139 protein-coding genes, 1 tRNA gene and 1 pseudogene are annotated in these 170567 nt (G+C 52.7%); 87 read left to right on the forward strand and 54 right to left on the reverse strand.

Annotation, left to right across the window (positions count from 1 at the left end):
• The 7 genes from RG807_RS12760 to RG807_RS12790 form a co-directional block, all read left to right on the forward strand.
• A partial coding sequence (locus tag RG807_RS12760; protein WP_309045223.1) for a type VI secretion system Vgr family protein occupies nucleotides 1-864 on the forward strand: 864 nt, incomplete at its 5' end.
• The gene (locus RG807_RS12765) at nucleotides 861-1421 is read left to right on the forward strand and encodes a DUF4123 domain-containing protein (protein WP_309045224.1); all 561 of its coding nucleotides are present in this window, start codon (nucleotides 861-863) and stop codon (nucleotides 1419-1421) included. The genes RG807_RS12760 and RG807_RS12765, both read left to right, overlap by 4 nt.
• 39 nt (nucleotides 1422-1460) lie before the next feature.
• Complete coding sequence (locus RG807_RS12770; RefSeq protein ID WP_309045225.1) at nucleotides 1461-5591, forward strand: hypothetical protein; 4131 nt, start codon at nucleotides 1461-1463, stop codon at nucleotides 5589-5591.
• Nucleotides 5584-6720, forward strand: a complete 1137-nt coding sequence (locus RG807_RS12775; protein WP_309045226.1) for a hypothetical protein — start codon at nucleotides 5584-5586, stop codon at nucleotides 6718-6720. The genes RG807_RS12770 and RG807_RS12775 overlap by 8 nt, the downstream gene beginning before the upstream one ends.
• A 120-nt stretch (nucleotides 6721-6840) precedes the next feature.
• The gene (locus RG807_RS12780) at nucleotides 6841-7908 is read left to right on the forward strand and encodes a hypothetical protein (protein ID WP_309045227.1); all 1068 of its coding nucleotides are present in this window, start codon (nucleotides 6841-6843) and stop codon (nucleotides 7906-7908) included.
• Nucleotides 7909-8019: 111 nt separating this feature from the next.
• The gene (locus RG807_RS12785) at nucleotides 8020-9654 is read left to right on the forward strand and encodes a hypothetical protein (RefSeq protein WP_309045228.1); all 1635 of its coding nucleotides are present in this window, start codon (nucleotides 8020-8022) and stop codon (nucleotides 9652-9654) included.
• Nucleotides 9655-9731: 77 nt separating this feature from the next.
• Nucleotides 9732-9926 (forward strand): hypothetical protein, encoded by a 195-nt coding sequence (locus RG807_RS12790; RefSeq protein WP_309045229.1) that lies wholly within the window; start codon nucleotides 9732-9734, stop codon nucleotides 9924-9926.
• Nucleotides 9927-10006: 80 nt separating this feature from the next.
• Here RG807_RS12790 and RG807_RS12795 read toward each other — a convergent pair whose 3' ends face one another.
• Genes RG807_RS12795 through RG807_RS12805 form a run of 3 tightly spaced genes read right to left on the reverse strand, consistent with a single transcriptional unit; the run spans nucleotide 10007 to nucleotide 11498 of the window.
• Entirely contained in the window at nucleotides 10007-10336 is a 330-nt protein-coding gene (locus tag RG807_RS12795; RefSeq protein WP_309045230.1) for a hypothetical protein, read from the reverse strand.
• Nucleotides 10337-10383: 47 nt separating this feature from the next.
• On the reverse strand, nucleotides 10384-11079 hold the full coding sequence (locus RG807_RS12800) for a PspA/IM30 family protein (RefSeq protein ID WP_309045231.1): 696 nt from the start codon (nucleotides 11077-11079) through the stop codon (nucleotides 10384-10386).
• A 14-nt stretch (nucleotides 11080-11093) separates the two neighbouring features.
• Nucleotides 11094-11498, reverse strand: a complete 405-nt coding sequence (locus RG807_RS12805) for a YjfI family protein (RefSeq protein WP_200370071.1) — start codon at nucleotides 11496-11498, stop codon at nucleotides 11094-11096.
• A gap of 205 nt (nucleotides 11499-11703) precedes the next feature.
• Between RG807_RS12805 and RG807_RS12810 the strand changes: the two genes are divergently transcribed.
• The 3 genes from RG807_RS12810 (at nucleotide 11704) to RG807_RS12820 (ending at nucleotide 19790) form a co-directional block, all read left to right on the forward strand.
• Complete coding sequence (locus tag RG807_RS12810; RefSeq protein ID WP_309045232.1) at nucleotides 11704-12330, forward strand: hypothetical protein; 627 nt, start codon at nucleotides 11704-11706, stop codon at nucleotides 12328-12330.
• A gap of 43 nt (nucleotides 12331-12373) precedes the next feature.
• Nucleotides 12374-14443: a flotillin family protein gene (locus tag RG807_RS12815; RefSeq protein WP_309045233.1), complete on the forward strand. Its 2070-nt coding sequence runs from the start codon at nucleotides 12374-12376 to the stop codon at nucleotides 14441-14443.
• Between the two features lie 85 nt (nucleotides 14444-14528).
• The gene (locus tag RG807_RS12820) at nucleotides 14529-19790 is read left to right on the forward strand and encodes a DNA repair ATPase (protein WP_309045234.1); all 5262 of its coding nucleotides are present in this window, start codon (nucleotides 14529-14531) and stop codon (nucleotides 19788-19790) included.
• Nucleotides 19791-19819: 29 nt separating this feature from the next.
• On the opposite strand, the gene RG807_RS12825 is transcribed toward RG807_RS12820, so the two are convergent.
• The gene (locus RG807_RS12825; protein ID WP_309045235.1) at nucleotides 19820-20404 is read right to left on the reverse strand and encodes a biotin transporter BioY; all 585 of its coding nucleotides are present in this window, start codon (nucleotides 20402-20404) and stop codon (nucleotides 19820-19822) included.
• A gap of 45 nt (nucleotides 20405-20449) precedes the next feature.
• Complete coding sequence (locus tag RG807_RS12830) at nucleotides 20450-21544, reverse strand: rhomboid family intramembrane serine protease (protein ID WP_309045236.1); 1095 nt, start codon at nucleotides 21542-21544, stop codon at nucleotides 20450-20452.
• Between the two features lie 230 nt (nucleotides 21545-21774).
• Here RG807_RS12830 and RG807_RS12835 point away from each other — a divergent pair, with 230 nt between their 5' ends.
• The 9 genes from RG807_RS12835 to RG807_RS12875 all read left to right on the forward strand — a co-directional run bounded on the left by RG807_RS12835 (nucleotide 21775) and on the right by RG807_RS12875 (nucleotide 29165).
• The gene (locus tag RG807_RS12835; RefSeq protein ID WP_309045237.1) at nucleotides 21775-22215 is read left to right on the forward strand and encodes a DUF4124 domain-containing protein; all 441 of its coding nucleotides are present in this window, start codon (nucleotides 21775-21777) and stop codon (nucleotides 22213-22215) included.
• 170 nt (nucleotides 22216-22385) lie between these two features.
• Nucleotides 22386-23498 carry an AI-2E family transporter gene (locus RG807_RS12840; protein ID WP_309045238.1) on the forward strand — a complete coding sequence of 371 codons (1113 nt, stop codon included), beginning with the start codon at nucleotides 22386-22388 and terminating at the stop codon, nucleotides 23496-23498.
• Nucleotides 23499-23608: 110 nt separating this feature from the next.
• Nucleotides 23609-24754 carry a zinc-binding dehydrogenase gene (locus tag RG807_RS12845; protein ID WP_309045239.1) on the forward strand — a complete coding sequence of 382 codons (1146 nt, stop codon included), beginning with the start codon at nucleotides 23609-23611 and terminating at the stop codon, nucleotides 24752-24754.
• Nucleotides 24751-25788 carry a proline racemase family protein gene (locus RG807_RS12850; protein ID WP_309045240.1) on the forward strand — a complete coding sequence of 346 codons (1038 nt, stop codon included), beginning with the start codon at nucleotides 24751-24753 and terminating at the stop codon, nucleotides 25786-25788. Before RG807_RS12845 ends, RG807_RS12850 begins: the two co-directional genes overlap by 4 nt.
• A 326-nt stretch (nucleotides 25789-26114) precedes the next feature.
• Complete coding sequence (locus RG807_RS12855) at nucleotides 26115-26285, forward strand: DUF1328 domain-containing protein (RefSeq protein ID WP_298450118.1); 171 nt, start codon at nucleotides 26115-26117, stop codon at nucleotides 26283-26285.
• Nucleotides 26286-26363: 78 nt separating this feature from the next.
• The gene (locus RG807_RS12860; RefSeq protein WP_298450120.1) at nucleotides 26364-26555 is read left to right on the forward strand and encodes a CsbD family protein; all 192 of its coding nucleotides are present in this window, start codon (nucleotides 26364-26366) and stop codon (nucleotides 26553-26555) included.
• A gap of 177 nt (nucleotides 26556-26732) precedes the next feature.
• Complete coding sequence (locus RG807_RS12865; RefSeq protein ID WP_309045241.1) at nucleotides 26733-27314, forward strand: PRC-barrel domain-containing protein; 582 nt, start codon at nucleotides 26733-26735, stop codon at nucleotides 27312-27314.
• Nucleotides 27315-27802: 488 nt separating this feature from the next.
• Entirely contained in the window at nucleotides 27803-28324 is a 522-nt protein-coding gene (locus RG807_RS12870; protein ID WP_309045242.1) for a hypothetical protein, read from the forward strand.
• A 316-nt stretch (nucleotides 28325-28640) separates the two neighbouring features.
• The gene (locus tag RG807_RS12875; protein WP_309045243.1) at nucleotides 28641-29165 is read left to right on the forward strand and encodes a hypothetical protein; all 525 of its coding nucleotides are present in this window, start codon (nucleotides 28641-28643) and stop codon (nucleotides 29163-29165) included.
• 105 nt (nucleotides 29166-29270) lie between these two features.
• Here the strand turns inward: RG807_RS12875 and RG807_RS12880 are convergent, their stop codons facing one another.
• The 5 genes from RG807_RS12880 to RG807_RS12900 form a co-directional block, all read right to left on the reverse strand.
• A complete protein-coding gene (locus tag RG807_RS12880; RefSeq protein ID WP_309045244.1) occupies nucleotides 29271-30098 on the reverse strand; it encodes an ABC transporter permease subunit in 828 nt (275 codons plus the stop codon).
• Nucleotides 30091-30990, reverse strand: coding sequence for an ABC transporter permease subunit (locus tag RG807_RS12885; protein WP_309045342.1), 900 nt, complete (start codon nucleotides 30988-30990; stop codon nucleotides 30091-30093). Before RG807_RS12885 ends, RG807_RS12880 begins: the two co-directional genes overlap by 8 nt.
• A gap of 34 nt (nucleotides 30991-31024) precedes the next feature.
• A complete protein-coding gene (gene potA, locus RG807_RS12890; RefSeq protein ID WP_309045245.1) occupies nucleotides 31025-32143 on the reverse strand; it encodes a polyamine ABC transporter ATP-binding protein in 1119 nt (372 codons plus the stop codon).
• A 4-nt stretch (nucleotides 32144-32147) separates the two neighbouring features.
• On the reverse strand, nucleotides 32148-33254 hold the full coding sequence (locus tag RG807_RS12895; protein ID WP_309045246.1) for a polyamine ABC transporter substrate-binding protein: 1107 nt from the start codon (nucleotides 33252-33254) through the stop codon (nucleotides 32148-32150).
• Between the two features lie 316 nt (nucleotides 33255-33570).
• On the reverse strand, nucleotides 33571-33801 hold the full coding sequence (locus tag RG807_RS12900) for a hexameric tyrosine-coordinated heme protein (protein ID WP_309045247.1): 231 nt from the start codon (nucleotides 33799-33801) through the stop codon (nucleotides 33571-33573).
• Between the two features lie 130 nt (nucleotides 33802-33931).
• On the opposite strand from RG807_RS12900, the gene RG807_RS12905 reads away from it, so the two are divergent.
• Complete coding sequence (locus RG807_RS12905; protein ID WP_309045248.1) at nucleotides 33932-34285, forward strand: DUF1428 domain-containing protein; 354 nt, start codon at nucleotides 33932-33934, stop codon at nucleotides 34283-34285.
• Between the two features lie 47 nt (nucleotides 34286-34332).
• On the opposite strand, the gene RG807_RS12910 is transcribed toward RG807_RS12905, so the two are convergent.
• From RG807_RS12910 to RG807_RS12965, 12 genes are all read right to left on the reverse strand, one after another.
• Nucleotides 34333-35958: a phytoene desaturase family protein gene (locus RG807_RS12910; RefSeq protein WP_309045249.1), complete on the reverse strand. Its 1626-nt coding sequence runs from the start codon at nucleotides 35956-35958 to the stop codon at nucleotides 34333-34335.
• A gap of 4 nt (nucleotides 35959-35962) precedes the next feature.
• Nucleotides 35963-36574, reverse strand: coding sequence for a TetR/AcrR family transcriptional regulator (locus RG807_RS12915; RefSeq protein WP_309045250.1), 612 nt, complete (start codon nucleotides 36572-36574; stop codon nucleotides 35963-35965).
• 151 nt (nucleotides 36575-36725) lie between these two features.
• The gene (locus tag RG807_RS12920) at nucleotides 36726-38411 is read right to left on the reverse strand and encodes an AMP-binding protein (RefSeq protein ID WP_309045251.1); all 1686 of its coding nucleotides are present in this window, start codon (nucleotides 38409-38411) and stop codon (nucleotides 36726-36728) included.
• A 52-nt stretch (nucleotides 38412-38463) separates the two neighbouring features.
• On the reverse strand, nucleotides 38464-39042 hold the full coding sequence (locus tag RG807_RS12925; RefSeq protein WP_298450137.1) for a peroxidase-related enzyme: 579 nt from the start codon (nucleotides 39040-39042) through the stop codon (nucleotides 38464-38466).
• 9 nt (nucleotides 39043-39051) lie between these two features.
• Nucleotides 39052-39951, reverse strand: coding sequence for a hydroxymethylglutaryl-CoA lyase (locus RG807_RS12930; RefSeq protein WP_298450138.1), 900 nt, complete (start codon nucleotides 39949-39951; stop codon nucleotides 39052-39054).
• Nucleotides 39951-41954 (reverse strand): acetyl/propionyl/methylcrotonyl-CoA carboxylase subunit alpha, encoded by a 2004-nt coding sequence (locus RG807_RS12935; protein WP_298450140.1) that lies wholly within the window; start codon nucleotides 41952-41954, stop codon nucleotides 39951-39953. Before RG807_RS12935 ends, RG807_RS12930 begins: the two co-directional genes overlap by 1 nt.
• Nucleotide 41955: 1 nt before the next feature.
• Nucleotides 41956-42780 carry an enoyl-CoA hydratase/isomerase family protein gene (locus tag RG807_RS12940; protein ID WP_298450142.1) on the reverse strand — a complete coding sequence of 275 codons (825 nt, stop codon included), beginning with the start codon at nucleotides 42778-42780 and terminating at the stop codon, nucleotides 41956-41958.
• Nucleotides 42781-42794: 14 nt separating this feature from the next.
• Entirely contained in the window at nucleotides 42795-44402 is a 1608-nt protein-coding gene (locus tag RG807_RS12945) for a carboxyl transferase domain-containing protein (protein ID WP_309045252.1), read from the reverse strand.
• Nucleotides 44403-44687: 285 nt separating this feature from the next.
• Nucleotides 44688-45854 (reverse strand): isovaleryl-CoA dehydrogenase, encoded by a 1167-nt coding sequence (locus RG807_RS12950; protein ID WP_298450146.1) that lies wholly within the window; start codon nucleotides 45852-45854, stop codon nucleotides 44688-44690.
• Nucleotides 45855-45922: 68 nt separating this feature from the next.
• A complete protein-coding gene (locus tag RG807_RS12955) occupies nucleotides 45923-46369 on the reverse strand; it encodes a MerR family transcriptional regulator (protein WP_298450148.1) in 447 nt (148 codons plus the stop codon).
• A 170-nt stretch (nucleotides 46370-46539) separates the two neighbouring features.
• Complete coding sequence (locus RG807_RS12960; RefSeq protein WP_309045253.1) at nucleotides 46540-48123, reverse strand: fatty acyl-CoA synthetase; 1584 nt, start codon at nucleotides 48121-48123, stop codon at nucleotides 46540-46542.
• Between the two features lie 133 nt (nucleotides 48124-48256).
• The gene (locus RG807_RS12965) at nucleotides 48257-49270 is read right to left on the reverse strand and encodes an AraC family transcriptional regulator (protein ID WP_309045254.1); all 1014 of its coding nucleotides are present in this window, start codon (nucleotides 49268-49270) and stop codon (nucleotides 48257-48259) included.
• Nucleotides 49271-49405: 135 nt separating this feature from the next.
• Here RG807_RS12965 and RG807_RS12970 point away from each other — a divergent pair, with 135 nt between their 5' ends.
• From RG807_RS12970 to RG807_RS12990, 5 genes are all read left to right on the forward strand, one after another.
• On the forward strand, nucleotides 49406-50548 hold the full coding sequence (locus tag RG807_RS12970) for an acyl-CoA dehydrogenase family protein (protein ID WP_309045255.1): 1143 nt from the start codon (nucleotides 49406-49408) through the stop codon (nucleotides 50546-50548).
• Between the two features lie 49 nt (nucleotides 50549-50597).
• On the forward strand, nucleotides 50598-51785 hold the full coding sequence (gene bktB / locus RG807_RS12975; protein ID WP_309045256.1) for a beta-ketothiolase BktB: 1188 nt from the start codon (nucleotides 50598-50600) through the stop codon (nucleotides 51783-51785).
• A 121-nt stretch (nucleotides 51786-51906) separates the two neighbouring features.
• Nucleotides 51907-52668, forward strand: coding sequence for an SDR family NAD(P)-dependent oxidoreductase (locus RG807_RS12980; protein ID WP_309045257.1), 762 nt, complete (start codon nucleotides 51907-51909; stop codon nucleotides 52666-52668).
• Nucleotides 52669-52693: 25 nt separating this feature from the next.
• Complete coding sequence (locus RG807_RS12985) at nucleotides 52694-53845, forward strand: acyl-CoA dehydrogenase family protein (protein ID WP_309045258.1); 1152 nt, start codon at nucleotides 52694-52696, stop codon at nucleotides 53843-53845.
• A gap of 18 nt (nucleotides 53846-53863) precedes the next feature.
• Entirely contained in the window at nucleotides 53864-55045 is a 1182-nt protein-coding gene (locus RG807_RS12990) for a thiolase family protein (protein WP_309045259.1), read from the forward strand.
• 47 nt (nucleotides 55046-55092) lie between these two features.
• Here the strand turns inward: RG807_RS12990 and RG807_RS12995 are convergent, their stop codons facing one another.
• Together RG807_RS12995 and ilvG are read right to left on the reverse strand one after the other, a co-directional pair.
• The gene (locus RG807_RS12995) at nucleotides 55093-55374 is read right to left on the reverse strand and encodes an ACT domain-containing protein (RefSeq protein ID WP_309045260.1); all 282 of its coding nucleotides are present in this window, start codon (nucleotides 55372-55374) and stop codon (nucleotides 55093-55095) included.
• Nucleotides 55371-57071: an acetolactate synthase 2 catalytic subunit gene (gene ilvG / locus RG807_RS13000; RefSeq protein WP_309045261.1), complete on the reverse strand. Its 1701-nt coding sequence runs from the start codon at nucleotides 57069-57071 to the stop codon at nucleotides 55371-55373. The genes RG807_RS12995 and ilvG overlap by 4 nt, the downstream gene beginning before the upstream one ends.
• Before the next feature lie 334 nt (nucleotides 57072-57405).
• On the opposite strand from ilvG, the gene RG807_RS13005 reads away from it, so the two are divergent.
• The 3 genes from RG807_RS13005 (at nucleotide 57406) to RG807_RS13015 (ending at nucleotide 63643) form a co-directional block, all read left to right on the forward strand.
• Nucleotides 57406-58488, forward strand: a complete 1083-nt coding sequence (locus tag RG807_RS13005) for an efflux RND transporter periplasmic adaptor subunit (protein ID WP_309045262.1) — start codon at nucleotides 57406-57408, stop codon at nucleotides 58486-58488.
• Nucleotides 58489-58493: 5 nt separating this feature from the next.
• Complete coding sequence (locus tag RG807_RS13010) at nucleotides 58494-61580, forward strand: efflux RND transporter permease subunit (protein ID WP_309045263.1); 3087 nt, start codon at nucleotides 58494-58496, stop codon at nucleotides 61578-61580.
• 170 nt (nucleotides 61581-61750) lie between these two features.
• Complete coding sequence (locus RG807_RS13015) at nucleotides 61751-63643, forward strand: sensor domain-containing diguanylate cyclase (protein ID WP_309045264.1); 1893 nt, start codon at nucleotides 61751-61753, stop codon at nucleotides 63641-63643.
• Here the strand turns inward: RG807_RS13015 and RG807_RS13020 are convergent.
• The 3 genes from RG807_RS13020 to RG807_RS13030 all read right to left on the reverse strand — a co-directional run bounded on the left by RG807_RS13020 (nucleotide 63634) and on the right by RG807_RS13030 (nucleotide 67436).
• Nucleotides 63634-65103, reverse strand: a complete 1470-nt coding sequence (locus RG807_RS13020) for an amidase (protein WP_309045265.1) — start codon at nucleotides 65101-65103, stop codon at nucleotides 63634-63636. The genes RG807_RS13015 and RG807_RS13020 overlap by 10 nt on opposite strands.
• A gap of 154 nt (nucleotides 65104-65257) precedes the next feature.
• Nucleotides 65258-66031, reverse strand: a complete 774-nt coding sequence (gene djlA / locus RG807_RS13025) for a co-chaperone DjlA (RefSeq protein ID WP_309045266.1) — start codon at nucleotides 66029-66031, stop codon at nucleotides 65258-65260.
• A gap of 124 nt (nucleotides 66032-66155) precedes the next feature.
• Nucleotides 66156-67436: an MgtC/SapB family protein gene (locus RG807_RS13030; protein ID WP_309045267.1), complete on the reverse strand. Its 1281-nt coding sequence runs from the start codon at nucleotides 67434-67436 to the stop codon at nucleotides 66156-66158.
• 193 nt (nucleotides 67437-67629) lie between these two features.
• Between RG807_RS13030 and RG807_RS13035 the strand changes: the two genes are divergently transcribed.
• Nucleotides 67630-69117 carry a SulP family inorganic anion transporter gene (locus RG807_RS13035; RefSeq protein WP_309045268.1) on the forward strand — a complete coding sequence of 496 codons (1488 nt, stop codon included), beginning with the start codon at nucleotides 67630-67632 and terminating at the stop codon, nucleotides 69115-69117.
• Between the two features lies 1 nt (nucleotide 69118).
• Nucleotides 69119-70000, forward strand: coding sequence for a universal stress protein (locus tag RG807_RS13040; RefSeq protein ID WP_309045269.1), 882 nt, complete (start codon nucleotides 69119-69121; stop codon nucleotides 69998-70000).
• A gap of 192 nt (nucleotides 70001-70192) precedes the next feature.
• Here the strand turns inward: RG807_RS13040 and RG807_RS13045 are convergent, their stop codons facing one another.
• From RG807_RS13045 to RG807_RS13060, 4 genes are all read right to left on the reverse strand, one after another.
• Nucleotides 70193-71953, reverse strand: coding sequence for an Ig-like domain-containing protein (locus RG807_RS13045; RefSeq protein ID WP_309045270.1), 1761 nt, complete (start codon nucleotides 71951-71953; stop codon nucleotides 70193-70195).
• A 234-nt stretch (nucleotides 71954-72187) separates the two neighbouring features.
• On the reverse strand, nucleotides 72188-73381 hold the full coding sequence (locus RG807_RS13050) for a BaiN/RdsA family NAD(P)/FAD-dependent oxidoreductase (protein ID WP_309045271.1): 1194 nt from the start codon (nucleotides 73379-73381) through the stop codon (nucleotides 72188-72190).
• Nucleotides 73382-73442: 61 nt separating this feature from the next.
• Nucleotides 73443-74249, reverse strand: coding sequence for a PhzF family phenazine biosynthesis protein (locus RG807_RS13055; protein WP_309045272.1), 807 nt, complete (start codon nucleotides 74247-74249; stop codon nucleotides 73443-73445).
• On the reverse strand, nucleotides 74246-74527 hold the full coding sequence (locus RG807_RS13060; RefSeq protein ID WP_309045273.1) for a hypothetical protein: 282 nt from the start codon (nucleotides 74525-74527) through the stop codon (nucleotides 74246-74248). The genes RG807_RS13055 and RG807_RS13060 overlap by 4 nt, the downstream gene beginning before the upstream one ends.
• A gap of 230 nt (nucleotides 74528-74757) precedes the next feature.
• On the opposite strand from RG807_RS13060, the gene RG807_RS13065 reads away from it, so the two are divergent.
• Nucleotides 74758-76170, forward strand: coding sequence for an aminotransferase-like domain-containing protein (locus RG807_RS13065; RefSeq protein ID WP_309045274.1), 1413 nt, complete (start codon nucleotides 74758-74760; stop codon nucleotides 76168-76170).
• Here the strand turns inward: RG807_RS13065 and RG807_RS13070 are convergent.
• Entirely contained in the window at nucleotides 76156-76800 is a 645-nt protein-coding gene (locus RG807_RS13070) for a response regulator transcription factor (RefSeq protein WP_309045275.1), read from the reverse strand. The genes RG807_RS13065 and RG807_RS13070 overlap by 15 nt on opposite strands.
• Nucleotides 76793-78271 carry a sensor histidine kinase gene (locus RG807_RS13075; protein WP_309045276.1) on the reverse strand — a complete coding sequence of 493 codons (1479 nt, stop codon included), beginning with the start codon at nucleotides 78269-78271 and terminating at the stop codon, nucleotides 76793-76795. Before RG807_RS13075 ends, RG807_RS13070 begins: the two co-directional genes overlap by 8 nt.
• 187 nt (nucleotides 78272-78458) lie before the next feature.
• Here RG807_RS13075 and RG807_RS13080 point away from each other — a divergent pair, with 187 nt between their 5' ends.
• From RG807_RS13080 to RG807_RS13100, 5 genes are all read left to right on the forward strand, one after another.
• Nucleotides 78459-80087, forward strand: coding sequence for an acyl-CoA synthetase (locus RG807_RS13080; RefSeq protein ID WP_309045277.1), 1629 nt, complete (start codon nucleotides 78459-78461; stop codon nucleotides 80085-80087).
• 98 nt (nucleotides 80088-80185) lie between these two features.
• Entirely contained in the window at nucleotides 80186-81562 is a 1377-nt protein-coding gene (locus RG807_RS13085; protein ID WP_309045278.1) for a solute carrier family 23 protein, read from the forward strand.
• Between the two features lie 259 nt (nucleotides 81563-81821).
• Entirely contained in the window at nucleotides 81822-82652 is an 831-nt protein-coding gene (locus RG807_RS13090; RefSeq protein WP_309045279.1) for a metal-dependent hydrolase, read from the forward strand.
• Nucleotides 82649-83599, forward strand: a complete 951-nt coding sequence (locus RG807_RS13095) for a DegV family protein (protein ID WP_309045280.1) — start codon at nucleotides 82649-82651, stop codon at nucleotides 83597-83599. The genes RG807_RS13090 and RG807_RS13095 overlap by 4 nt, the downstream gene beginning before the upstream one ends.
• Nucleotides 83600-83766: 167 nt before the next feature.
• A complete protein-coding gene (locus RG807_RS13100; RefSeq protein WP_309045281.1) occupies nucleotides 83767-84798 on the forward strand; it encodes a DUF445 domain-containing protein in 1032 nt (343 codons plus the stop codon).
• 106 nt (nucleotides 84799-84904) lie between these two features.
• On the opposite strand, the gene fdxA is transcribed toward RG807_RS13100, so the two are convergent.
• Nucleotides 84905-85228, reverse strand: a complete 324-nt coding sequence (fdxA, locus tag RG807_RS13105; RefSeq protein WP_298450196.1) for a ferredoxin FdxA — start codon at nucleotides 85226-85228, stop codon at nucleotides 84905-84907.
• Nucleotides 85229-85376: 148 nt separating this feature from the next.
• Nucleotides 85377-87995, reverse strand: a complete 2619-nt coding sequence (gene mutS, locus RG807_RS13110; RefSeq protein ID WP_309045282.1) for a DNA mismatch repair protein MutS — start codon at nucleotides 87993-87995, stop codon at nucleotides 85377-85379.
• 82 nt (nucleotides 87996-88077) lie between these two features.
• Between mutS and RG807_RS13115 the strand changes: the two genes are divergently transcribed.
• The 3 genes from RG807_RS13115 to RG807_RS13125 all read left to right on the forward strand — a co-directional run bounded on the left by RG807_RS13115 (nucleotide 88078) and on the right by RG807_RS13125 (nucleotide 90277).
• Nucleotides 88078-88578: a nicotinamide-nucleotide amidohydrolase family protein gene (locus RG807_RS13115; protein ID WP_309045283.1), complete on the forward strand. Its 501-nt coding sequence runs from the start codon at nucleotides 88078-88080 to the stop codon at nucleotides 88576-88578.
• Between the two features lie 164 nt (nucleotides 88579-88742).
• Complete coding sequence (recA, locus tag RG807_RS13120) at nucleotides 88743-89786, forward strand: recombinase RecA (protein WP_298450202.1); 1044 nt, start codon at nucleotides 88743-88745, stop codon at nucleotides 89784-89786.
• A 20-nt stretch (nucleotides 89787-89806) separates the two neighbouring features.
• Nucleotides 89807-90277, forward strand: a complete 471-nt coding sequence (locus RG807_RS13125) for a flavodoxin family protein (RefSeq protein WP_309045284.1) — start codon at nucleotides 89807-89809, stop codon at nucleotides 90275-90277.
• An 8-nt stretch (nucleotides 90278-90285) separates the two neighbouring features.
• Here the strand turns inward: RG807_RS13125 and RG807_RS13130 are convergent, their stop codons facing one another.
• Nucleotides 90286-90660 carry a PilZ domain-containing protein gene (locus RG807_RS13130; protein ID WP_309045285.1) on the reverse strand — a complete coding sequence of 125 codons (375 nt, stop codon included), beginning with the start codon at nucleotides 90658-90660 and terminating at the stop codon, nucleotides 90286-90288.
• Between the two features lie 249 nt (nucleotides 90661-90909).
• Between RG807_RS13130 and RG807_RS13135 the strand changes: the two genes are divergently transcribed.
• The 3 genes from RG807_RS13135 to RG807_RS13145 are packed head-to-tail and all read left to right on the forward strand — an operon-like array spanning nucleotide 90910 to nucleotide 95611.
• Nucleotides 90910-93318, forward strand: coding sequence for a Lon protease family protein (locus RG807_RS13135; protein ID WP_309045343.1), 2409 nt, complete (start codon nucleotides 90910-90912; stop codon nucleotides 93316-93318).
• Between the two features lie 39 nt (nucleotides 93319-93357).
• Nucleotides 93358-93984: a response regulator FixJ gene (fixJ, locus tag RG807_RS13140; protein ID WP_309045286.1), complete on the forward strand. Its 627-nt coding sequence runs from the start codon at nucleotides 93358-93360 to the stop codon at nucleotides 93982-93984.
• Nucleotides 93985-94030: 46 nt separating this feature from the next.
• Entirely contained in the window at nucleotides 94031-95611 is a 1581-nt protein-coding gene (locus RG807_RS13145) for a response regulator (protein WP_309045287.1), read from the forward strand.
• Here the strand turns inward: RG807_RS13145 and RG807_RS13150 are convergent.
• On the reverse strand, nucleotides 95608-96483 hold the full coding sequence (locus RG807_RS13150; RefSeq protein ID WP_309045288.1) for a MaoC family dehydratase: 876 nt from the start codon (nucleotides 96481-96483) through the stop codon (nucleotides 95608-95610). The two genes, RG807_RS13145 and RG807_RS13150, sit on opposite strands and share 4 nt — an antisense overlap.
• Nucleotides 96484-96793: 310 nt before the next feature.
• Between RG807_RS13150 and RG807_RS13155 the strand changes: the two genes are divergently transcribed.
• The gene (locus tag RG807_RS13155; RefSeq protein ID WP_309045289.1) at nucleotides 96794-97825 is read left to right on the forward strand and encodes an AraC family transcriptional regulator; all 1032 of its coding nucleotides are present in this window, start codon (nucleotides 96794-96796) and stop codon (nucleotides 97823-97825) included.
• A 141-nt stretch (nucleotides 97826-97966) separates the two neighbouring features.
• Nucleotides 97967-98043 (forward strand) — tRNA-Asp (locus RG807_RS13160).
• Between the two features lie 93 nt (nucleotides 98044-98136).
• On the opposite strand, the gene RG807_RS13165 is transcribed toward RG807_RS13160, so the two are convergent.
• Nucleotides 98137-99012: a LysR family transcriptional regulator gene (locus RG807_RS13165; RefSeq protein WP_309045290.1), complete on the reverse strand. Its 876-nt coding sequence runs from the start codon at nucleotides 99010-99012 to the stop codon at nucleotides 98137-98139.
• A 196-nt stretch (nucleotides 99013-99208) separates the two neighbouring features.
• Between RG807_RS13165 and RG807_RS13170 the strand changes: the two genes are divergently transcribed.
• Complete coding sequence (locus RG807_RS13170; RefSeq protein WP_309045291.1) at nucleotides 99209-100336, forward strand: S-(hydroxymethyl)glutathione dehydrogenase/class III alcohol dehydrogenase; 1128 nt, start codon at nucleotides 99209-99211, stop codon at nucleotides 100334-100336.
• A gap of 53 nt (nucleotides 100337-100389) precedes the next feature.
• Nucleotides 100390-101229, forward strand: coding sequence for an S-formylglutathione hydrolase (fghA, locus tag RG807_RS13175; RefSeq protein ID WP_309045292.1), 840 nt, complete (start codon nucleotides 100390-100392; stop codon nucleotides 101227-101229).
• Between the two features lie 2 nt (nucleotides 101230-101231).
• Here fghA and RG807_RS13180 read toward each other — a convergent pair whose 3' ends face one another.
• On the reverse strand, nucleotides 101232-102284 hold the full coding sequence (locus RG807_RS13180) for an AraC family transcriptional regulator (RefSeq protein WP_309045293.1): 1053 nt from the start codon (nucleotides 102282-102284) through the stop codon (nucleotides 101232-101234).
• Nucleotides 102285-102431: 147 nt separating this feature from the next.
• On the opposite strand from RG807_RS13180, the gene RG807_RS13185 reads away from it, so the two are divergent.
• The 21 genes from RG807_RS13185 (at nucleotide 102432) to RG807_RS13285 (ending at nucleotide 129537) form a co-directional block, all read left to right on the forward strand.
• The gene (locus RG807_RS13185) at nucleotides 102432-104501 is read left to right on the forward strand and encodes an NADPH-dependent 2,4-dienoyl-CoA reductase (RefSeq protein ID WP_309045294.1); all 2070 of its coding nucleotides are present in this window, start codon (nucleotides 102432-102434) and stop codon (nucleotides 104499-104501) included.
• A gap of 94 nt (nucleotides 104502-104595) precedes the next feature.
• The gene (locus tag RG807_RS13190) at nucleotides 104596-105840 is read left to right on the forward strand and encodes a DNA repair protein (RefSeq protein WP_309045295.1); all 1245 of its coding nucleotides are present in this window, start codon (nucleotides 104596-104598) and stop codon (nucleotides 105838-105840) included.
• A 104-nt stretch (nucleotides 105841-105944) separates the two neighbouring features.
• On the forward strand, nucleotides 105945-106829 hold the full coding sequence (locus tag RG807_RS13195; protein WP_200370018.1) for an NAD(+) kinase: 885 nt from the start codon (nucleotides 105945-105947) through the stop codon (nucleotides 106827-106829).
• A gap of 2 nt (nucleotides 106830-106831) precedes the next feature.
• Nucleotides 106832-107851, forward strand: a complete 1020-nt coding sequence (locus RG807_RS13200; protein ID WP_309045296.1) for a metallophosphoesterase — start codon at nucleotides 106832-106834, stop codon at nucleotides 107849-107851.
• Between the two features lie 50 nt (nucleotides 107852-107901).
• A complete protein-coding gene (locus RG807_RS13205; protein ID WP_309045297.1) occupies nucleotides 107902-108765 on the forward strand; it encodes a rhomboid family intramembrane serine protease in 864 nt (287 codons plus the stop codon).
• Nucleotides 108766-108929: 164 nt separating this feature from the next.
• Complete coding sequence (locus tag RG807_RS13210) at nucleotides 108930-109223, forward strand: YeaC family protein (RefSeq protein WP_309045298.1); 294 nt, start codon at nucleotides 108930-108932, stop codon at nucleotides 109221-109223.
• A gap of 35 nt (nucleotides 109224-109258) precedes the next feature.
• Nucleotides 109259-110059: a DUF2797 domain-containing protein gene (locus tag RG807_RS13215; RefSeq protein ID WP_435404678.1), complete on the forward strand. Its 801-nt coding sequence runs from the start codon at nucleotides 109259-109261 to the stop codon at nucleotides 110057-110059.
• Between the two features lie 83 nt (nucleotides 110060-110142).
• Nucleotides 110143-112794, forward strand: coding sequence for an aminopeptidase N (pepN, locus tag RG807_RS13220; RefSeq protein ID WP_309045300.1), 2652 nt, complete (start codon nucleotides 110143-110145; stop codon nucleotides 112792-112794).
• Between the two features lie 176 nt (nucleotides 112795-112970).
• Nucleotides 112971-114359: a DUF1329 domain-containing protein gene (locus tag RG807_RS13225; RefSeq protein ID WP_309045301.1), complete on the forward strand. Its 1389-nt coding sequence runs from the start codon at nucleotides 112971-112973 to the stop codon at nucleotides 114357-114359.
• Nucleotides 114360-114519: 160 nt separating this feature from the next.
• A complete protein-coding gene (locus RG807_RS13230) occupies nucleotides 114520-115668 on the forward strand; it encodes a WD40/YVTN/BNR-like repeat-containing protein (RefSeq protein ID WP_309045302.1) in 1149 nt (382 codons plus the stop codon).
• 46 nt (nucleotides 115669-115714) lie between these two features.
• Nucleotides 115715-118099: an efflux RND transporter permease subunit gene (locus RG807_RS13235; RefSeq protein ID WP_309045303.1), complete on the forward strand. Its 2385-nt coding sequence runs from the start codon at nucleotides 115715-115717 to the stop codon at nucleotides 118097-118099.
• Between the two features lie 183 nt (nucleotides 118100-118282).
• Entirely contained in the window at nucleotides 118283-119266 is a 984-nt protein-coding gene (locus RG807_RS13240) for a TAXI family TRAP transporter solute-binding subunit (RefSeq protein WP_309045304.1), read from the forward strand.
• Nucleotides 119267-119353: 87 nt separating this feature from the next.
• The gene (locus RG807_RS13245) at nucleotides 119354-121963 is read left to right on the forward strand and encodes a TRAP transporter permease (protein ID WP_309045305.1); all 2610 of its coding nucleotides are present in this window, start codon (nucleotides 119354-119356) and stop codon (nucleotides 121961-121963) included.
• A 177-nt stretch (nucleotides 121964-122140) separates the two neighbouring features.
• Nucleotides 122141-124066: a threonine--tRNA ligase gene (gene thrS, locus RG807_RS13250; protein WP_309045306.1), complete on the forward strand. Its 1926-nt coding sequence runs from the start codon at nucleotides 122141-122143 to the stop codon at nucleotides 124064-124066.
• A gap of 2 nt (nucleotides 124067-124068) precedes the next feature.
• Nucleotides 124069-124608 (forward strand): translation initiation factor IF-3, encoded by a 540-nt coding sequence (gene infC, locus RG807_RS13255; protein WP_200204081.1) that lies wholly within the window; start codon nucleotides 124069-124071, stop codon nucleotides 124606-124608.
• A gap of 96 nt (nucleotides 124609-124704) precedes the next feature.
• A complete protein-coding gene (gene rpmI / locus RG807_RS13260; RefSeq protein WP_100639828.1) occupies nucleotides 124705-124896 on the forward strand; it encodes a 50S ribosomal protein L35 in 192 nt (63 codons plus the stop codon).
• 44 nt (nucleotides 124897-124940) lie between these two features.
• Complete coding sequence (gene rplT, locus RG807_RS13265) at nucleotides 124941-125294, forward strand: 50S ribosomal protein L20 (RefSeq protein ID WP_200203762.1); 354 nt, start codon at nucleotides 124941-124943, stop codon at nucleotides 125292-125294.
• Nucleotides 125295-125453: 159 nt separating this feature from the next.
• Nucleotides 125454-126452 (forward strand): phenylalanine--tRNA ligase subunit alpha, encoded by a 999-nt coding sequence (gene pheS, locus RG807_RS13270; RefSeq protein ID WP_309045307.1) that lies wholly within the window; start codon nucleotides 125454-125456, stop codon nucleotides 126450-126452.
• A 60-nt stretch (nucleotides 126453-126512) separates the two neighbouring features.
• Nucleotides 126513-128885 carry a phenylalanine--tRNA ligase subunit beta gene (gene pheT / locus RG807_RS13275; RefSeq protein WP_309045308.1) on the forward strand — a complete coding sequence of 791 codons (2373 nt, stop codon included), beginning with the start codon at nucleotides 126513-126515 and terminating at the stop codon, nucleotides 128883-128885.
• A 3-nt stretch (nucleotides 128886-128888) separates the two neighbouring features.
• Nucleotides 128889-129191, forward strand: a complete 303-nt coding sequence (gene ihfA, locus RG807_RS13280) for an integration host factor subunit alpha (RefSeq protein ID WP_071264800.1) — start codon at nucleotides 128889-128891, stop codon at nucleotides 129189-129191.
• Complete coding sequence (locus tag RG807_RS13285) at nucleotides 129172-129537, forward strand: MerR family transcriptional regulator (RefSeq protein ID WP_200203768.1); 366 nt, start codon at nucleotides 129172-129174, stop codon at nucleotides 129535-129537. Before ihfA ends, RG807_RS13285 begins: the two co-directional genes overlap by 20 nt.
• 83 nt (nucleotides 129538-129620) lie before the next feature.
• On the opposite strand, the gene RG807_RS13290 is transcribed toward RG807_RS13285, so the two are convergent.
• Entirely contained in the window at nucleotides 129621-129809 is a 189-nt protein-coding gene (locus tag RG807_RS13290) for a YgaP family membrane protein (protein ID WP_309045309.1), read from the reverse strand.
• A gap of 117 nt (nucleotides 129810-129926) precedes the next feature.
• On the opposite strand from RG807_RS13290, the gene RG807_RS13295 reads away from it, so the two are divergent.
• Nucleotides 129927-130532 carry a Crp/Fnr family transcriptional regulator gene (locus RG807_RS13295; RefSeq protein WP_309045310.1) on the forward strand — a complete coding sequence of 202 codons (606 nt, stop codon included), beginning with the start codon at nucleotides 129927-129929 and terminating at the stop codon, nucleotides 130530-130532.
• Nucleotides 130533-130577: 45 nt separating this feature from the next.
• Here the strand turns inward: RG807_RS13295 and RG807_RS13300 are convergent, their stop codons facing one another.
• The 8 genes from RG807_RS13300 to RG807_RS13335 all read right to left on the reverse strand — a co-directional run bounded on the left by RG807_RS13300 (nucleotide 130578) and on the right by RG807_RS13335 (nucleotide 140176).
• Nucleotides 130578-131714, reverse strand: a complete 1137-nt coding sequence (locus RG807_RS13300) for a sulfate/molybdate ABC transporter ATP-binding protein (protein WP_309045311.1) — start codon at nucleotides 131712-131714, stop codon at nucleotides 130578-130580.
• Nucleotides 131711-132583, reverse strand: a complete 873-nt coding sequence (gene cysW / locus RG807_RS13305) for a sulfate ABC transporter permease subunit CysW (protein WP_309045312.1) — start codon at nucleotides 132581-132583, stop codon at nucleotides 131711-131713. The genes RG807_RS13300 and cysW overlap by 4 nt, the downstream gene beginning before the upstream one ends.
• Nucleotides 132584-132587: 4 nt before the next feature.
• Complete coding sequence (cysT, locus tag RG807_RS13310) at nucleotides 132588-133418, reverse strand: sulfate/thiosulfate ABC transporter permease CysT (protein ID WP_410804583.1); 831 nt, start codon at nucleotides 133416-133418, stop codon at nucleotides 132588-132590.
• Nucleotides 133419-133472: 54 nt separating this feature from the next.
• The gene (gene cysP / locus RG807_RS13315; protein WP_309045314.1) at nucleotides 133473-134486 is read right to left on the reverse strand and encodes a thiosulfate ABC transporter substrate-binding protein CysP; all 1014 of its coding nucleotides are present in this window, start codon (nucleotides 134484-134486) and stop codon (nucleotides 133473-133475) included.
• A 124-nt stretch (nucleotides 134487-134610) separates the two neighbouring features.
• Complete coding sequence (locus RG807_RS13320) at nucleotides 134611-136770, reverse strand: sensor histidine kinase (protein ID WP_309045315.1); 2160 nt, start codon at nucleotides 136768-136770, stop codon at nucleotides 134611-134613.
• A gap of 20 nt (nucleotides 136771-136790) precedes the next feature.
• The gene (locus RG807_RS13325) at nucleotides 136791-137429 is read right to left on the reverse strand and encodes a response regulator (protein ID WP_309045316.1); all 639 of its coding nucleotides are present in this window, start codon (nucleotides 137427-137429) and stop codon (nucleotides 136791-136793) included.
• Between the two features lie 996 nt (nucleotides 137430-138425).
• Nucleotides 138426-139574 (reverse strand): tyrosine-type recombinase/integrase, encoded by a 1149-nt coding sequence (locus tag RG807_RS13330; protein ID WP_309045317.1) that lies wholly within the window; start codon nucleotides 139572-139574, stop codon nucleotides 138426-138428.
• 398 nt (nucleotides 139575-139972) lie between these two features.
• The gene (locus RG807_RS13335; RefSeq protein WP_309045318.1) at nucleotides 139973-140176 is read right to left on the reverse strand and encodes a hypothetical protein; all 204 of its coding nucleotides are present in this window, start codon (nucleotides 140174-140176) and stop codon (nucleotides 139973-139975) included.
• A gap of 391 nt (nucleotides 140177-140567) precedes the next feature.
• Here RG807_RS13335 and istA point away from each other — a divergent pair.
• Nucleotides 140568-142031: pseudogene (istA, locus tag RG807_RS13340) on the forward strand (IS21 family transposase); the annotation flags it as partial.
• Between the two features lie 63 nt (nucleotides 142032-142094).
• Here istA and RG807_RS13345 read toward each other — a convergent pair.
• The 3 genes from RG807_RS13345 to RG807_RS13355 form a co-directional block, all read right to left on the reverse strand.
• Nucleotides 142095-143009, reverse strand: a complete 915-nt coding sequence (locus RG807_RS13345; protein ID WP_309045319.1) for a nucleotidyl transferase AbiEii/AbiGii toxin family protein — start codon at nucleotides 143007-143009, stop codon at nucleotides 142095-142097.
• A complete protein-coding gene (locus RG807_RS13350) occupies nucleotides 143002-143799 on the reverse strand; it encodes a type IV toxin-antitoxin system AbiEi family antitoxin domain-containing protein (RefSeq protein ID WP_309045320.1) in 798 nt (265 codons plus the stop codon). The genes RG807_RS13345 and RG807_RS13350 overlap by 8 nt, the downstream gene beginning before the upstream one ends.
• Before the next feature lie 210 nt (nucleotides 143800-144009).
• Complete coding sequence (locus tag RG807_RS13355) at nucleotides 144010-144738, reverse strand: helix-turn-helix domain-containing protein (RefSeq protein WP_309045321.1); 729 nt, start codon at nucleotides 144736-144738, stop codon at nucleotides 144010-144012.
• A gap of 159 nt (nucleotides 144739-144897) precedes the next feature.
• On the opposite strand from RG807_RS13355, the gene RG807_RS13360 reads away from it, so the two are divergent.
• Entirely contained in the window at nucleotides 144898-145116 is a 219-nt protein-coding gene (locus RG807_RS13360; RefSeq protein WP_309045322.1) for a hypothetical protein, read from the forward strand.
• Between the two features lie 15 nt (nucleotides 145117-145131).
• Here RG807_RS13360 and RG807_RS13365 read toward each other — a convergent pair whose 3' ends face one another.
• A complete protein-coding gene (locus RG807_RS13365; RefSeq protein WP_309045323.1) occupies nucleotides 145132-145653 on the reverse strand; it encodes a hypothetical protein in 522 nt (173 codons plus the stop codon).
• 497 nt (nucleotides 145654-146150) lie between these two features.
• Between RG807_RS13365 and RG807_RS13370 the strand changes: the two genes are divergently transcribed.
• Nucleotides 146151-146420 (forward strand): hypothetical protein, encoded by a 270-nt coding sequence (locus RG807_RS13370; protein WP_309045324.1) that lies wholly within the window; start codon nucleotides 146151-146153, stop codon nucleotides 146418-146420.
• A 317-nt stretch (nucleotides 146421-146737) separates the two neighbouring features.
• Here RG807_RS13370 and RG807_RS13375 read toward each other — a convergent pair whose 3' ends face one another.
• Nucleotides 146738-147106, reverse strand: a complete 369-nt coding sequence (locus RG807_RS13375) for a hypothetical protein (protein WP_309045325.1) — start codon at nucleotides 147104-147106, stop codon at nucleotides 146738-146740.
• A 731-nt stretch (nucleotides 147107-147837) separates the two neighbouring features.
• Here RG807_RS13375 and RG807_RS13380 point away from each other — a divergent pair.
• The 12 genes from RG807_RS13380 to RG807_RS13435 all read left to right on the forward strand — a co-directional run bounded on the left by RG807_RS13380 (nucleotide 147838) and on the right by RG807_RS13435 (nucleotide 166617).
• On the forward strand, nucleotides 147838-148455 hold the full coding sequence (locus tag RG807_RS13380; RefSeq protein ID WP_309045326.1) for a DUF1819 family protein: 618 nt from the start codon (nucleotides 147838-147840) through the stop codon (nucleotides 148453-148455).
• On the forward strand, nucleotides 148452-149063 hold the full coding sequence (locus RG807_RS13385; RefSeq protein WP_435404677.1) for a DUF1788 domain-containing protein: 612 nt from the start codon (nucleotides 148452-148454) through the stop codon (nucleotides 149061-149063). Before RG807_RS13380 ends, RG807_RS13385 begins: the two co-directional genes overlap by 4 nt.
• A gap of 40 nt (nucleotides 149064-149103) precedes the next feature.
• On the forward strand, nucleotides 149104-152673 hold the full coding sequence (gene brxC, locus RG807_RS13390) for a BREX system P-loop protein BrxC (RefSeq protein ID WP_309045327.1): 3570 nt from the start codon (nucleotides 149104-149106) through the stop codon (nucleotides 152671-152673).
• A gap of 39 nt (nucleotides 152674-152712) precedes the next feature.
• The gene (locus RG807_RS13395) at nucleotides 152713-154383 is read left to right on the forward strand and encodes an ATP-binding protein (protein ID WP_309045328.1); all 1671 of its coding nucleotides are present in this window, start codon (nucleotides 152713-152715) and stop codon (nucleotides 154381-154383) included.
• A gap of 114 nt (nucleotides 154384-154497) precedes the next feature.
• On the forward strand, nucleotides 154498-155613 hold the full coding sequence (locus RG807_RS13400; RefSeq protein ID WP_309045329.1) for an AAA family ATPase: 1116 nt from the start codon (nucleotides 154498-154500) through the stop codon (nucleotides 155611-155613).
• Nucleotides 155610-156164 carry a hypothetical protein gene (locus tag RG807_RS13405; protein WP_309045330.1) on the forward strand — a complete coding sequence of 185 codons (555 nt, stop codon included), beginning with the start codon at nucleotides 155610-155612 and terminating at the stop codon, nucleotides 156162-156164. Before RG807_RS13400 ends, RG807_RS13405 begins: the two co-directional genes overlap by 4 nt.
• Nucleotides 156151-159621: a BREX-1 system adenine-specific DNA-methyltransferase PglX gene (gene pglX / locus RG807_RS13410; protein ID WP_309045331.1), complete on the forward strand. Its 3471-nt coding sequence runs from the start codon at nucleotides 156151-156153 to the stop codon at nucleotides 159619-159621. Before RG807_RS13405 ends, pglX begins: the two co-directional genes overlap by 14 nt.
• Complete coding sequence (gene pglZ, locus RG807_RS13415; protein ID WP_309045332.1) at nucleotides 159621-162119, forward strand: BREX-1 system phosphatase PglZ type A; 2499 nt, start codon at nucleotides 159621-159623, stop codon at nucleotides 162117-162119. The genes pglX and pglZ overlap by 1 nt, the downstream gene beginning before the upstream one ends.
• Nucleotides 162120-162131: 12 nt before the next feature.
• Nucleotides 162132-163292 carry an ankyrin repeat domain-containing protein gene (locus RG807_RS13420; RefSeq protein WP_309045333.1) on the forward strand — a complete coding sequence of 387 codons (1161 nt, stop codon included), beginning with the start codon at nucleotides 162132-162134 and terminating at the stop codon, nucleotides 163290-163292.
• Nucleotides 163292-163798 (forward strand): hypothetical protein, encoded by a 507-nt coding sequence (locus RG807_RS13425; RefSeq protein WP_309045334.1) that lies wholly within the window; start codon nucleotides 163292-163294, stop codon nucleotides 163796-163798. The genes RG807_RS13420 and RG807_RS13425 overlap by 1 nt, the downstream gene beginning before the upstream one ends.
• Before the next feature lie 25 nt (nucleotides 163799-163823).
• On the forward strand, nucleotides 163824-165890 hold the full coding sequence (gene brxL, locus RG807_RS13430; RefSeq protein ID WP_309045335.1) for a BREX system Lon protease-like protein BrxL: 2067 nt from the start codon (nucleotides 163824-163826) through the stop codon (nucleotides 165888-165890).
• A gap of 13 nt (nucleotides 165891-165903) precedes the next feature.
• Nucleotides 165904-166617 carry a hypothetical protein gene (locus tag RG807_RS13435; protein ID WP_309045336.1) on the forward strand — a complete coding sequence of 238 codons (714 nt, stop codon included), beginning with the start codon at nucleotides 165904-165906 and terminating at the stop codon, nucleotides 166615-166617.
• A 549-nt stretch (nucleotides 166618-167166) separates the two neighbouring features.
• Here RG807_RS13435 and RG807_RS13440 read toward each other — a convergent pair.
• A complete protein-coding gene (locus RG807_RS13440; protein ID WP_309045337.1) occupies nucleotides 167167-167367 on the reverse strand; it encodes a hypothetical protein in 201 nt (66 codons plus the stop codon).
• A 218-nt stretch (nucleotides 167368-167585) separates the two neighbouring features.
• On the opposite strand from RG807_RS13440, the gene RG807_RS13445 reads away from it, so the two are divergent.
• The 4 genes from RG807_RS13445 to RG807_RS13460 all read left to right on the forward strand — a co-directional run.
• Complete coding sequence (locus RG807_RS13445; RefSeq protein WP_309045338.1) at nucleotides 167586-167843, forward strand: hypothetical protein; 258 nt, start codon at nucleotides 167586-167588, stop codon at nucleotides 167841-167843.
• A 454-nt stretch (nucleotides 167844-168297) separates the two neighbouring features.
• Entirely contained in the window at nucleotides 168298-169344 is a 1047-nt protein-coding gene (locus tag RG807_RS13450) for a hypothetical protein (protein WP_309045339.1), read from the forward strand.
• A 103-nt stretch (nucleotides 169345-169447) separates the two neighbouring features.
• Nucleotides 169448-170101, forward strand: coding sequence for a DUF8453 domain-containing protein (locus RG807_RS13455; RefSeq protein ID WP_309045340.1), 654 nt, complete (start codon nucleotides 169448-169450; stop codon nucleotides 170099-170101).
• A gap of 193 nt (nucleotides 170102-170294) precedes the next feature.
• The coding region (locus RG807_RS13460) for a hypothetical protein (protein WP_309045341.1) at nucleotides 170295-170567 on the forward strand (273 nt) is incomplete at its 3' end.

Consider the following 170567-nt stretch of genomic DNA (forward strand, 5'->3'; position numbering starts at 1 on the left):
GGCCAGTATGGCTTCATGGCCCTGCCCAGAATCGGCAACGAAGTGATCGTCTCCTTCCTCGATGGCGACCCGGATCAGCCCATCATCACTGGCCGCACCTACCACGCCACCAACACACCGCCCTACGCGCTGCCGGAACACAAAACCCGCACCACCCTGAAAACCCAGACCCACAAAGGCGAGGGCAGCAACGAACTGCGGTTTGAAGACGAGGCGGATAAAGAGCAAATCTACATCCACGCCCAGAAAAACCTGGATCTGCTCACGGAAAACAACCGCACCGAAGTCATCAAAAATGACAGTCACCTGACCGTTGAGAACGACCGCTTTAGCCACGTAAAAGGCAGCAAACACCAAACCATCGACGGTGAAAAACGCGAACAAACCGGCAAAGACCACAGCTTCAGCGTAACCGGCTCCTTGCACCTGAAAGCGGGCACCGCCTGGCTCAGTGACTCTGGCACAGAACTGCACATCAAAGCCGGGCAGAAAGCGGTGATTGAAGCGGGTGCCGAAATCACCCTCAAAGCGGGTGGTAGCTTTTTGAAGATAGACCCCAGTGGTGTTGCTATCGGTGGGGCTTCTATAAAAATGAACGCTGGCGGTGCTTCGGGTAAGGGGAGCGGGCAGAAGGTTCAGGTGGCGGAGATGCCGGGGGTGGTCACGGCTGCAGGTGCAGTTGTTGCCCCGGTAGCTTTGGCAGAAACCAATCAACGAGTGGACGCTGAGCCCAAGGCCATAGTGGCTCACCGGCTGAAGCAGGGGCGAATGCAAAGAACCGGTGTTGTTGAGCAGTGCCAACAGCAGCCTGATGGTAGCTGTCCACTGGGAAATTGTCCTTGTGGTAAGAATCAGGCCGTATGAGTTCGAGAGAGGGCAGCCTGGCATTGGATAAACTAACGAATAACACGATCAGATACCTGGTTTTGGAGTCTGGCCAAAGAACTCCAATCATTCGGATGCTTTACGACCACGCAGAGAATCCGGAGTGGGTTTACCTGTTTGCAGATACAGAGTGGCAACTCTATTTGGCAGAAAGCCCGGTTATCCTGAAAGCTGCTCAGCAAAGCCCCGAATACCAGTGGGCTTTGGCAGGTTTGAAGAATGGCCAATTAAACGGCCTTATTCTGGAGTCAGAGGGTAGCTTTGAGTCGATAACCAAGTGGTTAAGAACACGACTAAAGGTGCGTTTTGATGGCCAGCGCCAAGGACTTTTACGAATTTACGATCCACAGATCTGGCACCAGTTAGCCCCCATCTCAAAACCTGGGGCGGATTTGGTTGAGCGGGTAATCTATTGGTTTGGCGAACCTGGGAGTGAGCGATGGCACACCACGGAATGGCCTGATCCGCTTACCATGTTCCCAGTGCCGACCCTGAGTGAGGCTCAGTGGCAGGCATTGAACTCCGCCAATCTTTGAATGTGAATTTACCGGTATAAAAAGCAAGGAATGACAGGGATGTCTGACAACAGTTCAAAACAGGTGCCCGCAAGTTGTGGCCCTGCGTGTGAAGGTGAATCGCTGATTGTTGAGGTGATTGGTAAGGAGCACCCGGAGGGGCATGCATTCCGAATCTTTGACGAGCCAAATGCAGTGCAGCTAGAAGACTTGGAAAACCGAGTAGCAGTGGAAGAACTGGAAGAGTCAGTTCTCCATATCTGGCCCTGGCATAAAGAGCCCAGCTGTAATCTGTGGCTTGAGGTCGATGCGGAGGAAGGCGGTCCCATTCGCGTACCTTTTTTGCGAAGTGCCATGAAGGTAAAGCGTCAAATCGAACGGCAACGCCATGTGATACTTCCTATCATTCCGACCACTTTGATATCGGGTGTGTCCCTGAAAGGCTCCAACCCAGCGCACCATGTAATGTCCCGGCCTGGGTTTATCTATCTGTTCCATGAGGGGGAGCTTTGGCGTGAACTTGAAGTTCGAATGGACGAGCATGGCGTTGCTTGGTACCACGATGTGGCGCTCCAGAACTATCGTCACGCAAATGGTAACTTCGAGCCTGGTTACCGGTCGGTAACCGGTGTGGCTCTGAGTGAGATATGGGTGCCTGCGCGAGTTGATGACAAGTGGGTCAACATTCACGCAGCTTATAGTGAGTCTCAGTGGCCGGGTGCGCGGGTCAATTATCTACAGGGAAAACCTCTTGCGAGGGTGGATCGTTGTAGCACTATTAGCATGGAGCTAGCAGAGCCAGCACATAAAGAAGGTAATAGTCAGACGGTTAATACAGGCTTTACCAATGCTTTTCTGGCAAACAGCCTCGCGCCACAAAGGAGCAGAAGCCCCTCAGTTGAGTGGCTGTTTGATCGTCCGGAAAAGTACCTCCTTGATCTCAAGGGTGAGTATGCAGAGTCGTCTGACCACTTGGCTGTTCAAGTGCACCAGCGGCAGGAAGACCCGGATCCAGATGATCCAGTACATGAGGACGAACGCCCGGAGATGACGGCGTTAGCAAAATGCCTTAGTAAAACTCTGAAAGAATTAGAAACTGCCTCTAAGGAAACGAAGGATAGTGGAGGGAGCGGTACCTTTGATTGGCCGGACAATACGCCAGCCGTTGAAGACTGTGTTAAGGATGCTCGTGATCGTTTAATTGGGGCTATCCAGCTGGATGATCCGATTGGAAGGCTTCGCTACCTGCAGCAGCGTCGTTTAGTGGCGACTTGGTTTACCAATGCTGCGGTGAGACGGGCAAAGGCACGTCCCTATTTTGAGTCCGCTTTGCTAATAAATGCTGCGGTTGTTCCGAGCAGTATTGGTGGTCAACGAAATCCACTGCATCAGCATATATCGGAGATAAGTGGTGAGGGCCGAAAGGAGTTGGAACGCTCCATTGCGGTTTCCGAGAGAAAGCTGGCAGTGGAGTATGGGAATAACCTGCAGGAGGATCTTTTGGGTCTGTTGCAGCGTAGTTGGGTGCAGCACAGTCTGGTGGACCTTTTCACCCACAGTGGGTATGACTACGCAGGTGCTTTCCATTTTGTTGGTTCGCTGATTAAGGAAGTGATAAGTGAGCCAGAAGAATGTGATGTATTGGCCGCTAGAGTGGAAGACACAAAGGTGGGAAAGGGTAAAAGTTGGCTCCTTGACTTTTGTAGCGCAGGGCACAGTCAATTGTTGTACTCATTACTTTTCCCTAAATTCCGCATCGAGGAACTGGCACGTCCCTATGAGCCTCCAGCCGAGCCGGATGAAAACTCTGGCGATGGTAGCTTCCGGGCCAGTGAACTAGCCTCTCTCGAAAACGAAGACCTTCCGGAGTTGGATCTTGTCGTGACGCGGGACGGTCTGGAACTTGCCGCAGCTGCCGAGGCCGGCGTCTTCTCAACGGCATTTGCTTCAAGCTTGAGGACAGGTGCCCAGTCGTTATTGAGTATTCATGGCAATTTATGGGGCGCGATTCAGAGTGCTAGCCAGTCCTTGGTCAGCGGCAATCAAAAGCTCAAAGATATCGATGCCCAACTCAAAGCGATGGAAGCGGACATGGATCGCTTGAGTCGTGAAAGAGCTAATGCCGAGAGGGCAAAAGTGGATGCTCAAGCCAAGGTTTTTGATGAATCTCGCTCACAGCGGCAGCAGGCTGAGTCGGCAGGCCGGAAGGCGGAAGAGAGCCTTAAGCACATAGCGGCAAAGGAATCGGAAATTAATCTGCGTGCAGAGAAACTGGTTCAACAGAAGCAGCAGCTATTTGCAAAGGCAACTACTGCTCAAATGAAGCTGTACGCAGGTTCGGTTCAGCAGCTTCGGGCTTCAATGCCGTTCTTGACAGGCAATGTCCGGCTGGAGCGTCTTTCAAAGGCTAAGCAAAAAGGTTACTACGTGATTGGCATATCTGGCATCGAGGAGCTTCCCGAAGAGGGCCGAGCCATCCGGATGTTTGGCGATATCACTGAGCTAAAAGAAGCGAACCTCCAGCCCCGGGCTTCCACCAGCCGAGCGCGGGCCACGGAACAGGGGTTGCCCTCCGGTAAAGCGTCGGAGGCGCTGGTACTGACCGTGCCAGAAAACGAGAAAATGGCAAAAATACTTAGACACTTGGGCGCGGCAGAAAAGCAGTACACAAATGCTCTGAAGGAATTGGGCATCTGGGAACGCTATGCTGCACAATCCTCGAATCTGTCGGCAGCAGCAACAGCCTTGGCAGTCCAAAGGATAGCGGATGCCGAGTTGAAACTGGAAAAGGCTTTAGCGAACTTCGAGAGGGTGGATGGCAGCTTGCAAGCTGCCAATGACGCCTTCGATGACCTGGAAACAAATAGAGCGTCCCTGGGTGCCGAAGTACGCGGATTTGAGGACGCAGCTAAGAAGACGGAAAACAGGCATCTTTACCGGGTGCTCAACTCGCCACTCTTGCCTGCGGCAGTTATGTTGATGGAGCTGCATAACGTGTCGAGTGTAGCAGCGTCCGTTAAGAGAGAGTGGCGAGCTAAAGGACAACTCACTGCTGTAAGCGGCGGGTTAAGCGCAGCGTTTGATATCGGTATTGCAACGGTCACAGTTATAGAGCGGTTTCTTCAGAATGTCGCACTTGTGGAAAGGATCTCCAGGCAGTTTTTGTCGCGGGAATGGGTCGGACCATTTGCGATGAGGCTAGGTGAGCGCCTTGGAGGTCCCCTTACTTGGGTCAAAGTATTTGGTGCAGTGGGCGGAATCCTGATGGCTGTAGACTATTCTCTGGATGCCAATTACTTGTATCGCATGGGAAATACTGGTGGATCGATTGGCGCGGGAATAGTGGCCGCGGGGGGGGTGGCATTAACGTTTTCCAGTTTGGCTGGGTCGGCGGGTTTATTGTTTCTGGGGCCTGCGGGCTGGCTTGCCCTTGGTGTGGTACTAGCGATCTCGGGCACGGCTATGATGGCATGGTTCAACGAAGAGTCTATAGAAATCTGGATGCGCCATGGTCCCTTTGGTTCAATGGCCGAGAAACCCTTCCTTAAGGAACCGCGGGAGGCCTACTACCGTCTTGTTAGTTTGCTAATGGGTATCAGTGTTTTGGTCGAGCCCAACCCACTGCGCGGCCAGGTACTGCGGGGTGAGTTGAACGAGAAGGACGAAGATAGACTGGCAGTGCTTCGCGAAGCAAACACCCGTCTACGAGTAGAAAGCGCCATCCCTGGCTTATTTAAGGATGCCGAGATGGTAGATGTGAAGCCATATCTGCGATTGGTAGAGACAAAATCCGAGCGGGGGTATTTGCTGGGATTGAGTGATATGTCCAACTCTAAAGTTACACTAGTCGAAGAAGAAAAGCTGAAAAGCTACGTATTGCGAGAGGAAGAATTTTATGGTGGAACCTACGTGTACCTGAAAACACCGCTTACACGCAGTACCAAATCACAGCGCTGGCTAGGTGCGGTCGAATTGAGTGAGACCTGGTCTTACCACTGGAATGTCCGGGTTCAGTTGCAGGTTAAGATGAAAGAAGATGAGGAGCCCCTGGTGTTTCCAGCCCCTGATCCGGAGGATCCTTTGGTATTTAACAAAGCCAATCAGGAGCATTCCCAGCCGGATTTCGGTGAAAAAGGGCGCCCTTTCTGGTATGACGAACAAGTCCGCTTTTATGGAAAGCTCAATGACTGAGGCATGTAGCTATTATGGCACCGAAGCATATAGATCTGATTCGTTTCCAGACCAACCTGTCCAGAAACAGGATTTCAACCACTCGAAACTGAGACGCTCAGCCGGTTATCGACTGCCTTGGGGTGGCACTAAGCATGTAATCCCGCCCATAGTAATGGAGCGCACGCCACCGAAAGCACTTCGCTACATCGAAAAAAATGGAGATCTGCTCGAGGGTAAAGGGTTTCAAGGTGAGTTCAGTCATGAATGCATTCGTTTTGCACGGCTTGCCTTACGGTCAAGGGTTGTCAATTTTCTCGAGGTAGGTGGAAAAATGACAGCCGTTTTGTTGACACCTTTTGTTTTGATTACCTATTTCATGTTTGTGTATTTACTTGGTCCAACCGAAACATGGCTTTCGGTATTTCAGGGGTTTTTACCAGCGATTTTTGGGGCCATCGTTTTGCCAGCTTTTGTGTGGCTGATTGCAAGGCTATCTTTCAAACTCTTCCCTCGATGGTTTGTGAAGAACGGCAGGGGGCCTGAGTGGGAACTTAATCGACGAACCGGGATGGTCACTTTGTGGCTGTATCCGCGCAAGTGGGCGTTCAGGAAACAAGGATCGCCTCAGATCATACAAGCTCCCTTTTATGAGTTTGACGGTTGGGTCATGGGCGGGGCTGATCGTTTTGGGACACGGTTCGACTTTGTATTGTGTCATCGTTACCAAAAGTTGAGTGTGCATATTGGTAACGACTTACTAAGCTGGCATCGCTTTCCCGACATGTGTTACGCATTTTGGGATTTTATCCAGAACTACATGGATGTGACGCGACCTTTACCTGACATGCCGGCCTTGGAGGCCTATCGCCATCTTGATCCAGTTACTGCTGAGCATGATCGAAGAAATAGAAGGGTCGCGCGTTACTGGAGGGACATGGACGACCGGTCTTTTGATCAGAAGGTGCGTCAAATGTTTGATGAGGTTAAACGAATCAACCCTGAGCAACGCCCAAACCTGATGGCAAAGAAGGTGCGCTATGCACACATGACGCCAGAGGACATGCTCGCCTACGGTCGTGGCTCAAGGAAGCCTCGCCAAGGCCGCTCTGGAACCAGAATAACCAGGCAGTCAGTTGAAAATACTTGAAGATATTAAAGGGAGCTTCTTTCCTGACAGGCTGTGGCGGGTACTTGGGCATGCGCTGGGTTCATGGCTTTTATATTTTTCCTCATGTTCCTCTACGGAATGTGAGTCAGCAACAAGTTCATGAAAATGTTGAGTAGTCAGTTTGGCGGCGTCAACGCCATTGAATACTATGGGCCCTTTGCCTACCGTCCCGAATCCATTCCACCGCAGAAAAATCAAACGGAAGAACTAAACCGCACTGGCTTGGATCGATCTGCCAGTCTCCGGTTGCCCTGGAGTAATACCCGGGAGGTTATGCCACCTCCTTTTATGTCCAGAAATCCCCCCAAGAAACTGCGTAGGCTGGAGAAGAAGGAAGACCTGGCAGACAAGCACGGCCTTTACGTTGAGAACAGTCACGAATGTTTTCGGCATGCGCCTTTGGCGTTTCAGGCACGCTTTTTCGACATGATGAGTGTATTGGGAAAGCTTTGGGCATACCTCGTTTCACCAATGTATGTGATAGTTTTGATATTGACGTCTCCGCTGGTTGGAAGCAGAAACGAGAGCTGGCCCGAATACATTCAAGGCTTGATGGTGCTGCCAAACTTAGTACTTCTCGGGGGGGGATGGCTCGCGCTTTTAGTATCCACATTGGCCTTCCGCCTCTTCCCCAAATGGCTCCATCAAAACGGCCGGGGCCCCGAGTGGGAGTTCAACCGGCGTACCGGAATGATCAAGGTCTGGCAATATTCCCGGAAGCTCCCCTTCCTGCCCAGAAAACCCCCAGTTGTCATCGAAAAACCTTTCTATGAGTTCGACGCATGGTGCTGTGCGCGGGTAGACCGGTTTGGCACTCTGTTTGATCTGGTGTTGTCTCATCGCTATAGCAAGCTGGACGTAACGGTCGGCGATATTCTGGGTGCCCACGGCAGCGCCACTATGTGTTACGCCTACTGGGACTTTATCCAGAACTACATGGACGTGACCCGCCCTCTGCCAGAGATGCCCATGCTGGAGAAGTACCGCCCGCTGGATCCGGTCACTTCGGAACATGACCAGCAGACTGGCCGTCTTCCTCGTTACTGGCGGGATATGGACGACCAGACCTTCAAGAAAAAAGTGGATCGGATGTTTACAGATGTCACCATCATTAATACGGCTCAGCGGCCGAACTTGATGGAAGAGAAATTGAGTTACGCCTCGTGAGCCTAACAAACATCCGAATTACGATTTGGGTGATTAGTATTTATGTTTTTTTTGAAACCAAGCTCACGGCGAAAAGAATGGCCATAAACTAGAGAGCAAAAACTAAGAATCATGGAAGATTCATTTGTACCAATAGAGAGCGCCTTCACCGACCTTATCGCTAGTGAAAACCACATAGGCCTGATAAGGGACTGGCGAGACGTTATCTTTCACACGCTATTTGCAAAAAAACGACACGATCTGGAATTACCTGTCTTGCTACCCATCGAAGACGGACGATGCTTCATCGGTAGCCCAGACCCGGTAGCGGCCCGGGCAGCTATCAAAGACTTCAGTTTCGATGAAGAGCTGGACATTTTTGTCAAACCGGTTCCCTTGGGAGAGCTTGCTAGGAATGCGTTCCTTTTAGGTGCGTGGCTCTGCTGGGCCGGATCCAACGTAATCATGAACACGTCACTGATGCATTTAATCGGAATGAAGGCTCTCAAGCAGGAGCCTTCAGGTCAGGAGCGTTTGTATCAGGCGAAAATCCATGAGCTTCAAAACCCGGGCGGGCTTGTCGAGATAATCAAGGCGCAAAGCTGGGTCATCAGCACCGTGTCTGGGGATTCGGCTACCGAAGTGGCGCGAGAAGATCTTATCTTCGATGATCGGGGGCTTGTGGTGTTTGGGCCTGGCCTTGGCGCACCAGGTGGTGCCAAAAATCGTAGCGAGTTGCCCGCTGAAGAGCAGGCGCTGTTTGATTGGTGGGCTGAACCTTTATACGACTATGCCGCGTTGAAGGAGGGGAGTGAAAGAGAGAACGGAGCGGATGAAAATGCCAAAAGCGTAGACACTTACGTCCCGGCCCCTGCCATCGTTGACGAAGAACATCTTCGTTCTTTCTATGATCTTGAACGTGCTGTTCATAATCAAATCATGCCGGATGCCACCAAGCTGCAATTGGAAGTTATTGAAGACCAGGTGATTCCTGAAGTAGAAGAGCAGGATAGCGATGAACTTTTGAGAGTGGATGGGCGGCGGTTCCGTATCTTGTTTGCCGACCATCCCGAGTGGAGCTTGCCCTTGGGCGGGGATGGGCTCGCCATGACGGATTACACCGGGGAGGTTTGGCTGCCCCAGGAGCCTGGTGTCCATGATGTGCCGGAACACTTGAGGTCGCGACTTATAAGGGCGATTGCCTGGGTGTTGTTTTGGCAAGGGCGAGACCCGGGAAAGCCTGCGCATCTGGTGTTAGGCCAGTTCGAAGGCGTTAAGCCGTTTTGTCCTGATAACATGAATCGCCTCTTCGTTCCGGATGCGACCGACGGACGTTTTCCTGTCCTGGCTTGCATGCCGTGTGGTGCGCAGCAGGTTCCCGTGCTTGTTCACGGTGAAGTACCTGAGGGTTACGTCTGTGAAGTTCTAGAAGAGTGCCGGGTTCCCGCTTCGGATCTTCCCCGCGGATTAGTCGGGCGGGATTCTCTGTTGGTTAACGGCTCGGTGCCCTTCGTTTCCATGTGTGCGTTTCTGGTGGTACCTGTTGCCGCAATCGAGTTTCCCAAAGATTGGTATGCCGGCATCCGGACGTCCAACACTCAGCTAATCTCGGACTTTGAATACTATCTTGCGAAACAGGGCCTGAGTGATCAGGCCAAGCTGGATGTGCAAGGTAGCAAAGACCCCAACGGCATTGCTGGGGTCTTCTGGGCATGCGCTGGGTTCATGGCTTTTATATTTTTGCTCATGGTCCTCTATGGAATATGAGTCGGGGCACAAGCGGGAGTCTGATCCGGTCTGACCCAAGGGATCGAGTTTTTCATAAGCGATGGAAGCGCATGATCATGGAAGAAAAATCAGTTGCCTGTATTGAAGAGTTCGGCAGGCTTGTTGTCGCCAGAGACTACGTTTCACTGGTGCGTGAGTGGCAAGCTCACACTTTTTATGCCGTGTTTGTAAACAATGGCTGTGAGGGAGAGCTACCTGCCTTGGTGGAGGTGCACGATCATTTGGCCTTCCTCGCTGGCACAGCTCCTTGAACTGCCGGCGAATTAAACACCGCAACCAACGCGATCTTTCTCGGCATATATTCCGTTCCGAGGTCTGGCGAAACTGGCTGTCACTCAGATTCGGTCAGATAATTACGGGCAAACACCTGTAAATCCTCCGAGACACGCTGGCGGATAGTCGCCCGATCTTGCGGGCCAAGGCCGTATTTGCGGGCCAGCAATTCGAAGTCTTCATCTTTCAGGGTAATGGTCAAACGCGGCCTTGCCCGGGTTTTCTGATAGGGCAGTTCCAGAACTTTGCGCACCATGTCGGAGGTGGTCATGTTCTGTATTGCCGCAGAGACCCGAAAGGCGCGCTGAATGTCGTTGGAGAGGTCGAAGGCCATTTGTACGGCCTGAACGGCCTGCTCCTCTTTAGACCAATCCGGTTTATTTGCCATGGGAGTAACCTGAAGAATTACGCCCCCGGAGTTCGGGGGCGCAGGGCTTACTGTGCGGGGCTGTCTTTGAGTCGAGCCAGCACGTTGTCGATTGCATCTTGTTCGCCGTCAATACCGGCGGCTTTCAGCTTTTCATCCAGGTCGGCGCCTGTGAGTTCTTTTTCCAGAGTGGCACTGGCGGTCTGGCGGTCTTCTTCCCGGGCCTGGCGCTCGCGAATGCGCTCAAGGGTTTCCTTGGCGGTGTTCAGCGAGGACTTCTGGCTGTTGATGTTTGTATCAATCTGAGCAGTGGTGCGAAGCACGCGCTCATTGGTCTTCACCACTTGCAGTTCCCGGCGGTAATCGGCCAGTTGCTTCTCAGCCCGCTGAACGCGCTCTTTCAGGCCGGCAATCCGCTGCTGCAGCAATTCGCGGGTTTGGGTCAGCTCTACTGCGCGGCGTTCGTGGCCAACAATGCGTTCAGCCACTTCTCTGGCCAGGTCTTCCTGGCCGGCGGCAATGGACTTGCGGGCATCCTGTTCGCGTTTGCTGGCGTTGTCCTGCTCAGAGCGAATTTGCCGGGCCAAAGAGGCAGATTCGGCCATCAGTGCAGCCAGTTCCTGTTTAGCCTGCTTTAGTTCCTGCTCGGAGTCTCGCAGTTCCTGTTCCAGAATGCGGTTGCCCTGGCCGTCGACTACGGCTTCGCCCAGTTCATTAACGCCACCGCGCATGGCGGTCAGAAGTTTGTTCAGTATGGATCTCATGTCTCAGCCCTCAGTTAAGCCAGGTAGTCTTCAAATGTCTGTAACAGGTCGATGGCATTCTCTGCCAGCGTCACCAGTTCCTGCATGATTTCGGCTGCGCCGGAGGTGGGGCTGAGAGCGCCATATACCACGTAGTGATCACCGGTTTTTCCCAGTGAGCTCAGGGGCATGGGTACACTGAGTCGCAGCATGTTTTCATGCAGTTCATTCAGGCGCTCCGGGTTCAGTTCCTGCTCATCAAAAAGATACGCAAGGCACAGAATTTGAGTGTCGGTTACGGTAAGGTACACCGGCGTTTCTTCTGCACCGGAAACCGTTACCTGAAGCACCGGTTCGTCCCCGGTTATGGGCATAACATCGAAGCGTCGGCCGGCATGGGTAGAATCACCCAGGGCCAGGGTGAGAGTTTGAATATCCACAAATAGCTCCTTCCTGTGGCGGTGAATCGGTTCGGCCGATCCGGACGAACCTTGTCCTGTCGCTTGACATTTTATGTCAATAATTAGAGTCTATACTTCGCAATTAAACATTTGCAAGGATTAGTTTGTTTGCGTTATAACGGCGCTCTCGTTTGACACAAACTGTCAATTATTGGGTTTACCAGAAAGGATAATCTGGTCGCGTATGGAAACGTTCTTCGCTGTAGCCTTCTCCTTTCCAACGGTAGTTTTCTCCGTTCTGTTGTGTGTGGCCATTCTTTATTGGCTGATATCCTTGCTTGGTATGGGCGATATAGACGCAGACGGCGACATTGATGCCGGTGGCGATTTCAGTGGCCTGATGGTTACCCTCGGCCTGCAAGGTGTTCCCCTGCCTTTGGTGCTCACGCTGTTGTTCCTGTTTGGTTGGCTGGCCAGCTACTTTGTTGATCTTGTTTTTGGCCCTCTTATTCCGGCAGGCTTGTTGCATTGGCTATACGGAGCGGCTGTTATTGTTTCGGCGCTTGTTGCCTCAGTGCTGATAACGTCGGTCGTTGTACGCCCGCTTCGTCCCCTGTTTCGCCGTGCATTTTTGCAGCCCCTTCAAAAGCGGATTGTTGGCACCCCCTGTGTGGTGATTTCTTCACGGGTTACCGAAACCTCTGGTCGTGGCGAAACTGTTCTGGATGGCGCCCATCTTGTGCTTCAAATACGTAGCCACTCCGCGCTTTCCCGTCGGGAGAGGGCCGTCATTATTGAACATATTCCGGATAAGAATGCCTGGTGGGTTGTTCCGGAATCCGAATTCCATTCCGGTGGCTCCACCGGATAACCCCGCACTCACTTATTTAAAACCAGCTCAGGAGAATGACTAAATGGACTTATCGTGGATGATGCCGGTACTAACGACCGTCGGCGTTGTGGTCTTGCTGATATTGGGCGTGCTGACCCTGTTCAAGGCGTTCTATCGCAAAGTGGATCAGGGCCAGGCTCTGATTGTGAACGACCTGTCGCCCACGCCAAAGGTGTACTTCACCGGCGCCATGGTGCTGCCGGTAATTCACCGCGCCGAGACCATGAAAATCTCGGTCATTACCCTGGAGCTGAACCGCACCGGTAAAGAAGGGCTGATCTGTAAAGACAACCTGCGTGCCGATATTACCGTTGCTTTTTACCTGCGGGTAAACGAAACCTCGGAAGATGTGTTGCGGGTAGCCAAGTCTGTGGGTGTTGGCCGTGCTTCTGACCGCAATGCGGTAAACGAGTTGTTCAATGCCAAGTTCAGTGAAGCGTTGAAGACGGTTGGTAAGAAGCTGGAGTTTATGCAGCTTTTTGAAGAGCGCCAACACTTCCGCGATTCCATCATTGAAACCATTGGCGAAGATCTTAACGGCTACATCCTTGAAGACGTCGCCATCGACTATCTGGAACAAACGCCGAAAACCTCTCTGGATCCCAACAATATTCTCGATTCCGAGGGTATTAAGCGGATTACTGAAATCACCGCATTCCATAATGTGGAGACAAACCGTTTAGAGCGCGATCAGGAGCTGGAGATTCAGCGTAAAAACGTTTCTGCTCGCGAGGCCTCGCTGGAACTGGAGCGCAGCCAGGCGGATGCCGAAGCGCGTCAGCGTCGTGAGATTGAAACCCTGCAAGCTCGCGAAACATCCGAAACTGAGCAGGTGCGTGAACAGGAACGCGCCCGTGCCGAAGCTGCCCGCATCAAGACAGACGAAGAGCTGGCCATTGCGGAAGAGAACAAGCAGCGCCAGATTGAAATGGCCATGAAAGCCCGCGAGCGTGCGGTTCAAATTGAAGAGGTGCGCATTCGCCAGGCCCGGGAGCTGGAAGATGTAAACCGTGAACGAGCGGTAGAAATCGAGCGCATCGGTATGGAGAAGGCGCTTGAAGGCGAGCGTAAGGAAATTGCGGATATCACGAGCCAGCGTATTGCGGTGGAGCGTAATGTTGCGGAAGAGGAAGAGAACATCAAGGATGTTCGTAACCGTTCGCAAGCTGAGCGCCTGAAGGTTACAAAAGTGGTCGCGGCAGAGGCCGACGCCGATGAACTCAAGCTCAAGGACGTAAAGGCGGCAGAAGCTGCGTTTGAGCGCTCCAAGCTGGAAGCTGAACAGATTCGAGTTACCGCCCAGGCGGAATTGGATGCTGCAGAGAAAGAATCCATTGCCGATGAAAAGCGGGCTCGTGGTCGTCAGGCCTTGTCTGCGTCTGACGGGCTGGCGGAAGCCCAGGTTAAGGAAGCTCAGGCTTCGGCTATTAGGGCTGATGGTATCGCCCGTGCCGACGTTAAATCGGCCACTGCCAAAGCCGATGAAGAAGCCGGCATGGCAGAGATTCGGGTTCTTGAGCAGCGCCTTGAAACTGAAGCTATGGGTGAAGAAAAGCTGGGTCTGGCGAAAGCGGATGCTCGCAAAGCCATGGTATTGGCAGAGGCTGATGGTGAGGCAAGAATGGGTCACGCCAAAGCAGATACTCACAAAGCTATGGTGCTGGCAGAGGCCGAAGGTGAAGACCGCATGGGCCATGCCAAAGCAGGTGCCCGCGAGGCAATGGCCAAGGCAGAAGCGTCTGGCCTGGTAGAGAAACTTAAAGCCTATAACAACATGTCTGAAGAAGCCCGCCACTTTGAAGAATTCCGCATGAACCTGGAAGTTCATGAGAAGGAAGTGCTGGCGAGGATTGAGGCCCAGCAGACAGGCATTCTGGAGAATGGCCGGGTAATGGCCGCCGCTCTGAAGGACGCCAAGTTTGAAATGATCGGCGGCGACGGCGGTATCTTCGACAAGTTCGCCCAAGGCCTTGGTTATGGCAAGAGCGTACAGGGCGTGCTGGATAATGCCCCGTCACTGCAGGCGGCTTTGGCAGGTATCGCCGGGCGTATTGCAGCGGACAAGCCTAGTAAAGCCTCTGAAACTGCATAAAACCCCGGGCACCACCTGCGCCTGAATCGGCGTAGGTGGTGCCTATCTCGTTCAGATTTTCCCCCTTTGTTCAGGATGATTTGGTATGTCGACGGATCGCACCGGCCTCGAGAGCATTGTTCAGGAAGGTTCTGCCTTCGAAACCATTCAGCGTCGCCTGAAAGAGCAGGGCGGTCAGCTTCGCGAGCAGGTGTCGGGGCTGAATCAGGCCCGGGAAGATATTTTCGGAAGCGCTGGCATGAACGTGCTGGGGCGTGCCCGGGTCAGAACTGAAAACAACGCCATAGCACGGGATGTTGTGCGCCTTGGTGACAAGCTGTTGTTTGGTTTTAACCTGCAACTGGGGTTACGCAAAACCCTGGAGCTTGAGGATGTCTTCTGCCTGTATCACCTGAACGATGGTGACGGCGGCTTTGAAATGACAGAGGCCGCGATTGAGGGCACTTTCCTGAAAGATGGCCGCTTTGCCACCGACTTTCGGGAACTTCAGCAATATTACAACACCGCCACTCTGTCTCAGCTGACGATCCTTAAAGGCATGCTGCTGATGGTATTTCGCATCGGTGACAAGCTCAGTGATCTGCGGGTATTTCGCTGGGAGCTGAAGCCTGATGGTGAGGTAAACCGCTACATAGACAACCGGGGCGAGCGTGATCTTACCTTTCCCGACAGGTTCAGTTTTCCATGGAAGACGGTTGGTCGTGACTGTCAGGTGCAGGGGCGGTCTCCGCACCTGAATATCGCCGACACCCTGTTTGTGGATAATCTCCGGGGCGAGATTACCTTCAAGGTAGAGAACAACACCGCTACGGGCGAAGGCATCTATGCAGATCCGGTAGACTCTGATTCCCAGTCCCTGGACGATGCCACCTTTGATTACGCCGATCTGGGTGAAATCCTTCTGGTGCGCATCCTGCCGTTTAATGAAAAACACTGGCGCTATTATCTGTTTAACCGCACCCAGCGGAAAGTTGAGCGGGTCGATAGCATGGCCGGCTCTGTGGTGCCGCTTCCGGATAACCACGGTCTCATCTTCCCGTCAGGGTATTACCTCACCACAGGCGAGCTGAAAACCTTTCAGATTCCGGAAGGGGATTTCCGGCTCAAGCGCTCATTGCGAGCGCCCAACGGTGAGGATGTGCTTTACGTGTTTTTCGAGCAGCTCACCGGGCAGGTGATTCTGTTCCGCTACAACCTGATCCGCAAACAGGCCGATGTGCCGCTGATAGGTCATGGTTTTGCGCTCTTTGAAAACGGCCATCTGGTGGTTTTCAGCGCCGACAACGAGCCCACTCTCGTTCATCCGTTGCAGGTTTGGGAAACGCCCTTCACCTCCGAGAACTTCCACGCCCAGGCCAGCGTTGCCAACGACTCGGAACTGGCGCGCATCGGCAACCCGGATTTGGTTCGCGGCATCGCCGAGCTGAACACGGTGATTACTCTGGTGGAAGCCAAGGGCGCCAGTGAGCGTCATTTCACCGCTTTGATTCGTACAGTAGACCGCGTTCTCGACCAGTTTTACTGGCTGACTGCGAGGCAGGATGAAGCCTTGTTTTCGGGCCTGCATGAGCAGCTCTCCACCATTCGCAACACGGCCGAACTGGTGCTGGATGAGTATGAGAAAGTCCAGAGCATCCGGGCACAGACGGAAGCTGCAATCAGTGAAGTGGCAGATGTTCAAAGTGCCTTGATGCGAGACCTGAAACCGGACAGCTGGAAAGCACCGGATCAGTTTGTGGGGTACCTGGCCAGGCTTCGGGAACACCGGGGCCGGGTGCGAACGCTCAAGGATCGTCGTTACGTAGACGAAGCACGAATAGATGGCCTTGAGCAGGAGTTGGCGGATGCAGAGGAACGCCTGACTGAACGCACCTTCCGTTTTTTGGCCTCCCCCGAAGCGCTGGAGGGCTACCGCAATACCCTGGCAGAACTGCAGGCGGAGCTGGCCAGTGCAGAAAGCCGGGATGCCCTGAAAAAGATTGTGGAGCGTTACCGGGAGCTGACCACCGGGCTGGATATGATTCAGGGCATGCTGGCCTCTATGGCGGGTGATGACGCTGCGCTGGAAACCGCCATAACCGACAATATTTCAGGCATATATGCCAGCATCAACCAACAACGCTCGGAAGCGGAAATTCGCCTGAAAGAGCAGGGCAGTGCCGAAGCTCGCGCCCAGTTTGCAGCTCGCATCCGATTGTTTGAACAAAGCCTGGCCAACGGTGTCAGCGCGCTTTCCGATGTGCGGGAATGCGATGGCCTGATGACCCGCATGCTCGACCAGTTGCAGGAACTGGAAAGTCAGTTTGGCGAGTACGATGAGTTCCTGGCTGCGATTCTGGAACAGCGTGAAAACGCCCACGAAAGCATTGAAGCCCGGCGCCAGCAGTTGCAGGACCAACGGCAGCGCCGTGTAACCACACTCGCGGACGCCGCTGAGCGCATACTGAAAAACGTCAATCGCCGTACTGAACGCTTTACCACGGTGGAAGAACTGCATGCCTTCTTTGCTTCCGATGCCATGGTGGCGCGCCTGCGCAGCATGGCAAAGGAGTTGCGGGAGCTGGGCGCGGCCATGGAAGCCGATGATTGCCTGGGGCAGTTGAAAGCCGCCCAGGACACGGCCCTGAGAAGTGTGCGGGACAAAGCCGATATCTTTGAGGATGGCGGTGCTGTTATCCGGCTTGGCAAGCACAAGTTCAGTGTGAACCAGCAGGAGCTGGATCTTACCCTGATCCCCCGCGATGACCATGTACTGCTGCACCTGACCGGTACCCAGTATTACGAGCGGCTGGACGAACCGGAACTTGATCGCCTTCGGGGCTACTGGAACATGAGCCAGCCGTCGGAATCCGGCAAGGTTTTCCGGGGGGAGTATCTGGCGGCTCTAGTGATTGAAGAATTCCGGAAATCACGGAATTTACCGGTTAACGTCGCCGATATTGAAGAACTTACTGGCTATATCCGCACATTTGCATCGCCCCGTTACCGCGAAGGCTATGAAAAGGGCATCCACGATCACGATGCCGCGCTGATTGTCAGCACCCTTTGGCCCGCCATTCAAAATGCCGGTTTGCTGCGCTTCAGCCCTAATGCAAGGGCGCTGGCGATGCTGTTCTGGGCGCAACTGGGCCAGCAGCAGGTTCACGCTCAACAGCTACGCTCCCGTTGTTTGTCTGCCGGCATACTCAGCCGCATGATGCAGTCCAGTGAATTGCTGCAGGCTCTGGAACAGGAAGTTGGGCCAAAACTGTCAGAGTTTGTTGAGACTAATGGTCTCACCATGACTGAAAAAGGCAGTGCCGAACGCACACTGTTGAAATCAGCCGCTGAGTACCTGGTTTTGCAACTGGCAGAAGAATCGGAAATCTTCGAGATCACCCGCTATGCCGGTGAGCTGGCGGAAGGCTTTACCGAAGCCCTGAAGCATGATAACCAGTTTGCCCAATACCAGAACGCCCTGAATGTTGTTACCGACCAGCCGGCTGCACGCTGGAGCATCACCCGCCACTGGCTGAAAGCCTGGATGGGCAAAACAGAGCGGCAACATCTGTTGCATTACCTGCCGGAAGTGGTGGCGGTACTGAATGTCGGGGAGGCTATCACCACGGCGGTACGCAGTGTGGAACTGGCGTTTGAGGTTGATGGGCTGCTGGGCCAGCATGCCAATATCAACGAACGTTCCCTGAGCCTGCAACTGGATGAATACGAAGAACGCCTGCGCTATCACCGGCAGGAGATTATTCCCGGCTGGCAACAGTTGCAAGATGTTCGCCATAGCGTGCTGGAAAAATGGCGCGACCAATTGCGTTTGGACGAATACCGGCCCCGGCCGCTCTCTTCATTTGTCCGCAACAAGCTGATCAGCGAAAGCTACCTGCCGATCATTGGCGACAACTTGGCCAAGCAGATGGGCACCGCTGGCGAAGACCGGCGCACCGACCAGTCCGGCCTGTTAATGATGATCTCGCCGCCGGGTTACGGTAAAACCACCTTGATGGAATACGTCGCCAATCGGCTGGGCCTGATCTTCATGAAGATCAACTGCCCCAGTTTGGGCCACGATGTCACCTCTCTGGATCCGGAGAAGGCACCGCACTCCACAGCGAAGGCAGAGCTCGTCAAGCTCAACCTGGCTCTGGAAATGGGTAATAACGTGATGCTGTATCTGGATGATATCCAGCACACCCATCCCGAATTCCTGCAGAAGTTCATTTCCCTGTGTGACGGCACCCGGCGCATTGAAGGCGTATGGCGTGGCCGCACCAGCACTTATGACATGCGGGGCAAGCGCTTCTGCGTAGTCATGGCCGGTAACCCCTACACGGAAAGCGGCGAAGTGTTCAAAGTGCCGGACATGCTGGCAAACCGTGCGGACATCTACAACCTGGGCGATGTGCTGTCGGGTATGGAGTACGCCTTCGAATTGTCCTATATCGAGAACAGCCTCAGTGCCAACCGGGTGCTGGCACCCCTGGCCACCCGCGGCATGGCAGACTTCTACCGGTTTGCGGATCTGGCGGAAGGCAAGGCTGTGGCAGATTCAGACTTCGAGCACGATTACAGCGCCGCCGAACGGGATGAAATCGTATCCCTACTGGAGAAAATGATGCGCGTGCGGGAAACCGTGCTGCGGGTGAACCAGGCATACATTGCTTCCAGCGCCCAAGCCGAGGCCTATCGCACGGAGCCCACGTTCAAGTTGCAGGGCAGCTATCGGAACATGAACAAGCTGGCGGAAAAACTGTCGCCGGTGATGAGTGATAAAGAGCTGGAAGCCCTGATAGATGATCATTACCAGGGTGAATCCCAACTGCTGACCCAGGGCGCAGAAGAGAACCTGCTTAAACTCAAGCAAATGCGCGGCACCATGACCGAAGCCGAAGCGGCCCGCTGGCAGGCTATCTGTGAAGAATATCGCCGGCGCCAACAAGCGGGAGGCGATGAGGAAACCGGCGTTAAAGTTGTACGCCAACTCGGCCTCATAGCGGAACAAATGCAGCAGTTGGGGCAACAACTGGTCGCGGGTATGGCGAGCAGGAAAGACTCGGAACCAGACCTGAATAAGGCACTCGGCGAACTGTCCCGCTCCCTCGAGACCGGTCTGGCCGAAGGCTTGCAGTCCGTGCGGTTGAACCCGGCAGTAACGGTAAACCTCGACAGTCCACCGCAGGTAGGTGAAGCCCTCACAGCCTTCGCCCGAATCTTTGAAGAGTCCATTGTTCCACTGGTAAAACTCATGGATGGCAAGCTGGGGCTGGATCTGAAGACCCAGCGGGAAATGAGTCGGGTTTTGCGGGTGATTGGTGAGTTGCAAGAATCCGTAATAGGGCGAGAGTCCGGGAAATGAGTGTTGATACTTGAGATTTATATGGGGCTCTACAGGTTAGGGCCCCGGAATCTCAGCAAACGATCAACAACCAGAATCGTACCAACTGCAAGGGCCGACTTTATAACGCCCCCAAGCAAGAACGGCAGAACACCTTTCAGGAATGCTTTTTCTGGCCCAATGGTAAATGACAACCATGTCCCACCAAACCCAAGGCAAACGGTATGGCCCAATAGCATCGCCAGGAAGGCCAGAACAATATTTTTCGTGTTCCAGCCACGCTCAAAAAGCAAACCAACCACGGCAACGGCCAGTGGGAATGCAAACAGGTAGCCAGCGGTTGGGCCAGAGAAGTAATCCAGCCCGCTGGAGCCCCCGGCAAGAACCGGAAGCCCCAGAGCTCCGAGGCTCAGCCACAGGATTGTTGAGGCGGCACCAAGTTTCCAGCCGAGAAGTCCTGCAGCAGTGAGGAGTGCATAGGTTTGCGCGGTGATAGGTACCGGCACCATAGGTATCTCGATGTAGGATGCTACAGATAAGCACAGAGCTGTGATTACGATGGCAACCAGTTTCCAGCTTACTGACTGGCTATTTGGATCAAGAGGGCTGAAGCTTTGGCTTGGTACAGGTGTCATCATTTTTCCTTGTTTAGAATGTTGTTTCTCAATGAGTCATGCATCTCACCGACGCACCACAGCCTCTGGTTGGTTCAGCATTGCAATTAGTGGGTTCTTTCTTAGCACATAATCTTTGAGCAAGTAGCCTAGCAACAATCCAAGGCCAAACCCGCCCAAATGTGCGACCCAAGCCACACCGCCTTGGCCGGAGACCATACCCGCAATATTGATCAGGCTCCAGATCAGGAAGTACCAATGGGGTGCGAGCTTCTTCTGGTAAATAATAATCATGAAAGTCAGGCTGGCATGGCGGAACCACACCAGATAGAGGCCGAACAGGGCGGCAATCGCACCACTGGCGCCAACCAATAACAAAGGACCTTGGCTGGTATTGAACAGCAGCAATTCAGCCAAGGCTGCCATTATGCCGGCAAACAAGTAGATCACCAGAAACGCGCCGTGTCCCAGCGCGTCTTCAAGGTTGTCGCCAATAATCCACAGGAAGTACATGTTGCCAACCAGATGCATCAGCCCGCCGTGCACAAACTGGTAGGCCAGAAGTTGCAGCACAAAGTGTGCGGGGTTTTGGGTATCCGAGTTCAAAGCCAGGTTGGCAAAGATCCACTCATTGGCCTCTGGAGACAGCACGCCAACACCAAAGATCAGGCTGCACAGAACCACCAGTGAGCGAGTGACCCAGGGCGTGCGCTGCGGCGCAACGTTGTATTCCGCGGGCATGGCTGTCAGAAATTGGAACAGCCAGGATTTCCAGGACACTTTTTGATTCAGATCCGTAAGCGCCTGCTTCAGTTTGGGTGAATGCATTACCTGATCAATTTCATGCTTGTCGAGCCAAACGCCATCGCAAGCCGGGCAGCAATCAATCTCGGTGGTGTAGTGCACCAACAACTGATAGTTGGTCATGGAAACGCGGCAACTGATACATATGCGTTCGCTCACACGAAGCGCGGGCCCCAGGTGAAGCTCGTGATCGTATTGGTCTATGCAATCGTGTTCTTGAGCAATGGCCTGGTTTAGCGAGCCATCTTCAAACCACAATCCTTGGCATTGACTGCAGCCAAGTATGGCGGGGTTGCTGGTGGGTTTCAGGGTTTTGGCTGCACATGAAGGGCAATGACGGGCGCGGGGTTGCGGCATGAAATCCTTTTCCTGGTTTAACGGTGTTTCTGTAGTAACTCCGGAGCCTTCCGGAGCGAGCTGTTCCAAATCCTAATTTTCATTGTAATGGTCTGCGTATGCGTGGCCCAGTACTTTTAGTAAAGCGGATGAGGTTGATTTTCTGTTGACCATAATAATGCGCGTGCGGGAAACTGCATTGAAGATAAACACAGGTTTATGTGGCTCTCGTAAAATCAGGAACAAACTAAATGAAAGGACTCGTAATACCGCTATTATTCGCGGCCTCTATTTCCCACGCAGGGACCTATCGCTGGGTAGATGAGAACGGTCAGACTCACTTCGGTGATCGGCCTCCAACTAACGCAGTCACGAACGAAGTGCGGCTCGAATCGGCTCAGCCACCTATTGACACCAAAGCTCATGAGCGGAAGCAGCGAGTAAATGAGTTCCTTCAGCAAACGGAAAAGGAACGAGCAGCCCGGAAAGATGCCGAGGCTCGACAGGAGGCGCAAGCTGCAAAGCTTCGGGATCATTGCGCACGCATGGAGGCGCGACTGAAACATCTGAATAATGTTTCGGGGATTTATCGGCTGAATAAAGATGGTGAGCGGGTCTTTGTAAACGATGAAGAAAACGAGCGTATCCGTGAAGAATTTCGAGCCCGTGTGCACAGCGAATGTAATAGTTGAACCGGAATGGTTGCAGTCTCGTGGCTCGGTTCCAAATAGATCAGTAATGCGACAAGGCGCTACCATAGGTACACTATCAGGCCTGTGCGCCGGTCGAAGCGTTCGGTGGCACCTCCAATCAAACTGGCAGATTCCGTGATTACTGCCGGCTGACAGGTTACGGATATCCTATGGAAAACGAAAAAAGCCTGATCGCGCAGAGTAAGAGTAAGCCGGAAAAAACGCTGGCCGACCTTTCTACGCCTATCTACGGGCTGTTTACTCTGGGTGTGCTTTACACCCTGTACCTTGCTCATCAAATTATCCTGCCGATTGTTTTGGCATTTCTCACAAGCTTGCTTCTGTCTCCGCTGGCCACTCGCATGTGTTCAGGGCTGCGTATTCCCAGGGTGGTCAGCTCGCTGATTCTCGTATTGCTGGTGCTTGCAGGTATTGCTGGCGTCTCCCTGGCTGTCGCCACGCCGGCGCTGGAGTGGGCGGGCAAAGCTCCCGAGGGTATTTCGCGTTTGCTGGTGGGCGAAAGCGAACTTAAACGGCAAATCAGCAAGGTGACTGAGTCGGCACAAAAAGTGGAAGACTCCGTAAGCGAACTCTCGGATAGCGGTGATAAAAAGACAACGGTAGAGCCAACAACCGTGGTTCTGCAGACGGAATCCTGGCGCGCCCAACTTATGAGTAAAGCCCGCGATGGCATTGCGGGTCTTGCGCTTGCCATGGCGCTTACGTATTTCTTGTTGGTTAGCGGCGACAGATTGGTGCTCAATTTTGTGCGTCAGTTGCCGAGACACCACCGCAGAACGGTGTTGCGCATTAGCCGGGACTCCCAGCATCAGATTGCCCAGTACCTCGCGGTATTGGGCATAAGCAATACATCGGTCGGCGTGGCAACCGGGCTTATGGCCTGGGCTGTTGGCCTGCCAGACCCAGCGGTTTGGGGCCTGGTAGCTGCTCTTGCGCGTTTTATTCCTTATTTGGGCGTTATTCTGACCATCCTGTTGCTGGCAGTTGTTTCCGCGGTAAGCCTGGATACCTTGTGGATGATGGCGGTTGCTCCAGTTGGCTATCTTGCCTTGACCACTATGGTGGGTTTCTTCATCGAGCCGTGGATACACGGTTTTCGTATGTCGATCAACCCGGTGATTATTTTTGTTTCGATCTTCTTCTGGGGCTGGCTCTGGGGTCCTGTGGGCGTATTACTTGCAGTGCCACTGATGACCGTAATTCAGGTGGTTCTGAAGCAGATTCCCAAGTTGCGGCCCATCTATAAGGTGATTGCTCGATAGTGGCGAGCCTGAGAAGAGTGGGTGTCCTCGTCACTCCCTGACACTTGAGTGAATGTCTCCTATCCTGAAGGGATACTTTCCATTTCTCATGCAGGGACGAGGGTTCACTTATGATCCCGAATACAATGAAAGCCATGGTCCTTGTCGGTCATGGCGGCATCGACAAGCTTGAGTATACAAGCGTGTCCACGCCGTCCCCCTCGCCGGGAGAGGTGCTGGTTCAGGTAACCGCGACCGCCAAAAACAACACCGACCGCAAAGCCCGGGAAGGGCTGTATCCCACTAAAAAGGGTGAAACCACGTCGTTTCAGATGGGTGGCAAGCCCACGCTGATTTTTCCCCGTATTCAAGGTGCTGACATTGTTGGTCATGTTGTGGCCGTAGGCGAGGGTGTCGACCGCAGTCGTATTGGCGAGCGCGGGCTGCTGGATTTTAATATTTATGCAGACAGCCGTCGGGATATCAACCTTACTCCGGATTACTACGGTCATGGCGCAGACGGTGGCTACGCAGAGTATGTTGCTGTTCCTTCAGCGCAGTTCCACTGCATCCCGAATGAAAACCTTGGTGATGCGCAGATCGCTGCAATGGGAATGTGCTCGTATCAGACGGCTCTGCATATGCTCACCTCTGCTCATGTGGCATCCGGAGAGCGAGTCCTGGTCACCGGAGCCAGTGGTGGTGTTGGTACCGCCCTGATACAGCTTTGCCGGGTCATGGGGGCCATACCCTATGCCTTGAGTACTGTGGATAAAACCGCGGCGCTCTTGGAATTGGGGGCGGAATCCGTGCTCGATCGATCCGATATGGATAGTTTTGTAGAGCGGGTAAAAGCGCAAACCGGTGGCAAGCCTTTTGATGCGGTTATGGATCTGGTGGGTGGCACTATGACCGACTGCTTCATAGACGCCATGATTTTTAACATGAACGCCCGCGGAACCTATCCGCGCCTGAGCATTGCGGGCGCCAGCGGCGGAAACATCAGTGAAATCCTGTGGACGCGAATTTACCTGTATCAGGTTCAGATTCTTGGCGTTTCCCACGGCACTCGAGAGGAAGCTGGGCAGTTAGTAGAGTGGATTCGCAGCGAGCAGCTCAAGCCGGTTCTCCACGGTGCTTTCAGGCTTTCAAGGTTGCATGATGCGGAGCGCTACTTCATGAATCGCGACAGCAATTATCTCGGCAAGATTGTCATAGTTCCGGATTCTCAGTGGGAAGCACACGGCAAGCCCTGGTCTCTGGAGAGCGGTGTATGAAACCGGAACTGACAATTCAGCTTATGGATACCCATGCAGGCGGCGATGTCAGTCGTATTGTGACCGGTGGTATTGATGCCTTGCCAGGTAACAGTGTGCGAGCACAAATGGAGTATCTTCGTGATCACGCCGATGGCTTGAGAAAACTGTTACTGGAAGAGCCCTATGGCATTCCTGAAATGTCTGTGGACTTGCTGGTTCCACCTTCCGACCCGCATGCAGCGGCCGGCTACATCATAATGGAAGTGATGGGATACCCGATTTACTCCGGATCCAACACGATCTGCACCGCAACGGCCGTGCTTGAAGCAGGGATCGTGCCCAAGAAAGAGGGTAAACAGAGCTTTTTGCTGGAATCTCCTGCTGGCTTGGTTCGCATCGATGCACTGGTTGAAAACGGCGTTGTTGAAGCGATCACCTGTGAAGGTTTGCCAAGCTATATCCATACCTATCGCGCGACTATTGAGGTGCCTTCACTCGGCTCTGTCACATACAGCGTGGCATACAGTGGCGGGTTTTACGCTCTGGTGGATGCCGAATCTCTGGGCTTTGAACTTCTCCTGAGTGAAGAGCGCAAGCTTGCTGACACGGCTTATGCGATTGTTGAGGCAATTCAGGCGGAAAGGGGTTTTTCCCACTATACCTTGGGTGATGTTGGGCCTTTGCCGTTTTTGCATTTTATGGGGCCAGTTCACCAAATCGCAGAGGGCTATTATCGCTCCCGTTCCGCGACCTATGTGCATCCGGGTGTTATCTGCAGAAGTACGACCGGAACAGGCACTTCGGCTCGGTTAGCCCTAATGAATTATGAAGGGCGCATCCGCTCCGGGGATAAGCTTGAAACCATTTCATTACGAGAGACTGGCTTCATTGGCGAGTTTTCTGGCTTAGGGCAGGTTGGTGGGTACCAGGTTGTGAAAAACAACATTATCGGTAGAGGTTATGTTTTAGCGCGTTCAGACATTGTGGTGAACTGTGACGACTTAATGGTGGACTGCGATGGGTTACGCCATATTCTCACCAGCCGTTGGTAGCTCTTAACTCTAATGACCGCCGTAGTGAATCTTGCATTTCGCAGGTGTGTATATTGCCGGTATCTTAACTAATCATAATCAATGAGGTTATTATATATTTATCAGTATCTTATAACTCGTCTTTGCGGTCGGGGTCAGGGATTGTCGAGAGAGAAGGTTGTCTGAATTTATACCATGTGGCAAGTTAATTGTAGATGTAGCGCAGTAGTAGTTGAGCCTAGCTGCCTTATATCTGGAAAATGTCAGTCTCAATTCACTAAACGTCAGGCGAGGAGTTCGTTACTTAATAAGTCGAATTTGGCCTGTAAAGGGAGAAGGAGTTACTGATGCTTTATTGGACTATAGTGTGTTTGATTATAGCGATCGTGGCGGGTGTGCTTGGTTTCGGTGGAATTGCGGGCACCGCTGCCGGGATAGCTAAGATACTGTTCTTTGTTTTCATAGTATTGCTCGTTGTCTCACTGGTGATGAATGCTATGAAAGGTCGCGGACCATAATTGTGTATTCATATTAGCATTTATGAAGTTGTCGATTATGTAGAGCTATTATAATTGCCTTATTGAAAGGAGAACGATATGAATAACGATATTCTGGAAGGTAACTGGAAGCAGCTTAAAGGTAAGGTGCGCGAGAATTGGGGTAAGTTGACGAATGATGATGTCGATGAAATCGGAGGCAAACGAGAGAACTTCATTGGCAAGATTCAGGAAAAATACGGCATGAAGAAAGATGAGGCAGAGAAGGAGTGGGATAAGCTCACTAAATAATTATCATTTCTCCACGCACCAAACGCTTCAGTATTGTTACTGAAGCGTCATTTGGGCTGGGTCGTGGCCTTTGCTAAGTTTTAAATCGTGACATGGTTCGCCGAACCGGTGGGTATAGCCATTGATCACATTTACTTGGAGAAACGTCCGAAAAGTATCGTCGATTCGGGCGTACGCATGAGTAACTTGATCATGAGTAACTTGATAAAGGAGTACGAGACAATGCGGAAACTTATTACTCACACAATGAGCGCTTCCCTGTTGGCAGGTGGTTTAGCTATGAGCCTTTCAGCAGCTGCTGCAGGCGGTCTTTACAGCATGGATGAGCTTAAGGATGCAGATGTTTTTGACAGTGCCGGCCAAGAGATCGGTGAGGTCGAGGATGTTCTGATGAGTAACGATATGTCGGTACATTCTTTGGTTATCGAAACCGGGGAGATACTTGGTCTCGGTGGTAATGAAGTTGTTGTGGAACGCGGCACGTTTACTGTCGTGAGGGCGTCGGGTAACCGCGGCTTCGATGACATTGAGTATGAAGTCCACGTTGAAATGACTCAGGAAGAATTTAAAAAATTGCCGACGTACGATGAGGATTGGTGGAACCAAACGAGCCAGAGTTTGCAGCAGGCGTGGGAAAACACTAAGGAAATCAGTCAGAGCGCCTGGGAGAGTACTAAGCAGGCTACCTCTTCAGCTTGGTACAACGTCAAACAAGGCGCTGAAGAGATGGGTGATGAAGCCGAGCAGGCGACTGAGTAAGGCACTGCTCTGGGAATCGTCCATTCGGGCGCCTGCGGCGCCGTTTAAGTCGAGGAGAATGATATGGCCAATGTCAGCTCTGATGGTACTTATCAGTGTGCCCAAGAGGGGTGCAACTGCAGAGTCGCGGATGATGAGACACACTTCAAAACAGCAACTGGAATATTCTGCTCAAAAGAATGTTCGGAAGGCAAAGGGTGCCAACATCCCGGATGCAATTGCGCGTCTAGGAATTAGTTGAATCAGGATCGAGAGGTCGCGATATATATGTGACCTCTCGGTCAGGCTAATAATATAAAAATATATTTTTAGTAAAGTGAATAGGCTTACTAAATTATAAAAGTCAGTATGTTTACCGCTGTCGTTTGATAATTGTCCGTTATATGAACTTTTCGTAGTGCATCGTGCATTGCCTGAACTTGCGTTTCGAGCTTCCGCATGTCTATTCTTATTTATAGTGCAACCTGACCTATACAGGAGACAAGACTATGTCCGAGCACGATGGAGCTGTGTCAGGGGAAAGCTATCCCCATAAGATAAGCGCGGAGTTCGACAGTCAGGTCGCTGCCGAGCGAGGCGCAGAATCTTTGGAAGGGTTAGGGATCCCCCTTGCTCAGATTCGTATCATTCAGCCCGATGACCCCAATATGGCGAAAAAGATTGAGCCGGAGACTCAGGGAATTGCGCGGTCTTTAGTTAAAGCGCATGTGCGGTTTGGAGTGGTGGGACTAGTAGTTGGTCTTGCTGTCGCAGGACTATTGGTGACGGTTGGCCCGGCTCTGACTCGTACAAGCCCGGTAATGACGTTCATTGCGGTGAGCTTCTTGTTTGCCGTGTTGGCTCTTATGCTAGCCGGTGCGGTTGCACTGCGTCCAGATCATGATGTCTTGATAGAAAAGGCGCGCATGGCAAAAAACGAAGGGCGTTGGACAGTGGTGGTGCATTGCGACAGCGTGGAGCAGCAAAAGTTAGCGCAAGCGACAATGGGCGACAGTACCCATACCTTATAGCTAAATATAAAGCTGCGAGAATCTTTCGACCGGAGTTCTCGGTTGAGTGCTTGCCAAAGCGATACTATCGTTTAATTCTGTAATAAAAACCAAAAACAATAGCTGACCAGGAATGTAGGTAAGGGGCGTCAATGTGTATAAGTGGATAGCTGAGCATCACCAAGTACTTTCAATCGTTGCCAGTTTTGGCTCCTTACTTATATGGCTGGTATATGCGCAGCTCCTTTACCTTGGGTTCAGGAGGCAGAGAAGCCCGCGCTTGATCATTAACCGCGGTTGCAACAAAGACATCAATGCTCTCTGTATCATCAGTAATATGAGCGCAGAATCTGTGTTTATTGAATACATCATAGCGAAGCTCGAAACTTCTGAAGGCGAGATCACGATGGATGTCACTGACTTCGAGCGTGAATACAGCGAAGGTGATGAAGACGGCGATGAGCAGGGGCCGTTGGACGTAAGGGATAACACTAGGCAGGGGCCAATTGAGTCTGGCGGGTTCATACACATTGGTACTTTCTGCGAACTAATCCAGCGACTTACGCGTTATGAAAATATCGAGGTTCTCCATGGTCAGCCTCAAGGAGAGCTTGAGTTCACCCGCTTGACGCTGAGTCTGATAGGAATATATGGCCCGGAAAACATGCCCGTAGGTGCTGAGCGAAGTTTCGATATAAGCGTTAGCGGGAGCCGTTTGGGGCTCAAACCTGCATCGTGGGATACTAAGCAATTAGCGTCTATCCGTCAGCGTCGCAAGCTTCGGAGAACGGTCGAAGAACTGAATGCTACAGACTTTTCATCGTCATCCTCTCTTCGCCGTGTACCCGCTATTCAGGAGTGATCCAGTCGACTAATGGGGCGGATGTACGCATAGACTGAATTGCTACTCCGTTAACCCACGCGATGAATCGCTATGGTTGGGGTATTGCTCTGCTAGTGTTCCTGATCAGGAAAGGCGCCCACTGCGGCGCCTTTTTTCGTTTCTGCGCATCACGTACCAGGCGATAAACGCGACCAGCGATACCGTGAGAATAATCAGCGTGGCCAGTGCGTTGATCTTTGGGGACACGCCCATGCGTACCGATGAGAACACTACCATCGGCAAGGTGGTGGAGCCGGGGCCGGATACAAAGCTGGCAATCACCAGGTCGTCCAGCGACAGGGTGAACGCCAGCAACCATCCGGACACCAAGGCCGGTGCAATCACCGGCAAAGTGACCACAAAGAAGGTCTTCAAGGGTGTGCAGCCTAGATCCATGGCGGCTTCTTCAATGGAACGATCCACTTCTTGTAGCCGCGCGCTCACCACCACCGCCACATAGGCGCTGCAGAAAGTGGTGTGCGCAATCCAGATGGTCACCATTCCACGATCTGCCGGCCAACCGGTCAGCTCTGCCAGTTGAACAAACAGCAGCAACAGAGACAAACCGGTGATCACTTCTGGCATAACCAGAGGGGCGGTAATCATGCCAGACAGCAGTGTTCGCCCCCGCATGCGTTTGAACCGGGTGATCACAAACGCACACAGGGTGCCCAGGCACATGGCCATACTGGCGGAGTAGAAGGCGATTTTAAGGCTCATCCACACGGCCGACAGTATCTGCTGGTCTTCAAACAGGGCGCTGTACCAGTGAGTGGAAAAACCGGCCCACACGGATACCAGTCGGGATGCGTTGAACGAATACACGATCAGCACAAGCATGGGTAGATATAGAAACAGCAGGCCCATAACCAGCATGACCTTTGAGAAGCTGATGCCACGAGCGTTAACCATTCTTCGACATCTCCCGACTCTGGAAGCGGTGGAACAATACAATCGGCACCAACAGCAGTGCCAGCATCACAATGGCCAACGCAGAAGCCACAGGCCAGTCGCGGTTGTTGAAGAACTCTTCCCACAGCACCTTGCCGATCATCAGCGTATCCGGGCCACCCAGCAGTTCAGGAATCACAAACTCACCGACAGCGGGAATGAATACCAGCATGCACCCCGCCAAAATGCCGGCCTTAGATAAAGGCAGGGTAATGGCCCAGAAGGTCGTAATGCTGCGGCAGCCGAGGTCTGATGCTGCTTCCAGCAGGCGCAGATCCAGCTTCACCAGGTTGGTAAAAATGGGCAGCACCATAAACGGCAGGTAGGCATAGGTAATGCCGAGGATTACCGCAAAGTTGGTGTTCAGCATTTTCAGCGGTTCGTCGATCAACCCCAGCCAGAGCAAGAAGCTGTTCAGCAAACCCTGATTGCCGAGAATGCCCATCCAGGCGTAAACCCGAATCAGGAACGAGGTCCATGACGGCAGCATCACCAGCAACAGCAACACCAGTTGCCAGTGCTTGGGCGCGCGGGCCATAGCGTAAGCCATTGGGTAGCCGATCAGCAGGCAGGCGATGGTGGAGATGAGTGCGGTTTTCACCGAGCCCCAATAAGCGGCAATGTACAGGCTGTCGGACAGTAGGAATAAATAGTTGCCGAAGTTCACCACCACCGACAGGGTGTTTTCTGCCAGCCGGAACACCGGCTCGTAAGGCGGTATGGCCATCACGGCCGACGTCAGGCTGATTTTCAGGATCAGCGCGAACGGCAGCAGGAAAAACAGCAACAGCCACGCGAACGGAATGCCAAACAGCACCCGGCGGTGGAACAGCAATGTACGCACCCGCGCCATCAAGGGCGCGGGAATCGGATTCCTGTTCATGGCATTAATTCCAAAGCAAGATGGGGCTGGAGGCTTCCCAGGAAACGAACACGGTGTCGCCCCAGGTTGGCCGTTCACCGCGGCGTTCCACGTTCGCCATGGTGGCCTGCACACGCTTGCCGCTGGCCAGCTTCACGTAATAGGAGGTGATGTCGCCCAGGTACGCGATGTTCTCCACCGTGCCCTTGCTCCAGTTGAATTCACCTTCAGGCTTGTCTGGCGTCAGGTAGATTTTTTCCGGGCGCAGGGCAATCAGCGTGTTGGTGTTTTCTGCCGATGTGGTCACACCTCGGTCAATGTATACCTGTGCGTCCAGCAAGCCGCTGGACAGCAGAATACTGTCGGAGTTGTCTTCCTCGATGCTGGCCTCAAAGATATTCACCGAGCCAATAAACTCCGCCGTCATGCGGCTGTTCGGGCTTTCGTAAATATCGATGGGTGAGCCCACCTGGGCAATCTGTCCAAAGGACATAATGGCAATGCGGCTGGCCATGGTCATGGCTTCTTCCTGATCGTGGGTCACCATCAGGCAAGTGGCGCCCACTTTTTCCAGAATATCCACAAGTTCAAGCTGCATTTCTGTGCGCAGCTTTTTATCGAGCGCACCCATAGGCTCATCCAGAAGCAACAGCTTCGGGCGTTTTGCCAGTGAGCGAGCCAGCGCAACCCGCTGCTGTTGGCCACCGGAAAGCTGTTGGGGCCGACGCTTGGCGTAGGGCTCCATTTTTACCAGCTTGAGCATGGCCGCCACGCGGTCGCGAATCTCGTCCTTTGGCAGTTTGTCCTGTTTCAGACCCATGGCGATGTTCTGCTCCACGGTCATGTGCGGGAACAGTGCGTAGGACTGGAACATCATGTTCGTTGGGCGCAGGTAGGGAGGCAGGGCAGTTATGTCCTGACCATCCAGCACAATACGACCGCTATCCGGTGTCTCAAAGCCAGCCAGCATGCGTAGCAGTGTGGATTTACCAGAGCCCGAACCGCCCAGAAGTGCGAATATCTCGCCCTTGTGGATGTCCAGGCTTACGTCGTCCACCGCCAGTGTGCTGTCAAAGCTTTTTGATACGCCACGAATGCTGAGTAACACCTCCGCTTTCGCGGAGGTGTTGATTCCGTTAACCACGCCCTTAACGCCCGGACTTAACGCTGGTCCAGGTGCGGGTCATCAGGCGCTGTGTGTCCTGAGGCCGACCTTCCATGATGTAGAGCTTTTTCATCACATCATCCGTAGGGTAAATGCTGGTGTCGTTAAGGATTTCTGCATCAACAAATTCATCGGCTGCCTTGTTGGGGTTGGCGTACCACACATAGTTGGTCACCTCAGCGATGATCTCTGGCTTCATCAAAAAGTTGACCAGCTTGTGGGCATTTTCAACGTTCGGTGCGCCAGCCGGGATGGTCATCATATCGAACCACAACACCGCGCCCTCTTTGGGAATGGTGTAGCGGATTTCGTTGCCGTTTTTGGCTTCCTCGGCACGAGCAGCTGCCTGCAGGATGTCGCCGGAATAGCCGGCAGCCACGCACAGGTCGCCATTAGCCAGGTCGCCAATGTAGCGGGATGAGTGGAAGTAGGTGATGTTCGGCCGCACGGCCTTGATCACGTCGCCACCCTTTTTGATGTCTTCGGTGTTGTTGCTGTTCGGGTTTAAGCCAGCGTAGGCCATAGCAGCCCGCACCATTTCTTCGCCGGAATCCAGCATGGCAATGCCGCAGCCGCCTTTGGCCAGCTTGGCCGTTATGTCCGGGTCAAACACCAGCGCCCAGGAATCGGTAGGTGCAGTATCGCCCAGGATTTTCTGGATGCGGCCAGCGTTGTAGCCATAGCCGTTGGTTCCCCAAAGATAGGGAATGGAGAACTGGCTGCCCGGGTCCACTTTTTCCAGTTGAGCCATCAGATCCGGATTCAGATTGGCCATGTTCGGCAGTTTGTCGTGATCCAGAGCCACAAAAGCCTTGGCAGAGATCTGCTTGGCAACGTAGTGGTTTGACGGTACGACCAGGTCGTAGCCAGAGCGGCCAGACAGTAGCGCGGCTTCAAGAACCTCGTTACTGTCGTAAACGTCGTAAACGACCTTTATGCCGGTTTCTTTGGTGAACTTCGCCAGAGTGTTCTCGGCAATGTAGTCAGACCAGTTATACACACGCACTTCTTCTGCGGCGATTGCAGAAGAGGCGCACAGAGACAGAGCAACGGAGGCGGCCAGCGCCTGTGGCTTACACAACTTGAACATTGGATAACGTCCCTCACTGAAAAGGGATGGATACAAAACGTGCAGGACGCACGCGGTGTTGTGCAGGTCTGCTGAGGGAAGGCCGCGGGTGCGACTCCTTTGAGGCTTGTCCTGGAAAACGGCGATGGGGCTATAGTTTATGGCACCGACCGAATTCGCGGGATATTTAACACGAGAATGCGTGGCGCGCTACAAATATCTTGTAGGAGTGTGCAGGGGTTGTACCTATGAGGACTCATCGGCATCAAGAACTACTTCCACGGTGCGGGAGTTTACGGCTCTCGGGCACCGTGAAAGAGAGTTTGAATGGCAGATGTCATCCACGCCAATAGTTGTTAGCCGCGGCTACCGTCTGAAAGTTCACAGCGATAACGTGAGAGGCAGCGGTAAGCGCATCGGCAGAGTTTGCGTATTCGGGCCGTAGTTTTTTCAAAACATCCATATCGGGCTGAGTGTATTTCACGCCACGGCGGCTAAGGGTAATCGCAAGCTCATAGCCTTGCTGAGGAGTATCGGTAATCAACGAGGTTAGCCAAGTATCAGACATTTTAAATACCTTTTTGTTTGGGTTCGCCGCAAGCATAGCAGACGATTCCAGATTTTGGGCATTCCCTGCATCTGAAATAGTTGCGGTCTTTCGACTATATTATTAAGACCAAACAACAGGCGAGGTGGCTATGGAATATATTGATGGTTGTGTAGTGGCTGTGCCCACTAAAAACAAGGCAGCTTATATTGAGCACGCCACTGAGGCAGCGAAATTGTTCAAGAAGCACGGTGCGACCCGTCTTGTTGAATGCTGGGGCGACGATGTTCCTGAGGGTAAATTGACGTCGTTTCCCATGGCTGTTCAATGTAAAGATGATGAAACCGTTGTTTTCTCGTGGATAACCTGGCCCTCACGCGACGCGCGGGATTCGGGTATGAAGAACGTGATGGAGGAGTGGCAATCTAGCGGTGATGATGATCCTATGCCCTTTGACGGGGCGCGTATGATATTTGGTGGTTTCCGGGTGGTGGTAGACGAGTAAAGTCGGTGCCACTCATGTGGCAGTGGCACCGACTTTATTGATAGTGATTAGCCAACAAACATCTTCTTCGCAAGCGGGATGCCTTTCAAACCGCTTACGGCAACGGTTGTCAGCAAACCACCTAGCATGGCGCCCACTACTCCGGCAGTCATGATGTCCTGGCCGGTGAGGTACAGGCCGGGTATGCGGGTCTTGGGCTTTAGCCAGTCCTGCTCGAAGCGGTCGGGAGTATGGTCCAGGCCATAGATTTCACCTTCGCTGTAGCGGCAGAAATAGTCTGTGGACAGGGGCGTGGATAGCTCGTAGTAATCCACTTTGCCTTCCAGATGCGGGAACTTCTCATAGAGCTTCGCAAGCAGGCGCTGGGCGTACTCTTCCTTCTTGGCTTCATAGTCTTCACCGCGCTTGCCCCAAGGCTTGTCCGCCCACTCCTCGTACCACTTGAAGGGGCCGGGTGCCACAATCTCAATGGTGGCGCGGCCAGGGTAGCGCTCCAGAAAGCTGGGGTCTTTCGCTGAGGGGAAGGAAATATAGGTCAGCGAAATATCGTTGTTCTCCGGATCTTCCTCGAAGTCTTTCACATGCTTTTCGTAGTCTGTGCCGGGGTAAATCCAATAGTTGGTTTTCGGCAGGCCTAAGTTCTCTGCAGTATCTTCCAGGCCGATGTACAAGCAATTGCTGGCCATGGAACGCTTAACGGTTTTCAGTTTGTCCTGATAGTAGTCCCATTCAGGCGCGTCTTGTGGCAGCAACTTGTTGAAGGTGTTGAATACGCCTGCGTTGCTGATGACCAGTGGCGAGCGAATCTCTGCACCGTCGGCCATGCGAACGCCCACGGCTTTGCCTTTCTCGATGAGAATCTCGGTCACATCCGCGTAGGTAAAGACTTCACCGCCGCTTTGCTGAACTACCGGGATAATGGTCTTGGCCATTTCAGAGGCGCCACCAATCGGATAGTAGCCGCCGTGCAGGTAATGGCGGGCGATGAGTGAGTGAACAATGAAGCTGGATTGGGCGGGTGGCAGGCCGTTGTCGCCCCACTGGCCGGTAAGCACGGCAATCAGCTCCTGGTTGCTGGTGATGCCTTCAAGTACTTCGCGGGTCGGCTTGTTAAGGAACTCTGGCGCCTTACGTTTTGCCAGCATGCTTAGTGGTCCAAGAGCCAGGCTTGGCAGTACTTTGGCCAGAACAACCGCCGGCATGGCTTTGGATACCTGGCGCAGATAACCCAGGTAGGTGTCGATGGCCTTTTCTTCTTCCGGGAAGGCTTTCACCAGCTCGGCACGGAATTCCTCGGGGCCGGCAACCAGATCCACATACTTTTCGCCGATGTAGATACGGTCGTAGTTGGCGTCCATTGGCGCCCACTTCAACTGACTGTCAGTGATATGGTCAAACAACCGCTTGCCCAGTGTGTGGTCTGCGCCCATGTCACCAATGTAGTGCACGCCCACATCCCATTCGTACCCGTTGCGATCGTAGCTGTGGGTGAATCCGCCGGCGGTGTAGTGCTGTTCAAGAACGAGCACCTTTTTGCCCATCTTGCTCATGCAAGCAGCTGCGGTCAGGCCGCCGATGCCGGAGCCAATGATGATGGCATCGTAAGGGCCGTCCAGGCGTTTTTCACGATAACGTTTGCCAACGCGGAGGGTGCTGGGTTTTGGGCTGCTCATTGAGTTAATCCTGTTGTGATTGTTGTCGGTCAGACCGGGTGCCGTCCAGCAGTAAACTGAGAACGCCTTCGGTCAACATGGGCTCGGCCTTTGCGCTGGGCAAATGACCATCGATGGTTAGTTGTGACAGGCCATGCACCAGAGACCAGGCAGCGGCTGTCATTAGTGAAACAGGGGAGGGTCTCAGATAACCCAGATCGCGGGCACGGGCTACGGTGTTTTCCAGAACCTGAAATGCCCCTTTGCCAGCAGCATCCAGGCGTGGGTGCGCCCCCATGGGTAGTACGCGGCCGCCAAACATAAGGCGATACAGGTTGGGTTCTTCTTGGGCGAAAGCTACGTACACCAGCCCAATTTCGATCAAAGCCTTGCGCGGCAGCTCCTGATCCACCGCGCGTAGGCGATCACGCAAGGCCTCGAACCCTTCAATAGCGAGCTCTGCCAACAGCGTTTCGCGGTCTGAGAAGTGCCGGTACAGCGCTGGAGCACTGACACCGATTTGCTTGGCCAGTGCGCGCAAGCTGATGGCGGCATCCCCTTGGGTTCTGAGTATGTCCAGCGCCAGCGACTGCGCCTGGGGCTGCAGGTCACCGTGGTGGTAGGCAGGTTTCGCCATGGGTATTCATGCTCTCGAATGTTATCGGTGGTAACAATGTTACTGGTGATAACATCATGAAATTGAGCAGCAGTCAAACAGATTTTGGCGGGTAAAAAAAAGCCCCGGTGCTCAGCTAAGGAGAACCGGGGCTTGCGATTGCCTGGGGCTTTTACTTCAGCCCGAATTCCTCAATGGAAATCTCGCGCATTTTAAACTTCTGAATCTTACCGGTGACGGTCATCGGGAATTCTTCCACGAACTTGTAGTTCCGGGGGATTTTGAAGTGGGCGATCTTGCCTTTGCAGAATGCAATCAAGTCGTCTGCACTTACCGGCTCTGCCTCTGGGCGCAGCTTTACCCAGGCGATCAAATCTTCGCCATAGGTCTCGTGCGGAATACCCGTTACCTGGACCTCCTCAATGGATGGGTGGCTGTACAGAAATTCCTCAACCTCTTTCGGGTAGATGTTTTCACCACCACGAATCACCATATCTTTGATACGACCAACGATTTGCACATAGCCTTCGTCGTCCATAGTGGCCAGATCACCGGTGTGCATCCAGCCGGAGTCGTCGATGGCTTCGCGGGTCTTCTCTTCATTATTCCAGTACTTCAGCATCACGCTGTAACCGCGAGTGCAGAGCTCCCCAATCTCGCCCCGGGGCAAGACGTTTCCGGTTCCCGGGTCGACAATCTTGGTTTCCAGATGGGGCTGGGTACGGCCAACGGTGGTTACCTGCTTCTCGAAGGGATCGAGAGAGCTGGTTTGGGTAGACACAGGGCTGGTTTCGGTCATGCCGTAGGCAATCTGAACCTCCTTCATGTGCATCTTGGTGTTGACCTTCTTCATCACCTCCGCGGGGCAGATGGAGCCGGCCATTATGCCCGTGCGCAGCGTGGACAGGTCGTAGGAATCAAATTCCGGCTCGGCCAGTTCTGCTATGAACATGGTGGGTACGCCGTAGAGCGCTGTGGCCTTCTCCTGATGCACTGCTTGCAGCACGGCTTTTGGGTCAAAGCCTTCGCCCGGGTAAATCATGGTGGAGCCGTGGGTAATGCAGCCAAGGTTGCCCATGACCATGCCAAAGCAGTGGTAGAGGGGGACTGGAATAACCAGTCGATCCTTCTCTGTCAGGCGCTGGCTTTCACCCACAAAAAACCCATTGTTCAGGATGTTGTGGTGGGTGAGGGTCGCGCCTTTGGGGTTGCCGGTGGTGCCTGAGGTGAACTGGATATTGATGGGGTCGTCGAACTGAAGCTGGCTTTGCACCTTGTCTACTTCATCCTGACTAACTTCACTGGCAAGGCTCACAAACTCCGCCCAGCTCCACATGCCAGCGTGTTTTTCCGTATCCAGATTGATCACTGCACGAAGATCAGAAACTCGCTGGGCTTTGATTTTGCCAGGGGTGCTCGCTTTCAACTCCGGTGCCAGTTCATAAAGTGTTTGGCGGTAATTTGAGGCTTTAAAGGTATCTGCAGTGACCAATACGCTGATGCTCGCCAGATTCATGGCGTATTCCAGTTCGTGCAGGCCGTAGGCAGGGTTGATGTTGACCAGAATGGCGCCCACCTTGGCGGTGGCGAATTGGGTCACCGTCCACTCGTAGCGGTTGGGCGCCCAAATGCCTACGCGGTCACCGCGTTCTACGCCGATGGCGAGAAAGGCACATGCTGCTTCATTAACCCGTGCGACGAACTCCTTGTAAGTCCAGCGGATGTCCTGGTGCAGGCATACCAGGGCTTCGGTATTTGGGAATTTAGCGGCGGTGCGGTCAAGCATCTCGCCGATGGTCATGCCCAGCAGCGGCGTGTTGGAGGTACCGCTGGTGTAGCTTGGTAGAGTCTGTTTCATTGGGCCGCCTCCGGTTGTTTTTGTGGTCGAGGTCCGGGATTGTTCAAGCCGGTTATCGGCTTTGGCTGTGGTACTCGGGATTTGGGCGCATGTCACTGGCAATGGCGACGCGGTTGGTCATGTTGTAAAAGCCCACAAGCTGGCTCAGATCCCAGATGGCACGATCGCTGAAACCTGCGTCTCTTAATGCTTGTACATCATCTTCGGTAACCGTTGCCGGGGTGCGGGTAAGCAGCGACGCAAAGTCGAGCATGGCACGCTGGCGCTTATCCAGCCTTGCTGTGCGGTAATTCATCACCAAATGCTCTCCCAACGTGGGATCGCCGCTCATAACCCGCACGGCTGCACCGTGAGCGACCAGGCAGTAGAAGCATTTGTTCTCTGACGAGACCACTACGGCGATCATTTCCCGCTCCAGCTTGCTGAGTTCGCTCTCACCCATCATCAACTCGTTGTAGAGACGCGAAAAACCATCCAGCTGCTTCAGGTTATGGGTAAAAACTGTCAACACATTGGGAACCATGCCCAGCTTCTCAATACAGATATTGAAGTAGCTTTTGACATCCTCCGGCAGGTCTTTCATGTCGGGAATATCGAGATCCAACGCGATCAAATCTTTTTTGTTATCCATGCCAGATCCTTAAGGTTGAAGAGCTTGGCCCACTTTTGAGCCGTTGTGTCGGTTGAGCACGTTGCTGATCCATCGGCCAGTGGCCACAAGCCTGTCCAGGTCTACGCCCGTGCTGATGCCAAGGCCGTTGAGCATATAGAGAACGTCTTCAGTGGCGACGTTGCCGGAAGCGCCCTTGGCATAGGGGCAGCCGCCAAGGCCGGCCACTGAGGCGTCAAAAACTGCGACGCCTTCTTCCAGTACTGCATAGAGATTTGCCAACGCCTGTCCGTAGGTGTCGTGAAAGTGAGCCGCCACGTGCTCCACGGGTACGTGTTTGGTGACTGCCTCAAGCATGCGCTTGGCTTTCAGTGGCGTACCAACGCCAATGGTGTCGCCCAGTGAGATTTCATAGCAGCCCATGTCGGCCAGATCTTTGGCCACCTTTGCTACCTGTTCTGGAGAAATTTCTCCCTCGTAGGGGCATCCCAGTACTGTAGAAACATAACCACGTACCGGGATCTTGTGCTTCTGAGCTGCTTCAACCACAGGCAGGAAGCGCTCCAGACTTTCTGCAATAGAGCAGTTAATGTTCTTCTGGCTGAAGGATTCTGAGGCTGCAGCGAATACCGCCACTTCGTCGACGCCCGCCGCCAGAGCATTCTCAAAACCTCTGAGGTTTGGGGTGAGCACCGAGTAACGAACGCCGGCTTTGCGCTTGATGCCCGCCATCACTTCAGCGGCATCGCCCATTTGCGGCACCCATTTTGGTGACACAAAGCTGGCGGATTCGATGTGGGTGAGGCCGCAATCTGCAAGCCGTTCGATCAGCCCGGTTTTTATGTCTGTGGCGATCACCGGGCCCGACTCGTTCTGCAGGCCGTCCCGGGGACTCATTTCAACCAGTCGCGCCTGTATGGGAAAGGCCATTAGCCTGCCTCCTCACTGTCTGACTCGTTGATCTCAATAGCAATCAGCTCCGCGCCTTCTGAAACCTGCTCACCTTCGGCGAAGAAGATTTCGCTGACCACGCCGTCTGCCGGAGCCTTGATGGCATGCTCCATCTTCATGGCTTCCATGATGACCAGAGTTTGGCCGGCTGTAACCGTGTCGCCCACCTTGGCCTGTACCGCCACAATTGCGCCGTTCATGGGTGCCGTCAGGCCGCCCTCCGGAGCCATGTCTTCTGACGCGTAGTTTTCCTGGTAGAGGATGCACTGGAAGGTGTCACCTTCGTAGAAGAGCACGAGCTGGTCATTGTGCAAGTTGCCGTGAATGCTGATCCTGTGGCCATCGACCACCGCCTGAAGAGCGTCGTCTTCAAGCTTTGCGGTGAGGTTGTATTCGCTGCCATCCACGGACACTTGGTAGCGATCATCCTTTTCCAGAATTTTCAGCTCGTGTATCTCGTCGCCTACCTGCAACTGCAGGGGCTGGGCGTATTCCGAGTTCAGGCGCCAGCTGTTGCGACGACCGAATGGCGACCAGGGATCGGTGCTCACAGACTCGACGGATTTGCGTTTTTCCAATACAAAACCAGCAGCCAGCACCAGCGCTTTATGGGTATCGAGTTTCGATTTCGGGAACAGCAATTCCCGGTGGCTGTCGATAAAGCCGGTTGTCAGGTCGGCTTCCCGGAAGGGTTGTGAGTCGGCCAGCGCGTGCAGGAAGCGGATGTTGGTTTTCACCCCGGCAATCCGATAATGCTCCAGAGCCTGAACCATGCGGTTGATGGCCTGCTCACGGGTTTCGTCCCACACGATCAGTTTGGCGATCATTGGGTCGTAATGAATGCTGATTTCATCACCTTCGATCACCCCGGTATCGACCCGCACATGGGCGCTTTCGTCAGGCGTGCTCAGGTAACGCAGGTTGCCGGTGGCAGGCAGGAAATCCTGATCCGGGTCTTCAGCATAAATGCGGGCTTCCAGGGCATGGCCACGGGTTTTCACCTGTGACTGTTCCAGCGGCAGGGGCTCACGCCAAGCAACTTTCAACTGCCATTCCACCAAGTCCTGGCCGGTCACCATTTCGGTCACCGGGTGCTCTACCTGCAGGCGGGTGTTCATTTCCATGAAGAAGAAGGAACCGTCCACATCGTAGAGAAACTCTACGGTGCCGGCGCCTACGTAGTTGATCGCCTGGGCCGCTTTTACAGCAGCATCGCCCATGGCTTTGCGGGTTTCTTCGCTCAGGCCCGGTGCCGGGGCTTCTTCCAGAACTTTCTGGTGACGACGCTGAACCGAGCAGTCGCGCTCGGCCAGATACACGCCGTTGCCGCTTTGGTCACAGAACACCTGGATTTCAACGTGGCGTGGCTGGGTCAGATAGCGCTCTATTAGCATGTCCGGGTTGCCGAAGGCGTTCTTTGCTTCGCGCTTGGCAGCGGCCAGAGCATCATCAAACTCACCGATGTTCTCCACTACCCGCATGCCTTTACCACCGCCACCGGCGACGGCTTTCAGCAGTAGCGGGAAGCCGCATTTTTCAGCCTCGACACGCAGGGTTTCGGGACTCTGGTCGTCGCCGTGATAGCCAGGCACCAAGGGTACGCCGGCTTTTTCCATGATGGCTTTGGCAGCGGATTTAGAGCCCATGGCTGCAATGGCTGAAGACGGTGGGCCGATGAATACGATGCCGTTGGCCTCACAGGCTTCGGCAAATCCGGTGTTCTCGGAAAGAAAACCGTAGCCTGGGTGGATAGCCTGTGCGCCACTCTGCTTGGCAATCTCAATGATTTTGTCACTACGCAGATAGCTTTCTGAGCTTGGCGCCGGGCCAATGTGGAAGGCTTCGTCTGCCATGGAAACGTGGAGGGCGTTGGCGTCTGCATCGGAATAAACAGCGACGCAGCGGATACCCATGCGGTGTGCGGTCTGGATAATCCGGCAGGCGATTTCGCCCCGGTTGGCAATAAGGATTTTGCTGAACATATCAGTTGCTCTCCGGAATCCAGTTGGCGCGGCGTTTATTTAGGAAGGCGCTTAGCCCTTCCTGACCTTCTTCGCCTACGCGAATATCAGCAATGCGGTGCGCAGTGTCGTCTATCACAGTGTTATCGATGGGCTTTTGGCTGACCGCAAACACAAGGTCTTTTGCGGCGTTCATAGCTTCCGGGCCATTCTGGGCAAGCTGCTTCAGCATCTCGTCACAACGGGCGTTCATGGCGTCAATGTCGTCGCAGACAATATGCACAAGGCCGAACTGCTCAGCCTCCCGGGCATTGAACACTTCCGCTGAAATGAAGTAGCGGCGGGCCTGTCGTTCGCCAATAGCCCGCACCACATAAGGGCTAATCACTGCGGGAATCAGGCCCAGCTTGACCTCACTCAGGCAAAAGCTGGATGTTTCTGAAGCAATCACAATGTCGCAACAGGCAGCAAGGCCGACGGCGCCACCGTAGGCTGCACCCTGAACAAGGCCGATGACGGGCTTGCTGAGATGATTGAGGCAGTCCATCAGGCGCGCGAGTTGGCGGGAGTCGTCGAGGTTTTCTTGCTGGCTGTTGTCTGCCATGCGGCGCATCCAGCCGAGGTCGGCTCCGGCGGAGAAGTGTTTACCTTCTGAGCGCAGGATGACCACGTTGGTTTCGGCGTCGGCATTCACTTCTGTGAATGCGCTGATCAGTTGCTGGATGATCACGTCATCAAAGGCGTTGCGTTTGTCGGGACGATTCAGCACGACTTCCGTCACGCCCTGGGCGCGACGATTGAGTAGAACGGCCGATTCCTGTTCATTCTGAACGTTGGTGTTTGTCATGGTCGTCTCCCCGATTACATCCGGAACACGCCGAAGCGCGTGGGCTTCGCCGGCCGGTTGAGGGTGGCAGAGAGGCTGAGGGCAACCACTTCCCGGGTTTGTGCCGGGTCGATTACGCCGTCGTCCCACAATCGGGCGCTCGCGAAGTAGGGGTGGCCCTGTTCTTCGTAGGTATCGGTAATCGGCTTTTTGAACGCAGCTTCTTCCTCGGCGCTCCATTCCTGGCCTTTTCGTTCCATTCCATCACGACGAACCTGAGCCAGTACGCCAGCGGCCTGTTCGCCGCCCATTACCGAGATGCGGGCGTTTGGCCACATCCACAGGAAATCCGGGCTGTAGGCGCGGCCACACATGCCGTAGTTGCCGGCGCCGTAGCTACCGCCGATCAGTACGGTAATCTTGGGTACGTTGGCGCAGGCCACGGCCATGACCATTTTGGCGCCGTGCTTGGCGATGCCTTCGGCTTCGTACTTCTGGCCAACCATAAAGCCGGTAATGTTCTGCAGGAACAGCAGCGGGATGTTGCGTTGGCAGCAGAGTTCAATGAAGTGCGCGCCTTTTTGGGCGGACTCACTGAACAAGATGCCGTTGTTGGCGATGATGCCTACGGGGTAGCCGTGTATGTGGGCAAAGCCGGTGACCAGGGTTTGGCCGTAGTAGCGTTTGAATTCGTCGAATTCGGAGCCGTCTACGGTGCGGGCAATTACATCGCGCACGTCGAAGGGTTTACGCAGGTCGGTGCCGACGATGCCGTAGATTTCGCTGGGATCGTACAGAGGTGCTTTGGGTTTGCGGATCTCTACCGGAACCGGTTTTTTGCGGTTGAGGTTGGAGACGCAGCGGCGAGCAATCTCCAGCGCGTGGGCGTCGTTTTCGGCGTAGTGATCGGCCACGCCGGAGGTTTTGCAGTGTACGTCGGCACCGCCGAGGTCTTCTGCAGTAACGACTTCACCTGTGGCAGCTTTTACCAGGGGTGGGCCGGCCAGGAAGATGGTGCCCTGGTTGCGCACGATGATGGATTCATCGGCCATGGCGGGCACGTAGGCGCCACCGGCGGTGCACAGGCCCATTACGACGGCAATCTGAGGGATGTCGTCGGCAGACATGCGGGCCTGGTTGTAGAAGATGCGGCCGAAGTGATCGCGGTCGGGGAAGACTTCATCTTGCCTCGGCAGGTTGGCGCCGCCGGAGTCTACCAGGTAGATGCAGGGCAGGCGGTTTTCCAGGGCGATTTCCTGGGCGCGCAGGTGTTTTTTCACCGTGAGCGGGTAGTAGCTGCCGCCTTTTACGGTGGCATCGTTGGCGATGATCATGCATTCGGTGCCGGAGACGCGGCCTACGCCGGCGATTACTCCGGCTGCGGGGACTTCTTCACCGTAGACGTTGTAGGCGGCGAATTGGCCGATTTCTAGAAACGGCGAGCCGTCGTCCAGGAGGCGGTTGATGCGGTCTCTTGGGAGTAGTTTTCCGCGGGCGATGTGGCGTTCCTGGTAGGAGGGGCCGCCGCCTTGCTGGATGGTAGAGACTTTTTCCCGCAGGTCTGCAACGGCTTCTGCCATGGCTGCCTGTTTGGCCTGAAACTCTTCAGAGCGGGGGTTTATTTTGCTTTGCAGTATCGTCATTTTTCCTGGCCTCGATTTTCGGGGCGGCGGGCCTGGCGGGGCGTCTTTCCGGGAAACGCTACGAGCACCCCTTGCGGGGTCCGGCCAGCAATCACAGATTGCTGTCGTTCGGCTGCGCATGAAGCTCCGCTTCATAAACGCTTGCCTTACCCATGTGCGCTTGACTGTGGCCGTCCATGGCCACAGACATTCCCGGAAAGACGCCCCGCCAGGCCCTCGTCGAACTTGGGTGCTGGCCGTCCAAAACTATTTCGCTTTGGCGGGTGTCTGGATCGAAGCTACAGCTTAGTTGTTCAGGAACAGTTCCCGCCCAATCAGCATACGGCGGATTTCGGATGTACCTGCGCCGATTTCATACAGCTTGGCATCCCGCAGCAATCGACCTGTGGGGTAGTCGTTGATGTAGCCGTTACCGCCGAGAAGCTGGATGGCATCCAAGGCCAGTTTTGTGGCCATTTCGGCGGAGTAGAGAATCGCGCCGGCGGAGTCTTTGCGGGTGGTTTCGCCTCGGTCTGCTGACATGGCCACCATGTAAACATAGGACTTGGCGGTGTTCATCCAGGTGTACATATCGGCTACTTTCCCCTGCACCAGTTGGAATTCGCCGATGGCTTTTTCGAACTGTTTGCGTTCGCGGATGTAGGGAACCACAACGTCCATGGCGGCTTGCATGAGGCCCAACGGGCCGCCGGAGAGGACGAGGCGTTCGTAGTCGAGGCCGCTCATGAGTACGCGGGCGCCGCGGCCTACTTCACCGAGTACGTTTTCTTTGGGCACTTTGCAGTCCTGGAAGACCAGTTCGCAGGTGTTGGAGCCGCGCATGCCGAGTTTGTCGAGTTTCTGGTGGCGGCTGAAGCCTTCGTAGTCGCGCTCTACGATGAAGGCGGTAACGCCTTTGGAGCCGGCTTTCGGGTCGGTTTTGGCGTAGATAACGTAAACGTTGGCGTCTGGGCCGTTGGTGATCCACATTTTGTTGCCGTTGAGCACATAGTGGTCCCCGGCATCTTTGGCGCTCAGCTTCATGGAGATTACGTCGGAGCCTGCGTTGGGCTCAGACATGGCCAGGGCGCCGATATGGTCGCCGCTGACGAGTTTGGGCAGGTATTTCTGCTTTTGCTCTTCGGTTCCGTTTTTGTGTATTTGGTTTACGCATAGGTTTGAGTGGGCGCCGTAAGACAGGCCAACGGATGCAGAGGCGCGGCTGATTTCTTCCATGGCGATCACGTGGGCGAGGTAGCCCATGTCGGAGCCGCCGTAGGCTTCATCTACGGTAATACCCAGCAACCCCATGTCGCCGAATTTTTTCCAGAGGTCCATGGGGAACTCGTTGGTGCGGTCGATTTCTTCAGCGCGGGGCGCGATCTCGGCGGCGGCGAAGCGGTTTACTTGTTCACGCAGGCTGTCGAGGGTTTCACCAAGGCCGAAGTTGAGTTCTGAGTATTGTGATTTCATGTGTTTGCCTTTTTGTTCTGTCCGATTCGAATTTGGGTGCAGGGCACTGCGCCAGCTGTTGGTTGATATCAGCTTTGTTCGGCGGGGTGTCCAGGTTGCTCGATTGTAGATTCGTGTTGCTGCTTCTTTTTCTGTAGTTCTGCAAGAGCTTCCCTGCAGTGGGCTTCTCTTGTATTGATTTCCAGTTCTGCCATAGCAATATCGGCTTTCTGCTGTTCGATGTGCGCTCGTTTTTCGTCCAGTATTGACAGCATTTTCAGGAGCTGCTTTTCGTTACCGGAGAGGGTCTCATCCCAGAGGTCGAATGTTTCTTTGGTTTCAGCAAGTGAAAAGCCCATGCGTTTGCCACGGAGGATCAGCTTCAGGCGAACTCTGTCTGTGGTGCTGAAAATGCGTGTTTGCCCCCGCCGTGTAGGCTTCAGCAGGCCCTGGTCTTCATAAAACCGGATGCTGCGGGTGGTCACATCGAACTCGCTGGCAAGCTCGCTGATGCTGAACGTTTGCTTTTCGGTCATGGTGGTATCCTCTTTTAAACTAGATTAGAGGAAGTTTACGTTAACGTAAAGTGGTTTGGATGATGAAACCAGGTGCATGGATGGTTGCATTGAAAACTGGGCGGGTTTGTTCGGAGGGTGGCCTGGCTCACCCTGAAGAGAAGGAGTGAGCCAAGCTAGCGTGTAACGCCTTAGGAGAGGTCTTCTCTGAGCTTTCTCTTCAGCAGTTTCCCCGCCGTATTTTTCGGCAGCTGATCTACAAAGTGGATGTGTTTCGGCACTTTGAAGCTGGCGAGTTTGGCGCGGGCATGGCTCATCAAGGCGTCTGAATCTTCGGTGTATCCGTCTCTGAGTACTACAACCGCGCAGATGGCTTCTATCCACTTTTCATCGGGTACGCCAATCACAGCCACTTCTGCAACGGATTCATGTTGATAGAGAGCTTCTTCCACATCACGGCTGGCAACCAGAACACCGCCGGTATTCACCACGTCTTTAATGCGGTCAACGATGTAGATATAGCCTTCTTCATCCTGGTAACCCAGGTCGCCAGAATGGAACCAGCCATCTTTGAAGGCTTCTTCGGTTGCTTCGGGTTTGGCCCAGTAACCGACCATCAATTGAGGTGACTGGTGCACCAGTTCGCCTTGTTCTCCAGGCTGGCAATCTTTACCGGTTACCGGGTCCACAATGCGGGTCATCACAGTTTGCATAGGGCGGCCGGCAGAGGAAGGCCGTTCCGCATGTTCCTCAGGTAGCAGTACCGTTGCCAGAGGTGCGATTTCACTTTGGCCGTAGCAGTTGTAGAGGCCTGCACCCGGGAGCTTTTCACCCAGCTCTTTGACCACCTGGCCGGGCATGATGGAGGCGCCGTAGTAGAGCTTGTCCATATGCTGGAGTTTGTCCGGGTTGAACTGCGGGTTCTGCAGCAGTGCAATCCAGACGGTGGGTGGCGCGAAAAAGGCATTGAGTTGTTCGCGGGCCAACAGCCCGAGAATGGCATCCGGTGTTGGCGTGTTGATCAGTCGGCTGTAGCCGCCACTGAGCAGCATGGGCATTGAAAATACATGCATTTGCGCAGAGTGGTACAGAGGCAAGGCCGCGAGAGAGCGATCGCTGGCGCGGATGTTCAGATGGTACTGGCAGGCGCTGTAGTGGCTCATCAGCGAGCGGTGGGTGTGCATGGCACCTTTGGGATCGGAGGTTGTGCCTGAGGTATAAAGAATCTGCACAACGTCTGTATCTGAAATCTCAACGTCCGGTGCGGTGTCATCACCGGCTGCAAACGCGAGTTTCAGGGCATCCGGGGCCTTGTCGTTTTGCCCGTTGTGAAGGGTTCCGTAAGTGCCAACCTCCACAGTGTTTTTAACGGCATCTACCTGAGCTTGCAGGTCCGTATCGAAAAACAGGGCCTTGCAACCGGACTGATTCACTACATAGGTCAGCTCTTTACCAATCAGCGCGTAGTTAACCGGTACGTGAATGAGCCCGGCTTTTGTGCAGGCAAGCCAAAGTAACAGGTAGGCGTCGGAGTTTTTACCATAAGCGCCAACACGATCACCTTTAGTCAGCCCAAGTTCGATAAGGCGGTGGGCCAGGCGGTTTGAGGCTGTGTGAATGTCGGTATAGGTCCAGGTTCTCTCGTCGAATGCCAAGGCTGTGCGCTTGCCGTGAGTGCGCGCGGCGCGGGCGAGGGCATCACCTATGGTGTTGCGCAGTGCCCGGGCAATGCCCGCCGGCAGAGCGCTGGAGGCAGTTGTGCTGTGGTTGTTCATGCAAGTACCTCTGTTGGTGTTTTTATATTGGTATGGCTGGCATTAACTCAAAGAAGCACTGGCTTCGGGAATGACCTGTCAGGTCGAAAAAATTGACCCAATCAGCCAAGTAGATCTGTTTGTCACATGGTGGTTAGCCAGCCCATTGCGAGGGCGACTTGCCCGTCCAGCGTTTGAAGGCACGGCAGAATGAGGCCGTTTCCGAGAAGCCGACCCGCTCACTGATGTCCGCCACGCTGAGGTTTTCTGTGCTCATGAGTTTTATGGCGTGCTCCCTCCGCAGGCTGTTTTTGATCAGGCGCAGCGAGGTGCCTTCTTCCTGTAACTTACGGCCTATGCTTCTGGGTGTCATGTGCAATAGCTCTGCAATTTCACCTAGGCTGGGCATGTTGTTCAGGCTCTGGTTTGCGAGCAAGGCGCGTACACGGTTTCGCAGGCTGTCGTCGTTGTCGGGTCTGTGCAAAATGTAGGCCGGAGCTTCTTTCAGGAACGTTTCCAGTTCTGCTTCGCTCCGGGTGATCGGCAGTTGCAGGTATTTTTCATGCAGAGTAAAGCCGCATACAGGCTTATCAAACTGCAACTCCGTGGGGAACATGGCGCGATACTCATTAACATGTCTCGGCGCAGGATAACTGAAACAGGTTGTCGCGAATGGGATCTGTTGGTCCACCAACCAGCATGTGAATCTTTGCCACATAAGAAGCAGGAATTCCTGCAGCATGTGGTCTGTATCCTGGCTGGCATCTGCGAGGCTAAGGCGGAAAAACACTAGTTTGTTGCTGTCGCTTTCTCCCAAACCTATGTCGACATTGTTACAGGCGATGCTGTAAACCCGGGCGCTTTTGCGAAGCACGGCCCCGAGGGAAGCGGAATCAAGGCAGTAGTCTGCCATTAATGCGAAGGTGCCATTTTTGCAGGGGCTGGTGGATAACCCAAGGAATTCATCGCGGGTTGCTCGCCACACGCTCTTGATCAGCTGGGTGAGCTGTTGTTCGGTAATCAGTTGCTCGGGCTTGTTCAGCCACTCGATGGGAATCCCGGCGCTGCCCAGCAGCGTATCTTTGCTCACCCCTTGCCTTTCGGCACCGCGAATTGAAGCCCGGAGATAGTGGTTCGCGATGTGGGGTATGGATTGCGGTTTGGGCATATTTACAGTTGATCAAATGCGTATTGTGTCAATTTTTTCGGCTTGTACAGCCATTCCCGATGAGCAGGATAACCCTTTAAATGGTTGGCTGCCTGAATAATCAGATCACTAATGGGGCTATTTAAGAGGTTACCTATGTCCGGACACCAAGACGATACTGCGCTGTTTCATGAAATGATCAACCGGGTTCTTGATAAAGAGATTGCGCCAAGCTATGAGCAATGGGAGGAGCAATCTGCAATCCCGCGCCCGGTTTGGAACACGCTGGGGCAGGCCGGCATGCTTGGTATTGATATGCCTGAAGAGTACGGAGGTGCAGGTGCCAGCTTCGAAATCTCGCAGCTGGCGATCTCCGAAATAGCGCGCAAGGGTTTTGGTGGCCTGGCGGGTGGCTATAACATCCACGCCAATATAGTCATGCCATATATTTTGCATCTTGGCACGGAGGCTCAGAAAGAGCGCTATCTCCCGGGGATGATCCGTGGCGACATTCTCAGTGCCATTGCCATGACTGAGCCGGGTGCGGGCAGTGATCTGGCAGCTATGCGCACCACAGCCCAGCGCACTGACAATGGCTATGTCATCAATGGTGCCAAGGTGTTTATCACCAACGGTTTGCAGGCGGAACTGGTGATTGTATGCGCCAAAACCGATCCCCATGCCGGCGCCAAAGGTGTCTCTCTTTTCCTTGTGGATGCCAGTCTGCCCGGGTTCACCCGCGGTAAGGGCATCCGTAAAATAGGCCAGCATGCCAGTGATACCGCAGAGTTGTTTTTCTCGGATCTTGAGGTACCCCACGATGCGTTGCTTGGCGAAGAAGGCAAGGGTTTTACGTATCTGATGCAGGAATTGCCCCGGGAACGCCTGGGTGTTGCTGCTCAAGCAGTGGGTGCAACTGAGGGTGTGTTGGCGCTGACTCTGGATTATGTGCAACAACGCCAGGCATTTGGCCAGCGAGTTGCAGAGTTTCAGAATACCCGGTTCAAGCTGGCCGAAGCCAAGGCGCGGCTTGAGATGGGCAAAGCCTATCTGAATCAGTGCATCGGGAGTTACCTGAAAGGCGAAATGGGGCCAACGGAAGCCGCCATTCTCAAACTGATGCTCACGGAAATGCAGTGCGATATTGCCAATGAGTGCTTGCAGCTATTTGGCGGCTACGGGTATACCGTGGAGTACCCTGTGTCGCGATTCTTTGTGGATGCCCGTGTGCAAACAATCTACGCCGGCACCTCGGAAATTATGAAAGAAGTGATTGCCCGCTCCATGCTGGGCAAATAGATTATGCGCTCTGTGGAATTCCAGTTATCCAAATCTTGAGGAACGATCAATGAAACTTACTGATGTTGTCATTCTCGACGGTGCCCGCACCGCCATTGGCGGTTTTGGCGGTAGCCTGAGCTCCCTGAGCCCGGCTGAGCTTGGAACCTGTGCAGCCAAAGAAGCTATTAGCCGTTCAGGCGTGCCTGCAGAAGACATCGACCATTCGGTGTTCGGCCATATCATTCCTACCGGCCCAGCAGATGCGTACGTAGCTCGCCACATCGGCCTGAATTCCGGCCTGCAGAAGGGCTCTGCTGCATTCAACGTAAACCGCCTTTGTGGTTCTGGCGTTCAGTCGGTTATCAGTGCTGCACAAATGATCCTGATGGGCGATAGCCAGGTCGCACTGGCTGGCGGTGCGGAGAGTATGAGCCAGGGCGCCTATGTGCTGCCCAACGTTCGCAAAGGCCTGCGTATGGGTGACGGTAAAGCCGTTGATATGACCCTGGGAACGCTGACCGATCCGTTTGGCAGCGGCCACATGGGCATGACTGCTGAGCGTATTGCAGAAAAATACGGTTTAACCCGTGAAGATCTGGATACCTTCTCGGCAGAAAGCCATCGCCGCGCGAGCCACGCCATTGAGAGTGGTTACTTCAAAGAGCAGATTGTGCCGGTAACTGTCAAACAGGGTCGCAAGGAAGTCGTTTTTGAGCAGGATGAGCACGTGCGTGCAGGCACTACAGCTGAAAGCCTTTCAGGCTTGAAACCGGCCTTTGCCAAAGACGGCATAGTTACGCCGGGCAATGCGTCGGGCATTAACGATGGTGCGGCAGCCATGGTGCTGACCAGCGCAGCTGAAGCCGAAAAGCGCGGCCTGAAAGCCCGTGCACGTATTGTGGGATATGCCTTTGCCGGGGTAGACCCCAGCGTAATGGGCCTTGGCCCGATCCCGGCGGTACGAACTGTGTTGGAGAAAACAGGTCTCAGCGTGGCAGATCTGGATGTGATCGAGTCCAACGAAGCTTTTGCAGCCCAGGCACTGGCGGTTAGCAAGGAGCTTGGCTTGCCCGCAGATAAAGTGAACCCGAATGGTGGTGCGGTTGCTCTGGGTCACCCTGTGGGTGCTACCGGTTCCATCCTTATCGTTAAAACCATGGCCGAGCTTGAGCGCACCGGTGGCCGCTACGGCCTGATCACCATGTGCATTGGTGGTGGCCAGGGTATTGCGTTGATTATTGAGCGCATTAATTGATCAATCAGTCGGATTTCTTTTTAAGGCTGAATTGGGTACAGTTTACGTTAACGTAAAGCGTAAGCTGGCCCAATTTAGCCAATAGCTGCCGATTAAAACCCCGAAACGAAGGGAGAAGTTGATGGAATTCAATAATGTACCGGCCATTGTGACAGGTGGAGCCTCAGGACTTGGCGAGGGCGCAGCCCGCGCATTGGCGGCTGCTGGCTGCAAAGTAGCAGTCTTCGACCTGCAAAAAGAGCAGGGCGAGAAAGTGGCTGCAGACATTGGCGGAATCTTTGTGCACTGCGATGTGAGTTCAGCTGAAAGTGCAGAAGCTGCGTTGGCAACAGCCCGTGAAGCCCACGGCCTGTGTGGCATTGCTGTCAACTGCGCGGGTGTTGGCTGGGCGGGTAAAATCCTCGGTCGTGACGGTGTTATGCCGCTGGAGAACTTCAGTAAGGTTATTCAGATCAACCTGATCGGCACCTTCAATATTTTGAGGCTGGCGGCTGCCGATATGGCTCAGCGCGAACCCAACGCAGACGGTGAGCGCGGAGTCATTATCAACACAGCATCGGTCGCCGCTTATGAAGGGCAGATCGGACAGGCTGCGTACAGCGCCTCCAAGGGTGGTGTTGTTGCCTTGACCATACAGTCGGCCCGTGAGCTGGCGCGCGAAGGCATTCGTGTGAACACCATTGCACCAGGCTTGTTCATGACACCCATGATGGCTGGCATGCCGCAAGAAGTGCAGGACAGCCTGGCGGCAACTCTGCCGTTTCCCCAGCGCCTGGGTAAGCCCGAAGAGTTCGGCATGATGGTGGATCAGATGGTGCGTAATCCTATTCTGAATGGCGAAACCATCCGGCTGGACAGCGCACTGCGCATGGCACCCAGATAAATCCGATTAAATACAGGAGAGCGCAATGACCAACTCAGTGGATCAGGAAGAGCTCGATCTGTTCAGAGCGTCTGTCATCAAGGCTCTGGAAACAGAAGTTGCGCCCCATTACGAGGCCTGGGAGAAATCCGGCCTTGTGCCCCGTGAACTCTGGAATACCCTCGGCAATGCCGGCATGTTGTGTGTGGATATTCCTGAAGATTGCGGCGGCTGCGGGGCGCCTTTCCAATACTCCGTGGTGGTGGGCGAAGAGCTGGCCCGCATGGGGTTTGGTGCGCTCTCCACCAATGTAATGGTGCATTCGGATATCGTCGCCCCCTACATCAGCCATTTGGGCAGCGAAGCGCAAAAGCAGCAGTGGCTGCCCAAAATGGTGTCGGGCGAAGTGGTTGGCGCCATTGCCATGACCGAGCCGGGTGCCGGCAGTGATCTGCAGGCCATGCGCACAAGCGCGGTGCGAGACGGCGACGACTATATCCTCAATGGTTCGAAAACCTTCATCACCAATGGCCAGCATGCGGACATGGTGATTGTTGCGGCGAAGACTGACCCGGCTGCCGGCGCCAAAGGCATCAGCCTGTTTCTGGTAGACACCAGCCTGCCGGGATACAGCAAAGGCCGTAACATCGGCAAGATCGGCCAGCACAGTGGCGACACCTCCGAACTGTTCTTTTCAGATATGCGCGTTCCTGCCACCGCACTGGTAGGGCAGGAGGGCAAAGGTTTTGCCTACCTGATGCAGGAGCTGCCACGGGAGCGCCTGGTTATCGGCGCGCTGGGCGTAGCAGCAGCCAGAGGCGCTTTGGATTTGACCATTGCCTACTCCCAGGAGCGAGAGCTGTTCGGCCAGAAACTGGCGCAACTACAGAACACCCGTTTTGAAATAGCCCGCATGGAAACCGATTATCAGGTTAACAAGGCATTCGTGAGCCAGTGCATCAGCCAATACGAAGCGGGTGAGTTGGATGCTGCTACAGCTTCCATGGCCAAGTACAGCGCCACGGAAATGCAATGCCGTGTGGCGGATGGCTGTTTGCAGCTGTTCGGCGGTTATGGCTATACCACGGAATATCCGATTTCCCGCGCATTCATGGATGCCCGGGTACAGCGTATTTACGGCGGTACTTCAGAAGTCATGAAAGAAATCATTGCCCGCTCCGTTCTGGGTAGAGGCTGAAATCAGTGAGGTTTGAATATGAGCGATAACAGCGTTGTGATTGCCGGGTCTGCCCGAACACCTATGGGCGGCATGATGGGCTCGCTGAGCTCTGTACGCTCTCCGGAGTTGGGGGCTACTGCCATCAAAGCAGCCATTGAGCGCAGTGGGCTGAAGCCTGTGGATGTTCAGGAAGTGGTCATGGGTTGCGTATTGCCTGCCGGTTTGGGGCAGGCGCCAGCTCGCCAGGCTTCCCGTGGTGCAGGTATTCCAGACAGCTCCGGTTGCACTACTGTGAACAAGATGTGCGGCTCCGGTATGCAAGCCGTGATCATGGCTCATGATCAGATTAAAGCAGGCACCAACAATATTATGGTTGCTGGCGGCATGGAGAATATGAGCCAGGCGCCATACCTGTTACCGAAAGCGCGCGGCGGTATGCGGATGGGCCACGGACAGGTGATGGACAGCATGTTCCTCGACGGCCTTGAAGATGCCTACGAAGGCGGCCTGATGGGTGTGTTCGCACAAAAGAGCGCAGACGATTACAAGATCACCCGCGAGCAGATGGACGACTTTGCCATTCGGTCTCTGGAGCGCGCCAACGCGGCCATCAGCAATGGCTGGTTCGAACCGGAAATCTGCGCGGTTACCGTATCCGGCCGTGGTGGCGATACCCAAGTGAGCGTTGATGAACAGCCTGGAAATGCTCGCCCCGAGAAAATCCCCACACTGAAACCGGCCTTTAAAAAAGACGGCACAGTCACGGCTGCCAACGCCAGTTCCATCAGTGATGGTGCATCGGCTCTGGTACTGGCGTCCGCGGAAGAAGCAAAAGCCCGTGGTTTGACTGCTCAGGCCAGGATTGTTGCCCACGCGACTCACGCCCAGTTACCAGCGGAGTTCACGCTTGCACCCATCGGTGCGGTTGAAAAGGTTTTGAAAAAGGCCGGCTGGAGCAAAGACGATGTGGATCTCTACGAGATCAACGAAGCCTTTGCAGTGGTTTCTTTGCTGGCGATTAATGAGTTGGGACTCGATGCTGAGAAGGTGAACGTGTACGGGGGCGCTTGTGCACTTGGGCACCCCATTGGCTCATCAGGTTCACGTATTATAATTACGCTCATCAACGCCCTGAAACAGAAAGGGTTGAAGCGTGGAGTGGCGTCTCTGTGCATCGGCGGTGGTGAAGCCACGGCCGTTGCTGTAGAGCTTCTCTGATAGAAAGCCGGTGTAGCGCAAGTGTGGCGCTACACCGGCTTTCTATGTCAGGCGATACGACTGGCGGCCGCCACCACCGGCGCAGCAAGCTTTACCTCCGCTACCGTATGCAGCTTTTCCAGCTGAGACTGAAGCATGGCAACTGGGCGTGTGCCCTGAATTGTCAGGGCGATGTTCAGCGCTCCGTCTGCTGAATCTACTGCCATTTGTGCAATCCTGAAACCACGAACGCGAACCACCTGGCACAGGCGCTCGAGCGCAGCCGCTTCGTGGCTCATCCTGCAAGTAATGTTGTAGCTGGGCGTTGTACAGCTGCTCTCAGTGGTCATGCGATTTTCTCCTTTTTGTCCGCTGCGGTGCGGCGGGTTTCATCAATCATTTCCTTGTTGCTTCCACCTGGCTTTACGATCGGCCAAACGTTTTCTTCCCGGGCAATGGCTACGTGCAGCAGCATGGGGCCGCTATAGGCCAAAATGGTTTCGATGCCGCGTCGAACCTGATCGGTGCGATCAATCTTCAGGGCAGGGATGTCGAAGGCTCGAGCCATGGCCACAAAATCCGGGTTGTCGTCCAGGTTGATATGGCTTTCCCGGTTGTTATAGAACAGCTCCTGTTGTTGGCGAACCATGCCCAGACACTGGTTATCCATAATGATCAACTTAACGGGCAGATCGTACCGGCGAATGGTGGCCAACTCCTGAGCGTTCATCATGAAGGAACCATCGCCGGTTACATTGATGACGGTGCTGTTGCGGTTCGCAAATTGAGCGCCAATCGCTGCGGGCAAACCAAAGCCCATAGTGCCAAGGCCACCGCTGGTCAGGTGATGTCGGGGGCGGTCAAACTGATAGTGCTGGGCAACCCACATCTGGTGCTGGCCAACGTCACAGGCAATGACCGTGTCGTCCGGTGCCGTGCGGGAAAGCTGGCTGATGAAGGCCGGGCCGGTAATGGGTGCCAATGGTTCTTCGTTGTCCGCCGCCTGAAACCCACCCGTGGTGCGCCAGGTCTGGCACTGTTTACGCCAGTCGCTGATCGCTAAGGGTGCGTCTGTGAGGCTTTTGGTTAGCTCGTTCAGAATGCTGTTCAGGTCGCCACGAACCGCGATATCCACATTGCGGAGTTTGTTGAATTCCGCCGCATCGGCGTCAATGTGAATCGTGCGGGCATTCGGGGCGAATCCGTCCAGTTTGCCGGTGGCGCGGTCGTCCAGGCGGGCGCCGATAACCAGAAGCAGATCACATTCATCCACGGCCCGGTTGGCAGCGCGAGAACCATGCATCCCCAGCATGCCCAGATTGTAAGCGCTGTGTTTGCCGGCGTTTCCAATTCCCTTCAGCGTTACTACGGCTGGCAACTCTGAGCACTTGGTAAATTCCCGGAAGCGGTCTTCTGCATGGGCCAGGCTGATGCCACCGCCACTGTATAGCAGTGGTTTGCGAGCATCGCGCAACAGAGCGATTGCGCTGCTGAGATCAGGGCTGGTTGCTTGTGGCTGCGCAGTTGCTCTGGTGGGCGCAGCCGTTGTCTCCGTCAGCAATACATCTTTCGGAATATCAATCCACACCGGCCCGGGTCGTCCGTTTTGCGCCAACTCTATGGCTTCTTCAAGAATGCCGGGCAACTCGTCTGCAGTTTCAATCAGGTAGCTGTGCTTGACGATGCCAAGGGTCATTCCCAACACATCGGTTTCCTGAAAGGCATCGGTTCCGATCAGCGCCGAGGGAACCTGGCCGGTGATAACCAACATGGGGATTGAATCCTGGTATGCGTTGGCAACGCCGGTTATCAGGTTGGTAGCACCGGGGCCGGATGTGGCAATGCACACCCCCAGCTTCCCGCTGGCCCGAGCATAGCCGTCGGCAGCCAAAGCGCAGCCTTGTTCATGGCGGCAAAGCACATGCTCAACGCTCACATCATCCACCAGTGCATCGTATAGCGGCATGATGCAGCCACCGGGGTAACCAAAAACGGTTTCGATGTTGTGGTGGTGGAACGCTTGAAGAATATGCTGTGCGCCGTTCATCGTTATATTTCCTGTTTTTTCTTCCGTAAAAAAGAAACCCCCGGGACCTTGCGGTGCCGGGGGTTTCTGGTGTTTTTGTCAGGTTTGTCGCTATTTCACCCGCTTATCCACGCAAAATCCCCCGGAAGGTATCACTACCACCAGGACGAGCATTGCGAGAATAATTACTGAGTTGATGTTCATAAAAACGACATTCTGGCCTGAATTAGCAAAAGGAATCTGTGTAGAATCTACCCCACGATTTGATCAGGTTGCAACCGTTTCGACCTTTTATTTTCTCGTTAGCGTCGTTTTCGGGCCATGGTTCACCAAAAGCAGGCTATGTAGGTATTTAATGAGCAAAGTAAAATGGAGTTCGCTGGGACTGTCTGTGATCGTTGTAATTGCCCTGATTATCTGGATGGCGACAGGCGAGGTGAAAGTCGCAAGTACCGAAGCCCCCCTAGAGCCCGAAGCTGCACAACAAGAGCGCACGCGAGTTCAGGTTACAACACTCAATGCTCAGTTGTATGAGCCAGGGCTTTTGCTTCAGGGTCAATTGGAACCCTGGAGTTCCGTAATGGTGAGTGCGCGGGTCACCGGCACAGTTGAAACGATTGCGGCGGAGCTTGGCGACTCGGTAAAGACCGGAGACGTACTTTTAACCTTATCCGAAGATGGCCGGGGTGCGGGAGTGCAACGTTGGCAGGCACGGGTTAAAAAACTGGAAGGTGATCTGGCTGCAGTACGAAGACTGGGTTCCAAAAATCTTGCATCGCAGTCTGAAACCCTTGGTGTGGAAAGTGACCTTGCGGCTGCCCGAGCGGAGTTGGAGGGTGCAAAGCTTGCGGTTGCCCATCTAAGACCCAGAGCACCGTTTGATGGAGTGGTAAACCGCAAGGAAGTTGAGACCGGCAGCCTGGTCCAGGTTAGTTCGCCCTTGTATGAATTGGTTCGAATCGACAGGCTCAAAGCCAAGGGACAGATACCCCAGCAATCCGTTGCTCAGGTGGCGCCGGGCCAGAAGGTAAGGGTGCGCCCTTTGGATGGAGAAACTCTGGATGGTGTAGTTACATTTGTCGCGAGTGCTGCAAACCCTGAGACACGAAGCTTTGCCATAGAGATCGCTGTGGAAAATCCCGATCAAAAACGTATAGCTGGCGGTAGCGCCAACCTTCGTGTTGCATTGGAGGAGGTCCAGGCCACGTTTATTTCCCCGGCTTACCTCACCCTTGGGGATGATGGGCGCCCGGGGGTGAAGTACGTTGATGACCAAAACAGGGTCGTTTTTCGTACGGTGAAATTGCTCAGTGTGTCCACTGACGGCGCCTGGGTTACGGGCTTGCCGGATGAGACTCGCCTGATTACCCGTGGTGCGGGTTTTGTTAATGAGGGCGAGCAAGTCGAGCCTGTAGACGCTTCCGAAGAGCGGGGCTGAGCCGTATGCGCGCACTTATTTTTGCGGCCATAGATCGCAGCCGCACCACTCTGCTTACGCTTTTATTCCTGACACTTGGCGGCATTGCGGCGTTCCAGATTATTCCCCGGGAGGCCAATCCCGACGTTACCATTCCCATGATTTACGTTTCCATGGCCCTGGAGGGTATAAGCCCGGAAGACGCAGAACGACTGCTGGTTCGCCCTATGGAGCAGGAACTACGCTCTTTGGAAGGCGTAAAGGAAATGCGCGGTACCGCCTCTGAAGGGCACGCTTCGGTAATGCTGGAATTCGATGCCGGGTTCGACCCGGACACAGCCCTGCAGGACGTTCGCGAGGCCGTGGATACTGCCCGTAGCAAGCTCCCCCGGGAGGCCGACGAGCCAAGCGTAAATGAAATCAACGTGTCTCTGTTCCCTGTGCTTTCCATTGGCCTGTCGGGGCCGCTGTCTGAGCGAGAGCTGATTACGGTTGCCCGTGGGCTGCAGGATGCCATCGAGGCAATTCCCGAGGTGCTGGAAGTTGATATTGGCGGCGACCGGGAAGATTTGCTTGAAATTGTAGTGGACCCCCAGGTGCTGGAGGGCTACGGCGTAGATTTCGACCAGCTTGGCAGCTTGGTCACTCGAAACAACCAGTTGGTAGCGGCAGGGTCGCTGGATACCGGCAATGGTCGTATGACCCTGAAAGTGCCGGGTGTTATCGAGAATATTGAAGATGTTATGTCCATGCCCCTCAAGGTTGATGGCGATACGGTGGTGACTTTTGGAGACGTCGCTATGTTACAGCGCACCTTCAAAGACCCGACCGGGTTTGCGCGCATCAATGGGGAGCCGGCACTTGTGCTGGAAGTATCCAAGCGCAGTGGCGCTAATATTATTGAAACCGTGGCTCAGGTACGTGATCTGATTGCCCGGGCACAACCGCTCCTGCCGGAAGCCCTGGAAGTGCGCTACATCATGGATCAGTCTGATGAGGTGCGCGACCTGCTGAGCGATCTGCTCAACAACGTACTGACGGCCATTGTGCTGGTTATTATTGTGATCATTGCTGCCATGGGGCCGCGTTCAGCCTTGTTGGTAGGGCTGACCATTCCTGGTGCCTTCCTGACAGGCATCCTGGTTATCTGGTCCATGGGTCTCACCCTCAATATCGTGGTGCTGTTCAGTCTTATTCTGGTCGCGGGCATGCTGGTGGACGGGGCGATCGTAGTATCTGAGCTGGCAGACCGAAACCTGTCTGAAGGACACACTGTAAAAAGCGCTTGGGCAGAGGCGGCAAGCCGCATGGCCTGGCCAATTATTGCTTCGACGGCAACAACGCTGGCGGTGTTTGTCCCGCTCCTGTTTTGGCCTGGGGTAGTAGGCGAGTTCATGAAATTCCTGCCTATTACCGTGATTATCTGCCTGATTGCATCTCTCGCCATGGCGCTGGTGTTTTTGCCGGTTTTGGGTGGCGTGAGTGGTGGCCGTCGCGCCCGCACGGTCAGTGAAAGCGGTCGAATGATGCATGGCTACCGCACATTGCTTTCCAAACTCCTGTCTCATCCCGGCTTCACTTTGTTAGGTGTGCTGGGCGTGGTTGTGGTGATCTATATCGCCTATGGCAAGTTCAATTACGGCATTGAGTTTTTCCCCAGCGTGGAGCCGGATTCGGCTCAGGTCCAGGTTCGTGCCCGGGGTGACCTGTCTGTTCTGGAAAGGGATGCCATAGTGCGACAGGTTGAAGGCCGGTTGCAGGGCATGCCGGAAGTAAAAGCGGTGTATGCGCGATCAATGCTGAACGCCAGCACTCAGATGGCACCGGATGTGATCGGGGTGCTTCAGTTTCAGTTTACGGACTGGTTCACCCGCCGCCCCGCCAGCGCCATTCTGGATGATTTCCTCGCCCGCACCGAGGATATCCCAGGTATCGAACTGGAATTTCGCAAGCAGGAAAATGGCCCGGCTGGCGGCAAGCCGATAGAGCTTTTGATCAGTAGCCGCGATAGCAGCAAACTCAATGGGTATGTGGATCAGATTGAGAATCAGATGCGCGCTATAGGCGGGTTTGTAGACATTGAAGATGACCGCAGCCTACCTGGCATTGAATGGCGTCTTGAGGTGGATCGTGAAGCCGCTGCCCGTTTTGGAACCGATGTGTTGAGTATTGGAAGTGCTGTGCGCCTGGTTACCAATGGTTTGGTTCTGGCTACTTATAGACCCGAAGATGTGCGCGACGAGGTAGATATTGTTGTGCGGGTTCCCAGCAACTGGCGCGAACTGGATCACTTGCAGCGCCAGACCATCAACACAGCGCGGGGGCAGGTGCCTCTTTCGCAGTTTCTTGATCTGCAACCCGGAAACAAGACCGGCAGCATTGCCCGAGTAGATGGCCAGCGTACGGTCACCATCAAGTCGGATATTGGGCCAGGAGAGCAAGTAGACAGCTTGTTGAAAGCCTTGCAAGCCAAACTTCCTGAAACGCCAGATGGCGTATCGGTCAAGTTTGCCGGTGAAAACGAAGACCAACAGCAGGCATCTAACTTTCTTGTAAGTGCATTTTTGATTGCGATTGCCATGATGCTGCTTATTCTGGTTACCCAGTTCAACTCGCTGTATCAGAGTTTCCTGATTCTTTCTGCGATTGTCCTTTCTACCGCGGGGGTGCTTCTGGGCTTGCTGCTGAACGGCCAGTCCTTTGGCATCGTAATGGTGGGCATGGGTATTATCGCGCTCGCGGGCATTGTGGTGAACAACAACATCATTCTGATCGACACCTACAATCAGATGAAGAAAGACGGAATGGCCGCGTACGAAGCGGCATTGGAAACCAGTTGCCTGCGTTTACGCCCGGTACTCCTCACCGCTGTTACGACTGTACTCGGGTTGATGCCCATGGTTCTGAGCGTCAACGTTGATCTGCTGACGCCGTCGCTCGGGCTGGGGGCACCGTCAACGCAGTGGTGGGCGCAGCTTTCCAGTGCCATTGCCGGAGGCCTGGCATTTGCTACCATTCTGACGTTGCTGCTGACTCCGGCGATGCTGGTGCTGGGTGATCGGGTAGGGGAGGCCTTGCGCCGAAAAATCCAACGTTTTCGGACTTCAGAATAGGGTGCCCGGCACGATTTGATCGCAAAGTTGTGCAAAGCTGTAGGGATTTGTATCCATTTTTGTTGATTTGCTCCATTTGGTAGTAAATGCAGGTAAATGCCCGATTCTGCGACCATACTACTTCAGTAGCGTTTAGCGACGCACAAGCCAGCGTAGGATTGGAGCCAGCTTTGAAACGAGACTTCAGATTATTTTGCCTGCTACTCATGTTTTTGACGTCCGTGACGGCTTTTTCTGCGGAGCAGGCCGCTATATGGAGTGAATATTCCAAGCGGGTGGAGCTGTCTCGTTTCGTTGATTATTGGCAAGAACCAGAAGACGCTACCGACATTGGTCACGTTGTCCGCTTAAGCGAGGACGCCTGGACGCGTAATGGCAGCGACAGCGTTAATCTGGGATATGGCAAACAGATCTACTGGTTTCGCGTGGCCCTTGAAAACGCCACCAGCAGTGAAGCTAACACTTTTCTTGAAATTGGCTATCCGGTTCTCGACCACATCGAGGTGTATATCAGCCCGGGCGATGGGAGCCAGACGGCCCTGGTATTGGGCGACAAACAACCGTTTTACGATCGCCCCATCCTGCACCGCAATTTCGTTCTGCCCATTACACTTGCACCCTTTGAGAAAGCGGAGGTTTACCTACGGGTAAAAACCACCAGCTCCATGCAGCTTCCGCTAACGCTTTGGAATCAGGATGCCTTTTACTCGGTAGAACAGTCCAGAAGTATGTTTGAAGGACTGTACTACGGCATTGTGCTCGTGATGATTCTCTACCATGTGTTTGTATTCCTCGCTGTTGGCGAGAAGAGCTTTCTATATTATGTGGCGTTCCTGGCGTCTATGCCGCTCTTTCTTTCCAGCCTCCACGGTGTGGCATTCCAGTACTTGTGGCCGGAGGCGACCTGGTGGAACGACCAGGCAATTATTGTATTTCTCAGCTTGTTGGTACTTTTTGGGGCATTTTTCACGCTGGAGTTTATAAGCGTCAGTCGGGAAAACCACCCACGGCTGAATCGGTGGACGCTTGGCATTGCTATAGCAGCGGGGGTGATGGCAGTGGCCGGTTTATTTGTGTCATATCAGCATATGATTTTGCCGACAATCATCGTGGCCGTTGTCGGTTGCACCACTCTGTTGTTGCTGAGTATTGTTCGCTGGGTCAAGAACGATCCGGCCGCACGTTACTATACCTTCGCCTGGGTGTTCTTGTTGTTCGGTGGCATTGTGCTGGCAATGAACAAGTTCACCATGTTGCCGCGTAACTTACTGACCGAGAATGCCACACAGGTTGGCTCAGCTCTTGGGGTGATTTTACTGTCAATCGCTTTGGCAGACCGCCTCAACAAAGACAAGAAACGGGTTTTCGAAGCCCAGCAGGGTGCTTTGCTTGAGGAGCGTAAAGCCAGGCTCGCCCAAGCTAAAACTCTGGATATTCAGCGTGAAGCGAACGTGTTACTTGAAGAAAGAGTGCGGGAGCGTACGCGCGATCTTGAACGCCTGAACGAGCAGCTGCTTGAGTTAAGTTCTACGGATGCGCTGACTGAGCTCAGAAACCGTGGTCACTTTGATCGGGTGTTTCAATCTGCGGTTGTGCATGCCTATCGTTACCAGGAACCCCTCTCGCTGTTGGTGCTGGATATTGATCACTTCAAGCAATTCAACGATAACCACGGCCATCTGGTAGGTGATGATTGCCTGCAGATGGTTGCCCAGTGTGTACGCGAGTTGGTTACCCGGCCACAGGATTTGGCCGCCCGTTATGGTGGTGAGGAATTTGTTGTGCTACTGCCAAACACACCACACAAAGGCGCTCTCGATGTTGCCGAGCGCATCCGAAAAGCGGTAGCAGCTATGGCATTTCAGCTATCCGGCCAAACACTCCATCTCACCGTCAGTGTGGGAGTGTGTACTGAGCTACCAGCCAGTGCAGATGCCACAGAAACGCTTTTCAGCAGGGCGGATGAAGCTCTGTATCAGGCCAAGGCCAATGGCCGTAATTGTGTTGTGGCCTGGGCCGCGCCCAGCGAGGACGCGACGCTAGCCATCAATACTCAGGCGTGACTGTATTCCGCAGTGTGCACCGGAAAAGTCCAGGGTGAGAACTCGGACTCCAGGGCGAATGCAAGCTCCAACAGCGTGCGCTCATCCCCGAATTTACTCATAAGCTGTATCGAAACCGGCAGATTCTCTGATGTCATTGCCATGGGGACTGATATGGCCGGCGTGCCGGTAACGTTTGCCAGTGGGGAGAAGTTGGCATATTGAGTCAGGCGTTCAAACAGTATGTCAAAAGGCACTTTTGAGCTCAGGTGGCCCAGTTTTGGAGTAGTGTGTCCCAGAACCGGTGTCAGCACCGCATCGTAGGTAGACATGGCCTCCGCAAACTCGAACCTGGCGCGGCGTAACCGCCACAGCACTGCCGGCATCTTCCAGAAGCCTCGCTTGAACATTTTGTCCAGGCCCTGAGTCAAACCGTCTACCTGCCGTTTGTCAAAACCCAGGTGCGTTATTTTGCGCCCGTTGAGCTTCATGCCAAAGGCCAGCAGCCCCCAGTACATCGCAAAGTCATCTGGAAAGCTCGAGTTTACAGGCGTGTCCACCGGCTCAACATGGTGGCCCTGGGCTTCCAGTCTTCGCGCAGTGGCTTCAACAACCTGCCGTGTTGTGTCGTCGGTTTTGTGACCGTTAATGGAGTTTATAACGAAGCCAATCCGCATTGGCTTGCCAGATGGGCCTTCTACTTTGCCAATGACTGGCAATTTCGGGTTGCGGTAATAGCGCTCCGCTTCATAGATGAAGTTGGCCGTATCCCGAACGGTGCGCGTGACTACACCATCACTGAGAATATCAATGGGAAGCGATTTTGAGGCATCGTTTTCGATCACACGCCCGCGGGACGGCTTGAGTCCAATGAGGCCACAAACGGCCGCAGGAATTCGAATGGAACCGCCGCCGTCGTTGGCGTGGGCAATGGGAACGGCACCGCTTGCCACGAGTGCTGCCGCGCCACCTGACGAGGCTCCGCTGGAATAAGCCAGATTCCAGGGGTTTCGAGTGGGGGCATCATGAACCGGCTCTGTTGAAGCGTTAAATCCGAACTCTGGCATGGTGGTTTTTCCCATGCAGAGATAGCCTTGGGCCAACATCTGTTCCGCGAAGGGGCTCGTGTGCTTTACGAGGTATCCAGCAGGCACCGCGGCTGAGCCCTGACGAGTTGGTAGTCCCGCTACATTGGTGTTGTCTTTGATAAAGGTGGGTACACCGGTAAAAAACGGTGCATTTGCCAGATCAGGTTGCCTATCCAGTTTGGCAGCGGCTTCCAGCATCTGTTGATAGCGTTCTGCAACAACGCCGTGAACCAGTGGTTCAGCCTTGTGCAATCTATCGATGGCGGCCTGGGTTACTTCAGTTACCGATACCTCCCGGCGGCGGATTCGCTCTGCCAGGGCAGTCGCATCACTGTTCCCGAGGGCATCGTTGGTAAATGTATTGGCGGTCTGAGGGGAGTCAGAAGCTGGCATCCGAGGCATCTCCGTCTTAATGTCTGGCAGCTCGCTGCGTGCTGCTGTTCGGGAGCCATACTTTACTCGAAGGTAAAACCTGAGGACATGTCATTTCAGGTATGAGTTTACAAGCCCGCCAGATTCGACGGGACTGTATGAACGTGGTGAGCGGTCAGGAATTTTCCCGGGACTGCTTGATAACATCGTAGGCGTTGGCAATTTCCTGTGTGCGCTCTTCTGCCATTTCGCGCATGCTCTCTGGAAGACCCCTTCCTGCAAGCTTGTCTGGGTGGTTCTCGCTCATTAGTTTGCGGTACACCTTTTTCAGTTCTGCATCACTAATTGATGGGGTTACACCCAGAACCCTGTAGGCATCATCGGTTTGCTGGGCCGTAGAGCGTTGGCCGCCGGCCTGACCCGCGTGTGCGCCGCGCAGCATGGCTTCCAGTTGGTCTACCTGGCTCTCAGGCAGGCCGAGTCCGCGGGCTATACGAACCAACATTTCGTGCTCTGCCGGATGCACTACGCCATCTGCGGCTACTGCCGAAACCTGTACCTGGAGAAACATTTGCAGAAAAGCCGGTTGCCGCCCACTGATGCTCAAAAAGTGGTTCAGCTCCGCATCCAGATCAAAATCTGCGGCCTTACCCCGACTGAACGCGGCTTTTGCGGTTTCTCTCTGGGCTTCGTTCAGACGAAAGCGCACAAACATGGCTTCGGCCATCTGAATTTCGTCTTTCGAGACAATGCCATCGGCCTTGCATAGAGCACCCATAACGGCAAACACAGATTCAATAAAACCGGATTGAATACCTTGAAGTTTGCCAATCAGGCGGCTTTTAGCGCGGTTAAGCAGAAAAGCGCCCAGAGCAGCGCCCACTAAAAATCCGGGAAACTTGCCAAAGCTGTAACCAATCAAACCACCAATGATCATCGCAAACAGCATTAAAACGTCCTTAGGGGATAATGGATCAGACCACAGAATATACGTGTTTTTTAGAGGATATTCATGAACAGGCTTTCATCCAGCCGTTCGATTTCTTCTGGAAAGTGGACTGGCGGTGGTACGGTTACTGCAACCAGGCTACCAAAAGTCCCGCGCCCAGCGAGAGCAGCATGGGACCCGCCACGTAGAGCCCTATCTGTCGGTTACCGATCACCCATGCCATACCGGATTTGACCAGATTGTTGGTGGCCGCAGCAATCACGATACCGAGCACCGCAGCATCCATCGCCAAGCCATTGTTGGACATGCGGGTGAGGGACAGGGTGATAGCATCAACATCCGCAACGCCGGAGGTGGCAGCCAGCATATAAATACCGGTATCGCCCAGCCAGTCTTTCAGAAAGTCCCCAAGTAGCAGAATAGCCGTCAGCAGCATGCCAAAAACCACCGCGGATTTCAGATCGAGCGGGTTTTGGTTAAGTGTGGGCTGGCTGACCTCGCCTGTTTCGGAATTCCTGCGCCAGATGAAAATTGCGGGCACGTAAAGCAGCAGTGTCATAACGGCCACGGGCCAGACCAGACTCGGCAGCAAGTCTCGATTGATGACGAAGCAGTAAACAAGGATGCGCGGGAACATGGTGCCGCAGGCAATCAGAATGCCGGTGGCAAATTGCGCATTCAGGGCAGGGTGTTTACCGGCCTGGCGGGCAAAGTGCAGGGTCAGGGCGGTGGATGAACTCAAGCCGGCAAACAGGCTGGTAAACAGAATCCCTTTGCTGGTACCGACCATCCGCATGGCGAAATAACCCACGAAGGAGATGGACGCAATCATCACCACCATCCACCAGATTTCCCGGGGGTTGAGCACGCCACCAGGCCCCATAGGCTCGTTCGGTAGCAGTGGCAGCATAACCACTGAAATAACCAGCAGTTTGAGTGCAGCATCCAGCTCGTGGGCTTTCAGCTTGTGCACCCAGCCGTGAATTTCGTCCTTGTTATCCAGAATAATGGCAGTAATCACAGCAGCGGTCGTCGCTATCACCGGGTCGACGGCCACGGCTATGGCACCGAAGCAGAAGGTCAGCACCATGCTGACCATGCCGGTAATGCTGAAGTTGCGAATGTGATCAAGCCGCTCGCTGTAGGCCACAATGGCCATCGCTACAACGCTCAGAAGAAGCACAGGAAACGCCCAGACGGTGATTTCCTCTGCCAGAACCGCAGAAATGCCGCCCAAAAGACCGATAAGAGAAAAGGTTCGAATGCCGGCTATGCGTTCGCCGGGTTTCTGTTCGCGGGAGCCCCAACCCCGCTCCAGGCCAATGATGGCCCCCAAAAGAAGTGCCACCGCAAGGTTAAGCGTGGTCTCATTTGAAGCCAGAAACTGGGATGCAACGTCATCCATGAACGAAGGTAGCTCATTTTTTGGTGGGTGTTGCCGTGATCATAGCAGTCAGCAAGGCTGAGAGAACAGGCGCCCTTACGCCGGAAGCGGTATTTTGGTAGAATTCGCGCCCTTTATTTTGCCGTAATTCGCAATTCATGTAACGGCAATCCCTTGGTCATTAATCTGCGCAAATTTCCGGGTACCTAAAGCTATGGTAAATACAATGAAAGCCGAATGGTTTTCCAACATTAAGGGCGATTTGCTCGCCGGAATCGTAGTTGCCCTTGCGCTGATTCCGGAAGCGATTGCCTTCTCGATCATCGCCGGAGTCGATCCTAAAGTCGGGCTCTACGCTTCCTTCTGTATTGCCGTGATCATTGCGTTTGTAGGCGGTCGCCCGGGCATGATCTCGGCAGCAACCGGTGCCATGGCGCTGCTGATGGTCACCTTGGTCAGGGAGCACGGTCTGGAGTACCTGATGGCCGCCACGCTGCTCACAGGTGTGATTCAAATAGTGGCTGGCTGGCTGAAACTGGGCGGCTTGATGAGGTTTGTGTCCCGTTCAGTGGTAACTGGTTTTGTGAATGCCTTGGCTATCCTGATCTTTATGGCTCAGCTACCGGAGCTCACGAACGTAACCTGGCATGTATACGCCATGACCGCAGCCGGGCTGGGCATTATTTATCTTTTCCCCTATGTGCCCAAGCTGGGGAAACTCGTGCCCTCGCCGTTGGTATGCATTGTGTCCCTGACGATTGTGGCAGTGATGTTCAATATCGACGTACGCACAGTGGGCGACATGGGTGAATTGCCCGACACGCTGCCAATTTTTCTCTGGCCAGATGTTCCCCTTACTCTTGAAACCTTGATGATCATCCTTCCGTATTCCATTCCGCTGGCTGTTGTGGGTTTGCTGGAATCCATGATGACCGCCACCATTGTTGACGATCTGACGGATACGGAAAGTGATCGTAACCGCGAGTGTCGGGGGCAGGGCATCGCCAACATCGGATCTGGCCTGTTTGGTGGTATGGCTGGCTGCGCGATGATTGGGCAATCCGTTATCAACGTAAAATCCGGGGGGCGCGGGCGGCTTTCCACGTTCACAGCGGGCGTGTTCCTTATGGTGATGATCGTAGTGCTGGACGACATACTGGTGCAGATCCCAATGGCTGCACTGGTGGCAGTAATGATCATGGTGTCTATCGGTACGTTCTCCTGGGACTCCATTCGCAACCTGAAAACCCACCCTGTTTCTACCAATATAGTGATGCTGGTCACTGTGTGCGTTGTGGTTGTGACCCACAATTTGGCTTTGGGCGTGTTCGCCGGCGTGCTGCTTGCGGCGCTGTTTTTTGCCAACAAAATTGGTCACTTTATGGAGGTTAAGTCCTCTCTTGATGAAGAAGCAGGCACCCGTACCTACAAGGTAACTGGCCAGGTGTTTTTCAGTTCTTCGGAAAAGTTTGTTGCATCGTTTGATTTCCGTGAAGTGGTCGATAAAGTGGTCATAGATGTTAGCCGTGCGCATTTTTGGGACATTACCGCTGTGGGTGCGCTCGATAAGGTGGTTATCAAGTTCCGCCGCGACGGCGCAGAGGTGGAAGTGATTGGTATGAACCAGGCCAGTGCCACCATCGTTGACCGTTTTGGCGTGCACGATAAGCCGGAAGGCATAGATCAGCTGATGAGCCATTAATATGCAAAATACAACTGAGAGCATCCAGGACAGCCTGCAGGTAGTGGCCTGCATTGACGGCTCACCCGCGGCGCCGGCAGTCTGCGACTACGCGGCCTGGGCCAGCAAACATATGGGTTCACCCCTGACCCTCCTGCATGTGTTGGACCAGGAGCGTTATCCTTCAGAGCCGGATCTGGCCGGGAATATTGGGCTGGGTAGTCGTGAGCAACTGCTGGATGAGCTTGCGCAGCTGGATCGTAGGCGAGCCAAGCTGGCTCTTGAGCACGGTGAACACATGCTGGATGAAGCCGCTCACCGGTTGCAGAGTGCAGGCATCAGTGACATTAAAAAACGCCAGCGGCACGGTGATTTGACCGAATCCCTGATGGCGCTTGAAGATGAAACCCGGCTGGTAGTGATGGGCTTGCAAGGTGACAGTAGCTCCAACAGTGGCGCAGGCATCGGCAGCCAGCTCGAAACGGTGATCCGTAGTGTGCACCGGCCAATCCTGCTCGTGCCAGATTCCTTCTCAATGCCTCGCACAGCCATGCTTGCATTTGATGGTAGCCCTACGGCGTTCAGAGGTGTTGAGTTGTTGGCGGGGAGCCCGGTATTGAAGGGTATGCCTTTGCACCTGGTGATGGTCGGGACTGACAACGCCGAGCGCAGAAGCCAGCTGGAAAAAGCAAAGCAGATGCTGGAAGTACTCGAAGCAGATATCACTCTCACCATCCTATCTGGTGATGTGGAGCAGGCGCTGCACAAATATCAGGAAGAGCATAATATCGACATCTTGGTAATGGGTGCTTACGGCCACTCCCGCATACGCCAGTTCTTTGTGGGCAGTACGACAACCACTATGCTGAGAACCGCAAAGAAGCCCTTGGTTGTTCTACGCTAAAGGTTCATAGCGCCCCCCTTAAGCGGGTCCGGCTGAATTGACGGCCCCGCATACATTTTGTTGGCTCTAACTCCTGTTTTCTATTCCGTCTCCTGCTTGCTGAAGGCAAGCTTTTATCGACTGGCTCGTATGAACTGTGAATACCGGGCGCGGCATGGGTAATACCTTAGTACTCATGCCGCGCAGAGGCCGTTAGCAGGATATGCAGAAGTGCCAGCTCATACCTTTGAACTTCTTGCCGTCAACATCCTGGATCTCATCTTCTTCCAGAGTAACCGTCACCTCACCCACAAGGTCACGGCCGGGTTCAAGCTCTACGGTCATGTTGCCCAGGCCGGATTGAATGCTGTTGATATTAACAACTCCATTACTATCCCGGATTACATAGCTGCTGCTATTGATTGTTGTTGTCTCATCCATTTCCCGATCAAAGCGAACCGTCAGCTTTGTGCTTTTATCAACCTGCCGCTCGCCTCTTCCCGGAAGGATGTGGGTTACCTGAGGTGCTAATGTGCTCAGCTTGCGTACAAACATTTTATTGGATTGCCCGCTGGTAGAGACAGCATAGGCGATGAGCGGGGTGTCGTCCGGTAGCAACGCCAGCCTGACAAAAGACACTCGGTCTGATGAAAAGCCTGGTTCACCCAGATTGTTCCAGTCGGTGCCGTCATACAGCATTACCCGGGCTTTAAAGTCAACGTTTGCAGATCCATCGCTGAACGCGACCATGGGACGCCCGTCCTGTGTCACGGCCAGAGCGAGTTCGCGCGTGATACGACTGTTTGGCAGGTAACCGCCACCGACCCGTGACCAGCTAGTACCCTGGTAACGGGCTACCACGCCTTTTTGCTCATTCGCATCAACGTAGGCGAGATAGGGTGTATCGTCTACCGGGGATATAGCCAATGAAAGATGCTCCGCCTCGCTCGGAGAGAAACCGGCAATACCAATATTCACCCAGCTGGAACCATCATACTTTTTGACTGTCGCTTTGTTAGCATTGGAGCTGTCGCTGAAAGCAATGTAGGGGGTGCCATCTGAAGCGACGGCCAGGGAGGCGAATCCCGCATCTCTGCCACTGGCGGCGGAGCCGCCAACCTTGCTCCATGCAGTGCCGTCAAACATCTGGACAACAACTTTGTTGTCATCTGACGTATCAAGATACGCAAGATAAAGTGTTCCATCCGGCGCGATGTCCAAGGAAATACGGGCCGCGTCGTCAGCGGCCAGGGTAGCTGAACCAACCAACACCCAGCTGTTACCATCAAATTTTTGCACAGCGCCTTGAGTCGCGATGTCAGAGTACGCTCGGTAAGGCGTTCCGTCGGGGTGAATGGCAAGAGATAAGTCCTGGTGAGCATAGTTGTCGCTGCCAACGTTTTGCCAGCTAATGCCGTCAAAGTTCAGGGTTGTAAGGCCGTTATTAACGCCACCGACTCTTCCAAGATGGCCAACATAAGGCTCGCCACTGGGAGCAGTAGCGAGCGACAAACCATAAGAAACTGCGCCATCCGGCAGGTCATCGACGGCTAACGGGCGCCAGATGTTGTCAGCTTCCAGGGTAACCGTATCGCTGACATTCCCGTTAACAGTTACCTTTAATTCGTAGCTACCAACAGCATCTGTAGTGAAGCTGGCTGCTGCCTTGTCGCGATTCGAAATACCACTGTTGTGCAGGTAGCTGCCTTCCGGACGGGATTCGACAGTCCAGGCGTAGGTCGGATTTGTGGCATTGGTTGTCGCTTTTACAGTTGCTTCATGCTTGCCGTTCAGGGACGGTGTAACGGTACTGGCCGATACGGTTATATCCGGTGAGCTGTTATCGCCTCCGCCACTGCCTCCGCCGCAGGCCACCAAGCCTGGTATTGCGAGGCATGTGATAAGCACAGTGCGAAAGTAACCAAGTTCAGATGCCGGTTTTCGAACGTAAACTGATTGCGCCGATGAGATCATGTGTCCTTCCTCTTGTGTGTTTTCCTTAGCTTTCGGTGCCTGAAAATTGACCCTATTGCTTATCGGATGTTAGCAAGCCAATTCATAGGTAGGTATCACCCAAACGAGGGAAGGGTAGATCGAAATTTTAATGGCAAATTGGCGAGGGTAGAGTTAATCGCGGTCAGAATTGCAAGTGGCTAGTCAGCCCTTAACGTTCTGGTTGTCGAGGAATTAATAAAGGTATGGAAGGCATCATGCTGACAACCCGGCCGCCACCCCTGAAGCCCACGCCCATTGAAAATTATGCCCGCCCAAATGCCCCGTTACGTCCACGACCTCGCCGATGAAAAACAAGTTTGGATGCTCTAACGCTGCCATGGTTTTTGAAGAAAGTTGGCGCGTATCTAGGCCGCCCAGTGTCACTTCAGCGGTTCGATAGCCTTCTGTTCCAGCCGGTTTGACTGTCCAATGCCCAAGCGTGTCTGACACCTGTTCAAGGTCACTGTTTCTGTAGCCCTGAAGCGGGCCATGCCAGCCATAAATCTCGTTGAATACCTGCGCAAAGCGCTTGGGTAGGTGCTGAGCCAGGTAGTTGGCAATCGTGGTTTGCGGCTTCTGTTTGCGCAGGGCCAGAAGATCTTTGTGGATGTTGCGATCTGGTAGCAGGTTGATGGCCAGAGGGTCGCCAGGCTGCCAGAAGCTGGAGATCTGCAGCATCGATGGCCCGCTCAGGCCTCGATGTGTGACCAGCATGGGCTCTCGGAAGTTCTGGTTATTGCAGGCTGCATCAACAGGGCAGCTTACGCCGGATAGAGGCGCCAACTGTTGCTTCAGTTCCGGGTGCAGGGTGAAAGGCACCAGCCCGGCTCGGGTGGGTAAAATCGTGAGCCCGAACTGCCGGGCAATGTCGTAACCGAATCCCGTAGCGCCCATGGTAGGGATGGACAAGCCTCCGCAGGCAATGACCAGAGATTCACAGGTCAGGGAGCCTGAACTGGTATTAATGCGGTAGCTGTCATCGCCTTGCACTATGTTTTGCACGCTGGTTTTCATGCGGATTTCAGCTCCGGCCCAGTCGCATTCAGTGAGCAGCATGGTGACTATATCTTTCGCACTGTCTTTGCAGAATAGTTGGCCGGCAGCTTTCTCTTCGTGCTCAATGCCATGGCGCTCAACAAGATCCAGAAAGTGCTGGGGGGTGTAGCGCTTGAGGGCGGAAATACAGAAGCGTGGGTTGTCCGACAGGAAGTTTGCGGGCGTGCTGTTGAGATTGGTGAAGTTGCAGCGCCCGCCGCCGGACATGAGGATCTTTTTTCCCGGCTTATTGGCGTGATCGATGACCAGTACTTTGCGCCCGCGATACCCGGCAGTGGCAGCGCACATCAGGCCGGCGGCGCCGGCACCGATAATAATCACATCGTACTGGTTACTGGAACTTGCCGTCATTACTGCCCGCCGATTGGTTTGTGTGGCGCGCAGTATACCAGCCTAAGGGCGGCTGTATGGCTCATTCCAGATGAACTGTGCCTTCCATATAAAAAGCCGCTTGCCCGGCTATCGCAACGCGGTCGCCTTGCAGTTCACAGCGTAATAAGCCGCCCCGTGCTGACAGTTGCCGCGCTTCCAGCTTTGTTTTGCCGAGCTTTTCGGCCCAGTAGGGCACCAGAACACTGTGAATGGAGCCGGTAACCGGGTCCTCATCAATTCCGGAGCCAGGCGCGAAGTACCGGCTGACAAAGTCGGCAGTATCACCGGGTGCGGTGATGATCACGCCTTGATTGCCCAGTTGTTTGAGCTTTCGCATATCCGGCTGCGCCGCTTTCACAGCTGCCTCGTTTTCCAGAACAACCATGTAATTGGTGTCATTCGGCACGTAAAAGGCCGTTTCCGGCGCGCTATCCAGTGCTTGGCTAATGATTGGTGGTGTGTTCTGTTCTTCAATTTTCAGGTTCGGGAAGTCCAGAACCAGCCAGTTATCAGGGGTTTGGTGAACGCCTAAAATACCGCTGCGAGAACCAAAGCGTATTTCATCTGACTGCCACCCCAGTTTATTGAAAATAACCCAAGCGCTGGCGAGAGTAGCGTGGCCGCAAAGCGGTACTTCAACACTGGGAGTGAACCAGCGAATATGAAAGTCTGCACCATTGGTGCCGGATTCCCGCACGAAGAATGCGGTTTCTGCCAGATTGTTCTCGGCGGCCAGTGCCTGCATGGTGTCGCCGGGAAGCCACGTCTCCAACGGCATGACCGCGGCAGGGTTCCCTTTGAATATCTCGCTGGTAAAGGCGTCTACCTGATAAATGGGGTAATTCATGTTCTGTTCTCTGGGAGCAAGTGTTTAGCGTAGTGGTGGCCTTTGTAGCTGGCAAACTGCGCCAGCTCAGTCTCACTGTAAAAGTGCAGCTCGGGCAATGGATTGCTGTGTGTTACTACCCAGTGCCTATGGCCTGACTGGCGTACAGAAAACCCGAGGTCTTCCAGCCATTGGCGGTTGGTGTTCAGGTCTTCACCGTACAGTGCGGGCGCGCCCGGGTTGAGGCCAAAAAGATTGCTTCGGGTAGCGGTCAGAGCCTGACTGTTTGCGATGCCCATGATGAAACTCCTTCTTCTGATTTTCGATGTTGTTATTGTCTTCCTGAACTGACAGCCATAACAGATTCAGATAATCTGTTTTTGAGCCGGTACAGAGCTAAAAGTTGCCGGTCTGTACCGGTCGATTTTCCGGGTATCTGTACCGTTCCGGTTTGGTGCGGATCTGTTGCAATGGGCGTGCTGGCTGTCCGAATGGGCAAATGATTTCTTGATTGGGTGAGGTGGGCAGTATGGGGGCTCTATACAACCAGGTGGCAGACAGGCTTCAGTCGTTGATTCAGGACGGTGTCTATCGGGATGGAGACCGCCTGCCGGGCGTGCGGGTGTTGAGCAAACAGTACGAAGTGAGTATTTCAACTGTGTTGCAAGCGCACCAAACACTTGAAGCTCGGGGTTACCTTCAGGCCCGGGAGCGCAGTGGCTTTTTTGTTCGCTTGCCTGTTGTGGATGCCCCTGAGCCAGTGATGGGCAGGCTCAGGATTCGTCCGGCGCCGGTAACAGCCCGTGAGATGACTCTGGAGCTGTGTGCAGATGAACAAAATCGCATGGTGCCGCTCGCTACTGCCATTCCCCATCCGGATTTTTTGCCGTTGCGACAGATTCAGCAGAGTACGATTTGGGCGGCTCGGCGGGGCCTTGAAACTCTGGATTACGCTTTTCCCGGAAAAACATCATTCCGCAGGCAGATTGCGCAGCGCATGGCGACGATTGGTGTTCCGATTACGCCGGATGATGTGCTTGTTACCAACGGCGCTCAGGAAGCCATCATTCTGGGTTTGCGCGCCGTTACTAAGCCGGGGGATATAGTGGCAGTTGAGTCACCATCGTTCCCCGGTATTCTTCAGGCCTTGGAAGTTGTTGGGCTGCGGGCGATGGAGATACCGACTCACCCATCCGATGGGTTAAGTCTTGAGGGTTTACAGTTGGCTCTGGAGCAGTGGCCGGTAAAAGCCTGCGTAGTGGTATGCAATCACAGCAACCCCATGGGCGCACGTATGCCGGATGAGCGCAAAAAACAGTTGGTGTCTATGCTTGCTGCCGCTGGAGTGCCGTTGATAGAAGATGATATTTACGGGGATCTTTATCATGCCGGCGAACGCCCAAAGCCTGCGAAAGCATTTGATCGCACGGATAATGTTATCTACTGCAACTCGTTTTCTAAAACCATTTCGCCGGGGTTAAGGTTGGGCTGGATGTTGCCTGGGCGATACATGGCAGGTGCTCGGCAACAGAAGTATTTTTCGAATCTGGCAACGTCTTCGATCCCGCAATTGGCGGTGGCGCATTTTCTGGAGCAGGGTGGGTACGATCGTTATCTGCGTTCGGCGCGGCAGAATTATCGGGAAACCACGGAGCGTATGAGAGCGGCGGTTGCGCGGTCTTTCCCTGTGGGTACTGCGGTCAGCAGGCCACAGGGCGGCTTTGTACTCTGGGTGCAGTTGCCGGAAGGCATTTCAGGCACACGGCTTTATCACCGGGCCCGGGCAGAGAATATTAATGTGGCTCCGGGCCTGATGTTTTCCATATCAGACAAGTTTGAATCCTGCCTGCGGCTGAACGGCGGCAATCCCTGGAACGAGCGTATCGACCAGGCAATCGCCAGGCTGGGCGCGCTGGCCCATGAGGAGCTAGCGCAGGTTTGATGGGTCGAGCAGACCAGCGGTAATGGCTAAGCCCGTAACATCGGGCAGCCGCTCCGCACCCAGTCGCTTCATTACACGGGCCCGGTAGAGATCGATGGTCTTCACACTAACGCCCAGTTGATCGGCAATTTCACGGCTGGTGTAGCCTTGGGCCATAGGCAGGAATACATCCCGCTCCCGGCGTGTAAGCGTCGAAATGAGCGCATCAGTCCGTTCGTCGCCCAGCTGCAGATGACTGGATTGATGGTGAGCTTCCAGTGCCTGCTGCACGCTGTCGAGAAGGAGCTGCTCATTGAATGGTTTCTCAATGAAATCAAAGGCACCGGATTTGAACGCGCGCACCACAATTGGCACATCCGCATGGCCGGATACGAAAATGATTGGCAACTCAATGCTTCGCTTTTGCAGCTCTTCCTGAACGTTCAGCCCACCGAGTCCCGGCATCCGCACATCCAACACCACGCAGCCGCCCCGGCTATCGCCGAGGGCATCCAGAAACTTGCGCCCGTCGCTGTATGCTTGAACGTTCAGGCCAACGGACTCCAGCAACCACTGAGTGGACTCCAGCATGCCGGCGTCGTCATCAACAACGTAAACGGTGGATGTGTCCGGGGTGCGTTCGTTACTCATCGGTTGCAGTCTCTGTGCTGGATATGCGTTTGTTTGCGGATGCTGCCGGGAAGCGGCAGGTCAGGGTAAGGCCGCCGGTTGAAGCGGGGCGGGCATCCAGAAAACCACCAAAACCTTCGATAATGGAGCGGCTCATGGAAAGCCCCAGCCCGAGCCCTTGGGGCTTGTTTGTGTAAAAAGGCTGAAACATCTTCCGGATTTCCTGGTCATCAAGGCCAGGCCCTTCATCCGTGACGTCAATCAGCGTTTCACCTTCGCTGTTTATGGATGCTGAGAGCATCAGGCGGGAACCTGTAGTGGCTGCTTGGGCGGCGAGCGCTTCCACATTCGCCTCCATGCCATTACGAATCAGATTAATCAGTACCTGCTCCAGCAATACCTGGTCTGCAATGATTGTCGGCTTGCTGTCGGCCGGGGTGCAGACTATCTCTACATTGTATTTATCAGCCTCCCATTGGCAGAGCTGGGCAACCTTTGTGAGGGTCTCGTTTAGCAGAACTTCTGTTGTGCGCTTCCGACCTTTACGAAGGAAGGTTCGGAGGTGCTTGATCACTTCCGAAGCGCGATTGGCATGGTGGATGATCTTCTCAAGGCCATCGTCGACACGCTCAAGATGTTCAGGGTAAGTGCTGGCGCTTTTCAGGTAACGCTGGCTGGCACTGGCAAAGTTAACGATGGTCGCCAAAGGCTGATTCATTTCGTGGGCAATGCTGGAGGCCAACTCGCCAAGCGCCGCGAGTCTTGCGGTACGCGCAAGTTCATCGGCCAGCCTGCGGTTGTTGTCCTCTGAGGCTACCCTGGCGGTAATGTCTCTGGATACGCTGACCACCTCAACAACCGCACCTGTATAGGTTTCTCTGATGGCCCGGCTTGCGATCTCGAACCACCGCTTGCTGCCGTCTCGGTGGGTCAGGTCCAGAGTCATGGTGGCATAGCCGTCATCTCGCAGGCGGTTGCGGGTCTCGGTCAGTTGCCGCATAGAACTATCACTCTGGAATAGGTCCTCCAGCAGCCGGCCTCGAAGCTCTTCCGGCCAATAGCCGAGGAGGCGCCATGAAGCCTGGGTTGCATCAATGAAGCGCCCGTCGGGAGCGTGCCGCGAGATAAGATCGGTGGTGTTTTCTGTGATCACCCGATAAAGGCGGTTCGATCGAATGGCTTGATCCCGGTTAAGGATATCGGTCGTGGCATCGCGGCCACGGGCCAGTACCTCGGCGGTTTTCAGGCAGGGGATAAACGTCCATAGAAGAACGGTGTTGTTGATGTGGGATTCTACATCTTCGATTGCCCGAGCTTGCGTCAGCGCGGCGGTAACCAGTGCCTGAACATTCGTTGGGAGGATGCCAGATGGGTCTGTCAGGTCATTCTTCACCCACAATGATTCTGCGGCGAGATTGCTGCGCAAAGTATTTGCAGCGCTATCGAGTATCAGGCCGGGTTGCGGGTCTGCATCGGGCAAGCTAAAACTCATAGTAGTAATCGGCTCTATCGTTTTGGGGTGTTGTATAGTGATTACACTATAATACCTTGGTGTAATTTCTAGTATTACCTCTATAAAATAAGATTATTTCTATAAGAAGTCATAGCTACTCTTAGTCACTCTAGCGGCTTTTCTGAATACGACACAAGAACAATAGGCTCACAAAGAGGAACACCCCATGACCTCGATCTTCGATCAGGGCCTTGCGCCCCTTGATGCCAATTACGCTGTTCAATCCCCGATTGATTTTATCGAACGCACTGCCAGCGTCTACCCCGACTACCCCTCCATTATCCACGGAGCTGTTCGCTATAACTGGGCGCAGACATACGACCGTTCACGGCGCCTCGCATCTGCACTAGCAGGGCGAGGCATCAAGCGGGGAGACACTGTGGCTGCCATGTTGCCGAATATTCCCGCCATGGTGGAGTGTCATTTTGGGGTGCCCATGATGGGCGCAGTTTTGAATACGCTGAATGTGCGCCTGGATGCAGAAGCCATTGCCTTCATGCTTGAGCACGGCGAAGCCAAGGTGGTGATTGCCGATCGCGAGTTTGGTGAGGTGGTGCGCGACGCTGTGAGCCGTCTGGAAAACAAGCCGCTTATTGTTGATGTTGACGACCCGGAATACGGCGAGGGTGTTCAGGTTAGTGATCTGGACTACGAAGCCTTTCTGCAAGAGGGCGACCCACAGTTTCAGTGGAGCTTCCCGGACAACGAATGGGACGCTATTTCACTGAACTACACTTCCGGCACCACCGGCAACCCCAAAGGTGTGGTCTATCACCATCGCGGCGCATACATCAACGCGCTGGGTAACCAGGCGGTTTGGTCCATGGGGATGCACCCTGTGTATCTGTGGACGCTGCCGATGTTTCACTGTAACGGCTGGTGTTTCCCCTGGACAATTACTGCCATGGCAGGCACGCACGTTTGCTTGCGCCGGGTAGATCCGGAAAAGATCCTGCAGCTGATTAAAAAACACCAGGTTACCCACATGTGCGGCGCGCCCATCGTGCTGAACGCCTTGTTGAATGTGCCACCTGAGTCGAAGGCGGGCATTGATCATGAAGTTCGCTCCATGATTGCAGGCGCTGCGCCACCGGCCCAGGTGATTGGTGCCGTTGAAGAGATGGGCATCAAGGTGACCCACGTGTATGGCCTGACAGAAGTGTATGGTCCGGTCACCGTGTGTGCGTGGAAATCTGACTGGGATGAGCTGCCATTGCACGATCGGGCCAAAATCAAAGCACGTCAGGGTGTGCGCTATCACACCCTCGCCGGCACCATGGTAGGCGATCCGAACACCATGAAAGCCGTGCCGAAAGATGGCAAAACCGTGGGTGAGATATTCCTGCGCGGTAATACTGTTATGAAAGGTTATCTGAAGAACCCCAAGGCTACCGAGGAAGCATTCCGCGGCGGTTGGTTCCATACCGGGGATCTGGCTGTTTGGCACGAAGACGGCTACATGGAAATCAAGGATCGCCTGAAGGACATCATCATCTCTGGTGGTGAGAACATATCCACCATTGAAGTTGAAGATACGCTGTACCGGCACCCGGATGTTCTCGAAGCAGCTGTGGTGGCGCGTCCGGATGAAAAGTGGGGGGAGACTCCCTGTGCTTTTGTGACCCTCAAACCAGAAGCAGGTGATGTGAGTGAGGAAGATATTATCAATTTCTGCCGCGAACACCTGGCTCGCTTCAAGGTACCCAAAACCGTCATTTTCTCGGAGTTGCCCAAGACATCCACGGGCAAGATCCAGAAGTTCCTGTTAAGGGATCAAGCCAAAGAGTTGAACTGACCTCCTGATCGGCAGTGCCACTCCTGATGCTGCCGGATATTTCTACAAAAACAATACAAAGCATGCATGCGTAAATAACGCTTGCGGGAGACCTAGCTATGCAAATGTTTCACCGTAAAACCGGGGAAGAACAGCCCTATTGGCCTGCCGGTCCTTTCAAGATCCGGCTACCTTTTGTCCATTACCGCTGGGAGTTTGCGGAGATGGTTCAGGCTCTGATCATGTTTGTGGTCAGCTTGGCTATGATTCCTCTGCTGCAGAAATACTTGGGCGTACCCTACGATGTCGCCTTGGCGTATGCCGTGATCTGCGGTATCGGTTTTATGCTTCCTGCATTGCTGGGCGTGCCTTTGGTCCCTGGCTGGATAACACCGGGCATTCCCGTAGTACTACTGTTTTTGAGCGACTATGAGCCCGGCCCCGAGGCCATTCAGGCAATGTTCGCCCTGCAGTTCCTCGTGTTTATCATCTTCCTTTTCCTTGGCATTACTCGCCTGGGAAGCAAGCTGGTGGATCTGATTCCACGCTCAATGAAAGGCGGTATTATTATTGGTGCCGGTATTGCGGCTCTGATGGGAGAAATTGAAGTTGGCGGCCGAGTGGCCAACACGCCAATCTCATTGATTGTTGGTGGCCTTGTTTGTTTGTATTTGATGTTCTCTGTGTCGTTCAAAGGCTTTGTTGAAACCAACTCCTTCGCACGTAAAATTGCTAACTACGGCATGGTACCGGGCATGATTGTAGCCATCCTCGTGGGCTTCGCCACTGGCGAATACGATGTGCCGAATGTTGAGTGGGGCATTACCAAGCCGGCTTTTGATGAGCTGTGGAACTACCTGCCGTTTACGGTTGGATTCCCCGACCCAAAAATCTTCCTGTATGCCGTTCCAACGGCGGTCATCGCCTACATTATTGCCTTCGGGGATATCGTAGTGGGGCAGTCATTGATGAACCGCGTAGATCATCTTCGTAAAGATGAGGATATCGATAACAGCATCGACCGAGTGCACCTGGTAACCGCCATTCGTAACGGTGGTCATGCGTTCTTTGCGCCATACCCCGGCCTGGCAGGCCCTATCTGGACAGCTGTAACGGCGACTATGGCTGAGCGTTACAAGTATGGCCGCAACGCGATGGATTCAATCTACAGTGGCGGTGGCACCTTCTGGATCACTGGGTTTATTGCCCTGTTTATTCTGCCGCTGGTGAGCTTTTTTCAACCCGTACTACCCATTGCGTTGTCCCTGACTCTTTTGCTGACTGGCTATATCTGTTTGATGGTTGGTCTGGAGCAATTGGAGAACAACACCGAGCGCGGCATTGCGGGCACTATGGGTGTGGTATTGGCGGTCTATGGTGCGGGTTGGGGCCTTGGCACCGGTGTGGTTCTTTACTTGTTGATTGAGCGAACCAAGCTTCTTGGCTTTACCTCAGACCCGGAAGCTCCGGGCGCCACGCAAACCGATAAACCCTGAGTATTTAGTCCCTGATTTTTACCAGGGACCACCAAAAAATGATCTGCAAGACTTTGGGAGGCGAAATGCCTCCCTTTTTTGTGTCAGCTTTCTAATAATCCCTGCTTCCGGTCCACTGACGATGTGTCATTTTGTGACAATGTGTCCTTTTTGCTGGCACCGCCCTTCCTTCTAGCTCATTCTGGGCATTAGACTGATGCTACTGGTGTTTTTTTGTTCAACAGTCAAAAATTATAATAAATAGAAGCAGGAGGCAGTCATGTCCATCAGTTCCACTCCCGAGGGTGTGTCCGTTAAACCACGGCACCTGCACTTTGATGTCAGTGAAGATTTAAAAACACTTTGGCACGGCGATGACGCATTTCGCACGGCATTCTTCAATGCGCTGTCGCTTCAGTTTCCGGATGGTGAGCAGCAGTTCATCAATGCGGTTCGGTTATATCAAGGCAAGATTGAAGATCCGAAACTGAAAGCGGAAATCCGTGGATTTATTGGCCAGGAAGCCCTGCACAGCCGCGAGCACAAAGCGTACAACGAGGACTTGAAAGCACGGGGCTATGACATTGACCGCCTGGATAGCCGTTTTCGCAAACACATGGAGTGGGTTGGAAAGCTTTCTCCCAGCAGGCAACTGGCAGGCACCTGCGGCGCCGAGCATTATACGGCGGTGCTGGCGAATGCCATTCTCAGCCACCCTGAGTGGCTGGAGGGCGCAACGCCGGTTATGGCGCAGCTTTGGCGCTGGCATGCCATCGAAGAAACCGAGCACAAATCGGTTGCGTTTGATGTTTACCGGGAGTGTGTTGGAAATGAGAACCTGAGGCGGTTCATATTTCTGTTCGTGACCTGGAACTTCTTCAAGTACACCTTTTTGAATACTTGCAGCTTGTTGAAAACCGACGGCAAGCTCTGGAGCCTTCGCACCTGGATGGGTGGGCTCAATTTCTTGTGGGGAAAGCCTGGAATTTTGCGCCAGTGTATGCCGGAATTTCTGGCCTATTTCCGCAAAGGTTTCCACCCCTGGCAGCAAGATAACAGGGCACTTTTGGAGAAAAACCTCGGGGAACTGAAAGCAGGAGATTTGGTGTGAAAGTTGGGTTAATCGTCGATTCGGCGTGTGATTTACCATTCGAATTCAGTCGCAAGCACGACGTGTTCATTCTCCCCGTAACTGCGGTGATTGATGGCGAAACCTACATTGACCGGCACGACCCTGTCAGAACCCAGGAGTTCTATCAGAGTGGGCTCCTGCAAAAAGGTCGCCATGCTGAAACTCAGGCGTTTAGCGCCGAACAGATCCATGAGCTGTTCATGGAAAAGATCGTGCCCGAGTACGATGTGGCAATTTGTGAAACGGTCACCCGCAGCCGAAGCCTGATTTTTCAGAACGCATCTGAAGCTATGAATAGCGTGATGGCTAATTACGAGCAGGCCCGAGCTGCGTCGGGTCGAGAAGGCAAATTCTCTATGCGGGTGATTGATAGCAAGCAGATCTTTGCGGGGCAAGGCTTGCTGGCGGCTCATACGCTCAGGCTGATTGACCAGAAGCTCTCCAAGAACGCGCTGCGTAATGAGGTGGAGCGTTTTTCTGACAAGATCTACACCTGCGTTATTCCCCGCGATCTTCACTACATTCGTGAGCGCGCCAGACGCCGTGGTGATAAGAGCATATCAGGTGTCGTGGCGTTTCTTGGCAAAGCCCTGAACATCACCCCGGTAATTTTTGGCCAGGGTGTTGAAGGTCAGCCCGTTGCCAAAACCCGTAGTTTCGATGCGGCGGTGGAAAAGGTAGTGAACTATGCCGTGGCGAGAGTTGAGGCTGGCCTGCTAACACCCTATGTGAGCTTGTCTTGCGGTCTTACTTGGGCAGAAATCGAAGCGTTGCCTGGCCTGAACAGGCTCAGAAGTGCCTGTGAGAAAAATGGTGTTGAGCTATTACTGTCGCAGATGGGCATCACCAGCAGCATCTATATTGGCCCCGGCAGTCTGTGTCTGGCGCTGGCGGCAGACCCCCACAGTTTCAGCGACTATCAGTAACTGGCCATTCATCTGGCGGTACGGTTTAGCGCTGGGCTTATACTGGCCCAGCCGCTGCTAGCCCAACGTATCTATGGCGAACCCGTCTGCCTTGTCTTCGTGTTAGCCTTTCGGTATCCAGTGCAATTATAACTGTGTTTCTTCATATCAATAGGGCCACGAACATCATGACCAAGGACAAAAACGATCCAGCCAGTCAGTTGCTGGAATTGCATGTGAAGCACGAGGTTGCCTCGTTGAAAGGCACAAAGCTGCGTAAGTTTCTCACGCAAGAGGTTAACGAACTTCTTGATCATGCAGATACGATTACGCTGAATCGCATAGCCTCGGAAAAGCAGGTCATGGAGACCATTCAGCGAGTGGTTGTGGACATGGAACTGGATGCCGGAATTCCTGAATTGGCGGGTGAGATGGCCACAGAGGTGCTCAACGCATCCGTTCAGGCAAATACTGTATTAAGTGACATTATCACCCGTGAACAAGCCACGGGCTTTGTGGAAGAAATGCTTGAATTGCGCCAACAGCGCGAACGTATAATTAGCGAAATCATGGCGCATCCGGTGTATCAGGAACTGGTTTCGAATGTGGTGTATCAGGGAATCGTTAATTACCTCTATGAAGACAACCTGATCACCAAATCGGTACCCGGTGTGGGTTCCATGATGAAATTTGGCAAGCGCATGGCTAACAAGGCGGTACCCGGATTGGATGAGACCTTTGAGCGCAGGTTGAAAGCCTGGCTCTCAGATAGCTTGCCGGGGCTGATCAGTCGTAGTGAACAGTTCCTGCAGCGGGCGCTCTCTGACGATGAAGTGCGGGATACGGTTATGGCAGCCTGGGTCGCCGTGGAAGACCGTACGGTTGACGAGCTTCGTGAAGGGCTTGGCGACGTTGAACTGCAGGCATTTGTGGTGCTTGGATATGAGTTCTGGTTGCAGTTCCGGAGAACCGGCTATTTTTCCGGTTGTGCCCAAGCTGTGGTCGCGCACCTTTTTGTGAAGTATGGGGACCGACCACTTAGCGACCTACTCGGTGATCTGGGTGTTACCCGTGACGTTATCATTGCAGAGGTAGACGCTTGGGCTATCCCGGTAATAGGTTTACTTCAAGAAGAGGGCTACGTTGAGGCGCTTGTGCGCAGGCGGCTATCGGCTTTCTATAAAACCGCTGCGGCCCGGAAAATACTCGAGCCATCATGATCGGTGGTATAGAGTTGTCAGTGCGGTATAGATAAAAAAAGGGAAGCCGATACGGGCTTCCCTTTTTTGGTTCAGGTCTTGGCAATGTTGCCAGGCTTACCTGTAATTACTTTTCCAGATATTGAAGTTTGTCGGGCTTGCCATCCCACTCTGCCGCATCTGGGAGTGGGTCTTTCTTTTCGGTGATGTTGGGCCACTTGCCCGCCAGATCGGCGTTAAGCTCTACAAACTGCTCTTGGTCTTTGGGCAGCTCGTCTTCTGAGAAGATCGCTTCGGCTGGGCACTCGGGTTCACACAAAGCGCAATCAATACACTCGTCCGGGTCGATTACCAGAAAGTTCGGCCCCTCATAGAAGCAGTCTACCGGGCACACTTCTACACAGTCTGTGTATTTGCACTTGATGCAGTTATCGGTAACGATAAACGCCATAATCAGATCCCTGGTCCAGTGGTCAATCTCATCCGGAGCTTGTTGTCATGCTCCGTGGTTATATTTTAATGGGCGATATTGTAGGGAGCAGCCCGCACTGCCGCAAGCGTTTGACCGCTATAACCTTATTACCCAGATCAATTTGTCATCAGCTTTTCAGTAATTTCTTCAGTTCATACAGCCTGTTCATGGCTTCTCTGGGCGATAAATCGTCCAGATCAATTCCCTGAAGTGTTTCTTCTACAGCGCTGGGTTCTGCGCTGGCAAACATATCACTCTGATAAACAACCTGTGCAGGCATGGTCGGTTGCCTGCTGCGGTCTTCAACAGCAGGAGACGGCAGAGCCGTGGCGGGTACTGCGCTATTCTCAAGTAGCTTTAACTGGGCTTTGGCGTTGAGTATAACGTTCTGAGGTACGCCGGCGAGTTTGGCCACCTGCAGGCCATAGCTCTGGCTGGCTGGGCCCTCGTGTACGTTATGCAAAAACACAATGCTGTCGTCGTGCTCTGTTGCTGTCAGGTGCACGTTTACAGCGAGTTCCAGGTCGTCTGCCAATTGTGTAAGTTCGAAATAGTGAGTGGCAAACAGGGTGTAGCAACGGATTTCTTTTGCCAGATGCTCGGCTGTAGCCCAGGCCAGGGATAAGCCATCGAACGTGCTGGTACCCCGGCCGACTTCGTCCATCAACACAAGGCTGAACTCGGTAGCGTTGTGCAGGATGTTTGCGGTTTCTGTCATTTCCACCATAAAGGTGGAGCGCCCGCCGGCAATGTCATCTGAAGAACCCATGCGAGTGAATATGCGATCCACCGGCCCCATCACTGCCCGGTTGGCGGGCACGAAACTCCCCGTGTAGGCCAGTAGTGCAATCAGAGCGGCCTGGCGCATGTAGGTCGATTTACCGCCCATGTTGGGACCGGTAATGACCAGCATTCGGCGCTGGACGTCCATCAGTAAGTTGTTAGGCACAAACGGTTCATCCAGAAGCTGCTCGACGACGGGATGGCGGCCATCCTCGACATCGAACCCCGGAGCGTCGCGAAATTCCGGTGCAACAAAGCGTAAGGTGGTGGCGCGTTCAGCAAAGTTGCTGATGACATCCAGCTCAGCCAAGGCCTGAGCTGCATCCTGTAAAGGTGCGAGCTGCTCAGCAACTGCTTCCAGCACTTCATCATAGAGTGCTTTTTCTCTGGCAAGAGCACGGCTCTTCGCGCTTAAAGCCTTGTCTTCGAATTCTTTTAGCTCGGGTGTAATGAAACGCTCGGCGTTTTTCAGGGTTTGGCGGCGAATGTAATCCACCGGTGCCTGTGCAGACTGGGCCCGGCTGATTTCGATGTAATAGCCGTGCACCCGGTTGTACCCCACTTTCAAGGTGCTTATGCCGGTGCGCTGCCGCTCCCGGGTTTCCACATCCAGCAGGTACTGACCGGCGTTTTCGCTTATGTTTCGCAGTTCGTCCAGCTCTTCGTCAAAACCTTCTCGGATTACGCCACCTTCCCGAATCACTACAGGCGGGTTGTCGATAACCGCGCGCTCCAGCATGTCGGCAAGCTCGGGGTATTCGCCAATGGTGGTGGCCAGCTTGACGATATGATGGGAGTTAACCGGTTTCAGGGTTTCCTGCAGATCGGGCAGTGCCTGAAATGCGTCCCTTAGCCGGGCAAGGTCCCTCGGGCGTGCAGAGCGGAGCGCCACGCGGGCCAAAACACGTTCAATATCGCCCACGGCTTTGAGTAGAGTGTGTACTGGCTCGTAATGAAAGCCTTCTAGCAGGGCCGATACTGCTTGCTGGCGCTGCTTTACTACGTCGATATCCCGCAAGGGACGGTTTAGCCAGCGCCTTAACTCACGGCCGCCCATGGAGGTGGCAGTTTTATCCATCACCCAGGCCAAGGTGTGTTGGTGCCCGCCCATGAGGTTAATATCAATCTCAAGGTTGCGGCGGCTGGTGGCGTCGAGAATCACGGCTTCGTCCCGGCGTTCCCGGGTGAGCTTGCGAATGTGGGGCAGGGCTGTGCGCTGGGTTTCCTTTGCATACTGCAGCAGGCAACCGGCGGCACAAATGGCGAGGCTCAGGTCCTCACAGCCAAACCCGGTCAGGTCGCGAACTTGCAGTTGCTGGGTTAGTACCCGGAATGCAGTGTCTGATTCAAACAGCCAGGGGCCCTGACGCCGAACACCGGTCAGCCCGGCGACGACTTCCTGGTAGGGGAAATCCTCGCTGATAAGAATCTCCGCTGGGCGTAACCGCTGCAACTCTCCCTGCAGGGCTTCCAGAGTGTCCAGTTCTGAAACCACAAAGCGGCCGCTGGAGATGTCCAGTGATGCAAAGCCAAACTGCTCACGGTGGTGATAGATGGCCGCAAGCAGGTTGTCGCGGCGGTCTTCCAGATAGGCGTCGTCGCTGAGCGTGCCGGGGGTGACGATTCTGACCACCTGGCGCTCAACCGGCCCCTTGCTGGTTGCCGGGTCACCAATCTGCTCAACAATGGCAATGGATTGACCAGCACGCACCAGGCGGGCAATGTAACCCTCAGAAGAGTGAAAAGGGATGCCCGCCATAGGAATCGGGTTGCCACCGGATTGTCCCCTTGCAGTGAGGGTAATATCCATAAGCTCTGCAGCTTTTTTTGCATCGTCATAGAACAGTTCGTAAAAATCACCCATGCGATAGAACACTAGCTCATCCGGGTGTTGACCCTTGATCTTCAGGTATTGCTGCATCATGGGTGTGTGCTGGGGTTTGGTGTTCTGTGGTGCTGACATGGACAAGTCCGGATAATCTTACTTTGGATGAAGCCACGGATTGTAAGAAAATTATGCCCGTGATGAAACGAGGGAGCACATTATGCCTGCCAGTGACCACGAACTCGAACATGCTGGGGATCAATTAGCCACAAAGTTGATACAACTTGGCTACGCGGTAGTGACTGCTGAGAGCTGTACCGGTGGCTGGGTTGCCAAGGTGCTGACAGACAAACCAGGCTCATCCGCCTATGTGGTGGGTGGCTTGGTCACCTACAGTAATGAAGCCAAGCAATCGTTGTTAGGCGTTACCGATGCCTCTTTGGGCAATCATGGTGCTGTTAGCGAACCGGTGGTGCGTGAGATGGTTGCAGGCGCACTTGCAGCGACCGGTGCGAATGTAGCGGTTGCCATTAGCGGGGTAGCCGGGCCAGGTGGGGGCAGTGAAGAGAAGCCGGTAGGAACGGTTTGGTTCGCCTGGGGCGCCAGCATTGAGAGCACCGAAGCGGTTGTGCAGCACTTCAAAGGCGATCGCGATCAGGTGCGACGGCAGGCGGTTCTCTTTGCCCTGCAGGGAGTTAGCGGGTTTTTGAAGCAAACCTGAATGCTTTCACAATAACAGGGGTTGGCCTCTCTCTCGGGGTATGTTTTAATACTGTTCAAATATACAGGGAATTCGCTGTTACTACTGTACGAGCTCCCGCTTAACTATACCTCCAGCGACAAGCATGTAATGCCGCTGGCCAAGGCAACAGAGGGTTTGAACTGATGGAAGATAACCGCAAAAAAGCATTGAGCGCAGCGCTGGGTCAGATTGAGCGCCAGTTTGGTAAGGGCGCCGTAATGAAAATGGGCGATCAGCCCCGCGAAGCCATACCTGCGGTTTCTACTGGTTCCCTCGGGTTGGACGTTGCTCTGGGTATAGGCGGACTGCCTTACGGCCGAATTGTTGAGATTTACGGCCCTGAAAGCTCTGGTAAAACAACTCTGACCCTCCAGGTTATTGCCGAAGCTCAGAAAGCCGGTAAAACCTGTGCCTTCATCGATGCTGAGCACGCGCTGGATCCCATCTACGCTGAGAAGTTGGGCGTTAACGTAGACGACCTTCTGGTTTCCCAGCCAGATACCGGTGAGCAGGCTCTTGAAATTGCCGACATGTTAGTACGCTCCAATGCGGTAGACGTCATCATTGTTGACTCTGTGGCGGCGCTGACTCCAAAGGCAGAAATTGAAGGCGAGATGGGCGATAGCCACGTCGGCTTGCAGGCCCGCCTGATGTCACAGGCTCTGCGTAAGCTCACGGGCAATGTGAAGCACGCCAACTGCTTGCTGGTTTTCATTAACCAGATCCGTATGAAGATCGGCGTAATGTTCGGCAGCCCTGAAACCACCACCGGTGGTAACGCGCTTAAATTCTACTCATCAGTACGTTTGGATATTCGTCGCATCGGTGCAGTAAAAGACGGAGATGAAGTTGTGGGTAACGAGACCCGCGTTAAAGTTGTCAAGAACAAGGTTGCACCGCCATTCCGCCAGGCCGAGTTCCAGATTCTTTATGGCAAGGGCATTTATCACATGGCCGAAGTGCTCGATATGGGTGTTAAAGAGGGCTTTGTGGATAAGTCCGGCGCCTGGTATGCCTATAACGGCGATAAGATTGGCCAAGGTAAGGCCAATGCTTGCAAGTTCCTTGAAGAGAATCTGGAAATTGCCAAGGAAATCGAAGCCAAGGTACGTGAAAGCTTGATGCCAAAGCCGGTTGATAAGAAAAGCGCTGCAGAAGCAGAGGCTGCTGTCGACGAACTGCTCTAAAGCAATCATGGGAGTGTGATGTGGATCGTAAAAAGAGACTGCTTATTGTTTCCCATGCGCCCTCTCCGAACACCCTCACCCTGCGCGATGCGGTCGCGCAGGGTGCTCGCCACGAAGATATTGAGAACGTAGAAGTAACCGTGCTGGCGCCCCTGGATGCCGGCCCGGATGATGTTCTTGCCTGCGATGCCATTATCCTTGGCACCACTGAAAACCTTGGCTACATGAGTGGCGCTTTGAAGGATTTTTTCGATCGCAGCTACTATCCCTGCCTGGAGAAAACCCAGGGTCTTCCATTTGCCTTTTACATACGCGCAGGCCACGACGGCACCGGGACGCGGCGCGCTATCGAAAGCATCACCACCGGATTACGCTGGAAGCTTGTTCAGGAGCCGCTGATGTGCCGTGGTGAGTATCAGGATGAGTTCGAAGAGCAGTGCCGGGAGTTAGGGATGTACGTTGCAGCAAGCCTGGATGCCGGGTTGGTCTGAGGAGCGTTCTAGCTGGCGAGGCGGTTGTAAAAACCTTCGATGCGTGACAAGGCGTTGTCCACCGTTCTGGAGTAGCCTTTCTTGTTAAGGTAGTAGCTGAATTGAACGCTTACCCGATAGCCGGCTTGGAAAGGGCGGCACTCGACAACACGAGCGCACACCTTCGATTCACTGATGTACTTCCCCTCAAAATCCATAAACAGCCGTGTGCCAGGCTCCAGTGGGCGCGGGCTTAGCAAAGCCATGCCGTAACGGTTCAGATCGAGGCAGGTCGCCTGGAAAGAAGGCTTATTCTTCTTGAAAAAACCGCGCTGACGAACCTGTACCTTAAGGCACGAAGCAGAATAGCGATCCTTGAGCCGGCGATCTTCGGAATCACTCATCGTAGATTGGCACCCATTGCTTATTATGTTGTTGTTATAGCCGACTATAAGACTAAAGGCTTAGAGTCGGAAGATGAAGTGTAGTGTTCGATGAAAGACGAGGGCAATGAGGAGATTGTGAAGCGTGAACTGCATCACAAAACGTCCTGCCTTTGAGAGTTTGTCACAATTCTTGTCCCCAGGCGCGACAGACTGGTCCACAGAACCTACAATGACCGGCCAATGAGTCAACCGTTACAGGACCCAACCTTGAAGTCACTGTCTCTGCATCAGCTTTACAAAGCCTGTGTTCTGAAAGATCTACCGTTCAAGTCGACCAGACAACTGGAGCCGCTCGCGGAAATTGTGGGCCAGAACCGGGCTCAGGAAGCTGTGCGGTTTGCGCTTGCTATGCCACATGGTGGTTACAACGTGTATGCCGTAGGGCGGAATGGCTTGGGCAAGCGCACGATGATGTTGCGCTACCTTGAACACCACCTGGATACCGAGCAGCAAAGTCACGACTGGTGCTATGTCGCAGATTTTGAAGAGCCGCGCATTCCTAAGCTGTTGCAATTGCCTGCGGGCAAAGGTGTGGTGCTCAAGCAGGACATGGAGAAACTCATGAGCCGGCTGGTGAAGGTCATTCCGCAGACCTTCGATAGCGACAGCTTTCTGGAACGGTCAGAGCAGCTTAAAGAAGAGTATGGAAAAAAGCAGGAAGACGAACTTGAGAAAGTTGCAGCTCAGGCGCGCCGCAAAAAAATCAGCCTGACCATCACGACGCCAGGCGGGTATCGCTTGGTGGCAATGAAAGGTGATAAGCCGCATACCGCAGAGACTTTCAAGGCGCTGACAGATGCACAGCGCGACAAGTTCGAAGATTCGATCAACAAACTCGAGAAAAAGCTCCGACAGGCACTCCGGAAATTGGCGGACTGGGAACAGGAGTACGCAGATGAGCAGCAGGCCCTGAATAAGGAAACGCTTGAAGGCATCTCTGGCCACCAAATTGACGCATTGATTGAGAGTTACAAGAACCTTCCGGATGTGGTGGCTTACTTCGAGGCAGTACGCAAAGACCTGGTTGAAAATCTTGAGATTTTTCTCGACGACAACGAAGAGCAGGCAGCCATTGCCTATGCGTCGCTGGACAAAAAGATGCCCCGGCGCTATCTCGTTAACGTGGTGGTGCATCAGAAGACCAATGAGGTGCCGATGGTGGTGGAAGATAACCCCACCTACCACAACCTCTTCGGATACGTTGAGAATGTTACCTACAAGGGCACTGTGTTTACTGATTTCTCACTGATTCGGGCAGGCAGTCTGCACCGCGCCAATGGTGGTTATCTGTTGATGGACGCCATAAAGGTGCTCGAGCAGCCCTTCGTATGGGATGGGATCAAACGGGCGTTGCGTTCGAAGTGCATCCAGATCAACTCCCTTGAAAGAGAGCTGACACTCTCAGGCACTATCTCCATTGAGCCTGAAGCTGTGCCGCTGGATGTGAAACTTGTGCTGTTCGGGGATCGTGAAACCTGGATGCTGCTGCAGGATTACGATCCCGAGTTTGCAGAATTGTTCCGGGTGACTGCGGACTTCGAGAACGAAATGTATCGCTCCGAAGACAGCCAGGTTATGTATGCGAAGTTTATTGCCAGCGTTGTCAAAGAAAAAAACCTGTTACATTGCACCAATAAGGCCGTGGCGCGGGTCATCGAACACAGTGCCCGTATGGCAGAACATCAAGACAGGCTTTCATTGCATGCCGCCAATATTGCCAACCTGCTCCGGGAATCGGATTTTTGGGCTCGGCAGGCGAATGCCAAGATGATCCAGGATGTTCACGTGGAAAGAGCGCTTGAGAGTGCTAAATACCGCAGTAGCCGTATCCGTGACCAACTCTACGACTCAATCCGTGACGGCTCCACTTTTGTTTCAACTCAAGGCTCGGTCGTGGGCCAGGTCAACGCGCTGTCTGTGCTTTCCACTGGCGGGTTCGAGTTTGGGTTATCCAACCGCGTAACGGCCACCTGCTATTATGGAGATGGCGGGATTATGGACATCGAGCGGGATGTGAAATTGGGTGGCAACATTCACTCCAAAGGTGTGATGATTTTGAGTTCATGGTTAGCCTCGCACTTTGCGGTGATGGACCCTATGCACCTGTCCGCCAGCCTGACGTTTGAGCAGAACTACGGCGAGGTAGACGGTGACAGTGCTTCGCTGGCCGAACTCTGTGCTCTTATATCCTCGCTTTCCGGTGTTCCGGTGCGACAAGATCTGGCCATTACAGGTTCCGTAAATCAGTTTGGCGAGGTGCAGCCGATTGGTGGTGTGAATGAAAAAGTGGAAGGTTTCTTCGCTACCTGTCAGCTCAAGGGCGGGCTTACTGGCACGCAGGGTGCCATTGTTCCTGCCAACAACGTCCAGAACTTAATGTTGGACAGTGAAGTGGTTCAGGCTGTCCGTGAAAATCAGTTTTCGGTTTACTCTGTATCAAGTGTTGAGGAAGCGGTGACCCTACTGCTGGGCAAGCCAGCCGGTAAGGCAGACAGCAAAGGCAACTATCCGAAACAGAGTGTTTTTGGCATTATCCAGCAACGGCTTGAGAAAATGCGTGAGCACGAGCGCCAGGAACACGCCCGGGACGATCAGAAAGATCCGTCGATTCATTGACCGATCGCCATAACAAAACAGACAGGAGATAGCACACCCATGACTGATATTCAGCAGACTGTATACGTGGTAGAGGACGACGAAGCCGTTCGTGACTCGCTGGAGCTGTTACTGAAAACTGATGGCAAATTGGTTAAACCTTATGAGAATGCTGCCGTATTTCTCAAGGATTATTCCGAAAAAATGGCTGGCTGCATCGTACTGGATATCCGTATGCCGGGCATGGACGGCATGGAATTGCAGAAAAAGTTGAACGAGAAACACTCAATTCTTCCAATTATTTTTGTGACCGGGCACGGTGACGTCCCTATGGCAGTTGACGCCATGAAAGAAGGCGCCGTGGACTTTATCCAGAAACCTTACCGCGAAGAAGCGTTGCTTGAGAAAATCGAAGCGGCGTTGGAGCAGGATCTGGAGCAGCGCAAAACGTTGGGTGAGAAGCAGGAAATCATTCGTCGGGTTAAAAGCCTGACCCCCCGTGAACACGAGATCATGGATCGAATGATAGAAGGCCAGGCGAACAAGGTGATCGCTATTGAACTGGAAATCAGCCAGCGCACGGTGGAGATTCACCGCTCCCGAGTGATGCACAAGATGGGTACCCATTCACTGGCACACCTTGTCCGCATGGTGCTGTCCGTAAAGAACCTTATCGACGCGAGGTAATCTCACCGGCATGATGCGGTTATATTTTTGACCGGCCTTTTATTATATGACTGAAGTTGTCAGCGAAAATTCAGAGGTGACGGTTCTGCTCGTGGATGACAATCCACAGAACCTGAAAGTTCTCTACGAGACACTGAAAGATAAAGGCTATCGGCTGCTGATCGCCAATGAAGGCGAAAAAGCATTGGATCTTGCCCACCGCCATCAGCCCGAAGTTGTCCTGCTCGACATCATGATGCCCGAAATGGACGGTTATGAGGTATGCGAACGTCTCAAAGCCGATCCTGAAACGGCCGATTGCGCCGTTGTATTCCTTTCAGCTCTGGATGACCTGCAAGCGAAAGTAAAAGGCTTCGCGCTTGGCGGGGCCGACTATATCTCCAAGCCTTTTCAGTCCCTTGAAGTGATCGCCAGGGTTAAAACCCATGCCCGTGTTATTCGGCTTGAGCGTGAGCTGCAGGCGCGGAATCGAGAGCTTCAAAGCGATCAGGCTCGTATCCTCAATTCCATCAGTGAAGGCATTTACGGGCTTGATGAGATGGGCTTAATCGAGTTCGCCAACCCTGCCGCAGGCATTATTATGCGGTGCCCTGTTGAGGATCTGATCGGCCGCAATTTTTTTGAGACCCACTTCAGTACAGCAGCCCAGTGCCCCAGTGGGCTCCCGGTTCATGCAACCTGCAGCCAAGGTGTTGCAGAAAACCAGCGCGACATCAGAATGCTGCGCGCAGATGGCACCGGCTTTCCGGCCGAATATCGCTCCACACCGAAACTTGAGGATGACGAATTACACGGTGCTGTGGTTGTGTTCCGCGATATAACCGTTGAGCTTGATGGTGAACAGGCGCTGGAAGAGGCGCGAGAGCTTGTGCAGGAGCAGCGTGACCAGTTGGCGCACATATCCCGTTTGACCACCATGGGAGAGATGGCCGCAGGTGTTGCCCATGAAGTGAATCAGCCACTGACGGCGATTGCCAATTACGCCCGGGTTTCCAAGCGGATGATGTCCGTTGAAAACCCGAATTTGAGCCTGTTACAAGAAACCCTTGATAAGATCGAGGCGCAATCGCATCGTGCCAGCGAGATTATCCGAAGGATCCGGCGATTTGTAAAAAAACCAGCGACCGGCAAGGAAGTGCTTGCTGTTTCTGCACTGCTGGAAGACACCCGGGAGTTCGCCGAAGTGGATGCGCGCAACAACGACGGGGCCATTGAGCTGCTTGTGCCCGAAGGGCTGCCAGAGGTGTTGGCTGACCCGATTCAGGTTCAGCAGGTTGCTCTGAACCTGATTCGAAACGCGCTTGAAGCAACTCGCAGCAAAGAGGCTGCGCTGCCTGTTGAGGTAAGCGCGCGCCTCACGGATAAAGGTTGTGTTCGCATTGACGTTAGGGACTATGGTGAAGGGCTTGCAGAAGATGCTGAAGAAAAGCTGTTTCTGCCGTTCTATACCACCAAAGAAGAGGGCATGGGGATTGGCTTGCCCACTTGCCGCTCCCTGATACAAGCTCAGGGAGGGGAAATAGGCTTTGAGCGCCCTGAAGGTGGTGGGGCACGATTCTTCTTTACACTTCCCGTTGCAGCATCACCCTCCTTGGGTGACGATGAGAGCCCCTCTGAGGTAGTTTAGAGCCATTCTATGCGACCACTGAGGTGGGGTGCATCGCCTCGGGCATTCAGCAGTTGATAGTCCCAAGCGGCTTTTCCTTCCCGCCAGTTCAGTTGTGCTGTTCCGGGTAAAAATACCGGTTTCTTGAACTGGCAGCTCACCTTAACTGGCCCCGAGCGCCATCCGTTCTGTTGCCCCATAATTGCCAGAGCCTGTGCTTTGCTCCACATGCCGTGGGCGATAGCGCGGGGAAAGCCGAAAGCCTTGGCGCTCAGGGCGTGCATATGAATCGGGTTGCTGTCGCCGGAGACTTTGGCGTATTGGCGCCCGATGGACTCCGCTACATTGATATCGACCATATTTGGGTAATGTTCGAGCGCTGGGGGAGCAGTCTTTTCTGAAGACTTGGAGTTTGGGTCGGGTTGGCGGAAGAGCATAGTGCTATCACCCTCCCATACGACCGCGCCCGCGGAGCGAGCGGTGGTGTTTACGTCAAACTCGATTCCCCGGCTGGTGCGCTCCTGCCCGCCCAGTTTAACCTCCAGTTCCAGAACCTCTCCTCTTCCAATTGCTCTGTGCTGGGTAATGCTGTTGCGTAGGTGCACCAGCCCAAGCAGTGGCAATGGGAAGGCTTTTTCAGTCAGCAGCTTCAGGTGGAGTGGGAACGCAAGAATGTGGGGCCAGGTAATGGGTATGTGGTTGCCGGGGTTGAATCCGCATACTCGCTCATATTGATTCAGATCATCGCTGGAGGTTTTTGCGTAGAGGAGCTTGGCAGAGAGTTCCGGGAGCCTGATGTCGCCTTCAGAGCTGACTTTTTTTGGTAAAACAGCTTTGCCGAATAGTGGAAGCAGTGTTGGTGGTGTGTCTCGATATATAAGTGTGTCTGACATAAGTGGTTCTCTCTAAAGGCAATGCGATGATAGCTTTGGCACAAAAGATTGGTGAAAGTTGCTAAATGCAGGTACCTGATCTGCAAGGATTCTGGTACAACTGTGCGTCTGTGGCCTGATATGCTCTAATGCAAGACGATAGTCTAGGTAGACTTCTGGTCAAGTCGGGCAGTTGCAGGGTCGACGCAGGTTTTGCTTTCAGGCCTGCCGTCAGTCTGGCAAACCCGTGCTGACGACGCATTGACTTGGGGTGTTCCGGCGGGTGTCTGCCGGGCCAAAGTAGTATCCAATAGATACAAAGCGGGATTATATGCAGGAACTACGTGACGCGGGCGTGATGCTGCGCCTTATCTACGAGGCAATGAAAAAGAAGGGTCTTGATACCGATCTTATTTTCAGCCGACTTGGCGTGAATGCGGAGTATGTGTACACCGAACAGCTTCGCACGCCCCATAGTGCCCAGATGTTTTTCTGGCAGGCGGTAGAAGATGTATCCGGTGATCCCGATATCGGGCTCCACCTTGGGCAGCTTTTGCCAGTTTATAAAGGCCAGGTTCTCGAGTATCTGTTTTTGAGTAGCCCTACGTTTGGTGAAGGGTTACGCCGCGCACAGAACTACCAGCGCCTGTTAAGTGATGCCGCCAATACAGATTTCTTCATTGAAGGTGAGGAAGCCTGCATGGTACTGGATGCGGCCTCTGATGAAGTCCGACGCCTGCGACATTTTAACGAGTGCTTTGTGCAGGGCCTGCTTACCTTTTTCCGATCCATCACAGATAACGAGTTCCGTCCGTCGCGGGTCGAGTTTGAACATGAACGTGAAGAAGGGCGCGAGTACGTTGCGGAATTGCTGGGTTGCGACGTGGTGTTTGGTGCTCAGGAAAACCGCCTGTACTTTCCCATAAGCTTGCTTGCTCACGCGTCGCCCCATGCCGAGCCGGAACTCCTGGATTTGCATGAGCGCTTTGCCAGTGAGCAGGTGGCTCGGCTGGAGAAAAAGGATATTGTTGGGCAGGTGGAGCGCATCATTGCTGAATTACTCGATAGCGGTGAAGTAACACTGGATTCGGTAGCTACCCGGTTGGACATCAAGCCTCGCACGCTGCGTACTCGGCTTACTGAGGCAGAAACCAGCTTTAACCAGGTGCTGGCTGATTTCCGATACCGCCTGGCCCGGCAGCTGTTGGCAACCACAGATGAGTCGATTGATGAGATCGTCTACCTCACCGGGTTTTCCGAGCCGAGTACCTTTTACCGTGCGTTCAAACGCTGGTCTGGCATGACGCCCATAGAGTATCGGAAAACCGCCCAGGGTAAAGATGCGATGGTTGATGCCATGTAATAGGCGGGGTTTATAGATTTTTTCAGAAAAGGCGTTGACTTAATCATGCACCTCTTTATAATGCGCTCTCGTTGTCACCGAGCAATCTTTTAGAGATTGCAGCGCTTTGAAAGTATTTGAAAAGCAATCGGTTATAACTGTGGAGCGGTAGTTCAGTTGGTTAGAATACCGGCCTGTCACGCCGGGGGTCGCGGGTTCGAGTCCCGTCCGCTCCGCCACTATTTAAGAAAGCCGTTAGCTGCATCGCAGTTAACGGCTTTTTTCGTTTCAGACTCCCTATTATTTCCTTGCGCCCACCGATGTGATGGCAGTCACTTCGCCTGCAGTGATTCACTCAAGTAGTCCAACAGCATCCGAACCTTCGGTGATAAATGGCGGTTGTGTGGGTAAATGGCCCAGATACCATCATCAGCCTCCTGGTAGGGCCCTAAAAGGCTGATCAGCTTTCCGGACGCCAGAGAAGGTTGAACATAGTAATCCGGCAGCTGCACAATGCCGATGCCTTTCAGAGCTGCGTCCAGTAAGGCCCACCCGCTATCACACATGATGTTGCCTTTGATCCGGATGTTTTGCGGTTTACCCATTACCTGAAAACGCCAGTAATCCAGATTTCCCTGAAGGCAGTTGTGCTTATCCAGTTCTGACAGGGAATGTGGAGTTCCGAAGGCCGACAGATAAGCGGGTGAGGCGCACACATGCAGGGTTCTTGAGGATAAGCGTTTTGCCATCATGCTGGAGTCTTCGAGCTTACCCAGTCGTATTGCCAGGTCATAACCGCCGGCCACCAAATCCAGTTTTTGGTTGGTCAGGTTGAGCTGTACTTGCAGTTCCGGGTAGCGCAGCACGAAATTGTTCACCAGCGGGGCGATATTCTTTTCGCCAAAGGTCACAGGGGCTGTCAGTCTTAACTGACCTTTGGGCACCATCTGCAAGTTGGTCATGGTGCGTTCCGCCTCTTCGAGGCCATCGAGCACTTGCCGGCATTGCTGATAGTAGATCTGCCCGGCTTCGGTCACCGAAACCCTGCGGGTGGTGCGGTAAAACAGCTTGGTTGATAGGCGGGCTTCCAGGGCACTGACTTGCCGGCTAACTTGAGCGGTTGAAATGCCCAGCGACTTCGCTGCTGCAGTAAAGCTCTCTTCCTCCGCCACTGCCACAAACTCACTTACCCCTTCCCAAATATGCATGGTCTGCTTCCCGTGCTGTCGTGTGAGCTCCTCTGGAAAGAGCTGGTGTTTTTGGAATTTGGCCGTCCTGATTGTTACTCACTGGTAAAGGTGAGTTTATATAATATGGGATTATCAACCAGGACGATAGACTATAGTATGTTCTTCATGGTGGCAGAAACCTCTGCCAGAGCTGGAACATAGATCGGAGAGCCACATGACTAAAACAATCAAATCCAAAGCCGCTATCGCCTGGGGCCCGAAACAGCCACTGTCTATCGAAGAAGTGGATGTTATGCCGCCGCAGGCAGGTGAAGTGCGAATCCGTGTTATTGCCAGCGGTGTCTGCCATACCGATGCGTTTACTCTCTCGGGTGAAGACCCCGAAGGCATCTTCCCGACCATTCTGGGTCACGAAGGTGGCGGTATTGTCGAATCTATCGGTGAAGGCGTAACCAGCGTTCAGGTGGGGGATCACGTAATCCCGCTTTACACCCCTGAGTGCGGTGAGTGCAAATTCTGTACTTCTGGCAAAACCAACTTGTGCCAGAAGATCCGTGAAACTCAGGGTAAGGGCCTGATGCCAGATGGCACCACCCGTTTCTCCCTGAACGGCGAGCCAATCTACCACTACATGGGTTGCTCAACCTTTTCTGAATACACTGTACTGCCTGAGATTGCGCTGGCAAAGGTCAACAAAGAAGCACCGCTTGAAGAAGTCTGCTTGCTCGGTTGCGGTGTGACCACTGGCATGGGTGCGGTGATGAATACCGCTAAAGTAGAAGAGGGTGCCACCGTGGCTATCTTCGGTATGGGCGGCATTGGTCTGTCGGCTGTTATCGGCGCCACCATGGCGAAAGCCAGTCGCATCATTGCTATCGATATTAACGAGAGCAAGTTTGAGCTGGCCCGTCAGCTCGGCGCGACCGACTGCATTAACCCGAAGGATTATGACAAGCCGATTCAGGAAGTCATTGTTGAGCTGACTGATGGCGGTGTCGACTATTCCTTCGAGTGTATTGGTAATGTGGATGTGATGCGCTCGGCTCTTGAGTGCTGTCACAAAGGTTGGGGCGAATCAGTGGTCATCGGTGTTGCCGGTGCCGGCCAGGAAATCTCAACCCGCCCATTCCAGCTGGTCACCGGCCGGGTTTGGAGAGGGTCTGCCTTTGGTGGCGTGAAAGGGCGTTCAGAATTGCCGGGTATTGTTGAGCAGTACATGAACGGTGAGTTCAAGCTTAGCGACTTTATTACTCACACCATGGGTCTGGAGAAGATCAATGAGGCCTTCGATTTGATGCACGAAGGCAAGAGTATTCGTACCGTTATTCACTTTGACAAATAACGAGGAGGGTCGCCTGGGCCTGGCACAGGCGACCATTTATCAGGGAGATTGTAATGAATATTGAAAATCTTAGTCGAAACAAAAGTTTCGGTGGCTGGCACAAGCAGTACAGTCACCATTCAGAAACGCTGAATTGCGATATGCGTTTCGCTATTTATTTACCACCGCAGGCAGCCAACGGTAACAAGGTGCCAGCCCTGTACTGGTTGTCTGGATTAACCTGCACCGATGAAAATTTCATGCAGAAAGCGGCTGCTCACCAAATGGCTGCTGAATTGGGCGTCGCTATCATCGCGCCTGACACCAGCCCCCGCGGTGACGATGTAGCTGATGATGAAGCCTACGACTTGGGGAAAGGGGCAGGGTTCTATGTAAATGCCACTCAGGCGCCATGGAACCGGCATTACCGTATGTACGATTATGTGCTGAATGAACTGCCAAACCTGATCGAATCCGTTTTTCCGGTGAGTGACAAACGGTCAATTTTTGGCCATTCCATGGGTGGTCACGGTGCCTTGGTGTTGGCAATGCGCAATCCCGAGCGCTATCAGTCCGTATCGGCCTTTAGCCCAATCAGTAATCCAATGGATTGCCCTTGGGGTAAGAAGGCATTCACCGCATACCTGGGTGAAGATACCGACAGCTGGGCTGAGTATGACTCCAGCTTGCTGATGAAAAAGGCCACGCAGTTCGTGCCTGCTCTGGTAGACCAGGGTGAAGCCGATAACTTCCTGGTTGAACAGCTCAAGCCGGAAGCGCTGGAGGCGGCGGCAAAGGTGAGTGGCTATCCGCTGACACTGAATCGCCACGAAGGCTATGACCACAGCTATTACTTCATTTCCAGCTTCATTGGGGAGCACCTGCGCTTCCACGCTGAGCATCTGAACAAGTAATGCTAAGGGGAGGCACGGAACTGTTTCCGGTGCTCCCCCGGGCTTATTTCAAACCAGCGGCGGTAGGCTTTGTGCAAAGCCGCTGGGTTGGAAAAACCCAACAGCCAGGCAATTTCTGATAACGATGTATCTGTTTCCCTAATATAGTCTCTCGCCAACTGCTTTCTGGTTTCATCCATCAACTCTCTGAACCCTGTGTTTTCAGAAGCAAGCTGCCGCTGCAGTGTCCATGGTGTAACTCCCAACTTCGAGGCAATGGTCTCAAGGCTCGGTGTTTCTCCTCGAAATAACGGCGTTAACAGGCTCTTTACTCTATCGCCTGTCGTCCATCCTCTCTGAATCTCCCGCATTTCCACTTCGCACAGCAGCGTAAGCTTTTCATGTATTGCTGATTGTGCCTGTAGAGTGTCTTGTCTCCATATGTCTTGCCGCACCGTTATTCTGTTTGTGGCGGCCCCAAACTGTACCGGGCAGCGAAACCAGGCTTCAAACAGTTCATCCATACCAGTGGATGGGTATTCTATGGAAACTTTTTCCAGCACATCCCATTGCCCGCTCACCGTGCGTAGAAACTGTGTCCAGGCACTCAGCACCGAGTCCACAACAAAGTAGTTAAACGCGTTGTAAGGCCGGATAGAGTAAAACTGGATCAGGCGTTTATCTGCCTCCACTTTTGGTATGCCACGGCTATTACGGCTGGTCAGAAGGGAGTAGCGAATCAGTGTTTGTGCAGCTTTGCCGACAGTGCTGGCGCATTCACCTGCAAGCCCCGCCAGGCCCGCATCTACAGGTCTCGTCAAGGCGCCGATGCGCAGCCCCAGTGTGGTGTTGTTGCAAGCCTGAATGGCGGCATGCCCCAGTCTCATAAAACGCGGAAGGCTGATACGAGTCTCAGGAGAGGAAAGCGTTTGTTCATTGAGCTGAAAGTGGCGACTTAGCTCCTGCACATTTACACCTTCAGCGTCGGCAGCCCGGAGCAGTACCGAAACATAAAGAACGCTGATATCGCCGAGGGGGTTGCGGTCCAGGGGTGGTTGAGGGGGAGGTGAGTTCATGTGGATTCGCCATCGGCTGTTATCTGGGGATAATAGAATGTTATTCACGGATATTGTTGAACGCAACCCGCATGGGTACTTTAGACAGCATTAAAAAAGAGCAGAGCGGCCACGACTCTGCCAGTGACCATTCTGAGGAGACCGATGATGACCACCAATACCACACCAGGCCTTGCCAAGTATCCCAACTTGCTTGAGCCGCTGGACCTGGGGTTCACCAAGCTGCGCAACCGCACGCTGATGGGATCCATGCATACTGGTCTGGAAGAAGCCAAAAACGGTTTCCAGCGCCTTGGCGAGTTTTACGCTGAGCGTGCCCGTGGGGGCGTTGGCTTGATCGTAACCGGCGGCATAGCGCCTAACCCGGAAGGCGCCGTTTTTCAGGGCGCCGCCAAATTGACCAACGACGAAGAAGTGGAAAAGCACAAGGTGATCACCAGCGCCGTGCACGAAGCCGACGGCAAAATCTGCATGCAGATTCTTCATGCTGGCCGTTACGCATACTCCCCTGCGTTGGTTGCTCCCTCTGCCATTCAGGCACCTATCAATCCGTTCAAGCCAAAAGAGCTGGATGAAGCCGGTATCGAGAAGCAGATTGAGGATTACGCTGTGTGTGCTCAGCTCGCGCAAAAAGCGGGTTATGACGGCGTGGAAATCATGGGCTCCGAAGGTTATTTCATTAACCAGTTTATTGTGGCTCACACCAACCACCGCACGGACCAGTGGGGTGGCAGCTATGAAAACCGCATCCGCCTGCCCATCGAAATTGTGCGCCGTACACGTGAGCGGGTTGGAGAAAACTTCATCTTGGTTTATCGCCTTTCCATGCTCGACCTGATTGAAGACGGCAGCACCTGGGAAGAAGTGGTGCAACTGGCCAAGGAAATCGAAAAGGCCGGTGCGACGATTATCAATACCGGCATTGGCTGGCATGAGGCCCGAGTCCCTACCATTGCTACCTCGGTTCCGCGGGGCGCTTTCACCAAGGTAACTGCGCGACTCAAGGGCGAAGTCAGCATTCCTCTGGTGACCACGAACCGCATCAACATGCCGGACGTCGCCGAAAAAATCCTGGCAGAAGGCGATGCCGATATGGTGTCTATGGCACGCCCCTTCCTGGCGGATGCCGATCTGGTTTTGAAAGCGGCTGAAGATCGCTCCGATGAAATCAACACCTGCATAGGTTGTAACCAGGCCTGCCTGGATCACACCTTCAGCGGCAAGCTGACGTCGTGCTTGGTAAACCCGCGCGCCTGCCATGAAACTGAGCTGACCTATGTAAAAACGGCGTCGCCTAAGTCGATTGCTGTTGTAGGTGCCGGCCCTGCTGGAATGGCGTTTGCGTCGGTGGCCGCAGAGCGTGGTCATAAGGTGACCCTGTTTGATGCGGGCAAAGAAATCGGTGGCCAGTTCAACGTAGCCAAGCTGATTCCAGGTAAAGAAGAATTTTACGAAACCCTGCGCTATTTCCGCGTAATGCTGGATAAGCACGGCGTAGATGTTCGCTTGGAAACACGTGTGAGCGTGGATGACCTGAAAGCAGGCGGCTTTGATGAGGTTGTGCTGGCAACGGGTGTAGAACCGCGCACACCGGATATCGAAGGTGTTGATCACCCGAAAGTGATTGGCTATCTGGATGCACTGCTTGAGCGTAAGCCGGTAGGGCAGAAGGTTGCTGTTATCGGTGCGGGTGGTATCGGCTTCGACGTATCTGAGTTCATTATCCACAAGGGTACTTCTGCAGCGTTGGACACTGAACTGTTCATGCGCGAGTGGGGCGTGGATCTTACCGCCGAGCATCGAGGGGGCATCAAGGGTGTGAAGGCGGAAGTTCCTGAGCCTGCCCGTGAAGTCTTCCTGCTCCAGCGTAAGACCTCCAAAGTGGGTAAAAACCTGGGTAAGACCACGGGGTGGATTCACAGAACATCTCTCAAAAACCGCAATGTGCAGATGGTTCCTGGTGTCACTTATCGCAAGATTGACGACGAAGGCTTGCACATCACTGTTACCCCTAAAGGCGCAGAGCAGGGCGAAGATCGCCTGCTGCCAGTAGATACCATCATTATGTGTGCTGGTCAGGAGCCGTTGCGTGAGCTGCAAAGCGGGCTTGAAGCGGCAGGACTGCCAGTACACCTGATCGGCGGATCAGATGTTGCGGCAGAACTGGATGCCAAGCGTGCGATTGATCAAGGTAGCCGACTGGCCTCTCAGATCTGATCACAAAACGTTGCAGTTTTTACCTATGCATCGGAAACTCTCTGACTAGACTTGCAGTCTGTCAGAGAGTTTTTTTGATTTTGGGGAGTCTGTAATGGTATCTGCCCGCCAGGCAACGGATGATTATTCGGCGGTTTTCTTCATAGAGGGCAACGAGGTGGCTCGGCAGATGCGGGCCAGCGAGTTTGGCGCTTTTCTGGACGGCTACGTAGGGCTATCGGACCTTGCTGAAACCGATGTTAAAGCCGTTCTTGTGGAGCTTGGCGGCGACCTTCTTGTGCGCTCGCTGGTATTTTTTCGCATCTGGTTTGACGAAGAAGGCAGAGCTGACAGCAGCTGGAATGTGCCCATTGAAGAGCTGGCTCGCAAGGGTGCAAAAGGTCCGAATATGGGAGGCGGAGCGATTCGCCTTGTCTGTCGCAGTCTTTGCCCCGATCCCCAGTACGCTTCTGAGTTATGGGACCCGGATATGACACCGGGCAACAACCATTTCCAGCTAATCCGAAAGGCGGTTAAAGCCAACGCCCTTAAATTTCGCCTTGTTGAGCCCGAAGAGGAGAATATCCCTGTGTTACAGGGCGGGGAGCAGGCCGCGGAAATGGATGACGAATCCCGCATCGGCGCCGATCGGGCACGTCTTGCACAACTGATACGTGAACAGCGCCTTCGCATTAAAACCCTGCAAAGCGTGCACCGGGACATGCTGTCTGAAGTGCACCGGGAACACCGGCTCGAGATCAAGACCCTGAGCAATGAAATGGCTGATCTGGAGCAAAAGTATGAGCGCCAGCGCTTAGGCAATGAGCAGTTGAAGCAGCGGTTGGCGGAGCGTAATCAGCAATATCTCAGCATGCAGGAGCAAATGGCTACCGCTAACCCTGAAGCCAGTCGGGGGGATGCCAACGCAACAGCGGAGTTGGTCTTGCTGAGGGAGCAGCTCGACCGTAAACAGCGTGAGCTGGAGCACCGGGATGAAAAACTTGTCGCTCTGGAGCAGGAAGTGCATGAACTTCGGAACCGTGAACCACCCGAAAACAGTATTATGGGGTACCTGAAATCTGAATCTGTTTTTCTGGTTGCTTACCACTCGGGTGTTGGTCACCTGACTGTGCCCTACCGGCAAATTGAAAACTACTTTGGTAACCCGACCGCTTATGCAGCGGAGCGTTGTGGCATGAACGAGCCGGCCTATCTTCAATGGCTCGCCCACTACGAGAACCCGGTTTGTCAGCAGGCGCTCGACGGTGATACTTCCTGTGGTGAACCCTTGTTGAGAGTCAGCCAACCCGGGGAGTTTCAGCCTGGAGTCGACGACCGTTGCGAGAACCACCAACTCTGAAACTAAACGGCCTGCTGAAGGGCGCGCAGAACAATTTTCAGTATCGGGGTGACTTTCGTTAGACTGTAGGCCAGATTGAAACAGGCGACACCACAGGATAATTCATGGACCAGTTCAGAAACATAGGCGTCATCGGCCGGATGGGCAGCGTTAAGGTGGTTGAATCACTGCGCCAGCTTAAACAATATCTGGTCGCCAACCATTACCACGTTATCCTTGAGGAAGACACGGCGAGCATGTTGCCTGGCCACGGTTTGCAGGTTGCCAGCAAAAAGCTGCTTGGCGAGATCTGCGATCTGGTTATAGTTGTCGGCGGCGATGGAAGCTTATTGGGGGCAGCCCGGGAGCTGGCTAAGTCCAAGATACCTCTGCTTGGTGTTAACCGCGGGCGCTTGGGCTTTTTGACGGATATCTCGCCCGTTGATCTGGAAGAGCGTCTCGGCAAGGTGCTTGAAGGTGAGTACATTGAGGAGACGCGGTTTCTTCTTGATGGCAATGTAGAGCGTAATGGTCAGCCTTTGGGCTTTGGCACGGCTCTGAATGATGTCGTGCTACATCCGGGTAAATCCACCCGTATGATTGGCTTTGATTTGTATATCGATGGGCATTTTGTATACAGCCAGCGGTCGGACGGCCTGATTGTGTCCACCCCCACAGGATCTACGGCTTATTCACTCTCAGCCGGTGGGCCGATAATGCATCCGAAGCTGGATGCCATTGTGCTGGTGCCCATGTTCCCTCATACCCTCAGCAGTCGCCCGATTGTGGTAGACGGAAAGAGTGAGATAAAACTGGTTGTCGGGGAAACCAATGAAACCTACCCGCAAATCAGTTTTGATGGTCAGATGAATATTGCCTGCGCGCCGGGCGATATCATCCGCATCGCCAAAAAGCCTTTCAAAATTCGGCTGATTCACCCTACCGACCATAATTTCTATGCCACCTGCCGCGACAAGCTTGGCTGGGCAAGTGAAATAGCAGCGAGTTGATCATGGCTGGAATTAAGCATACTGCAAGTCGTGGTTACGACATTATCGGCGATATTCACGGCTGTGCGAATACGCTTGCGATGTTGCTCGAGCAGATGGGATACAGCAAGGTGAATGGCGTATACCAGCACCGCCGGCGGCAAGCTGTGTTCATTGGCGATATTATTGATCGCGGCCCGAGAATTCGTGAAGCGCTGCACCTGGTCAGGAACATGGTCGAGCGGGGTTCCGCGCGTATTGTGATGGGAAACCATGAGTACAACGCCCTAGGCTACTGTACACGGGCGCGTGCAGGCAGTGGTAAAACATGGCTGCGGGAACATAACCCGCGACACGATCGCCTGATCCGGGAAACCCTGGAGCAGTTCGAAGCCTACCCTCACGAGTGGAATGACTTCCTTGAGTGGTTTTATACTATTCCCTTGTTTATCGAGGAAGACGATTTTCGTGCGGTTCACGCCTGCTGGGATGACGAGCTCATTCAGAAGTTCAAGCAGGTCCAAGGCGGCGCCTGCATCGATGAAGATTTCCTGCACGCTTCTGCGGCAATCGATTCCTTTGCAGGGCAGGTTATGGACACCTTGTTGCGGGGCACAGATTTACGCCTTCCTCAGGGTGTAAAAATAACCGGGCGGGATGGCTACGTTCGAGAGTTTTTCCGTACCAAGTTCTGGGCCGACGATCCCCGCACCTATGCCGATGTAGTCTTCCAGCCTGACCCCTTGCCACCAGAAGTGGCGGGGCGGCTTCTTAGCGACGACGAGCGCAAGCAGCTGATCAGTTACCCGCTGGATGCGCCGCCGGTATTCGTTGGTCATTACTGGATGGACAGTGAGCCTGCGCCGCTTAAGTCCAACGTCGCCTGCATTGATTTCAGTGCTGTGAAGTACGGCAGGCTGGTGGCGTACCGGATGGACGGCGAGCGAGAACTTTCCCCCGACAAGTTTGTTTGGGTCAATGTCGCTCGGGATCATAAGGATTCCCCTGATTATCCCACCAGTGAGGACAGCGTCGCTCGCTAACACGGCGGTCCGAGTTGTCAGTCTGAATAACCCGCGAGGCAAGGTAGATTGTGTACCGAGTAAAGCAGTTAGATGCCAGTGTAGATCTTGGCGGGTTTAGCCAGTGGCTAAAGAGCCAGGGAGTGCCCCACAGAATCAGTGAAGAGGGCGGTTTCCAGGTACTGTGGCTGGAGCATTCAGAGCATGCCGAGCCAGTTTTGGAGGCTCTGGAGCGATTCCTTGCCGACCCGGGTATCCGCCAGGCTGTTGAGCACCAGAATCATTCGCCTGTATTCGTGGCAGGGCGATGGCAGCCGTCCCCTAGGCATGCGCCGCTGGTTCTTGGCATCATTGTACTGGGTGTGTTGATGGCCTGGTTTACAAGCCTGGGCAGCAATCAGTTCACGTTCAGTCTGTTGATCATCGATCCCCGAGCTTACGACTGGAATCCCATGGCAGGGAGTCTGGATGCGCTTTCGGCAACGCTTGCCAGTGGCCAAATCTGGCGGTTATTCACCCCTGACTTTCTGCACTTCAGCTGGACTCACATTGTTTTCAATTCCGTGATGCTGTGGTTTCTGGGTAGCCAGGTCGAATGGTTTGATGGGCGTGGCCGGCTTATTGTGCTTTTTATCGTTACTAGTCTTTTCTCCAACGTGTTGCAATACGTTGTGTCGGGGCCGCTTTTTGGTGGCCTTTCCGGAGTGGTTTACGGCATCCTCGGTTATTGCTGGCTGAGCCAGCGAACACATCCAAGATTCCAGTTCCCGCCCGCGCTGGTAACCTTTGCAGTAGTCTGGATGGTGATCGGGTTTACGCCCTTACCCGAGATGTTGGGGTTGGGGAGTATGGCCAATGAGGCGCATCTGGGCGGCTTTGTTGCTGGCTTGGCGATAGCGGCTATTTTGCCGGCTGGCAATAAACAGAAAGCATAAAAAAACCCCACCAGAGGTGGGGTATAAAAGAAGCTTATTGCTCCTGATGAGAGAGACCAAATGATACGACCGTCGTCATTTGGTAGGGCAATGATAATCATTATCGTTTGCATCTGTCAAACGATTACTCTACTTTTTTATGAAGGTTTTTTCAGGAGAACCGGATGACTTACGAAGAGCTTATCGAGCGACTCGATCCCAATGTTTATCAGAGTCTGAAACAGTCCATAGAACTCGGAAAGTGGCCGGATGGTCGCAAGCTAACGCCCCAGCAGCGGGAGATTAGCCTGGAGGCAGTCATTTATTACGAGAACCTGCATAACATCCCTGAGCAGGAGCGCGTAGGTTACCTTGATCGTGGAATCAAGGCTGGCACTGCATGCGACCCCTCCGTGCGTCGTAATCAGCCGGGCGAGAACAACGTCGATCCCAATCAGTTTGTTGAGGTCAAATCTTGAACGATCTTGCGGATGTAACCGGGCGGCTCAGAAAAATGCCCGCAGAAGCTGGCGACCCTGTGTCCTATGTACTGGCTGTAGGTGACGCTCGAGTGGAAATGAATGAGCTCATAGGCCAGCCCTTACGCTTTGATTTCGAGGGTGTGATTCGCTGCGTTAACTGTGACCGGACAACGAAAAAGAGTTTCAACCAAGGGCATTGTTACCCCTGCTTCCGGAAGCTGGCTTCCTGTGACAGTTGCATCATGAGCCCTGAAAAATGCCATTACCACCTGGGCACCTGCCGTGAGCCTGAGTGGGGTGAAACCCATTGCATGATTGAACATGTGGTGTATCTGGCTAACTCATCGGGCCTCAAAGTAGGCATTACTCGCGGTTCCCAGGTGCCAACGCGCTGGATCGACCAGGGTGCAGTGGATGCTATTCCCGTGTTGAGAGTGGCTACCCGGTATCTTTCCGGCCTTGTTGAGGTGGCCTGCAAGAAACACGTTGCAGATCGCACAAACTGGCGCGCCATGCTCAGGGGCGATGTTGCGGAGTTGAATCTTGTGCAGGAGCGCCAGCGGATACTCGCGCTGATTGCAGAGGATCTCGCCGCGCTGCGTGAAGAACACGGGCAGGATGCCATTCGCGAAGTGGATGAACGGGGGCTTGAATTGAGCTACCCCGTGCAGACCTGGCCAGAAAAAATCAAAACTCATAACCTGGATAAAACACCGGAAGTGGAGGGGGTTCTTGAGGGCATCAAAGGCCAATACCTGATCCTCGACACCGGGGTTATCAATATCCGCAAGTTTACCGGTTATGAAGTCCGTTTCCGGGTAATGGGCTCTTAAGATACCCGTTGTCCGTCCGATCTGATAACGCCTGACTGGCCCGCCCCGGGTCCTTCGCAGGCTGAGCAATCTGGAGACTATCAATGCGCACCAATCAGCCAACAACCATCCGCCTGAGCGAATACAAGGTACCTGCATACCTGGTAGACACCGTCGACCTTCGCTTCGAGCTCTTTGAAAATGGTGCACGGGTGCACAGCACTTTAACCGTGCACCGAAATCCGGAGTCCACCGAGGAATCCGCGCCCCTGGAGCTGGATGGCGATAGCCTTAAGTTGGAGCGGGTCGAGTTGGATGGCCAAGAGCTGGCGGCAGGCAGTGACTATAATGAAACCGGTGTGCAGCTTGTTATTGCAAAGGTGCCAGCCCGGTTCGAGTTAACGGTCGTGACCTGGATTGAGCCACAGAACAACACCCGGCTTGAAGGGCTGTACAAATCTTCGGGAATGTTTTGCACTCAATGTGAAGCCGAGGGTTTCCGTTGCATTACCTATTTTCCGGATCGCCCCGATGTGATGGCGCGATACCGCACCCGCATTGAAGCAGACAAAGCCAGTTGTCCGGTGCTGTTGTCCAACGGTAACGACGTGGACAGGGGTGACCTTGAAGACGGGCGCCATTTCGTAACCTGGGAAGATCCGTTCCCCAAGCCGAGTTACCTCTTTGCCTTGGTGGCAGGCGACCTGGTGGAAAAGCAGGATACTTTTACAACCTGTTCCAGCCGGGATATTGATTTGCGCATATTTGTTGAGCCTCGCAATGCCGCCAAATGCCAGCATGCCATGGACTCACTCAAGCGCTCCATGCGCTGGGATGAAGAGGTTTATGGCCGCGAGTACGATTTGGATATCTTCATGATTGTTGCCGTAGACGATTTCAATATGGGAGCCATGGAGAACAAGGGCCTGAATATTTTCAACTCGTCCTGCGTATTGGCCAGTCAGGAAACAGCAACCGACCTTGCGTTCCAGCGCATTGAATCCATTGTTGCCCATGAGTACTTCCACAACTGGTCTGGCAACCGGGTAACCTGCCGGGACTGGTTTCAGTTGAGCCTTAAAGAAGGGTTCACGGTATTCCGGGATTCCACCTTCTCGGCCGATATGGGTTCACCAACGGTCAAGCGAATTGAAGACGTAACGCTTCTACGCACCGCTCAGTTTGCTGAAGATGCCGGGCCAATGGCACATCCAGTGCGGCCCGCTTCGTACATGGAGATCAGTAACTTCTATACTCTGACCATTTATGAAAAGGGTGCGGAAGTGGTGCGCATGATTCATACCTTGCTGGGGCCGGACTTGTTCCGTAAAGGCAGTGATCTGTATTTCGAACGCCACGACGGCGAGGCGGTCACCACTGATGATTTCGTGAAGGCGATGGAAGACGCATCCGGTCGCGATCTCGCCCAGTTCCGCTTGTGGTACGACCAGGCTGGTACGCCAGTGCTGACGGTGGCAGACGACTATGATTCCGAGCGCGGTGTATACAGTCTCAAGATACAACAAGCAATTCCTGATACGCCAGGGCAGACGAATAAGAAACCACAGCATATTCCTTTCGCCTTGGGCCTTCTGGGCGCGGAGGGGGAGGCTTTGCCTCTAAGGCTGGCTAGTACGGAAGATGCGGCGAGTGCGCCAACCGAGCGGGTTCTTGAGCTAACCGACGCAAGCCACACGTTTGAGTTTTACGGGCTGTCTCAGAAACCTGTGCCATCGTTGCTGCGCCATTTTTCCGCGCCGGTGCGATTGGTCTACCCATGGAGCCGCGAGCAGCTTGTGTTTTTGATGAGCCATGACCCGGATGGTTTCAACCGCTGGGATGCAGGCCAGCGGCTTGCGGTTGATGTGATCCAATCACTGGTGGCTTCGTCCGGGGATGGGGATATTGACCCTCGCCTGGTGGAAGCCTACCGCGCGTTGCTGGCAGACAGAGCGCTGGATCAGGCCTTGGTAGCGAAGATGCTTCATCTGCCTTCTGAGGCCTATCTTATTGAACTGGCGGATAGCCCGGATGTAGCAGCTATTCACCGTACACGGGAACAAGTGTTGAGCCACTTGGCTACCTCGTTGCGAGATGAGTTGGTTGCCTGCTATAACCGGAACCTGGGGGGCGGTGAATACGAGGTGACACCGGAATCTGTCGCTCGCCGAAGCCTGAAAAATACGGCGCTCGCCTGGTTGCTGATGATCAATGACGATACCGGGCGCGACCTGGCTCTTCAGCAGCTTAGCGAGGCTGATAATATGACCGATCGCATGGGTGCGCTGCGCGCTCTGATCAACTCGGATTACGCAGCAGAAAGAAGCCAGGCTCTGGCAGATTTCTACGAGCAGTTCCAGAGCGATCCCCAAGTTGTTGAGCAGTGGTTTTCGGTGCAGGCGTCCTCCGATCGGGCTGGCCAGTTGCCGCAGATCCAGGCGCTTCTGAAGCACCCCGCCTTTGATTGGAAAAACCCCAACAAAATTCGCTCAGTTATCGGGGTGTTTGCAGGCCAGAATCTGGCAGCCTTCCACAACCCCGATGGGTCAGGTTATTCATTCCTTGCTGAGCAGGTGTGTCGACTGGACGACAGCAACCCGCAGATTGCTGCTCGGCTGGTTGCACCGTTGACCCGCTGGAAGAAGTTTGCACCTGCCTACAGCGCACTGATGCGTACCGCTCTTGAACAGATTCGGGACAAGGCAGAGCTGTCGGCAGATCTCTATGAGGTTGTGCACAAAAGCCTTGAAGCCTGAGGCTTGGTCAAAGGGGGCTGTGATTGAGCACGCTTGATTACAGCCAGATACAAAATCGCACTTTCGATCGATAGACAACCTTGATGAATCGGCTAGTCTGATGGAAAGCCTGTCTTTCCATCAGGTAATAATAAAAAAGCCTTTATACGGGCTTCCAGTTGAATTCAGGGCAAACTATGAATCATAAAAAGAGTGCGATACTCGGGGGCTTGCTCGCCCTCTCATTAGCATCATCACCCTCTTGGGCTGCAGTTTCTTCCAGTGAAGCTTCCCGCCTTGGCAAAGATCTTACGCCGTTTGGCTCTATCAAGGCCGGCAACGAATCCGGCACTATCCCGGCTTGGACCGGAGGTATTACAAAGCCGCCAGCAGGATACAAAGGCTCGGGTCAGCACCATATTGATCCATTCCCGAACGATGAAGTATTGTTCACCATTAATGCGTCAAACAAAGACCAGTATGCGGAGCACCTGACAGACGGTGCTCTGGCATTATTTGAAACCTATCCGACCAGCTTTCGCATCCCCGTCTATAAATCCCGTCGCACTCACGCCGTGCCTGACTGGGTTGCGGAAAATACACGTGAGAATGCAGTTGAAGCAGAAGTTGTTGGCAAGGGTGAAGGCCTTAAAGGCGCTTATGGTGGCTACCCTTTCCCGATACTGAGTGGCAATGACGAGCAAAAAGCCTGGCAGGTTGTCTGGAATCACCTGACCCGTTGGCGCGGAATTTCAGGCACACGTCGCTCCAGTGAAGTTGCGGTCCAAACGAACGGCGACTATTCGCTTGTTACTACTCAGCAGGAAGCATTTTTCAACTTTTATAACCCTGAGGGAGACGAGAGTGAGCTCGACAACATCATTTTCTACTACCTTTCGTTCACTCAGTCTCCTCCGCGCTTGGCGGGTAGCGCCATTCTTATCCATGAAACCCTTAACCAGATTATAAGCCCACGAAATGGGTGGGGTTACAACGCTGGGCAGCGCCGTGTAAGAAGAGCCCCGAACCTGGGTTACGACTCACCTATTGCAACGGCCGACAACCTCCGCACAGCGGATGACACGGATATTTTTAACGGCGCATTGGATCGTTACGACTGGTCTTATGAAGGTTTGAAGGAAATATATATTCCTTATAACAACTACCGCATCGGTGAAAAGGGGCTCCGTTATTCTGAAATACTCGGTATGTCCCACGTAAATCCGGATGTGACACGCTGGGAGTTGCACCGCGTGCACGTGGTTGAAGCGAACCTGAAAAAAGGGGCTCGTCATATTTACGGCAAGCGCCGCTTCTACGTTGACGAAGACAGCTGGAACACGGTCCTGTTGGATCAGTACGACGGTCGTGGCGAATTGTGGCGCGTAACCATGGGTCTTGCGAAAAATTATTATGAACTTCCAGGTGTGTGGACCGTTCTGGACGTCTATCATGATTTACAGGCCCGTCGTTATCACGTGATTGGCCTTGACACCGAAGAGCCAAATACCCGAGTTCTTACTAACGATATTCCGAACAAGCGTTACTATTCTCCGGCCTCTCTGCGCCGACGGAGTGTTCGCTAAGGCATATATTCTTTGTGAGTGGCGAGATTATAGCCCTTGCCTCGCTGCTCAAGGTCGCGTGATGATATGCCGGTAGCCTCAGGTGCCGGCATATTTGCCGTTAATTGCCGGAGCTACCGGCCAGAGACATAAAGTTAAAACAACACAATAGGCAATTTGAATGGCTAAAAGGTTGATGTGCAAAACGCTGGGGGCAGCCTGCCTCGGGCTTTCCATGGTTTGGTCCTCGCCGGCCGCATTTGCGGTTGCGGATCTCATTGAAACTCCGGCCCGTCAAACGGACCTGGCACCCACGAAGCTCCTCAATGACGCTGTGCGTGCGGGCGATCGCATCGTTGCAGTGGGGGAGCGGGGACACATCATATACTCGGATGATGACGGGCAAACCTGGGTGCAGGGCAGTGTGCCTGTGTCTGTTACCTTGACCGCCGTAGATTTCGGTACTGAAACACATGGCTGGGCAGTTGGTCATAGCGGTGTGGTGCTGCATACCGAAGATGCCGGAGAGAACTGGAGCCTTCAGCTAACCGGAACCGATGCTTCCAAGCTGGCTATTGAGAGCAAGGAAGATCAAGTTGCCGCCATGGAAGAGCGCATCGAAGAGGCGCCTGAATCCGAAAAGGCAGACCTCGAGTGGGCAATGGATGATTTGGTGTTTGTCATAGAAAACATGCAGTCCGACCTGGATATCGGCCCGGTAAACCCGTTGCTTGGTGTCTGGTTTGAAGATGAGCAGCACGGTTTTGTCGTAGGCGCCTATGGCATGATCCTGCGCACGGAAGATGGCGGTCGTACGTGGAGTGACTGGGCATCGCAGATTCAGAACGCCCAGAACTTCCACCTCAACAGCATTGCTCGTATTACTGACGGAGCGCTTGTTATTGTAGGAGAGGCCGGGCAAATTCACGTTTCTGTGGATGGTGGAGACACCTGGGAGCGGCGCGAAAGTCCTTATGAGGGCTCTCTGTTCGGAGTGATAGGAACAGGGCAGGTTAATGAACTCCTGGCCTTTGGCCTGCGTGGCAACATGCTTTTTTCAGCCGATTTGGGAAAGACTTGGAGGATGGTACCTAACAGCGCAGGCGCTACGCTTAACGATGGTTCAGTGGCTGATGACGGCCGGATAACCCTGGTTGGAAATGGTGGCGCAGTGCTGATGAGCACCAATGGCGCAGAGTCATTTCGTGAACACTTCCGGAATGATCGGGCAGGCGTTATGAGCGTTGTTCCGGTATCTGGAACCAATCTTCTTGTCGTGGGTGAAAGCGGCGTGAAAATTACCGACGCGCGCGGAAAGAACCTTCAATAACGCCCTGATGTGGCAACAACCGAAAAAATAATAGAGGGGCTTTTGAATGTCCAACCCGAACCATGACAGGGGTGAACACTACCTGACAACGCCTAAGGCGGAACCGTTTCTGGAGCGCCTGATTTTCAACAATCGGGCCGTGATCCTTATCGGTTTCCTGCTGTTGACGGTGTTTTTGGGATATAACGCTGTAAAAATCCAGCCGGATGCGAGTTTCGAGCGAATGATCCCGCTTGAGCACCCGTATATCATCAATATGCTGGATCACCGGAATGACCTGGAAAACCTGGGCAACTTTGTACGCATTGCTGTGGAAACCAAAACCGGTGATATCTTTTCTGCAGAGTACATGGAGACTCTGAAGCAGATCACCGATGAGGTTTTTTATCTTAACGGTGTGGACCGCTCAGGCCTGAAAACTCTGTGGACATCAAACGTTCGCTGGGTAGAGGTAACGGAGCAAGGTTTCCAGGGCGGCAACGTTATTCCGGATGACTACGATGGTTCGCCGGCAAGTCTGGAGAATTTGCGCCAGAACATACTTCGTTCCAACGAAGTAGGGCGGTTGGTGTCAGATAACTTCCGGTCCACGATTGTTTATGCACCTCTGTATGAAAAGAATCCTGAAACGGGAGAGCCACTGGATTACGCAGCGTTTTCTCGGGACCTGGAAGAGAAAATACGGATCAAGTACGAAGCGCAAAATCCGAACATAGACATTCACATCGTCGGCTTTGCCAAGAAAGTGGGCGACCTGATTGAGGGTATTGGGTCGATTGCCTGGTTCGCTGGCATAACTATTCTGCTGACAACCCTGTTGCTGTTCTGGTACTCCCGCTGCATCACCGGCACGCTGGTGCCTGTGTTCACTTCGATTGTTGCGGTGTTCCTGCAGCTTGGTGCCCTCAGGCTTTTGGGATACGGGCTGGACCCATACTCGGTGCTTGTGCCGTTCCTTGTCTTTGCCATTGGCATTAGTCACGGCGTGCAAATCGTCAATGCCATGGCGGTGGAGGCAGCTAAGGGCTTTGACGCTGTAACCGCCGCTCGCCTGGCATTCCGGGCGCTGTATATTCCTGGCATGTTGGCGCTGGTTTCTGATGCGTTCGGCTTCCTCACGCTATTCTTCATCGAGATTGATGTGATCCGTGATCTGGCCATAGCGGCTGGACTGGGTGTGGCGTTTGTTATCATCACCAACCTGGTACTCCACGTTCTGATCATGTCTTACCTTGGTATTTCCAAAGGTGGCGTGCGCCACGTGCAGAACCACGGCGAAAAACAGGACCGCAAGTGGCGTATGATGTCCTACTTTGCGCACCCTGGCGTTGCACCAATTTCATTGCTTATTGCTGTGGTTGGCTTGGGTCTTGGCCTCTACTATAAGCAGGATCTAAAAGTAGGGGATCTGGACCAGGGTGCGCCTGAGCTTCGTGCCGACTCGCGTTACAACCTGGATAACGCCTATATCATCGACAACTACTCTACGAGTGCCGATGTCTTGGTTGTGATGGTGAAAACTCCAGAAGAGCAGTGCACTCAATACAATGTTCTTCGGGCCATGGACTCACTGCAGTGGGAGCTTCAAAACACTCCGGGCGTTCAGTCCTCAGCTTCGCTTGCCGATGTGTCGAAGATCGTCACCAAGGCTTTGAATGAAGGCAACTGGAAATGGTATGAGATTTCCCGTAACCAGACCATCATCAACGCGTCCATCCGTGAGGCGCCATCCGGTCTTATCAACACCACCTGCAGCCTGACGCCCGTGCTGGTATTCCTTGAAGATCACAAAGCCGAAACTCTGGAAACCGTGGTTGAGCGGGTTGAAGAGTTTGCGAACAATAACAGCAACGATGAGCACACGTTCTTGCTTGCCGCCGGCAATGCCGGTGTTGAAGCGGCGACCAACGAGGTTATTGCCAACGCCAAGGATATGATGCTTATCCTGGTATACAGTGTGGTGAGCTTGTTGTGTTTTGCGACCTTCCGCTCTGTGCGAGCTGTGTTGTGTATTGTTGTCCCGCTTGGGCTGACATCGATTCTGTGTGAAGCGATCATGGCTGTGTCGGGAATTGGTATCAAAGTGGCAACCCTTCCTGTTATTGCACTTGGTGTGGGTATCGGTGTCGACTACGGCATCTATATTTACAGCAAACTCGAGAAGTATTTGTTGGACGGCAAGCCACTTCAGGAAGCCTACTTCGAAACTCTGCGCTCAACCGGCAAGGCCGTTATGTTTACCGGCGTCACGCTGGGGCTTGGCGTAGTGACCTGGATCTTCTCGCCGATCAAGTTTCAGGCGGATATGGGCTTCTTGCTGTTCTTCATGTTCTTGTGGAATATGATCGGCGCGATCTGGCTGCTCCCTGCGCTTGCGCGATTCCTGCTGCGGCCAGATCAGATGATCGCCAAGGCTCGTGCTGCCAAATAGGACTGGCTACGACAAAAAAGCCCGCTGAATGCGGGCTTTTTTGTTGCCTACTCAACTGGTTAGCGAGCTACCTCAAGCTTTATTTATGACGCAAAGTGGTCTATGTTCTATGGTGAGCGTGACACTTGCCCCCGTGCTCAGGCGGGCAGTTGATTACAACGATGATAATAAGGAATGATTCATATGACACTGAAACTTAAAGCCTCTGCATTGGCTATTGCTGCGGCTGTTACCTTGGGTGCTGCATCCACAGCGGTTTCCGCACAGGAGCAACGCTTTGTTACTATCGGAACCGGTGGCGTTACCGGTGTTTATTATCCGGCGGGTGGTGCTATTTGCCGCCTGGTCAATATGGATCGTAAAGAGCATGGCATTCGCTGCTCCGTTGAGAGCACCGGCGGTTCTGTATACAACCTGAATGCAATCCGCCAGGGTGAATTGGACCTTGCAGTCGCCCAGTCTGACTGGCAGTACCACGCCTTTAACGGAACCAGCCAGTTCAAAGACGACGGTCCAAACAAGAAGCTTCGTGCTGTTTTCTCACTGCACCCGGAACCGTTCACCGTAGTCGCGAGCAAAGGCTCGGGCATCAAGAACTTTGAAGATCTTGCCGGAAAGCGGGTTTCTGTGGGTAACCCGGGCTCAGGCCAGCGCGCCACAGCCGAAGTGCTGATGAATGAAATGGGTTGGACTATGGACAAGTTCTCCCTCGCAGCTGAGCTAAAAGCGGCTGAGCAGTCCCAGGCCCTGTGCGATGGCAATATCGATGCATTCTTCTACACCGTGGGCCACCCATCTGGTGCTATCAAAGAAGCAACTACGTCTTGCGACAGTGTACTGGTGAATGTGTACAACGACTCTGCTAAAAAGCTGATCGATGACAACCCGTATTACCGGAAAGCCGTTATCCCGGGAGGCATGTACCGTGGCTCTGATAACGACGTAACCACCTTTGGTGTTGCCGCAACTTTCGTATCGTCAACGGATGTGCCCGACGACGTGGTATATGAAGTGGTTAAAGCAGTATTCGAGAACTTTGACAGCTTCAAGCGTTTGCACCCTGCATTCGCGAACCTGAACAAGAGTGAAATGGTAGCTGATGCCTTGAGTGCGCCGTTGCACCCCGGTGCGGCTAAGTACTACAAGGAAGCTGGCCTGATCGATTAATTCGATCCCAAGCACTTGAGTTGGCTGCGGGCAATCCCTGCCCGCAGCTTTAATTTCACTATCGTTTCCCTCTGACAGGATTCTGCTATGACCAATAGCGACCCGAGAGCCGGGGATGGCATCGATAAGCAGAAGGTAGAGGAGTTTCTTCAAACCGAATCCGGTGGAAGGGCTGCAACCGGATCTGCTGCGATCATTCTTTTTGGTGTTCCTTTGCTCTGGTCTCTTTTCCAGCTTTGGATAGCATCACCACTACCCTATATTTTCGAATTTGGCGTGCTCAACTCTACAGAATCGCGTTCGATTCATTTGGCATTCGCCTCTTTCCTGGCGTTTGCAGCATTTCCCATGATTCGGGGCAAGCACACCAATAAAGTGCCTGTGTATGACTGGATATTGGCCCTCGCTGCGGCGGGTACAGCTTCATATCTCTATGTTTTTTATGACCAGCTGGCGAGTCGTCCGGGGTCACCTAATACCCAGGATCTTGTGGTCGCACTGGCCGGCTTGGTTCTATTGCTGGAGGCCACCCGCCGTGCGCTGGGCCTTCCCCTTACGATTGTTGCGGGTGTTTTCATTATCTATTCACTTGCCGGCCCCTATATGCCGGATGTGATCTCCCACAAAGGGGCGAGCCTGAACAAGCTCGCATCGCACCAGTGGTTGGGCACCGAAGGTGTATTCGGTGTCGCTTTGGGCGTATCAACCAGCTTTGTATTCCTGTTTGTTCTGTTTGGGGCGCTGCTTGAGCGTGCAGGAGCAGGAAATTACTTTATCAAGGTGGCTTACGCTATGCTTGGTCACATGCGTGGAGGGCCAGCCAAGGCAGCAGTGGTCGCCAGTGGTTTGAGTGGTGTTATCTCCGGCTCCTCTATTGCCAACGTGGTCACCACGGGAACCTTCACCATCCCGCTAATGAAAAAGGTGGGCTTCCCCGCTACCAAGGCGGGCGCCGTAGAAGTGGCGGCCTCAACCAATGGGCAGCTGACGCCGCCCATTATGGGCGCAGCTGCGTTCCTGATGGTTGAGTACGTCGGTATTTCCTACCTTGAGGTGATCAAACACGCCATTCTGCCGGCGATGATTTCCTACGTAGCGCTTATCTATATCGTGCACCTTGAAGCCTGCAAGATGAACATGAAGGGTGTTGAGCGTCTGAATAAGCCAACCCTGGCCCAGCGCATGCTTGTTTGGGTAATGATCCTGCTGGGGCTCAGCGTGCTGACCCTGGCGGTGTATTACGGTGTGGGCTGGATGAAAGATGTATTCGGCAGCGCAGCCATGTGGGTGCTTACCCCGCTGCTGATCGCGATCTATATAGCGCTTGTAGGTTATGGTTCGCGTTTTCCGGATTTGGAAGAGGATGATCCGGACTCGCTTATGGATAAGTTGCCTCCCGTTGGGGCAACCGTAAAAACCGGTCTTTATTTCCTGCTACCGGTAGTGGTTTTAGTTTGGTGTCTGACGGTAGAGCGTTTTTCGCCGCAATTGTCGGCGTTTTGGGCCACAGTGTTCATGGTGTTTATCATCATGACTCAGCGACCGCTAAAAGCGTTCTTCAAAAACAGCGGTGATTATCTGGGCGGCCTGAAGCAGGGTGGGGTAGATCTGGCTCATTCGCTGGTTACTGGTGCCCGCAACATGGTGGGCATTGGTGTGGCCACTGCCACCGCGGGCATTGTTGTAGGCACTGTTACGCTGACCGGCATTGGCTTGGTTATGACTCAGTTCGTTGAGTTCATCTCCGGTGGCAACTTGCTGCTGATGCTAAGTTTTACGGCTGTTATCAGTCTGATACTTGGTATGGGGTTGCCTACCACGGCCAACTATATTGTTGTGTCTACCTTGATGGCGCCTGTCATTGTCACCTTGGGTGCAGAAAACGGACTGCTGGTGCCTTTGATTGCAGTGCACCTGTTCGTGTTCTACTTCGGTATATTGGCGGATGATACGCCCCCTGTTGGGCTCGCGGCATACGCTGCAGCCGCTATTTCGGGGGCGGATCCGATACGAACGGGTATACAAGGCTTCACCTACGACATACGAACCGCAATTTTGCCGTTCATGTTCATCTTCAACACCCAGCTGTTGCTGATCGGGCTAACTGGTTGGTTCGATTTGTTGGTGACAGTGTTTAGTGCCGTGACAGCTATGCTGGTGTTTTCAGCGGCCACCCAAGGTTTCTGGTTCACGAAAACCCGCTGGTGGGAAACCATTGGTCTTCTGCTGATTACCTTCACTCTGTTCCGTCCGGGCTTCTGGTGGGATGAGATATACCCGCCCACCAACGACCGGCCCGGTTCAGAGTTGATGCAGCACGTTGATGAGGTTGCGCCTGGGCAGCCTATTGTATTGCAGGCAGCGGGCATGTCGCTTTCAGGTGATGACGTATCCAAGTATCTGCAATTGCCACTGCCCGCGGCCGAAACACCGGAGAAGCGGTTGGCGGCAGCTGGGCTGGAGGTATCAGCAGCGGGTGACGTAATGAACGTCGAGTTCGTCAACTTTGGCAGCGATGCAGAGAAAGCCGGGCTGAGCTTTGGCTGGACCATAGATGTGGTGCAGGTGCCTAACCCGCGCCCACCCAAAGAGTTGATGTTTATTCCGGCGCTTCTCTTACTTGGCTTTCTGGCGTTTTTGCAGCTTAGACGCAGGGCCGGTGAGGGGGAGCGGCCTCCTTTTGTGCCGTCCCAGTAAGCCGGCAGTTCTGCGGTAAATCCGACCGGCTCAGCGCCAAGTAAACCCCGACATTAACCTGTCGGGGTTTTTTCTGTTAAACTGCGCCCCGAAACGGCTCGCGGTTTGTATCGCGGAACGCCGTCACCATGTGATCTCTGGTATAGATCACCGCTGAGTACTTAACAGGAGCTTTTCATGCCCGTCATAACCCTGCCGGATGGCAGTCACCGTAGTTTCGCAGAACCCGTTACCGTACACGATGTTGCCGCTGACATTGGTGCTGGCCTGGCCAAAGCCGCACTTGCCGGCAAAGTAGACGGCCAGCTTGTGGATACCAGCTATCGGATCGAACAGGATGCCGAGCTCGCCATTATCACTGAGCGTGATGAAGAGGGTGTTGATGTAATCCGTCACTCTACCGCTCACTTGCTTGCTATGGCGGTTAAAGAGCTGTTTCCTTCGGCTCAGGTGACTATCGGGCCGGTTATAGACAACGGCTTCTACTACGACTTCAAATTCGATCGGCCTTTTACCAATGAGGATCTGGCCAGAATCGAGAAGCGCATGGAAGAGCTTGCGAAACAGGATATGCCGGTATCCCGCTCTGTGCTTTCCCGCAGTGAAGCGGTAAAGCTGTTCGATGAGATGGGCGAGGAGTACAAAGTTCGGATTATTGAAGATATTCCGGGTGATGAAGATCTGTCCTTCTATCGCCAGGGCGATTTTATCGATCTGTGTCGCGGCCCTCACGTGCCCAGCACCGGCAAGCTTAAAGCGTTTAAATTGACTAAGGTTTCCGGTGCGTTCTGGCGTGGGGATACCAATAATGAGCAGTTGCAGCGGGTTTATGGCACTGCCTGGGGCAACAAAAAGGACCTCAAAGCCTACCTGCACCGCCTGGAAGAAGCAGAAAAACGTGACCACCGAAAACTCGGTAAGAAACTGGATCTTTTCCATATGCAGGAAGAGTCGCCAGGTATGGTGTTCTGGCACCCGGACGGCTGGACGGTGTATCAGGAAATAGAGCAATACATGCGCTCAATGCTGCACCGTCACGGCTATAAAGAGATCAAAACGCCGCAGGTGGTCTCCCGTAGCTTGTGGGAGAAGTCCGGGCATTGGGACAAGTTCCGTGATGATATGTTTACCACGGAATCTGAGAAGCACGATTTCGCCATCAAGCCAATGAACTGCCCTTGCCATATTCAGGTATTTAACCAGGGTTTGAAGAGCTATAAGGATCTTCCGCTGCGGCTCGCTGAGTTTGGCTCCTGCCACCGTAATGAAGCCTCCGGAGCACTGCACGGCTTGATGCGGGTGCGTGGCTTTACTCAGGACGATGCTCACATTTTCTGCGAGGAAGATGCGGTTCAGCCAGAAGTGTCCAAGTTTATTGAGCTTCTTCATGAAGTGTATGAAGACTTCGGGTTTGAGGAAATTCTGTACAAGCTTTCTACCCGCCCCGAAAAACGTGTGGGCTCGGATGAAGTTTGGGATAAAGCTGAGGCTGCTCTGGAAGAAGCACTTAATCGCGAAGGTGTGGACTGGGAGTTGTTGCCGGGCGAAGGCGCGTTCTATGGCCCGAAAATTGAGTTTTCTCTCAAGGACTGTATCGGACGGGTCTGGCAGTGTGGCACTATTCAGGTAGATTTCTCTATGCCTGGCCGCCTTGGTGCCCAGTACGTTGCAGATAACTCCGAGCGTAAAACCCCGGTTATGCTGCACCGAGCTGTACTTGGCTCTTTTGAGCGGTTTATTGGTATCCTGATCGAAGAGTATGGGGGCGCGTTCCCTACATGGCTTGCTCCAACTCAGGTCGCCATTCTAAATATTACCGATAATCAGCGTGATTATTGTCAGGATCTGGCGAAAAAGTTGGATTCTTTGGGCTTTAGGGTTAATGCTGACTTGAGAAACGAGAAGATCGGCTTTAAAATCCGCGAGCATACAATTAACAAAGTTCCCTTTCTTGCTGTTGTCGGCGATAAAGAAGTCGAAAACAACGCAGTTGCGGTGAGAACCCGCAAAGGTGAAGATTTGGGAACCCTATCGCTCGAAGCGTTCGAACAACTTCTGAAAGAAGATGTTGAGCGCAAGGGCAGAATCAAGACGGAGATTTAACTATTAAACAGCGAACGAATCGGGGTGGGCGTACTCCAAAGGCGCCGATCAATGAGAATATTGATGCAACTGAAGTCCGCCTGATAGATGCCGAGGGCACGCAGGTGGGTGTAGTTCCGATCGCAGAGGCCCTCAAGATGGCAGAGGAGGCGACCCTGGATCTGGTACAGGTTACAGATTCCGATCCGATCGTCTGTAAAATAATGGACTATGGCAAAAAGGTCTTCGACGAGAAAAAGGCGAAGGCTGCTGCCAAGAAGAAGCAAAAACAGACGCAAGTCAAAGAGCTTAAGTTCCGACCAGGAACTGAAGAAGGGGATTATCAGGTAAAACTACGCAACCTGGTACGTTTCCTTGAAGGCGGGGACCGCGGCAAGATCACTATCCGGTTCCGTGGCCGTGAGATGGCACACCAGGAAATTGGTATGAAACTCATGGAGCGCATCGAGGCAGATATCGAAGCGCTGGCACAGGTAGAAATGCGGCCCAAAATGGAAGGCCGGCAGATGACCATGATTGTGGCTCCCCGCAAAAAGAAGTGAATCTGATTCAGTGATGAATCCCCTGCCTGACGGTAGGGGTTTTGTCGTTCAGGTTCATATTGATGTATTAAAAAACAGAATGCGGAGTTTTAAAAAATGCCTAAAATGAAAACGAAAAGTGGAGCGGCTAAGCGGTTCAAGAAAACTGCTACCGGCTTCAAGCACAAGTCAGCCTTCACCAGTCACATCCTGACCAAGAAGAGCCCTAAGCGTAAGCGTCAGCTGCGTGGTACTTCATTGGTTGCCAAATCTGATGTGGCATCCGTAAAGCGTATGCTCCGTAAGTAACGCAGCAAACACTCTCAACGGTTTTAAGGTAGAAGGATTAAGGTATGGCTCGTGTTAAACGTGGCGTGGTTGCACGTCGTCGTCACAAGAAGATTTTAAAGCAGGCCAAGGGTTACTACGGCGCTCGTAGCCGTGTATTCCGCGTTGCCAAGCAAGCGGTTATCAAAGCCGGTCAGTATGCGTATCGCGACCGTCGTAACCGTAAGCGCGCTTTCCGCGCACTGTGGATTGCTCGTATCAACGCTGGTGCTCGGGCTAACGGCCTGTCTTACAGCCGCTTGATTGCTGGCCTGAAAAAGGCAAATGTTGAGATCGACCGTAAGGTTCTGGCCGACCTGGCCATGAACGAGCAGCAGGCGTTTGCTGCTGTTGTTGAAACGGCAAAAGCATCCCTTTGATCGCTTAGCTCTTTCATCGATTACGAATCGAGCCGGTGCCAAGTGCTGATTTATCTGCGCAACAGGCACCGTTTAATAGGGGAAGGGCACGCTCTTCCCCTATTTTTGTTTCAAGAGTTCGTTTTTTGAATTCCTCATTTCTGGTTTGGAGCAGGGTCAATGGAAAACCTGGAGCAACTGGTTCAGGACGGTTTAACGGCAGTCGAAAAAGCCGACAGCTTGCAGGCGCTTGATCAAATTCGTGTTGAATACCTTGGTAAAAAAGGCGCAATTACCCAGCAGGCCAAAACTTTGGGGAAACTGTCTGCCGAAGAGCGCCCCGCCGCCGGCCAGAAAATTAATGAGGCAAAAGGACAGGTTGAACAGGCGATTAACGCCAAGCGGAGCAACTTGGAGCGAGTTGCCATAGAGCAAAAGCTTGCTGGCGAATCCATTGATGTAAGCTTGCCCGGCCGAGGTCAGGATCTGGGTGGATTGCACCCGGTTACCCGCACACTGCAGCGTATAGAAGAGTTCTTCTCCCGGGCCGGTTATACCGTAGAACAAGGGCCGGAGATCGAAGACGACTACCACAATTTCGAAGCGCTCAATATTCCCGGCCATCACCCGGCCCGTGCTATGCACGACACCTTCTATTTCAATCCCGGCACCTTGTTGCGCACCCACACTTCTCCTGTGCAGATCCGTACCATGGAGGCTGGCAAACCGCCGTTTCGCATGATTTGCCCCGGGCGTGTGTACCGATGCGATTCAGACATGACCCATACCCCTATGTTTCATCAGGTTGAGGGGTTGCTGGTTGAGAAAAATGTCAGTTTTGCCGATCTGAAGAGCACAGTAGAAGAGTTTCTGCGGGTGTTTTTTGAGCGTGATCTTCAGGTTCGTTTCCGGCCATCTTATTTCCCGTTTACCGAACCCTCTGCTGAGGTGGATATCGAGTGGGGCCGGGAAGCCGATGGCAGCATCAAGTGGTTGGAAATTATGGGGTGCGGAATGGTTCACCCGAAAGTGTTTGGATACTGCGGTATTGATGCCGAGGAATATCGCGGCTTTGCATTTGGCATGGGCGTTGAGCGCCTGGCGATGCTCCGCTATGGCGTGAACGATCTGCGTATGTTCTTCGAGAACGATTTACGCTTTTTACGCCAATTCCGTTAATAACACGTTTTACGGCATCCAAATCAAACGTCGAAACCGCATCAGAACAAGGCATTTACCATGAAATTCAGTGAGCAGTGGCTGCGCGAGTGGGTTAACCCGGAAATCAACTCTCAGCAGTTGATGGATCAGATAACCATGGCAGGGTTGGAAGTTGATGGCTTCGAACCTGTTGCTGGCAAGTTTGATGGTGTCGTCGTTGGAGAGGTTCAATCCGTTGAGCCTCACCCGGACGCAGACAAGCTGCGAGTGTGCCAAGTGAACGACGGCACTCAGGTTGTTCAGGTGGTGTGCGGGGCCCCCAATGTGCGCCAGGGCTTGAAAGTACCTTTTGCAGTGGTTGGTGCTGTACTGCCCGGTGATTTCAAGATTCGCAAAGCCAAACTTCGCGGCCAGCCTTCTGAAGGTATGCTGTGCTCGGAATCTGAACTGGGATTGTCTGAAAGCCATGAAGGCTTGATGGAGCTGCCTTCTGATGCACCGGTCGGCGCATCCTTGAGTGATTATCTTAAGTTGAACGACGTGGCTATCGATGTGGATCTGACGCCTAACCGTAGCGATTGCCTCTCGATCAAGGGCATTGCTCGCGAAGTCGGCGTGCTGAACAGCCTGGTTCCAGAAGCGCCGCAGATTGAACCGGTTGAAGCTGTGCATTCAGAAGTTCCCGATATCCGGGTAGATGCACCGGAAGGTTGCCCGCGTTACTTGGGACGCATTCTCCGAAACGTGAACCTTCAAGCCGAAACGCCCTTGTGGATGCAAGAGAAGCTCCGCCGCTCCGGCGTTCGCTCGATCGATGCGGCTGTCGATGTGACCAACTTCGTAATGCTGGAGCAGGGTCAGCCAATGCACGCGTTCGATCGCGACGAGATCAGTAAGGGTATTGTTGTTCGTATGGCGCGTCCCGCCGAGAAGCTGGTGCTGCTGGACGGACAGGAAGTTGAGCTGACTGAACAAACGCTGGTGATTGCCGATCACGAAAAGCCAATTGCCATCGCAGGCGTTATGGGTGGTGAGCATTCGGGTGTGAGTGCAAAGACCCGTGATTTGGTGCTCGAGGCTGCCTACTTCGACCCGATTACACTTGCCGGCAAGGCTCGCCACTATGGCCTGCACACTGATGCCTCCCATCGATTTGAGCGCGGAGTTGATTACGAACTTGCCCGCGACACGATGGAGCGAGCAACGCAGCTCTTGATGGAAATCGTAGGCGGTGAGCCCGGGGAAATAGTCGAGGTGTCCAGCGCCAAGCACCTGCCAAAGGCGCACTCAATAGATCTGCGTTCCAAGCGTTTGGCAGATGTGCTGGGTCTGGAGATCGACCGCACAACGGTTGAGGAAATCCTAACTCGCCTTGGCTTGCGTGTTGAGAAACTTTTGAAAGATGGTTGGCGGATTCTAGTGCCAAGCTTTCGCCCTGATATATCTATTGAAGAAGACTTGATCGAAGAGGTCGGTCGTATCTATGGCTACAACAATCTTCCGGTCACCGAGCCTACAGGTTCACTTGGGTTGCGCGTAAATGACGAAGCAACTCGGCCAGTGTCGGCCATACAGAGTTACTTTGTTTCTCACGGATATCAGGAAGCGATTACCTACAGCTTTGTGGATCCAAAAGTGCAGGCGCAGGTGGATCCCGAGCATGAAGGTATCGCCTTGGCTAATCCTATATCGTCAGATCTCTCTGTTATGCGAACCACCCTCTGGAGTGGCTTGCTGAAAACCGTCGCCCATAACCAGAATCGTCAACAACCCCGTATACGCCTGTTTGAGACAGGGTTGCGTTTCCTGCAGGATGGCCAGCGCATTGACCAGCAGCCCATGCTGGCAGGCGTGGTTGTCGGCCCGCAATATCCTGAAAACTGGGTGAACGGTCGCAGAACTACTGATTTTTTTGATGTAAAAGGAGAGTTGGAAGGACTTTTCAGTTTGCTGGGCATTGAAATCGGGTTTGTTGGCAGTCGACACCCCGCTTTGCACCCGGGGCAGACGGCTGAACTCCTGAGGGATGGCGAGCATGTAGGCTGGTTGGGTACGCTGCACCCACAAGTTCAGAAAAATCTTGAACTTAATGGCACCATTCTAATGTTTGAGCTATCCTTGAATTCGATCATTACTGGATATGTGCCTAATTTCAAAGAAATTTCGAAATTCCCGGAAGTTCGACGAGATTTAGCGATCATTATTGGTGGTGATGTCTCGTTTGCTGACGTAGAGCGTGTAGCCCGCAAGCATGCCGGCGAGCGATTAACAGCGTTGCGTGCGTTTGATGTTTATGAAGGGGAAAGTCTGGGTGAGGGTAATCGTAGCCTGGCTCTCAGTTTATTCTGGCAACATCCTGAACGCACGTTGAATGAAGATGAAGTGCATTCGCTCTTTAACGGTGTTATCGACGCACTGAAGGAAGAGTTGGGGGCAACACTGAGGAGTTGAGACATGGCGGCTTTGACGAAAGCGGAAATGGCCGAGCGCTTGTACGAAGAATTGGGTCTGAACAAACGCGAAGCCAAGGAAATGGTGGAAGCTTTCTTCGATGAGATCAGAGGCGCACTCAGCCATAACGAACAGGTAAAGTTGTCGGGTTTCGGTAACTTTGATCTGCGAGACAAAAAGCAGCGACCGGGCCGAAACCCCAAGACCGGTGAAGAGATTCCGATAAGCGCACGGCGTGTTGTTACGTTCCGCCCGGGACAGAAACTGAAACAAAAAGTAGAAGCGTATGTTGGAACCCAGTCATAACAACGAACTCCCCACGATTCCCGGGAAGCGCTACTTTACGATCGGTGAAGTAGCCGAGCTGTGTGCGGTTAAGGCACACGTGCTGCGCTATTGGGAGCAAGAGTTTCCGCAGTTGTCGCCGGTCAAGCGCCGCGGTAATCGCCGCTACTATCAGCGTGCTGATGTAATAACCATCAGGCAGATACGCAGCTTGCTGTACGAACAGGGTTACACCATCGGTGGTGCGAAGCAGAAGCTTAGTAGCCATGAAGTGAAAGATGACACAACCCAGTACAAACAGCTTATCCGTCAAATGATTACGGAACTGGAAGACGTTCTGGACGTACTCAACGCCCCAGTAAAATAGAGTGTGTTCGTAAAAAAAGCCGAAGCGACGTCCATCACTTCGGCTTTTTTGTGCCTTGCATTCAGCCTTGCCAGGTCATGGACTTATCGCTTTTTGCAGGTTTTAATGCCCAACAGCGAATAAGCAGGGCAATTGCCTAGCAGAGCCGTTGCAAGCGGCACAATACCGATCCAGCCCCAAGGTGTTTGTGGTCCTACAAACACCAGCGCCAGAAGTACTATGCCAACAAGGGCGCGAATAATTCTGTCTGAAGAACCCATATTAGTGCTCATAATCCATTCTCCTGTGTTGGTGCGAGGCTACCGTTATTACTTTAGCCCTCTCGGTGAGTCCGTTCAGTGATAAAGTCACATTGACCCATTCATTGTTTATGGCCCATGGGAGAGTGCATGTTACAACACAGTATTCTGGATACGTTGCCTCGGGAGCTTCGAAAAGAAGCCCTTGAAAGCATTCAGGTTATGCGATTCCCGCCGGGTAAGATCCTGTTCCGGGCTGGGGAGCATTGCCAGGGTCTGCCCCTGATGCTCAGCGGTGCGATAAAGGTGCAGATGACGGGGGTGTCCGGTAACAGTATTGTGCTCTACCGCATGGGAGCCGATGACATTTGTACCTTGTCTATCGGTTGCCTGATGACAGGGTATGGCTATAGGGCAGAAGCTATCGTGGACGAAGAGGCCGAAGCAGCAATGGTTCCCCGGGGGCTATTTGATCGGCTGATGGACCAGTCTGCCGCCTTCCGCCTTGGAATAATGGAGTCTTACGGGCGCCGGTTGGATGACCTGATGCTGCTGGTAGAAGAAGTGGCATTCCGCCGAATGGACGAGCGTCTTGAAGAATGGCTGCAGGCACGCCGAAGCCCAATACACATCACTCATCAGGAGTTGGCCGTTGAGCTGGGTACCGCCCGAGAGGTAGTCAGCCGGCTTTTGAAGGAGCTTGAGCGCAAGGGGCGGGTGAGTTTGGCGCGAGGCAAGATTGACGTCTCAGGCTAAAACAACAAGCGCCCCGGAGGTTTAGCCCGGAGCTGCCCAGGGTGCTCAGTTGATCAGGCGAATTCTGGGTGACAAATCAGCCTCATCCCAGTTAACAGTTACCGGCTGAGTGTCTTTGCCGGTAAACAAGTGCCCAACCTCTGGCACCGCATATCGCAGATCGCCGCGAGTAGGGCGTTGTTGGTTGAACTCTGCGTGGCTGATGCCAACTTCCCATATGTTATCAGACCCTTCACTTTCCCAGCCTTCCGGGCGCAACTCAACGCGCACTTCGGAGCCAATCAGGCTAACAGCCTCGATACGCAATGGTAGATTGGCGTGTGCGACAGGCGCTGTGGCCAAGCGTACTTCATGGGGCCGCAGATAGAGCTGCACGTTGCCTTGGTGTTCGATGCCCGGGATGGTAACCCACGCGCTTCCCTGGGTTAAACGGCTGTGTTTAACTTCACCAGACAACACGTTTACCTGACCAAGAAAATCGAACACGAAGCGGCTATCCGGGCGGGCGTATAGTTCGGTGGGTTCGTTAACCTGCTCAACATTGCCCTGGCTCATTACTACCACCTGATCTGATAGCTCCAAAGCTTCTTCCTGATCATGGGTGACAAAGATGCTGGTGAAATGGAATTCATCGTGCAAGTTGCGCAGCCAGCGCCGCAGGTCTTTACGCACCTTGGCATCCAGTGCACCAAAAGGCTCGTCCAAAAGTAGAATTTTGGGGCGTGTTGCAATAGAGCGAGCAAGGGCTACACGCTGTTTTTGACCGCCAGAGAGTTGAGCGGGGAAGCGATTAGCCAGGTGCGGCAACTGAATCATTTCCAGCAGTTCGCCAACGCGCTTTTGGATCTCCGCCTTGGACGGACGCTGTTTACGGGGCAGAGAATCCAATCCGAAAGCAATGTTCTGCGCAACGGTCATGTGGCGGAATAGGGCGTAATGCTGGAACACAAAACCAATATTGCGGTCACGTACGTGCAGCTTAGTTACATCCTTTCCCGAGAAGCTGACTCTACCACTATCGGCAGACTCAAGGCCGGCAATAATGCGCAGCAGAGTTGTTTTCCCAGAGCCAGAAGGGCCTAGAAGTGCAGTCAGTTTGCCTTCAGGAATATCCAGAGAGACGTTGTTGAGCGCCTGGAATTTACCAAAACGCTTGTTGATGCCATCAACAGTGATAGTCATTGCGCTGTCTCCTCTGTTTGTAGACGATTCAGGGAGCGTGTCTGCCGCCATTCCACGAAACCTTTTACAGCCAGCGTAAATACAGCGATGCCGGCCAGTAGCGAGGCGCTCGCAAAAGCGCCAACAATATTGTAATCCTGGTACAACAGCTCGACGTGCAGGGGGAGCGTGTTGGTTTGTCCGCGGATATTGCCAGACACCACCGATACAGCGCCAAACTCGCCCACTGCCCGTGCGTTAGTGAGTACCACGCCGTAAATCAGTGCCCATTTGATGTTGGGGAGCGTGATTGTGCGGAATATTCTCCAGCCGGAAGCCCCCAGCACAACACCGGCTTCTTCTTCCTCGCTGCCTTGTTGTTGCATGAGCGGTATCAACTCGCGGGCAACGAAGGGGCAGGTGACAAACACAGTAACCATCACAATGCCGGGCCACGAAAACATCAGCTGCATGTCGTAATCCGCAAGCCAGCTGCCAACCCAGCCGTTACGACCGTAGAGCAGAAGGTACAACAAGCCCGCAACAACCGGAGATACAGCAAACGGAATATCAATCAGAGTGATCAGTAACTTGCGGCCGGGAAAACGAAAGCGTGTGACCAGCCAAGCCAGTGCAGTACCAAAAACCAGGTTGAGAGGCACGGTAAGCGCAGCCACAAACAGCGTCAGGCCAATGGCATGTAGCGTGTACTGATCCGTCAGGTTGTCTGCCAGGGTTCCCCAGCCAGCGCCCAGAGCCTCAACAAAAATCACAAGTAACGGCACGATCAACAAAGCCAGTGCCACAGCCACAGCAATGCCGATCAACAGCCATTTTATTACCGGGCTATCGCCAACACGGCGGTGCCGGGAAGATTGGGAGGCATTCATGGAATTAGCGTCCCTCTATGCGTTTGAGATAGCGAGCCTGCCAAAGGGTGATAGCAAACAGCATCACTAGAGATACCAGCAATATCACTGAAGCAATGGCGCTGGCCGCTGCATAATCGTATTCCTGCAAGCGGACAAAAATCATCAGGCTGGTGACTTCGCTCACGTAAGGCATGTTGCCTGCAATAAAGATAACGGCACCGAATTCACCGAGGCTGCGGGTAAAAGACAAGGCCACACCGGTCAGCAGTGCTGGCCATAGGGCAGGGAAGATTACCCGACGAAATACCAAGCCATCGCTGGCGCCCAGGCTAACCGCTGCCTCTTCGTCTTCAGGGGCGAGTTCTTCAAGAACCGGCTGTACTGTGCGCACCACAAACGGCAGGCTAGTGAACGCCATGGCTACAATGATACCTACAGGCGTAAAGGCAACTTCAATTCCCAGCTTACTTAGCCACTGTCCGTACCAGCCATTCTCTGCAAACAGTGTGGCGAGAACGATGCCGGCTACCGCAGTAGGCAGAGCAAACGGTAAATCAACGACCGCATCAATCAGTCGCTTTCCCGGGAATTCATAACGCACCAGAACCCAGGCAAGAAGCAACCCGAAGATGCCGTTGAACAGTGAGGCGGCCAGTGCTGAAAATGCAGTGACTTTGTAAGAGGCGACTACCCGAGGGTCAGTGATTACAAACCAGAACTGATCGAAGCTCATAGCAGAAACTTCCATCACCAGCCCAGTGAGTGGCAGCATCAGGATAAGGCTGATAAACAAAAGCGAAATACCGAGGCTCAAACCGAACCCCGGTAGTACCCGCTTGCTGCGGTTTCCGATCCGTGGCCAGCGCTGAGAGACTACAGCGCCGGCCTGGTTAGCCGTGGACATGAATTACCGCCGGCGTTGCAGTTGGTCGAGTTTGCCGCCACTGGCAAAGTGCTCGTTAGTGGCGTTTTCCCAGCTGCCAGCAATGGCGTCGATGGGCAGAAGTTTTACTTCAGGAAAGCGGTCCGACGTTTCCTGCTTTACCGTCTCGTTGTGAACCCGGTAGTTGAATCCAGCCAGCAGGCGCTGGGCGTCTTCACTGTACAGGTGCTCCAGATACGCTTTTGCAAGGTCCTCGGTTTTATTCTGCTTTACGTATTCGTCGATCCAGGTAACCGGAAACTCAGCCAAAAAGCTTACCTTTGGCGTTACAACTTCGTACTCACCATTCTCGTAACGGTCAGCCAGATTCAGTACTTCGGACTCAAATGTCAGAAGTACATCACCAATCTCACGCTCGATAAAAGTGGTGGTTGCACCGCGCCCGCCGCTGTCGAACACCTTCACATGAGAAAGGAAATCCTGCAGAAAGCTATCAATTTTCGTCTGATCGTCGCCAAAGCGGTCTTGGGCATAACCAAGGGCAGCCAGGTAGGTGTAACGGCCGTTGCCTGAGGTTTTGGGGTTGGGCATAACCAGGGCAACATCTTCTTTAATCAGATCGTCCCAGTTTTGAATGTTTTTCGGGTTGCCCTTACGCACCAGGAACGCCATGGTGGAATAGTAGGGCGAACTGTTATTCGGCAGACGCTCGGCCCAGTTCTCTGGAATCAGGCCGCCGCGGGCGTGCAGGATATCGATGTCGGTAACCTGATTGAAAGTTGCTACGTCTGCTTTCAAGCCCTGGATGATGGCCTGTGCCTGCTTAGAGGAACCGGCATGGGATTGGCTGACTTCAAGGGTTTCACCGGTTTTCGCTTCCCAGTATTTGCTGAAGTGCACGTTGTATGCAGCAAACAGTTCCCGGGCAATGTCATAGGAGGTGTTAAGCAGCTCACGGTCGGCAGACAACGCCGGTTGTGCAAAGAGTGAAGCGCTCAGCGCAAGACCGGTGAGCAGGCCCTTGAGTTTACTTGGCATGACAATCCCCTAAACCAAATGATGTGATGGCGTGTAATCTATCAAATCCAGAACAAATCTAGAAAGAATATAAAATCATCTGGTTAGATCGATTAAGAATATGCTAAGGGGTGCTTAAGAAATTTTACCGGGAATTAAGAGGAACGGCGGACAGCATGGTGGCGAACCCGTTTTCAATACTGAACTCAAAATGCCCACCAAGTTCAGTGGTGCGCACTGACATGTTGTTGAGACCTCTTCCCCGCATAAGCTTTGTTTCAGGGTTTATTCGTGTGGCACCATCATTAACAATCGTGAGTGCTAAGCTTTTATCGTCGATTTCAAACCGAATTTGGATGTGTTTCGAGTCTGCGTGCTCTACAGCGTTGTTAACCGCTTCTGATAGGATGTGGTTAATGTTGATTGCCTGGCGCATGGTTATATCCAGAGAGTCATCGTTCAGGGACTGTCGCCAGGATAGTGCTATGTTGGTGTCGATAAGCTTCTCTTCTACTTCCGCTTTCATATCCTGTAGGCATACCGTTAAATCCTGAAGCGGGTTGCCATCCAGTATTCGCATGGATTCCCGAAGTGCCTTCAGCGCTTTGTGTGCTGGCTGCTCAAATTCCTTTGAGGGGGCGCGTCGCAGAAGGGTTAGCAGGTGGCCGCCAACGTTGTCGTGCAGATCCCTCACAATGCGCTCGCGCTCCTGCTGAACGGCAATTCGTTCAGCTTCATGTGCCGCAAGAATGCGTTTTGCAATAACCAGCAGCCCTTCTGTGTGTTTCCTGTCTTTGAGCGAAAATAGCCGGCGCCCGTGGTTTGGAAGTGTGAGGTGAACAGCGCCCACCGTAAGGAGTAGGGGCACGACCATTACTGCGCCGTTGTCATGCAGGCTGACAGATTCAGTTTTCTGGCTGCTGATGTTGGTGTTTGCGGGCTTGTAAGCATCTATCAAAAGCCGCATCCAGGAATGATCTGTGCGCTGCGGTGGCATAGCTTGAACAATCCGCTCAACTTGTGAAGTGAGTAGATCGTCTGGGTCTGGGGCATCCGGGTGAAGCTTTTCCCAAGCTATTTGCCTTAAAGGGAAGTAAATCCAGCCAACTGCTATCACCGCAATTGCTAGAGCGGCGCTTGGGTGAATGTTGATGATGCTGATCAGAGCAAAATCAACAACAACAATGGCCAGCCCGGCAAGAAACCAAGCCCAGATGGCAAGCCACCAGCGGTCTACATCAAACAACCGATACCTGACTATACCGAAAGCGAAACCGATGTAGAGGAGACTGGCCGTTCCGACCATTGCCCACTGGGGAAAGGCCGCTTCTCCGAATAGAACAAGAGGCAGGAAGTAGATTGCCAATCCCAGCCCCATGATGATGAAAATGGAGACCAACATCCACTTCAACGCAGCTCTATCCAGTGGGACCTCAGCTGACATTCGCCATTGATAGACCGCAACAACTATCCCGGCCAGATACAGCAGCAAAACGGGCAGGTAATAGGTGTGAAGGGGCCATTCAATCCACTGGAAGGTTTCGTTTGCCTGGTAGAAAATAAAGAGCGGTATCAAATAAATTGCTGGAGAAGGCCGCGAGATCCGTCTGGGGTAGTAAGCCATCAAGGCAAGGAGACTGAACAGCATGATGGCAAGCCCTAGATGGTTTGCCCTTGTTAATACCAGAAACAGATCTTGAGGAAGGGCGATCTCTCTGGATAGATAGATGCTATTAAATAAGGTAGCGAAGAAAAAACCTGCGCCGGATGCGCACAGCAATCGTGCCGCAGTTTCGCGGGGGCGAATAGCCCAAACCGCCAAGCTGACATTCCAGGCAATCAAACCGAACAGGTTAAAGAGCCAAAACTCATAGCCCAGTGTTGCTATAGGACGCTCAGGCAAAACGGTTAGTTCAGTGGTATTGCCAGCCTCGGTCGTTACCCAAACCTTCTCGTGCTTTAATAGGGATGCAACCTTCTCTTCACGTTCCAGCAGGGCATTGTGCTCTGCATAGTTTGCGTGGCTTGGTGGTTCCACATGCAATAGGAAACCTTTGAGGCTGACGGCATCGGTGGAATTCTCAACGCTCATGGATGTGAGGTGGTCGCCGACTTGTAAATGTAGGTTACTGGCCGGGTTGTGAACACCCTCAATCAGCGGTAATTGTTGGCTCTCATCGTAACTTAAATCCAGGCCCAGCCAAGGTGTTTGGCAAGCTATATAAATAGCAAAGGCTACGAGTATCAGAGACGCTACCGCGCCAGACAGCATCAGAGGTATAGGGGCTTGGATACGGTCAAACATAAGAGTTAGCAACTTTGGTGTTAAATACCCGGGATAAGCCCCATTCTTACGGCTTCGAGTGTTGCCTCCGCTCTTCCAGAGACATTGAGTTTGCGGTAAATAGCCTTGATGTGGCTGGCCACCGTATTCACTGAAACCCCCAGAAACTCCGCGATGTCACTGCGCCCAAAGCCTTTTGCCAGTAAAAACAGAACTTCTTTCTCGCGCTCGGAAAGGGCAACGGCTCCTTCGTTATCTTTGGGCTGCTGAAACTGTCTTAGCAGTCTTCGAGATACGGCTGGCGACAAAGGCGGTGAACCGGCGGCTATGCCAGACAGGCTATCGATGATGGCTTTGCTGGACTGGTCTTTGAGAAGGTAGCCGTTTGCTCCGGCTCGCAGGGCTTCGAACAGGTGTTTGTCATCATCGAAGATGGTTGCTACTACAAGATAGGTGTCAGGTGAGTGGAGTTTGAAATGCCGCAACAGATCCGTTCCGCTACCGTCTGGTAGGCTGAGATCAACAATCGCCAGGTGCGCCGAATTATCTGAAAGCCAGCTGTAAGCTTGCTCCAGAGTACCGGATTGATGAATGCTGGAAGTGGGGAAGACGTCTTGAGCCAAACCGACGAGCCATTCCCTGGTTACTTCATGGTCTTCGATAACTAATACATTTTGCATCTACTGATCGCCCCCAATCATTTCCTTTGAGCCGGCAGGTTCAGAGTGTAGCCAGTTGAATCTAGCAGTCCGGTGTCAAAATTCCCAGAGCGGATGGCGGGAGTAACCCGTTTGTGTGATGTGTGGATGCCATGAGGCTAGCTAGGCGAGCTGGTGGGGTGCTGGAAAGGTGGGGCAAGAAATGAGTCTGGCCGGGGAAAGCAGACATAAAAAAAATCCAACTACCGCTAAGTAGTTGGATTTTTTAGGGAATTTTGGTCGGGACGGTAGGATTTGAAGTTATTTTATACGCTTTCTCGCCCGCTCTCGCACGGTAAATCAAACGGTTACGTGCGAGAGGGTGCGGTGCTGTAGTCGAATTGGGACAAATTTTGGGACATCGGGAAACCTCTGAATAGGGTTCACTGCTATTAGGAGTTAGATCACCTTCTGCGAAGCCGAATGCAAGAACAAGTAACGCAAGACTTGTCGCAAGATCTTTTTGGAGCGGATGGACAAACTAATTCCCTGGAAGCAGTTGGAGAAAAAAGCGCCCCGGCCATGGAAGACGCCCTGTACTAGATTCAATCTATGCGTCACGTTCCGAACGTGCAGCTGATCAGGTTGCCGGAATAAATTAGTATTCTCAAGTTCCGGCATTTTCTGGAGCGCCATGGTGTGGTCGAAGGGTTGTTCACAGAGGTTAGCAGGCACCTGGAGACATACGGCCTGATGCTGCGCGAAGGCAGAATTGCTGATGTCTTTCCAACTACGACATTATGCTGGCGGGAACATTTTCCAGGGTGAGAAGTAGCGTGTATTCGGTAATGCTGGTTATCTTGGAATTCAAGCGCGGGATGAGCGCAGGGAGCGCAAAACAGTAACTGGCTGAACTTGCTAGACGCGTTCAACAATCTTCCAGCAGGTGGGAAATGTTTTCTGGCGAGGGGTTGGTGCGCCCGAATTCCGCCAAAATGGCGGTAAACGGGCAGAACCTGAACGAAAAGCGAGGGTGATTCAAACCGTTTCGAGAACCACCTTCAATTTATCCATTTCTCGATCGCTTTCCTCGCCATTTAGCCACCGCGCATACGTCGTGAGCAGGACGATAACGCTATGGCCAAGTTGGTTCGCCACAAATGCCGGATTCATTCCGGCCATCAGGCATTGGGTAGCGTACGTATGGCGTGTGTTGTAGGTTCGTCGGTGTCTTATGCCCAGCGCCTTTAGAGCTGCCGTGAAGATTACCCGGGGTGGTTTGTCCGTTAGCCATGCCTCATTCGTTCTTGGGCTTCGAAAAACTTGTTCGCCAAACTGATAGGTTAATTTTTTTGCTTCATAAAGTGCCTCTTTGGCTTTGTCATTCAAAAAAACTTCCCGAGCTCTATTTGTTTTTGTTTGATGGTTTAGTTGGCCTCGGATGCGGGTTTTGCTCACCTTTACCGCACCGCGATTCCAGTCAATGTCATTCCACGTTAGAGCTAGCATTTCGGAAGTCCGCATTCCCGTCCAGAATGCAAACTGTACATAGGTAGCATAGATCAGTTCCGGTCCTTCATTGTTGGCGTATAAGTAATTAATTATATTTTCAGCCTCTTTAGGTGAAAAGGGATCAACTTCCACCTTCTGATGTTTAATGTTTTTAATCTTTTCTGCAGGGTTGCGATCAATCACTTCGTCATCAACTGCCATCTCAAATACTTGTCGTAAGGGGATCAAAACATTATTTCTTGTTTTCATAGATTTCCATTCAATTTCTGCAATATCTTGCTTTAATTCAGATACGGTAAATGAATCAATTGGACGCTCTGCATATAGAGGTTGCCAGTACTTCATTAGTGCTTTTCTATATGTGTCCAAGGTTCCTTCAGAAACAGAGGCAGTATTTAGATACATTTGAGCATACTGGCTAAATAGTGGCACGTTACTATTAACGTATTCAGGCTGATCGAACTGCGGAAAATATTCCGCAAGTTCTTTCCATGTTAGTGTTTGGAACCGGGCTTTGTTCGTAAGCTCAGCTCGTAGATGGGCTGCCTGCCTGATGTTTGTTTTGGTTGGTTTCCGCGGCCAGATCGGCTCGAACCTTTTTCCTTCCCACGTGAATCGAATTTTAATGCCTGATCCGTGGGGGCGGATGCCTGTTGGAAATTCCTTAGTAGCCATGTCTTTACACCTTTAATTGAAACCCAAATTTGACCGTCAGGGTCATGAATGAATTGTTCGCCCGATTTCCATTTTCCCGCCCGAATTTTGCCTTTCGCCCACAGAGGTTTTTTTCCAAAAATTTCACAAACTCGCCCATGCGGTAGCCAATCTAATGACTCCAGGTCAATGGTTATTGATGAGTTGTTCAGTACTTCATTGATTGAACTCATGATATCTACACCTTTTATTTAATAATCATGTTTATTTAGTTTTTAAGTTTTTTGATTCTGTTCACATGCTTATTATTTTACTACATTTAAGGTTTTCACCAAGGAAATAGATATATAAAGAAAGTTCTAGGCTTCAGTTCTAGTGTGATAATTTTCATGAATATAAAGTATTTAAGATCTGAATAATTAAAACCATTTTGGTCCGTTGGACTGTAATAAATCATCATTATTTAACTTATTGCTTGTTTCTTTTTCAGTTTGAAGCCGAATGAATTGTGACTTCTCTCCTCGATGCGTTCTGATAAGTAGCGAAATTTCTACTTCATGAAACTCTTCTGCTTCTTGAGCGATATCTCGGATCTCTTGCATCAGGGCTTGAATGTTGCGCATGTGGTTCTCCTGGGTGGGATTGAGTTCCAGTTCAGACTACAACATTGTTTTGATCGAGCAAGCAGATGGGGGAGCGGGAACGGGAACTGGTCACTCTGTAGCAGAGACCAGACAATGTTTTTGGGTACTGCCTATTTTTTGTCTTGGCCGGGGGCAATAAGTTAATTTGTACTATGAGAAAATTAGTATTATTCCTCCTTCTTTGACGACGATCCCGAGACCGTCGATTTTGAGGGGCTCGGGATCTTCATTTTCAGACACTTGGGCCTGTGAGTATGCCCAAGCCCGTCATGAATATATATTCTGGACGAACGTGAACACCTGTTCTGGAGCAAGGTGAACACTTTTATCAGGTTGTTTGCTATTCTGTTCTTTTTTCGGAATCAGGGTTATGCCGGCGAAGAGAACACCAATGCGCCAAATCAGAGAGGTCCTTCGGCTAAGGCTGGCAGTCGGGCTCTCAATTCGGCAAGTGAGCGCTGCTGCGAAGACTAGTGTTGGTGCAACCTATAAGATTTTGGCCCGGGCCGGTGCCTGTGAGTTGACCTGGCCCCTGCCAGAGGATCTGGACGATGGTCGTCTGGCGGCGATGTTCTATCCCCGCTCTGATCTCATTTCAGCTTCCCGCTATCAGATGCCAGACTGGCCGAACGTGCATCAGGAACTCAAACGCAAAGATGTGACCAAGCAGTTGCTATGGGAGGAATATACGGCTCGGTACCCCAACCGGTATTACAGCTACTCTCAGTATTGTCATCGCTACTGTTACTGGCTGAAGCAGCAAAAGCGTTCCATGCGCTACACCCACAAGGCCGGTGAAAAATGCTTCATTAATTACTGCGGTCCTACTGTTCCCATCGTCAACCCACAAACCGGCGAAATCCGCCTGGCTCAGGTATTTGTTGCCGTGCTGGGTGCCTCCAGTTACACCTACGCAGAAGCCACCTGGAGTAAGGAATTACAGAATTGGCTGCTGAGTCATGTGCGGGCCTTTGAATTCTTCGGAGGTGTACCGAGGACGGTGGTGCGGGTCGACCCGCGCAGAGGTGTTAACAAAGCGTGTCGGCTCGCCCCGGGCAAGAATTCCAGCTACCAGCAACTTGCGACTCATTACCAGGTCGCGGTGATGCCGGCAATGCCCTCCAAGGGTAAATCTAAAGCCGCAGTGGGTGTTCAGATCGTTGAGCGTTGGATCCTGGCCCGGTTACGACACCAGACCTTCTTTACCTTGGCGGAGCTGAATCAGTGCATCAATAATTTGCTGGACGACCTGAACAGCCGTCCGTTCAAACGTCTACCGGGGAATCGGCAGGGAGCCTTCAGGGCGCTAGATCAGCCCGCCCTGGGAGCCCTGCCTAATAACCCTTATGAGTACGTCGATATCCGACGCAGCCGGGTCAACATTGATTGCCACATTGAGTTCAGCCAACACCATTACTCGGTACCACACCAGTATGTGGGCGAGCAGGTGGAGATCCATGCCAGTGAGCATCTGGTGCAGATCTTCTTTCAACAGCAACAGATTGCCTGCCATCCCCGCAGCCATAGGCTTGGTATCACTACCGAGCCCAAGCACATGCCTACCGGTAACAGAAAGGACCAGCAGTGGACGCCTGGCCGCTTTAAAAACTGGGCCCGAGATATTGGGCCAGACACTCTGGCCTGGATTAGTGATCGACTGGATGAGCGGGCACACCCAGAACAGGCCTACCGAGTCTGTCTCGGACTGCTCAACCTCAACAAGGCCTATCCCAGCCCACGCCTGAACACTAGTTGCCGTATCGCCAACAGGGAGGGCCTAAGACAGTTGAAACACATCAAGGCCATTCTTCAAAGCAACCGCGATAAGATGCCGGAGTAGCAGCCCCTGCCAACAAACAGCACGGAGCTCTGACTGTCGACTTTCTTAGGCGTGGATTCAACAATTTAAAATGCGACCTAACTCTCGCACTGCTTGGGCGTGACTGGCCGTACTCATTTTCGAGAGGTTGTGTAGTTTCCAACGCGCTGCGGGCAGATGTTCAGCACCCTCAATACCGAGCAAGTGCCATTCTGGGGTTCGGCGTTTGAATGACATCAGAAATTGTCGCTCAGATTTCGTTAGTGATGAGTTAATCAAATCAATCAGGCGCGCCCGTGTGGTTTCCAGCTCGTTCAGGGAGACATCTTCATGAGTCATGCTTTTGAACTCTCCCTCATACAGCTCTGAGATGTCTTTGAAGTGCGGGCGAAGCAGTTCAGCGATAGGTCGGTTGTGGCTAATCATGTAAACCAGCACAGCCCTCCTGAGGCTGTCGGTGATCCCTTCGTTATCCAGTAGCCACTTCACGTCGAATAGATCCCTGGGGTGCTGCCGGTCCAGAGCTGCACAGATTTTCCCCGCGTATAGATCTGCAAAGTGGACTACCTGCATCTCTGCAAATCCGAATTCTTCCTCCACACCCTCGCAGACAGAGATAACACTGGGTTCGTAAACTGTGCCGCGCAACACAGGTGATAGTTCAATTTTGATTAGAGAGTGCTCGTTGCGAACCGTGAGCCGCAATGCATCCTGTTTGTCTTTGAACGATTCCACCACATGAGCACCATGAATTCCGAGTCGGATCGACTCGGCTAATTCGGAGAGACTTTTTTTAATCGAATCCAGCGCATCGTTGCGCTCCATCATGGGAAGAAAGACAAGGTCGATGTCTACCGACAAACGAGGGAGGTCGCGGATAAAAAGGTTGATGGCGGTGCCGCCTTTGAGGGCAAAACACTTATGTTCAGCCACGTAAGGAATGATTTGAAGTAAAAGCTGAACTTGGCTGTAGTAGTAGTTTCGTTTATCCATGCTCGTGGGAGTCCTCGTGCATTTCTTTTGGAACAGTGATTGCCCATCGGGTGTCGAGCTTGCCGTGCTTGGCTATAACCCGCTTGCCGGCTCCCAAGTCATATTCGTTTGGGTCCAGACGTTTGGACCAAGCATGGCCTTGTCGTTCAGCTAACCATAAAAATAGTCGTTTAACCTTGATACTGCGGCAAGCTTTTAAGAGAGTATCGATCTTTCTCGGTGAAAGGCTGGAGAGCCCTTGCATGAGCGCGTTGGCATGCTCAAAACTGACCGTCGAAGGTACCTCGGTCAGCACCTCCAGAATGGCTTTCTCAGGACACGAATATAAAACGGGAGGTCGTTCGGCTAACCACTTGTGTTCACGAAGAAACCTTGGATTTGTCATGACTGACTCTGGCCATAGCCTGAGGGTGCCGTGCCGCTCGAAGGTGGCAGTGACTGCAATTCTGCTGATCCAAGCTGGTAAGGGGTACTCTGAGTAGAGCTGAATCCGTACCTCCGCACTTGTTGACAAAAAATGTGTTAAACCGGTGAGATCTAATGCAGTTAAACCACCTACATGGACGGGCTTTTCTGACATTCGTTGAAGGGACGCAACTACGCCGTGCCAGCTAGTGGATTTTTCGTAGAGGGTGTAAACACCAGCGGTAAGCGGTATCAGAGTTTGACTGCGTATGGCATTGTCTAAGAAGTGCAGGTTTAAGCCCTGCTCCAGTAACCAGCGTTTGGTTGCTACCATAAAAGGTGGCAGTAGGTCTTTAAGTTCGTCGCGAGATTCCTTGTTAAGCATAGTTTATAAATTTCTCAAAATACGGCAGTTTGTAGCGTGTTTTTAGTAGAACTTAAACCACCATAGTCGGAAAAGTTTAAATTATCTAATAAATACGTCATTAATTGCCGCAAAATTAAGAAAATGTAAATTTGGTGGTGATTGTGATGAAAGTGTCACGCGCCACGTGTGCAACCAAGTAGACAGAGCACCCCCGTGCTTGCGCTTCAGCTAGAACGCATGAACGCTTATGTCTGGAGAGGGAGCCCAGGTCGGGTGCATTTCTTTCATGCCGCGCGGCTCACCCCATTGGTTGCTGCGGAAGAGGCCCACAGCTGTATTAATAGCTTTGTCCACCGATCCATAGGCCTCAGTCGCCATGTCTCCGTGTAAAATACTCCACGAAACCTGAGCGGCAAAATGCTCGATATCCTGTGTTAAATGCAACTTGCTATTAAGTATGCGCCGAACAGTTTTGATCTCGATTTGCAGTTTGTCAGGTGGCGCGACTGACTGTTCGTCAGCCAGACTTTTTGCGAAACTCAGCAGGCCTTTTTTGGGATCAGATTTGAGGTCGCTGCGATAGCGCTCGTGCGCAACATACTGTAGTAGTTTTTTTGGAAATAGAATTTTCGTTGTTGATACTCGTTGACGAAACGGATCTAGGCTCGATTTTCCATTGTTCACGCGGTGTATCAATGATGCGTCGATCAGAGCACGATTTGCGCGTTCAACGGAGGATCGAGAGATTCCGAGACGCTCTTGCAGGGTCTCGGCACTGATATTACATTGCCAGCTGCCTTCCATTTTTCCGAGTCTCCAGTACTCCAGGAAAACGCGAATGGCTGAGCTGCTCAGTTTGGCCTCGTTATAGAGATAGTTTTCCAGCGCTATTGGGGTGTTACGGTATTCATAATGGCGGTCAATAAACTGCGCAATCTGCGCTTCGCGAGTGGTCATGATCGTTAGAATTTTCTATGGTCGGTGAGCGTGTGACAGCTAATTTACCGAGTATTTTTGTTTTCAGGTACCTTGATTACATTTTATTACGTTGTGGTCGATTCGGTGTTGGCGAGAACAGCGACCTAGCACTGCATTCTTTGAGAGGGGAAAGTAGGCATGAAAATGACGATTGAGATTACATTTGGTGCCCGCGAAACGTTGCCAGTGCTGCTTCGTAATCAAGCTCGCCTGCTGGGTTTAACTGACGCTGAGTATGCGAGGCGTTTAATCGTTGAGGGAATGGAGCGGCTGGCGGCTGATAGTGAGCCCTCGGAGCCTGGCAAAACGCTAGAGGATTTTTTAGTAAGAAACGGAGCGCTCTATCCTAAGGAATAGAGCGCCGAACGACTGTTAATCCGGTTTAGTTCCGCTGTGATTAATGATCGTGTTTTTAGTATTGATCGTGATATTGAGTGCTGGCTTCTGGCCATTTTGTAACAGTTTGTATTCTGCCGGGTGCAGAATAGTTTGTCGCAAGACGCCGAATTTTACCGGCAGCGGGTCACACATGAGAGGGTCATTCTGGTTCGAATCTAGTCTGGTCAATATCACACCACCGAAAATGTTATCAACACACCCGATTTCTACCTCCCTGAAAAAATCAGCCCGATCGCTCTCCGCCATCGACTCGATAATTTTATCCACATCCAAAACCGAGACACCTGCTTTTGCCAGATCAATGGCTTCCTCCTTGGTATAGCACGGAGTGAAGTAAACCAAGGTTCCAGTGGCTTGGTTGTCGGAAACAAGCAGATGTCGGTTATTATGGATTTCATGAATTGAGAATGCACCAAAACTACGGTCGTCAAGCAATGCCTGGTTAATAAACAACAGAACCTTCTCGTTGTAAGTGTAAACAGTAATAGCGAACATAAAAATATCCTCTTTGATGGATATTTAACAATACACAAAAATCATGGCCATGCGACGCGTCAAAACACGAATAAAATGTAATTGCACGAGAATTGCCTAATTTATTTCGAGGTAATCTATGCAGACATATTGAATGTTGAGATTCGTGTATGAATATTGATCGATGCTGGGCTGTAATTAAGTCTGAAATTTATAATGTCAACGAGCAGAGGTTTGACGACTTTGATCTGATATTGAGATGTCTAATGATAATTTCCGATGATATCGTTGACGAATATAAACAGAGCCGAGATTTCCATAAAAGAAAAGACTCGAAGTTCAAGTTTTGGACATACGTACCGAGCATTGAGCGCGGTTCGCTATCCGTTGTAATTCGTTGGCGCAGATACAGTGGTCATGGGCGCTATTCGGATCCAGTCGCGACGTCCCAGTTAGTCGACTACAGGATTCCAATGTCGTTTTTCCCAAAATGCACCAGGCCCGAGAAGAGCGCTATCATGCATGCTGAAACACAGTTCTCCACCGTCCGAAAAATTGGTGAAAAACTATTGCTAATTGCCCAGGCGCAGAACGCATTGTTGGATATTACCGGGGCCCGGTGCCTGAAAGAGGACCAGCGAGTGACCGGAAGATTACAGCGGGTGCAGCAAAAGGCTGAAGAAGATGATCTTGTTCATAACTCTGCAACGGACACAATAGAGTTTACAGATGCAGAACGTGCAGCGTTTCGAAAAAAGCATGGCCTAGGCCCTCGAAGGTACAGTTAATGTCTGTACCTCGGGGGAGGGGGCTGTGCTCAAGATAGGATAGGTAACATAGGGGGCGGAATTATTTTCGAATAATGGCTTCGCCAGGACCAGGGCTTGATGGATAATCTGAAGTTAGCGCAAAAATTCTGAAGACGAAATGGGTGTTATTGAGAGAGATTAAATAGATAGTTTTAATGTGAAATTACCTGGAGTGTACCGCAAGTGTACTTGAAGTGTACCCAGAGTGTACTTTTCAAGGTTTCAATTCGTGAGAGTCCAGAAAAATAAGTGCGTAAGTACACTCTGGGTACACCTGGAGTACACTGAATGTCAGCTTAAAGAAAGCTGTGCGGATCATCTGAGAAGCCGGTGTCTATAAAAATTGATTCATCAAATGACGACGTATCATCGGATATATCAAATCCATAAGGATTGCCGCCGACATCAATCCCACCAATATCTCCACCTGACATCAGAAGCCCGGTCGCCGGATTGATATTAAGATCATCTCCTTGAAGGCTCAGAGATTCAGAATCGAACAGCGTGAAGCTATGATCCGGATCATCATCAAAATCCTGTGGTTCGTAGCTTTTATCAAAAATTGAATGTGCAAACGTTGCTCCCAGGATGGCGCCGGCAACTAGGCCAATCGGGCCAAAAAAAGCTCCAACCGCACCACCTATTAATACCAGTAGAATAATCATAGCTGTGTCTCACCAAGGCTGGTTTCAATGTTGGTTCAGTTTAGCGGAATCTGAAGTTCGTCCAAATTCAGGCCTGTGAGAGCTGGGCATACTGAGAACACTGCGAAGCCAAGGGGCATAAGCTTGATGCTTGGAATCTGTCGTCAGATCAAGCAGTATTGAGTCCATCATAAAAAGAAGCAGCCTACCTTCTATCCTAAGTGGTAAGTCGATTGGCAAGCTAGATTTTCAGGCTTTCTGCTAAGCTCCAGCAAGCTGCAGGCCAGCTTAGCGATTTCCTTGATCAAGCAGTGGTTGGGATTTCGCGAAATACAAGGAATGCCTGATGTTAAGGACCAACGAAAAGAAAGAACTAAGCCGCAAATCGCCAGAAAAGGCCCCGGCCATACTTTCTCGGGTTAATCAGCTTGTAAGCCAAGGGTTGCAGCAAGCAGCCATAGATCTGCTAGATGCAGCAGTCTCCGCTTCTCCAAACGATTCCTCACTGCTAAGCGCCTTGGGTCGTGTTTATCTTTTAAATCGGCAGCCTGAAAAAGCTGTGATCTATTTGCGGCGATCGCTCGCTCAATCAAGTTCGAAGCCTGTGCAGGCCAATAGCTACGCATCAGTGGATTTCAGGTGCTTGGTTAGCAGAATAGTGCTTACAAAAGCGATGAATTGTTTGAGTCTGGGTGCTCGTAGCGTTAAGTTGGACGGTTACCGCGTTTAACCTAGAAAAGTGCCCAAACTGAATGGCAAGCAACGACCGTTATCGAATTTCCTTCACCTCTGGCAGCCTACACCATTACGAATCCGTGCAACTGGCAGAGCTCTACCGGGAGCTAGGAGACTGGGAAACCACCCGCTCAGAGACTCTGCAGCGTAATGTGCTTCAAGCCAGAACAGAGCGTACCGCTAAAGTTGTATGCCGAGAAATTATTGACCGGTTAAAGACGCTCAGCAAGGCAGAACTGGATTTTCTTATTGATAGCGGCCATAAGGACCAAGCACACATTCTGTGGTTGGCTATTTGTAGGCTTTACCGGTTCGTCGCCGATTTTGCAGTGGAGGTTGTAAGGGAGCGTTTTCTGTCGATGAAAATCGATCTGACCTATGAAGATTTTGATGCTTTTTTCAACAGAAAATCAGAATGGCACGATGAGCTTGATCAAGCTAGCCCATCTACAAGGGACAAGTTGCGCCAGGTGACGTTCAGGATGCTCCGGGAGGCCGAGTTGGTGACCAAAGGGAAAACGATCAATACAGTCATTCTCAGCCCCAAGTTGGTAGGGCTTATTCGTGAGAACAATTCTGACGAATTTCTTTACTTTCCCGTTTTTGAATCTGATATCAAAGGGATGTCACTGTGAGCAAAGACATTGCCAGAATGCCGATGCAGGATCGGTTTCAGCACCTTCATAGCGTTATTTCTGGACAGCGATTTCTAAATAAACAAGGGCTCGGCAACGAAGTGCCATTTTTTATCTGCCCCTATAGAGCCGAAGAAGCGGTCGAAATGGAGCGCCTGCAAAGCCAGTTGATCAACCGTCTGGAACAGACAGGAATCAAGATTCTCAACATCAATCTCTACGATCTCTCTGTTGAGCTTCTGAAAGAACGAGACGTATGGAGCCAGGTTGTTGAGCTCGAACCGACGGTTTCAAAAGATCAGCTCAAGGAGCTGCTTCAGGGTGTTTTGGATCCAGAGACGCATCTTGTGCCGGCCATTGCGGCGAAGCTACAAACTGCTGAGCTCGACGTGCTGTTTCTTTCTGGCGTAGGAGAGGTCTTTCCTTATATCCGTTCTCATAACGTGCTCAATAACTTACAAAGCACGGCGAAAGAGAAACCAACAGTGATGTTTTTCCCAGGATCCTATACCCATTCGCTGGAAACGGGAGCCTCGCTAGATTTGTTTGGAAAGCTTCACGACGACAAGTATTACCGCGCGTTCAATATCTATCATTACGAAGCCTGAGCGGACGTAAAAACGAGGCGCCTTTACAAAGGAAAGCACAATGACATTGAAGAACATCTTTCTAAAACCGGTTGACCGTCCGATCGAAGGTGTTATCAAAGCCGACGATGAGGCCAGTCTCCGCCTCGAAATTGACGAATACGTTCTGACGAACGAAGTTGAAAAGCGCCTTGAAGATTTTTTGGATGCCTACAATAACTACGAAGGTGCAAACGGTGTTTGGGTTTCCGGCTTCTTTGGTTCGGGTAAGTCCCATCTACTTAAAATGCTGGCACTGTTGCTCGAAAACCGTGAGATGGATGGCGCCTCAACCCTGGATCGCTTCCTTCCAAAGTGCGCCGAAAACACGATTCTTCAGGCTGGCTTGAAGAGGGCTGTCTCCATTCCCTCAAAGAGCATTTTGTTCAATATCGATCAGAAAGCCGATGTCATTAGCAAAACCCAAATCGACGCGTTGCTGGCCGTGTTCGTCAAAGTCTTTGATGAAATGTGCGGTTACTATGGCAAACAAGGCCACATCGCCCAGTTCGAACGTGATCTGGATAGCCGCGATTTGTACCAGAAATTCAAAGCCGAGTATGAAAGTGTGGCTGGGCGATCCTGGCAAAAAGGCCGGGAGCAGGCGTTGTTGGAAGGGCCGAACATTGCCAAAGCCTACGCTGCAGTCACCGTGGCCGACCAACAATCGGCAATGGGTATCCTCGATAAATACCGGAGCGATTACCGGGTTTCGATTGAAGATTTTGCGGATAACGTAAACGAATATATCGAGAAGCAGGCGGCCGAGGGTGGCCACAAAGAATTTCGGCTGAACTTCTTTGTGGACGAGGTAGGCCAGTACATTGCCGACAACATCAAGCTGATGACCAACCTGCAAACTATTGCGGAGAGTCTGGCCACCAAGTGCCGGGGCCGCGCTTGGATCGTTGTCACTGCTCAGGAAGAGATGAAAAATGTTGTCGGTGAACTGGGCAAGCAGCAGGGCAACGACTTCTCCAAAATTCAGGCGCGTTTTAACAACCGCATGAAGCTGTCCAGTGCCGACGTGGCCGAAGTCATTCAGAAGCGCTTGCTGACTAAAACAGAAGAGGGCGTCAATCAGCTATCAGACGTCTATCACGCGCAATCCAACAATTTCAAAACCCTTTTCGACTTTGCGGATGGTTCAGCCACCTATCGTAACTTCCGGGATAGGGATCACTTCGTTAACAGCTATCCGTTTATTCCTTATCAATTCGCACTCTTTCAGTCGGCGATTCAGAATTTGTCGCAGCATAGTGCGTTTGAAGGCAAACACAGCTCCGTTGGTGAACGCTCCATGCTGGGCGTTTTTCAGCAAGTCGCCATCCACATTGGCGGTCACCAGGTAGGCCAGTTAGCGACTTTTGACCTGATGTTCGAAGGCATCCGATCTGCACTGAAGTCGCAAATACAGCGTGCGATCATCCAGGCCGAAAACCACCTGGACGGGCCATTTGCGATTCGATTGCTGAAAGCTCTGTTTCTGGTGAAATACGTCAAAGAGTTCAAACCAACGGTTCGCAACCTCTGTGTGCTGATGCTGGACGCCTTCGATCAGGATCTGCCGGCGCTTCGGAAGAAAATCGAAGAGGCACTGAGCCTGCTTGAGCAACAAACCTACATACAGCGCAACGGTGACCAGTACGAGTACCTGACCGACGAAGAGAAAGACGTCGAACAGGAAATCAAGAATGTAGAAGTCGAGTCATCTGACGTTGCAGATGAACTTGAGAAGATCATCTTCGACTACGTCATCAAGCAGCGTAAGATCCGCTACGATGCAGGCCCCTCCCAGAACCAGGGGCAAGACTATGCCTATTCGCGCAAGCTGGATGACCGGCTGCATGGGCGCGAATACGAACTGGGCATTAATGTTGTCAGCCCATTTCACGAGCATACCGATAACGAGCAAATGCTGCGTACCGCATCCACTTATAAAGCCGATGAACTCTTCGTTCTGATGCCTTCTGATGAACGTTTGGTGCGTGACTTACTGATGCTCAAGCGCACAGAGAAGTACATTAAACAAAACATCTCCGTAACCCAGCAGGAGTCGGTTAAACGGATACTGAATGATAAAGGCTTCCAGAATCGTGAACGTGAAGCCCGGATACGCCAGCAGGTTCAATCCCTTCTCAGTAACGCCAAACTCCTGATTGGTGGTGCGGATGTAGAGGTGGCCAACGAAGATCCTCAAACCCGCATCATTCGAGGTTTTCATGAGCTGATTGCTCGTGCGTACCCCAACCTTCGCATGCTGCGAGGTGTCTCCTACTCGGAAAACGATATAAGCAACTGCCTTAAGCGGGCAGAAGACGGTTTGTTTGGTAATGATACGACCGCATTGGCGGAGTCCGAACAGGAAGTGCTGGCCTTTATTCAGAGCAACAATCGTGGCGGTGTTCGCACTACCTTGAAAGGCCTGCTGGAAAAATTTGAGCGAAAGCCCTATGGCTGGTACTACGCCGCCATTCTCTGCACCTTGGCGAACCTGTGTGCACGCGGAAAAGTCGAGGTTCGTCTCGACGGTAACATCCTGGACGACGCCGAACTCGAACGCGCGTTTCGCAATACCCACGGGCACAACAACCTTGTACTGGAACCGCAGATAGAGTTTACCGCGTCCCAAGTACGTGCCCTTAAAGCCTTCTATGAAGACTTTTTTGACAGCCCACCCGCAAGCAGTGAAGCCAAAGCATTAGGGAAAGAGACTGGTGAGGCCTTTCAAGAAATGTTCCACCAGCTCAACCCCCTGGCAGCCCAGTCTGGCCAGTACCCGTTCCTCAGTGCTTTAAAGCCTGCGTTGGAATCGCTGAAGGATGTTGCTGGGAAACCTTACACCTGGCACCTGACCGAATTAAGTAAGCAGGAAGATCATCTGCTGGATCTGAAAGAGGACGTTATCGACCCCATTCGCAAATTCATGAGTGGGTCACAAAAAGACATCTACAATCAGGCGCGGTCGCTGCTGCAGACACAGGAACCCAATTTTATTTATATGCCCGGAGATGAGATTGAGCAAATTCGTTCAATTCTCAATGATCCGAAGTGCTACAAAGGCGGCCGCATCCAGCAGCTGAAAGGGCAGCTGGATAGCCTGAAAGAACGCATCGATGAAAAGGTTAACCAAACTCGTTCCAGAGCGTCCGCATCCCTGAGCACCATGCAAGAACGAATGCAGAGCATGGATGAATACCAGGCGCTTCCAGAGCCTCGTCGGGCTGAGCTGAATAAGCCTTTTCAGGATCTGAACGAGCACATTGGCGGACAACAGATCATCGCTGTTATCAACGATCGCTTGCGCTTTTTTGAAGAAGAGGGCTATCAGAAGGTTTTGGCTAAAATGGTTGAGCTGGCCAACCAAACAACCGCGCCGTCCCCAGATCCGGAACAACCCCCCAAGTCAGCGGGTGACGACAAACCGCACAAGATCAAGGAACGGCCCGCCGAGTACGTTCATTCGCGAAACCTTCACGTTACCTACAACAAAGCCTGGCTGGCCGATGAAAGCGATGTAGACCGTTACTTAGCGTCCCTGCGTGAAGCTTTACTGCAAGAAATTCAGCAAGGTCGAAAGGTGCAGATTTAGAACATGCAGATCCTGAGTGCGCAAACCTAAGGGGTAGCTATGAACGATACAGAACAGGATGTTCTTGAGCTGATTCGCCGCGGTGAAAATCTGACCGTCGAGTTTAAGAGCGACGAAAGAAGCCTGCCCGATCGGGACCTGATCGCAGCAGTCGTGGCTCTTGCCAACACGGAAGGGGGTGACTTGTTCCTGGGCGTAGAGGATGACTGTTCGATCACCGGACTGCATGTTAGCCATCGAAACGTGACCGGTCTGCCCGCACTGATTGCTAACAAAACCATCCCATCGATGGCTGTGCGTGTTGAGACCATTGAGCTGGAAGGGCAGGTAATTGCCAGAATCCGTGTACCCAAGTCCCGACAGCTGGTGTCCACTTCAGACGGTTTGCTGCAGAGGCGCCGCCTAAAAATGGACGGCAGCCCGGAGGCAGTGCCGTTCTACCCCCACGAATTTGTTCAGCGCCAATCCAGCATCGGTGTCACCGATCCTTCTGCGCTGCCGCTGGAAAACGTGGCGGTTGAAGACTTGGATCCAATTCAGCGTATTCGCATCCGGAATGCCATCAAGAAATACGGCGGTGATCAAAGCCTGCTGCCGCTGGCGGACGAAGAGCTGGACGGAGCTCTGGGGCTGACTGTGACGGTAAGCGGCATGCGTCACCCAACAGTGGCTGGTTTGCTTTTACTCGGCAATGAAAGACAGCTGCGGCAACACTTGCCGTCCCATGAGGCGGCTTTTCAAGTTCTGCGCGGTACCGATGTGCTGGTCAATGAGTTCTACCGCAAGCCACTGCTGGAGACCTTTGAGGAGGTTGAGCTGCTGTTCCGGGCTCGGGTGGAAGAAGAAGAGATTCAGATTGGTTTGTTTCGCGTGCCCATCCCCAACTTTGATCGGCGAGCTTTCAGGGAGGCCTTTGTAAACGCTCTTGTGCATCGCGATTACAGCGCTCTGGGCGCAGTACACGTTCGGCTGGATGATGATGGACTGAGCATCAGCAACCCCGGCGGCTTTGTGGAAGGCGTCAGTTTGGACAACCTGCTGGTAGCCGACCCCCGCTCTCGTAACCCCCTGCTGGCGGATATCATCAAACGCATCGGCTTGGCCGAACGCACTGGCAGGGGCATAGACAGGATCTTTGAAGGCATGCTCCGTTATGGGCGCACTGCTCCAGACTATTCCATGTCATCCGCCTATACCGTCGCCGTGCGCATGAGTGCAGCAGATGCAGACGCGGACTTTCTGCGCATGATTGTGCAACGCGAGGAACAAGCCGGCGCAGCCATGCCCATCGACAGCTTGATAATTCTTTCCCGGCTGCGTAATGAGCGGCGGTTGAGAACAACGGATTTGGCCAAGTCTGTGCAGAAGCCAGAAACTGTGGTTCGGGGCACCTTGGAGAAGCTGGTAGAAGCCGGCATGGTGGAAGCCCACAGCACCGGCAAGGGTCGCACCTATACGCTGAGCGCAAAGGTATATCAGGGCGCTGGCCAAAAAGCGGCTTATGTTCGGCAGGCGGGTTTTGATCCCATTCAGCAAGAACAAATGGTGCTGAACTTTATCGACACCCACGGCAGCATAAAGCGAGCGGATGCTGCCGATTTGTGCCACATCAGCCCGTACCAGGCCACCCGATTGCTCAATCGCTTGAAAGACAAAGCAGTAATACTCCCTGTAGGTCAAGGCAAGGGAACTCGATATGAGCGCAACTGAAAAATACGTGCGCCGCTCGTAAAATACGTGCGCCGCACGCAATTTCGTGTACAGCGAGTGAAGGTGGGCGTCTACAGGCTAGGGCCGAAAACGTTAAATAATTGGGAAATAATGATGATAGAAAGGCTTGAGCTCAAAAATTTCTCGTCATTTGACAGTCTAGATATCGGTTTTTCGTCCAAAATCAATGTGATCATTGGCGAAAACGGTACTGGTAAGACGCAGTTACTGAAGGCGTTATATTTTGCCAATAAATCACTAGCTCTGCAGAGCGCAACGTCAGAGGAGATTCTGCGTCTTTATCGACCCTTGAGCAACTCTCTGAAGGGGCTGGTTGGTGATGATGGAAAGTCAAAGGCAGAACTCATCTGTAAGATGGCATATGGCCAGATATTACATGTTAGCTTTTCTGCAAACTCTAAACATTTACTGCAGGAACTGATCGTAAGCACACCAGCGATTGGCTTCCCAAACTTTATCCCCGTCAAAGAAGTACTTTCTTTAATGAAAGGTATTTTAGCCGATGACGGTAGCACTGAAACTTTGCAAACTTTATTTGATCAAAGTTATCTCGATGTTGCCCACAATCTGGCAAAAAAAGCATCAATAAAAACTCATGAAAAAATTGACCAGGATCCAAGATTTGGATCGGTTTATCTAAAGCTAATTGATGTTCTTGGTGGAAGATTTCAAGTTATAGAGCGTTCAGGGAAGGTTTCTGTTGCATTTCAGTCCGGTCATTATGAAAGGGTCAAAGACCCCAAAAGTCAAAATCATGATCAGTTGACGTTCCGAGCCAAACGTCGCGACTCGGCAGACATGACAGCGGAGGGCTTGCGCAAGTTAGGTACATTGCAGCTGTTGATAGAAAATTATGAGCTTGATCCCGGACAAAGCGGCGTAATGCTCTGGGATGAGCCAGAAGCCAATCTTAATCCAAAGCTAATGAAGTTGATTGTTGAGGTTTTATTGGAACTCGCGCGAAATGGACAGCAAGTGATCTTGGCGACACACGACTATGTGCTGCTTAAGTGGTTTGATTTACTAATGAACAAGGGTAAAGACGACCATGTGCGCTTCCATAGCCTTTACCGAGATGAAGATACTCAGGGAATCAAAGTTTCGTCAACAGATGAGTATCTTGATATTTCACCAAATCCCATCGATGAAGCCTTCGGGTTCCTTATCAATAAAGAGATCGAGAATGATATGGGAGGGCTCGGTAAATGACATTAGTAAAAGCTGATGGGTTTGAGTTTCACTTTACGGACGCTATTGATGCATTCGTTTTCGACGAAACGGATCGAACAAAACCGACATTTCATGGTGCACCTATGAAAGGTGTCGACATTGTTGCAGAGTTCGCGGATGCCTATATATATGTAGAGCTAAAAGATTATGACGATCCGTCTATTTATGATATCCGCGTTGCTTCGGATGATGATGAAAAGAAAATGAGACAAGATAGCTTTAAGTGGCTTAAAAATTACCTCAAGTATAAATTTAGAGATTCTTATCTTTACCGGCATGCCGAACAGAAAGTCGATAAACCTGTCCATTACATCTGCTTACTTACTTTCGAGAATGCGTTAAACGGTCGTATGCAAAAGGCTTTAAGACAGGAATTGCCAGTTGGTCGAGCATCGTCCCGATGGGCGTATGCGCTGGCTACAAGCTGCCAAGTCTTAAACATGGAGAAGTGGAATGAAAATTTCCCCAAGTGGCCAGTAACTCGGCTTGTTAACGCCGCTGGAGGAGCGCGACATCATGGAAATACCTAAGCTCAAAAAATTCGCCCAGTTCGCCCGCCGCAGCCTAATTGAACAGGTGACTGCCAAACTCAAACTGGTGCTGGCGGAAGAAAACCCAGCTCGGCGGGAACGCCCACAGGTCATTAAAAAGCTGGAAGACGCGGTAGCCGAGGAGGGCAAGGAACAAGTCATCGAGCGGGTGGCCTATATCTGGTTCAACCGCTTTTGCGCACTGCGCTTTATGGACGTGAACCGCTATAACCGCCTAGGCATCGTTTCACCCGCAGAAGGGCAGTTTCAGCCCGAGATTCTGGCCGATGCCAAGATGGGTCAGATTGATGAAGATATGGTAGCGGAAGCGACTCGGCGGCGAATTTTTGCTTTGCTGGATGGCAAAACGCCCAGCCAGGATCCGCAAGGTGAGGCCTACCGCCTGCTGGTGGTGGCCGCCTGTAACTACTGGCACAGCGCCATGCCGTTCCTGTTTGAACGCATCGACGACTACACTGAGCTATTGATGCCGGGTGGCTTGCTATCGGGCAACTCTATTCTCGCCTACACCCGCGAGGCTATGACGCCAGACGCCTGCGAGGATGTCGAGGTGATCGGCTGGCTGTATCAGTTCTACATTTCTGAGAAGAAAGACCAGGTCTTTGAAGAAATGAGAAAGAGCACCAAAATTACGGCTGAGAATATTCCCGCGGCCACCCAGCTTTTTACGCCGCACTGGATAGTGCGCTACTTGGTAGAGAACTCTCTGGGCCGGCTCTGGATGCTCAATCGGCCACATTCGAGGCTGGTTGATCAGATGGATTACTACATCAAGCCTGAAGAACCGGAAACTGACTTTATCCGCATCAGCAGCCCTGAAGAAATTAAGATCTGCGACCCAGCCTGCGGCTCAGGCCACATGCTGACCTATGCCTTCGATTTACTTTATTCCATCTACGAGGAAGAAGGGTACGAGCCCGCTGATATTCCGGCCATGATCTTGACTAATAACCTTTACGGTATCGAGATCGATGAACGCGCTGGGGAGCTGGCTGCTTTTGCGCTCATTATGAAGGCCCGCGCTAAACAGCGCCGCTTTTTCCGCAATCCGATACAGCCCCACATCACCGTATTAGAAAATGTTCACTTTGATGAGGGTGAACTCAGTGAGTACATGGATGTAGTCGGGCGCGATCTGTTCACCGGCGAACTGTCCGAGACATTGCTGCAGTTTGAGCACGCCAAAAATTTTGGCTCATTAATTGTGCCCAAACTGCGCGATCCGGCAGAGACACTGCGCATGATTGCAGCGCAAGAATTTTCGGACGATCTGTTGTTGAACGATGTGCATGCAAGGGTTGAGGTAGCGTTACACATGGCTGAGGCCCTCTCCCGCAAATATCATGTGGTAGTAGCTAACCCGCCATATATGGGTAGCGGAGGAATGAATGGCATCTTAAGCAGTCATGCTAAAGATTATTTTCCCAATTCCCGTGCCGACCTGTCAGCTATGTTTATGGAAAGATTGTTAGCTCTTAGTCGAGTTTCTGGCGTCATTGCCATGATCAATATGCAATCTTGGATGTTTCTATCATCATTCGAAAAGTTGCGAGCACAGGTTCTTTCAAATTGCTCGATTCTTAACATGGCACATCTTGGTGAGCGAGGCTTCGACTCGATAGGTGGAGCAGTTGTTTCAACTACAGCCTTTGCAATAATGAATAAGCGCGCTGTAAAGCATGTGGGCGAATATCTTAGGTTGGTAGATGGGCGTTCTGAACAAGAAAAAGCGCAAATGGTAGTTAGCATCATCAAAGGTATGGATCGGACAAACTATTTTCGAGTGTCCGATGACTTGTTTGGTGTCGTCCCTGGCCAGCCCATAGCTTATTGGCTCTCGCCCATAATTTTAAGTCTTTTTGAAAATAAAAAGCTTGGCGAAACCTTTGCCGCAAAAGAAGGTGTCGGCACTAGAAATGACGATGTATTCATGAGGCTGCAGTGGGAAGTTTCTCGGTCAAAAGTTGGCAAATACGCTCGCTGGCTTCAGTCCGACAAGGCAGGTGACGCTCGCCGCTGGTATATGGGGTTTAACTTTTTGATGGATTGGGAAAACGATGGTTTTAGAATTAAAAACTATCGTAATGAAGATGGCTCATTGCGCTCTCGTCCACAAAACACAGGGTATTTGTACGAAAGCGGCGTAACTTGGGCAAAGGTTAGCGCTGGTGCTCACGCTTTTAGGTGGAGACCTGAAGGTTACGGCTTTAACGACGCAGCCCCAACTCTGTTTGGAGAAAACTCTTTTGAGTCTCTGGCCCAGCTCAACTCAGTGATAATGAAGCCACTGCTTGCCGCCACTGGGAATACAATAAATATTTCAACAGGGACACTTGGAAGTTTGCCTTTACTTCAACCAAGTAGCGCTGGGAACTATTTGAAGGACAACTCGTCTATGCTTGTGAATCTTGCGAGACTCGACTGGGATGCCTACGAAACCTCATGGGATTTCACCTCCCTCCCTCTGCTCCAATCCGATTATTACGCCGAGACGCTTGAAGGTAGTTATGCCCAACTGCGCAGGCATTGGCAGGGTATGACTTATAAGATGCAGCGGCTGGAGGAAGAGAACAATCGCATCTTCATCGACGCCTACGGTCTGCAAGACGAGCTGACCCCCGAGGTGCCGCTGAACGAGATCACCCTCACCTGCAACCCCGCCTATCGCTATGGCGGCAACGCCAGCGTCGAGGACCGCGAGATTCGCCTGCGCGCCGATACCGTGGCCGAGTTTTTGTCCTACGCCGTAGGCTGCATGTTCGGCCGCTATGCGTTGGACAAACCGGGGCTGATCTTAGCCAACCAAGGCGAAACTATTGCGGATTACCTGAATCAGATTCCAGAGCCCCGCTTCTCGGCCGATGAAGATAATGTCATCCCAATGCTCGATGGTGACTGGTTCAGCGACGATATTGCCGAACGCTTCCGCGAATTTCTCCGCGTCGCCTTTGGTGAAGAGCGTTACGAGGAGAACTTAAGCTTCGTCGAGCATGCCCTGGGAAAGGACATCCGCAAATACTTTCTGAAGGACTTCTACAACGACCATGTGCGGCGCTACAAAAAACGCCCCATCTACTGGCTATTCTCTTCGCCCAAGGGCTCATTCAATGCGCTGATCTATATGCACCGCTACCGCCCGGATACAGTCAGCGTGGTGCTCAACGATTACCTGCGGGAGTTCCGCACTAAACTGACGTCCCGTCGGGATCACTTGGAGGCGGTCAGCATCAGCGCCAGTGCATCTTCCGCAGAAAAAACAAAAGCGCTGAAGGATATCGAAAAAATCAGCAAGATTATCGTTGAACTGGCCGATTACGAACGTGACGTACTTTACCCGTTGGCTACCAAACAGGAGGAAATCGATTTGGATGACGGCGTGAAAGTGAATTACCCAAAATTCGGCCATGCGCTGAAGAAAATAACCGGACTGAGCTGATGAGTGATCGTATTACCCAGGCTTTGAATAAGTTATTCGACCGCCACCGCATTGTGTTCTGGTACGACACTAAACACGAGCTGCGCAGTGATTTTGAGTCGGTGTCACTCCCGGATGTTGAGAAGCTGGAGATCGCCAACAATGAGTACGGGCTGAAATACCGTGTTCTGCGTGAAGCGCCAACGCAGAAGTTCCTGCTGTACAAAGAAGGTCCACAGCCAGCGGAGCTGGATAATTGGTTGCTGGATGTGCAACTGGCCCACGGTGAATTTCGCACTGACCAGGTGGCTATCTGGCTGTCTGAGTTGGAGTTGGGCCTGGAGTTTGCCGAGATTGCGCAGGCTCACGCTGAATTCTTCCAAGCCGAGAAACGCAAAGACGCCCTGAAAAAGTGGCTGAAACCGGATGATACCGCCGGCCAGTTGCGGCTGAAAATGCTGGCTGTGTGTGCGGGTAGCGAACCCCGGATGGATTCTGTGGTAGAGACTTTGCTTCAGCAGTTGGCTGATGACAGGGTTGAGGGCATGCGGCTGGTTGAACGCTGCGGGTTGGACACTTTCCTCTGGGAGCAACTAACGCGCTTTTATGGCTACGAATCCACTGAGCCGAACCTGCGGGATTTCGTTATCGCCTTATTTAAATCCTGCTATGCCATGAGTACCGATGGCGAGTTCAAAATGACCGGCGATGCGCTGGTGTTTCTTAAGCGCTGGAAGGACAGCCGTCAGTTCGAGTCAGGATTCGAAGCCTTATCCGCTGAGTGTGCCGATGTGCTTGGTATTGAGCAGGATTTGGGCAAGCGAGATTTCCGGAATCTGATTGAATTGGATTATTTCCGTCTGATCGACCAGAAAATTATCAGTGATCTGGTGCGAGCTGTGGTTGGGCGCACGGTAACGAGTGGTGATGTAGCCCTTTGGGTGCGCCAGCGTCGCCAGGGGCATTGGTATGATGAATTCCGGCACCTTTATGAGGCCATCGAGTTTGGCGCCCGCTTTATTCAGATGCTGGGCGAGGCCAATCTCACTATGGACAGTCTGGCCGATAGCGTGCAGCGATACAGCTGCGCCTGGTTTCAGCTCGACCAGCTCTATCGCAAGTTTACCTACCATGTGCGAGTATCTGGCCAGCCATCATTGATGGGGGAGCTGACTGAGCAGGTAGAGAATCTGTACTCCAACAGCTATTTGCTGAAGCTCGGGGATGCATTCCAAACACACGTAGATTCGAGCGCCCGCTGGGAAGCATACCCAGTATTTCAGCAAAACACTTTTTTTGAGCATTGGGTGCGTCCGTTCCTTCGTAAGGACAAGCGGGTGTGTGTGATTATTTCCGATGCCATGCGTTACGAGATCGGTGACGAGCTGCTGAGCCTTATCCGCCAGGAAGACCGTTACAGCGCCGAGCTTGAGCCTGCGCTCTCCATGTTGCCTAGTTACACGCAGCTCGGTATGGCCGCACTGCTGCCCAATAAAACCTTGGCGATTGCGGATAACGATACCGGCACAACGCTGGTGAATGGGCAAAGCTCCCAAGGCACTACCAATCGTACCAAGATTTTGCAGGCAGCCCTGGAAGGACGTGGCCAGGCGATCCGAGCTGAAGAGTTTATGCAGCTTAACCGCGACGATAGCCGGGAAGTGTTGAAAGGTAATGACGTGTTGTATATCTATCACAACCGCATTGACCACACCGGCGACAAAATGCACTCAGAAGGGCAAGCCTTCGAGGCGGCGGAACAGACCCTGGAAGATCTGATCCGCCTGATCAAAAAGCTGGCGGCTGCGAATGCCAACAACCTACTGGTGACCGCCGATCATGGCTTTATTTACCAGAACCGAGAGCTGGACGAGAGTGATTTCCTCAGTGTGCCTGTCAACGGGGACAATATTCTCTACCGCGACCGACGCTTCGTATTGGGGAAGGGTTTGGCATCCTCTCCCGCGTTCCATCACTTCTCGTCTGAGCAGCTTGGTCTGGAAGGCGATATGGAAGTGCAGGTTCCCAAATCCATCAACCGGTTGCGCCTGAAGGGATCCGGCAGTCGATTTGTTCATGGCGGTGCTTCGTTACAGGAGGTGGTGATACCGGTGCTGAAGGTGAACAAGAAACGTCAGAGCGATGTTAGCGCCGTTGAGGTGGATATCCTGCGGGGAGCCAGCTCGGTGATTACCTCTGGCCAACTTGCGGTCGCCCTTTATCAGTCCGGGCCGGTAACGGAAAAAATTCAACCGCGCTTGCTGCGGGCTGGCATCTACACCGAGGCTGGCGAGCTGATTTCTGACAGTCACGAGCTGGTGTTTGATTTGACCTCAGAGAACCCCCGTGAACGTGAGCTGCAGGTGCGCTTTTTGCTGTCTCGCAAGGCGGATGAAGCGAATGGTCAGGAAGTGTTCTTACGGCTTGAGGAGCAGCATGCTGGTACGTCCCATTACAAGGAATACAAGTCGCTCAGATATACGATGCGGCGGTCCTTTACCAGCGATTTTGATTTTTGAGGGGGCGTATAGATGAGTGAGTTGTGCGCTGCCATTGAGGTGGGCGACCTGGCCAAGGTTGAGTCAATACTGGCAAGCTTTGAAGATGGGGCTGTTAGCCCGGAGGAAATGAGTGATGCTGGGTTTAGGCTCGCCTTGGACTCAGGCTTCAAAAAAATCGCTTGGGTACTGTTGAGTGACGGGCGATTCAATGCGAATGCTAATCACAGTGAGCCACTACGCCAGAGCATACGGTTAGGGTATTTGGATATCGCTTCTGCGTTATTGGAAAAAGGCGCTAATCCCAATTTTCGTTGTGAAGTATCCAACAGCGCCATGTTGCTGGCGTTGGAGTACGAGTACTACGACCTTGCTCAGAATATGATTGATTGTGGGGCTGAGGTAAACATCCGCAACGGTCGAGGTTGGACGCCCTTGATTTGGGCTGCCATTAAGGGCTACCGAAAGATCGTAGATTTTTTGATTGATAACGGCGCGGATATCCATATTTGTAACAACGATGGTTGGAACGCACTTACGGGTGCCTTCTTTAAAAACCGGACAGACATTGTAAATCTCCTTAGCGAGCAGGGTGCGCACTTCGGTCGGAAATACAGCGAAGCTGCGCTGCTCTCAGCTTATGAACACGGTTACCTCGATCTAGTAAGAAAGCTGGTTGATGACGGCACCCATGTGAATATTGTGGATGGCAGTGGGGATTCGTTGTTGATTTTGGCCATTCGGCGGGGTGACCTGGCCATTGTGGAGCTGCTATTGGAGCATGGTGCGGATGCTAACTGCAGAACAGGAAAGGGCAATCCGGCATTGTCTGTTGCCTTGAGCTGTCATCAGTATAGCGTAGCTCGTCTTTTGGTGAATCATGGTGCGGCGGTGAATGCTCCCAACCAAGATGATTGGTCACCATTATTACAAGCTGCAGAGCAGGGCAACGCGCAGTTGTGCCAACTCCTTATCGAAAAAGGTGCGGCGGTTAACCATCAGGTAGCGAGTCATTACGCCCCTTTGCTCCAGGCTGCAAGCAATGGCCATTTAGAGGCTGTAGAAGTGTTAGTAGGAGCTGGTGCTGACTTGAATATCAAAAACTCAAAGGGCACTCACGCCCGAAAACTTGCCAGTATATTCAAACACTCAAATATCGACTCGTTTTTGGAAGAGCATGGGGCACTTGAGTAGTGATAACCGAGTTAGAAGTCTTCGATGCTGTCCGTCGTGGTTACCTTGAGTTTGAAACAGCATCGAACGCCCAGATTCTTGATTATTTTTCCACGATCGATGCAGAGTCTGCGGCTGGCCATGCTAGTCATATCAAAGGAATTTTGTTCGAGCAGGAGTATGTCGACCTGCTAGCCACACAAGGCGTGGAAGCTCAGATTTTTGAGGCAACGAATCACCCAGTAACCGATATCGCCATTTTTGAGGATGGTGATGTGGCCGTGGAATTGCAACTCAAAGCCACAGACAGTGTCAGCTACATAAATTCTTCGATTGACGAGTACCCGGAGGTGGGTTTTGTGGTTACCTCTGAGATTGCGGGTAGTTTTGATAGCGATATGGTGATGGATTCTGGCATTGAGAATGCGGCTCTGGAGCAAGCGGTAGGCGAGACTCTTATGGATGAGGTGGTTAATCCGTTGAGCCCCTTCTCGGTGCTTGGCTGGCTTGTTGGCCTGCCGCTGTAAACAATGAAATATTAGAGGAAATATTGTGAGCTCACTGGATGCCAAAATTAACCAACATTTCCCCGGCGTAGTTGTGCGCAAAGATTTGGTGAAGGCGGTGAAAGGCAACGCCATTGTTCCCTCGTACGTGTTGGAATACTTGTTGGGGCAATATTGTGCCACTGATGATGAGGCAACGATTGAAACCGGGATAAGTACCGTTAAGGAAATTCTGGCTAAGCACTATGTGCATCGCAATGAGGCTGGCCTGATTCGCTCCAATATCAAAGAGAAGGGTCGCTACAAGGTTATCGATAAGGTGACTGTGTCACTGAACGACACCCGGGATGTTTACGAAGCCGAATTCGAAAACCTTGGCATCAAAAAGGTACTGGTTGATTCAGGCACCATCAAGAAGCATCCGAAGCTTTTGGTGGGTGGTGTCTGGTGCATCTGTGATATTGAGTACGATTTCAGCGAGGATGGCCAATCTACACCCTGGGTTCTCCTATCCTTAAAACCGATCCAGCTGTCGAGTCTTGATTACGATGCTTACCTGGAAGGGCGCAGGCAATTCACTACCAGTGAGTGGATTGATGTGCTGATGCAGAGTATCGGGCTGAACCCCGAAGCGTTTGGTCGCCGTAGCAAGCTGATTCAATTGGTACGCCTTATTCCTTTCTGCGAACGAAACTACAACTTGATTGAGTTGGGGCCAAAAGGAACGGGTAAATCTCACGTGTACTCTGAGTTTTCACCTCATGGAACTCTGGTTTCCGGGGGTGAAGCTACCCTCCCAAAACTGTTCATCAATAACACCACGGGCAAAATTGGGCTGGTTGGTTATTGGGATGTGGTTGCGATGGATGAGTTTGCCGGCAGTGGCAAGAAGCCGGATATAAAACTCATCGATACGCTAAAAAATTACATGGCAAACAAATCCTTCAACCGCGGTACTGGGCCGCAGGGTGCAGAGGCATCCATGGTTTTCATTGGCAACACCTCTCACAATGTCCCGTACATGCTCAAACACGAGCATCTGTTCATGGATTTGCCTGAAACCTATAGAAATAGCGACGGCCAAGCCATCCTGGACCGCCTTCACTGCTTCTTGCCTGGCTGGGAAATGGACAACCTCCGTAACGATATGTTCTCAACTGGTTTCGGTTTTGTTGTGGATTACCTTGCGGAGGTGCTTCGCTCACTGCGTAGCTATGATTTTTCTGATCGTTACCAGGATCGTTTCACGCTTTCTTCAGATATTTCGACCCGTGACCGGGATGGCGTTAATAAGACCTTTTCCGGCCTGATGAAAATTATCTTCCCGCATGGCGGAGAAACTGAAGCCGAGGTTGAGGAAATTCTCCGATTCTCCATGGAAGGCCGCAAACGCGTAAAAGATCAATTGATGCGCGTGGACTCAACCTATGCTGCAGTTAACTTTTCGTACAAAGATGCTGTTGGGGCGGACCATCAGGTCACTACGTTGGAAGAAGAAGAGTACCCGGCCTACTATCACAAAACGATCAGTGGGGATGACGGTGTTGACGGAACTGATGGTGCAGTAACGGATGACAATACCAGCACCTCAGCGCCTGCAGGAAAAACGCAAGAGCCCGTACTAGAAGAGAAGCACGTTACCTTCCAGGAGAATCAGAAGGGTGTTTCCTACGCGTCACTTCTGGGGCCGTACTTAAAAGGCGCCGGCCAGATTACCGTTACCGATCCCTATATCCGTTTGTTTTATCAGATTCGTAATTTTATGGAATTTTTGGAGATGATCGTAAAAGGTAAGGCGGACGAAGACGAGCCAGCGGTGCATCTTATTACCACTCGCGACGAGTTCAAGGGAGAGCTGCAGGATGAGAGCTTTGAGAAAATCCAGCAATCTGCCAGCGCGGTAGGAATCAAATTTACTTGGGAGTTTGATGAAACAGGAACCATTCATGCCCGACATATTATTACTGATACTGGCTGGAAGATTTCTTTGGACCGCGGGTTAGATATTTTTCAGCAGTACGAGATGAACGACGCATTTGCGTTCACCAACCGATTGCAGCAATACCGGTCTTGTAAAGCGTTTGAAGCGACGTTTATCAAGCACTCGCTATAGGATCAGATTGTATATGAGTAAGTATTCCGAGGATCGGATCAGAATACCCGCGAAGAGAGTCGATGGGCAGTGGGAGTTTTTATATGGTGGTGGGATTCCCATATCAGACGGCGCATATGCTGAGATAGTGGTGGCAAAGTCCAGTGTTGCTGACCGCGATTTTTTAGAGCGTCTGGGGCAAAAATCCTCATATAAAATCATGGACTCGGGAACAAAGCTCGTTGTCGCAATGACCGTAAAGGATGAAAGGCAGATCAAGAATGACTTGTTAACTCATCTAAAAGTCGTTGATATAAATAAGATTTCTTCAGACAAGAGGTTTTCAAGATACGGTATTGGCCCCCAAACACGCTTCGTTGAAATTGTTGTCGGCAGTGCGTCCAAGCGTGAACTGGCATTGGGGAAACCTGCCGAGGGTGGTGTTTGGTTGGAGCTGGAGGGGATGGAGCCCCAAGGCCTTAGCATTAGCACTCTCATATTGCCTGAGGGCGTTGCAGATCAAGAAGTGGATAGCCTGAATTATGCTTTTACACTGCTTTCGATGCACTTTGAACCCTGGAGGAAATCGCATACGGGCAATATTTATGAGCGCGTTTTTTATCAGGAAAAAAATGGGAAGTGGTATCCGTTAAACGTCCTCAGAAATGCTGTTATTGCGACTGAAGAGCACAAGCTAATAAAAGAACAGTGGAAAATTATATCGAGTCAGCTCAATTTGAAGTTTTGACCAAAAGGCCGTTGATTGTGAAGTTTTACCCGCAATTCAGGATCTTTAGCTGCCCAAATGTATTTCTGGTCGCGTTCGTGCAGCTGAATAAGAATCCAGGGTTAGAGGGTGATGCCGAAGTGCCGCGTGTAGCTGCAGACTAGGCTAATTCAAATGTCGATGCTTGAATCCCGGCAGAAACGCCACAAATAACGAGTCCAACTGGTCGGCCGTTAACAGGTGATTTCCTGCGACTTGCATTGCGCGCTCACATGCGGAAACTGAATTAACGCCACTAATTGCCACAACAGGATTCAGTCCCGGCGCAGGACGACCTGTGGACGCTCCTAGCCATATTAGTAACCCGCCCTGGTGGGAGAATTCTGCTGCTTGTTGGAACGAGCTCACCGGGACGTACATCATTCGATGGCTCAAATGCTGGTTCGGTAGTATTGCTGCGTGATGGTGGATGCGGTTAGGAAAACGCTCCAACAGGATGCGTTCTGCCAACCGAGTCAGCGGTTCTGTCTCGCTGCTTATTGCGACAACATCAGAAAGCATCATTTTTGGTCAAAACTCGACGTGATCGGAGGGCTTGGGTTCTTTGAGTTTCGCATCGATCATTGCAGGTGTTTCTGACTGCAGCCTGATTAACTCAGATTTTCGACCACCGTCTGTGCGAATCGTTATCGCCAGCTCTACCTCATAGAACTGCTCGTACTGTTCAGCTGCCTCAACAATCCGCTGTGCACTCACATAAATTTGGTTCATAAATTTACCTCTACTTGCCAACGATTGAATTGGGTGCGCGCCCCTGGATGGAGGTTTCCATGACGCGCTGCTGATGTTTTTCGGCACCGTCAGCTGGCCGGAATTTGAAATCAGCGTACATGGAAACTTTGGAGCTGCAAGCAAAAAAGCTGGGGTTGCTGCTTTGACGTTTTATCGTAAGCTGACAGCAAATGGTAAGAGTTTGCAGGGGTGGAACTATGAAAGAATTTCTTGACGACGAGACACTGAACAGAATGCTTGGTGCGCTGTTGATGATGTTTGTCACAACATTTTTTTGGGGCTGGCTGAATCAATATGGATTACCGATGAATTTGATACTGGCTGCCGGAGTTATTCTGATGGTTGTCGATCTTGTCGATTTTTCGAGGAATCCGGAACCTAGGTCAATTTTATTGGGCGCTTTCCTGGTGCCATTTTGGCCAGTGCTGCGTTTTCTTGTTCGGACGGGTGCATGAGTCAGTCGGCCTGGGAAACGGAGCATTGATTTTCCGAAGATTGGATCATCAGTGGGCTTATATTGGGGGCTTCCCTACGGTGCAGGAATGATCGGTGTAGCGCGTGTTCTTGACACCATATTTTGGCCTGCTCGGCCACGTTATGGTGACTTAACACACCAGTCGTGGCTGCCGCTCTGTTTTTAAACAAAAGCGAACATTCGAGTCAGGGCTTTTCTCCAGAGCCCCCAAGCTAATCACAGGGATTTCATCCAGTTTGATTGGCAGAGCGAATTCCAGACGCTGCATGATGACATGGCAGAAATGTCCGTGATCGCCTAAGCTATTGTTTTATCGATTCATGTGCAGCGTGCTTGATGGTTCAAAGTCAGTAAAGATGACGCAGGCAAATTTCTGCAATGATAAAGCGCACTGCCTAATTTCAGTTAGCCTCTATTCATAAATCGGAGATATCTTGAAACGCATCAAGCGAAATCCCGAAAAGTTTGAAGTAATAGATCTTTTTACCGCTCTGGGACGAGAACATGGCTATAAATTGACGGTGAAGGAAGATGTGGATGATTTCATTGACCGCATAGGAGCTTCACTCAAAGCATCTCAAGAAAACCTGAATCTTCTGTATGGGAAGAGAGTTGAATCTCTTTTCGCCCATGTAGCTGGAGCATTAGGGCGTTGCCGTTTTATTAAGCAGGAAGATAGTGGCGAAGCCTTTACTACTGAGAAAAATATTCAGGCTCCAGACTACAAGGTGGTGCTCAATGATGGGAGTCAGTACTTTATTGAAGTAAAAAACTGCCACTTTCCTAATGTTAAGTCGCCATATCCTTTTAAAAAAGAATATATGGAGAAAGTTGAGCGCTATGCTGATCTGCACGGCACTCAGGTCCTGTTTGCTATATATTTTTCACACTACAACAAGTGGTTTTTGTTGCGGAAAGAGTCTCTAATGGAGCAGAAAAATAGATACGTGACCGACTTTGTTAATGCGATGGCACAAAACGAAATGTCACTGCTGGGAGACCGTACAATTGCCACTGAACCAAACCTCTCTTTAGAGCTGCTTGCTGATCCTACCCATGGAGCGGCAGTAAACGAAAAAGGAGAGGCGAATTTTATCATTGGAAATGTAAAGATATATAGCTCAGACCGAGAAATTACGGAGGACCTGGAAAAATCGATTGCCTTTTACTTGATGAGATTTGGCGATTGGAATGAAGGTGATGCCGAAGCTATCTATGAAAACGGTGATTTCAAAGGTGTAAGGTTTACATCGACGCCGGATTTCCCTCCGGAAGAGCAGGTGTTCACTATGATTGGTGAGTTAAGTTCAATGGTAAGCTGTTCGTATGGTGAGCAAACAATATACGAAAAGAGTGTTGTTGCGTTGGATACCAACTTGGAACCGAGTGTATTTTCGGTTGAAATACCGGATGGGTATAAAGGAAAAGATTTGCCGTTATGGCAGTTTGTGATGCAACCAAACCCTGATTTTAAAGGCTAACCAGCGCACGTCGCCGGACTGGTTTTACGCTGCGCTCCAAACCAGCCGAAAATGCGGGCGTTAGCGCTCATACCACCAGTCATCGATACGACAGGAAGCATTAATGGGACTAGACGACATAGCTACGATTCTCAGCGGTTTCTCTACGGTTGTAATAGCTATTCTTACCGTATTTTTATGGCGTGAGAATCGGTTGCTGCGGAAGGCAGGCTCGGAGCCTAATTTGGTTGCTTACTTCGAGCCGCATCCAGATGGAACCGGTGGTTTGAACATTACAATCGCAAATGTAGGTACAGGCCCCGCAAGAAATGTTCACTTTCAATTTCTGGGAGAGTCAGAGCATTTCGCCCGCTATAATCTAATCCTGGATTGCACCACAAAGAGAGGCCCTATAACTCTAATTCCGCAAGGAGATAAAATTTCGATATTGTTTGCTATTGGTTTTCAACTCTTCAAGCCCAAAGATTCCGACGCCAAAGAGCCCATGCCCCCTTTTAATGTTCGCTTGGAGTGGACTAGCTTGAATGGGGCGAATGCAAAATGTGAAGACTATCTATTGGATGTCAAGCCGTACGCTGATCTTCCGGGGCTGATTAGCAAGCCTTATTTACTCAAGATCGTAGACTCCATAGACGGTGTAGGAAAAAACGTAAATAAACTCAATAAAGATGTAAGGAATTTATCAAACTTGATAGAGGCGAACTCTTTAGAAAATCCAGTAGTAACGAAAATTAAGGGAAACGATGAGCCTATCTAAAACGGTTGGGGGCGTCGCTCCTGTTTGCCTAACCAATTTTCTAGCGATACGCCTGCCAAGCATGAACTGTTATAACAAGGCCAGCATGCGACGCCTACCACATTGCGGCTTCGCCTCCATTCCGCAGCCGCGCATGCTGGCTGACGTTAACCACTGCGTTAACGGTCCAGTGTTTGGCAATATGGAGTAGTGAATGGAAGGTTTAGTTGTTCTGATCATCGTCGCGGCACTGTTGTTCGTCCTGATATTGTCTTTCAAATCGAGGGATGACAGTTCTCAAACAGTTAGCAGTCCGCACTCAGCCCGAGAACCTCAGCTCGATGTAACCCAACAGATAGCCGCATCGTCTGCCCAGCGGCTAGTTGAGATCGTCAACGAATCTCTCCAAATCGCCAATGACTCAAAAAATGCTGATACCAAGATTTCACGCTTAGATTTGGCCAAAGAAAGGTTGGATGAGCTAAAG

The sequence above is a fragment of the Marinobacter sediminicola genome, assembly GCF_031157525.1.
Taxonomy (GTDB): Bacteria; Pseudomonadota; Gammaproteobacteria; order Pseudomonadales; family Oleiphilaceae; genus Marinobacter; species Marinobacter sediminicola.

Bases quoted from the DNA above. Each gene is read 5' to 3' on its own strand.
- RG807_RS13320 (WP_309045315.1), bottom strand. From the start codon at position 136,770: ATGTTTGACCGTATCCAAGCCCCTATACCTCTGATGCTGTCTGGCGCG.
- RG807_RS12925 (WP_298450137.1), bottom strand. From the start codon at position 39,042: ATGGATAACAAAAAAGATTTGATCGCGTTGGATCTCGATATTCCCGAC.
- RG807_RS13230 (WP_309045302.1), top strand. From the start codon at position 114,520: ATGGCTAAAAGGTTGATGTGCAAAACGCTGGGGGCAGCCTGCCTCGGG.
- RG807_RS13115 (WP_309045283.1), top strand. From the start codon at position 88,078: ATGCCTGCCAGTGACCACGAACTCGAACATGCTGGGGATCAATTAGCC.
- RG807_RS12845 (WP_309045239.1), top strand. From the start codon at position 23,609: ATGATCCCGAATACAATGAAAGCCATGGTCCTTGTCGGTCATGGCGGC.
- djlA (WP_309045266.1), bottom strand. From the start codon at position 66,031: ATGCTGTTTGCGATGATCATTGGTGGTTTGATTGGTTACAGCTTTGGC.
- RG807_RS13185 (WP_309045294.1), top strand. From the start codon at position 102,432: ATGACCACCAATACCACACCAGGCCTTGCCAAGTATCCCAACTTGCTT.
- RG807_RS13195 (WP_200370018.1), top strand. From the start codon at position 105,945: ATGGACCAGTTCAGAAACATAGGCGTCATCGGCCGGATGGGCAGCGTT.
- RG807_RS13210 (WP_309045298.1), top strand. From the start codon at position 108,930: ATGACTTACGAAGAGCTTATCGAGCGACTCGATCCCAATGTTTATCAG.
- RG807_RS12775 (WP_309045226.1), top strand. From the start codon at position 5,584: ATGACTGAGGCATGTAGCTATTATGGCACCGAAGCATATAGATCTGAT.
- fghA (WP_309045292.1), top strand. From the start codon at position 100,390: ATGAATATTGAAAATCTTAGTCGAAACAAAAGTTTCGGTGGCTGGCAC.
- fixJ (WP_309045286.1), top strand. From the start codon at position 93,358: ATGACTGATATTCAGCAGACTGTATACGTGGTAGAGGACGACGAAGCC.
- RG807_RS13420 (WP_309045333.1), top strand. From the start codon at position 162,132: ATGAGTGAGTTGTGCGCTGCCATTGAGGTGGGCGACCTGGCCAAGGTT.
- cysP (WP_309045314.1), bottom strand. From the start codon at position 134,486: ATGCCAAGTAAACTCAAGGGCCTGCTCACCGGTCTTGCGCTGAGCGCT.
- RG807_RS13080 (WP_309045277.1), top strand. From the start codon at position 78,459: ATGACCTCGATCTTCGATCAGGGCCTTGCGCCCCTTGATGCCAATTAC.
- RG807_RS13365 (WP_309045323.1), bottom strand. From the start codon at position 145,653: ATGTTCGCTATTACTGTTTACACTTACAACGAGAAGGTTCTGTTGTTT.
- cysW (WP_309045312.1), bottom strand. From the start codon at position 132,583: ATGAATGCCTCCCAATCTTCCCGGCACCGCCGTGTTGGCGATAGCCCG.
- RG807_RS12860 (WP_298450120.1), top strand. From the start codon at position 26,364: ATGAATAACGATATTCTGGAAGGTAACTGGAAGCAGCTTAAAGGTAAG.
- RG807_RS13375 (WP_309045325.1), bottom strand. From the start codon at position 147,106: ATGATTATTCTACTGGTATTAATAGGTGGTGCGGTTGGAGCTTTTTTT.
- RG807_RS13055 (WP_309045272.1), bottom strand. From the start codon at position 74,249: ATGAATTACCCCATTTATCAGGTAGACGCCTTTACCAGCGAGATATTC.
- RG807_RS13035 (WP_309045268.1), top strand. From the start codon at position 67,630: ATGGTAAATACAATGAAAGCCGAATGGTTTTCCAACATTAAGGGCGAT.
- RG807_RS12780 (WP_309045227.1), top strand. From the start codon at position 6,841: ATGAAAATGTTGAGTAGTCAGTTTGGCGGCGTCAACGCCATTGAATAC.
- RG807_RS13090 (WP_309045279.1), top strand. From the start codon at position 81,822: ATGTCCATCAGTTCCACTCCCGAGGGTGTGTCCGTTAAACCACGGCAC.
- RG807_RS13020 (WP_309045265.1), bottom strand. From the start codon at position 65,103: ATGCCAGCTTCTGACTCCCCTCAGACCGCCAATACATTTACCAACGAT.
- RG807_RS13445 (WP_309045338.1), top strand. From the start codon at position 167,586: ATGAAAGAATTTCTTGACGACGAGACACTGAACAGAATGCTTGGTGCG.
- RG807_RS13085 (WP_309045278.1), top strand. From the start codon at position 80,186: ATGCAAATGTTTCACCGTAAAACCGGGGAAGAACAGCCCTATTGGCCT.
- RG807_RS13455 (WP_309045340.1), top strand. From the start codon at position 169,448: ATGGGACTAGACGACATAGCTACGATTCTCAGCGGTTTCTCTACGGTT.
- RG807_RS13335 (WP_309045318.1), bottom strand. From the start codon at position 140,176: ATGCGCAACATTCAAGCCCTGATGCAAGAGATCCGAGATATCGCTCAA.
- RG807_RS12810 (WP_309045232.1), top strand. From the start codon at position 11,704: ATGGAAACGTTCTTCGCTGTAGCCTTCTCCTTTCCAACGGTAGTTTTC.
- RG807_RS13165 (WP_309045290.1), bottom strand. From the start codon at position 99,012: ATGCATATTTGGGAAGGGGTAAGTGAGTTTGTGGCAGTGGCGGAGGAA.
- RG807_RS13235 (WP_309045303.1), top strand. From the start codon at position 115,715: ATGTCCAACCCGAACCATGACAGGGGTGAACACTACCTGACAACGCCT.
- RG807_RS13070 (WP_309045275.1), bottom strand. From the start codon at position 76,800: ATGAGTAACGAACGCACCCCGGACACATCCACCGTTTACGTTGTTGAT.
- brxC (WP_309045327.1), top strand. From the start codon at position 149,104: ATGACATTGAAGAACATCTTTCTAAAACCGGTTGACCGTCCGATCGAA.
- RG807_RS13190 (WP_309045295.1), top strand. From the start codon at position 104,596: ATGGTATCTGCCCGCCAGGCAACGGATGATTATTCGGCGGTTTTCTTC.
- RG807_RS13290 (WP_309045309.1), bottom strand. From the start codon at position 129,809: ATGAGCACTAATATGGGTTCTTCAGACAGAATTATTCGCGCCCTTGTT.
- RG807_RS12915 (WP_309045250.1), bottom strand. From the start codon at position 36,574: ATGGCGAAACCTGCCTACCACCACGGTGACCTGCAGCCCCAGGCGCAG.
- rpmI (WP_100639828.1), top strand. From the start codon at position 124,705: ATGCCTAAAATGAAAACGAAAAGTGGAGCGGCTAAGCGGTTCAAGAAA.
- RG807_RS13050 (WP_309045271.1), bottom strand. From the start codon at position 73,381: ATGACGGCAAGTTCCAGTAACCAGTACGATGTGATTATTATCGGTGCC.
- RG807_RS13045 (WP_309045270.1), bottom strand. From the start codon at position 71,953: ATGATCTCATCGGCGCAATCAGTTTACGTTCGAAAACCGGCATCTGAA.
- RG807_RS13060 (WP_309045273.1), bottom strand. From the start codon at position 74,527: ATGGGCATCGCAAACAGTCAGGCTCTGACCGCTACCCGAAGCAATCTT.
- RG807_RS13330 (WP_309045317.1), bottom strand. From the start codon at position 139,574: ATGGCTACTAAGGAATTTCCAACAGGCATCCGCCCCCACGGATCAGGC.
- RG807_RS13345 (WP_309045319.1), bottom strand. From the start codon at position 143,009: ATGGATAAACGAAACTACTACTACAGCCAAGTTCAGCTTTTACTTCAA.
- RG807_RS12835 (WP_309045237.1), top strand. From the start codon at position 21,775: ATGAAAGGACTCGTAATACCGCTATTATTCGCGGCCTCTATTTCCCAC.
- pglX (WP_309045331.1), top strand. From the start codon at position 156,151: ATGGAAATACCTAAGCTCAAAAAATTCGCCCAGTTCGCCCGCCGCAGC.
- RG807_RS13325 (WP_309045316.1), bottom strand. From the start codon at position 137,429: ATGCAAAATGTATTAGTTATCGAAGACCATGAAGTAACCAGGGAATGG.
- RG807_RS13360 (WP_309045322.1), top strand. From the start codon at position 144,898: ATGAAAATGACGATTGAGATTACATTTGGTGCCCGCGAAACGTTGCCA.
- RG807_RS12965 (WP_309045254.1), bottom strand. From the start codon at position 49,270: ATGCCCAAACCGCAATCCATACCCCACATCGCGAACCACTATCTCCGG.
- RG807_RS13380 (WP_309045326.1), top strand. From the start codon at position 147,838: ATGGCAAGCAACGACCGTTATCGAATTTCCTTCACCTCTGGCAGCCTA.
- RG807_RS12830 (WP_309045236.1), bottom strand. From the start codon at position 21,544: ATGCCGCAACCCCGCGCCCGTCATTGCCCTTCATGTGCAGCCAAAACC.
- RG807_RS12825 (WP_309045235.1), bottom strand. From the start codon at position 20,404: ATGACACCTGTACCAAGCCAAAGCTTCAGCCCTCTTGATCCAAATAGC.
- bktB (WP_309045256.1), top strand. From the start codon at position 50,598: ATGAAACTTACTGATGTTGTCATTCTCGACGGTGCCCGCACCGCCATT.
- RG807_RS13245 (WP_309045305.1), top strand. From the start codon at position 119,354: ATGACCAATAGCGACCCGAGAGCCGGGGATGGCATCGATAAGCAGAAG.
- RG807_RS12885 (WP_309045342.1), bottom strand. From the start codon at position 30,990: ATGGCGCGGGTGCGTACATTGCTGTTCCACCGCCGGGTGCTGTTTGGC.
- RG807_RS12955 (WP_298450148.1), bottom strand. From the start codon at position 46,369: ATGACCGAAAAGCAAACGTTCAGCATCAGCGAGCTTGCCAGCGAGTTC.
- RG807_RS13150 (WP_309045288.1), bottom strand. From the start codon at position 96,483: ATGTCAGACACACTTATATATCGAGACACACCACCAACACTGCTTCCA.
- RG807_RS12900 (WP_309045247.1), bottom strand. From the start codon at position 33,801: ATGTCTGATACTTGGCTAACCTCGTTGATTACCGATACTCCTCAGCAA.
- RG807_RS12980 (WP_309045257.1), top strand. From the start codon at position 51,907: ATGGAATTCAATAATGTACCGGCCATTGTGACAGGTGGAGCCTCAGGA.
- RG807_RS13170 (WP_309045291.1), top strand. From the start codon at position 99,209: ATGACTAAAACAATCAAATCCAAAGCCGCTATCGCCTGGGGCCCGAAA.
- RG807_RS13075 (WP_309045276.1), bottom strand. From the start codon at position 78,271: ATGAGTTTTAGCTTGCCCGATGCAGACCCGCAACCCGGCCTGATACTC.
- pheS (WP_309045307.1), top strand. From the start codon at position 125,454: ATGGAAAACCTGGAGCAACTGGTTCAGGACGGTTTAACGGCAGTCGAA.
- RG807_RS12905 (WP_309045248.1), top strand. From the start codon at position 33,932: ATGGAATATATTGATGGTTGTGTAGTGGCTGTGCCCACTAAAAACAAG.
- RG807_RS13395 (WP_309045328.1), top strand. From the start codon at position 152,713: ATGAACGATACAGAACAGGATGTTCTTGAGCTGATTCGCCGCGGTGAA.
- pepN (WP_309045300.1), top strand. From the start codon at position 110,143: ATGCGCACCAATCAGCCAACAACCATCCGCCTGAGCGAATACAAGGTA.
- RG807_RS12930 (WP_298450138.1), bottom strand. From the start codon at position 39,951: ATGGCCTTTCCCATACAGGCGCGACTGGTTGAAATGAGTCCCCGGGAC.
- RG807_RS13145 (WP_309045287.1), top strand. From the start codon at position 94,031: ATGACTGAAGTTGTCAGCGAAAATTCAGAGGTGACGGTTCTGCTCGTG.
- RG807_RS12840 (WP_309045238.1), top strand. From the start codon at position 22,386: ATGGAAAACGAAAAAAGCCTGATCGCGCAGAGTAAGAGTAAGCCGGAA.
- RG807_RS13130 (WP_309045285.1), bottom strand. From the start codon at position 90,660: ATGAGTGATTCCGAAGATCGCCGGCTCAAGGATCGCTATTCTGCTTCG.
- RG807_RS12765 (WP_309045224.1), top strand. From the start codon at position 861: ATGAGTTCGAGAGAGGGCAGCCTGGCATTGGATAAACTAACGAATAAC.
- RG807_RS12770 (WP_309045225.1), top strand. From the start codon at position 1,461: ATGTCTGACAACAGTTCAAAACAGGTGCCCGCAAGTTGTGGCCCTGCG.
- RG807_RS13100 (WP_309045281.1), top strand. From the start codon at position 83,767: ATGACCAAGGACAAAAACGATCCAGCCAGTCAGTTGCTGGAATTGCAT.
- RG807_RS12985 (WP_309045258.1), top strand. From the start codon at position 52,694: ATGACCAACTCAGTGGATCAGGAAGAGCTCGATCTGTTCAGAGCGTCT.
- RG807_RS12935 (WP_298450140.1), bottom strand. From the start codon at position 41,954: ATGTTCAGCAAAATCCTTATTGCCAACCGGGGCGAAATCGCCTGCCGG.
- RG807_RS12785 (WP_309045228.1), top strand. From the start codon at position 8,020: ATGGAAGATTCATTTGTACCAATAGAGAGCGCCTTCACCGACCTTATC.
- recA (WP_298450202.1), top strand. From the start codon at position 88,743: ATGGAAGATAACCGCAAAAAAGCATTGAGCGCAGCGCTGGGTCAGATT.
- RG807_RS12850 (WP_309045240.1), top strand. From the start codon at position 24,751: ATGAAACCGGAACTGACAATTCAGCTTATGGATACCCATGCAGGCGGC.
- RG807_RS12910 (WP_309045249.1), bottom strand. From the start codon at position 35,958: ATGAGCAGCCCAAAACCCAGCACCCTCCGCGTTGGCAAACGTTATCGT.
- RG807_RS13065 (WP_309045274.1), top strand. From the start codon at position 74,758: ATGGGGGCTCTATACAACCAGGTGGCAGACAGGCTTCAGTCGTTGATT.
- RG807_RS13225 (WP_309045301.1), top strand. From the start codon at position 112,971: ATGAATCATAAAAAGAGTGCGATACTCGGGGGCTTGCTCGCCCTCTCA.
- RG807_RS12800 (WP_309045231.1), bottom strand. From the start codon at position 11,079: ATGAGATCCATACTGAACAAACTTCTGACCGCCATGCGCGGTGGCGTT.
- RG807_RS13370 (WP_309045324.1), top strand. From the start codon at position 146,151: ATGCATGCTGAAACACAGTTCTCCACCGTCCGAAAAATTGGTGAAAAA.
- RG807_RS12990 (WP_309045259.1), top strand. From the start codon at position 53,864: ATGAGCGATAACAGCGTTGTGATTGCCGGGTCTGCCCGAACACCTATG.
- rplT (WP_200203762.1), top strand. From the start codon at position 124,941: ATGGCTCGTGTTAAACGTGGCGTGGTTGCACGTCGTCGTCACAAGAAG.
- mutS (WP_309045282.1), bottom strand. From the start codon at position 87,995: ATGTCAGCACCACAGAACACCAAACCCCAGCACACACCCATGATGCAG.
- pglZ (WP_309045332.1), top strand. From the start codon at position 159,621: ATGAGTGATCGTATTACCCAGGCTTTGAATAAGTTATTCGACCGCCAC.
- RG807_RS13300 (WP_309045311.1), bottom strand. From the start codon at position 131,714: ATGACTATCACTGTTGATGGCATCAACAAGCGTTTTGGTAAATTCCAG.
- RG807_RS12940 (WP_298450142.1), bottom strand. From the start codon at position 42,780: ATGACAAACACCAACGTTCAGAATGAACAGGAATCGGCCGTTCTACTC.
- RG807_RS12870 (WP_309045242.1), top strand. From the start codon at position 27,803: ATGTCCGAGCACGATGGAGCTGTGTCAGGGGAAAGCTATCCCCATAAG.
- RG807_RS12875 (WP_309045243.1), top strand. From the start codon at position 28,641: ATGAGCGCAGAATCTGTGTTTATTGAATACATCATAGCGAAGCTCGAA.
- RG807_RS13200 (WP_309045296.1), top strand. From the start codon at position 106,832: ATGGCTGGAATTAAGCATACTGCAAGTCGTGGTTACGACATTATCGGC.
- RG807_RS12865 (WP_309045241.1), top strand. From the start codon at position 26,733: ATGAGTAACTTGATCATGAGTAACTTGATAAAGGAGTACGAGACAATG.
- RG807_RS12815 (WP_309045233.1), top strand. From the start codon at position 12,374: ATGGACTTATCGTGGATGATGCCGGTACTAACGACCGTCGGCGTTGTG.
- RG807_RS13240 (WP_309045304.1), top strand. From the start codon at position 118,283: ATGACACTGAAACTTAAAGCCTCTGCATTGGCTATTGCTGCGGCTGTT.
- RG807_RS12960 (WP_309045253.1), bottom strand. From the start codon at position 48,123: ATGAACAACCACAGCACAACTGCCTCCAGCGCTCTGCCGGCGGGCATT.
- RG807_RS13440 (WP_309045337.1), bottom strand. From the start codon at position 167,367: ATGAACCAAATTTATGTGAGTGCACAGCGGATTGTTGAGGCAGCTGAA.
- fdxA (WP_298450196.1), bottom strand. From the start codon at position 85,228: ATGGCGTTTATCGTTACCGATAACTGCATCAAGTGCAAATACACAGAC.
- RG807_RS12995 (WP_309045260.1), bottom strand. From the start codon at position 55,374: ATGACCACTGAGAGCAGCTGTACAACGCCCAGCTACAACATTACTTGC.
- RG807_RS13215 (WP_435404678.1), top strand. From the start codon at position 109,259: ATGCCCGCAGAAGCTGGCGACCCTGTGTCCTATGTACTGGCTGTAGGT.
- RG807_RS12970 (WP_309045255.1), top strand. From the start codon at position 49,406: ATGTCCGGACACCAAGACGATACTGCGCTGTTTCATGAAATGATCAAC.
- RG807_RS13355 (WP_309045321.1), bottom strand. From the start codon at position 144,738: ATGACCACTCGCGAAGCGCAGATTGCGCAGTTTATTGACCGCCATTAT.
- RG807_RS12790 (WP_309045229.1), top strand. From the start codon at position 9,732: ATGGAAGAAAAATCAGTTGCCTGTATTGAAGAGTTCGGCAGGCTTGTT.
- RG807_RS13030 (WP_309045267.1), bottom strand. From the start codon at position 67,436: ATGGATGACGTTGCATCCCAGTTTCTGGCTTCAAATGAGACCACGCTT.
- RG807_RS13005 (WP_309045262.1), top strand. From the start codon at position 57,406: ATGAGCAAAGTAAAATGGAGTTCGCTGGGACTGTCTGTGATCGTTGTA.
- RG807_RS13285 (WP_200203768.1), top strand. From the start codon at position 129,172: ATGTTGGAACCCAGTCATAACAACGAACTCCCCACGATTCCCGGGAAG.
- ilvG (WP_309045261.1), bottom strand. From the start codon at position 57,071: ATGAACGGCGCACAGCATATTCTTCAAGCGTTCCACCACCACAACATC.
- RG807_RS13180 (WP_309045293.1), bottom strand. From the start codon at position 102,284: ATGAACTCACCTCCCCCTCAACCACCCCTGGACCGCAACCCCCTCGGC.
- pheT (WP_309045308.1), top strand. From the start codon at position 126,513: ATGAAATTCAGTGAGCAGTGGCTGCGCGAGTGGGTTAACCCGGAAATC.
- RG807_RS12895 (WP_309045246.1), bottom strand. From the start codon at position 33,254: ATGTTCAAGTTGTGTAAGCCACAGGCGCTGGCCGCCTCCGTTGCTCTG.
- ihfA (WP_071264800.1), top strand. From the start codon at position 128,889: ATGGCGGCTTTGACGAAAGCGGAAATGGCCGAGCGCTTGTACGAAGAA.
- RG807_RS13350 (WP_309045320.1), bottom strand. From the start codon at position 143,799: ATGCTTAACAAGGAATCTCGCGACGAACTTAAAGACCTACTGCCACCT.
- RG807_RS12950 (WP_298450146.1), bottom strand. From the start codon at position 45,854: ATGAAATCACAATACTCAGAACTCAACTTCGGCCTTGGTGAAACCCTC.
- thrS (WP_309045306.1), top strand. From the start codon at position 122,141: ATGCCCGTCATAACCCTGCCGGATGGCAGTCACCGTAGTTTCGCAGAA.
- RG807_RS12920 (WP_309045251.1), bottom strand. From the start codon at position 38,411: ATGAAACAGACTCTACCAAGCTACACCAGCGGTACCTCCAACACGCCG.
- RG807_RS12820 (WP_309045234.1), top strand. From the start codon at position 14,529: ATGTCGACGGATCGCACCGGCCTCGAGAGCATTGTTCAGGAAGGTTCT.
- RG807_RS13405 (WP_309045330.1), top strand. From the start codon at position 155,610: ATGACATTAGTAAAAGCTGATGGGTTTGAGTTTCACTTTACGGACGCT.
- RG807_RS12880 (WP_309045244.1), bottom strand. From the start codon at position 30,098: ATGGTTAACGCTCGTGGCATCAGCTTCTCAAAGGTCATGCTGGTTATG.
- RG807_RS12945 (WP_309045252.1), bottom strand. From the start codon at position 44,402: ATGACGATACTGCAAAGCAAAATAAACCCCCGCTCTGAAGAGTTTCAG.
- RG807_RS12855 (WP_298450118.1), top strand. From the start codon at position 26,115: ATGCTTTATTGGACTATAGTGTGTTTGATTATAGCGATCGTGGCGGGT.
- RG807_RS12795 (WP_309045230.1), bottom strand. From the start codon at position 10,336: ATGGCAAATAAACCGGATTGGTCTAAAGAGGAGCAGGCCGTTCAGGCC.
- RG807_RS13010 (WP_309045263.1), top strand. From the start codon at position 58,494: ATGCGCGCACTTATTTTTGCGGCCATAGATCGCAGCCGCACCACTCTG.
- RG807_RS13155 (WP_309045289.1), top strand. From the start codon at position 96,794: ATGCAGGAACTACGTGACGCGGGCGTGATGCTGCGCCTTATCTACGAG.
- RG807_RS13400 (WP_309045329.1), top strand. From the start codon at position 154,498: ATGATAGAAAGGCTTGAGCTCAAAAATTTCTCGTCATTTGACAGTCTA.
- RG807_RS13295 (WP_309045310.1), top strand. From the start codon at position 129,927: ATGTTACAACACAGTATTCTGGATACGTTGCCTCGGGAGCTTCGAAAA.
- RG807_RS13040 (WP_309045269.1), top strand. From the start codon at position 69,119: ATGCAAAATACAACTGAGAGCATCCAGGACAGCCTGCAGGTAGTGGCC.
- RG807_RS13435 (WP_309045336.1), top strand. From the start codon at position 165,904: ATGAGTAAGTATTCCGAGGATCGGATCAGAATACCCGCGAAGAGAGTC.